A 230,686-nucleotide genomic window follows, 5' to 3' on the forward strand; every position below is an offset into this window, starting at 1 on the left:
GATTTGACCTTCGGCAGCGGCGGCATCCTGGCTTACGGCGTGAATGCAGATGGCAGCAGCGCCCCGGTGGTGGTCGGCGGCACCGCCAATCTGAATGGCGCGACCCTGGCGGTGAACCCCGGCAGCGGCACCTATCCATGGCAAAGCAATTACACCGTACTGCAAGCCGCGAGCATCAACGGCACGTTCGGCAAGGTTACCAGCGACTACGCGTTCCTAACGCCGACTCTCGCTTACACCCCGACTCAGGTCGATCTGACCTACACCCGCAATGACATCGCCTTCAACCAGTTCGCCGCCACCGGCAACGGCAGCAACGCTGCCAACAGCCTGGCCTCGATGGGCAGAAACAGCGCGCTCTACAACGCATTGCTCAACACCACCAACACCACGGCGGGCGCGGCCATCGAGCAACTGGCCGGCGCCAGCAACGCCAACCTGACCAGCGCGACTCTCAGCGCCAGCAGCCAGATCGGCGGCAGCATGCTCTCGGCGATGCGGCAAATGGGCGGTGGCGCAGGCTTGCTGATGGGTCTTGATCAACGGGATACGCCCGTTCTCGCTTCCACCGGAGTTCCGTCTGAAGCGCGCAACCTGAATGACCCGAACGCCCAAGGTCGTGTGTGGCTGCAAGCCATCGGCGGCTACGGCAAAATCGACGGCGAACATGGCAACAGCGGATTGGAACAACGCTCGAAAGGCAGCGTGCTCGGCGCTGACTGGGCATTCAACCCGCAATGGCGACTGGGCGTGCTCGGTGGTTATTCGAGAACCGATCTGGATGCCACCGGCGTCGACGGCAATCTCGAGAGCTGGCATGCCGGCGTCTACGCGCTACGCCAAAGTGGCCCGTTCGCGCTGCGCCTCGGTGCGGCCTACAGCGGCCATCAAGGCGAAAGCAAACGCACCGTCGCGTTCAACGGTTTCAATGATCGACCAAAAGGCGATTACGACGCCAACAGCCAACAAGCCTTCGCCGAATTGGGTTACGCGCTGGGCAGCGGTCGACTCAGCGCCGAACCCTTCGCCAACCTCGGCTACCAGCGCTATCACCGCGACAGCTACCAGGAAAAAGGCGGCGTCGCCGCGTTGCAGGTTGACGCGCAAACCCAGGACAACTTCAGCAGCACCTTCGGCGTACGCCTGGCGCACCTGAGCACGCTGGAAAACGGTATGAGCCTGACCCCACGCTTGAGCACTGGCTGGAAGCATACGTATGGCGATGTCAGCAGCTCGACGCGCCAGGCGTTTGTGGTGGGTGGCACGGCGTTCAGTGTCGATGGCAGTTCACTGGATAGGGACAGCCTGGTGCTGGAGGCCGGGTTGGATCTGGGGATTTCTGCGCGTCATAGCGTGGGGATTGCCTACAGCGGCGAGATCGGCAGTAACAGCCGCAATCATGGGTTGATTGGGCAGTGGCAGATGAGATTCTGAGTTTTCGCCAACGGAAGCGTCTGGGATTGCTGTAGGGAAAAACGTCTGATGGCCGGGTGAAACGGAGGGTGGTCGAAGCCCACCGTTGATTCGGCTACAAGCGGTGTTTCTACGCCCTTCGAAACGCCCGGAAATGCCCGGCATCCCGAAACTGGATCGACTTTTACAGTTTGGCCTCACCCCAAAAGAGGCTGAACCCTATGTCCGATCAACACAAACTCCGACCACAACACCTCGCACTGGCCATTGCGCTAGCGTTGGGATGCGCTGAATTTTCAAACGCTCAAGAGTTGTCTGTTAACACCGAACCGCCTGCCCTCGCCGATGCAAAGGAGCTGCCGAGGATTGAGTCAAAGCGCGATCCGATTGCCGTTCTTCAAACCTTCACGAACGCTGAAGACACCGTAACCAAAGTGGTCGACTCACCTCAGAACGTTATAAAAGGAACAGACGCCAACGACCTCATCATCCTGAGGAAGGGCGGCAGCTTCAAAGGGCGGGCTGATGGCGGTGGTGGAATCAACGTCATCCGTCTTGATGACTCCGACGGTGGCGAACTGGGAGACACACGGAACTTCAACGGCCTATACAGTTCGCAGGGCTCATGGACACTGACCAGCAAGGGAGACTTCAAAGAAGGTGTGGTGGTGTTGAATGACGGCATCCTGACCAACAATGGGAAAATCCTGGGTCGCGCGATTGCGATCGGACAGCTCTTCAATAGAGGCGACATAAGTGGCCACGTGGACGTTGAAGAGAGCGGTACTTTCACAGGCTCTGGCACCGTCGGCAGCCTGGGAGTAAACGGTCTGCTCAACGTCGACAGAATGCACGGCGCCCCGAAGATCAAAGGTAACTTGAACCTAACCGAGACAGGCGTATTGGCCTACGAGGTCAACCCCGATGGTCGGGGAGAAACGATCAAGGTTGGAGGCACTGCCAGCCTGGGCGGTTCCACACTGAAAATCGTTGCTGTACCGGGTGAATACCCGCTGAGCAGCCAGTACACAATCATCGAAGCTAAAAAGGTCGAAGGCGAGTTCGGTAAGGTCCTCAACGACTTGGCTTTCATGACCCCGACCCTGCAATACAACCAAAAGAACGTCGGCCTGACCTATGCTCGTAACGAAGTGCCTATCGAGAGTCTCGCCACTTCCAACAACGGACTGGAGTTCGCCAAAAACATCACCGAGCCACAACACATCCCCGAAGCTCAAGTGCCTTCTGACAGCGTGAACACCGACGTCGCCGAAGTGACGCCAACCTTTAACACTGACGCTCCTGCGCCAGCTCCGGAACCAATCATCTTCGCGGATACTTCCGGTGCGGTGCCACAACCCTCAACCGTTGCCGACGCTTCTGGTACTGCGCAACAACCATCCGCAGTCACTGACACTTCCGGTACCGCGCAACAACCATCCGCAGTCACTGACACCTCCGGCGCAGTTCCAAAGCCGTCGACTACCGCAAACACTCCCGCCACCGCTCAAAAACCATCCACCCCGAATGCCGCCATCGCCGCCCTGCTCGCCTCCAACAAAGCCACCGCCGCACGGGCCATCGAACAACTGGCCGGCGGCAGCAATGCCAATCTGGCCAACGCCACTCTCAGCAGCGTCAGCCCGGTGAGCAACAGCATGCTGTCGGCCATGCGCCAATTGGACAGCAGCGACCTCAATGGTAAAAGCGGAGCGCCACGTCTGGCGGCGGGCAGCGAAGCCACTGGCAGGGTCTGGCTACAGGCGCTAGGCAACGGCGGCACACTCGATCGCGGCCAAGGCAGCAGTGCCCTGCAACACTCCACCAAAGGTATGGTGCTGGGCGCAGATTGGGCACTCGATGAGCAATGGCGTGTGGGCGTGATCGGCGGACAGTCGCAAACGCGAATGGACGGCAGCCAACTGGACGGCGACCTCGACAGTTGGCACCTGGGCGCTTACGCCTTGCGCCAAAGCGGTCCGCTGGCATTGCGCCTGGGCGCGACTCACAGCAGCCATGATGGCAGCACCAAACGCCGGATAGCGTTCAACGGTTTCAGTGATCGCCCAAAGGGCAGCTACGACGCCACCACTCAACAAGCCTTTGCGGAGCTCGGTTACAACCTCGCTAGCGGCGACTTCAGCGCCGAACCCTTTGCCAATCTTGGTTACCAGCGCTATCAGCGCGACAGCTATACCGAGAAGGGCGGCGACGCCGCACTGCAAGTCCACGGGCAAACGCAAAATAACTTCAGCAGCACTTTTGGCCTGCGCCTGGCGCAGCTCAATTCCCTGGATAACGGCATGCAACTGACGCCGCGATTCAGCGCCGGCTGGAAACACACCTACGGCGATGTCGACAGCAGGACTCATCAACGACTGGTCACCGGCGGCAGGACTTACACCGTCGAAGGTGCCGCGCTGGATCGTGACAGCCTGATGCTCGATGCGGGGCTGGATCTGGCGGTTTCGGCCCGGCATACGCTGGGTGTCGGTTACAACGCAGAAGTCGGTAATGACAGCCGCAGCCATGGCGTAATGGGCCAATGGCGGATGGCGTTCTAAAACAAAGAGCGTGAGCGATTGAGCGGACGCCTTCGCGGGCAAGCCTCGCTCCTACGGGTTTTGCGTCGATGCGCGACAATAAACCGTAGGAGCGAGGCTTGCCCGCGAAAGCGTCAGCCCAGACAGCACTCTTCTCCCGGATTCACAGGCAAAAAAAGGGGAGCACATGCCCCCCGAGGTTTAAAGCGGTGTATCGAGACTGTTATCTCAGCCTTCGATCTCAATCAGGATTTCGCCCGGGTTCACCCGGTCGCCCTTGGCCACGTGGATGGCGGTGACCTTGCCGGCGATGGCCGCCTGGACTTCGGCTGTTCCATCTTCATGGCTTCGGTGATCAGCACGGCTTGCCCGGCTTTCACGGTGTCGCCTTCCTTGACCAGCACATCGACGATGTTGCCCGGCATGGTGGTGCTGACGTGGCCCGGTGCCGTGGCTTGTTTGCGCTTGCTGCTGCCGCCGCTGACGAATTCGTTGAGCGGTTCGAACACCACTTCTTCCGGCATGCCGTCGATGGTCAGGTAGAAGTGACGCTTGCCTTCAGCCTTGACGCCGACACCGGTGATGTCGACGCGGTAGGTTTCGCCGTGGACATCGATGACGAACTCGGTCGGTACGCCTTCGCCGCCGGCCGAAGCCACGCTACCGGCTTCAGGAATCGGCAACAGCACTTCCGGTGTCAGGGTGCCGGCGTTGCGTTCTTCGAGGAACTTGCGACCGATGTCCGGGAACATGGCGTAGGTCAGCACGTCTTCTTCAGACTTGGCGACCGCACCGATTTCGGCACGCAGCTTGGTCATTTCCGGCTTGAGCAGGTCGGCTGGACGAACGTCGATCACCTCTTCGCTGCCGATGGCCTGGCGACGCAGTTTTTCGTTCACGATACCCGGCGCTTTGCCGTAACCACCTTGCAGATAAAGCTTCACTTCGTTGGTGATGGTTTTGTAGCGCTCGCCGGCCAGCACATTGAAGAACGCCTGGGTGCCGACGATCTGCGAGGTCGGCGTCACCAGCGGCGGGAAGCCGAGGTCTTCACGAACCCGCGGGATTTCGGCCAACACTTCGCTCATGCGGTTCAGTGCGCCCTGCTCTTTCAGCTGGTTGGCCAGGTTGGAAATCATCCCGCCCGGTACCTGGTTGACTTGCACACGGGTGTCGACGGCGGTGAATTCGCTTTCGAACTGGTGGTACTTCTTGCGCACGGCATAGAAGTACAGACCGATCTCTTGCAGCAGTTCCAGGTTCAGGCCGGTGTCGAACTCACTGCCTTTAAGGGCGGCGACCATCGATTCGGTGCCTGGGTGACTGGTGCCCCAAGCGAAGCTGGAGATCGCGGTGTCGATGTGATCGGCACCGTTTTCGATGGCCTTGAGTTGGCACATCGCGGCCAGGCCAGCAGTGTCGTGGGAGTGGATGAACACTGGCAGCGATTGCTCGCTTTTCAGTGCCTTGACCAGTTCGCCAGTGGCGTACGGGCGCAGCAGCCCGGCCATGTCCTTGATCGCCACCGAGTCGCAACCCATGGCTTCCATTTGCTTGGCTTGCGCCACGAACGCCCCAATGGTGTGCACCGGGCTGGTGGTGTAGGCGATAGTGCCCTGGGCATGTTTGCCGGCGGCTTTCACCGCTTCGATGGCCACGCGCAGGTTACGCACGTCGTTCATCGCGTCGAAGATGCGGAACACGTCGATGCCGTTGACCGCTGCTTTAGCGACAAAGGCTTTAACCACGTCGTCGCTGTAATGGCGGTAGCCCAGCAGGTTCTGGCCACGCAGGAGCATTTGCAGGCGTGTGTTAGGCAGCGCCGCGCGCAGTTGGCGCAAACGCTCCCACGGGTCTTCCTTCAGGAAGCGTACGCAGGCGTCGAAAGTCGCGCCGCCCCAGCATTCCAGCGACCAGTAGCCGACTTTGTCGAGCTTATCGCAGATCGGCAGCATGTCTTCGGTGCGCATGCGGGTGGCGAGCAGCGATTGGTGGGCGTCGCGCAGGATGGTGTCGGTAACGAAGATTTTCTTGGTCATTGGAATATTCCTCACAGGCCTGCGTGGGCGGCGATGGCGGCGGCGATGGCCAGGGCCAGCTCTTCGGGTTTGCGCTTGATCGAGTAGTTGGTCAGTTCAGGGTGGCTTTCAACGAAGCTGGTGTTGAACTGGCCGCTACGGAATTCCGGGTTACGCAGGATTTCCTGGTAGTACGCGGCGGTGGTCTTGACCCCTTGCAGACGCATGTCGTCGAGGGCACGCAAGCCACGGTCCATTGCCTCTTCCCAAGTCAGCGCCCACACCACCAGTTTCAGGCACATGGAGTCGTAGAACGGCGGGATGGTGTAGCCGGTGTAGATCGCCGTGTCGGTACGAACGCCAGGACCGCCGGGTGCGTAGTAACGGGTGATCTTGCCGAAGCTCGGCAGGAAGTTGTTTTTCGGGTCTTCGGCGTTGATCCGGAATTGCAGCGCGAAACCGCGATGCTGGATGTCTTCCTGTTTCACCGAAAGCGGCAGGCCGGACGCGATGCGGATCTGCTCACGCACAATGTCGATGCCGGTGATTTCTTCGGTGATGGTGTGTTCCACCTGCACCCGAGTGTTCATCTCCATGAAGTACACCTCGCCCTCGGCGAGCAGGAACTCCACGGTACCGGCGTTCTCGTAACCCACAGCCTTGGCCGCACGCACCGACAGGTCGCCGATGTAGGCGCGCTGTTCCGGGGTCAGTTGCGGGCTCGGGGCGATCTCGATCAGCTTCTGGTTGCGGCGCTGAATCGAGCAATCACGCTCGAACAGGTGCACGACGTTGCCAAAGCTGTCGCCGAGGATCTGCGCTTCGATGTGTTTCGGATTGACGATGCACTTTTCCAGGAACACTTCCGCCGAACCAAAGGCCTTGGTCGCTTCGGAAATGACCCGTGGGAATGCTTGTTCAAGATCTTCTCGGCTGTCGCAGCGACGGATACCCCGGCCGCCACCACCGGAGGTGGCCTTGAGCATGACCGGATAACCGATGCGGTCGCCTTCAACCAAGGCTTCGGCGATGTCCGCAACGTTGCCCTCGGTCCCGGGAGTGACCGGTACGCCCGCCTTGATCATGCTGCGACGGGCTTCAGTCTTGTCGCCCATGCGGCGGATCACTTCAGCCGATGGACCGATGAACTTGATGCCGCGCTCGGCGCAGATATCTGCCAGCTCAGCGTTTTCCGACAGGAATCCGTAGCCGGGATGCAATGCATCACAACCGGTTTCCACTGCCAGATTTACCAATTTGCGCGCATTCAGGTAACCCGCTAGTGGCTCGGCACCGATGCTGTGGGCCTCGTCCGCACGCTTCACATGCAAGGCATGGCGGTCGGCGTCGGAATAGATCGCGACCGAGCGAATGCCCATCTCGGCGCAAGCACGCACGATTCGTACGGCAATCTCACCACGGTTGGCGATCAGGATCTTTGTTATCACTTGGAGGTTCCCTTGAGCCGGTGGTACCCACGACCTGCTAGACCAGGTCGACGCGTGACTAAATGTTTCAATTTAGTCGCAGCCCCACACTAGCCCCCATGAGGGATTAACAAAAATGATTAATAATTGGGTCAGGCATAAGTAAAGACTTATAGTTGAATCACCAGCCTGCGGCGAGACTCCTTATAAAATGCGTAAGTCCTTGATGCGTATGACATTACGTCAATTGCAGATCTTCAATGAAGTCTGTGATTTGAGGTCCTACAGCCGCGCGGCTGACGAAATGTCCCTCACACAACCTGCCGTGAGCCTACAGATTCGTCAACTTGAGGAGCTGATTGGCCAACCTTTGTTCGATTACGTCGGCAAAAAACTCTACATGACCGAAGCCGCGGAAGCGCTTCAGCGTGCCAGCCGAGACATTTTCGGGCGCCTGGAAAACCTCGACATGCAGCTGTCGGACATGCAGGGCTCACTGCAAGGCCAACTGAAACTCGCGGTGGAATCCAGCGCCAAGTATTTCGTGCCGCACTTGTTTGCCGCGTTCAAGCGCCAGCACCCGGAAGTGAACCTGCAACTGACCGTGGTGAATCGCGGCCAGGTCATCCGGCGCCTCTCGGACAACCGTGATGATCTGGTGATCATGTCGATGGTGCCGCAGGACATGGGGCTGGAGTTCCTGCCGTTCCTTAACAATCCGATCGTCGCCGTGGCACCGCCGGAACATCCGCTGTGCCACATGGGGCCGCTGCGCTTGCAGGATCTTGAGCCTTACACGCTGCTGATGCGCGAACCAGGGTCCGGTACGCGGATGGCGTGCGAAGAGTATTTCAAAGAGAAGCGCGTGCACTTCACCCAGACCCAAGAGGTCGCGTCGGCTGAAGCCCAGCGTGAATGTGTGTTGGCGGGCCTGGGCGTCGCGCTGTTGACGCGCCACGCCCTGAACCTGGAGTTGGCGACCGGCGGACTCATTGAGCTGCCGGTCGAAGAACTGCCGCTGTATCGCAGCTGGTGCCTGGTGCAGGCCAAGGCTAAACGCCTGTCACCGGTGGCTCACGCGTTCCTTGCGTTTATCCGCAGCGAACGGGTGCAGATCAGCGCGCTGGTTGAGCGTTTCGACGGGAAGCTACGGGAGCTGCCTGCCAGTAGTTGAGTTCCAGTTCGTCAGGAAAATCGCCAATCTCGGCCAGAAGCTGACGGCGTTCGGAGCGATCTTCGATGGCGCGGCGGAATTCCATGCGGCGCTGGTCTTCTTGCTGACGACGGGTTTTCAGGGCGCTGTTGCGTTCTTCGTAGGGCTGGGCCATTTCGAGTCTCCCAAGGCGATTACGGGAGTTACACGATGAACGCTGGGGATGACGGTTTGGCGGCGGGCGGGTTACAGGGATGTGAATATTGCCGGGTTCTGCAGGCGGGGCAAAAGCAAAGATCGCAGCCTTCGGCAGCTCCTACAGGGGAATGTGAACACCCGTAGGAGCTGCCAAGGCTGCGATCTTTGGATCTTAGTCGTCCAGCGCTTTCACCGACTTGGGCGACAACCGCAAGCTACGAAGGCTGCGCTTGACGCTTTTCAGGTGATTAACCAGGCTCGGCCCGCGCGCCATAGCCACGCCCATCGCCAACACGTCGATCACCACCAGATGGGCGATGCGCGAGGTCAGCGGCGTGTAGATTTCGGTGTCTTCATGCACATCGATTGCCAGGTTGACGGTCGACAACTCGGCCAACGGCGTCTGGCTCGGGCACAAGGTGATCAACGAGGCGCCGCTTTCACGCACCAGGTTCGCAGTGATCAACAAATCCTTGGAACGCCCGGACTGGGAAATACAGATCGCCACGTCGGTCGGCTTCAACGTTACCGCCGACATCGCCTGCATGTGCGGGTCGGAATAGGCCGCTGCGGTCAGCAACAAACGGAAGAACTTGTGCTGGGCATCCGCCGCCACCGCACCCGACGCGCCAAAGCCATAGAACTCGACGCGCTGGGCCTGAGACATCAGCGACACCGCCCGCTGCAATTCGACCGGATCGAGCTTCTCGCGAACCTCCATCAACGTGTGCAGCGTGGTGTCGAAGATTTTCAGGCTGTAGTCAGCGACCGAATCGTCTTCATGAATTGCGAACTGCCCGAAGCTCGCACCGGCCGCCAGACTCTGGGCCAGCTTCAGCTTCAAGTCCTGGAAACCGGAACAACCAATGGCGCGGCAAAAGCGCACGATGGTCGGCTCGCTGATGCCCACACTGTGGGCCAGGTCGGCCATGGAACTGTGCATCACCGCCGCAGGATCAAGCAGCACGTGGTCGGCGACCTTGAGCTCCGACTTGCGTAACAGGTGGCGTGACTGGGCGATGTGTTGCAGCAGATTCAAAGGGGTCGACTCTTTGTTATTGGCAGGTGCCGGGGATGTAGCACGCTTGTAGTTATACTACATGAATCGGCTTTTTGCCCGTTCAATGCGTAACAACATCCCCCCATTTCAGGCACGCGCGCTTCATGTAGCACTCCCGGCCCGGATTCAGTGGGACACAGCACAAAAATTTACCCATGCACTACATATGTACCGCACCTGAATAAGCCGAGCTGCATAGATTGGGTCGTGCAGGACGCAATCAAACTTATTACAGGAGTTATCAACCATGACCATTCAAACAAGTGACTGGGTCGCGCAAATCGACCGGATGCCGGGCAATCCTTCCTTTCGCACCTATGGCACCGTGCGCGTCGCACATCCGGGCATCACGCCGACACTGCTGAAAAGCAAAAAACAAGACAAGTCCTCCGATCTGCGGCTGGAACTGAAGCTTGAGAATTCTGGCGGCATTTTCATTCAGGTCGAAACGGACAAACCGGTCACCTACACGGAGCCAGGTGCTTCGCAGGTCACCGGCGTAAGCATCTTCTTCGAAGGTAAATTGCTGCACCGCATTGATAACGTGCTGACTACAAACTAAGCGCGAAAGGTTTCGTTCACCGGCTGCGTATTCGCCCGCCAGACCAACAGCGTCTGGCGGGTCTTTTAGCGATTCATTCCGCAAGCTGCTCTCGAAGCAAACCTGCCAAGGCTGTGGCATCCACAGGCCGACTGATCAGATAACCCTGCACTTCATCACAACGCTCGGCGGTCAGAAAATCCAGCTGCTGCTGGTCTTCCACGCCCTCTGCGACAACCTTGAGCGACAACCCATGCGCCATCGCAATGATCGCCCGGGTAATCGCCGCATCCTCGCTGCCCTCCCCAAGCCCCGGATAAACGCCTGATCGATCTTCACGTAATCCACTGGAATACGCTTGAGGTAGCTCAGTGATGAATAGCCAGTACCAAAATCATCAATCGCCAGTTTCACACCCAGATCACGCAACTGCTGGAAGGTCGCGATGATGTGTTCGACGCTGTCCAGCAACTGGCTTTCGGTGAGTTCCAGTTCCAGGTGGTGCGGCGCCAGACCGGTTTCCTCCAGCACCTGGCGCACCAGACTGACCAGTTTTCCCTGACGCAATTGATGCACCGACAGGTTGACCGACACCCGGATTGGCTCAAGCCCCTGGCGCTGCCATTCGCAGGCTTGCCAGCACGCCTGACGCAGCACGAACTCGCCAATCGGGCCAATCAACCCGGTCTCCTCGGCCAAGCCAATGAAATCGTTTGGAGGCACCGAGCCCATTGTCGGGTGGTCCCAGCGCACCAACGCTTCGGCGGCGTTCAGCCGGCCGGTGGCGAGGCAGAGTTTCGGTTGGTAAAACACCTTCAACTGCTTTTCTTCGATGGCTTTGCGCAACTGGTTCTCGAGCTGCAAACGCTCAAGGGTGCTGGCTTGCAAGCTGTCGGTGTAGAACTGGAAGTTGTTACCGCCCAGGTGCTTGGCATGTTGCATGGCCATGTTCGACTGACTGACCAGCGCGGAAATTTCTCTCGCGTTGTCCGGCAACAGGCTGATGCCCATGGACGCACTGACCACCAGTTCATGGCCGTCGACCGTCAACGGCAAGCGCAGCTTGGTCGACAACCGGGTTGCCACCCGCGCCAGGCTCGACAAGTTGCCGTAGGCGTCGAACAACACCGCGAACTCGTCACCGGACAGCCGCGCAATGGTGTCCGCCTCAGGCAACGCATTCACCAGCCGCCGAGCCATTTTCTGCAATAGCTGGTCGGCGATCTCATGGCCAAGGCTGTCGTTGAGCGAGCTTGAAACGATCCAGATTGATGTGCAGCAACGCGAGGCTGCGCCGACCGCCCTGACGCACTCGCTGATGAGCCTCGCGCAGCCGTTCATGGAACAGCGAGCGGTTGGCCAGGCCCGTGAGTTCGTCGTAATGGGTCAGGTAGCGCATACGCTCTTCGGATTCGCGCCGGGCGGATAGATCGGCGAAGAAGCCTACAATATGACTAACCTTTCCCCGAGAATCGCGTACTGCGTTCAATTGCAGCCATTGCGGATACAGCTCGCCATTCTTGCGGGTTTCCACCAGCTCACCCTGCCAACTGCCGTGTTGCTCCAGTGCCTGATGAATCGCGGTGTAGTGCCGGCGGGCATCCCGACTGCACGGCAACTCCACGACGTTGCGCCCGAGCATGTCCTCGATGTCGTAGCCGGTTACCCGGCTGAAGGCTTGGTTGACGGCGATCAGCGCGTAATTCGGGTCAAAGATCACGATGCCTTCGCTGGCTGCCTCGAACACCGTGGCCGCCAGTTGCCGCTGTTCCTCCAGGCTTTTGCTGGCACTGATATCGCGGCGAGTGCCGACCATGCGGATCACCCGGCCAGTTTCGCTGCGCTCCACCGCGCGGCCACGGTCTTCAATCCAGACCCAATGGCCGTCGCCATGCCGCACGCGGTATTCGATCTGATAATCCTCGCTGCGGCCCTTCAAGTGCTCGACCAGCGCGCGCTTGAGGGACGGCACATCGTCCGGATGCAGACGTGGCCTGAGGTGGCTGAGCATGGCGGTCACGTACTCCGGCGCCAGGCCGAACAGCTCCTGGAGCTGGGTGTGATGGACTTCGTCGGTTTGCAGGTTCCAGTCCCACAACCCTAGTTCACTGGCTTTCAATGCCAGCGCCAGGCGTGCCTCGCTTTTGCTCAAGGCTTCGGTGGCGGCGCTCAGCTCCAGACTGCGCTCGGCGACGCGGTGTTCCAGTTCGACCTGGGCTTCACGCAATTCTTCTTCAGCGCGGCGGCGCTGGTCGATTTCCTTGGCCAGTTCGTAATTGAGTTGGTCGCCCTGGGTTTGAGCGTGCTGCAAATGCTCGATCAACGCCTGATTCTGGAAGCGCCGCAACAATCCGCGATCAATCAGCCGATTGACCTGCCAGGCCACGACGCTCAACGAGCCCAGCAAAATCAGCCCGAACCAGCCCCAGCCCTGCTGCTGTTCATCACCGCCCCAGAACATATAGCCGATGGGCGGCAACAGGCAGGGCAAGGTAAAGGAGAGAAATGCCGGCAGGCTGACCGCGTAGGCCACGCTGGCCGAGAGAGCGGCGGCGCCGATCAGGCCGAACACCCAGGCTTGCTGGATGAAGGTGTCCGCGGGCACCAGGGCAATGCCGGCACCGGCGAGGGTCAGGCCGGTCATGGCCGAACCCAGTAAAAACATGCGAATCCAGACTGGATGGGCCTGACGGTTGGGAATCGCCGAATCGAAGGCCGCGACCTGAATCACTCGCAGCGCCACCAGTGACAGCAACCAGACCAGCCAGACGCTGACCAGGAAATAGCGTTGCGGGCTCCAGAGCAAACCGGCGCAGACCAGACCGTTGATTAGCATGAACAGCGTCGGCAACAGCGAGCCCTGGTAAAGCAGGCGCGTGCGTTCGACCGCCATTTCCATAGCGTACTGTTTACGAATAACCCGGGGCTCCACAGAGGGCCCGACAGGTCGGAGCTGAGGGTCATAGGCAATGTTCTTGTTCTTATAATGAGCGTGGTGAGCCCGAATTGTGCACGGAGCATACACAAGCAAAGGCCGGGACCAAACCGCCCCAAGTGACAAAGTAGACCAAAGTATCGACCGCTGACGGCGGTATAAAAGTGTCCAAGCGAGCCCCGCCGCCGCTTGCAGCCAGTGACCGACCGGTCGTCCTCCCTTCATCTTTCATCGGCTAAATCAAAGCGGGGTTTGCCCGGTGTGACGCTGCCCCCTAGAATGCCCCGATGCGCGATGATCTCTCCCTTCTGCTGAACTCCCTCAACGATGCCCAACGCCAGGCCGTAGCTGCCTCCGTGGGTCGTCAGTTGGTCCTGGCCGGTGCTGGTTCCGGTAAAACCCGAGTGCTGGTGCACCGTATCGCCTGGTTGATCCAGGTCGAAAACGCCTCGCCCCACTCGATCCTGTCGGTGACCTTCACTAATAAGGCCGCTGCCGAGATGCGTCATCGCATCGAGCAGCTGATGGGTATAAACCCGGCCGGCATGTGGGTCGGCACCTTCCACGGCCTGGCGCACCGCTTGTTGCGGGCGCACTGGCAGGAAGCCAAGCTGAGCCAGACCTTCCAGATTCTCGACAGCGACGACCAGCAACGGCTGGTCAAGCGGGTGATCCGCGAGTTGGGCCTGGACGAGCAACGCTGGCCGGTCCGTCAGGCCCAGTGGTTCATCAACGGGCAGAAAGACGAAGGTCTGCGCCCACAACACATTCAAGCCAGCGGCGATCTGTTCCTGGCCACCATGCGCAGCATTTATGAAGCCTACGAGGCCGCGTGCCTGCGCGCCGGTGTCATCGATTTCTCCGAACTGCTACTGCGCGCCCTCGACCTGTGGCGCGATAACCCGGGGTTGCTGGCGCATTATCAAAAGCGCTTCCGGCACATTCTGGTGGACGAGTTCCAGGACACCAACGCCGTGCAGTACGCCTGGTTGCGGCTGCTGGCCAAGGGCGGCGACAGCCTGATGGTGGTCGGCGACGACGACCAGTCGATCTACGGCTGGCGCGGGGCGAAAATCGAGAACATCTATCAGTACTCCGACGACTTCCCGGACGCTGAAACCATTCGTCTGGAGCAGAACTACCGTTCCACCGCCGGCATCCTCAAGGCTGCCAACGCCCTGATCGCCAATAACACCGGGCGCATGGGCAAAGAGTTGTGGACCGATGGGGGCGAAGGCGAAGCAATCAACTTGTATGCCGCGTTCAACGAACACGATGAAGCACGCTACGTGGTGGAAACCATCGAAAGCGCGCTGAAAACCGGCTTGGCTCGCAGTGATATTGCGATTTTGTACCGCTCCAACGCCCAATCCCGCGTTTTGGAAGAAGCCTTGCTGCGCGAGCGCATCCCGTACCGCATCTATGGCGGTCAGCGCTTTTTCGAACGGGCGGAAATCAAGAACGCCATGGCCTACCTGCGCTTGCTGGAAGGTCGTGGTAACGATGCGGCGCTGGAGCGGGTGATCAACGTCCCGGCCCGCGGCATTGGCGAGAAAACCGTCGAAGCGATTCGCGACCACGCGCGTCATAGCGATGTGTCGATGTGGGAAGCCATGCGTTTGCTGGTCGCCAACAAAGGCCTGACCGGCCGTGCTGCGGGCGCCTTGGGTGGGTTTATCGAGCTGATCGAGAACCTCGCCGCCAAGTGTATGGAAATGCCGCTGCACCTGATGACCCAGACGGTCATCGAGCAGTCCGGGCTGATCGCCTATCACGAAGCGGAAAAAGGCGAGAAAGGCCAGGCCCGGGTAGAAAACCTTGAGGAACTGGTCAGCGCTGCGCGCAATTTCGAGAAAGCTGAAGAAGAAGACGAGGACCTGACGCCACTGGCCGCATTCCTCGGCCACGCTTCGCTGGAAGCCGGCGACACGCAGGCTGACGAACACGAAGACAGCATTCAGCTGATGACCCTGCACAGCGCCAAAGGCCTGGAATTCCCTTACGTGTTCCTGGTGGGCATGGAAGAAGGCTTGTTCCCGCACAAGATGAGCCTGGAAGAACCCGGCCGTCTTGAAGAGGAACGCCGTCTGGCCTACGTCGGTATCACTCGGGCCATGCAGAACCTGGTCATGACCTACGCTGAAACCCGACGCCTGTACGGCAGTGAGACCTACAACAAGGTCTCGCGTTTCGTACGTGAAGTGCCCAAAGGCCTGATTCAGGAAGTGCGGCTGTCCAACAGCGTCAGCCGTCCGTTCGGCGGTGGTCAGCAGCAGAGTTCCAGCAGTTTGTTCGGCGGCAGCGAAATCCTCGACACCGGCTTCAGCCTCGGCCAGGCTGTTCGGCATTCAGTGTTTGGCGACGGCGTGATCCTGAACTTCGAAGGCGCCGGGGCCCAGGCTCGGGTGCAGGTGAATTTTGGCGAAGGCAGCAAGTGGTTGATGCTTGGCTATGCCAAGCTCGAAGCGATCTAAAGCCCAGCAGAGGGCTAATGTGGGAGCGGGCTTGCTCGCGAAGGCAACACCGCGGTTTTACAGAAACACCGCGTTATCGCTCTTCGCGAGCAAGCCCGTTCCCACGGGGTTTTGTGCGGCATCCAAGCTGACACGGTTGATCTTATAAAGGCGCGAATCATGGGCTCAGGCTTTTTTCTTCCTGGACATTCTGGGCCCTGCTGTCAGCGGCATTCGCCGCCATGACTGCAATCTTCGCGAAGATCGGCATCGAAAATGTCAATTCCGACTTCGCCACCCTCCTGCGCACCATCGTGGTATTGGTCAGCCTGGCCTTGATTTTGTACGCGACGGGCCAATATCAGTCATTAGGATCGATCTCTGCCAAAAGTTACCTGTTCCTGCTGCTATCAGGACTGGCGACTGGCGCCTCATGGATTTGCTACTTCCGCGCGCTGAAACTCGGCCCGGCCTCGCTGGTCGCTCCAGTGGACAAGCTCAGTGTGGTGTTGGTGGCCGTCCTCGGCGTGATCCTCGCGGACGAGAAACTCGACCTGCGCCAATGGGGCGGAATTGGCCTGATCACCGCCGGAGTGGTAATGCTCGCGTTGCGACGCTGAGCAAACTTCCGGCAGAACCTATCCACTTGTCCTACAGACAAAAGTACAAGGCCTTATTGCCCCGACGTAGCTGAACGCAACCTGTCAGGCAAAAGCCCGAAACACTCTGCCGCTAGCCAGTGTCACTTCAGCTGTGCAACATGGCGCGCGTGCCATCCACAAATGGGAATTCCCTTTATGAAACGTTTTCTTAGCATCGCCATGGCGTTGTGCATCGGCCTGACGATGAGCCTCGACGCCAACGCCAAGCGCTTTGGTGGCGGCAAAAGCGTCGGCGCTGCGCCGACCCACCAAACCAGCCAAATGGCCCCTTCTTCCGCCGCGGGCGGCGCTGCGGCGACCGCTGGTGCTGCCGGTGCCGCAGGCGCTGCGGCCAAGGCCGGCGGTGCTTCGCGCTGGCTCGGCCCTCTGGCCGGTATCGCTGCCGGCGGCCTGCTGGCCTCCATGTTCATGGGCGGTGGCTTCCAGGGCATGCAGATCTTCGACATCCTGATCATGGCGGTCATTGCCTTCTTGATCTTCCGCTTCATCGCCGCCCGTCGCCGCAAGCAGCAGGAGCACATGGCTCCGGCTGGCGCGCCGATGCAGCGTGAAGTGTTCGAGAACAAGCCTGCCAGTGGTTCGATCTTCGGCGGTTCGGCTGCACCTGCTGCCGCTCGTCCGGTGATCAATGCTCCGGCCTGGTTCAATGAACAGAGCTTCGTCGAAGCGGCCCGCAACCACTTCCAGTCCCTGCAGCAGCATTGGGACGCCAACGAAATGGACAAGATCGCCGAGTTCGTGACCCCGCAGATGCTGGAGTTCCTCAAGCGCGAACGTGCAGATCTGGGCGAAGGCTTCCAGTCCACCTACATCGATAACCTCCAGGTACAACTGGATGGCGTGGATGATCGGGCGGACAAGACTATCGCCACCCTGACCTTCAGCGGTGTGTCGAAGACTTCGCGCTTCGACCAGGGCGAAGTGTTCAGCGAAAGCTGGAACATGGAACGTCCACAGGGCGAGAACCAGCCTTGGCTGGTCGCCGGTATCCGCCAGAACGGCTGAACCGACGCGCAATAAACCTGTCGCAATATTGGCGCAATCAAAACCCCGGCCTCGGCCGGGGTTTTCTATTTCGCGGTTGCATCTATAGCGAGCTACTGTATAAACCGCCCCAACTAAACCGCGCCATCAAGCAAGAGGATCCCGGACGTGGAAGAAATCATCGAACAACTGCGTGAAGCCAACGAACCGGTACCGGTCCCCTTGGAGTTGCCCGACGAAGATCAGATCGTGGAAATCGAAGAACAACTGTTCATCGACATTCCATTTGTCTTCAGAGAATTTTTGCTGACTGTCAGTGATGTGGTCTACGGCAGCCTGGAGCCGGTGACTGTCACCGACCCGCAATCCCACACCTATCTGCCGGACGTTGCCGCCAACGCTTGGGACGCTGGCGTTGATCGCAGCATGATCCCGATCTGCCAGGACGGTGACGACTACTACCTGGTTGAAGAAGACGGCACCGTGGTGCTGTGGCAGGCCGAAGAAGAGCTGATTGCCGAAGAAACCTGGGAATCGGTGTGGCACTGGGCGCGGGACGTCTGGCTGGAAAGCTGATACGCCTGACGCCCCAGGTGGTCAATGCCCGGACGATTCCTTGTGGTTGTCCAGGGTTTCCAGCAGGGCTACCTGCATGCGTGTATGCACGCGGATGAACCAGCGCCAGAGCAGCGCCGCCACGGCGGCCGCGACGACGGCGATCAGTACCAGCAACTTGTTGGTCGGCAGAATACTGGCCGACAAGGCTGCCAGCAGCAGGAAGATCACCAGCAGCGAGAGGATCGGGATCACTTCGGCGATCACCCGGCGCACTCGCTGCGTGTGGCGGCCGGCCATCTCTGGCTTCACGCCCATCTCTGCCAATAGCATCGACAGTGCCTTGAGCTTGCGATAGGCGGCGATCAGGAACGGCAGCGACAACAGCAACGCCCCACCCCAGATCAACGCTTTCTGCCAGCTCGGGTCACTGATCCAGCCTTGCAGGTAAGCCGACATACGCTCGGCGAAAAACGCGCCCGAGAAGAAAATCGCGATCACCAGCGCCAGATTGACCCCAACCTGCAACAAAATCCGCCGAATCATCGACGCCAGCAGCGCGCCCTCGCCTTGCGGCTGAATGCTGCGCAGCCACTCGCCATACATCCCCAGCACCCGGCTCAAGCGCCCAGGCATGACCGCCGCCAGTTTGATCGACAGTGGGTCGGCCGCGCGGATCAAATACGGCGTCAGCAGTGTGGTCAGGACCGATACCGCCACGGCCACCGGATAAAGGAAGTTGCTGGTGACCTGCAAGGTCATGCCAAGCGCGGCGATGATGAAGGAAAATTCGCCAATCTGTGAAAGACCCATCCCGACCCGCAGTGAGGTTCGTCCGTCATTGCCGGCGATAAACGCCCCGAGGCCGCAGGACAGCATCTTGCCCAGCACCACCGCCACGGTGATCACCGCGATTGGCCAGGCATATTGCAGCAGGATCATCGGATCAAGCATCAGCCCGATGGCGACGAAGAAGATTGCGCTGAACAGGTCGCGAACCGGCTCGATCAGACGTTCGATCTTCAGCAACTGCCGGGATTCGGCCATGATCGCGCCAATCAGGAAGGCGCCGAGGACCATGCTGTATTCGAGCTTGACCACCAGCAGGCAAAAGCCGAAACACAGGCCCAGTACGGTAATCAGCAGCATTTCATTGCTTTCGAATTTAGCCACGTAGGCCAATAGCCGCGGCACCAACAAGATGCCGATGACCAGTGCGACGATCATGAACAGCGAGAGCTTGCCGACGGTCGAGAACACTTCGCCGGAACTGACCGTACCGCTGACTGCGATGCTCGACAGCAAGGCGATGATGCCGATGCCGAGGATGTCTTCGACAATCAGCACACCGAAGATCAACTGGGCGAAGCGCTCGTTCTTCATCTTCAGGTCGTTGAGGGCCTTGACGATGATGGTGGTTGAGGAAATCGCCAGGATCGCCCCCAGGAACAGCGAATCCATGGTGTTCCAGTCAAACCAGCGGCCGATTTCGTAGCCGATCCAGATCATCAGCACGATTTCCAGGAACGCCGCGATAAACGCCGTGGCTCCAACCTTGAAGAGCTTGCGCAGGCTGAACTCCAGGCCCAGGCAGAACATCAGGAAAATCACCCCGAGTTCAGCGAGGGTCTTGATGGTTTGTTCATCGTGGATCAGGCCGAACGGTGGCGTGTGCGGGCCAATAATGAAACCGGCGACGATATAACCAAGAACCACCGGTTGTTTGAAACGATGAAAGAGCACGGTTACCACGCCTGCGACCAACATGATCACTGCCAGGTCTTGAATGAAACTGATGGCATGCATGGTATGGCGCTCCTTGGGTGATAGTGCTCAAACGGCAGACGCAGGAAAGGTCTGTTGAACCAGAGTAAAAATCTGCTTATGGCGTAGGAATCGTCCTTGGGATGGGCTTTTGAAGGGTAACACCGCGACTTCCGGCAGAAAGGCGGCGCAATATATGGAAACAGATCGATCAAGGCGTGACGGCAGCCACTTGCCCGGCGTCCCGATAACTGTTGGTTTTGAAAAGCCGACTACGCACCCGCAGAGGTGCGCTCCCGAAAACCTGCCTTGACCCGTGAGAACGCTATGGAACCCGGAAACGCCCAACTGTCGATGACGGTATTGATGACCCCCGACATGGCCAACTTCTCTGGCAATGTCCACGGTGGCACCCTGCTCAAATACCTCGACGAAGTGGCCTACGCCTGCGCCAGCCGTTATGCCGGCCGCTACGTGGTGACCCTGTCGGTGGATCAGGTGATTTTCCGCGAGCCGATCCATGTCGGCGAGCTGGTGACGTTCCTGGCGTCGGTCAACTACACCGGCAACACCTCGATGGAGGTGGGCATCAAGGTGGTGACCGAGAACATCCGCGAACGCTCGGTGCGCCACACCAATAGCTGCTTCTTCACCATGGTCGCGGTGGATGACCAGCGCAAACCGGCCGTCGTCCCGCCGCTGCAGCCGGAGAACAGCGAAGACAAGCGTCGCTTTATGCAGGCCCAGCAGCGTCGGCAGATTCGCCAGGAGCTGGAAAAGCGTTATCAGGAAATCAAGGACGACGCCTGAGCTGTTCAGTCAGGTTGAGGGTGTTCTTTAGATAGCCTTCGCGAGCAAGCCCGCTCCCACATTGGTTCTGCGGTGTGCACACATTTTGTGCAACGCAGCAGAACCAATGTGGGAGCGGGCTTGCTCGCGAATGGGCTCGACGCCGAACTCAGAGACTGATCGGGGTCGCTTCGAACCGCACCCGAGGATGTGCGATCCGGTCCTGCGCCCGCACCAGTTCCAGCTCATAGCTGGCGCACGCCTGGGTTTCCAGCAGCACCTCATGCACCGCGGCCGCGGTGAACTCAAACGCCGCCACCAGGCTGTCACCCAACAGCACGCGAGCCAGGAACAGCCCGGACGTCAGGTCGCCCACGCCCACCGGCTGCCGCGGAAACGCCAACAATGGCCGACGCAGGTGCCAACTCCCTTCAGCGGTCACCAGCAGCATCTCGAAAACCTCTTCAGGTTTGCCGGGATAGTCCAGATGCTTGACCAGCACAGCCTTCGGCCCACGCGCCATCAGCGCTCGCGCCATGGCCAGGCAATCGAACAACGACTGCGGTTTGCGCCCTGAGAAGCTGTCCAGCTCCAGCTGATTCGGGCACATGAAGTCGGCGACGGCCGCCGCTTCCTCCAACAGGAAGTCACTGACCTCGACCGGCACACTGCAGCCCTTCTCCGGGTGTCCCATCACCGGATCGCACAAATACAACGCCTTGGGGTTGATCGACTTGATCCGCGCCACGCCCGTAAGGATCGCCCGGCCCTGGGCCGCACTGCCGAGATAACCCGACAACACCGCATCGCAGTTGCCCAGCTCACCAATCGCCGCGATGCCTTCCACCAGCTCGGGAATCTGATGCGGTGGCAGTATTTCACCTGCCCACTGCCCGTATTGCGTGTGGTTGGAGAACTGCACGGTGTTGAGCGGCCAGACATTCACCCCGACCCGCTGCATCGGGAAAACCGCGGCGCTGTTACCGGCGTGGCCGAACACCACGTGGGACTGGATGGCGAGCAGATGGGGCGTACGTTTCATGCGGTGAGTTTTCCGTAAAACGAATGAAATTCGAGCCGCGCAGTATGCGACTAAACGCAGCCTGTACGACAGACCAGCGACGCAGTTAAGCTGGCACTATCTTGTTGGAGCACCCTGTTGATGCTGACCCTCGGAAATATCTTCGTGCTGATGCTGCTCGCCACCGGCGCCGCGTGGCTGTGGCACAACCACGGCTTGCGCGAACGTGCGCTGGAGCGGGTCAAACAGCATTGCGCCAAGCTCCAGATCGAGCTGCTGGACGGCAACGTGGCGTTGAAAAAATCGGTTTTATCAAAGACGCGAACGGTCGCCGACGCCTGGCGCGGGTGTATAACTTTGAATTCACCGTGACCGGCGAGACCCGTCATAACGGGACCATCACCCAATTCGGTGCGCACAGCGCGCAGATCGAACTGGCGCCCTACCCGATGCCGTTTGACGACACCCCAGCGGTGGTTGATGTGGTGAGGCCTCGTGCGGAAGTCATTGAGCTGAGCCAATGGCGGCAGGAACACACGAAGTGGCGGCCATGAAGATTTATGTCGTCAGTTAAACCATTCGCGAGCAAGCCCGCTCCCACATTGGTTTTGTGAACGACGCAGATCCAATGTGGGAGCGGGCTTGCTCGCGAAGACGGCCTCAAAGACTGCGCAATTACCGGCACCCGGCCAAGCCTTTCTGTAATTCGCTCACATCCTGCGACTCACTAAAAATCAACTCAATCCGCGAATCCTGTCGCCACTCACTCGGCCGCCAATCCAGCACCGAGTTATCCACCGCATTCGCTGAAACCCAACCGTTGACGCTGTGGATAACCAGCTTCGCCCGCCGCCAGGCAAGACTTTCAAGCCACTGACCAACGAGTGCGGCATCGAATGTCTGACTCGGATGCCAACGCCAACCAATGCTCCAGCCACCCTCCTGCGCCTGACTCAAGCAAATCGGCAGCGCGGCATCGGTCCAGATAGCCGGCATCTGCGCCAATCCCTTGGGGACGATGAAGTTATCCACACCCGTAACCGCCTGACTCCCAAGCCCCGGCAATTCGCTCAACGGCATGACCGCTTGCTGCGTCCAGAACATCGGGCGATCCGGCAACTGCGCAACAATCCGCTGACGATCATCCTCATCAAGACCTTCTGACTTGTTCAGCAGCAACAGACCCGCGCTGTTCAACGCCTCCTGTTGCGCCGCCGGCAGCGGTTTTCCGGCAGCTAGCGCCTGGGCATCAAGCACCAGAACACACGGCTGAACCGCCAGCACACCTTGCCACGGCGCCTCGCTCAACTGCCGCAGCAACTGGGCCGGATGCCCCAGCCCGGAGGGTTCGATAAACAACCGATCCGGCCGCGCCTTGCGCAGCAACCGCCCGAGGCCGATCTGAAACGGCGCACCATTCACGCAACACAAACAGCCGCCGGCCACTTCACCCAGTGCGATACCATCGCTGTCCTGGGTCAGCAGAGCGGCGTCGAGGCCGATCTGGCCGAACTCGTTGATCAGCACCGCCCAGCGTTCATTCGCCGGGCGCTGGGCCAGCAGATGCTTGATCAGGCTGGTCTTGCCGGAGCCCAACGGGCCGGCGATGACGTGGGTGGGAATGTTCTGCAACATGGTCGAAGTTTTCTGAGGAGGTAAGGGATGCGGTTGATGGGATTGTCGTTGCTGCTGGCGCTGGGGTCGGGCGAGGCGTTGGCCCAAGCGTGCGTAGTACATAGCACGGCGGAACGGCTCGACGTGAAAGTCTGCCAGCAGAACCGCAACATCCCGGAGAAACTGTTCGCCGACGGTTTCTGCCAGCCGAACCTTCCCGGTCAGAAAGTCGAGGTGCAATACGTCGACCAATGCCCCACCGGCGCCTTCGGCGTGTGCAGCAACGCCCAAGTCGCCAATATGCCTTACCGCCAGGATATTCACTATTACGGCGTGGCCACCGATGCGGCGTATTTGAAACCGTTTTGCGAGGCGCAGAGCCAGGGAAACTGGCTCAAACCTTGAGCCACTAGCTCAGCCAGTCGAGCGTCAGGATTAACCGGCGCTCGCCCGGCGCCGGTTGCGGCGAGCGGTGGATCAGGCCGAAGCCTTCATTGCCATGCCACTTCTCCCCTTTTAACAGCGCCACGTCACCGCTGTTGATTTGCTGGATCTGCGACTGGGGTTCTGCCTCGGGTTTGCCCAGTTGCCGGCGATCCATCGCCCCTTCTTTCAGCCATTGGCTGCCAATGCCGGCGTAAGTGGTGATCAGCCGCACAGGTACGTGATCGACGTGAAAGCGTGGACACATGGCAGTCTCCAGCACCCGAAGGCGCAGGCCGATGTGCTTGGCGCCGAGTAAGCAGGCGAATGCGCTGACCAGCCAGGAGACGTCGGTGATGAAGCCTTCGTAGCCTTCCAGATCGCTGAAGCCTGAGGCCAGTCCTTTGAGGTTGGGCTCGGCGTCTTCATTGGCGATGTCCAGGGACAGGGACTCCGCCAGTGGTTCGTTCAGGGACAGAAGTAAACTGGCGAAATCCGCGATGTGTAACGGGAGTTGGCGCCGCCAGACGGCGAGATTGGCGTCGTCGTGGAGAATTTTTGTCAGGACTTTTGGGGTTGCTCCGCGGTGTTGGCGTGGTGTCCGTACTGGCGCCTTCGCGAGCAAGCCCGCTCCCACAGGGGTGAGTGTGAGCATCAGGCGGCCTCTTCGTGCCAGGGGCCGAACGGGTCTGGCAGCAGGCGCCAACCCTCGATGCCTTGGGCCATTTCATCGTCGGTCAGCAGGCAGCTATCGAGTTCGGCGGTGAGCTGTGCAAAGTCGATGTTCTGACCGATGAACACCAGTTCCTGACGGCAATCACCCGTGGACGCCGTCCAGTTTTCCATGATCCCGGCAGTGCTTTCTTCATCCTGCGGCCATTGGGTTTTCGGCACGAAACGCCACCAGCGTCCGGCGAAGCCATGGCGCATCAAGCCGCCGGCCTGTGACCAGCTACCGGCGTCCATGTGCTTGCTGGCCAGCCAGAAAAAGCCCTTGGAGCGCAGCAGTTTGCCGTTCACCCATGGGCGATCGATGAAGCTGAAAAAGCGCTGGGGATGGAATGGTCGGCGCGCGCGATAGGCCGTGGAGGCGATGCCGTATTCTTCGGTTTCCGGCACGTGCTCGCCGCGTAGTTCCTGAAGCCAGCCTGGGGCCTGGGCGGCTTTTTCGAAGTCGAAGCGACCGGTGTTGAGGATCTTCTTGAGCGGTACTTCGCCCATGACCATCGGGATGATTTCCGCTTGGGAGTTGAGCCGCTCGAGGATCGCGATCAGTTCCTGACGCTCGCTGCTGCTGATCAAGTCGATCTTGCTGATCAGGATCACGTCGGCGAATTCGATCTGCTCGATCAGCAAGTCAGTGATCGAACGCTCATCCTCTTCGCCCAGGGTTTCGCCCCGGGACGCTAGGCTCTCGGCGGCCTGGTAGTCGAGCAGGAAGTTCATCCCGTCGACCACCGTGACCATGGTGTCGAGCCGGGCAATGTCCGCCAGGCTTTGGCCTTCTTCGTCGCGGAAGGTAAAGGTTTCCGCCACTGGTAGCGGTTCGGAAATGCCGGTGGATTCGATCAACAAGTAATCAAAACGACCGTCCTTGGCGAGTTTGCTGACTTCCTCCAGCAAATCTTCGCGCAAGGTGCAGCAAATGCAGCCGTTGCTCATTTCCACGAGTTTCTCTTCGGCACGGTTCAGGCTGACATCGCGCTGAACTTCGCTGCCATCGATGTTGATCTCGCTCATATCGTTGACGATCACGGCAACACGCAGGTTCTCTCGGTTACGTAGTACGTAATTGAGCAACGTACTCTTGCCAGCGCCGAGAAAGCCCGACAAAACGGTCACAGGGAGACGATTGGGCATCAGGTATTCCTCACAGGATGTGGCCGGTCAAATCGCCCGTTGATGGCGTTCGCGCAGCTCTTCACGTTCTTTGGCTTCGATACTCAGTGTGGCGGTGGGCCGCAGCAGCAAGCGCTTGAGGCCAATCGGCTCGCCGGTTTCGCGGCACCAGCCGTATTCGCCGCGGGCCAGGTGTTCCAGGGCTTCGTCGATCTTGTCCAGGAGCTTCTTTTCCCGCTCCAGCAGGCGCAGTTGCCATTGGCGCTGCTCTTCGGCGCTGCCAACGTCAGCGGGATCGCTGTTGGGTTCCTGTTCGCGCAATATGTCGAACTCACCGGCAATGCGCGCTTGCAGTTCGCTGCGTTGAGCCAGCAACAGGTCACGGAAGAAACCTTGCTGGGCGTCGTTCATGTAATCGGCGGCGAGTTGAGCCAAGAGTTCTTGTTCAGTCATGGGAGGGTCACAAGGGCGGGCGTGTTTTAATGTTATAGTATAACAACACAAATAAACCACTCCCCTCTTGTTCGTCACGACAAAGAGCACGATGCTTGAGCCCGTTCGATCCTTGAGAAATGCCATGGGAAACGCCCTGAAGTGCGCGCTGCTGAGTCTTTCGCTATTGATCACCGTCGATGCCTGGGGACAAATCCCGACCCTTGCCAAGTGCACCCGCAGCGCCAATCTGCTCGCGTGTGTCGACCATGACGGCAACGCCTACAGCGTCAACACCGTCGGTAGCACGATTTATCTGCGCGGCTTTGAGGTGGCCGGCAAACGTTATTGGGCGCAGACCAGCAGTCGCTACGGGCAACTGACGTTTTTCACCGGCCTCGCCTCCGATGGCGAAGCCTGGGTCGGCTACACCCGCCGTGTTGGCTGGACCACCATCAATCGGTTTTCCAGCTCCGGGGGCAGCAGCGGCAAATTCACCTGTAGCCGGATTGCCGTCTGCTAGACCTGGGCTTTTTCTGCTCCTGCTGCCAGGCAACGTAGCTGTTGAGCGGCGGGTTCTTCTGAAAATAGCGCTGTAGACCTTCGAACAAACCGTCAGCCACGGCTTGCTGATGCCGCGCGGTGACCAGCCGCTGACTGTCGCGGGCGTTCGAGATGAAGCCGGTTTCCACTAGGATCGACGGCACGTCCGGCGACTTCAGCACGGCAAATCCAGCCTGTTCCACGCGCTTCTGATGCAGCGTGGTGATGCCCGCCAGGCTGCCAAGCACGGTGCTGCCCAGCTGCAAACTGGCGGCAATGGTCGCGTTCATCGACATGTCGAGAATCACCCCGGCGAGCATCGGGTCCTTGTCCTTGAGATTGAGCAGGCTCGTGGCGCCTAAAAGATCCGCGCCGTTCTCCCGCTCCGCCATAAACCTTGCCGTGGCCGAGGTCGCGCCACCTTCAGACAGGCAATACACCGACGCGCCGGACGCTGTGAGCCGTGGTGCGGCATCGGCATGCACCGAGATGAACATGTCGGCGTTGTGTTTGCGGGCGATCTCCACGCGTTTGCGCAGCGGAACGAAGAAGTCGTCATTGCGCACCAGTTTCACGTCATAGCCCTTCTCGCGCTTCAGTCGCTTGGCCAGCAACTGCGCAATCGACAGCACCACGTCTTTTTCTCGCTCACCTTTGGCGCCGACCGCGCCTGGGTCTTTGCCACCGTGACCGGGGTCGACCACTACGATGATGTCGCGCTTGGGGTGAGCCTTATCGATGATCGGTTCACGGATTGGCGCCGCCGCGATTTGTAGTGGCCCGGCGGTCTTGAGATCGAGCACCAGTCGATGGCCCTGCCCATCCTGTGGCGGCAGCAGAAAGCTGTTGAGCTGCACCGGCCCGCTGAGGTCGAGGACGATCCGCGTATCACCCTGACCGTAATGACCGGAACGAATGGAGCGGATCACCGTGTTGTTCAGCGCCAACTGACTGAAATCACCGCTGAGATTCGCGCCACTCAGATCGATGATCAGCCGCTCGGGTGCGCTCAAGGAAAAAGTTTTGTACTGCACCGGTCCGCTCAGATCGAACACCAATCGCAGCTTGTCATCCGAACGCCAGAGCCGTGCGTTGCGAATCTGCGTGGCCGAAACACCAAAGGGTAAAGCGAAGGCCGCGCTGGCCAGAATCAAGTTGAGCAAGTGACGTCTGTGCATGGTGAAAGCCCGCTCGCGAAAAAGGCATCGTCGATTTAGATGTAATAATATAACATGCCAAATCAACTCCCACGATGGACCTGCTCATGAATGCGCTGACTCTGCCGGATATCGCCGCGCAGGCCGAACGCCAAGCCCTTCCACTGGAGTGGGTGGGCATGTGCGGCATTGCTCTTCCTGTTTTATTTGATGGCCAACGGCTGAGCGCAAAGGCTGATGCCGGCGTGAGTCTCGACGATGGTGACGCGCGTGGCATTCACATGTCTCGTCTATATCTGGCGTTGGAAATGCTTGAGCAGGAGAGCCTGACGCCGGCATTACTGCGCAGAGTTTTGCAGCGTTTTCTCGACAGCCATGAAGGATTGTCCTCCACTGCTTACCTGAAAGTTCACACCGATTTATTGCTCAAAAGACCCGCGCTTGTCAGTCCTTTAGCCGGTTGGAAAACCTATCCGGCAAGCATCGAAGCTCGATTGAAAAACGATATGTTCCACGTGGAACTAAAAATAGACGTGCCTTATTCCTCGACTTGCCCGTGTTCCGCAGCGTTGTCGCGCCAACTCATCCAACAACAATTCCTCGATGATTTCGCCAATACACCACTGCTGCATGCCGATGTTCTGGCCTGGCTCGGTTCCACAAAGGGCATCGTCGCAACGCCTCACAGTCAACGCAGCACTGCTCATTTGCAGCTGCGCCTGGATGACTATCTCGACGACTTGCCATTAATCGCCCTCATCAACGACGCGGAAGCCGCCCTCGGCACAGCCGTGCAAACCGCAGTGAAACGCGCTGACGAACAAGCCTTCGCCTTGGCCAACGGTCAAAACCTGATGTTCTGCGAAGACGCCGCGCGACGCTTGAACCTGGCCCTGAAACGCTCACCTGGTATCAATGGATTCCACGTCCGAGTCGTCCATGCCGAAAGCCTTCACGCTCACGACGCCGTGGCTGAAAGTCGCTGGAACTGGGAGGCAGCCGCATGATCCGCTGCCAATCCCTACGCTGGGGCGCGCCCGGCCAACCGCTCACACCCGCCGTGGATTTCGAGCTACCCAAAGGAAGCCTGACCGCCGTAATCGGCGCCAACGGCTCCGGCAAAAGTAGCCTGCTGAAAGTCATCGCCGGCCTGCAAAAACCACTGGCCGGCAAAATCGTCCTGGACGTTCCACGCAAGGGCGGTCTCTCGTTTCTGCCTCAGCAACAACACCTGGACCGCCAATTCCCCATCAGTCTGCAAGAGTTAGTAGCCGCTGGGTTCTGGGGCAGCAAGCAACCTCCAGAGATCCGTAACCAGCGACTCAAAGCCGTCCTTGATAACTGGTGCCTGACCGGTCTGGAGCACCGCCCGCTGATGGCGCTTTCCGGCGGTGAACTGCAACGCGCCCTGCTCGCTCGATTGAGTCTCGCCGAAGCGCCTTTGCTGTTACTTGATGAACCCCACGCCGCCCTCGATGAACTCGGTCAGGAATTGCTCTGGAAAAATATCCACGCCTGGCATGCCGAAGGTCGAACCCTGGTCGTCGTGTGCCATGACCTCGCCGCCGTTCGCCAACACATCCCACAAACCCTGCTGATTAAAAGCAGCGGCTGCACGCTAGGACTCAGCACCGAACTAATCCGCCAACAACCCCAAACGCAGGTGGCCTGATGATCGCCGCCGCACACCTTTGGCAACCGTTCCAAGAGTTCGTGTTCATGCGCCGGGCATTGCTCGGCGGTCTGGTCCTCGCGTGCAGTACCGCGCCGCTTGGCGTGTTTCTGATCCTGCGCCGCATGAGTCTGATCGGCGATGCGGTCGCTCACGGCATCTTGCCCGGCGCCGCGTTGGGCTTCTGGTTCGCCGGCCTGAGTCTTCCGGCGCTAACGATTGGTGGCCTCGGCGCAGGCCTGAGCATGGCCGGGCTCGCCGCGTGGATCACCCGCCGCACCGGCCTGCGCGAAGACGCCAGCCTCGCCGCGATCTATCCGATCTCCCTGGCCAGCGGCGTGCTGATCCTCGGCATCGCCGGCAAGCGTCTGGACCTTCTGCACCTGTTGTTCGGCTCGGCGCTGGCGGTCGATGGCCCGACATTGACCGGCATGCTCTGGGTCTCCGGCTTCAGCCTGATTGCCATGGCGCTGATCTACAAACCGCTGTTACTCGACACCCTCGACCCACTGTTCCTGCAAACCGTCAGCCGTCTCGGACCACTTGCTCACGGAGTGTTTTTGACCCTGGTGGTGCTGAACCTGGTGATCGGATTCCAGGCCATCGGCGCGCTGATGGTGGTCGGTTTGATGATGTTGCCGGCCGCCGCCTCACGATTCTGGAGTCGCCGTTTACCGGCGCTGATGGCCATCGCCGCCGTGCTCGGCTGCCTCTCGGTGTGGTTCGGTTTACTGCTGTCGTTCTACTACTCGCTGCCCAGCGGCCCGGCCATCGTGCTGGTGGCTGGCGGTTTGTATCTGCTGTCCGTGGTGTTCGGTCCGGTGCACGGCTTGCTGCGCCGCCCGCCTTTGCTCACATCCCAATGAGGTGTTTCCCGATGCGCGCTTTACTCGTGCTGTTCAGTTTGATGCTGTCGATGTCCGTGTCTGCCGCTGAAAAACTGCAGGTGGTCACCAGCTTCAGCATCCTCGCCGACATGACCCATCAGGTTGGCGGCGACCATATCCAGATCACCAACATGGTCGGCCCGGACGCCGATGCCCATACCTACGAGCCGACCCCGGACGATGCCAAAGCGCTGCTCCAGGCCAAACTCATCATCAAGAATGGCCTCGGTTTCGAGCCATGGCTGGATCGTCTGGTGACCAGTACGGAAACAAAAGCCCCGGTGATCAGCGCCAGCCACGGTGTAATTCCACGCTCGCTGGATGAAGACGGCGAAACAATTCCCGACCCACACGCCTGGCACAACCTGGCGAACACCGAGTTGTACATCGCCAACATCACCAAGGCACTGATTGCCGCCGACCCGGCGAACAAAGCTGACTACCAGCGCAACAGTCAGGCCTACCTGAAACAGATCTACGCCCTGCTCGCCGAAGCCAAAGCCAAGCTCGGCTCGCTGCCACCAGGTAACCGCAAGATCGTCACCTCCCATGACGCGTTCGGTTATCTCGGCCAAGCCTACGGTATCGACTTCATGGCCCCTCAAGGTCTGTCCACCGAGCGCGAACCTTCCGCTGCGGAAGTGGCTGCACTGATCACCCAGATTCGCCAGGCCAAGGTCAAAGCGGTGTTCATGGAAAACATCAAGGATGCTCGCTTGCTGAAGCAAATTGCCGATGAAAGCGGTGCGCATATCGGTGGCACGTTGTACTCCGATGCACTCGCGGCAAGCGGCCCGGCCAGCACTTTCGCCGGGCTGTTCGAGTACAACCTCAACACCCTGTACGACGCGTTGAGCAAGCCATGATCCGAAAGAATCCCTCAGGTGATCTTCCGGTGATTGCGGAGTCCGCGTACGTGGATAAAACCGCGATCATCTGCGGCAAAGTGGTGATCGGCGAGAACGTCTTCGTCGGTCCCTACGCGGTGATTCGTGCCGACGAAGTCGATGCCTCGGGCGAGATGGAGCCGATCACCATCGGCGCCAACTCGAACATTCAGGACGGCGTGGTCATCCACTCCAAATCCGGCGCGGCGGTGACCATCGGCGAGTTCAGTTCCATCGCCCACCGCTCCATCGTTCATGGCCCATGCACCGTCGGCAACCGGGTGTTCATCGGTTTCAACAGCGTGCTGTTCAACTGCGTCGTCGGGAATGGCTGCGTGGTGCGGCACAACTCGGTAGTCGACGGCCGGGACTTGCCCGATGCCTTCTACGTGCCGTCCACTACGCGTATCGGCCCCGGCACCGACCTGTCGCAGTTTCCGCCGGTGAGCGTCAGTGCCTCGGAGTTTTCCGAAGATGTGGCGCGCACCAACGTCGATCTGGTGCGCGGCTACAAAGCACTGCAGAACGAGTTCTGACTATGAGCAGCGTGCTGATTCGCAATGCCCGGTTGGTGAACGAAGGTCGCGCGTTTGACGGCGACCTGCTAGTGAGCAATGGCCGAATCGTCAAGATCGCCAGCAGCATCGAAGGCGAAACGGCAAGCGTGGAAATCGACGCGCTCGGTCAGTGGTTGCTGCCGGGGATGATTGATGACCAGGTGCATTTCCGAGATCCTGGAGCGCCGGACAAGGGCAGCTTTTACACAGAATCCCGAGCCGCCGTGGCTGGTGGCATCACCAGCTTCATGGACATGCCGAACACCAATCCGGCCACCCTTACCTTCGAAGCACTCGCCGATAAAAAGCGTCGAGCGGCGATCAATTCGGTGGCCAACTACGGCTTTCACTTCGGTGTGAGCAACGACAACCTCGACACCGTTGCCGCGCTCAATCCTTGCGAAGTCGCCGGGGTGAAAGTGTTCATGGGCGCGTCCACCGGCAACATGCTGGTGGACGATCCGCGGATTCTCGAGCGGCTGTTCGCCGAGGTGCCGACGATTCTGCTGGCCCATTGCGAACACACACCGAGCATCGATGCGAATGCCGCGACCCTGCGAGCGCTGTACGGCGAACGCATTTCTGCCGAGGCCCATCCACTGATCCGCAATGCCGAGGCCTGCTTTCGTTCCTCCTCATTGGCCGTGGACCTGGCCAAGCGTCATGGCACTCGTCTGCACGTTTTGCACCTGACCACGGAGCGCGAGCTAGCTTTGTTCGAAGACAAACCACTGGCGCAGAAACACATCACCGCCGAAGTCTGTCTGCATCATTTGCTGTTCGACGATCGCGACTACCCGCGTCTGGGCAACCTGATCAAGTGCAACCCGGCGATCAAATCCCGGACCGACCGCGACGCATTGCGCCAAGCCCTGCTGAGCAACCGACTGGATGTCATCGGCAGCGATCATGCGCCCCATACGTGGGCCGAAAAGCACCGGCCTTACAGTCAGGCGCCGTCCGGTCTGCCGCTGGTGCAACACGCCCTGCCCGCGCTGCTGGAATTGGTCGCTGATGAAGTGCTGCCAATCGCCACCCTCGTGGCCAAAACCAGTCACCGGGTTGCCGATCTGTTCGCCATCCCCGACCGCGGTTATCTGCGCGAAGGCTATTGGGCTGATCTTGTTCTGATCAAACCCGAGCCCGACGGCGTCGCCGTTTCCCTACAACCGATCCTCTCTCAATGCGGCTGGACGCCCTTCGCCCAACACCATTTTCGCCACAGCGTCAGTACCACCCTGGTATCGGGGCAAATTGCCTGGCACGCCAATCGTCTACATGACAGCTGTCAGGGACTGCCCCTGCGCTTCATGCGCTAACGCCACTGCCGAGAACACCCACCATGATCCACATCACCCTGCCCGACGGCTCATTGCGTGAATACGATCAGCCACTGTCCGTGTTCGAAGTGGCGGCGAGTATCGGGCTCGCGCTGGCCCAAGCGGCAGTCGCCGGTCGGGTCGACGGTGTGTTGGTGGACTGTGGATTCATGATTCAGGGTGATGCGCGGGTCAGTATTGTCACGCCTCGGGAACCTGATGGACTGGAGATCGTTCGCCGTTCCTGTGCGCTGATGCTGGCCATGGCAGTCAAACAGTTGCATCCGAATGTGCTGTTGCTGAAGGGCTCGGCGCTGGGTGACGGGTTCTTTTATGAGTTTGCGATGGAGCGGATGTTATCGCTCGATGATCTGCCACAGATCGAAATGCGCATGCGCATGCTCGCGGCGACCAACCATTCCATCCGATGCCGGGACCTGTCATCCACCGAACGCTTGTCGGTGTATCGGCTGGGAGACGCCGAGTACTTGACCAACGGTCCACATGTTCCCGCCACAAAGGTGCTGCAAGCCTTCGCTCTGGATCATGTCGGCGGCAATTCGCTGCAACGGATTTATGGCACTTGCTGGTCCAGCCAGCAGGAGTTGGACCATTGGCGAGCACCGCCCCAAGTGATGGTGGTGAACATCGACGAGCGCCAGATCGCGTACACCCAATCGGTGACCGAGGAACTGCGGCGCAGCGGCGTGCGTGCCCTTGCGGATCTGCGTAACGAGAAAATCGCCTACAAGATTCGCGCGCACAGCGAACGGAGCGTGCCGTACCTGTTGGTGGTCGGAGAGAAAGAAATGGATGGCGGGTTTGTCAGCGTGCGCAGTTGCAGCGGGGAGGATTTCGGGCGGATGAGGATTGATGAGGTGTGTGGGTTTTTGCATCCCAAGGATTGTGGGGTTTGAAAGGACGCCTTCGCGAGCAAGCCTCGCTCCTACGGATTGCTGATCACCTGTAGGAGCGAGGCTTGCCCGCGAAGCTTTTAGGCTCTGGGCTTCACAGTCCCGCAATCCTGCCCCAACCACACCGCACGCGTATCGAGGCTACCCTTTTGCTGAATGCCGGTGGCGTTGAACGTACCGTTAACCTTGGTAGTGAACTCACGATCACTGAGGAACGTCGCCACACCCGCGCCTTGCGCTTTCGGGCAGCTGAAGCGGAATTTCCACTGGTTGCCGTTACGGTCGGTAATTTCCTGCTTGCAACCCGATTGCGGGTCCGTCAGCGGAATGTTGTCGGACGCCACCTGGGCTTGAGTCAGGCACGCCCGAATCCCTTTGCCGCCCATGGTGATGCCCTGCTTCTCCAGTTGCGCCCGTTGTTCCGGGGTCATCTGGCTTTGCAGCTGGCCAAGGATCAATTGCAGATCCGGCAGGTCCTGGTTATCAACCTTCATGTTGCTCGAGGTCAATTCCCACAAACCCGGCTGCAGCATCTGCGCCTGAGCGGCCACAGGAAGGGACAAACCAAGGGCCATGGCCAAACCCAGCAGACGAACGTTCATCGAGTAACTCCTGATCAATAGTGGCCGTTAGACGTCAGCCATGTGCTTCGGTTCATGGGCCAATTAAATAGCGACATTCTGCACGGAACATGGTCTTTTACGCATTGAATCTTCAGGAGCAAGGTTGCCCCATGGATTATTTTGGACCGCATATTTTCGGTTACATGATTGCGCTACTGCACTCGCTGGGCCTGATCGCCGCCATCCACGCCGTGTTGACCGTTCGAACCGCCCAAGGCTCGATCGCCTGGGCCCTGTCGTTGCTGTTTATTCCCTACCTCACGCTTATTCCGTACCTGGTCTTCGGTCGTAGCACCTTCGACGGTTACATCAAGGCCCGGCGCCAGGCCAACGAAGAAATGCGCAAGGCCATTTCCGAGCTGAATTGGCGACCCTGGGTCGAAGAAGCCCTGACCGCTCGCGCGTCGAATGCCTACGCGTCCTTGAGGGCGATGCCAAAACTGGGGCGCATGCCGTGCCTGGCTAACAACGAAGTGCGCCTGCTGATCAACGGAACAGCCACCTTCGAGGCGATCTTCGATGCCATCAACCACGCAAAAGAAGCGGTGCTGATCCAGTTTTTCATCATCCACGACGACCGGCTCGGCCAACGCCTGCAAACCCTATTGCTGAAAAAAGCCGCCGAAGGCGTGGCGATTTATCTGCTGTACGACCGTATTGGCAGCCACTCGTTGCCCCATAGCTACGTGCAGCCGTTGCGCGATGCTGGCGTCGAGGTCAAGGCGTTCGCCACCCGCAGCGGCTGGCTCAACCGGTTCCAGGTCAACTTCCGTAACCATCGCAAGATCGTCGTGGTCGACGGCGTGCTGGGTTTCGTCGGCGGCCACAACGTTGGTGACGAATACATGGGCGAGAAACCGCCCCTGGCGCCATGGCGCGATACTCACGTGCAAGTGCGCGGGCCGGTGGTGGCCAGCATGCAGGAATCTTTTGCTGAAGACTGGTTCTGGGCCGCGCGTTCACTGCCGCCGCTGATCCTGCCGGACGTGTACCCGGACGACGGCGTGCTGTGCCAATTGCTCGCCAGCGGCCCGGCGGATTCCTACGAAACCTGTTCGCTGTTCTTCGTCGAAGCCATTCACGCGGCGACTGAGCGGGTGTGGATCACCAGTCCTTACTTCATTCCGGACGAAGCGGTATTCGCCGCTTTACGCCTGGCGGTACTGCGCGGTGTGGACGTGCGATTGCTGCTGCCGTCGCGCCCGGATCACCGGATCGTCTATGCCGCGTCCAGTCTCTACGCGTTCGAAGCCGTTCGCGCAGGCGTGCGGGTGTTCCGTTATCAGCCCGGATTCCTGCATCAGAAAGTGGTGTTGATCGACAGCGAAATCAGCGCCATCGGCAGCGCCAACCTGGACAACCGCTCGTTCCGGCTGAATTTCGAAGTGATGTTGTTGACCGTAGACAGCGTGTTCGCCGCCGAGGTGGAACAAATGCTCAACGATGATTTCGACCAGGCCCACGAGATCGCCAAAGAAGAAAGCCGGGAGACCCACCGCCTGCAACAAGTCGGCATGCGGGTCGCCCGGCTGATTTCACCGATCCTTTAAGGCGTGTAGATGTCGTCCCGGGTCCAAGGCAGTTCATGACTGCCGTCCGGGTGTGCTTTCACCGCGAGGATCTGGTGCAGGTTGATCCAGCCTTTGGCGAACGCGTAAGCGCAACCGGCCAGGTACAGCCGCCAGATCCGTAGCGTCTGTTCCGGCACCTGTTTGGCGGCAGCTTCCAGGTTGTCTTCCAGGCGTTCGCTCCAGTGATCGAGGGTACGCGCGTAATGCAGGCGCAGACTCTCGACATCGACGATTTCCAACCCCACTTCGCTGATCTCGGCAGAGATCATTGAAAGGTGTGGCAGCTCGCCGTTGGGGAACACGTACTTCTCGATGAAATCACCGGCACCGCGTCCGACAGGTCGGCCGTCAGTGTGCTTGGCGGTGATCCCGTGGTTCATCACCAGACCTCCCTCCTTCACCGCGCCGAACAGGACCTTGCAGTACTCGGTCAGGTTCGCATGGCCGACGTGCTCGAACATGCCAACGCTGACCACCTTGTCGAAACGCCCGTCCTGCGGCAAATCGCGGTAGTCGAGCAGTTGCAGTTCAACCAGATCTTCCAGCCCTTCTTCTTTAACCCGTTCACGGGCCAGGGCCAGTTGCTCTTTGCTAAGGGTAATACCGAACACCTTCGCGCCGAATTCCCGGGCCGCATACCGCGCCAACCCGCCCCAGCCGCAACCCACATCCAGCAAGTAATCGCCCGGTTGCAGGCGCAGCTTGCGGCACAGATGCCGGAATTTGGCTTGCTGGGCTTGTTCCAGCGTCTCGCTGCCGGTCTCGAAATAGGCGCAGGAATACGCCATGTCGCTGTCGAGCCACAGCTGGTAAAACGCGTTGGAAAGGTCGTAGTGATAGGAAATCGCTTTGGCGTCGGTTTCCTTGTCGTGGACGAGGCGCACCGGCTGACTGTCGGCGTCACCCAACATGGCCTGGCTCCACTCATCACAGACGCGGATCACATCGCTGATTGAGCCTTCCAGCTCAAGTTTGCCTTCGACAAATGCCGCCCCCAACAAGTCGAGGCTAGGATGCGTGAACTGGGAAACCAGTTGCGGGTCCTTGACCACAATAGTGACGCTGGGCGTCGGCCCCAGATTGAATTCATGGCCGTCCCAGAGTCGCAGGCGAAGCGGTAGCTGCAGATTCTGTAAGGCCGGTGGAAGTTGCGCGAGCATGGATAATCCCCCTTATTTCAGACGTCTGATCTGAGGGTAGACCATCTTAGAAAATTAGCTGGCTATCGAATTAATAGCCTTTTTCTATAACTCGCGGCGCTCGAGACAGCCGTCGCGACCTAAAAAACAAATGGCCCACACCTAGATGACTACGATGTGGGCGCACAGTTCTAAAAAGTTGCTGGCGCCGTAAGCTCCCGGTTTAGAGCCTTCACTCGCGGCGGACTCAAACTTCGTCTTTGAGCTTGAGCAAAGGCTCCTGAAACCGCAGCAAACGCCCGGCGTTGCCCAACACCAGCAAGGTGCTCAGGTTGTGCAGCAACGCCGCAATCATCGCTCCCGCCGCACCCAGCCAACCGAAAGCTGCGAAGGCGACAATCGCCAAGGTCCAACCCAGGCCGATGATCACGTTCACTTGCAGCGTTTGCCGGCACTGGCGACTCAACCGTACACAGGTACCGAGCCGACGCAGGTCGCTGCCGATCAGCACAATGTCTGCCGAAGCCAGCGCGATATCCGCGCCGCCGGCGCCCATGGCCACACCGACAACACCGGCCTTCAGTGCCAGGGAATCGTTGATGCCGTCACCGACCACCATCGGCCGGAAGCCACTGCCGATTTCCGTCAGTACACGATTGAGTTTGTCCTCGGGCAACGCCTGAGCTTCGACATCGCTGATACCGACATCCCGAGCCAGTGTATGCGCGACACTTTGTCGATCGCCCGTGAGCAACAACTGCCGACCCAAGCCAAGCTCGCGCAACTCGTTCAAGGCAAAGCGTGCTTCAGGTTTGACCGTGTCCGCCAGCAACAGCCAGGCGAGGAATTCACCGTCAAGCGCCAGCCCAGCAATCGGCCCGTCGTGTTCCGGAACGGCCGAAGTGTCGATGCCCAACTGCGCAAACAACTCCGGACGACCGAGTGCTGCCTCGCCCTGCTCCGTCATTGCCACCACGCCCAGCCCTTGGCGTTCGTGAATGTCCGAGAGCAGCAGGAAATGCTCCTGAGTGACCAGGCTGGCCAACGCACGGCTGACCGGGTGACTGCTCGCCGAACCAAGACTGGCGGCGAGTTTCAGCACGTGGCTGCGATCCTCCAACGGGCTATCGATGGATTGCAGACGCAAGGTGCCAAAGGTCAGCGTCCCGGTCTTGTCCACGACCAGTGACGTCAGGTCCGCCAGCTCTTCGAGGAACGCCGAGCTGCGAATCAGAATCCCGTGACGCGCCGCTACTGCTACGCCGGCAATCGCCGTGGCCGGTGCCGACAGCACCAGCGCACACGGGCAAGCCGCCACCAACACCGCCAACATTGCCTGGGCATCGTTGGTGACAAACCAGGTCACTGCCGCCAGCAGCAACACCAACACCATATAGCTGCCAGCGTAACGTTCCAGCAAACGGGTGATTGGTGGTTTGGAACGCTCGGCGCTTTGCATCAGCGCGATCACTTTACCGAGGGTCGACTCGTTGCCAGTGCGGGTCACTTCAATGCGCAGCAAGCCATCGAGGTTGATCGCACCGCCGAATACCGCCATGCCGACCACCGCTTCCAACGGCACCGACTCGCCGGTGATTGATGCGGTGTCGAGACTCGCCTGACCGGACAACACCCGACCATCCGCCGGTACTCGATCCCCGGCGCGCACCTCCACAATGTCACCAGCCTTGAGCGTGCCGTTGTCGACTTCGACAATGGCGCCGTCCGCCTGAAGCTTGCGCGCATGGCTGCGGGTCAATTTGCCGAGGGCGTGAATCGCTTCCTGGGAACCGATCACACTGCGCTCTTCCAGCACATGGCCGAAAATCATGATGATCGGCAGCAACGCTGCCGTGAGCAAATCACCGGTGGCCCAGGCACCGAGCATGGCCAGGGCGATCAGTTGATCGGTGATCCCGTGCAGGCTCGGGTAGCGCAAGCTGTACCAGGCCGAACGCATCACCGGCACAGCGACCAGTACCGAGGCGAATCCCAGCAGCAATTGACTGACACCGGTCTGCTCCGGAGAGAACCAGCGCCAGATCAGACCCAACCCGAGCAAGCCGAGGGCGAGCATCGCCAAGGTCAGTTGGCGCGCAGCGCTGCGTTGCTCAGCCGAGGACAACATGCTCGGTGCGGCGGCGGTGTGGGCAGTCATTGTGCAGCTCCCTGAATGATCAGGCGGGAATCGTCTTTCGGATCGACCGTGGTCACCGAGCCAGCCTGACCGAGAATCTTCGGCATCCGCTCACGGTAAATGCGCAGCAACATTTGCGGGTCAGTGCCCTGCTGTTGCGCCTTGGCCAGGCTCAGTACCGTCGCGGTATCCGCCGAGGCTTTGGCCAGTCGCTCGCTCGCTTGGGCATGCGCCACTTGCAGGGCACGGTCGGCTTGTTCGTTGGCGGTCTGAGTGAGTTTCTCGGCTTCGGTACGTGCGTTGGCTACTGCTTTGTCGGCTTGCTGACCGGCGGTCAGCACGGCGTTGAATGCGTTTACTGCCGGGCCGGGCAGACTCGATTGCACGTCGACGCGAGCAACTTCAATACCGATTCCCTGCCCCGTCGCCGTCAGTTCGGCGAGGCGTTGGTTGATGCCTTGCACCAGATCACCGCGCAAGCGTTCACGACGTTCGGCAGCCTTGTTATCGGCGCCGATCAGTTCGGGACGTGCAACCAGAATGGTGTCCAGATCGCGCGCGGCGGTGAGCGCCACGGCGCTGCGAGTAACCAAGCGATCGAGTGCCGGCAGCACATGTTCGCCCTGAAGGACGAAGGCGTACGGCTCGGTGACTTTGTAAAACACCCGCACATCCAGTTGCACCACGCCGGCATCACCGGTCAGCAGATAACCGGAGCCCGCCAGTGCATCACTGAGCGGAGTGGCAAACGTGGCGACGCGATCAGCCTGCAACGCCACATCGCTGCGCAACAGATTTTCCACTCGACGCTCGATGACCCGATCCGCCGCCGGCAACAAAATCACCTGCTCAAACGGACGCGGCCACGCCAACAACAGACCGGCATTCTGGACGCGACTCAGGGCTCCAAAGTGTAAAACCACGGCACGATTCTGCGGGTCGATCTGCCGCACATTGGAGAACGCCCAGGCCAAAGCGGCCAGCACTGTCACCGCGTACAGCGCCAGAAAAGCCAGACGCCCGGCCTGAATCCAAGGGCTGCTTAACTCATTTGTTCCACGTGGAACCAAATTCATGGCTGCGACCCGGACTTGTTATCGAGGCTCGGCGGACCGTCAACCAACACCCGGAATGGTGCTGCATCGGTGCGCAAAATCAGTTTGGTGCCCGGCGAAACGATAGTGCCCAAGGTGTCGAGTGAGCGCAGCAGATTGTAGAGCTGCGGCGATCCAGCGTAGGCGCGGCCGTAAATCTGCGCAGCTTCAACGCGAGATTGCGCTTCGATGTCAGCAGCCTTCACCGTGGCATCGGCCTGCACAATTCGCGCATCACGTTCGGCGGCGGAACGGATTTGCGCGGCTTCGCGTTTGCCTATCGCGGTACGTTCGGTGGCGATTGTTTCACGCTCAGCGCGCATACGATCGACCGTAGCGGTCAGTGTCACAGACGGCAGCGTCAGTCGTTCAATGCCGACTTGCAGCACTCGCACGCCGTAAGTGGTCAGCAACTGTTGATCAATCTGCTGACGCAACTGCGCTTCGAACTCGGCAATGTGCACCTGGTTGGCGTCAGTGTTGACCAGGTTCGCCAGATCAAAACTGCTGGCCGTGGTTTCCAGTGCCGAGCCAACAAAGGTGCGAATCTGCCGCGCCGCTTCATCGGGCTGGTTCTGCACCGCGCGCATGAAGCGCTGCACATTGTCCGGATCGCCCTGTACCTGCCACGCCACATAAGCCTGAACAATGATGCGCAAACCATCCCGGGTGCCGACATCCTGCAAACCGCTGGACGTTGTGCGCAAGCGCAAGTCCACGGGGATTGCCGCCTCGAACGGTGCCGGCCAACGCCAGCTCAGCCCCGGCTCAAGCAACACCCGCGAGGGGTTGCCGAAACGGGTAATCACCGTGGCCTCCCCCGAACGCACTTGCACCAGGCTCGCTGCTGCGATGGCAAACGCCACCAGCAACGCCGCCCAACCCATGCGCCGCCACGGGAATGGACCGGCCTCCTGCGGATCACCGTGGTGATGATGGTGATGTCCGTGATGATGCCCGCCATGGCCGTGATCGTGGCCAGTGTGGTCATCGTGATCGTGAGTATGCGACTGGCTCAATGGGTGGCTCCTGGCTGAGCGGTATTACGCGCCGGCGCAGGGTCAGCCGGCAGCGTGAATGTACGGAGGTCGATGGTCGGCGCGTTGCTGCTACCGCCCAGGCGATGATCGAGAACCAACAACTTGGCGTTGGCCAGGCCCTGGGTCAGTTGGCTGAAGTATTGCTCCAGCACAAAAGCCTGGCCGGCGCTGGCGAAGGCTTTGCGTTCGGCACTGAACCGAAGGTCGGAAGCCTGCGCCGCCGCATTGATTTCACGGGCGCTTGCAGTGGCTTGATCGCGAGCAATGCTGGCCTGCAACTGCGCCTGGTTGGTCGCCTCCGCTGCCGCACCGCGTTCACGAGAGATCAACGCTTGAGCGCCAATCTGCGCCGCTTGCACCGCGTGATAAGCATTGGCAGCACCGGCCGGCGGATGAATCGCTTCAACCACCGTGGCGAGAATTTCCACGCCGCTGTCGAGTTTTTTCAGGTCTGCCTGCACGGCACGGCCGATCTCTTCGCCCAGCCCTACCCGGTCTTCACCGAGCAAACCGTCGAGGGTACGCGAAGCAAAGTCGTGCACCAGAATTCGGCTGGCGGTGCTGCGAATCAGCGTCGGCACATCAGCGCTGTTGTAAGTCGCGGCCAACGCGTCTTTATCGGTCAGGCCAATGCGATAGACGAAACGCACGTCCATGTTGACGATCTGGAAGCTCTGCTTGTCGGCACGGCTGCTGGCAATGACTTGGGATTTGTCATTCACATGGCTGGCGTCCCACAAGCGATTGGCAATCGCCGGGGCCGGGCCTTCCGCGGGCTCAGCCACCACCGGTGCCGATGCTTCACCGACGCTGGTGGCCAACTCGTGGACCACGCCGTTCTCGACGCTCAACACTCGGCCCAGCGGCCAGGGCAAACCGGCGTGCAAACCTGGGCCGAAGACTTCCACCGGTTTGCCGAAACGTTCGTAGATACCGCGCCCTTGCAGCGCAATTTCGTGAATACCGGTGAGTGACCAACCGACAATCGCCACCACCGCCAACACCGGAAAAAACGCCCGGCGCATGTAAGTGAAGGCCCAGATTTGCCGCAGGTCGATGCCGAAGCGGTTGTGCAATTCGTGCTGCAACGCCAGCAACGGTTGTGGCGGCCAACGCAGCATGTCAGCGACAAAGCTTCGCGCCAGCAACGATGGTTCAAGTTGTTCACGCTGCGGACTGAACAGCGACAGCACCGCACGCAGCAGCAATTCAACGGCCACCAGCCCCGGCAGCAAGCCGATCAGCACCGCCAGACGGGCCGGCCAAACCGAGGTGTCATTGCCGAACAGCAGACACAACGCGCTCAGCACCAAACAGATAATCGCCACACGTGTCAGCTGCGCCAACGACCCTGCTTCCGGCCATTCGGCGAGGTTTTCCTGGGCCAGTTGACGTTCCAGCACCAACAGACCAAAAGCCAGCAACAGTGACAGCGCAGCGCCGACACTGGCCGACACTCCCAGAGCAGCAGGCGTCAGCGCCAGGTTCCAGAACTGTTCGATGCTGAACAACGCCAGCAGCGCCCAACCGGCCAGCCACAAAGTCGGCGCACCGATCTGCACCAGCATGTGCTGCCAGCGCTGCCCGAGCCGATCCAGCAAGCGTTCGTACCAACCCGCCGGCGCAACGGTTTCGTCGGCGTCGACCACCACTGGCACTGACACGCTCGGATTCATCGCCTGCGCACGCCATTCGGTCACCCACCAGGCCGATTGCAGACCGGCAATGAGTACCAGCAAACCGGCGCTCTGATTGACCAGCAGCGCCGCCCACAGTGACTGCGGCGCAAACAGCCCGGTGAAAAACGCCAGTAACAGCCCCACGCCAGCCAAGACACTCAGGCCGATTGCATATTGACGCAATCGTCGCCCGTGAAAGAGCGCCTGCTGAAAGCGCGGCAGACCGGCTACTTGCGTTCCATCGACATCAAGATCGACTTGCATACCACCCCAGTGTTTATCGTTGCTAACGTCAAAACCCGACACAATTCGTTACCATATAACGAAAGTGGTGAAATTTCCGTACTAAATCGTTCTATCTAAAAGTGCTCGACCTGTCATTTACCTGAAGCCTTGACCTAAATACGTTGGAACGCACATATTACGTTCGTAATTTTTATCAACGGCTACGTTTACCCATCCGGCCCCTTTTACTCCAGGAGTACAAGCATGAGCACCTATGACGTCGTGATTCTGGGCGGTGGCCCGGGCGGTTACAACGCAGCGATCCGGGCCGGCCAACTCGGCCTCAAAGCCGCTTGCGTCGAAGGCCGCGCCACCCTCGGCGGCACCTGCCTGAACGTCGGTTGCATGCCGTCCAAGGCCCTGCTGCATGCTTCCGAACTCTACGACGCAGCCATGGGTGCGGAATTCGCCAACCTGGGGATTGAGGTCAAACCGACGCTTAATCTCGCCCAGATGATGAAACAGAAGGACGAAAGCGTTACCGGGCTGACCAAAGGCATCGAGTTTCTGTTTCGCAAAAACAAAGTCGACTGGATCAAGGGCTGGGGCCATATCGACGGGCCGGGCAAGGTCACCGTGACTGACAGCCAGGGCGCCAAGACCGAGCTGACGGCCAAAGACATCATCATCGCCACCGGCTCCGAGCCCACTCCCCTGCCCGGCGTGGACATCGATAACAAGCGCATCCTCGATTCAACCGGTGCGTTGTCCCTGACCGAAGTGCCGAAGCACCTGGTGGTGATCGGCGCCGGAGTAATCGGTCTGGAATTGGGATCGGTCTGGCGGCGGCTGGGCGCTCAAGTGACCGTGGTCGAGTTTCTCGACCGGATCTGCCCCGGCGTCGATGGCGAGGCCGGCAAAACCCTGCAACGTTCATTGACCAAGCAAGGCATCAGCTTCAAGTTGAGTTCGAAAGTCACCAGCGCCACCACCTCGGCCAACGGCGTGCAGCTCAGCGTTGAGCCCGCCGCTGGTGGCACCGCAGAATTGCTTGAAGCCGATTACGTGCTGGTGGCCATCGGGCGCCGGCCTTACACCCAAGGCCTGGGCCTGGAAACCGTTGGCCTCGCTACCGACAAACGCGGCATGCTCGCCAACAAGGGTCACCGCACCGAAGCCGCTGGCGTCTGGGTAATCGGCGACGTCACGTCCGGGCCGATGCTCGCCCACAAGGCCGAAGACGAAGCCATGGCCTGCATCGAGCAGATCATCGGCAAGGCCGGCGAGGTCAATTACGACCTGATCCCCAATGTGATCTACACCCGACCAGAGCTGGCCAGCGTCGGCAAGACCGAAGAACAGCTCAAGGCCGAGGGTCGTGCGTACAAGGTCGGCAAGTTCCCGTTCACCGCCAACAGCCGGGCGAAAATCAACCACGAGACCGAAGGCTTCGCCAAAGTGCTGGCCGATGAGCGCACCGACGAAATCCTTGGCGTGCATCTGGTGGGCCCGAGCGTCAGTGAAATGATCGGTGAATATTGCGTGGCCATGGAGTTCAGCGCCTCGGCCGAGGACATCGCCCTGACCTGCCACCCGCACCCGACCCGTTCAGAAGCGTTGCGCCAGGCGGCGATGAATGTGGAGGGGATGGCGACGCAAATGTAAATCAAAGATCAAAAGATCGCACCTGTAGGCGCTGCCGAAGGCTGCGATCTTTTGATCTTTATAAACTGGGCAAATGCTCAAGCGGCAACGCCCCCGGCGTCTTCACCGTATGAATCGCAAAGTTGCTGCGAATATCACTTACCCCCGGCAATTTCAGTAGGCGCCCCGTGAGAAACCGGTCGTAGGCACGCAGATCCGGCACCACCACTTGCAGCAGAAAATCCGATTCCCCGGACACCAGAAACGCCGAAATCACCTCGGGCAACGCCGTCACCGCCTCGCGAAAGGCCTCGGCCTGTTCATCGTTGTGGCGCTCAACCTTGACCCCGACAAACACCGTCAGCCCCAGCCCCACTTCGTCACGATCAAGGTTGGCCTGGTAACCGCGAATCACCCCCGCCTCTTCGAGCATCCGCACCCGGCGCAAACACGGAGACGCCGACAGACCAATCTCATCGGCCAGTTGCACATTGCTCAGCCGACCGTCCCGTTGCAGGGCGGCGAGAATCTTGCGGTCGTAGGCATCCAGTTTCATGGTTTGGCAGATCCTGATGGTGTGTACGTCATAACGTGGCAGGTTATGCCAATTCAGAAGGTTATAGAAGCGAACTACGCAAGCACCTGCCCTGCCCTCCAGCCCTAGACTGACCCTACCAAATCGACAACGAATGGGGTGCAACGTGGCAGGACTCTGGCTGTTTTTCATGGCGTTGGCGGTGGTGTATCTGCTGCCCGGCCCGGACATGATTCTGCTGCTGCAAACCGGTGCCCGTCAGGGCAAAGGCGCGGCGCTGGCCACGGCGATAGGCCTGGGCATTGCCCGGGGTTGTCATGTGGCGCTGGCGGCGCTGGGGCTGGCGGCGCTGTTCAAGGCTGCGCCCTGGACCTTCGATGTGGTGCGCCTGGCCGGGGCCGCGTACCTGTTGTGGATCGGCATTCAATGCCTGCGCACCACCCTGCTGCCGAGCTTGAATGGGGCAAGCGCTGCCGGCGAAAAACCACGCTGGCGCGAGTCGATCCAACGCGGCTTGCTGACCAACCTGCTCAACCCCAAAGCCCTGTTGTTCTGCTCGGTGTTGCTACCGCAGTTCATCAATCCTCAGGCCGGGCCGGTGCTCGCGCAGTTCGCCACCCTTGGCGTGTTGCTGGTGGTCGCCGGTTTACTGTTCGACAGCGCCTACGCGCTGACCGGCGCGGCGCTGGGCCGTTGGCTGCAACGCAGCCCGTCAGCCCAACGCGTGCAGCAATGGCTGTTCGGCAGCCTGTTGATCGGTTTCGCCGTGCGGCTGACCTTTGTTCAACAGGCCTGAGCCTTACTGTGCCTTATGACGACGACGGCGATTGATCAACAGCAAAGCCGTCGCCGTGACCAGTAACACACCGCAAACCTGCAGCACGCGTTTGTAGGGACGAAGTGTCGAGCGCAGGCTATCCACAAACTGGGTCACGTAGCGTTTGTCGGCATTCTGGAAGTCCGGGTCCTGGCATTGATGACCGAAATCACCGGCCCAGACCACGTAAGGGCCCTGCTCGACATACCGTTGATAAAACGCGCTTTGCTCCTCCAGGCTGGTGCCCCAGTTGGAAGCCTTGCACAGCACGGAAGCAAACGCCTGACTGCTGCGGGGCAGATGATCGGCGGCTTTACTGGCCAGGGCCGTGGCGACATAACGGTAATGGAAACGCTCATCCGGTTGCGCCACCGTGGCTTGCTGACGCTTTATTTCGCCCTCGGCCAACAGCGGTCCGACTTTGAGTTCGGGAGCTTCCAGACTGTAATTACCGTCGAACGTCGCGTAATCCGGGGACATCTCGTAACCCAACAGCGCCATCCCGTCGTAACGGGCCAGAGTTGCTGCGTAGTAGTAGGAAAACGCGCGAGTAGTTGGCCACCATTTAGATTCGGCATCCTTACGCAACTGCCCGTACCACGTGGCCTTGGCTTGTAACTCGGCGTTGTCAAAATAGGCCGGCGCCTCGTCGTAACGCTCTTCGCGCAACAACCGCCGCCCGAGCAAATCGCGCAGCCTTGCCGCCACGGGCAGCGGTACATAGTTGTCACGCTCCTGCTGAGTCAGCGACGGTACTGCCGGCACTTGGGTGTCGACATAATGCTTGAGTTCATCGACGGTCAGCACCCGCTCGGCGACCGTGGCCGCGTCGAGCCAATACACACCTTGACTGCGATAGAGCTGATCGAACGCTTGCAGGTAATCGCCGCGTTGCAGGGCGAGGATCGCGCTTTCACCCTCGACCCGGCAATTGGGCTTAACCGTTTCGAAATCCCAGTCCGGGGTCCGCCGTTCGCCCCAGGACTCGTTCTGCGGGAACGCCTGGGCCGCCTTCGCATAAGCATCCGCAGCGGCGGCTTTATCGCCTTCGCGCAGCGCCAGTTTGGCTCGTACCCACCAGGCCAGACCGCCGTCGCCGGCGTGTTCAAGAAAGGCCTTGGCGCTGGCGTAATCACCCTGTTGATAATTCATCGCCGCCAATCGATCCGCGTTATCCAGGCTGCCGCGGGTGCTGTTTTGCAGCAACTGGATCAGCTTTTTCTCGCTCGGCGGTTGATCACCGAATGACCAACCAACGCGACTGATCAACGATGCAGTGACCAATTGCTGCACCGATTTACCCTGAAGCAACACGGCCAACTGATCGTCAGACAGCGCCATCAGCTCGCTCATCAATTGTTTGAGCGAGGAATAACCCACCGTAGAACCAAGCAGGTTTTGCGTGGCGTAAAGCTCGATAGCGCGATTCCAGTCGCCCGCAGTGCGAACCACTCGCGCTTCTTCGCCGAGGCTGGCAATGCCCAGTTCCAACGGATCGCTAAAGCCATCGACGCTAAGCTGACGAGTCTGTTCGAAGGCTTTCTGCGACTGGGCCAACAGGCCCGGCCCGGCGCCCGCCTCGGCGCTCATTTCATACAGCGCCCGGCCCAACGAATACGCTGCCCAAGTGCTGCGCAACGGTCGTTGATCGGCCGGCAATGCCAAGACTTTCTGGAAGTATTCAGCAGCGAGCTGATGGTCTCCCGCGCTAAACGCCACGGCACCCGCCAGGTACAGCCGCAGATCAACCGGCAGGCTCGCACCTTGCGTTTCTACCTCATGAGCATCGGTCAGCGTGCGCAGTTGCTTGACCAGCGCTTGCTGCTCAACGGTCAATCCGGCCTGCTCAGCCTTGTCCCGTTGATCGGTGTAGGACGGCGCATCGCCGTAGCCGTCGCCCGGGCTATTGGTGGCCGCGGTAGCATTTTTCAGCCCGGCGATGGCCTGCCCAAGGCGACTGACCTCGAAGCGGAAGTTGCCTTCCGGCAGCTCAGAGAGTGACTGGTCGCGGTTATCCAGCAAACGCATCGGGAAGTCCGGCCCACAGGCCAGCGCCGAACCCAGCGGCAAACCGAGGCTCAGGCAGAGCAGATGGCGGGGCCAGTTACGGGTGAACATTCGAACCTCCTTGATCAATTTTTGCGCAGCGTGCCCAACCGATGGCGCGCTGTCCGCCGGCCGCAATTCGACCGTCGCGCAAGCGGGTGAAGGTAAGCAGATCCGGGCTCTGTTGCAACGCATAACCGGCCAGCGCATCAGCGCCATCACAGCCTTGCACCGCCAGCGTCAGGCGTTCGGGCCAGTCGCTGTCGAGATTGCCCTGGTTGCTGATGGCGATGTCATAGAGGCCGTTTTCTGCGGATAGTTTCAGGCTCAGGCGACTGTTCAACGCATCACCGCGGGCCACGGCGCCCAGTGTCGTCAGGCTCCAGGCGCGGCGATCACCGGCCAGTGGCAGACGGAACCAGATCAGGCCGGCCAGATGGGCCGGCGGATCCTGACGCAACTCAGTCGCCAATGTGCTCAATTGCAGCGGATCGGCCAGCAATTCCCGGCGTTTGCCACCCCGCTCGATGGGGACTTCGCTTTCGACGACCGGTGCACCACTGGCGTCGGGCAACAGCGCCACGCCATACGCCGGGAGTGCCAGATAGAACGGCTTAGCCGTGATGCGGCTCCAGGCCTTGGCCCACTGTTTGGCTTGATCCGCGTCGAACAACCCTCGACGCGGGTCACTGACCGCATGCACCTGCAACACGCTGCTGTCGACCGTCGCCAACAGCTCGGGCAATTCAGCACTGTCGAGCCAGGCCGGCAGCGCGGTGATGCTCAGCGGCAAAGATGCCGGCAGCGTGGCGCGCAGTTGCGTGAGGAACCCCCGATAGGCTGGCAGCCGAGCGTTGCCGGCATCGTGGTCGATTTCCACGCCGGCCAAGGTCAGGCCTTGGGTTTGCCAATCGCCGAGCACTTGCTGGATCTGGGTAATGACCTCGTCCTGATCCAGCGCCTTGAGCTGACCATCCAGACGAATCACCGCAATCAGCGGTCGGCCATCGTGCTTGAGCAACCCCGGATCAATCCGCGCCCGGCGCCAGCCTTCCTGCGGGAATGCCTGCAACGCCAGCACCCGCAAGGTCGAGAAATCGGCACGGCTATCGCGCAACGCAGCCTCATGGGCCGGGGTCCATTGCCGTTGCCAGACGTAGAGTTGTTGATCGAGTGGTGGTGCGTCGTGATGCTCGCAGCCGTTGAGCACCAACGCGGCAAGCAATACCGATAGACGAATAACGAACGACATCACATCCCTGATCCCTACAAAAACAGGTCTACAGGGTACACAAAACCTGTGGCGAGGGAGCTTGCTCCCGCGGGGCTGTGAAGCAGCCCCAAAACCAGCCACCACATTAATTCAGACAGATCGAGTTCTCAGCACTAGCGACTGCTTCGCAGCCGAGCGGGAGCAAGCTCCCTCGCCACAAAAGCCACCACCACAGAAAACACTGCCAGCCTTGGGTTATTCGGCCAAAGGCTTACGAGCGATGATCACCTGACTTTTCGCCACGACAGCATCCAGTGCCTGTTTGATCTGCGCGCCCCGCGGCGAATCGAGGATCGCTTTCCAGGTATCCGCCCAGTGATTGAGCAGCGGATGGTCAGCGTTGCTGAAGTCGACCTTGGCTTCCCAGAACAACAGCATCCACATCGACCAGTAAAACCCGTACTGGCTGTGGCTCAGCACTTCCAGGCCGGCGTCACTGACCATCGCCTTGAACTGCTCTTCGCTGATGATGCGAATGTGGTTGGGCTTCTGGAAGTACTCTGGCGCGGCGATGTCCTTTTGCAGGTCTTCGGAGCTCGGGTGCGGAACGCTGAGCAAATACAACGCCCCAGGCTTGCCGACCCGCACCAGTTCAGCGAGGAACTGCGCCGGGTCGTCGACGTGTTCGATGACTTCGGTGGACACCACGCGGGTGGCGGTCGCATCGGCAATCGGCAGCGGATTGCAATCGGTCACGTGGCACTCCACGCCCCGGGCCGGCGTATCGCTCAGGCGCTGGCGGGTCGCTTCAACCTTGGCCGCGTCAATGTCGGCAATGATGATCTTCGCCCCGCGCATGCCGCAGAAATGCACGTTGCCGCCACCAGCCGCAGCCGACGTCGAGCAAGGTGTCCTCAGGGGTCACCGGGAAACCGGTAAACAGCTCGCCGGTTTCCTGGTTGAACCAGCCACTGAGCATCGCGTCATGCAGGCCGAGCATGTACGGGTCGACCTTGTCCGCGACCGGTGCCACTGGCTGCGCGGGAGCGGGCGTGCCCGCCGTGAGTTTCTTCAAAAGGCTCAGCATGAGGTAGCTCCAGAGGATGGGACGGCGGTTCGGGACGTGCTCAGACGTTGCACCAGCGAGGCGCCGCGATTGCGCATGGGCATTTCGACGAAGCGGTAATTGAGTTCGCTCAACAGGACAATCAGCCCGCCAGCGATCAGGATAGTCAGGACCGGATGGCCCGCCGGACTCGGCAGACCGGCCGCCTGCAACCGGAAGATCACTTCGCGCACCAACGCGTACGCCGGAATATGGATCAGGTAAATCCCGTAGGAGCGACTGCCGATCCACACCATCAGGCTCTTCAGCAAACCTGCTGGCATCAAGTAATCACGGTTGTAGGACGCGATCCAGACCAGCACCGCGCTGAGCACGGCAATCGCGCCGATCCGGTAATTGGCGAAGGTGAAGCGGTCGGTGGCCATGAAGCTCAGCGCCAGCGTCCAGCGATCAGCAGCGCCGCGACGCCCGCCCACGGCCGACGCAAGAATGTCGGCTCCCAGCGCACGTAATCAGGTCGTGCACTCCACATCGCCAGCAGCACGCCGAGGGCCAATGCATCGGTGCGCACCACCATCAGGATCGGCGTGCGCAAGGTGAACAACTGCACCGCGACCAACGCCAGCAACGCCCAGACCAGGTGCTTGCGGCAGAGCAGAATCAGCAGCGGGAACAGCAGGTAAAACTGCTCCTCCAGCGACAGGCTCCAGTACACGAAACTGGTGCCGTATTCGTAGTGGAAAAAGCTGTCGGCAAAGCGGAAGTTGGCATATTGCGCGACCCCGGCCAGCGTCGCCTGCAAGTTCGCTTGCAAGGTGCCGAACGCCCCGGAGCGGTTGATAAACACACAGGCCAGCAGCATCAACGCCAGCCACAACCACGCCGACGGCAGCAAGCGAAAGGCCCGCCGCAGCCAGAAGTTACGCGTCTGCTGCCAGTATTCCTGGCGCGTGCTGCAACCCTGCAAGGCCGGGATCAAACTGCGTGCAATCACGAAGCCCGAGATCGCGAAAAACAGATCGACGCCCCACCACGGTTGCGCCCAGGCATGGATGTTTTCCAGCAATGGCACCGTGTCGGTAAACAGGCTGCCTTGCAGGTGATGAAACAACACGCCGAGCACTGCAATACCGCGCAGCAACTCGATGTCCATGATCCGTTTGCTGCTCATGCCATCCTCCCGGACGTGGCGTCGGCATCCAGCGGTTTGCGGGCGATGATCACCTGACTCTTGGGCATGAATTGATCAAGCATCTGCTTGATCGCCAGGCCATTGGGTTGTGCCAGCAAGTCTTGCCAGGTCTGCGCCCAGCTCTCCATCAGCGGTGGGTACGGCGCCTGAATCCGGTCGCGCACTGCGCCACCCAGGTCGCGACCGGCGGCGCGTTCACTGGCCCAGAAAAAGATCATGCCCATGACCCAGAAAAACCCGGTGGCCTGGCGATGCTCGATCACCAGCCCGGCGTCTTCGACCATCGCGGCAAACCGCTCCGGGGTAAAAATCTGCACGTGATTGGGCGATTGGAAATAGCTGGCCGGTGCGATGCCCTGCTGCAAATGTTCACCCACCGGGGCCGGAACGCTCAGCAAATACAGCGCCCCGGGCCGGCCCATGCGCACCAGTTCGGCCATGAACGGCTCGGGCTGATCAATGTGCTCAAGCACTTCCATGCACACGACTTTGCTCGCGCAGCCGTCGGCCAGGGGCAGCGGCAGGCTGTTGCTCACCAATCCAAGATTTTGCTTGTTCGACTGCGCATCCACCTGCAGGGCCAGCTCGCGGACCTTGTCGTGCTCGCTGTCGGTAAAGATCACCGACGCACCCTGACGCACCGCAAACAGGGTCGCCACGCCCTCACCGCAACCGACGTCGAGCAAGGTGTCGTCCGCGTTGATGGCAAAGCCTTTAAGCAGTTCGCCGCTGTCACCCAGAAACCAGCCATCGAGCATTGCATCGCGCAACCCCACATCCCGTGGCGACACGGGGCTGTGCATCACCGGCAACGGCTCGGGTTTCGCCGCAGGCAACAGGCGTCGCAACCATGCACGAATCATGCGTCGGGGGTTTCCAGGGCAGGTGTAACGGGGTTTTTGAACAAATCGGCAAAAAATCCTTTCAAGCGTTGCTCGGCGCTGGCCTGACTGCAGAACGCTTGCAGGCTGGTCACCGCATGGGCGGACATCTGCGCATAACGCTCGGGATCGTCCTTGGCTACGTCATAACTTGCTCGATACGCCCTGCACACCGACGCCCAATCAGTGATGTAGCGCAACGTGCGGAAGGCGCGGCGCGGGTCATGGGGCCAGGCGGTCAATTCGTCGGTGGTGTCGATGATGAAGGCGTTGTCGGCATCCAGGTAATCGATCATCGCCGTGGTGCGCGGCGCCACTGCCGGTTTGCCACAGGACATGAACTCCATCAGCGGCAGGCACTGCCCTTCACCGTAAGCGGTGTTGACCACATAACTGGTGGCCTGGACCAGTTGCTCGTAATCCGCATCCGCCAGGTAACCGTAAATCAACACGATGCGGCAGCGGTAGGACTGGTTTTTATACAAGTGATGAAGGATATCGGCCAGCGCTTCTTCGGCATCGTGGTGGGTCAGTTTGAACACCAGCGTGGCATCTTCAACGTCGCGGAAAGTCACGCAGAAGGCACTGAGCATGTCTTCCCAGTTCTTGCGCCCGTCACTGGGGTTGAACACCGAGGTATAGATCACCCCGTCGAGCACCAACTCGTGCTCACTGGCCGGCGCATCGAAATCGATGCCCTGACCCGTACGCAAATGCACCGGGCCAAACGCCTGCAGGTCGAGCTGACGACTGTCCGCCACCACCCCTTTGATCTTCAATTTCACCTGCCTGGCCAACGGCTGGCGTTGCAACTGCGCACCACGGGCAGCGAAGCGGTCCCATACGGGCGCGGGCACGGAGACGATCGGATAGTCCGCGCCCATGGCCTCGCGCACCGCGTTGACGGTGTAGTTGGAATGCGTGATGGCCGCACCGGACGCGCGCAACACGCTGCACCAGTCATTGCGTGGTTCCCCGGCAAACGGCTCGTTGGGAATGGTGCTGAATTCCCAGGCAAACACCGCCAGGGTCGGGCAGGCAAAGTTGACCGGCGTGCGATGCGGGGGCGAGAACGACAGGAAGACACAGTCTTCACCTCGGGACAGACAGTCGAGGTACAGCGCATCGACTTCGGTCTGTGGGTCGCTGACTTCGATCACTCGCCCCAGTCGCTCCAGCACCGGCCGGTACTCCTTGAGCACGAAGTAATAGCTGTACTCCGAGCGGCCGAGGTTCTGGGCAATGGTGCGCTGGTTGGTTTCCGAATGAATGATGATCAGCATGAGGCGTTATCCGTCACGGTCGCAGGCACAGAGGCCTGCGGCACCAGCCCGAAGAAGTCCGACAGACGTTGCTGCACCGGGGCGAACGCGCAGTAGTCGTGCATGCGGTCGATGGCGGCGCGGGACATTCGCTGGTAATCCTGCGGTTGCGCCTTGGCCATCCGGTAGCTGTTTTCGTAGGCGCTTTTCAGCGAACCCCAGTCCGGTCGATAACGCAGGGTGCGGTAGATGATGCGGGTGTCCTGCGGCCAAATGGTCAGCTCTTCGCTGGACTTGACCACAAACGCCACGCGCTCATCGATGTAATCCTCCATGGCGGTGTGATCCGGGGCGATCACCGGTTTGCCGCTGGCCATGAACTCCATCAGCGGCAGGCACAGGCCTTCGCAGCGTGAAGCATTGACGTAAAAACTGGCGGCTTCGTACAGCCGGGCGTATTGCGGATCGTCCAGATAACCGTGCATCACCACCACTCGACAGGCAAACGGTGACAGCTGCGCGAGCAACGTCATCAGCTCGTCGTAGTAGGACGACAGGTCGCTTTGGGTAATCTTCAGCACCAGCGTGGCGTCGTCGGTTTCGCGGAACGCCCAGCAGAACGCGGTGATCAGCTGATGCCAGTTCTTGCGACCGTCACGCGGGTTGAAGACGGTGACGTAGACCACGCCGTCCACTTGAGTCTCGACCTGGGTGTTGGTATCCGGCCACTCCCGGGGTTCGGGCTCGGGCACTGCAACTGTCTGCGGACCGGCGATGGCCGGCAGGTACTCGGCGAGCCGTGCATGGACGGTGTCCGACAACAAGTCGCGAACCCCTTCCCAATACCACTGGCTCAGGAAGTGCGTGCGATGGACCGGGTCCGGCAGCGATTTGCCTTTGTCCAGGCGCCACATGTGCAGGTAATGGCGGGCAATCACGAAGCGCCGTTTCAGTGTCAGCGGCGGTGGCTTCAAAGCCTCCAGCTCGGCCGCCAGCGCCGCCAGTTCCTCGGCACTCGGCGGCACCGGGATCAGCGCATCGGCGTTGAGCCCGAGGGTACGGGAGTCGAAGACGCAGCCCTTGATCTGCAGTGTTGAACCGGGGTTCACCGGCGCGCTGGTGTGGTGACTACGAATGGCCGCGAAGTTTTCCCACAACGGCGTTGGCAACACCAGAACCGGGAAGTCTTCACCCATGGCCCGGCGAATCGCCCGGGCGGTGTGGCTGGAGAGCGTGATGACCCGGCCCTGGCGCGCGAGCATGTGCGTCCAGTCCTGGCGCGGGTCATTGTCCCACTGCTCATCGGGAATCGAGTCGAACTCCCAGGCCACCACGCAGATCGTCGGGCACTCCAGATCGGTCGGGGTTTTCTGCGGCGGGGTGAACGACAGGAACAAGCTGTCTTCGCCAGCGGCGAGCAGTTGCCTGTAGAGGGGATCGACCTCGGCGACGCTGGACACCACGTGCACCCGCCCAAGGCTTTCGAGCACCGGGCGATACGCCTTGAGCACGAAGTAATAACTGTATTCGGGTCGACCAAGGCTCTGGCTGATGGAGCTGTCGTTGACGTCCGAGTAAAGAATGAAATTCATGGCATCCCACGATGAAACCGCCGTCCCGGCAGCCCCACTCTATGACGGCAAAGCAACGGATCGCGGCGGCGTTTGCCGGTCGTCGTCCATCGTCTTCTTGCCCGTCTACGTTCTTGTTTTAATGGTCAGCTTCGCGGGGATGGGAACAACTTTCGCAGCACCCCGAACGATCGCTGGATAATCGTGACGAGGGGCATTCTAAACACATCCGTTGAGGATTCGTGAACCGCCCGACGAGAAAAATGAGGCTACGCTAACGAGAACTGACCAGTCACGGTTGGACCTGTTGAAATTGCGCCGTAATTGGCACAGATTGGCTACCAAACAACTACAACAAAGACTTCGCCTGTTTTCCTACCGATGTTTTCGCACGGTCTGACAGACATTCCCGTCAGCCTGTGGGAAATGGCAGAAGTTTAATGACCAAGGGGCTGCTGTTTGAAAAAGCGTCTGTTCGTTACGGGTCTGAGTGGATTCGTAGGACAACACATCCAATCGCGTCTGAATGCCGATACCTCGAAATGGGAGCTGCTGACGGTCCCTTCGCGCTATGACCTCGGCAACCCGGACAGCCTCGCAGACCTGTGGCCCGAGCTGCCCGACGCCGTCATTCACATGGCCGGCCAGACTTTCGTTCCCGAAGCCTTCCGTGATCCGGCGCGCACGCTGAACATCAACCTGCTCGGTACCCTGAACCTGCTGCAAGCCCTCAAGGCTCGCGGCTTCAACGGCACCTTCCTGTACGTCAGCTCCGGCGATGTCTACGGCCAGGTCAGCGAAGCCCAACTGCCCATCACCGAAAGCCAGCCACCCTGCCCGCGCAACCCGTATGCAGTGAGCAAACTGTCGGCGGAATTCTTGAGTCTGCAATGGGGCCTGAGCGAAGGCTGGCCGGTGCTGGTCGCCCGTCCGTTCAACCACATCGGCACCGGGCAAAAAGACAGCTTCGTCATCGCCAGCGCAGCGCGGCAGATCAACCGAATCAAGCAAGGCCTGCAAGCGCCACAACTGGAAGTCGGTGACATCGACGTCACCCGTGACTTCCTCGACGTGGACGATGTGATTTCGGCCTACCTGGCGCTGCTCGAAAAGGGTACGCCGGGGCAGGTCTACAACATTTGCTCGGGGCGCGAGCAAAGTATCCGCAGTTTGATTGAACAACTGGGGGACCTCGCCCAGGTCGACATGCAATTGATTCAGGATCCTGCGCGACTTCGCCGCGCAGATCAGCGTCGCGTTTGTGGCAGCCATGCCAAGCTCGCCCAGACCACAGGATGGACGCCTGAAATCACAACACAACAATCCCTGCGGGCGATCCTGTCCGACTGGGAGAAACGAGTAAAAGACGAATGACTAAAAGTGCACTGATCACAGGGATCACCGGCCAGGACGGGGCTTATCTGGCGAAACTGCTGCTCGACAAGGGTTACAAGGTCCACGGCCTGGTGGCCCGGCGCAGCAGCGATTCACGCTGGCGCCTGCGCGAGATGGGGGTCGAGGGCGACATCATTTACCTGGATGGCGACATGGCCGATGCCTGCTCCGTGCAGCGCGCGGTGATCAAGTCGGCGCCGGACGAGGTCTACAACCTGGCGGCGCAAAGCTTTGTCGCCGCCTCCTGGGATCAACCGGTGACCACCGGCATCGTTGATGGCCTGGGCGTGACTCATCTGCTTGAAGCGATCCGCCAGTTCAGCCCGCACACGCGTTTCTATCAAGCGTCCACCAGCGAAATGTTCGGCCTGATCCAGGCCGAGCAGCAAGACGAGAACACGCCGTTCTACCCCCGTAGCCCGTACGGCGTAGCCAAGCTCTACGGTCACTGGATCACCGTGAACTACCGCGAGAGCTTCAACCTGCACGCCAGCAGCGGGATCCTGTTCAACCACGAATCACCGCTGCGCGGCATCGAGTTCGTGACCCGCAAGGTCACCGACGCCGCCGCCCGCATCAAGCAAGGCAAACAGCAGGAATTGCGCCTGGGCAATATCGACTCCAAGCGTGACTGGGGTTTTGCCGGCGACTACGTCGAAGCGATGTGGATGATGCTGCAACAGGACAAAGCCGACGACTACGTGGTCGCCACCGGCGTGACCACCACCGTGCGCGAAATGTGCCGGATCGCCTTCGACCACATTGGCCTGAATTACCGCGACTACGTGAAGATTGACCCGGCGTTTTTCCGCCCGGCCGAAGTCGACGTGCTCCTCGGGAACCCGGCCAAGGCCCAGCGTGTGCTGGGCTGGAAGCCAAAAACCGATCTGGATACCTTGATCCGCATGATGATGGATGCGGACATGAAACGCGTCGCCAAGGAGTAGGCCATGCTGATTCCTGTGATTCTCTCCGGCGGTGCCGGGACCCGTTTGTGGCCGGTGTCCCGCGAAGGGCACCCCAAGCCGTTCATGACGCTGCCCGACGGCCAGTCGCTGCTGGGCAAGACCTACCGGCGCGCGGCGGGCCTGCTCGATGGTTGGGGCGACATCGTTACGGTGACCAACCGCGAGTATTACTTCCAGAGCAAGGATCACTACCAGGACGCGCAATTGGCCCGTCATCGCGGGCACTTCCTGCTTGAGCCGACCGGCCGTAACACCGCCCCGGCCATCGCGGCGGCGGCGCTGTCGCTGCAAGCCCTGCACGGTGACGAAGCGATCATGGTGGTCATGCCGGCCGATCACCTGATCGTCAATGTCGACGCCTTGCAGAGCGCCGTCGCGCATGCCGTGACGCTGGCCAAGGCGGGTTACCTGGTGACGTTCGGCGTCGAGCCGACGACGCCGGAAACCGGCTTCGGCTATATCGAGACCGGTGCACCGCTGGACGACAAAGGTGCGGCCAGGGTGCAGCGCTTCGTCGAAAAACCCGACCTGCAAACCGCAACGCATTACCTGGAAAGCGGCAACTTCCTGTGGAACTCCGGCATGTTCTGCTTCTCGGTGGCCACGCTGCTGGCCGAGTTGCAGGTTCACGCCCCCGAACTGCTGGAACAGACCCAAGCCTGCATGGCCGTCAGCCCATCGGTGGAAACCGGCGGTTGCCTGCAACAGGAATTATCGCCGGCGCTGTTTGCCGAGATCACCGACATCTCCATCGACTACGCCTTGATGGAACGCTCGGACAAAGTGGTCGTGGTGCCCGCCGGTTTCGACTGGAGCGACATCGGCTCCTGGGGCGCGCTGGCTGCACTGGTGCCGGCCGATGCACAAAATAACCGCGCCAGTGGCGATGCGATCTTCGTCGATAGCCACAACAACTTCGTCCAGAGCGAAGGCCGGCTGGTCGCCGCGGTGGGTGTGGATAACTTGATCATCGTCGACACCGCCGACGCCGTGCTGGTGGCCCACGCCGACCGCGCCCAGGATGTACGCCGGGTGGCCAAGCAGCTCAAGGACAAAAAGCACGAAGCCTATCGCCTGCACCGCACCGTCAGCCGGCCGTGGGGCACCTACACCGTGCTCGAGGAAGGTCTGCGTTTCAAGATCAAGCGCATCGTGGTCAAGCCGGGCGGCAAGCTGTCGTTGCAAATGCACCACCACCGCAACGAACACTGGGTCGTGGTCGAAGGCATGGCCAAGGTCACCAACAACGGCACCGGCACCCACCTGGTGGCCAAGAACGAATCCACGTTCATTGCCGCCGGGCACAAGCATCGCCTGGAAAACCCGGGTGTGATCGACCTGGTGATCATTGAAGTACAAAGCGGCGAATACCTGGGAGAGGACGACATCGTCCGCTTCGAAGACCAATATGGCAGGACGGTTTGAATGCTGCTTTCCCTGTACCGCTCGCTGTGGGGCTATCGAGGTTTCATCCTCGGTAGCGTCAAGCGAGAGTTCCAAGCGCGTTATCGCAATTCGTTGTTCGGTGCCCTCTGGACCGTGCTCAATCCGCTGTCGATGATCGTCGTGTACACGGTGGTCTTTGCCCACATCATGCGCGCCCGCTTGCCGGGCGTGGATGACGGCATGGCCTACAGCGTCTACCTCTGCGCCGGTTTGCTGACCTGGGGCCTGTTCTCGGAAATCACCTTGCGGTGCCAGAACATGTTTCTGGAAAACGCCAACCTGCTGAAGAAAATCAGCTTCCCGCGGATCTGCCTGCCGGTGATTGTGCTGTTCAACGCCGGCATCAATTTCGCGATCATCATCGGGCTGTTCCTCGGCTTTCTGCTGATCACCGGACGCTGGCCGGGCATGGCGTTATTGGCGCTGCTGCCGCTGTTGGCGTTGCAGGTGATGTTCTGCGCCGGGCTGGGAATGGTCCTGGGGGTGTTGAACGTGTTCTTTCGCGACATCGGCCAGTTCTATGGCATATGCCTGCAATTCTGGTTCTGGCTGACACCGATCGTGTATCCGATCAGCATCCTGCCGGAGTGGGTCCAGCGCCTGCTGCAACTCAACCCCTGACCAACCTGATGGCCAGTTATCAGAACCTGTTCCTCTACGGCCAGTGGCCGGTGTGGAGTTCCCTGCTGCCGATCTTCGTGACCGGTGTGCTGTTCTGCGTGATCGGGCTGCGGCTGTTTCGCCAGCGGGTCGGCGAAATGGTGGATGAACTCTGATGGGGCACATACGCGTTACTGGCCTGGGCAAGGCCTACAAGCAATACCCTACGCGCTGGAGCCGACTGGCCGAGTGGCTGATCCCGTTTTCGCCGATGCGCCACCGCCAGCACTGGGTGCTGCAAGACGTGAATTTCGAGATCGCCCCCGGTGAAGCGGTGGGCATCGTCGGGGTCAACGGCGCCGGTAAAAGCACGTTGTTGAAGATGATCACCGGTACCACCCAACCGACCTGCGGCAACATCCAGCTCGAAGGCCAGGTCGCCGCCCTGCTGGAACTGGGCATGGGTTTTCACCCGGACTTCACCGGCCGGCAGAACGCCGTGATGGCCGGGCAACTGCTGGGCATGCACGTCGAAGACATCGAAGCCCTGATGCCGGAGATCGAACGTTTCGCCGAAATCGGCGAGGCCATCGATCAGCCGGTGCGCACCTATTCCAGCGGCATGCAGATGCGCCTGGCGTTCAGCGTGGCCACGGCCCGGCGCCCGGACATCCTGATCGTCGACGAAGCATTGTCGGTGGGCGACGCCTACTTCCAGCACAAGAGTTTCGACCGCATCCGCAGCTTTCGCAAAGCCGGCACCACCTTGCTGATCGTGTCCCACGACCGAGGGGCGATCCAGTCGATCTGCGACTCGGCGATCCTGCTGGATCGCGGCCGCATGGCGATGCACGACAAACCCGAAGCGGTCATGGATTACTACAACGCCTTGCTCGCCGAACGCGAAGGCCAGACCGTGCGCCAGGAAATGCTCGCCGGAGGCCAAGTGCAAACCATCTCCGGTACCGGTGAAGCCGGCATCCTCAGCGTGCGCCTGCTGGACGAAAACGAACGCGCCATCGATGCCGCCGAAGTCGGTCAACCGGTGGTGCTGGAAGTGCAGGTAGAGATTCGCCAGGACATCGAACGCCTGGTGCTGGGCTTCATGATCAAGGATCGCCTGGGCCAGGCCATGTACGGCATCAACACCCACCGCCAGGACAAAGCCCTGGACGACCTGCACGCTGGTGAGCGAGTGACCTATCGCTTTGCCTTCGTCATGGGCCTGGGCAAGGGTAACTATTCCGTGGCGCTGAGCCTGTCGCGCCTGGACTCACACCTGGACCGCAACTTCGAATGGCGCGACTACGGCCTGGTGTTCCACGTCATCAATAATCGCCACGAAGACTTCGTCGGCTGCTCGTGGCTGGGCGCCCAGACCACCATCACCCGCACGGCCACTGCCATTCACCAGGAGCGCGCGTCATGACTCGCCTGCTGGTGGAATGCACCCACGTATTCCAGCATCCCAAGGTCAACTCGGGCATTCAGCGCGTGGTGCGCAACGTCATCAATCAACTGCCGCCCAGCGTGCAGGGCGTCGAATGCATCCCGGTCGTGATGCTCAAAGGCAAGCTCTACCGAGTGCTCAAGCTCGGCGCGTTGAACATTCCGTTTTTCGATCACTTGATGATCTTTGGCGGGCGTCTGGGGCGCCTGGCCCACCGGTTCTGGCAACTGCACCAACGCCTGCACAACCGCACGAATTCGCGAGTGATCAAGCGTTTGCTGCACGTGGCCTACCGCGTCACGGCGATTACCTGTTTCAGTATTCCGCTGCGTCTGATCGACGGTCTCAACCAATACCAACTGCCCAAGCGTTGCACGCCGTTGCAGCATCAGCCGGGGGATCAGTTGGTGTTGCTGGACTCGTCCTGGCACACCGATTTCTTCCCGTTTGCCGAACAACTCAAGCGCGAAGGCGTGGGCATTGTCTCGGTCATCTACGACTTGATTCCCCTGACCCACCCGCAGTTCTACGACACGCGGCTGGTACAGGTTTTCAACGAATGGTTCGACTGGATCACTAAAACCGCCGACGGCTATGTGGCGATTTCCGCCACGGTGCGCGACCAGGTGCGCGAAGAATTGCAGCACCGGGTCGGTCCGGCTAAAGCCGATGCCTTGTGGTTCGACTATTTCCACCTCGGCTCAGAACTGGACCTGAGCGAAGCGAGCGCTGCCGTCGAACCGCGCCTGAAGCGGATGTTCGACGCCCCGGAGCCGGTGTTCCTGATGGTCAGCACCATCGAACCGCGCAAGAACCACGACTACCTGCTGGACGCTTTTGAACTCGCCTGGGCGGCGGGCTCGACAGCCCGACTGTGCATCGCCGGGCGCATCGGCTGGAAGTGCGACGCCCTGCTCGCCCGGGTGCACAACCATCCGCAGTTGAACAAACGGCTGTTCATGTTCAACGACCTGAGCGACACCAGCCTCGAATACGCCTACTCCCACGCCCGTTCGCTGGTGTTTCCGTCCTGGGTCGAAGGCTTCGGCCTGCCCCTGGTGGAAGCCATGCAACGCGGGTTGCCCGCGATGGGCAGTGATATCCCGATCTTCCGCGAAATTGGCGGTGAGTTCATGGCCTACTTCGACCTGGCCAAGCCGCAAACCCTGGCCGATCTGGTGGTTCGCTTCGAGAACAGCGGCCAATTCCCAGCGGCTCGCAATGTCACTGATTGGCAGTGGATCGGCTGGCGTGAAGCCAGTGCGCAACTGGCCGAACGCACCCTGCGCAATCTTCAGCCGACACCGGTCGTGGCAGAGAGGCAACATGCGAATTGCCCTTAACGCCCGCATCCTCCAGGCCCCGCGCACCGGCATCGGCCATTACGTTGCCGAACTGGTGGGCGCACTCGCCTGTGAACCGGACATCGAATTGTCGCTGTTCCACGGCTGGGGCTGGAGCACTTCGCTGCCCGAGGCCGCCATGCCCGGCTACTCGCGACTGTCGCCGTTGCTGCGGCAAATTCCCGGGGCCTATCAGGCACGGCGCTGGCTGGCGCAGAAACGTTTCGATCAGGGCCGGTCCCAGTCGATCGACCTGTATCACGAACCGAGTTTGTGGCCGCTGTCATTCGACGGCCCAACGGTCATCACCCTGCATGACCTGACGCACCTGCATTACCCCGAGACGCAACCGCCGGCGCGCTTGCGCGAAATCGAGCGGCGACTGGCCGATGGCGTGCAACAGGCGCAGTTGATTCTGACCGACTCGCAGTTCATTGCCGATGAGGCTCAAGCCTATTTCGCCCTGCCCGCCGAGCGTTTCATCGTCGCGCCGCTGGGCGCGGCGGCGCGTTTCCATCCGCGCTCAGCCGAAGACATCGACACGGTCCTCAAGGCCCACGGGGTCGAGGCCCGAGAATATTTTCTCTGCGTCGGCACCCTGGAACCGCGCAAAAACCTGGCCCTGGCCCTGCGTGCCCACGCCTTGCTGCCGGAGGCGCAGCGCCAGCGGTTTCCGCTGTTGATCGTCGGCATGGCCGGCTGGCAGCGCGAGCAATTCAGCGAAGAACTGCGCCAGGCACTGGCCGCCGGGCACGTCTGCTTGCTCGGTTACCTGCCCGACGAACAAGTGGCACAACTGTTGGCCGGGGCGCAGGCACTGATTTTTCCATCGGTCTATGAAGGCTTCGGCCTGCCTGTGCTGGAAGCCATGGCCAGCGGCACGCCGGTGATTCTGGTTCAGCATTCGGCGATGCCAGAGGTGGCCGGCGCGGCGGGCAACTACATTGAACCTGACGACCCTGTCGGCTTGCGGGATGCGATGAGCCGACTGATCGACGATAAAACGCATTGGCAGGCATGCCGAGAAGCGGGACTACAACAAGCGAAGCTTTTTCCTGGGAGCGTTGCGCGAAGATCACAGCCCGCGCCTACCGCCAGGTTTTGGGAGGTTGAATGCGAGTTCTTCATTTTTTCAAGACGTACCTGCCCGACTCCGTAGGTGGCATCGAACAAGTCATCTTCCAGCTCTGCGAAAGTGGCGCCCAGCACGGCATCGAGGGCCAGGTACTGACGCTGAGTGCCGACCCGACGCCGCCCGTGGTGAAACTCGGTCAGCATGAAGTGCATCGGGCCAGACTCGACATTCAATTCGCCTCCACGGGATTTTCCTGGAGCGTGTTCAAACAGTTTCGCGAGCTGGCGGCCGAAGCGGATGTGGTCAATTACCACTTCCCGTGGCCATTCATGGACCTGGTGCACTTCGCCAGCGGCATGAACAAGCCGAGCGTGGTCACTTACCACTCGGACATCATTCGCCAGAAACACCTGCTCAAACTCTATCGGCCGCTGATGAACCGTTTCCTCGCCAGCGCCGACCGCATCGTCGCGGCCTCGCCTAACTACCTGCACACCAGCGATGTATTGCAGCAGTTTCAGGACAAGACCCGCGTCATTCCCTACGGTTTGAACAAGGCCGGTTATCCACAGCCTGATACCGAGCGCATGGCCCATTGGCGGCAGAAGCTTGGGGATAAGTTTTTCCTGTTCGTGGGCGTGATGCGTTACTACAAAGGCTTGCACATCCTGCTCGACGCCTTGAAAGACGTGGATTACCCGGTGGTGATCGTCGGCGCCGGGCCACTGGAAACAGAATTGCACGCCCAGGCTGCTGCGCTGGGTCTGCGCAATATCCACTTCCTCGGCCGGCTGGGGGATGAAGACAAGGTGGCGTTGCTGCAACTGAGCTACGCCATTGTGTTCCCGTCGCACCTACGCTCCGAAGCGTTCGGCATCTCGCTGCTGGAAGGCGCGATGTACGGCAAACCGATGATCTCCAGCGAAATCGGCACCGGCACCAGCTACATCAACATCCACAACGAAACCGGGCTGGTGGTGCCACCGAGTAATCCACAGGCGTTCCGCGAGGCGATGCGCACCTTGTGGGAAGACCCGGTGCGCGCGGCAGCCATGGGCGTGAAAGCTGAGGCGCGGTATCGGCAGTTGTTTACTGCCGACGAAATGGGCCGCAAGTGGACGGAGCTGTATCAGGAATTGCTGGAAGAAAAATCCCTGTCCTACGCCTGACCCATGAGGGGTGAACCCTCTGGTGCAGTGAACCCTGTGGCGAGGGGCTTGCCCCCGTTCGGCTGCGCAGCAGTCGTAAAACCATCGCACGCGGTGTGCTTAATACATCGCGGTGGCAGGTTTTGGGGCCGCTTCGCAGCCCAACGGGGCAAGCCCCTCACCACAAAAAGTATTCCCCTGCTGATTTAGCCGTGTGGCGCAGGTTTCGGCAGTTCGACGTTATCGAGCATCCGGTTCACCGCCAGCTCGGCCAGCATGACGATTTGCTGGATCGCCATGGCAGTGTGCCGGTTGGGACCTTCCAGGCGGGCGGCAAAGTCGCTGGTCATGATGCTGGCCTGGGCCAGGGATTCGCAGGTGTGGGCCAGCAGATCTTCGTCTTTCATATCCGGCATGATGGCGAACATCGTGCTCGGCTTACGAGCCGGCGGGGCTTTCAGGGCGGCGGGGTTTAGGTAGAAGTTGAGCGCGCGGTCGGCGGCTTCCTTGAGCTTTTTGGCGTCGAGGGTGGGGCTGTCGGTTTCTGGGGGATTCGGGGTTGCTTTGAACATAGTGGATCACCTTTAAGAAATGAGGCTGCCACTTTTTTCGTTTCCACACGAAAAGGTGACAGCTGTGCGCAGGGTGGAAAACCGAGCAAAGGCATAACCCCGGCAGACCCGAAGGTCTCCCGCACACAGCCGTCATAACTCAAAACAGCGACGATAAAAAACGCCGCAGTATGCCATGGGGCTATGCCTTTAAAACCTCGGGTTTCCACGCCCGATCGCTGATGTGCAGCGACACCCAAAGCCTATCCACCCCGTTTCCGACGGACAACCTTCAAAACCTGTCGGAAACATTCCCCAAAATCACTCGGTCTGTAGGACCACCACAGTCAAAGGTGGGAGTGAGCCTGCTCGCGATAGCGGTGGTTCAGCCTCCAGCAATGTTTAATGACAGACCGCTATCGCGAGCAGGCTCGCTCCCACAGGGGATCTGGGGTGCTTATAAGTCCAGCACCAACGGCTCAGCCCCCTGCGCCGGCACCGCACAACAAATCAGCACGTGCCCCGCCTCCGGCACTTCTGCCGGCGGCTGTGGATAATTCACCTGGCCGCTGATCAACCGGGTCTTGCAGGTGCCGCACGACCCGCCGCGACAACTGAATTCCGGGCGCAAGCCGCGGCTCTCCGCCAACTCCAGCAAACTGCCGCCGTCCGGTTGCCAGCGCGCTTCTTTGGCCGAACGCTGGAACACCACTGGCACCGAGGTCGTCGCGGCTGGCGGCTGCTCGATGACGATCGCATCCGGATCGGGGCGCCGACGCAATGTCGATGGGCCAAAGGTTTCGGCGTGAATTTGTGAATCGCGGATGTCCAGGTCCCGCAGCCCGTCGTATATGCCTTGGGTAAAACTCCCCGGACCACACAGGACAAAGTCCAATTGATCGTAGTCCTCAACCTCAAGGATCGACTGCAACAACGCCATGTCGATACGCCCGGTCAGGTCGAAGTCTTCGCCCTCCCGCGCCTCGGGTTCCGGTTGGCTGAGCAGGCGCAGTACGCGAACCGTGTCACCAGCCCCTTCAAGCAACCGATCCAGCTCTTGGCGAAACGGTTGATCCGCCAAGGTCCGCGAACTCTGGAAGAACCACGTCGGCCGAATATGCCGGGTGCGCCAGCCCTGATAAACCACCTCGCGCACCATCGACAGCAACGGCGATGATGCCGACCCCGGCGGCCAACAGCACCAGCGGCCGACGCTCATGGGGCGCCACGGTGAAATGGCCCTGCGGCGCACGGGCTTCGAGCACATCACCGACGCGAATCTGCTCATGCACGTGGGAAGACACCAAGCCGTCACGCTTCACGCTGATGCGGAAAAAATCATCGGACGGCGCACTCGACAGGCTGTAGGTGCGGATATGCGTCTCGCCGCCCACCTTAAAACGCAGCGGCAAATGCTGCCCGGCCTGGAACACCGGCAAACCGATGCCATCGGCAGGCTCCAGATAAACCGAGCGAATGTTTTGGCTTTCCGCCTCGATCCGCACCACCCGCAATGGCCGCCAGGCATCACCCAACGCCTGGGCTTGCAGGCGAGCAGCGGCCTGTTCCCAGGTGCCGGTCATCAAACTGTTCGGCGACATCCCATCGAACCGCCAGCGCAGGGCCAACGCCGCCGGCCGCCGCACCACGCGTGCAACCTCAAACGTCCACAAGCGCTCGGCGCCTTGAAAGGCTTCGACCTGCGGGCCTTCGAGGATGATCTCGGTGCGACCACTGAGTTGCAGCAGGTCACCCGATTTGAAGTCGACGAATAGCAAACCAGCCCGAGGGTTGAGCAACAGGTTGCCCAAGGTGTTGAAGTGTAAGTTGCCGGCGAAGTCCGGAATGGTCAGGCGATTGCCTTCGATACGGACGAAACCGGGCTGGCCACCGCGATGAGAAACGTCCACCGAGCGTTGGCCGTCGACGTCCACATAACTGGCGACAAAGAACGTATCCGCCCCGGCGATCATCGCTTTGGCCGCGTCATCCAGCTCAAAGAGGTGCTGCGCCATGCGGGTCGAAGGGTCCGCCAGCGGCACCGAATGAAACTGACGCAATTGAATATATTGCGGGCAGTTGCCGAAGGACTGCTGCACCGAAACACCAAAGCCGCTCGCCGTCATGGCGCCGACCCGGCCGTTGAGCCGGTTGCGCCGCCGGGTGTGCAGTTCGATGCCCAACAGACCAATCGCGTCCCCGGCGTGCAATTGCGCAGGGTCATCGGCTGCAGGCAGGCTGTCGAACTGCAACCCTGTAGGTGCAGGCGAATGCGCGAAGCCGGGCTGACCTTCGAGGATGCTGGCCCACGGATCGCCGTTGGCATCGACCGCGCCGTACAGCATGAACGGCAGTTGCTGATAGAACTGGCGATGCTGGTCTGGCATCTCGCTGCGAATCACCCGACGGCCGAGGGTGTCCATTCGCTCGGCAACACCCACGTGTTCCTGCATCTGCCGTTCGCCGGCGTGCCACGGTGAATGTTGCATGACAGGACTCCTTTTGGTGAAAGGATAAGACGCGAACCCACAGGGTTTGACGGGTATCAGGCAGTGGTCTGCAAACCCGCGACAGTGCGCGGCATGCCGACAAACCCAGGCAAGGCTTCAATCCGCGTCAGCCAGGCACGAACGTTGGCGTAGTCCGCCAGGGACACGTTGCCTTCCGGCGCATGGGCGATGTAGCTGTAGGCCGCGACGTCGGCGATGGTTGGCTCGTTGCCCACCAAATACTTGCTGTTAGCCAGTTCCTGATCGATCACTTTGAGCAGGTCGTGTGAGCGAGCGATCACTTCTTCGGCGCTGTAAGGCGCGCCAAACACCGTGATCAGCCGTGCTCTGGCGGGGCCAAAGGCAATCGGCCCGGCGGCCACCGACAACCAGCGCTGAACCTTGGCGGCACCGACCGGGTCGGTCGGCAGCCAGCGACCGTTGCCATATTTCTGCGCCAGGTACACCAGGATTGCGTTGGAATCCGCCAGCACCACGCCTTGATCATCCAGCACCGGCACCTGACCAAACGAGTTGAGCGCCAGGAACTCCGGCTGTTTGTGCTCGCCTTTAGCCAGGTCGACAAAGATCAAATCGGTCGGCAGTTGCAGCAGGGACAGCATCAACTCGGCACGGTGAGCGTGGCCGGAACGGGGGAAGTTGTAGAGCTTGATGGCGTTCATGATCGACTCCGCTGGGTGGTGGCGCCGATCAGACAATGATCAGCACCAATGGCGGCCATCATCCGCCTATCTCCAAATCAGCAGAATAACCAGCAAATGCAATCCATTGTTTCAGCCAATGCAATAAACCCCAAGCCCAGCACCGATCCTTGTGGGAGCGGGCTTGCTCGCGAAGACGGACTATCAGTCAACATCTTTGGAGAATATGAAATTGCCTTCGCGAGCAAGCCCGCTCCCACAGGTTCTGCGCTTACCCCAAGGCGGGATGTTCACGCAGCGCCCTCACCATAAAATCCACAAAGCTGCGAATCCGCGCCGGGGCTTTGCGCCCACCCTGGTAGACGATGTGAATCGGCAGCGGCGCCAGTTCAAAGTCAGCCAGGACGATTTCCAACTCACCGGCCGCAACTTTGCCCGCCACTTGATAGGACAGCACGCGGGTAAACCCCAATCCGAGGCATGCAGCGGTGATTGCAGCCTGATTGGCGGTGACCACCAAGCGTGGTTCCGGGCGAACGCTGATTGGCTGGCCTTTATCGAGGAACGGCCAGTTCCTGAGTTGGCCGATGGACGAAGTGGCGACAACCGGCGCGCCGGCCAGCTCCTCGGGATGCCGAGGTCGTCCATGGGTTTGCAGGTAACCGGGCGACGCGCAGATCACCCGCCGCACTTCCCCCACGCGAATCGCATGCTGATTGCTGTCGGGCAAATCGCCGATACGCACCGCGACATCAATGCCCTCCTCGACCATGCTCACCACCCGATCAACCAGCAAGCCGTTGATCACGACTTCAGGGAATTGATCGAGGTAACGCACCATCACTGGCGTGACAAACAACTCGCCGAACAACACCGGCGCGGTGATCGTCAGTTGCCCACGAGGCTGGGCGTGGCTGCCCGCCGCCGAATCCTCGGCTTCCTGCACCTCGGAGAGAATTCTGCGACAGTCTTCGAGGTAACGCTGACCGGCCTCGCTCAAGTGCACGCTGCGGGTGGTGCGCGTCAACAGCAAGGTGCCGATGCGTTTCTCCAGCGCCGCCACCGCGCGAGTGACACTGGCCGCCGACATTCCCAAACGCCGTGCCGCCGCCGAGAAGCCTTGCTCCTGGGCGACGGCGGCGAAGACCTGCATTTCCTGGAAGCGGTCCATCGGTGAACTCCTGAGCACTAAAAAACGCGAGGCCGGGAGTTTCCGAATGACCCTGGATTCGCTGAAAGAGGGGTTTTGCTGGCATTCTGATTATTGTGACGTATAACCCTGAACGTTCACGCTTTCAATTGCTGAGACCGTCTGCCGATGCCTTCCATTTACCAACTCAAACCCGCATTCCAGAATTTGCTGCGACCGCTGGTTCAACGCTTGTTCGATAACGGCACCACCGCCAATCAGATCACCGTGCTGGCCGGGGTGATTTCGATCGTCGTAGGCATCGGAATCGCCTGTTTCGCCCAGCATCCGTGGGTGTTTGTGCTGATTCCCGTGTGGATGATCCTGCGCATGGCGCTGAATGCCATCGACGGCATGCTCGCCCGGGAGTTCGGCCAACAGTCGCGCCTCGGCGCCTACCTGAATGAGCTGTGCGATATCGTCGCCGACTGCGCGCTGATCCTGCCGTTTGCGCTGATTCCGGACGTGAGCCTGTTGATTGTGCTGTCGGTCACGCTGCTGGCGTTGTTCAGCGAGTACAGTGGCGTCCTCGGGCCGATGGTCGGCGCGTCGCGGCGGTATGACGGGCCGATGGGCAAAAGCGATCGGGCGTTTGTACTGGGCGTCGTGGCCACCGGCATCGCCATCGGCTGGATCAATGCGTTGTGGATTAACGTTGTGTTTGGGGTGGTCGCCGTCCTGCTGGCTTACACCTTGGTCAACCGGGTCCGTCAGGGCCTTAAAGAAGTGCAGGAAAACACTCCCTCGGCGTAAGGCCCCAAGCATAAGGACTCTCTAGCATATGGAGCATGCAATGCGCGAAACCCAGAATCAGACCTTCACCACCCACGACGGCGTTGAGCTGTTCTACCGCCACTGGCCGGCCACCGCTGCCAATCCGGATGAACCGCGCAAGGCTGTGCTGCTGTTTCATCGCGGCCACGAACACTCCGGGCGCATCGCCCACTTGGTGGATGAGCTCGACCTGCCCGAGTTCGACTTCTTTGCCTGGGACGCCCGAGGCCATGGCCAGTCGCCCGGTGCTCGCGGCGACAGCCCGAGTTTCGCCACCAGCGTGCGTGACGTGCAGACCTTTTGCGATCACCTGAACAGTGCCCACCAGATCGACGAAGAGAACATGGCGGTGATCGCCCAGAGCGTCGGCGCGGTGATTGTTTCGACCTGGGTCCACGACTACGCGCCGCGCATCCGCTCGTTGGTGCTCGCCTCGCCGGCATTCAAAGTCAAACTCTACGTGCCGTTCGCCCGTCCGGGCTTGGCGCTGATGCGCAAGTTTCGCGGCAACTTTTTCGTCAACAGCTACGTCAAGGCCAAGTTCCTCAGCCACGACCCGGAACGCGTGGCGTCCTTCGACAGCGATCCGCTGATCACCAAGGCGATTTCGGTGAATGTGTTGCTCGGCTTGTACGAAGCCGCTGACCGCGTAGTCGCCGATGCACAAGCGATTCAGGTGCCGACCCAATTGCTGATCTCCGGCTCGGACTTTGTGGTCCACCGCAAACCCCAGGAACAGTTTTTCGAACGCCTGGGCAGCCTGAAAAAGGAAAAACACATCCTCCCGGGCTTCTTCCACGACACCCTCGGTGAACGTGATCGCGCCGTGGCGGTGGCCAGCGCCAAACGCTTCATCCTGCAAAACTTCGATTACCCGCTGAACCGTGCCTCGCTGCTCGATGCCGACAAAATCGGCCTGACTTGCGCCGAATCCGAATCCCTCGCCGCCCCGCTGCCGCACAACTCGTTGCGTGACCTGTACTGGCGCATGACCCGCGCCAGCATGCGTTTGGGCAGCAAGCTGTCCGATGGCGTGAAGCTCGGTTTCGACACCGGTTTCGACTCGGGCAGCACCCTGGATTACGTCTACCGCAACCAGCCCACTGGCAAGAGCGGACTGGGGCGGATGATTGATCAGAACTACCTGAACTCGATCGGCTGGCGCGGCATTCGCCAGCGCAAACTCAACGTCGAAGAACTGCTGCGCCTGACCATGGCCAAACTGCGTGAGGAAGGTCGCCCGGTACGGATCGTCGACATCGCCGCCGGCCATGGCCGCTACATTCTCGAAGCCTTGCAAGGCGTCAGCCCGCTGCCGGAATCGATCCTGTTGCGCGATTACAGCGACATCAACGTGCGGGACGGTGGCGCGCTGATTCGCGATAAAGGCCTGGGAGATATCGCGCAATTCGTCAAAGGCGACGCCTTTGACCGCGCCGATCTGGCAGCGCTGGAGCCCAAACCGACGCTGGCGGTGGTGTCCGGGTTGTATGAGTTGTTTGCCGACAACACGATGGTCGGTGGTTCGCTGGCGGGCTTGGCCGAAGCGGTGGAGCCCGGTGGTTATCTGGTCTATACCGGCCAGCCTTGGCACCCGCAGTTGGAGCTGATCGCCCGCGCCCTGACCAGTCACCGTCAAGGTCAGGCCTGGGTGATGCGTCGGCGCAGTCAGGCAGAAATGGATCAATTGGTGGAAGCGGCAGGTTTCCGCAAAATCACCCAGCGTGTGGATGAATGGGGGATCTTCACCGTGTCCCTCGCGCAACGGGTGCAATGATGCGCGACGCCTCAACCTCAAGAGAGCCGGGGTTGCTGAAACCGGCCGTGCTCTGGCTACTGCTGCTGGCGCCGCTGTTTTTCGCCAGCTACGGTTTTGCCACATGGGTGACGAACCAGCGCAGCGACGTCGGTACGTTCGTTTTCGATTGGGAAAGCGCCATGCCGTTCTGGGCGTGGACCATCGTCCCCTACTGGACGATTGATCTGCTGTACGGCTTTTCGCTGCTGCTGCCCAACAGCCGCCATGAACTCAAACGCCACGCCTTGCGCTTGCTCAGCGCTCAAGTAATCGCGGTCAGTTGTTTCCTGTTGTGGCCGCTGCGCTTCACCTTCGACCGGCCGGAACTGGACGGGGTGTTTGGCTGGCTGTTCGCAGTGCTGGCGGGGTTCGACAAGCCGTTCAATCAGGCGCCGTCGCTGCACATCGCGTTGCTGGTGATTTTGTGGGTCATGTACCAACGGCATTCCCAAGGGTTGTGGCGGTGGCTGGTGCACGGCTGGTTCGCGCTGATCGGTATTTCGGTGTTGACCACTTATCAACATCACTTTATCGACTTACCCACAGGCGCCCTCGCCGGTTGGCTGTGCGTGTGGTTGTGGCCGCTGGATCGGCCCAGCCCATTCAGTAGCCTGCGGTTGGCCAAGGATTCGAAACGCTGGCGCCTGGCATTGCGCTATGCCTTGGGCGCTGCGGTATTTGCCATTCCAGCCTTTGGCTTGGGCGGCGGATGGTTGTGGCTGACCTGGCCAGCCGTGGCGTTATTGATGGTGGCGCTCAATTACGCGCTGCTGGACGCCGCCGGGTTTCAGAAACGCGCCGACGGGCGCCTGACCCCGGCCTCCCGTTGGTTGTTTGCGCCTTACGTGGCGGCGGCGTGGATCAATTCACGGCTGTGGACCCGCAAGCATCCACAACCCAATGAGGTTGTGGATAACGTTTGGCTCGGCAGGCTGCCCGACGCGGAGCAACTGGCGCCGTTTAAAGCCGTGGTCGATCTTTGCGCCGAGCTGCCGCTCAATCCGCGAGGCCGCGCTTATCAAAGCATTCCGGTGCTCGACCTGACGGCACCCAGCGCTGAGCAATGCCTCGCCGCCGCCCAAGCCATTGAACAACTGCGCCAGCAAGGCCCGTTGCTGGTGTGCTGTGCGTTGGGTTATTCACGCAGCGCCACGGCGGTCGCCGCGTGGTTGCTGCACAGTGGGCGCGCAACGACGGTCGATGCCGCCGTGGCGATGATTCAAGCCGCACGTCCGCACGTGGTGCTGCATCCGGCCCATCGCCAAGCCCTGGAGAACGCCTATGCCGGCTGATATGGAATTGCAGATGGTCGCCAGTCTGCTGCGCCGGGGCCGTACCCTTGATCAGTTATCCACAGGGCTGACGCTGCTCGGTGTGTTATTCGGCTTGCTGCAATTGTTGTTGATCACTCCGGTTGCACTGGGGTTGATCCTCAGTGCCTGGCTGATCGTCGTGGGTCTATTGCAAAAATACTGGGCGCTGCGAGTCGCCTTCGATGCTGAACTGTTTGAGCTGGTCGCCCGTGACGCCGACGCCTTGCCGGACCGAACTCAAGCCCTCGACCAGGCCTTGCAAAACCTCGGCCTGCAACCGGCCAACCGTGCTGGCCGGCCCTGGGCCGAACGTCAGCGCGGAGCGTTGAAACTGCTGCGTAACCAGGCTGTCCTGCTGGCCGCGCAGGTGTTGCCCACATTAGCCGTTATCCTCGCCAGCCCTTGGCTGTCCTTCACCGGATAAGGAAATCATTTATGTTCGAACCTGTGGTCGCCACCCTCATCACCTCCATGGCCCGCACCGTCACCGGCGCCCGCAGCCTGTGGATGGGCTGCGCGCCGGAACCGGTGCAGCGGATTTATTTCGCCAACCACAGCAGCCACGGCGACTTCGTGCTGCTCTGGGCCTCGCTGCCTCCCGCCCTGCGCAAACTCACGCGGCCGGTGGCGGGCAGTGATTACTGGAACAAAAGCGCCGTGCGCCGCTACATCATCAGCCGGGTGTTCAACGGCGTGCTGATTGACCGCGAACGCAAAGACCCTGTGGATAACCCGTTGCAGCCGATGCTCGATGCCTTGGAGAAAGGTGATTCGCTGATCATCTTTCCCGAAGGCACGCGCAATCTGGAGGACGGCTTGCTGCCATTCAAAAGCGGTTTGTATCACCTGGCCAAAAGTTACCCACAGGCCCAAGTGATTCCGGTGTGGATCGCCAACCTCAATCGGGTCATGCCCAAGGGCCGGGTGCTGCCGTTGCCGCTGCTGTGTACCACCAGTTTCGGCGCGCCCCTGCAATTGGCTGAAGACGAGAGCAAAGAGCAGTTCCTTACCCGCAGCCGCGACGCGCTGCTGGCCCTCGCCCCGGAGCATTCCTGACATGGATAGACAAACCCTGATGCTCTTCGGCGGGATCGGCATGATCCTGGTGCTGGCCTCGTTGATCGGCCTGATCCTCAAGTTGCGCACCCGCGGCACGCCCAATCCGGTGGTCGACAACCTCAACGCCCGCATCAACGCCTGGTGGGTGATGGTGCTGGTGATCGGCATCGCCTTTTGGCTGGGCACCGGCGCGGTGATCCTGTTGTTCTACGCGGTGTCGTTCTATGCGCTGCGCGAATTCCTCACCCTAACGCCGACCCGACGCAGCGATTACCCGGCACTGGTAGCGGCGTTTTATCTGGCGTTGCCGCTGCAATACCTGCTGATCTATTTCGATTGGTATGGCCTGTTTTCGATCTTTATCCCGGTGTACGTGTTTTTGCTGCTGCCGATCCTCGCGTCGCTCGGCGGCGACAGCACGCACTTCCTCGAACGTGCATCGAAAGTGCAGTGGGGCTTGATGATCGCGGTGTTCTGCGTGTCGTTCGTGCCAGCGCTGCTGACCCTGGACATCGTCGGGTATGAAGGTCGCAACCTGCTGCTGATCGCCTACCTGGTGATCGTGGTGCAGCTGTCGGATGTACTGCAGTACGTCTGCGGCAAGCTGTTCGGTAAACACAAAATCGCGCCCAACCTGTCGCCCTCTAAAACCGTCGAAGGCTTTGTCGGCGGCGTGCTGCTGTCCTCGCTGATTGGGGCCGCGTTGTGGTGGACCACACCGTTCAATCCGTGGCAGTCGTTTTTGATTGCGCTGCTGATCAACCTGCTAGGCTTTGCCGGCGGCATCGTGATGTCGGCGATCAAACGCGATCGCGGCGTGAAGGATTGGGGACACATGATCGAAGGTCATGGAGGGATGCTGGATCGGCTGGATTCGGTGTGTTTTGCGGCGCCGATTTTCTTTCATCTGGTGCGGTATTGGTGGACTTGAAGTAGCTTGGCCTTTTCCAAGCCAAAAAAAGACCGCAGCGAATAGCTACGGTCTTTTTGTTTTTGCATCATCTGTGGATAACTTATTCCACAGTCACCGACTTCGCCAGGTTACGCGGCTGGTCAACGTCCGTGCCTTTCAACACCGCCACGTAGTACGACAGCAACTGCAGCGGGATGGTGTAGAGGATCGGCGACAGGATGTCGTGGATGTGCGGCATCTGTACAACGTAAGTGCCTTCGCCATTGACCATGCCGGCTTTCTCGTCAGCGAAGACGATCAACTGGCCGCCACGGGCGCGGACTTCCTGGAGATTGGATTTCAGCTTCTCCAGCAGTTCGTTGTTCGGTGCCACGGTGACCACTGGCATGTCGTTATCCACAAGCGCGAGCGGACCGTGCTTGAGTTCGCCGGCCGGGTAGGCTTCGGCGTGGATGTAGGAAATCTCCTTGAGTTTCAGGGCGCCTTCCATCGCCACCGGGTATTGCGCGCCACGGCCCAGGAACAAGGTGTGGTTCTTGTCGGCGAACAGTTCGGCGATTTTTTCCACGGTGCTGTCCATTGCCAGGGCTTCGCCCAAACGGGTTGGCAGGCGACGCAGTTCTTCCACCAGGGTGGCTTCGACGCCTTTGGCCAAGGTGCCGCGCACTTGGCCGAGGGACAGGGTCAGCAGCAACAAACCAACCAACTGAGTGGTGAAGGCTTTGGTCGAGGCCACGCCGATTTCGCGACCGGCCTGGGTCAGCAGGGTCAGGTCGGATTCACGCACCAGCGAGCTGATGCCAACGTTGCAGATTGCCAGGCTGGCGAGGAAACCCAGTTCCTTGGCGTTGCGCAGGGCGGCCAGGGTGTCGGCGGTTTCGCCGGACTGGGAGATGGTCACGAACAGGGTGTCGGGCTGAACCACCACTTTGCGGTAGCGGAATTCGCTGGCGACTTCGACCTGGCACGGAATACCGGCCAGTTCTTCGAGCCAGTAACGGGCAACCATACCGGCGTGGTAGCTGGTGCCGCAGGCAACGATCTGTACATTGCGAACTTTGGCGAACAGCTCGGCAGCCTGTGGACCGAACGCTTGCACCAACACTTGCTGCTGGCTCAGACGCCCTTCCAGCGTGCGTTGCACAACGGAAGGTTGCTCATGGATTTCCTTGAGCATGAAGTGGCGGAACTCGCCTTTCTCTGCCGATTCGGCACTGTCGCGGTACTGCACGGCTTCGCGCTCGACGGCTTTGCCGTTAATGTCCCAGATTTGCACGCTGTCGCGACGAATCTCGGCGATGTCGCCTTCTTCCATGTACATGAAGCGGTCGGTGACCTGGCGCAGGGCCAGTTGGTCGGAAGCGAGGAAGTTTTCCCCCAGGCCCAGACCGATCACCAACGGGCTGCCGCTGCGGGCGGCGACCAGACGATCCGGTTGGTCGGCGCTGATAACCGCCAGACCATAAGCACCGTGCAGCTCTTTGACGGTGGCCTTGAGGGCTACGGTCAGATCGTGCAGGTCCTTGAGTTTATGCGCCAGCAGGTGGGCGATGACTTCGGTGTCGGTATCGGAGGTGAACACGTAACCCAGGGCTTTCAATTTTTCGCGCAGGGCTTCGTGGTTCTCGATGATGCCGTTGTGCACCACAGCCAGGTTCTGCCCGGAGAAATGCGGGTGGGCGTTGCGTTCGCACGGCGCACCGTGGGTCGCCCAACGGGTATGGGCAATGCCCAGACGTCCGATCAGCGGCGCTTCGGCCAGGGCTTGATCCAGCTCACTGACCTTGCCCGGACGACGGACGCGATCGAGCATCCCGTCATTGGTGAAGACCGCCACACCGGCGCTGTCGTAGCCACGGTATTCCAGGCGCTTCAGGCCTTCGAGCAGGATGGCGGTGATGTTACGTTCTGCGACTGCGCCGACAATTCCACACATGCTATTTCTCCTGACTGACAGCCGCGAGAATCAAATTGATACCGCGGGCCTGAATCTGATCCCGTGCCTCAAGCGGCAAGCGATCATCGGTAATAAGGGTATGGACACTGCTCCAGGGCAGCTCCAGGTTGGGAATCTTGCGGCCGATCTTGTCGGCCTCGACCATCACCACCACTTCCCGGGCGACTTCAGCCATGACCCGGCTCAGCCCCAGCAGTTCGTTGAAGGTCGTGGTGCCGCGTTCCAGATCGATGCCGTCGGCACCGATGAACAGTTGGTCGAAGTCGTAAGAGCGTAGTACCTGCTCGGCCACCTGACCTTGAAAGGACTCGGAATGGGGGTCCCAAGTACCGCCGGTCATCAACAGTACCGGTTCGTGCTCCAGTTCGCTCAAGGCGCTGGCGACATTCAAGGAATTGGTCATCACCACCAGACCGGGTTGCTGACCGAGTTCCGGGATCATGGCGGCGGTGGTGCTGCCGCTGTCGATGATGATCCGCGCATGCTCACGAATTCGCGTGACCGCGGCGCGAGCGATGGCTTGTTTGTACTTGGAAACCGGCTGACCGAGGTCCGTCACCAGTTCCTGCGGCATGGTGATCGCGCCACCGTAACGGCGCAGCAGCAAGCCATTGCTTTCAAGTGCGGCCAAGTCCTTGCGAACCGTAACTTCCGAGGTTTCGAAACGCTTGGCCAGTTCATCCACACTGACTTCCCCCTGCTCGTTGAGCAAGGCAAGGATGTTGTGGCGGCGTTGTGGTGTATTGCGCTTCGACATGGGCTGGTAAGTTTCGATTCGAAAGATAACGGAAGCAATCAAAACCTATTGGCGAAACTTCGTCAAGCCAGCGCAAGAAAAAAGATGTGTATATAAACGCTTCGCGGGCAAGCCTCGCTCCTACAGACAGTGATATCTGTAGGAACGAGGCTTGCCCGCGAAGGCGATCTGTCATCCGCCACAACACTCTGTGGATAACTCAGCTCTTCTTGATCTTCACCGGCCGCTTCCAGCCGTCGATGTTCTTCTGCCGCGCCCGCCCTACTGCCAACTGTGCGTTATCCACATTCTGGGTAATGGTCGAACCCGCCGCAGTGGTTGCCCCTGACGAGATATCCACAGGCGCCACCAACGAGTTGTTGGAACCGATGAACACATCTTCACCCAACACGGTTTTCCACTTGTTCGCACCGTCGTAGTTGCAGGTGATAGTGCCGGCACCAATGTTGGTCCGGGCGCCGATTTCGGCATCGCCCAGGTACGTCAGGTGACCGGCCTTGGCGTCCTCGCCCATGTGTGCGTTTTTCAGTTCGACAAAGTTACCCACATGGGCCCGGGCTTCCAGAACCGTTCCTGGACGCAAACGCGCGAATGGGCCGGCGTCGCTGCCTTCACCCATAATCGCGCCGTCGATATGACTGTTGGCCTTGATCACCACGCCTTTGCGCAAGGTGCTGTCCTTGATCACGCAGTTCGGGCCAATCACCACGTCGTCTTCGATAACGACGTTGCCTTCGAGGATCACGTTGATGTCGATCAGCACATCGCGACCGATGGTGACCTCGCCGCGCACATCGAAACGGGCCGGATCGCGCAGGGTCACACCCTGAGCCATCAAGCGGAGGCCGGCGCGCAACTGATAGTGACGCTCAAGCTCCGAGAGTTGCTTGCGATCGTTGGCGCCCTGCACTTCCATGGCGTCGTGGGGTTGTTCAGTGGCCACCACCAAACCATCGCTGACCGCCATCGCAATCACGTCGGTCAGGTAGTACTCGCCTTGGACGTTGTTGTTGGAGAGCCGGCCCATCCAGTCGCCCAGACGTTCAAACGGCACCGCCAGAATCCCAGTGTTGCCTTCGGTGATCGCGCGTTCGGCTTCGCTGGCGTCTTTCTGTTCGACGATGGCCGTGACCTTGCCGTCGGCATCACGAACGATACGGCCGTAGCCGGTCGGGTCATCCAACTCGACGGTGAGCAAGCCCAACTGCTGCGGCGCCACCTGCTTGAGCAGGCGTTGCAGTGTTTCGACTTCGATCAACGGCACGTCACCGTAGAGAATCAGCACGGTATCGGAGGTGATGAACGGTACGGCTTGGGCCACGGCGTGACCGGTGCCCAGTTGCTTGTCTTGCAGCACGAAATTAAGGTCATCCGCTGCCAGGCGCTCACGCACGGCATCAGCGCCATGGCCGATCACCACATGGATGCGCTGTGGATCAAGTTGCCGGGCGCTGTGGATAACATGGCCGAGCATCGAGTTGCCGGCAATCGGGTGCAGGACCTTGGGCAATGCCGAACGCATGCGAGTGCCTTGGCCGGCAGCGAGGATAACGATTTCGAGAGACATGACTGGCTACCAATCCTGGGTGGTCAGCAACTGCGACCAGATTATGAAAGTCGGAAAAGAAAAAGGGTAGCCGAGGCTACCCTTTTTAATCAATCGCACAACAAGTCGATGACGGATTAACCGCCAAACTTCTTGCGGATCTGCTGGACGGTGCGCAGCTGAGCTGTCGCCTCGGCCAGACGTGCGGCAGCAGAACCGTAATCGAATTCTGCACCACGTTCATGCAAGGCCTTCTCGGCAGCCTTAACGGCTTCCTGAGCGGAGGCTTCATCCAGGTCGGCAGCACGTTGCACAGTGTCGGCAAGAACCTTGACCATGTTCGGCTGAACCTCGAGGAAACCACCGGAGATGTAAAACACCTCGGTTTCCCCGCCCTGCTTGATCAGGCGGATAGGACCTGGCTTGAGATTAGTGATCAGCGGCGCGTGACCCAGGGCGATACCAAGATCACCCAGTGCACCGTGCGCAATCACCATCTCGACCAGGCCGGAAAAGATTTCCCCTTCCGCGCTGACGATATCGCAATGGACTGTCATAGCCATCTGATTGCCTCAACCTAAATTAGCGCCCGTTGCCGGGCGCCGGGATTACAGTTTCTTGGCTTTCTCGATCGCTTCTTCGATGCCGCCGACCATGTAGAACGCTTGTTCTGGCAGGTGGTCGTAGTCACCGTTGAGGATGCCTTTGAAGCCAGCAATGGTGTCTTTCAGGGAAACGTATTTACCCGAAGCACCGGTGAAGACTTCAGCCACGAAGAACGGCTGCGACAAGAAGCGCTGGATCTTACGAGCACGGTTTACCAACTGCTTGTCGGTTTCCGACAGCTCGTCCATACCCAGGATCGCAATGATGTCCTTCAGTTCTTTGTAACGCTGCAGAACGTACTGAACGCCGCGAGCGGTGTCGTAGTGGTCCTGGCCGATTACGTTCGGATCCAGCTGGCGCGAAGTCGAGTCGAGTGGATCGACCGCTGGGTAGATACCCAGGGAAGCGATGTCACGGGACAGTACGACGGTGGCGTCCAAGTGGGCGAAGGTGGTCGCTGGCGACGGGTCAGTCAAGTCATCCGCAGGTACGTATACCGCTTGGATCGAGGTGATCGAACCGTTTTTGGTCGAAGTGATACGCTCTTGCAGAGTACCCATCTCTTCGGCCAGGGTCGGCTGGTAACCTACTGCGGAAGGCATACGGCCCAGCAGTGCGGATACTTCAGTACCGGCCAGGGTGTAACGATAGATGTTGTCGACGAACAGCAGAACGTCGTTACCTTCGTCACGGAACTTCTCGGCCATGGTCAGGCCGGTCAGTGCTACGCGCAGACGGTTACCCGGCGGCTCGTTCATCTGACCGTAAACCAGTGCCACTTTGTCCAGAACGTTGGAGTCCTTCATCTCGTGGTAGAAGTCGTTACCCTCACGAGTACGCTCACCCACACCGGCGAACACGGAATAACCGCTGTGCTCGATGGCGATGTTACGGATCAGTTCCATCATGTTTACGGTTTTGCCTACACCGGCACCACCGAACAGACCGACTTTACCGCCCTTGGCGAACGGGCAAACCAGGTCGATAACCTTGATGCCGGTTTCCAGCAGGTCGTTGCCGCCCGCTTGTTCAGCGAAGGTTGGCGCAGGACGGTGAATGCCCCAGCGCTCTTCGGTGTCGATCGGGCCAGCTTCGTCGATCGGGTTACCGAGGACGTCCATGATCCGGCCCAGGGTCGCTTTACCGACTGGTACGGAGATGGCTGCGCCAGAGTCAGTGACTTCCAGACCGCGCTTCAAGCCCTCGGTGGAACCCATCGCAATGGTACGAACCACGCCATCGCCCAGCTGCTGCTGAACTTCCAGAGTGGTGCCGGCATCGCTTTGTACTTTCAAAGCGTTGTAGATGCTCGGTACGCTGTCGCGTGGAAATTCCACGTCGATAACGGCGCCGATGATTTGAACGATACGTCCGCTACTCATAGCTGGATCCTCTGAATATTTGAACCGTTAAACCGCGGCAGCGCCGCCGACGATTTCCGAGATCTCTTGGGTGATCGCAGCCTGACGCGCCTTGTTGTAGATCAGCTGCAAATCGCTGATCAAATCACCGGCGTTGTCGGTAGCGTTCTTCATCGCGATCATCCGCGCAGCTTGTTCAGCCGCGTTGTTCTCGACCACCGCCTGGTAGACCTGCGACTCCACGTAGCGAACCATCAAGCCGTCAAGCAGCTCTTTGGCGTCCGGTTCGTAGAGATAGTCCCAGTGGTGCTTGAGGCCTTTATCCGGGGTTGCCACCAGTGGAATCAACTGCTCCACGGTAGGCTGTTGCGTCATGGTGTTGATGAACTTGTTGGACACAACGCTCAGACGGTCGATACGACCATCGAGGTAGGCATCCAGCATCACCTTGACGCTGCCAATCAGATCATTGATCGACGGCTCTTCACCCAGGTGGCTGATAGCTGCTACGACGTTACCGCCGAAGTTGCGGAAGAAAGCCGCACCCTTGCTACCCACTACACACAGATCGATCTCGACGCCGTTTTCACGGTTTTTAGCCATGTCCTTGACCAAGGCCTTGAACAGGTTGGTGTTCAAGCCACCACACAGACCACGGTCACTGCTCACTACAACATAACCAACGCGCTTGATTTCACGGTCGATCATGAATGGGTGGCGATATTCCGGGTTAGCGTTGGCCAAATGACCAATAACCTGGCGGATGCGCTCCGCGTAAGGACGGCTAGCAGCCATGCGCATTTGTGCCTTGCGCATTTTACTGACCGCCACTTTTTCCATGGCGCTGGTAATCTTTTGCGTGCTTTTGATGCTCGCAATCTTACTGCGAATCTCTTTTGCGCCTGCCATGTAACACCTATCAGGTTAGCAAGCGGGAGCCTTGCGGCTCCCGCTGCGGCTTACCAGGTTTGGGTGGCCTTGAACTTCTCGATACCGGCTTTCATGCCAGCGTCGATTTCGTCATTGAAGTCACCCTTCACGTTGATCTTCGCCATCAAATCGGCGTGATCGCGGTTGAAGAAAGCAATCAGCGCTTGTTCGAAGCTGCCGATCTTGGCGATTTCAACGTCAGTCAGGAACCCACGCTCAGCGGCATACAGCGACAGCGCCATGTCAGCAATCGACATTGGTGCGTATTGCTTCTGCTTCATCAGCTCGGTAACGCGCTGACCATGCTCAAGTTGCTTACGGGTCGCTTCGTCCAGGTCAGAAGCGAACTGGGCGAATGCCGCCAGTTCACGGTACTGAGCCAGAGCGGTACGGATACCACCGGAGAGCTTCTTGATGATCTTGGTCTGAGCGGCACCACCCACACGGGATACCGAAACACCGGCGTTCACAGCAGGACGGATCCCGGAGTTGAACATGGCCGATTCCAGGAAGATCTGACCGTCGGTGATGGAAATCACGTTGGTCGGAACGAACGCGGAAACGTCGCCAGCCTGAGTTTCGATGATCGGCAGTGCGGTCAGGGAACCGGTTTTGCCGGTCACTGCGCCGTTGGTGAACTTCTCTACGTATTCTTCCGAAACGCGGGATGCGCGCTCCAGCAGACGGGAGTGGAGATAGAACACGTCGCCTGGGTAAGCTTCACGGCCTGGTGGACGGCGCAGCAGCAGGGAAATCTGGCGGTAAGCCACTGCTTGCTTGGACAGATCGTCATAAACGATCAGCGCGTCTTCACCGCGGTCGCGGAAGAATTCACCCATGGTGCAACCGGAGTACGGTGCCAGGAATTGCAGTGCTGCAGATTCCGAAGCGCTCGCTGCAACGACGATGGTGTTAGCCAGTGCGCCGTTTTCTTCCAGCTTGCGAACAACGTTGGCGATGGTCGATTGCTTCTGACCGATCGCTACGTAGACGCAGAAAATGCCGCTGTCTTTCTGGTTGATGATCGCGTCGATCGCCAGAGCGGTTTTACCGATCTGACGGTCACCGATGATCAGCTCACGCTGGCCACGGCCGACTGGGATCATGGCATCGACAGCCTTGTAGCCAGTCTGTACAGGCTGGTCTACCGACTTACGCCAGATCACGCCTGGAGCAACTTTCTCGACCGCATCGGTCTCGGTGTTGTTCAGCGGACCTTTGCCATCAACTGGGTTACCCAGTGCGTCGACTACGCGACCCAGCAGTTCCTTACCAACCGGAACTTCGAGGATGCGGCCAGTGCACTTGGCGCTCATGCCTTCAGCCAGAGACTGGTAGGAGCCCAATACAACAGCGCCTACAGAGTCTTGCTCAAGGTTGAGGGCCATGCCGAAGACGCCGCCCGGAAACTCGATCATCTCGCCGTACATTACGTCGGCCAGACCGTGAATCCGCACGATACCGTCAGATACGCTGACGACAGTGCCTTCGTTACGGGCTTGGGAGGTCACATCGAGCTTGTCGATGCGGCCCTTGATAATTTCACTTATTTCGGAAGGATTGAGTTGCTGCATTGCTCTGCTGCCCCTTCAAACTCAAGATTTCAATGCTTCGGCAAGATTCGCGAGTTTGCCGCGAATCGAGCCATCGATTACCAGGTCGCCGGCGCGAATGATGACACCACCAATAAGGGCGGCATCCTCCGCAACTTGCAGGCGCACTTCCCGGTTGAGTCGTGCACTGAGAACCTTGGCGAGTTTGTCTTGCTGTTCTTGGTTCAATGCGAAAGCACTGGTGACTTCAACGTCTACCGATTTCTCTTGTTCGGCCTTGTACAGGTCAAACAGAGCGGCGATCTCCGGCAACAGCGGGAGACGGTCGTTTTCGGCAACGACGTGAATGAAGTTCTGTACCTTCACATCAAACTTGTCGCCGCACACGTCAATAAACGTGGCGGCCTTGTCTGCGCTCGTCAGTCGCGGGGCCTTGAGCACGCGCTGCATGGTGTCGTCTTGCGACACTGCTGCAGCCAGGCCGAGCATGGCTGACCAAGAGGCCAGTTGCTGGTGGGCCTGGGCGTGCTCGAAGGCTGCCTTAGCGTAAGGTCGGGCCAACGTGGTCAATTCTGCCATGATCGCCCTCGCTTAAATTTCAGCAGCCAGTTTGTTTACCAGCTCCGCGTGCGCGTTTTGATCGATTGTGGCACCCAGGATCTTCTCGGCACCGCCAACGGCCAGTGCACCCAATTGGGCACGCAGCGCGTCTTTGACACTGTTCAGTTCCTGCTCGATCTCGGCCTGAGCCTGGACCTTCACACGGTCAGCGTCGATACGGGCTTTTTCAACAGCCTCTTCAACGATCTGGTTACCGCGTTTCTTGGCTTGCTCAATGATTTCGGCTGCCTGAGCTTTCGCTTCGCGCAGTTGCTGACCCGCTTTATCTTGGGCCAGCTCCAGGTCGCGAGCTGCTCGGGCGGCAGCGTCCAGTCCATCCGCGATCTTCTTCTGACGTTCGTGCAAAGCCGCGATGACCGGAGGCCACACGAACTTCATGCAAAACAGTACAAAAATGAAGAACGCAACGGACTGGCCAATCAGGGTTGCATTAATGTTCACGCCAACACCTCGCTCGTTCGTTGCACATCACACCAATTACTCGAAGGTTCGAGTAATTAGCCAGCGAGTTGACCAACGAATGGGTTCGCGAAGGTGAAGAACAGAGCGATACCAACACCGATCATGGTTACGGCGTCGAGCAGACCGGCAACGATGAACATTTTGACTTGCAGCATTGGAACCATTTCTGGTTGACGCGCTGCGCCTTCCAGGAACTTGCCGCCCAACAGGCCGAAACCAATTGCGGTACCCAGTGCGCCCAGGCCGATCAACAGTGCAACAGCGATAGCGGTTAGACCAACTACAGTTTCCATCTTTCCTCCCGACTTTTACGTCGTATGGTTTAGGTTTTTTAGATTTTAAAGCGGTAAAACAAATCGTTTCATAAGCCCTGTTCGGGCACCCACTCGTTTGACCGAGTGGGACATCAGACTAGTCGAGACTGGTCTTAATGGTTCTCTTCGTGCGCCATCGACAAGTAGACGATGGTCAGCATCATGAAGATAAACGCCTGCAGGGTGATGATCAGGATGTGGAACACAGCCCACGCCCACTGCAGAACTACGCCCAGGCCGCTAAGCCAGAGCAGACCGCTGCCGAACATCACAGCAATCAGAATGAAGACCAGTTCGCCGGCATACATGTTGCCGAACAGACGCAAAGCCAGGGAAATCGGCTTGGCGATCAGTGTCACGAACTCCAGCAGGAAGTTCACCGGGATCAGCAGGGCTTGAACGAAGATGTTCTTGCTGCCGAACGGGTGCAGGGTCAGTTCGCCGATGAAGCCGCCGATGCCCTTGACCTTGATGCTGTAGAAAATGATCAGCGCGAACACCGACAGGGCCATGCCCAGGGTAGCGTTCGGGTCAGTGGTCGATACGGCACGGAACGGAATGTGCGCATCACCAGTGACAAACATGGCCAGGTGAGGAATCCAGTCGACCGGGATCAGGTCGATGGCGTTCATCAGGAAGACCCAGACGAAGATGGTCAGTGCCAGCGGTGCAATCACCGGGCTACGGCCATGGAAGCTGTCTTTCACGCTGCCATCGACGAATTCGACCAATACTTCAACGAAGTTCTGCAAAGCACCAGGTTGACCCGAAGTCGCCTTCTTTGCCGCCATGCGGAAAATCAGTACGAAGATCAGACCCAACGCGACCGACCAGCCGAGGGTATCGACGTGGAAAGCCCAGAAGCCCATTTCTTTGGCCTCTGCTGCGGTGTGAGCAAAGCCCCATCCGCCGTTAGGAAGATGCCCGAAGGTCAGGTTCTGCAAGTGGTGCTGGATATAGCCCGAAGCGGTTGTTTCTGCCATGGTTGCCTCAAACGCCCTAAGGTCTCGAAAGTCTTGTTCTCATCAGCAGGGGCGAAAACCAGCTGACCAGTTGGGTCAACACGAAGACGCCGAATACAGCTAACGGCGCCAATGGCTTTACACCTGCAAACGTCAATGCAAAGAGCACTGCCGTCAAAATCAGTTTGCCCGCCTCGCCGGCATAAAAAGACCGGACGATAGCTTGAGCTGCTCGGGCGCCGGAAAACCGAAATGCCCTATGAGCGAAATAAACATTGGGTAACAAGGCTATCAGGCCTCCGCAGAGTCCTGAGTACCCGGCAACGACTCCGTGCCATTGCCAGAGCGCCAAAGCGGCAATGAGCAAAACGACAAATTGAGCCATTAACACCGGAAAAACTGCCAGGCGATGGAACGGCAAGCGGTTTGGCGTGCGGGTTTCCATCACTTCTTCCCCCAATGGTCGGCTGCCAGAATTCAATAACTTGGCATAATTTGTGCCGACAAAATGCGCGCAGAGTATAGGGGCGGTTCAGCCCCTATTCAACTGTCAGGTAGTGATTTCCGACTGCGCGCTACATGAGGAAATGTTTCAGCGGATATGTGCAAGCACGCCTTGAAGCTCGTCGAGAGAGTTGTAACCAATCACCAACTGACCTTTGCCCTTCTTTCCGTGGCGGATCTGCACCGCAGAGCCTAGGCGCTCGGCCAGGCGCTGTTCGAGTCGAGCGATATCCGGGTCCGGTTTAACCGGTTCAGCAGGCTCTTGTTTACCCCCCAACCACTGGCGAACCAGTGCTTCGGTTTGGCGCACGGTCAGCCCACGTGCGACAACATGTCGCGCCCCTTCAACCTGTTGATTCTCCGGCAAACCGAGCAAAGCACGTGCATGACCCATTTCCAGGTCGCCGTGGGACAGCATGGTTTTGATAACTTCCGGTAACGCGATCAAGCGTAGCAGGTTAGCCACGGTTACCCGGGACTTACCCACAGCTTCGGCGACTTGTTGCTGAGTCAGTTGGAATTCCTGCTGCAAACGCTGCAGGGCAACCGCTTCCTCGATCGGATTGAGGTCTTCGCGCTGGATGTTCTCGATCAGTGCCATGGCGATGGCGGTTTCATCCGGCACATCGCGAACCATCGCCGGGATGGTTTCCTGGCCAGCCTGCTGGCTGGCACGCCAGCGGCGTTCGCCAGCGATGATTTCAAAACGACCGCCACCAATCGGGCGAACCACGATCGGCTGCATCACACCCTGGGCCTTGATCGACTGCGCCAGCTCTTCAAGCGCCTGAGGATCCATGTCTCGACGCGGCTGGTACTTGCCGCGCTGGATCAGGTCCAGGGGCAGGTGTTGCAACTCACGCTGATCGGCTTGTACCGCTTGCTCTTCGAGCGAGCTGACAGTCGGACCACTCAGCAGTGCATCCAGTCCACGTCCGAGACCTCGTTTCTTGACGGCCATGGGGATTCCTTAAGTTGCCTGAGCGGCGGCGGTGCGTGAGTTTTTGCGTTGACGGCGAACCACTTCGCCCGCCAATGCCAGGTAGGCGATGGCGCCGCGCGATGATTTATCGTACGCCAGCGCCGGCATGCCATAGCTTGGCGCTTCGGCCAGGCGGATGTTGCGGGGAATCACGGTGTCATAGAGCTGCTCGCCAAAGTGTTCCTTGAGCTGGGCCGAGACATCGTTCATCAGGCTCAGGCGCGGGTCATACATGGTCCGCAGCAGGCCTTCGACTTTCAGGTTCGGGTTCAGCAGTTCGGCGATGCGCTTGATGTTATCCACAAGGTCGCTCAAACCTTCCAGTGCGAAGTACTCACACTGCATGGGGATAATTACCCCATCGGCTGCGACCAATGCGTTCAGGGTCAGCATCGACAGCGACGGCGGGCAGTCGATCAAAATGTAATCGTAGTTTTCACGGATCGGCGCCAACGCACTGCGCAGGCGGCTTTCCTTCATCTGCATTTCCAGCAGAACCACTTCGGCCGCAGTCAAATCGCGGTTGGCCGGCAACAACTGGTAACCACCGTGTTCGGAGAAGTGCATGGCCTGGGCCAGGTCGCATTCACCGATCAACAGGTCGTAGACCGAGTTTTCCAGGCCGTGTTTATCCACACCGCTACCCATGGTGGCGTTGCCCTGTGGATCCAGATCGATCAACAGCACCCGGCGCTTGGTAGCGACCAGGGAAGCTGCGAGGTTGATGCAGGTGGTGGTCTTGCCCACACCACCCTTTTGGTTCGCTATCGCGAATACCTTAGCCATTCTTGCTTGTGTTCCCAATCATGCCGTGCGGCGCAGTATCAGCAGATGGCGTTGGCCTTGGCAACCAGGTACGGCCAGGGCGTGTTCGCTATCGAGGTGGAAGTCTGCCGGCAATGCTACCAGCTCATCGGCGGGATGAACGCCCTTCATTGCCAGCCAACGTGTATCGCGGTCGCCGAGGTGGCGAGTCCAGTTGCTGAAGTTCTCCATGCTGCTGAACGCCCGGGAGATGATCCCGTTGAAGGGCAGTTCTGGCCGGAATTCTTCGACGCGACTGTGGATAACTTGCAGGTTATCCAGTTTGAGTTCGAGTTTGACCTGGGTCAGGAAGCGGGTTTTCTTGCCATTGCTGTCCAGGCAGGTGACCTGGGACTCTGGAAACAGGATGGCCAACGGAATACCCGGCATGCCGCCACCGCTACCCACGTCCAGCCAACGACCGTTTTCGACAAACGACATCACGCTCAAGCTATCGAGCAAATGACGGGACACCATTTCGTCCGGATCGCGCACCGCGGTCAGGTTGTAGGCCTTGTTCCATTTGATCAACAGGGCCAGATAACCCAGCAGCAACGCGTGCTGGGTTTCTGTCAGTGTGACACCGAGCTGGCGAGCGCCTGTGGATAACTCTTCTGCGTGTTTCGAGGTGACCAACGAACTCAAGCGCTTTGCTCCAACTGACGGCCCGCGCCGCGTTTTTTCAAATGAATCATCAACAGCGAAATGGCTGCCGGGGTTACGCCCGGGATACGCGACGCCTGGCCCAGGGTTTCCGGACGGGTCGCACCGAGCTTGCTCTGGATCTCTTTGGAGAGACCGGAGATGTTCGTGTAATCGATATCCACAGGCAGTTTTGTATCTTCGCTGGCCCGCAGACGAACGATTTCATCCTGCTGGCGATCGATGTAGCCGGCGTACTTGGTCTTGATTTCGACCTGTTCTGCGACCTGTGGATCTTCTGCACCACCGCCAGTCACGGCGATCAGACCAGCGTAGTCGATTTCCGGACGGCTCAGCAGGTTGAGCAAGTTGTATTCGTGAGTCAGCGGTGTGCCGAACTTTTCGGAAATTGCATCGCCCTGCTCGGTGCCCGGGCGAACCCAGGTACTTTTCAGGCGTTGCTCTTCGAGATCGATGCTTTCGCGTTTCTTGCAGAACGCTGCCCAACGCGCGTCATCGACCAGACCGAGTTCACGACCTTTTTCGGTCAAGCGCAGATCGGCGTTGTCTTCGCGCAGGATCAGGCGGTATTCGGCCCGGGACGTAAACATCCGGTACGGTTCCTGGGTACCCAAAGTAATCAGGTCGTCGACCAACACCCCGATGTACGCCTCATCGCGACGCGGGCACCAGGCATCTTTGCCCTGCGCGCGCAGTGCGGCGTTGGCCCCGGCCAGCAAACCCTGGGCGCCGGCTTCTTCGTAACCGGTGGTGCCGTTGATTTGCCCGGCGAAGAACAGACCGCCAATGACTTTGGTTTCCAGGCTGTATTTCAGGTCACGCGGGTCAAAGTAGTCGTACTCGATGGCGTAGCCCGGACGAACGATGTGCGCGTTTTCCATGCCGCGGATCGATTGAACGATCTGCAATTGCACGTCGAACGGCAAGCTTGTGGATATCCCGTTCGGGTACAGCTCGTGTGTGGTCAAACCTTCGGGCTCGATGAAGACCTGATGGCTGTCCTTGTCGGCAAAGCGATGGATCTTGTCTTCAATCGACGGGCAATAACGCGGGCCAATGCCTTCGATCACGCCGGAATACATCGGCGAACGATCAAGGTTGGCAGCAATGATTTCGTGAGTCCGGGCGTTGGTGTGGGTAATCCAGCAGCTCACCTGTTTCGGGTGCTGCTCTTTGGAACCCATGAACGACATCACCGGGATCGGCGTATCGCCTGCTTGCTCGGTCATGACCGAGAAATCCACAGAACGACCGTCGATACGCGGCGGGGTACCGGTTTTCAGGCGACCAACGCGCAGTGGCAATTCACGCAAACGGTGAGCCAGGGCTATCGATGGCGGATCACCGGCGCGACCGCCGGAATAATTCTGCATCCCGATGTGGATAAGTCCACCGAGGAAGGTGCCTGTGGTCAACACCACGGAATCGGCGAAGAAACGCAGACCCATTTGGGTGACAACACCACGCACTTGTTCCTGTTCGACGATCAGGTCGTCGGCGGCTTGTTGAAATATCCACAGGTTGGGCTGGTTTTCCAGGGCTTCGCGGACAGCGGCCTTGTACAGAACCCGATCGGCCTGAGCGCGAGTCGCTCGCACGGCCGGGCCTTTACGGCTGTTCAACACGCGAAACTGAATACCACCCTTATCGGTAGCCATGGCCATCGCGCCGCCGAGGGCATCGATTTCCTTGACCAGGTGGCTTTTGCCGATCCCGCCAATGGCAGGGTTGCAACTCATGGCACCGAGGGTTTCCACGTTATGCGTCAGCAACAGGGTTTTTGCCCCCATGCGTGCTGACGCCAGTGCTGCCTCGGTACCGGCATGACCGCCGCCGATGACGATCACTTCAAAACGGGAAGGGAAATCCACCACGCACCTCGTGCCTGCTTAAGTAGGTAATTCAGGAATAGTTTGAGCCCGGTTTCTGGACCCGGTCGGCAAGTATAGGGACTTCGCCCTTCCTAAAGAACCCTTTGCACAAAATTTAACCAGCTGTGGAGAAGTCGGGGTTATAGAAATTAAAAAGAGAGAAATTTATTAAATCTTTGTTTTTATGTTTATTTCTACTGAGCACCATTTCTGTGGATAGATCTCTACAGGCCTTTACTTTCAATATGTACAGAGATTCAAAACCCTGTGGTCATGTGCCAAGGAGGCCCTTGGATAACCGGTTTAAGCCTGTGGATGAAAGGGGTGGTTATCCACAGAGGGGTTTATCTTCAGTTTTCAGGCCCTGTTATCAACTGCCCTTAGTGGCAGTTATTCACAGGGCTTAATCCACAGAAAAGCTTCGAATGAGGGAATTCCGGACACGGGAAATCCGCTCAAGCAGAAAAAATCTGCTTAGCACTCGGGGAAAGTTTCAGAAAAGGAGGGAACAGACAGGCGCGAATGGCCTGTCTGTGAACAGCGGAAGGACTATTTACCGATACAGAAGCTGGAAAAGATCCGTCCCAGCAGGTCATCGGAGCTGAAAGCACCGGTGATTTCGCCCAAAGAGTGCTGCGCCTGACGCAGATCTTCGGCCAATAACTCACCGGCACCCGCGAGCGTCAGCTGAGCTCGACCGTGCTCGAGGGACGCACTGGCATGTCGCAACGCCTCCAGGTGACGCCGGCGTGCGCTGAAGCTGCTTTCAGAGGTCTGCTCGTAGCCCATGCAAGTCTTGAGGTGTTCACGCAGCAACTCAAGGCCCTCGCCTGCCGACTTGGCACTCAGGCTGATGGTGACATGACCATCCTCACTGACTTCCAGGGCAATCGCTTCGCCCGTCAGGTCAGCCTTGTTACGGATCAACGTCACTTTGGCCGGGTCTGGCCGGGTTTCGAGGAATTCCGGCCACAACGCAAACGGATCAAGCGCTTCCGGGGCAGTGGCATCAACGACCAGCAACACCCGATCAGCTTCACCGATGGCTTTCAACGCACGCTCAACGCCGATTTTTTCCACCTGGTCATCGGTATCCCGCAGACCTGCAGTGTCGATCACGTGTAACGGCATGCCATCGATGTGGATATGTTCGCGAAGAATGTCCCGGGTGGTGCCGGCGATCTCGGTGTCGACGCCGCTTCACGACCGGCCAAGGCATTCAGAAGGCTGGATTTGCCGGCATTCGGCCGGCCGGCAATGACGACGTTCATCCCATCCCGCAACAAGGCACCTTGCCCGGCTTCGCGAAGGACTGTGGATAATTCATCGCGTACTTTGTCGAGCATGCTCAACACGTGGCCATCGGCGAGGAAGTCGATTTCTTCTTCCGGGAAGTCGATGGCGGCCTCAACGTAGATACGCAAACCGATCAATTGCTCAGTGAGGTTATGCACACGCTGAGAAAACGCACCTTGCAAAGAACGCAGGGCATTTCGCGCAGCTTGTGCAGAACTTGCCTCGATCAAATCGGCAATCGCCTCAGCCTGGGCCAGATCGAGTTTGTCGTTGAGGAAGGCGCGCTCGCTGAATTCACCCGGCCGGGCCAAGCGGCAACCGAGTTCCAGGCAACGCTTGAGCAGCATATCCAGCACGATCGGGCCACCGTGGCCCTGAAGTTCCAGCACATCTTCGCCAGTAAACGAGTTCGGTCCCGGGAAATACAGGGCGATGCCTTCGTCCAGCACCTCTTCGTTTTCGCTGAGGAACGGGCCGTAATGGGCATATCGCGGTTTCAGTTCACGACCGCTGATGGCTTTGGCCGCCACACTCGCCAGCGGCCCGGAAATACGGACGATGCCCACACCGCCGCGACCTTGGGCAGGGCGACGGCGGCGATGGTTTCACGAGGAACGCTCATAAACCGGTATCCAGACAAAAGTGACAGATAGCAAAACGCCCCACTAGGGGGCGTTTTGAGTGGTTATCCACAGAGTAAGTTACGCAGCGGCTTTTTTGGTAGCAGCTTCGATCTTACGCGTGATGTACCACTGTTGGCTGATGGACAGGCAGTTGTTGACCACCCAGTACAGCACCAGACCAGCCGGGAACCACAGGAAGAAGAAGGTGAAGATGATTGGCATCAGCTTCATCACCTTGGCCTGCATCGGATCCGGAGGAGTCGGGTTCAACCGCTGCTGGATGAACATGGTTGCACCCATGATGATCGGCAGAATGAAGAACGGGTCCTTGATCGACAGGTCAGTAATCCACAGCATGAACGGCGCTTGGCGCATTTCAACGCTTTCCAGCAGAACCCAGTACAGCGAAAGGAAAACCGGCATCTGCACCAGGATTGGCAAGCAGCCGCCCAGTGGATTGATCTTCTCTTTCTTGTACAGCTCCATCATGGCTTGGGACATTTTCTGCCGGTCGTCGCCATGTTGCTCTTTCAGCGCGGCCAGTTTCGGTGCCACTGCACGCATGCGCGCCATGGATTTGTAGCTGGCTGCCGACAGCGGGAAGAAAATCCCTTTGATCAGCATCGTCAGGAAGATGATCGAGAAACCCCAGTTGCCGACGATCGCGTGGATGTGTTGCAGCAGCCAGAAGATTGGCTGGGCAATGAACCAAAGAATGCCGTAGTCGACGGTCAATTCCAGACCTGGGGACAACTCTTTCAGCACAGCCTGGCTTTTCGGGCCGGCGTACAGAACAGCGCTGACTTCAGCTTTTGCACCAGGTGCAACGGTCAATGCCGGTGCGGTGTAGCCGATGATGTAGTTGCCTTTGCTGTCTTTACGGGTCTGGACGACGTTGCTTTCGCCCTTCGCCGGAATCCACGCGGTCACGAAGTAGTGTTGCAACCAGGCAACCCAACCACCGTTAACGGTTTCTTTCAGCTGACCCTTGTCCATGTCCTTCATGGACACTTTTTTGTACGGCTCGTTACTTGTCCACAGGGCGGCGCCCAGGTAAGTCGCGGTGCCAGTAGCAGTGCTGGACGAAGGATCGGAGCTGGCGTCACGCTTCAGTTGCGCGAACATCGCACCGGACCAAGGCTTGGCGCTTTCGTTGTCGATCAGGTAGGAAACGGTTACGTCATACAGGCCACGTTTCACAGTGAAACGCTTGATGTAGTTGACGCCGTCCTTGCTGAACTTCAGGTCCACGACCAATTGGTTCTGGCCGTCGGCCAGTTGGTAGATCTTCTTCTCCGAGGAGTAAACCGGACGACCGGTTGGACTTGCGTCCGGACCGTCGGTGCCGATCAAGCCGCTCTGGGCCAGATAAGTCCGCTCGTTGCCGTTATCGAACAACTGGAATGGAATTTCCGGATGGTCCTGGCGACGTGGATACAGCGGCAACGTCAACTGGGCAACATCCCCACCTTGTGGATCGATAGCCAGGTTGAGCACATCCGTTTTGATCTGGATGAGGTCTTTGCTTACAGCTACCGGAGTTTCAGTAGGTGCAGTGGCACTGGTATCGCTTGCAGCGCGTGGAATGTCGTCACTGACAGAAGCATTATTGCCAGTCGCCGTGTCCGGTAGGCCCGGTGCGGTAGTACTGGAAGCAACATTCTGAGTCGGCAGGGCAGCCTGGCCATAGTCCTGGTTCCATTTAAGAACCATAACGTAGGTCACGATTGCCAGGGCGACGATCAGGATCGTGCGTTTGATATCCATGATTACTCGGCCATCGAAGAAGAACGGGAGGTAGGGATAGGCGGAACCGGGTCAAAACCACCGGGATTCCACGGATGACAGCGACCTAAACGACGAAAGGCCAGCCAGCCACCGCGCAGAAGGCCATGATTTTCTATGGCTTCTAACGCGTAGCAGGAACAACTGGGGTAGAAGCGACAGTGGTCAGCCATCAGGGGACTAATGGCATAGCGGTAAAACTGGATCGGAACGAGTGCCAGTTTACGCATCGGGACTGTCTACCCCTACAGTCTCGGCTTTGACTGCTGGTACTGGCGTGCTGCGTGCCAGACGCTTCCAGAGTTTGCCGAAATGCTGAATCAATTCGGGGTTTTCTACGTCCCCCAAACCTTTGCGCGCGACGATAACTATGTCCCAGCCGACCAGCGAATCCTGGTTCAGGCGAAACGATTCGCGCATCAGACGTTTGAGGCGATTGCGCTCGACGGAGAGCTTTACGCTCTTTTTCCCGATTACCAACCCGAGACGGGGGTGATCAAGATCGTTGTTGCGCGCAAGGAGCAGGAGGTTTTTCCCCGGAACCTTGCCGGTAGGGGAGTCAAAGACTGCTTTGAAATGCCGGGGCGTAAGCAAACGCTTGTCCCGACTGAAGTCCTGACTCACCTCCAGTGCCGGATTATCAAACTGCCAGACGCGCACGACCTTTGGCGCGACGACGCGACAGGACGGCACGACCGTTTTTGGTAGCCATGCGAGCACGGAAACCGTGGGTACGAGCGCGTTTGATAGTGCTTGGTTGGAAAGTACGTTTCATTGTCGTGTTACCTGGTTCGTCCACAACGGGCCGGAATGGCCCCCGTTTTAAGAGACCGGGGATTCTAGAGAAAGCAAGCCTCTAGGTCAATTTCCAACCAGCGTTTCCTTATAAATAGATCTCCAGGGGTTTTCTCGTTGGACGGTCCTTCGCTAGATATAGAAATAAAGAAGGGAATTATTTAAAGCTTTTTTATAAAGCTTATAAAAGCTAGGGGCACCATCCTCTGTGGATAACTACCTTAAGCCCTTCTAAACCGTGATGTACAGAGAATGACAACTACGGTGGAAAACGGTGGTCAGCCTGTGCTGCACTGTCGGATAAGCTGTGTGTGGAATGGCCAGTTATCCACAGGCCAGTTATCCACCGGGTTTGCCCCCCACTTGTCCAGTGCCCTCATGGACGGTTATCCACAGAGCTTATGCACATACCGCTGGTCGCCTTTTTAGCGGTTAACGCATTGATAAATCATGGCCTGTGCGCAACCTGCATGTGGATAAGTGGGCGGCTGGCCGCTACAATGGCCGCTTGTTTTTGCCTCACCGGCTTTCAACTTAGGGGATATCCGTGTCAGTGGAACTTTGGCAGCAGTGCGTGGAGCTTTTGCGCGATGAGCTGCCTGCCCAACAATTCAACACTTGGATCCGTCCACTACAGGTCGAAGCCGAAGGCGACGAGTTGCGTGTCTACGCACCGAATCGTTTTGTTCTCGACTGGGTCAACGAAAAGTACTTGGGCCGCGTCCTCGAACTGCTGGATGAGCATGGCAATGGCGTGGCGCCGGCGCTTTCCTTATTAATAGGCAGCAAACGCAGTTCGGCACCGCGCGCGGCACCTAATGCTCCGCTGGCCGCCGCGGCTTCCCAGGCTCAGGCCGCACAAGCCCCGGTCAGCGCGCCAGCCCCAGCCCCGGCCGCCACTCAGACCAAACGTGCGACCCAAAAGGTGGCCGAAGTCAGTGAAGAGCCGTCCCGCGACAGCTTCGACCCGATGGCCGGCGCCAGTTCGCAACAAGCCCCGGTTCGCGCCGAACAGCGCACCGTGCAGGTTGAAGGTGCGCTCAAGCACACCAGCTACCTGAATCGCACGTTCACCTTCGAAAACTTCGTCGAGGGTAAGTCCAACCAACTGGCCCGGGCTGCGGCCTGGCAAGTGGCGGATAATCCGAAGCACGGCTACAACCCGCTCTTCCTTTATGGCGGCGTAGGCTTGGGTAAAACCCACTTGATGCATGCTGTGGGTAACCACCTATTAAAGAAGAACCCGAATGCCAAGGTCGTGTACCTGCATTCCGAGCGTTTCGTGGCCGACATGGTCAAGGCGCTGCAACTGAACGCAATCAACGAGTTCAAGCGCTTCTACCGTTCGGTGGATGCGCTACTCATCGATGACATTCAGTTCTTCGCCCGCAAGGAACGTTCCCAGGAAGAGTTTTTCCACACCTTCAACGCCCTGCTTGAAGGTGGCCAGCAGGTCATTCTCACCAGTGACCGCTACCCGAAAGAAATCGAAGGCCTTGAAGAACGCCTTAAGTCCCGCTTTGGTTGGGGCCTGACTGTTGCCGTCGAGCCGCCAGAGTTGGAAACCCGTGTAGCGATCCTGATGAAAAAGGCCGACCAGGCCAAAGTCGATCTGCCACACGATGCGGCGTTCTTCATTGCCCAGCGTATTCGCTCCAACGTCCGTGAGCTGGAAGGCGCGCTTAAACGCGTGATCGCCCACTCGCACTTCATGGGCCGCGATATCACCATCGAGCTGATTCGCGAATCCCTGAAAGACTTGTTGGCGCTGCAAGATAAACTGGTCTCTGTGGATAACATTCAGCGTACCGTCGCCGAGTACTACAAGATCAAGATCTCGGACCTGCTGTCCAAGCGCCGTTCGCGCTCGGTGGCACGTCCCCGTCAGGTTGCCATGGCGTTGTCCAAGGAACTGACCAACCACAGCCTGCCGGAAATCGGCGATGTGTTTGGCGGTCGCGACCACACGACGGTTTTGCACGCCTGCCGCAAGATCAACGAACTTAAGGAATCCGACGCGGACATCCGCGAGGACTACAAGAACCTGCTGCGTACACTGACCACTTGATGAACACCAGCGCAGCTTATTAAGGCAAGGGACTAGACCATGCATTTCACCATTCAACGCGAAGCCCTGTTGAAACCCCTGCAACTGGTCGCAGGTGTCGTCGAACGCCGACAGACCTTGCCGGTGCTCTCCAACGTGCTGCTGGTTGTCGAAGGCCAGCAACTGTCGCTGACCGGTACCGACCTGGAAGTCGAGCTGGTCGGTCGTGTGCAACTCGAAGAACCGGCTGATCCAGGTTCCATCACTGTGCCTGCGCGCAAGCTGATGGATATCTGCAAGAGCCTGCCGAACGACGCTCTGATCGACATCAAGGTCGATGAGCAGAAGCTTGTTGTGAAGGCTGGCCGTAGCCGCTTCACCCTGTCGACCCTGCCATCCAATGATTTTCCGACGGTTGAAGAAGGCCCGGGTTCGCTGACCTGCAGCCTCGAGCAAAGCAAACTGCGTCGTCTGATCGAACGCACCAGCTTCGCCATGGCCCAGCAGGACGTGCGTTACTACCTTAACGGCATGCTGCTGGAAGTTTCCGAAGGCATCATCCGCGCCGTGGCCACCGACGGTCACCGTCTGGCCATGTGCTCGATGAAGGCCGATATCGGTCAACCGGACCGTCACCAAGTCATCGTGCCGCGCAAGGGTATCCTTGAGCTGGCGCGTCTGCTGACTGAGCCGGATGGCCTCGTAAGCATTGTCCTGGGTCAGCACCACATCCGTGCGACCACCGGCGAATTCACCTTCACCTCGAAACTGGTCGACGGTAAATTCCCCGACTACGAGCGTGTTCTGCCAAAGGGCGGCGACAAGCTGGTACTCGGCGATCGCCAGGCCCTGCGCGAAGCGTTTAGCCGTACTGCGATCCTGTCCAACGAGAAGTACCGCGGTATCCGTCTGCAGTTGGCCAATGGTCAATTGAAGATCCAGGCGAACAACCCGGAGCAGGAAGAAGCGGAAGAAGAAGTGGGCGTTGAGTACAACGGCGGCTCCCTGGAAATCGGCTTCAACGTGAGCTACCTGCTCGACGTGCTGGGCGTGATGACTACTGAGCAGGTTCGCCTGATCCTGTCCGACTCCAACAGCAGTGCGCTGGTGCAAGAGTCCGACAACGACGACTCGGCCTACGTTGTCATGCCGATGCGTCTGTAATCATGCTCAGCAGAAGCTAGATGTCCTTAAGTCGCGTCTCGGTCACCGCGGTGCGCAATCTGCACCCGGTGACCTTCTCCCCTCTCCCCGAATTAACATTCTTTACGGCGCCAACGGCAGCGGCAAAACCAGTGTTCTGGAAGCCATTCATCTGCTGGGGCTTGCTCGTTCGTTTCGTAGTGCCCGTCTATTACCGGTGATTCAGTACGAGCAATTGGCGTGCACGGTGTTCGGTCAGGTGGAATTGGCGGAGGGCGGGCACAGCGCATTGGGGATATCCCGGGACCGCCAAGGTGAGTTCCAGATCCGCATCGACGGGCAAAACGCCCGCAGTGCGGCGCAACTGGCGGAGATACTGCCGCTGCAGTTGATCAACCCGGACAGCTTCCGACTGCTGGAAGGCGCCCCCAAGATTCGTCGGCAGTTTCTCGACTGGGGTGTGTTCCACGTGGAACCGCGATTTATGTCCACTTGGCAGCGCTTGCAGAAGGCCCTGCGCCAGAGAAACTCTTGGCTGCGGCATGGTACACTTGACGCCGTTTCGCAAGCGGTTTGGGACAGGGAACTATGCCAGGCCAGCGCAGAAATTGATGAATACCGCCGCGCTTATATCAAAGCCTTGAAACCAGTCTTTGAACAGACCTTGAGCGAACTGGTTGAGCTCGAGGGCTTAACGCTCAGCTATTACCGAGGTTGGGACAAAGAGCGCGAGCTGAGTGCCGTGCTCGCCGGGTCCCTTCAACGGGATCAGCAAATGGGTCATACCCAGGCCGGACCACAACGCGCTGACTTGCGTCTTAGATTGGGCGCACATAACGCTGCGGACATTTTGTCCCGGGGTCAGCAGAAGTTGGTGGTCTGCGCCTTGCGGATCGCCCAAGGGCACTTGGTTAGCCAGGCCCGACGCGGCCAGTGTATTTATCTGGTGGATGACCTGCCGTCCGAGCTGGACGAGCAACACCGCCGTGCGCTTTGCCGCTTGCTGGAAGACTTACGCTGCCAGGTGTTTATCACCTGTGTAGATCACGAATTATTGAGGGAAGGCTGGCAGACGGAAACGCCAGTCGCTCTGTTCCACGTGGAACAGGGCCGTATCACCCAGACCCACGACCATCGGGAGTGAAGGCATTGAGCGAAGAAAATACGAATACCTACGACTCAACGAGCATTAAAGTGCTGAAAGGCCTGGATGCCGTACGCAAACGTCCCGGTATGTACATTGGTGACACCGACGATGGTAGCGGTCTGCACCACATGGTCTTCGAGGTAGTCGACAACTCCATCGATGAAGCGCTCGCTGGCCACTGCGACGATATCAGCATCATTATCCACCCGGATGAATCCATCACCGTTCGCGACAACGGTCGTGGTATCCCGGTAGACGTGCACAAAGAAGAAGGCGTTTCCGCAGCCGAGGTCATCATGACCGTGCTGCACGCCGGCGGTAAGTTCGACGACAACTCCTACAAAGTATCCGGCGGCCTGCACGGTGTAGGTGTTTCTGTTGTGAACGCCCTGTCCGAAGAGCTGGTTCTTACCGTTCGCCGCAGCGGCAAGATCTGGGAACAGACTTACATCCACGGTGTTCCGAAAGAACCGATGAAAATCGTCGGCGAGAGCGAATCCACCGGTACCCAGATTCACTTCAAGCCGTCTGACCTGACCTTCAAGAACATCCACTTCAGCTGGGACATCCTGGCCAAGCGGATTCGTGAACTGTCCTTCCTCAACTCCGGTGTCGGCATCGTCCTCAAGGACGAGCGCAGCGGCAAGGAAGAGCTGTTCAAGTACGAAGGCGGCCTGCGAGCGTTCGTTGAATACCTGAACACCAACAAGACTCCGGTCAACCAGGTGTTCCACTTCAACATCCAGCGTGAAGACGGCATCGGCGTGGAAATTGCCCTGCAGTGGAACGACAGCTTCAACGAGAACCTGTTGTGCTTCACCAACAACATTCCACAGCGCGATGGCGGTACTCACCTGGTGGGTTTCCGTTCCGCACTGACGCGTAACCTGAACACCTACATCGAAGCCGAAGGTCTGGCGAAGAAGCACAAAGTCGCCACCACCGGTGACGATGCCCGGGAAGGCCTGACCGCGATCATTTCGGTGAAAGTACCGGATCCGAAGTTCAGCTCCCAGACCAAAGACAAGCTGGTTTCTTCCGAAGTGAAGACCGCGGTCGAACAGGAAATGGGCAAGTACTTCTCCGACTTCCTGCTGGAAAACCCGAACGAAGCCAAACTGGTTGTCGGCAAGATGATCGACGCGGCTCGCGCTCGTGAAGCTGCGCGTAAAGCCCGTGAGATGACCCGTCGTAAAGGCGCGCTAGATATCGCCGGCCTGCCGGGCAAACTGGCTGACTGCCAGGAAAAAGACCCTGCCCTTTCTGAACTGTACCTCGTGGAAGGTGACTCTGCTGGCGGTTCCGCCAAGCAGGGTCGCAACCGTCGCACTCAGGCCATCCTGCCGCTCAAAGGCAAGATCCTGAACGTCGAGAAGGCGCGCTTCGACAAGATGATCTCTTCGCAAGAAGTGGGCACCTTGATCACCGCGCTGGGCTGCGGCATCGGCCGCGACGAGTACAACATCGCCAAGCTGCGTTACCACAACATCATCATCATGACCGATGCTGACGTCGACGGTTCTCACATCCGTACCCTGCTGCTGACCTTCTTCTTCCGTCAGTTGCCGGAGCTAATCGAGCGCGGTTACATCTACATCGCGCAGCCACCGCTGTACAAGGTCAAGAAAGGCAAGCAAGAGCAATACATCAAAGACGACGACGCCATGGAAGAGTACATGACGCAGTCGGCCCTGGAAGACGCGAGCCTGCATCTGAACGAGGACGCGCCGGGTATTTCCGGACCTGCCCTTGAGCGCCTGGTGAATGACTTCCGTCTGGTAATGAAGACCCTCAAGCGTCTGTCGCGCCTGTACCCACAGGAACTGACCGAGCACTTCATCTACCTGCCGGCGGTCACGCTGGAGCAACTGTCCGATCACGCAGCGATGCAGGACTGGATGGCTAAGTTTGAAGTTCGCCTACGCACCGTCGAGAAGTCCGGCCTGGTTTACAAAGCCAGCCTGCGTGAAGACCGTGAACGTAACGTCTGGCTGCCAGAGGTCGAACTGATCTCCCATGGCCTGTCGAACTACATCACCTTCAACCGCGACTTCTTCGGCAGCAACGACTACAAAACCGTTGTCTCGCTGGGCGCTCAACTGAGCACCTTGCTCGACGACGGCGCGTACATCCAGCGCGGCGAGCGCAAGAAACCGGTCACCGAGTTCAAGGAAGCACTTGAATGGCTGATGGCTGAAAGCACCAAGCGTCATACCATCCAGCGATACAAAGGTCTGGGCGAGATGAACCCGGATCAGCTGTGGGAAACCACCATGGACCCAAGCCAGCGCCGGATGCTCAAAGTGACCATCGAAGACGCCATTGGCGCGGACCAGATCTTCAACACCCTGATGGGTGATGCGGTCGAACCCCGTCGTGAGTTCATCGAAAGCAACGCCTTGGCGGTTTCCAACCTGGACTTCTGATCCAGCGGCAGCGCCAAACAAAAAGGCCAACGCTTAAGCGTTGGCCTTTTTTTATGGCTTCTGGAAAATCAAAAGATCGTCCGAACGCGGCCCGAGCCTTCGGCAGCTCCTACGCCGACCGCATTTCCCTGTAGGAGCTGCCGAAGGCTGCGATCTTTTGATCGTTACTCGATTACTGACGCCACACTTTCCAACCGATACCCATACCCATAAATCGTCAACAACTGCCAACCCCGATCTGCCGTCAGCCCGAGCTTATTGCGAAGGCGATAAATGTGAGTATCAAGCGGTCTTGAAGAGACCATTTCTTCATGACTCCAGAACCGCTCATACAGGTATTCCCGAGATAGCGGCCGGCCCAGGTTGGTGAACAGGCAGTGGGCCAGTCGGTATTCTTTTTCAGTCAGGCTGATGGGGCTGCCGGCGCGGGTGACGGTCAGCTCTGCGTCGTCGAAGACCAAGTCATTGAACGTCAGTAGTTCGGTGGCGGGTGATCGTTGCAGGCCGTGTCGGCGCAGCACTGCACTCACTCGTGCCTTGAGCTCGTTGGGGCGGAACGGTTTACTCACGTAGTCGTCAGCGCCGGCATTCAGGGCCTGGACGATATCGCTCTCAGCGTCGCGACTGGTCAGCATGATCGCGGCGGGTGGTGCGTCCATGTGTTCGCGGGTCCAGCGCAACAGCGACAGGCCACTGATATCGGGCAGTTGCCAGTCGAGGATTAGCAGGTCGAAGGTCTCCCGCCGAAGTTGTCGCAGCAGGTCCTCCCTCGCTCGAAACTGTGCAATGTCCACGCTTGCTCTCCCGGGGAGGGGATCTGTCGCAGTGTCTGTTCCACCCGACGTAGCTCGGCGGGTTCGTCATCCAGTATTGCGACACGCATGCGCAGTGATTCCTTCATCTCGTAAGGGCAACGTTCAAGAAAAGTCCTACGGGAGCGAGTTTAGGCTGATTGCCTGAATCTGAACAATTGTGGCGAATCGCTCCGAAGTTCTAGAGGGTGGCTACGCTAGTAGCACTTCGCCCTCAGGCGAGAAGCCACTGGCAGAAAACTCAATAGGGACTGTGGGAAAGATGCATCACAAGGTTCTGGAAAAGATCGCCTGTAACGTTTTCACAAGACTGGCAGCGTTGGTGTTTGTGGGCAGCCTTGGGCTGGGATGCACAGCGGCCCAATCCTCTCCAGACGCCTATCGGGAGGCAACACCACGCTACTTCGGTGGTGGGATAAATACATCACTGGGGGATTCCCAGGGGTTTGCGCCTGTCTATTCGCTGCAAGCAGAAGCGGATCAACCCGTCAGCCAGGTAGAACAGCGCTGGGTGTTCTAGAACGCCTGGGCAATTCTGAACAATTATTGAGAATCGCCTCACAGCAGGCGCATGCCGGTAAATTCGTTCTCGCTGAGCAGGCACAACGAGCATTGGGATGTGCTCTGACGCAGGGAGCGTCAACGCCAACCTGGCGGGACCGCCGATCGCCGGTTTGCGGGCGGTCTGCAGTTCAGGGGGAAATCAAGGAGTGCCTGCTCAGGTTTCAAATCGGCTTAATGATCGGTCGATTCTGACACAGGGACGTGTCATCCCTACGGTCTATGGCTATCTGCCAGAGCGTCCGGTCAGGTATGGTGCTTCCAGCGGATCGAAGCCTTTGCGGCCTGATTACCACAAGAGCATAAAAAGCCAATCCATGAACTCCAAGACCCTTTTGCTTCTGCGCCGTTCTGGCGTCTGCCTGTTTTTGCTGACCGGCCTGATGGGGTTGATTACCCCGGACGTATCGGCTGCCCCCGCCTCCACAAAACGCCTGCCTTATATCGACGACAACCAACAATGCCGTGGCCAGCCGCTGCCCGCGACTGTAGAGCATCTGACCGGCGAAGCCTGGAAACTGGACGTCAAAGGTAAACAGGTGCCGCTGGAAGAAGGCATGAAAGTGGATGAGCGAGAAGGTGTCATGACCTCTCCTTCAGCCTTTGTCAGTCTGTCTCTGGGCGATGGCTCGCGTATTGTCTTGCCCTCAAGCTCGCGCATCACCCTGCTTTTGAATGAAGAACATTCGATCCCTCAAGTGATTCTTGAGCAGGGTCAGGTCGAGTCGTATGTGATCAAGCGCGCCAGCGACTATGATCGTTTTCAGATTGTCACGCCGGTCGGCGTACTGGGCGTGCGAGGGACACATTTTCGGGTACGCGACGATGATGGCGACCAGGCTGTGCTGGAAGTGCTGAATGGGCAAGTTGCGGTCAATCGCGAGGAAGAGCCTTCGTCTCCACAGCCTGCCAGACATTCTGTCGTACCGGACGATGACGAAGTCCAGGTCATGGCCCGTCAGGGGCTGCGTATTCAGAAACAGGGTAAGTTGACCCCGGTCGAATTGTTGCCGGCTCCTCGCCTGTTGGGGCAGGCAGGCCAGACGGGCCCGGTGCCTACTTGGCAACTGATCATGAAGCCCATTGAGGGGGCCACGCGTTATCGAGCGCAAGTCGCCACTGATGCGGCGTTTCTGAACATCAAGCAAGAGCAGTATTCGAGCACGCCGCAAGTCAACTTCCACGACCTGAAAGCGTTCTTCTATCATGTTCGGCTCTCGGCGTATGACGCCCAGGGACTAGAGGGAGAAACCGGGGTATATGACATTTTCTATTACCCCAGGACCACGCGTGTCCAATAGCACTCCGGCCGACTGCCGATGAAGGGCCGGCCAAGGAAGGAAGCGCGCGAGCCGACCCAGGCTCAACGGTTGTTCCGGCGTATGGTCCGCGAGTGGCTGTGGGTCAGTCTGATCCTGCTGCCGCTGACAGCCCTCCTGTCCCTGAGCCATGGCCTGACGTTGAGCAATCTGCTCTACGACAACCTGCGTCGACTCAGCCCGCTGCCGGTTGATCCCCGAATCTTGATTGTGACCATCGACGATTACAGTCTGCAGCAACTTGGGCAATGGCCGTGGTCGCGAGTGCTGCACGCCGATCTGCTCGATCGACTGAGCGCTGCAAAGGCCAAAGGCATTCTGTTCGATGTGATTTTCAGCGAACCCGACAGCCATCCCGACAACGATCAGCGTCTGGCCCAGGCAGCCTGTCGGGCCGGCAATGTGTTTGTGCCGCTACTGCGTGAAGGTGTGGCGCGCTATGGGCAGCCGCTGGGGGAAATCGAGCCGGTGGCACCGCTGAGTCACTGCGCCATGGGCATCGGGCACATCAATGCCGAAGCGGACGTCGATGGCATCGTGCGTAGCGTGTATCTGAGCGAAGGATCGGCGCAGAACCCCCGGGCTCAACTTGCCTGGCTGCTGTATCAATTGAGCCAGCCGGGCGATCACTCTCCATCAATGCCCGGTACCCCTGCCCCGCTGTCGGTGCAAGGTTGGCAACGTTCCCACGAAATACGTATTCCCTTCATCAGGGCCGATGCCGGATTTCCCAGCGTGCCTTACGTCAGCGTGTTGCGAGGCGAAGTCGCGCCGCAGTTGCTGCGCGATCGTCTGATTCTGATCGGCTCGACCGCGCCCGGCCTGGGTGACCGTTATGTCACCCCGCAATCGGCGAGTCTCGGTACGACGCCGGGCATCGAGATTCAGGCAAACATCCTCAACGGGTTGCTGCAACAGCGCAGCATTGTGGTGCTCGATGAGCGCCTTTCGGTATTGCTGTCGGTGATGCTCGTCGGGCTGCTGCTGGGTTTGTTGTTATTGCGCCCTCGCCTGGCCTTGTGGATGACCGTTGGCGGCATCGCCGTGGCCTTGCTCGGGTCTTGCCTGCTGTTGCGGCTGGGCTGGTGGTGGTCACCGGCCGCGAGCCTGCTGGGCATGTTGCTGGGTTACCTGATCTGGAACTGGCGGCGGCTGAGTGCGGTCCTCGCCTACTTCGGCTGGGAACTGGCGCGTCTGGACAGCGAGCCGAAAGTCTTCCCTGAACGCCGACGCACCCAGGCCCCGGCCGGGGATGTATTGCAGGGGCAAATCGTTGCACTGGAACAGGCCATGAGCCGGACACGGGACACCCGGCGCTTCATCGCTGATGGCCTGGAATACCTGCCGGTAGCGACGCTGATCAGCGATCCGAACGGCCGAATCCTGCTGGCCAATCGCAAGGCTCGAGATGTGTTTGCCAGTGAACTGGTGGGTGAAGACTTGCTCAATCAATTAACCGCCCTGGGTTATCCGGCAGCACTCAATGGCGCGCCAGCAGCCTTGTTGGCCCTGGAACCGATGGAGTTCCGTGATACTCAGGCACGCAGCCTGCGAGTCGATCTTGCTCCACTGCTGCCCGCCGAGGGCGATACGCCGATTGGCTGGCTGCTGAGCCTGACCGACTTGAGTGTCGAACGTGATGTCGAAGAACAGCGAGCGGTGTTGTTGCGATTTCTTTCCCATGACCTGCGGGCGCCCAACTCGGCGATTCTCGCGTTGCTTGATGTGCAGCGGCATCAGGCGAGCGGCGACGCTCACCTGTTCGCCCAGATCGAGTTGCAAGTGCGCAAGGCGCTGAGCCTGACCGAGGCGTTTGTGCAGTTGGCGAAAGCCGAGTCGGAGGCCTACCAGTTCCAGCCGAGCATGTTCGCCATGCTGCTGCTCGATACCTTCGACCAGGCGATGAGCATCGCGCAGTTGAAGAACATTCAGCTGTTGCACGATCTGGATGAAGACGCCGAAGCCCTAGTCATGGCGGATCAATCGTTGCTGACGCGCGCGCTGTTCAACCTGCTGGAGAATGCGATCAAGTACAGCCCGGCCGGTTCACGGATTAGCGTGCGGGTGAGTTGTGCCAATGACTGGCTGACCTGTGAGATTACCGATCAGGGCAGAGGTATCGCCGCCGAAGAATTGCCGGAGTTGTTCAGCCAGTACCGGCGCTTTGCTTCGGCGCACGGCAATGATGGTCTGGGTTTGGGTCTGTCGATGGTCAAGGCTGTTGTGGATCGTCACGGTGGGCGGATCGAGTGCCAGAGCAAGGTCGGACAAGGCACTACATTCAGGCTTCAATTACCGGTGTTTACCGATTAAAGGCAAAAGATCGCAGCCTTCGGCAGCGCCTCACAAGCCCGTAGGGTGCGATTTTTTGAGGCACAAAAAAACCGGCTATATCAGCCGGTTTTTTTACGTCCGAAAAAAACTTATGCACCTTTTTCAGATTTTTATGAGCTTCAGAAATATGTATATAAATCATCAACCTATAAGCTAAATCCGTCGTTTTTCAACAAAACGGTACACAGGTTATCCACAGAATCTCAGACAGCCACTTGATCAGTTGTGGCAGGTGCCTGAGGAGCGGGTGGCAACGAACCCATGTCGCGCTGCATCTGCTCGTTCCAGGCCTGAACCCGATCATTCAGTGCAGCAATGGCTCGCGGCCCAGTGCCCTCGGCGTACATCGGCTCGCCGATGATCACGGTGATCACACCCTGCTTCTTCGCCCAACCGGTTTTCGGCCAGAACTTGCCGGCATTGTGTGCAATCGGCAGTACCGGAAGCTCGGCGTTGACCGCCAAGGCGCTACCGCCGCGCGAGAACTTGCCGACGGTGCCGTAAGGAACACGAGTCCCCTCGGGGAAGATCAGCACCCAAACGCCGTCCTTCAGCAATTCATCGCCCTTCTTCGCCACATGCTTGAGCGCGGCTTTCGGGTTGTCGCGGTCGATGGCAATCGGACGCAGCATGGCCATCGCCCAGCCGAAGAACGGCACGAAGAGCAGCGAGCGTTTAAGCACCTGGCTCAACGGTTCGAAGTAAGCCGAGAGAAAGAACGTCTCCCAGGTGCTCTGATGGTTCGACTGAATCACGCAGGGCTGGTCAGGCACGTTCTCGGCGCCCTTCACTTCATAGCTGATGCCCAGAAATACTTTGCTCAGCCATAAGGCGCAGCGGCACCAGTACACGTTGATGAAGCGATATCGGGCCTTGAATGGCAGAAACGGCGCGATAAAAAAGCTCAGGCTGCACCAGAGCAAAGAGCTGGTGCCCAGCAACAGATAGAAGAGGAACGTTCTGATGGCCTGCAGTATCGACATGGTGACGTTTACCGTGCGGGCTCTGCCCGTCTATATAAAGCGCACTCCCGATCAATCCTTAATCGGAACAATCGAAGCACTCTAATTGTGGATAAGTTCTGCGGCAATCGCCGCCAGATCGTCAAAAATCAAGGTGCCTACCGGCAGGGTCTTGCCCTGAGTCTTTTCGCCTTTTCCGGTCTTTACCAAAACTGGCTGAGAATCGACGGCTTTGGCGGCTTCCAGGTCACCGAGACTGTCGCCGACGAACCATAGATTAGTCAGCGATACGTTGTAATGCGCGGCGATGGTTTTCAACATCCCGGGTTTCGGCTTGCGGCAATCGCAGCCTTCGTCCGGCCCGTGCGGGCAGTAGACGATCAGCCCGACTTCACCGCCCTGCTCCGCCACCAACGAACGCAAGCGCTCGTGCATGGCGTCCAGGGTGGCGATGTCGTAATAGCCGCGAGCGATGCCCGACTGGTTGGTAGCAACCGCTACCGTCCAGCCGGCCTTGCTCAACTGCGCGATGGCTTCGATCGAGCCGGGGAGTGGAATCCACTCCTCCACCGATTTGATGTAAGCGTCGGAGTCATAGTTGATCACCCCGTCCCGATCGAGAATCAGCAGTTTCAAACAGTCTTACCCCAGCAGCGAAATGTCGGCGACGCCGAGGAACAGCCCACGCAAGCGGGACAACAGGGCATAACGGTTGGCGCGCACTTTGGCGTCATCCGCGTTGACCATCACGGCTTCGAAGAACGCATCCACCGGCTCGCGCAAGGCAGCCAAACGCGCCAGCGATTCACTGTACTGACGCGCAGCGGCCATCGGCTGGACAGCTTGGTCCGCCTGCTGGATCGCCGAATACAGGGAGAACTCGTTGGCGTTGTCGAAGTACTTGGCTTCCACCACCGACGGAATCGAGCCTTCGGCCTTGCTCAGCAAGTTCGAAACACGCTTGTTCACGGCGGCCAGAGCGGCGGCTTCCGGCAATTTGCGGAACGCTTGAACCGCTTGCACACGCTGATCGAAGTCCAGCGCCGAACCCGGCTTCAGGGCACGTACCGACAGGTAAGTCGCGACGTCCACACCTTCGTCTTCGTAACGGGCACGCAGACGGTCGAAGATGAACTCCAGCACCGACTCGTTCAGGCCGGCAGCCTTGATCTTGGCGCCGAACGCGTTCACGGCGAAGGCCACGGCGTCGTTCAGGTCAAGCTCGAGCTTCTTGTCGATCAGGATGCGCAACACGCCCAGGGCTGCACGGCGCAGGGCGTACGGGTCTTTGCTACCGGTTGGCAGCATGCCGATGCCGAAGATGCCGACCAGGGTGTCGAGCTTGTCCGCGATGGCCACGGCCGCACCGGTCAGGGTGGTCGGCAGTTCAGCACCGGCACCACGCGGCATGTACTGCTCGTTCAGTGCCAGGGCGACTTCTTGCGGCTCGCCGTCGTTGAGGGCGTAGTAGTAACCGGCGACACCTTGCATCTCCGGGAACTCACCGACCATCTCGGTCGCCAGGTCGCACTTGGACAGCAGGCCGGCACGGGAAGCCCATGCCGCGTTGCCGCCAATGCGCTGCGCGATGAACGCGGCCAGTTTGGAAACACGCTCGGCCTTGTCGTAGACGCTGCCGAGTTTTTCCTGGAACACCACGTTTTGCAGGCGCAGGTTGAAGTCTTCGAGTTTCTGCTTCTTGTCTTGCTTGAAGAAGAACTCGGCGTCGGTCAGGCGTGGGCGAACCACTTTCTCGTTACCGGCGATGATCTGTTGCGGGTCTTTGCTTTCGATGTTGGCCACGGTAATGAAACGGGGCAGCAACTTGCCGTCGGCATCCAGCAGGCAGAAATACTTCTGGTTGTCCTGCATGGTGGTGATCAGGGCTTCTTGCGGCACATCGAGGAAACGCTCCTCGAACGAGCACACCAGCGGCACCGGCCATTCAACCAGCGCGGTCACTTCGTCGAGCAAGGCTGGAGGGACGATTGCCGTGCCTTCCTGCAAGGTCGCGAGTTCTTCGGTGCGCTTGCTGATGATTGCGCGACGCTCGTTGGCATCGGCCAATACGTAGGCAGCACGCAAGTCGGTCAGGTAATTGGCCGGCGCGGTGATGCGTACGCTTTGCGGGTGGTGGAAGCGGTGACCACGGGAATCGCGACCGGCCTTCTGGGCGAGGATCGTGCAATCGATGACCTGGTCACCGAGCAGCATCACCAGCCACTGAGTCGGGCGAACGAATTCTTCCTTGCGAGCACCCCAGCGCATGCGTTTCGGGATCGGCAAGTCGTTCAGGGAATCTTCAACGATGGTCGGCAGCAGGCTCGCGGTCGGTTTACCGGCGATGCTCTGGCTATAACGCAGTTTTGGACCGCTCTGATCGATTTCGCTCAGGTCGACGCCGCACTTCTTGGCGAAGCCCAAGGCTGCTTGAGTCGGGTTGCCTTCGGCATCGAACGCGGCCTGACGTGGCGGGCCGTCGAGGTTGATGCTGCGATCCGGCTGCTGAATATCCAGCGCGGTGATCAGTACAGCCAGACGACGCGGTGCGGCGTAGACGGTTTTGGCTTCGTAGCTCAGGCCAGCGGCTTGCAGGCCCTTGTCGATACCGGCCAGGAACGCGTCGGCCAGGGTGTTCAGGGCTTTAGGTGGCAGTTCTTCGGTGCCCAATTCAACCAGGAAATCCAGAGCACTCATTGTGCAGCCTCCAGCTTAGCCAACACTTCATCACGCAGGTCCGGGGTCGCCATCGGGAAGCCCAGCTTGGCGCGAGCCAGCAGGTAGGCTTGCGCAACGGAACGCGCCAGGGTGCGTACACGCAGAATGTATTGCTGACGTGCAGTCACCGAGATCGCCCGGCGCGCATCCAGCAGGTTGAAGGTGTGGGAGGCCTTCAACACCATTTCGTAGCTCGGCAATGGCAGCGGCTGGTCGAGTTCGATCAGGCGTTTAGCTTCGCTTTCGTAGAAATCGAACAGCTCGAACAGCTTCTCGACGTTGGCGTGTTCGAAGTTGTAGGTCGATTGCTCGACTTCGTTCTGGTGGAACACGTCGCCGTAGGTGACTTTGCCCATCGGACCGTCAGCCCAGACCAGGTCGTAGACCGAGTCCACGCCTTGCAGGTACATGGCCAGACGCTCAAGACCGTAGGTGATCTCGCCGGTCACCGGGTAGCACTCGATGCCGCCCGCTTGCTGGAAGTAAGTGAACTGCGTCACTTCCATGCCGTTGAGCCAGACTTCCCAGCCCAGACCCCAGGCGCCCAGAGTTGGCGACTCCCAGTTGTCTTCGACGAAGCGAATGTCGTGGACCAACGGGTCCAGACCGACGTGCTTGAGGGAGCCCAGGTACAGTTCCTGGAAGTTGTCCGGGTTCGGCTTCAGGACTACCTGGAACTGGTAGTAGTGCTGCAGACGGTTCGGGTTTTCGCCGTAGCGGCCGTCAGTCGGGCGACGACTGGGCTGCACATAAGCGGCGTTCCAGGTTTCCGGGCCGATGGCGCGCAGAAACGTGGCTGTGTGGAAAGTGCCGGCGCCTACTTCCATATCGTAGGGCTGAAGTACCACGCAACCTTGCTCGGCCCAGTATTGCTGGAGGGCGAGGATCAAGTCTTGGAAGGTACGCACGGCTGGCGTAGGCTGGCTCACGAAATTCACCTGTTTCTTGGGCTGCGATTTAAAGAGCGGGAGTATACCCGATTCGTTGCTGCGCACGCCCCCTGGAGCCTTATGCCACGCTGCTTTTGGTGTTCCGAAGATCCGCTATACATGGCTTATCACGATCAGGAGTGGGGCACGCCGCTACGCGATGCGCAGGGATTGTTCGAGTTGCTTTTGCTCGAAGGGTTCCAGGCCGGCCTCTCATGGATCACTGTGCTGCGCAAACGCGAGCGTTATCGCGAGGTGTTGTTCGGCTTTGACGTGCAACGTGTGGCGCAGATGAGCGACGCGGAAATCGCTGAATTGATGCTTGACCCCGGCATCATCCGCAACCGTCTCAAACTCAACGCGGCCCGGCGCAATGCCCAGGCCTGGCTGGCGCTGGAGGACCCGGTGGGGTTTCTCTGGTCGTTCGTTGGCGGTAAACCCGTGATCAATCATTTCAAGGATCGCAGCCAGGTGCCGGCCGTGACATCGGTCGCTGTGGAGATGAGCAAAGGCCTGAAAAAGGCTGGTTTCACGTTCGTCGGCCCGACCATTTGTTACGCGCTGATGCAGGCCTCGGGCATGGTCATGGACCACACCCAGGATTGCGATCGCTACGCGGTGCTGGCGAACGGCGGTTAGAATGGCCGCCTCGCACACAGCACAAGATCAGGAGTGACCTGTGGATAAGTTTAAAGGCGCCTTGCTGGTAGGCGCTCTGCGGCTGTTTGCCCTGCTTCCGTGGCGGGCAGTGCAGGCGGTGGGCTCGGCCATTGGCTGGGTGATGTGGAAAACCCCCAACCGTTCCCGCGATGTGGTGCGGATCAACCTGGCCAAGTGCTTTCCAGAGATGGACCCGGCCGAACGTGAACGCCTGGTCGGCCAGAGCCTCAGCGACATCGGCAAGTCCCTGACCGAAAGCGCCTGCGCCTGGATTTGGCCGGCCCAGCGCTCCATCGACCTGGTGCGTGAAGTCGAAGGCCTCGACGTATTGAAGGACGCCCTCGCCTCCGGCAAAGGTGTGGTCGGTATCACCAGCCACCTGGGCAACTGGGAAGTGTTGAACCACTTCTATTGCAGCCAGTGCAAACCGATCATCTTCTATCGTCCGCCAAAGTTGAAGGCTGTGGACGATTTGCTGCGCAAGCAGCGCGTACAGCTGGGTAACCGCGTGGCCGCTTCCACCAAGGAAGGCATCCTCAGCGTCATCAAGGAAGTGCGCAAAGGTGGTGCAGTGGGCATCCCCGCTGACCCGGAACCGGCCGAATCCGCCGGGATCTTCGTGCCGTTCTTCGCCACCCAGGCATTGACCAGCAAGTTTGTACCGAACATGCTCGCCGGCGGCAAAGCGGTCGGCGTGTTCCTGCATGCCCTGCGGCTGCCGGATGGTTCGGGGTACAAAGTGATCCTCGAAGCCGCGCCCGAAGCCATGTACAGCACGGATACCGAGACGTCCTGTGCCGCCATGAGCAAGGTGGTCGAGCGCTATGTCGGGGCTTATCCGAGCCAATACATGTGGAGCATGAAGCGTTTCAAGAAGCGTCCACTCGGCGAAGAGCGCTGGTACTGACGTTAATGGCACGATCTGTGGATAATTTCTTGTAGGTCAAAATTATCCACAACAGGTTCAATCAAGGGCGCAGAAGATGTCCGACCACCGCAAATCATTTCGCATCAAAATCAGTCACGAAAGCTTCGGCGAGTGCCTGGGGCAAACCCGTAACCTCTCGACGACGGGTGTGTACGTCAAGCACCCGACCCTGTCGGCCTTGCCCAAGGGCACGGTGGTCTTCGGCCAGGTGCAAGGTTTACCCACAGGCGCGCCGCGAGTGCGCATGGAAGTGGTGCTGGTGGATGCCGAAGGGATTGGCCTGCGCTATCTCTGATTAGCGAGCCTGACGCTCAAGCTTCTTCAGAAACACCGTCATTTCCTTCTCTGCCTGCTTATCGCCATGAGCGCGGGCGGCTTCCAGGCCTTGCTCCCACGCCTGACGTGCCGCCGCAAAATCTGCCAGCGCCAAGTGCGCCTTGCCCAACAGCTTCCACGCCGCCGAATACTTCGGATCGAACTCGACGCAACGCTGGAAATGCTCCGCCGCTTTCGCGTTTTCCCCAAGATCCAGATAACCCTTGCCGAGGCCGAAGCCGCAGCAAGGCGTTATCCACACCCTTGGCGAGCATTTTTTCCAGGGATTCGATCATCAGTGGATTCCTTGTCGAGGTGGGTCAGGAGTTGATCTGTTTTAGTGAGGCCGCCTTCGCGAGCAAGCCCGCTCCCACAGTAGATCTACAGTGAACGCAGGTTTGATGTACGGTCGAAATCACATGTGGGAGCGGGCTTGCTCGCGAAGAGGCCCGCCCGGCCAGCGCAAATATCGGATCAGAAGAAGCTAAGCCCCACATGAAACAGCTTCTCCACATCCCGAATATGCTTCTTATCCACAAGGAACAGAATCACATGGTCGCCGGTTTCGATCACTGTATCGTCATGGGCGATGATCACTTCTTCATCACGAATAATCGCGCCAATCGTGGTGCCCGGCGGCAACCCGATATTCTCGATCGCCTTGCCAATCACCTTGCTCGACTTCGCATCGCCATGGGCAATCGCCTCGATGGCTTCCGCCGCGCCACGGCGCAGTGAGTGCACGCTGACGATATCGCCACGGCGCACGTGAGCCAGCAAGGTGCCGATGGTCGCCAGTTGCGGGCTGATAGCGATGTCGATGTCGCCGCCCTGGATCAAATCCACGTAAGCCGGGTTGTTGATGATCGTCATCACCTTCTTCGCGCCCAGCCGTTTGGCCAGCAGTGACGACATGATGTTGGCTTCGTCATCGTTGGTCAGGGCCAGGAAGATGTCGGCGTCGGCGATGTTCTCTTCCAGCAGCAAGTCGCGGTCCGACGCGCTGCCCTGCAACACCACGGTGCTGTCGAGGGTGTCCGAGAGGTAGCGGCAACGTGCCGGGTTCATCTCGATGATCTTCACCTGATAGCGGCTTTCGATGGCTTCGGCCAGACGTTCGCCGATCTGCCCGCCGCCGGCGATGACGATGCGCTTGTAGCTTTCATCGAGGCGGCGCATTTCGCTCATGACCGCGCGAATGTTCGCTTTGGCGGCGATGAAAAACACTTCGTCGTCGGCCTCGATCACCGTATCGCCCTGGGGCAGGATCGGCCGGTCGCGCCGAAAAATCGCCGCTACGCGGGTTTCGACGTTCGGCATGTGTTCGCGCAACTGCCGCAGTTGCTGCCCCACCAACGGACCGCCGTAATAGGCCTTCACCGCCACCAGTTGCGCCTTGCCTTCGGCGAAGTCGATCACTTGCAAGGCACCGGGATGTTCGATCAGGCGCTTGATGTAGTTGGTGACCACTTGTTCCGGGCTGATCAGCACATCAACGGGGATCGCGTCGTTGTTGAACAGCCCGCCGCGCGTGAGGTAAGCGGCTTCGCGGACCCGGGCGATCTTGGTCGGGGTATGGAACAGGGTGTGGGCGACCTGGCAGGCGACCATGTTGGTCTCGTCGCTGTTGGTCACCGCCACCAGCATGTCGGCGTCGTCGGCGCCGGCCTGGCGCAGCACGGTCGGGAACGAGGCGCGGCCCTGCACGGTGCGGATGTCCAGCCGATCACCGAGGTCGCGCAGGCGTTCGCCGTCGGTGTCGACCACGGTGATGTCGTTGGCTTCGCTGGCCAAGTGTTCCGCCAGCGAACCGCCGACCTGCCCGGCGCCGAGGATGATGATCTTCATCCAGTCACTCCCTTGAAATCCGGTTATCCGCGCGCAGCGGCAATCTTGATCAGCTTGGCGTAGTAGAACCCGTCGTGACCGCCTTCCTGGACCAGCAATTGGCGACCATGAGGTTGTTTGATCCCCGCCGTAATGGCGAGGTCGAGTTCACGGGCGCCCGGCGTGCGAGCGAGGAAGGCTTCGATGACTTCGGTGTTCTCGGTCGGCAACGTGGAGCAGGTGGCGTAAAGCAGAATCCCGCCCACTTCCAGAGTTATCCACATGGCATCGAGCAATTCGCCCTGAAGCACCGCCAGCGCGGCGATGTCGTCGGGTTGGCGCGTCAGTTTGATGTCCGGGTGACGACGGATCACGCCAGTGGCCGAGCATGGCGCGTCCAACAGGATGCGCTGGAACGGCTTGCCGTCCCACCAGGTCGCGGTGTCACGGCCGTCGGCGGCGATCAGTTCGGCGCTCAGGCCCAGGCGTGCGAGGTTTTCCCGCACCCGCACCAGACGCTTGGCTTCCAGGTCCACGGCGACGACGCCGGCCAGTGCCGGCTCGGCTTCAAGGATGTGACAAGTCTTGCCGCCCGGCGCGCAGCAGGCGTCGAGCACCCGTTGGTCTGGCGCCAGGTCCAGCAAGTCGGCGGCCAGTTGTGCGGCTTCGTCTTGCACGCTGATCCAGCCCTCGGCGAAACCCGGCAGGCTGCGCACGTCGGTGGCGGCTTCGAGGATGATGCCATCGCGGCTGTAAACGCAGGGGCTGGCGGCGATGCCCACGTCACTCAGCAACCCGAGATACGCATCGCGGGTCTGATGGCGACGGTTGACCCGCAAAATCATCGGCGGGTGGGCGTTGTTCGCCGCGCAAATGGCTTCCCACTGTTGCGGCCAGAAGGCTTTCAGGGATTTTTGCAGCCAGCGCGGGTGAGCGGTGCGCACCACCGGGTCGTGCTCCAGCTCCGCCAGCAGCGCTTCGCTTTCCCGTTGGGCGCGACGCAGCACAGCGTTGAGCAAAGCTTTGGCCCAAGGCTTCTTCAGCTTGTCGGCGCAACCGACGGTTTCGCCGATGGCGGCGTGGGCCGGGACGCGGGTGTAGAGCAGTTGATAGAGGCCAACCAGCAACAACGCCTCGACATCGGCATCGGCGGCTTTGAATGGCTTCTGCAACAACTTGGCCGCCAGCGCCGACAGACGCGGCTGCCAGCGCGCGGTGCCGAACGCCAGGTCCTGGGTGAAGCCGCGATCACGGTCTTCGACCTTGTCCATTTGCGTCGGCAGGGAGCTGTTGAGTGAGGCTTTTCCGTTAAGAACAGCGGCAAGTGCCTTGGCGGCGGCCAGACGCGGGTTCATTGAGCGTCCGCCACGTGACCGAGCACGGTGCCGACGGCGAATTTCTCACGGCGACTGTTGAAGAAGTCGCTGAAGTTCAGCGCCTTGCCGCCGGGCAATTGCAGGCGGGTCAGGCACAGAGCATGTTCACCGCAAGCGACGATCAAGCCGTCCTTGCTGGCGCTGAGAATTTCACCTGGCGCGCCCTGCCCTTCGGCGAGGCTCGCGGCCAGCACTTTCAGCGCTTCGCCATTTAGCGTGCTGTGGGTGATCGGCCATGGGTTGAAGGCGCGGACCAGGCGTTCCAGCTCAACCGCCGGGCGGCTCCAGTCGATGCGCGCTTCATCTTTGTTCAATTTGTGAGCATAGGTGGCGAGGCTGTCGTCCTGCACTTCGCCTTCCAGGGTGCCGGCAGCGAGGCCGGCAATCGCATGGATCACGGCCGGTGGGCCCATTTGCGCCAGACGGTCGTGGAGGCTGCCGCCGGTGTCTTCACCGGTGATTGGCGTGGTGACTTTCAACAGCATCGGCCCGGTGTCGAGGCCCAGTTCCATGCGCATCACGGTCACGCCGCTTTCGCTCGTCGCCCGCTTCAACGGCGTCGCTGGATCGGCGCCGCACCGCGCCAGCGTGGCAGCAAGGACGCGTGGCTGTTGATGCAACCCAGGCGTGGAATATCCAGCACCACTTGCGGCAGGATCAAGCCGTAGGCGACCACTACCAGCAAATCCGGCTTCAATGCGGCCAGTTCAGCCTGAGCGTCTTCGTTGCGCAGGGTCGGCGGTTGCAGCACCGGAATGTTGTTTTCCAGAGCCAACTGCTTGACCGGGCTCGGCATCAACTTTTGCCCGCGGCCCGCCGGACGGTCCGGTTGGGTGTAGACCGCGATGATCTCGTAAGGGCTGGCGAGCAGGGCCTTGAGGTGTTCGGCGGCGAATTCCGGGGTGCCGGCAAAGACGATGCGCAGTGGCTCAGTCATGAAGAAGGTCTCGCAAAGAAAAAGGCTTGCCGCAGCAAGCCTTTGAAAGGAGGGCATCAAGCGTTCTGGCGATGGAGCTTTTCCAGTTTCTTCTTGATTCGGTCGCGTTTGAGGTTGGACAGGTAGTCGACGAACAACTTGCCGTTGAGGTGGTCGCATTCGTGCTGGATGCACACGGCGAGCAGGCCTTCGGCGATCAGTTCGTAAGGCTTGCCGTCGCGGTCCAGGGCCTTGATCTTGACCTTCTGCGCACGATCGACGTTTTCGTAGAAGCCCGGCACCGAGAGGCAGCCTTCCTGATACTGCTCCATCTCGTCGGTCAGGGTTTCGAACTCGGGGTTGATGAACACCCGTGGTTCGCTGCGGTCTTCGGAGAGGTCCATCACGACGATACGTTTGTGCACGTTGACCTGGGTCGCGGCGAGGCCGATGCCTGGCGCTTCATACATTGTTTCAAACATGTCATCGACCAACTGACGCACTTCGTCGTCCACTACGGCCACAGGTTTGGCGATAGTGCGCAGGCGCGAGTCGGGAAATTCGAGGATGTCTAAAATGGCCATAAGCTTAATTGCTGCACATGTGAGGTAAAGTCGGGTCGATGGCCTGGCGGGTCCGAAGATGCAGGCTACCGTTGTAAAACGTAGCTCCCTTCTTCGAGAAGAGCCAGGAGCGAGCCACGGGGGCTCTGGCGTTTTACGCGAACGCACATAATAAAGGGATTCACCGCATGAGGAAATCACTACTCGCCTTGCTCCTTCTGGCCTCGGCCGGTTTGGCGCACGGGCAAGTGCAACTCAAGGAAGGTTTTCCGCAGCAATACACGGTGGTACGGGGGGACACACTTTGGGACATCTCCGGGAAATTCCTCCGGGAACCGTGGAAATGGCCCGAGCTTTGGCAGGTCAACCCGCAGATCCAAAACCCCAATCTCATCTATCCGGGCGATTTGCTGACCCTGACCTACGTCGATGGCCAGCCACGCCTGACCCTCAATCGCGGCGAGTCCCGCGGCACCATCAAACTGTCGCCACGCATCCGTAGCAGCCCGGTGGCCGACGCGATCCCGAGCATTCCGCTGCAATCGATCAACAGCTTTCTGCTGAGCAACCGTATCGTCGACAAGGTCGAGGACTTCGACAAGGCGCCGTACATCGTCGCGGGCGATGCGGAACGGGTGCTCAGCGGCACGGGTGACCGGATCTTCGCTCGCGGGCATTTCGACCCGAACCAACCGGTGTACGGCATCTTCCGCCAGGGCAAGGTTTACACCGATCCGCAGAGCAAGGAGTTCCTGGGGATCAACGCCGACGACATCGGAGGCGGTGAAATTATCGCGACCGAAGGCGACGTCGCCACGCTGGCGCTGCAACGCACCACCCAGGAAGTGCGCCTCGGCGACCGTTTGTTCACCGGCGAGGAACGGGCGATCAACTCGACCTTCATGCCCAGTGCACCCAAAAGCGAAATCAACGGCTTGATTATCGATGTGCCACGCGGCGTCACGCAGATTGGTGCGATGGACGTGGTCACGTTGAACAAGGGCCAGCGGGACGGTCTGGCCGAAGGCAACGTGCTGGTGGTGATGAAAACCGGCGAAACCGTGCGTGACCGTGTGACGGGCCAACCGTTGAAAATTCCCGATGAACGTGCCGGTTTGCTGATGGTTTTCCGTACCTACGACAAACTTAGTTACGGTTTGGTCCTCAGGGCAACGCGTTCCTTGGCGGTGATGGATAAGGTGCGAAATCCTTAGCCTGCTCCACAAGTTACCAACAGAGTTATCCACAGCTTATTCCCGTTTGAACGGGGCTCATAACGATCAAGGATGATCCATGTCGCTCTCTGCTGTTACACCGGTTTCCCCTGCGGAACTGGAGGCTCGCTTACGTCTTCATCGCTTGCCCGAACTCGGACCTGCGCGATTTAAAAAACTGCTGGAAGCTTTTGGCTCAGCGTCAAAAGCCATCAGTGCGCCGGCCAGCGCCTGGCGTTCGCTGGGCTTGCCCGTCGCCTGCGCGGAAGCCCGGCGCAGCAATGAAATCCGCGACGGAGCAAGCCACGCATTGGCCTGGCTAGAGCGCCCGGGCCAGCATTTACTGATGTGGGACCAGCCTGACTACCCGGCATTGCTGGCGGAAATCAGCGATGCGCCGCCGCTGTTATTTGTCGCCGGGGATCCAGGCATTCTGGAAAAGCCGCAACTGGCGATGGTCGGCAGTCGCCGCGCGTCGAGGCCGGGGATGGACACGGCTGCTGCATTTTCCCGCAGCCTGGCCGGTGCCGGATTCGTCATCACCAGCGGTTTGGCCCTGGGCATCGACGCCGCGGCGCACCAGGCGGCTTTGGACGTTGGCGGGCAAACGGTAGGTGTGCTTGGCACGGGTCTTGAAAAGTTTTATCCACAGCGCAACCGACGGCTGGCGGACGCCATGATTGCCTCGGGTAGCGCGGTGCTTTCGGAGTTCCCGCTGGACGCCGGCCCCACCGCCAGCAACTTTCCCCGGCGAAACCGGATCATCAGCGGTTTGTCCCTCGGCGTGCTGGTGGTCGAGGCGAGTGTCGCCAGTGGTTCGTTGATTACCGCCAGGCTCGCCGCAGAACAGGGACGCGAGGTGTACGCGATTCCAGGTTCGATCCACCACCCCGGCGCCAAAGGCTGTCATCAACTGATCCGCGACGGGGCGATGCTGGTGGAAACCATCGAGCATATCCTCGAAGCCCTGCGTGGCTGGCAGCAATTGCCGTTATCCATGGCCGCTCCGTCGACGACTCATCCATTACTCATGTTGCTCCACGCGGCGCCCCACACCAGTGAGGCGTTGGCTCACAGCAGTGGCTGGGCGTTGCCGAAAGTGCTGGCGGCGTTGACGGAGCTGGAAATGGATGGCCGGGCGACCTGCGAAAGCGGGCGCTGGTTTGCCAGGGTGAGCTAGGTTTTATAAGGAAGATCGGTAAACTGCGCAGAGCCTTATTCTGGAGAGTTTTTTCATGGTCAACAGTTGGCGTGTGCAGCAAGCCGCACAAGCAATTCGCGCAGGAGCGGTGATTGCCTACCCAACCGAAGCAGTCTGGGGCCTGGGCTGCGACCCTTGGGACGAAGAGGCGGTGGATCGTCTGTTGATGATCAAGGGCCGATCGGTGGGTAAAGGCCTGATTCTGGTGGCCGACAACATTCGCCAGTTCGACTTCCTGTTCGACGACTTCCCGGAACTGTGGATGGACCGCATGGCCAGCACCTGGCCGGGGCCGAACACTTGGCTGGTGCCGCACCAGAATCTGTTGCCGCAATGGATTACCGGCGTGCATGAAACGGTAGCGCTGCGGGTCAGCGATCACCCGTTGGTGCGGGATTTGTGTGCAGTGGTCGGGCCACTGGTGTCGACGTCCGCTAACCCACAGGGCCGGCCGGCGGCGCGGACGCGGATTCGCATCGAACAGTATTTCCGCGGGCAGCTTGATCTGGTGATGGGTGGCAATCTGGGTGGGCGCAAGAATCCGAGTGTGATTCGTGATGTGGCGACTGGGCATGTGGTGCGCCCGGATTGAGACCAAGGTGACCTGTGGCGAGGGAGCTTGCTCCCGCTGGACTGCGCAGCAGTCCCGTTCTTTTTAGGGAGAAGCGGGGCCGCTTCGCAGCCCATCGGGAGCAAGCTCCCTCGCCACAGTTAGGCGTTACGGCAACAAAACAGTCGACCCCGTGGTACGCCGCGCCGACAACTCGGTCTGCGCCTTCGCCGCTTCAGCCAATGGATACTTCTGGCTGATGTCCACCTTCAACTTGCCGCTGATGATCATCTCGAACAATTCATCCGCCATGCGTTGCAGGTTTTCGGCATTGTTGGCGTAGGTCGCCAGGGTTGGCCGGGTCACGTACAGAGAACCCTTCGCCGACAGAATCCCCAGGTTCACCCCGTCCACCGCGCCCGACGCATTGCCGAAACTCACCACCAGACCCCGAGGCGAAACGCTGTCCAGCGACGTCAGCCAGGTGTCCTTGCCCACGCCGTCGTACACCACCGGGACTTTTTTCCCGTCAGTCAATTCCAGCACCCGTTGTGCGACGTTTTCGTGGCTGTAATCGATGGTCGCCCAGGCACCGTTGGCCTTGGCCAGTGCAGCTTTCTCCGGTGAACTGACCGTACCGATCAGCTTCACGCCCAACGCCTTGGCCCACTGGCAGGCCAGCGAACCGACACCGCCGGCAGCGGCGTGGAACAGGATGGTTTCGCCACCCTTGAGTTCATAAGTCTGACGCAACAGGTACTGCACGGTGAGGCCCTTGAGCATCACACCGGCGGCTTGTTCGAAGCTGATCGCGTCGGGCAGGCGCACCAGGTTGGCTTCGGGTAATACGTGAACCTGGCTGTAGGCGCCCAATGGGCCGCTGCCGTAGGCCACGCGATCGCCGACCTTGAAGCGGGTGACTTCGCTACCGACGGCGTCGACCACGCCCGCGCCTTCCGAGCCCAGGCCCGACGGCAGTGCCGGCGGCGGATAGAGGCCGCTGCGGAAATAGGTGTCGATGAAGTTCAGGCCGATAGCCTTGTTGGTCACGCGCACTTGTTGCGGGCCGGGCTCGGCGGGTTCGTAATCGACATATTCGAGCACTTCGGGGCCGCCATGGGCGCGGAACTGGATACGCTTTGCCATCAGAACTCTCCTTAGGTCTTAGCTTTTAGAGGTGTAGCGCGAAGCTCCCTATCGGACTCCTAACCATGATCTTCGTCAACTGCGGTGGAGCAAGGTGCGGTGTTATCCTACGCAGCAATTTGCCGCCGGCCATTCGTGCGCCGTGTAGCTTTGCCCGATTCAAGGTGATGACATGACGACCCGCACCGAGGCCGTAAAAGCCTACCTGCTCGACCTGCAAGACCGCATTTGCGCCGCCCTGGAAGCCGAGGACGGCGGCACGCGCTTCGTCGAAGACGCCTGGGCCCGGCCTGCTGGCGGTGGCGGTCGCACCCGAGTGATCGAAAACGGCATAGTCATCGAAAAGGGTGGCGTTAACTTTTCCCACGTCTTTGGCAGCGGTCTCCCACCGTCCGCCAGCGCCCATCGGCCGGAACTGGCCGGGCGCGGCTTCGAAGCGCTGGGCGTGTCCCTGGTAATTCACCCGCACAACCCGCATGTGCCGACTTCCCACGCCAACGTGCGTTTTTTCATCGCGGAAAAAGAAGATGAAGAGCCGGTCTGGTGGTTCGGCGGCGGCTTCGACCTGACCCCTTACTACGGCAATGAAGAAGACTGCGTGCACTGGCACCGTATTGCCGAACAGGCCTGCGCGCCGTTCGGGCCGGACGTCTACCCGCGTTACAAGGCCTGGTGCGACACCTATTTCCACATCAAGCATCGCCACGAGCCTCGGGGCATCGGCGGCCTGTTTTTCGATGACTTGAACGAGTGGGACTTCGACACCAGTTTCGCCTTCATGCGCGCCATCGGTGACGCGTTCATCGACGCATATCTGCCGATTGTGCAACGCCGCAAAAATGATGCGTTCACCGCCAAACAACGTGAATTCCAGGAGTTCCGCCGTGGCCGTTATGTCGAGTTCAACCTGGTCTACGACCGCGGCACGTTGTTCGGTCTGCAATCGGGTGGTCGTACCGAGTCGATCCTGATGTCCCTGCCGCCGCAAGTGCGCTGGGGCTATGACTGGAAAGCTGAGCCGGGCAGCGAAGAAGCGCGCCTGACCGAGTACTTCCTGCAAGATCGCGATTGGTTGGCCAAGGCCTGAGAGGAGTCCTGATGGATCGTTACGTCGTATTCGGTAACCCGATTGGCCACAGCAAGTCGCCGCTGATCCATCGTCTGTTCGCCGAGCAAACCGCTCAGAAGTTGGACTACAGCACTTCGCTGGCGCCACTCGATGACTTTTCCGGGTTTGCCCAGGCATTTTTCCTTCACGGTCGTGGGGCGAATGTCACCGTGCCGTTCAAGGAAGATGCTTATCGCCTGGCCGACAGCCTGACCGAGCGCGCGCAGCGAGCCGGGGCGGTGAACACCCTGAGCAAACTGGCGGATGGCAGCCTGTTGGGCGACAACACCGACGGTGCCGGACTGGTGCGCGACCTGACGGTCAACGCCGGTTTCAGCCTCAAGGGCAAACGCATCCTGCTGTTGGGTGCCGGCGGTGCGGTACGCGGGGCGTTGGAACCGTTGCTGGCCGAACAACCGGCGTCGGTGATCATCGCCAATCGCACAGTGGAAAAAGCCGAGCTGCTGGCGGAGTTGTTTGCCGATCTGGGGCCGGTGTCCGCCAGTGGTTTTGACTGGTTGCGCGAGCCAGTGGACCTGATCATCAACGCGACGTCTGCCAGTCTGTCGGGTGATGTACCGCCGATTGCCAGCAGCCTGATCGAACCGGGCAAGACCGTGTGCTACGACATGATGTACGGCAAGGAACCGACTTCGTTCTGCCGCTGGGCCAGTGAACACGGCGCGGCGGTGGCGATGGATGGGTTGGGGATGCTGGCGGAGCAGGCGGCGGAAGCCTTCTACCTGTGGCGCGGAGTGCGCCCGGACACAGCGCCGGTGCTGGCCGAACTGCGCCGACAGTTGGCGCTGTAGCTTTTGTGGCGAGGGAGCTTGCTCCCGCTGGGTTGCGCAGCAGCCCCCTTCTATTTTTCTGATACACCACGGTTGCTGAGTTTACGACCGCTTCGCGGCCGAACGGGGGCAAGTTATGCGTTTTTCATAGAAGTGGTGTTTTTAGTCTTCGAAACGGATCGGGCACTTATCCGCCCCTTCCAGCTTCCTCAACTCCTCCACCACCGGCGGCCGCGCGCCGCGCAAGGTCAGGCTGCGATCCTGTTTGAGCAACCGCCGCGCTTCCTGGTGCAGCATTTCCACACCCGAATAGTCGATGAAATTGATGTGCTGCGCCTCGATCACCACCTTCGCGCCGTGCATCCGTTGCAGGCGCACTTGAAGGTAATGGCTGGCGCCAAAGAAGATCGAGCCGCCGACCCGCAGGATGTCTTCATCCCCATCGCGCCAGTGCTGTACCCGCGGTTGCGAGGTGCGTTTGAGGTAGAAGAACAGCGAAGCCAGGCACCCCGGCGTAGATCGCGGTATGCAATTCCAGCAGCAACGTGGCGACACAGGTCAGGGCCATGACCACGAATTCGGCGCGGCTGACTCGCAGCAACGCGCGAATGCCGCGATGGTCCACCAACCCCCAGGCGATCAACAGAATGCTGCCGGCCATGGCCGGGATCGGAATGTGAGCGATCAGCCCGGCGCCGAAGATGGCGAACAGCGCCACCCACAACGCCGAGAACACCCCGGCCAGTGGCGAGCAGGCGCCGGCCTCGTAGCTCAGCCCCGAACGGGTGAAGGACCCGGCTGACAGCGAGCCGGAAAAAACGCTCCGACAATGTTTGATAAACCCTGGGCGCGGACTTCCTGGTTGGCGTCGAGCAACTGCTGTGAGCGGGCCGACAAGGAGCGGGCAATTGAGAGACTCGTCACCAGTCCGAGCATGCCCACGGCGACGGCACTCGGCAGCAGACGCAGCACCAGTTCCAGATCCAGCGGCAACGAACTGAAGGGTGGTAAGCGCCCGACAAACGCGCTGACCAATTTCACATGGCCGAACATCGCGGGCCAGAGCCACACCAGCACACCGCTCAGGATCAGGGTGATCAATAGCGTCGGCCAGCGGGGCAGCAACAGTTTCAAGACAATCCCGACAGCGACCGTGGCAAGGCCTAGCACCAGCGAAGGTTTATCCACAGCCCCGAGGTGCGTGATCAAAGTCACCAGGCTGTTGAGCGCTGTGGCCTGGTTGGGCAAGTCGAGCCCCAGCAGATTCGGCATCTGCCCGATGGCGATCACCACTGCCGCCCCGAGGGTAAAACCCAGTACCACCGAGTGCGAGACGAAATTCACCAGTGCGCCGAAACGCAGCATCCCCAGTAGCCACTGGAAAATGCCGGCCAGGAGCGTAAGAAGCAGGATCAGCGTGATGTAGTCCTGTGACGCGGGCACGGCCAGAGGACTGACGCTGGCGTATAGGACGATGGAAATAGCCGCTGTAGGACCGCAGATCAGGTGCCAGGACGAACCCCACAAACAGGCGATCAGCACCGGGATGATCGCGGCGTACAAGCCGTATTCCGGTGGGAGACCGGCGATCAACGCGTAGGCAATGGATTGCGGCAACGCGAGAATAGCGCCGCTGAGACCGACGATCAGGTCACGACCGACGCTGGCGCGGGTCTGCCGTGGCAGCCAACTGAGAAACGGGAAGAGTGAATGGCGGCTGGGGAAGGCCATGGGTCCTCTCGGGTAGGAGTTTGCGCAAAGGGTAACAGGGTAAGCCCAACCATTGTGGCGAGGGAGCTTGCTCCCGCTGGGTTGCGCAGCAGCCCTAAAAATCTACGGGCGCTGCGCACCCGAGCGGGAGCAAGCTCCCTCGCCACAGAGGTTGCTTACAACTTGGCTTTGACTGCGCCTAACGCATCCTGCCCGTCCACGGTCTTCACCCCGTCCAGCCATTTATCCAGCACCGCTGGATTCGCCTTGATCCACGCCTTCACTGCGTCCGCATTGCTGACCTTCTTGTTCACCACTTCGGCCATGATGCTGTTTTCCATTTCCTGGGTGAAACTCAGGTTGGTCAGCAGCTTGCCAACGTTCGGGCAGGCCTGTGCATAACCTTTACGGGTCAGTGTATAAACCGCGCCGGTGTCGCCGAAGTATTTCTCGCCGCCCTTCAGGTAATGCATTTTCAGCTGCACGTTCATCGGGTGCGGCGTCCAGCCGAGGAAGGTCACGAACTTCTGTTTCTTCACCGCGCGGGACACTTCAGCCAGCATCGCCTGCTCGCTGGACTCGATCAGCTTCCACTGGCCCAGCTCGAAGTCGTTCTTCTTGATGATGTCCTGCAGCGAAATATTCGCCGGAGCGCCGGAGCCGATGCCGTAGATCTTCTTGTCGAACTTATCGGCGTATTTGTTCAGGTCGGCAAAGTTATGCACACCCGCGTCCCAGACGTAATCCGGCACGGCCAATGTGAACTCGGTGCCGTCGAGATTCTTCGCCAATTGAGTCACGTCGCCGGTGGCGACGAACTTGTCATAAAAGCCCTGCTGCGCCGGCATCCAGTTACCCAAAAACACATCGACCTGGCCATCCTTCAGACCACCAAAGGTGATCGGCACCGCCAGTGTGTCGACCTTGGCCTTGTAGCCCATGCCGTCCAGCAGAAACCCGGTGATGGCGTTGGTCGCGGCGATGTCGCTCCAGCCAGGGTCGGCCATTTTCACCGTCTCGCAGCTCTGATCGGCGTAAACCGATGCACTGCCCAGAGCCAGAAGCCCGACCGTCAGTACTGTGGATAACCTTTGCATGGACTTCCCCTTCACATTATTGGTTTTGGCAGGGTTGTGGATAACGTGCTTTGCGCTCCAGATCATCAAGGTCGATGTGGTTGCGCATGTATTGCTGACTGGCGTCCACCAGCGGCTGGTGATCCCAGCTCTTCAGCTTGCCGATGGTCAGGGCGTCGGCGACGAAACGCCGACGCCGCTGGCTCGCGAGCACCTGTTGGTGGATCGCCGGAATGTCCCATTTGGCCCGCGCTTCGGCGAGAAAATCTTCGAACAGTGGCCGATGTTGCGGCGACTGGCTGAGTTCTTCTTGTTCACGCGGGTCGTTGTGTACGTCGAAGAGTAGGCAAGGGTCGTCTTCGCTGTAGATGAATTTGTAGGCGCCGCGCCGAATCATCATCAACGGGCTGATAGTGCCTTCGGCCATGTATTCGCCGAACACTTCATCGTGACCGCCCTGCCCTTGCAGGTGCGAAACCAGTGAGCGGCCGTCCAGCGGCAGGCCCGGTTCCAGTGAGCCACCGGCCAGTTCGACAAAGGTTGGCAGCAGATCCGCGGTAGAGACTGCCGCACTGACCCGGCCCGCTCCGAATTGTCCCGGAGCACTTATCAACAGGGGGACACGGGCAGCCATTTCAAACCAGTGCATTTTGTACCAGAGGCCACGCTCGCCGAGCATGTCGCCGTGGTCGCCGGAGAAGACGATGATGGTGTCATCGATCAGTCCGGTTTCCTCGAGTGTTTGCAGGAGTTTGCCGACGTTGCTGTCGATATAGCTGCACGCACCGAAGTACGCCCGGCGCGCATCGCGAATCTTATCCACAGGCAGAGGCTTGTCCCACAGGTCGTAAACCTTGAGCAAACGTTGGGAGTGTGGATCGAGTGCAGTCTGGGCCGGCGTCTGTGGCAGCGGGATGTCGGCGTCGTCGTACATATCCCAAAAAGCCTTGGGAATCGTGTACGGGTCATGTGGGTGAGTCATCGAGACGGTCAGGCAGAACGGCTGATTGCCATCCTCGCGAATGTGATCGAACAGATATTGCTGGGCCTTGAACACCACTTCTTCGTCGAAATCGAGCTGATTGGTTCGCACGCAGGGCCCGGCTTGCAGCACTGAAGACATGTTGTGATACCAGGTCGGACGCACGTCCGGTTCGTCCCAGTTCACTGACCAGCCGTAGTCGGCCGGGTAAATATCGCTGGTCAGGCGTTCTTCATAGCCGTGGAGTTGGTCCGGGCCACAGAAGTGCATCTTGCCCGACAGCGCGGTGCGGTAGCCGAGGCGACGCAGGTAGTGGGCATAAGTCGGTACGTCTGCGGGGAAATCGGCCGCGTTGTCGTAGGCGCCGATCTTGCTCGGCAACTGACCGCTGACCAAGGTAAAGCGCGACGGCGCGCAGAGTGGGCTGTTGCAATACGCGGCGTCGAACACCACGCCTTCGGCGGCGAGGCGGCTGAGATTCGGGAGTTTGATTGGCGAAGGGCCGTAGAACGGCAACATTGGCGCGGCCATCTGATCGGCCATGATGAAAAGAATATTCTTGCGCTTCATGTGATCGCGGCATTCCATAGTGAATATTTATGCGAGAGTGCTGCGATCGAGCATGTAGTCCATGCCTTTTGCGGTAAAGCCCATGCACGGCAATGACTAGGATAAGCACAGCTTATGTATGACGCCCTTGGTGATTTGTCTCTCGACTTGCTGCGTGCCTTCGAGGCGGCGGCCCGTCAGCGCAGCTTTACCGCGGCGGCGGTGGAGCTTGGCACCACGCAACCGGCGATCAGTCAGCAGATCAAACGGCTGGAAGAACAGCTCACTACGCGCCTGTTTGATCGCATCTATCGTGGTATCGAGCTGACGGAGGCGGGGGCGATTCTTTTCGAGCAAGTTCAGCTCGGTTTACAGAATATCGACGCAGGATTGACTGCGATCAGCGCACAGCAGTCCCACGAAGTGCTGCAAGTCGCCACCGATTTCGCCTTCGCCGCCTATTGGTTGATGCCACGCCTGCACCGTTTTCACGAAGCCAATCCCCAAGTCGATGTCAGCCTGGTCACCAGCGAACGCAATCACAACATGTTGCGTACCGATATCGACGTGGCGGTGCTGTTCGGTGACGGGCGCTTCAAGCAAGGCGAAAGCCATTGGTTGTTCAGCGAGGAAGTGTTCCCGGTGTGCAGCCCGCTGTTGTTGAAGGACCGTCCCCTGCCCTTGCCGGTCCAGTCGTTGCTCGATTTTCCACTGCTGCATCTGCGTGGGGAAAACAGCAGCAACTGGTTCGACTGGAGCGGAGTGTTCCGAGAGTTGGGGATAACCTCGGCGCCGGCACCGGGACAGCTGCGTTTCGACAATTACACGTTGTTGATCCAGGCGGCGATTGGCGGCCAGGGCGTGGCCATCGGTTGGCGGCACCTTGTGGATAACTTATTGGCCCAGGGTTTGTTGTGTCGGCCGATTGCCGACACGGTGATTTCACGGCTGGGTTATTACGTTGTCTTGCCTCAGCGCAAACGTCGTGGTGTGTTGATTAAACAGTTTGTGGATTGGTTGATGGCAGAACAGGCCACCAGTGCGCAATCGTTGACTGGTTTGCCGTTTCCTTCGATTGCGGTGTGAAAGCGCAAAGATCGCACCTGTAGGAGCTGCCGAAGGCTGCGATCTTTACGGTTCTGAAGCCGCCACAAAACTCACATGTTCACCGACATGCAGGTTCAACCGCAGCTCATCAGCGATCCCGACCGCCACACGATTTAGCCGTCGCAATGGCTCGGCCAGACCCGGCTCAAGGCTGCTGCTGACCTGACTGAAATGCTCGATGGTCAGCCCGGCCACCCCGTGCGGCACATCCACCAACGTCCAGTGCAGATCGCTGCCTTGCAGGGCTTCGAGGATTTCTTCGGCGGCATGGCGCTGAAGGTCATCCTCCACCCCCGGCTCGTCCAATTCCTCAAAATGCCCCACCACAAACAAACGGCCAATGCTGGCGGCCTGCAGACCGTCGATCAATGCATCCACTGCCAGCACCTGCTCGACCGGGCCGGGCACGATGGTTTTCTCCACGTGTTCGCTGCTGATCGGCAGCCCTGGCGCGTCTAGTAGACAGATCACCGCCGAACAACCGGCCACGCTTTGTTTCACTCGTTGGGCGTCGAACAGGTCGCCATTCTTGGTGCGCAGTCCGGGTCGAGGCGCCAGCGCCGTCAGGTCATCGAGAATCGCGATCACTTCATGCTGGCGCCGCAGCATTTCAGCCATCAGCGCACTGCCCAGGCTACTCATGGCACCATAGAGCACCACTTTCACCACCGGGGTTTCGGCATTTTTCATGGCTGAGTTCCTTGTTTCCCACATATATAGCGTGTGACCTGTAGGAAATGGTGAGGGTTCGACCGGATTTCAGGAGAGGTTCAGATGCACAAGGATCACGTCCAACAGGCTCATGCCCAGCAGATCACGGGCTACCACGCTCACGTTTATTTCGACGCCAGCACCATCGATCAGGCACGGGCCTTGTGTGAGCAAGCGGCGCAATTGTTCCCATTGAAGATGGGCCGCATGCACGAGCGCCCGGTCGGTCCGCACCCGGACTGGAGCTGCCAACTGGCGTTTGGGCCGCAGCTTATCGGCGATGTGCTGCCGTGGCTGGTGCTCAATCGCAACGGCTTGGTGGTGTTCCTGCACCCGGACACTGGCGATGACTTGCTCGATCATACGGAGCACGCCGTCTGGATGGGTGCCATCCGCCCATTGGACCTGTCTATTTTCTGATCAGATCGTTTCTTCTGCTTCGCCGGGCAAGTGCTCATCCAGGTGCAGCCAGGGCAGGCGGCTGTCGGTCCAGATGTGCCGGTCGGCTGGAGCCCGCTCTGGATGATCGAGGGTGGCGATGGTCAGGTCGATGCTCTCGGGGCTGAGCAGCGTCAGTAGCGCCACCTGCGCCCCACAGGTCGGGCAGAAAAATCGCGCGCAGCTTTCAGAAGAGTCGTACCGAGTCGGTGTCCCGGCCAGCCATTCAAAGGTCGAGGCGGGCACGGTGATCCAGGTGGTCACGATTCCGCCGCTGACTCGCCGGCAAATCGAACAATGGCAGTGGGCGATGTCGTGCAGCGACCCACGAAACTGATAGCGCAGATGTCCGCAATGGCAACCGCCGGTATGAATGTCGTCCATGTTTTTACTTCCTGTGCAGTGTTTTCTGACGTTAAGCCCATCCGACGACCGGTTGCCCATCTGGACAATGCTTTCGGCAGCGAAAGCTGGCTGAAAGCTTTCCCCATTAGGATCGCCCCCACTACCGGCAAGAGACCGGTTGGCCACGCGTGTGTTTTATCGCTCGCATGGCCCAATTAACAACAACAATGGTGATTCTGATGTCCTTTGCTACCCGCCCTTTCGCTGCAACTCCGCCCGTACGCCTCGTGCTTCCTGTTCTGCGCTGACCCACCCGGTTCGCCCATTCCCTAGCCGCGCTACGCCTGGAGTATTCCCATGCTGACTTTCCTTGGCTTTGCCATGGTCATCACGTTCATGTTCCTGATCATGACCAAGCGCCTTTCCGCGCTGATCGCCCTGATCATTATTCCGATCATCTTCGCCCTGTTCGGTGGCTTTGCGCCGAAGATCGGCCCGATGATGCTCGAAGGCATCACCAAGCTTGCGCCGACCGGCGTGATGCTGATGTTCGCCATTCTGTACTTCGCCCTGATGATCGACTCCGGCCTGTTTGACCCGGCCGTGCGCAAGATCCTCAAACTGGTCAAGGGCGACCCGTTGAAAGTTTCGGTCGGCACCGCCGTTCTGGCGCTCGTTGTTTCCCTCGATGGTGACGGCGCGACCACTTATATGATTTGCGTGGCCGCTATGCTGCCGCTCTACAGCCGCATTGGCATGAGCCCGCGAATCATGGCCGGCCTGATCATCCTCGCCGGCGGCGTGATGAACATGACCCCGTGGGGTGGCCCGACCGCCCGTGCCGCGAGCGCGCTGCATGTGGACCCATCCGACATCTTCGTGCCGATGATTCCGGCGATGCTGGCCGGTGTGGTGGCGATCCTGGCGATTGCTTACTTCTACGGCAAACGCGAGCGTGCTCGCCTGGGTGAACTGCACCTGGCCGGCGATGACGTGGACCACAGCGAAATCAGCGTTTCCCAGTACCCGGACGCCCGTCGTCCGAAGCTGATCTGGTTCAACGGCGCCCTGACCGTTGCCCTGATGTGCACCCTGATCGCTGGCCTGTTGCCGCTGCCGGTGCTGTTCATGGTGGCGTTCAGTATCGCGATGATCGTCAACTACCCGTGCCTGCAACAACAGAAGGACCGCGTTGCGGCCCACGCCGGCAGTGTGCTGGCGGTGGTCGGGCTGATTTTTGCCGCGGGTATCTTCACCGGTATTTTGACCGGAACCGGCATGGTCGATGCTATGTCGAAAAGCCTGTTGGCGGTGATCCCGGATTTCCTCGGCCCGTACCTGGCGGTGATCACGGCGCTGGTGAGCATGCCGTTCACGTTCTTCATGTCGAACGACGCGTTTTATTACGGCGTGTTGCCAGTGTTGGCCGAAGCCGCCAGTCATTACGGCATCACTGCGGTGGAAATGGCGCGTGCCTCGATCGTTGGTCAGCCCGTCCACTTGCTCAGCCCACTGGTACCGTCTACATATTTGCTGGTAGCACTGGCCGGGATCGAGTTCGGTGACCATCAACGTTTTACCCTGAAGTGGGCAGTACTAGTCTGCCTGTGCATACTGGTCGCCGCCTTGCTGTTGGGGACTTTCCCGCTGTTCAGCACTTTGTAACGGCATCAACTCACCACGCCGCCAGCTTACTGCTGGCGTCGTGGTTTAACACTCGCTCAAAGGAATACACATGGAATGGCTGACCAACCCTGAAATCTGGGTTGCCTTCTTCACCCTGACTGCCCTGGAGATCGTCCTGGGCATCGACAACATCATCATGATCTCGATCCTGGTCAGCCGCATGCCCAAGCACATGCAGGCGCGCACCCGGATCTTCGGTCTGGCCCTGGCCATGATCACGCGGATCCTGTTGCTGCTGTCGATCACGTGGGTCATGCGCCTCACTGCGGACCTGTTCGAAGTGTTCGGCCAGGGTATTTCCGGGCGAGACCTGATCCTGTTCTTCGGTGGTCTGTTCCTGCTGTGGAAAAGTTCGCAAGAGATGTACCACGCGCTGGAAGGTGAAGACGAAACCGGCGACGAGCCTTCGGGCAAGGGTGGCAACTTCCTTTACACCATCATCCAGATCGCGATCATCGACATTGTGTTCTCGCTGGATTCGGTGATCACCGCGGTCGGCATGGTCTCGCACGTGCCGGTCATGGTCGCGGCGATTATCGTGGCGGTGCTGGTGATGATGCTGGCGGCTGGCAAGATCAGTGAATTCATCGACAAGCACCCGTCGCTGAAGATGCTGGCGCTGGCGTTCCTGCTGGTGGTCGGTACCGTGCTGATTGCCGAGGCCTTCGGCGTACACGTGCCAAAAGGCTACGTCTACTTCGCCATGGCGTTCTCGCTGGCGGTAGAAGCGATCAACATCAAGATGCGCACCGCGATTGCGAAAAAGAAGAAACAGCAAGACCCGGTGAAACTGCGCAAGGATGTTCCGGGGCAGTAACCCGAATGCTGTAGCGCTGCAAACCCTGTGGGAGCGGGCTCGCTCGCGAAAGCGGTGTGTCATTCAACTGTGATGTCGACTGACACGACCTCTTCGCGAGCAAGCCCGCTCCCACATTGGTTTTGCGCTGTTCGTGATTCCCTCTTTCATATCTGCATCAAACTGTTTTCATGACAGTTTTATTTCAATCGACACTTTAGCTATGCGATGCTGGCGCCCAGACCGTTAGCCAACTACAGCTTAAGTACAGAACGTAGAACGTCGCGCGGTACCGTCAACTTGTCCCTTTGGGACGCTACCACCACAGGGGGCCCAGCATGCTGACCCTGCTCAATTTGTTATCTGCCGTGACCTTGCTGATCTGGGGCACGCACATCGTCCGAACCGGCATCCTGCGGGTCTACGGTTCCAACTTGCGCCATGTGATTGGCCAGAATATGTCCAAGCGCGGGCTCGCGTTTGTCGCCGGCATCGTCGTGACCGCCATGGTCCAGAGCAGTAACGCCACGGCGATGCTCGTCACTTCCTTCGTCGGTCAGGGCCTGATGGCGCTGACCCCGGCCCTGGCGACCATGCTCGGGGCCGACGTCGGTACGGCGCTGATGGCGCGAGTGCTGACGTTTGACCTGTCGTGGCTGTCGCCGCTGCTGATCTTCCTCGGGGTGATTTTCTTCCTGTCGCGCAAACAGACCCGGGTCGGGCAGATGGGCCGGGTAGCAATCGGCCTGGGGCTGATCATCCTCGCGCTGCAACTGATCGTCGAAGCCGCCGCACCGATCACCCATGCCCAAGGGGTGAAGGTGATCTTCGCCTCCCTGACCGGCGACATCCTGCTCGATGCCCTGATTGGCGCGCTGTTCGCGATGATCTCCTACTCCAGCCTGGCGGCGGTGCTGCTGACCGCGACCCTGGCCGGCGCCGGCGTGATCAGCCTGCCAGTGGCCATCGGCCTGGTGATCGGCGCCAACATCGGCAGCGGTGTTCTCGCTTTTATGAGCACCAGCATGCAGAACGCTGCCGGTCGCCAAGTCGCGCTGGGCAGTCTGTTGTACAAACTGATCGGCCTGCTGTTGATCATCCCGGTGCTCGACCCGCTGGTGCACTGGATCGACAGCCTCGACTACAGCCCTCAGGAAATGGTCATCGGCTTCCACCTGCTCTACAACACCGCGCGCTGTCTGATCCTGCTGCCCAGCGTCGGGCCGATGGCTAGGCTCTGTGCCTGGCTGTTGCCGGAGCGGCCGGAACTCAACGGCATGGCCAAGCCCCGGCACCTGGACCCGACTGCACTGGTGACCCCGAGCCTGGCACTGGCCAACGCTGCCCGGGAAACCCTGCGCATCGGCGACCTGATCGACATCATGCTCGAAGCCATGCTCGACGTGCTGCACGGCAAGCAAACCGCCGTCACCCAGGAAATGCGCCGCATGACCGATGACGTCGAAGCGCTTTACAGTGCGATCAAACTCTATCTGGCGCAGATGCCCCGCGAAGACCTCAGCGATCAGGACAGCCGGCGCTGGGCGGAAATTATCGAACTGGCGATCAACCTCAAACTCGCCAGCGACCTGATCGAACGCATGCTGCGCAAGGTCCAGCAGCAGAAGACCTCGCAACGCCGGTCGTTTTCCGAGGTTGGGCTGGAAGAGTTGGCGGGGCTGCACAGCCAACTGATTTCCAACTTGCGTCTGGGGTTGTCGGTGTTTCTCAGCAGCGATCCGGAAAGCGCCCGCCAGTTGCTGCGTGAGAAACGTCGTTTTCGCGCACAGGAACGACGCTTGGCCCATGCTCATGTCAGCCGATTGCAACGTAAGATCGTGCAAAGTATCGAGACCAGTTCGCTGCACCTGGAGCTGATCGCCGACATGAAGCGTCTGAATTCGCTGTTTTGCAGCAGCGCCTACGCGGTATTGGAAACGTCCGACACCGGTGCGCTGGAGTCGGACGATTTGGCTGACATCACACATTCGCCTTGAACGTCTGGCAGTGTGGTCAGTCAGTAACTGTGGTTCGGGTTCAAGATCATCGCGAGCAGGCTCGCTCCCACAGTGGTTTTGTGAACGACTCAAATCAACTGTGGGAGCGAGCTTGCTCGCGATGGCTGCCTGGAAAGCGACACGGATCTCCAATCAGCCGTATGGAAGCTCGTTATGCGTTGTCTGTTGTTCGCCTGTCTGTTGCTCGGTTCATTCCCTTCGTTCGCCCTGGATCGTTTTCAGGTCGAAGGCTATGCGCTGCCCAACGGCCTGCAATTGCTACTCAAGCCCGGCACCGATCGTGGGCATGTGGCGATTCGGCTGGTGGTCGGCGTCGGTATCGATGACTTCAAATGTGATGACAAAGAGCTGCCCCACCTGCTTGAACACTTGCTGTTCAGCGGCATCGACGCCAGCGGCGAAGGTGGCCTGGAAGAGCGCATGCAGGCCCTGGGCGGTGAATGGAACGCCTACACCAGCAACGCCGACACGACGTTCGTCATCGAAGCCCCGGCGAAAAACCAGCGCAAGGTTCTCGATCTGCTGCTGGCGCTGTTGACCCAGACCCGAGTCGACGACAACGCCATCAACGCCGCCAAGCAAGTGGTCGAGCGTGAGGACGGCGGCCACTACTCGCACTTGCAGCGGTGGATGGACCGTCAGGACCTCGGCCACACGGCCAGCAATCAGTTGGCCGTGGAACTGGGCCTCAAATGCCCCGAGCGGGCCGAAGTCGATCACCTGACCCGCGAGCAACTGGATAAGGTCCGCAAAGCCTGGTACGCCCCCAACAACATGACGCTTATTGTGGTCGGCGACCTCGACAAGTTGTTGCCGGCCTATCTGGAACGGGCCTGGGGCGCGCTTGAGGCAGTCGATCCCACCGACCATTTGCCGTTACCGGAAATCAACGCGAGTGCCGCCCATGAGCGCAGTCTGATTCATGGTTTTGTCGGCGGCGGTGCGAGGTTGCACTGGCTGGTGCCGGAGCCGGTGCTGGAAGACGTGCCTGATCAAACCTTCGACCTGCTCAAGGATTATCTGGATTGGGCGCTCTATCGGCAGATGCGCCTGGCCCATGGCTTGTCCTACGGTCCGTGGGCCGAGCGCGAGCTATTCGGCAGCGTCGGCTTCATGAGCCTGAACGCTGACCTTGAGCGCGAGAACGTCGCCGAGGCCGAGCAGGTGCTGGAAGACATGAAGGCCGAATTGCTCAAGAACGGTCTCGATGTCGAGACGTTCGAGCGCCTCAAGCAAGCCGCCATCGTTCGCCAGGCCTGGGCCGTGCAAGGCAACAGCGCCCTGGCCGATTACTACTGGAGCGCCCTGGGGGATTACGAGGACGGACAATTCACCGACCCGGCCAAGGAACTGCAAGGGGTGACGCTGGAGGAAGCGAACAAGGCGATGCGCGAGTTGCTGCTGCAGCCGGGGTACTTGCGGATCGAGAAGCCGTTGATCAGCTATGACCAGTTGTTGTGGGCGTTGGGTGCGGTGTTCGGATTGCTGGTGCTGGGGTTGCTGGCGTGGCGCGTCCATCGCCGGAAGTAATCCAATTTGGCGGCATGAGCGCCTTTTGTGGCGAGCGAGTTTGCCTGTGGTGAGGGGGCTTGCCCCCGTTGGGTCGCGAAGCGGCCCCAAAACCTGTTAGCGCGGTGAGTCAGGCACGCCTCAAGCAATGGTTTTACGACTGCTTCGCAGCCGAACGGGGCAAGCCCCCTCGCCACAGGTAATCACCAGCCCTCTAGTCTTGTGTTCGCCCAAATTGATCGCCACGCAAGCGCCTCGGCGGTACCCTGTCGAGGATTTTTCCTACGACCAGTGTGAACCGCCGAATGCCTACCCTGCCTCCTTTCGTCCAGCGCATCCTCGAACTGATGAAGCGCTATCCGGGGGTCATTGCGCTCGGTGGTTTTATCTCCGGAGTTTGCAGCTTCATGCTGGTGGATCGCCAACAAGGCCTGGCGACCTGGATCACCACCATCATGCTGGTCAGCTGGGTCTGGCTGATGCTCGAAAACAGCCTCACCCGGTTGTTTACCCGCGTCTTCAAACGGGAAATCCCCCAGCCGTTGCTGCGTTATGCGACGCAGATGATCCACCAGGAAAGCCTGTTTTTTGTCCTGCCGTTTTTCTTCATCACCACCACCTGGAACAGCGGCCAACTGGTGTTTACCGGGTTGCTGGGCATTGCGGCGCTGATCTCCATCACCGACCCGCTGTACTACAAATGGTTGGCGCCACGTCGCTGGGCGTTCCTGGCGCTGCACACCCTGACGTTGTTCGCTGCGCTGCTGACCGCCCTGCCCGTCATCCTGCATCTGACGACGTCAGAGAGTTTCAAACTGGCGCTGGGCATCTCCGTGTTGTTGTCGTTCCCGAGCCTGGCATCGATCTTTCCGATCCGAACCGTGCGCAACGCCCTGGCGATTCTGAGCATCACGCTGGGCATCGGCGCGATGGGTTGGGTGCTGCGTTCGTGGGTTCCACCAGCGACGCTGTGGATGACCGACGTGGCCATCAGCACGCAAATGCAGGATCGCACCCCCGGCGATAGCCTGGAGCAAGTCAGCGCCGAGCAGATTCGCGGCGGCGGGCTCTACGCCTACACTGCAATCAACGCGCCGCGCGGTCTGGATGAACGGATTTATCACGTGTGGCAGTTCAACGGCCAAGAGGTCGACCGCATCGCGCTGGATATTCATGGCGGGCGCAAGGAAGGCTATCGGGCCTGGACCCACAAACAGAATTTTCCCGGCAACCCGGTCGGCGATTGGCAGGTCCGGGTGTTGACCGAAGATGGGCAGGTGATCGGCGTGTTGCGCTTCGAGATCACGGACAGCACACCGACCAAAGAAAAGTAATCCGGTTCGTGCTATTACGTAGATCTGCGTAACAGCCGAACAAGCACGGAGCTTATGACCAGCAGCACATTGCCCGGCAATGCCCAACTGGACACCACTCACACCCCTGCACAATTGCGGGTTACGGGTGACTGGACGCTCGCCCATTACGCTGACCTCAAGCGCCTGGGCGACAAGCTTCGCGGCCAGTACGACGACAGCACCCACATTGATCTCAACGGCCTCGGCGCCCTCGACACCGCCGGTGCTTCGCTGCTGGTGGAGTTGCTGGGTTCCGAGCGCCTGGGCCGATCGGCCGAACACCCTGAGTGCACCCTTTCCACCGCCGATCGCGCGTTACTGCAAACCGTCTACCGCTCGCTGACCGATTTCTGCGTACCGCTCAAGGAACCGGAAATCAGCGTCGGCATTCAACTGCTGACGCGCATCGGTCGCGCCGTTGACGCGATCTGGCAAGACACCCTGCAACTGCTGGGTTTCGTCGGCCTGATTCTCGAAACCATCGCCCGCAATTTGTTTCGCCCCCAACGCTGGCGCATTACGCCGATGGTCGCGCACATCGAACAGACTGGCCTCGACGCCGCGCCTATCGTCGCCCTGCTGACCTTCCTGGTGGGCGCGGTGGTGGCGTTTCTCGGGGCGACGGTGCTGGCGAGTTTCGGCGCGAGTATTTTCACCGTGGACCTGGTGGCGTTCTCCTTCCTGCGCGAGTTCGGTGTGTTGCTGACGGCGATTTTGATGGCCGGACGCACCGCCAGTGCGTTCACCGCGCAGATCGGCTCGATGAAGGCCAACGAAGAAATCGATGCGATCCGTACGTTGGGCCTCGACCCGATCGAGTTGCTGGTGGTCCCGCGGGTGCTGGCGCTGTTGGTGGCGCTGCCGATGCTGACCTTTCTGGCGATGATCTCCGGGATTATTGGCGGTGGCGTGGTCTGCGCGGTGTCGCTGGGGATTTCGCCGGCGATGTTCCTCTCGCTGCTGCAATCGGACATTGGCGTTCAGCATTTTCTGGTGGGGATCGTCAAAGCGCCGATCTTCGCGTTCCTGATCGCGGCCATTGGTTGCCTTGAAGGCTTCAAGGTCAGCGGCAGCGCCGAATCCGTCGGCGCCCACACCACGTCCAGCGTGGTCCAGTCGATTTTCGTGGTGATCGTGCTGGATGCTGTCGCCGCGTTGTTTTTCATGGAGATGGGCTGGTGAGTCGTCTACCCCGAGCACCCTCCGAGGCGGTGATCGAAGTCCGTGGGCTGTGCAATCGCTTCGGCAGCCAGAGCGTGCACGAGAACCTCGACCTGGATTTGTACAAGGGTGAAATCCTCGCCGTGGTCGGCGGCTCCGGCAGCGGCAAGTCGGTGTTACTGCGCAGCATTGTCGGTTTGCGTCGGCCCAGTGAAGGCGTGGTGAAAGTCTTCGGCAAAAACCTGCCGACGCTGTCGGAACATGAACGCTCGATGGTTGAACGGCGCTTCGGCGTGCTGTTCCAGAAAGGCGCGCTGTTCTCATCGCTGACCGTGACCGAGAACGTCGCCCTGCCCCTGATCGAACACGCCGGCCTGAGCCGTGCCGACGCCGAACACCTGGCAGCAGTGAAGCTGGCGCTGGCGGGACTGCCGTTGTCGGCGGCGGACAAGTACCCCGCGTCCTTGTCCGGCGGCATGATCAAGCGTGCGGCACTGGCCCGGGCGCTGGCACTGGACCCGGACATCCTGTTTCTCGACGAGCCCACCGCCGGCCTCGACCCGATTGGCGCGGCGGCTTTCGATCAGTTGATCCTGACCCTGCGCGATGCATTGGGTTTGAGCGTGTTCCTGGTGACCCACGACCTCGACACGCTCTACACCATCACTGACCGGGTGGCGGTGCTGGCGCAGAAGAAAGTGCTGGTGGCGGATGCTATCGACAAGGTGTCCGAAACCGACGACGCCTGGATTCACGAATACTTCCACGGCCCTCGCGGCCGCGCGGCGCTGACCGCCGCTCAACAGCTTAACGAGGTCTGACATGGAAACCCGAGCCCATCATGTATTGATCGGCCTGTTCACCGTGATTGTGGTGGCGGGCGCCCTGCTCTTCGGTCTGTGGCTGGCCAAATCCAGCGTCGACACCGAGTTCAAGGACTACGAAATTGTCTTCAACGAGGCAGTCAGCGGCCTGTCCAAGGGCAGCGCCGTGCAGTACAGCGGGATCAAGGTCGGCGACGTGGTGACCCTGCGCCTCGACCCGAAAGACCCGCGCCGGGTGCTGGCGCGGATTCGTCTCGGCGGCGAGACGCCAATCAAGGAAGACACCCAGGCCAAACTGGCGCTGACCGGGATCACCGGCACCTCGATCATCCAGCTCAGTGGCGGCACACCGCAAAGTCCCAAGCTGCGGGGCAAGGACGGCGAGTTGCCGACGATTGTCGCGGCGCCCTCGCCTATCGCTCGCCTGCTGAACGACAGCAACGACTTGATGGCCGGCGTGAACACGCTGATGCACAACGCCAATCAGATGTTTTCCGCGGAAAACGTCGAGCGCATCAGCAACACCCTTGAGCATCTGGAGCAAACCACCGGGACCATCGCCGACCAGCGTGGCGATATCCGCCAGGCCATGCAGCAACTGGCCTCGATCGGCAAACAGGCCAGCGCCACCCTTGAGCAAACCACCGCGCTGATGCGCAACGCCAACGGCCTGCTCAACGATCAGGGCAAGCAGATGTTCGGCAATGCCGGGCAGGCGATGAAATCGCTGGAACAGAGCACCGCGACCATCAACAAATTGCTGACGACCAATCAGGATTCGCTCAACAGCGGCATGCAGGGCCTCAATGGCCTGGCTCCGGCGGTGCGTGAATTGCGCGACACCCTGACGTCGCTGCGGGCCATTTCCCAGCGACTGGAAGCCAACCCCAGCGGTTATCTGCTGGGCAGCGACAAGAACAAGGAATTCACGCCATGAAGCCGACTCACCTCGCCCTCCTCGCCAGTTTTGCGCTGGTCAGCTCATGCTCGATCCTGCCGAAGTCCGAGCCGTCCGATGTCTACCGCTTGCCCTCGGCCCAGACCGCCGTAGCGGCCAGTCACGGCACGCCGCAACACTGGTCGCTACGCCTGACCAAGCCACAGGCCAGCGAGGCGCTGAACAGCCCGAAAATCGCCGTGATCCCGCAGGGCGACCTGATCAGCAGCTACAAAGCCTCGCGCTGGAGCGATCCGGCGCCGGTGTTGCTGCGTAATCGGTTGCTGGACGGGTTTCAGCGCGATGGCCGGGTGTCGTTGTTGAGCACCGATGACAGCAACTTCCAGGCGGATCTGGAACTCGGTGGGAATCTGCAAGCATTCCAGACGGAGTACCAAGGCACCGCTGCAAGCGTCGTTGTACGGCTGGATGCGTTGCTGGTGCGTGGCTATGACCAGCGAATCCTCGCCAGCCACCGCTTCGAAGTGCGCCAGCCGTTGAGCGATGTGAAGGTGCCGTCGGTGGTGGCCGGGTTTGGCCAGGCCAGCGACCAGTTGACGGCGCAGGTGGTGGCTTGGGCGGTGGAGCAAGGTCAGCAATTGGTCCCACCCGTTAAACCTTGAAGGTCCTGCGGACTCTGTGGCGAGGGGCTTGCCCCGTTGGGTCGCGAAGCGGCCCCTACATTCTTTCGGCTCCACCGGGTCGTTTGGATTTACGACTGCTGCGCAGCCGAACGGGGTAAACCCCCTCGCCACAAAAGCCCGCTCCCACAGGGGGTTGTGGTTAACCGAAGAACCAGTAGCAAACAAAGATCGCGCCGACCACCCCGGCAAACTCTGCCAGCAACGCACAGCCCACCGCGTGCCGCGCCCGCTGAATCCCCACCGCACCGAAGTACACCGCCAACACATAGAACGTGGTTTCGGTACTGCCCTGAATGGTCGCCGCCACCAACGCCGGGAAGCTGTCCACCCCGGAGGTTTTCATGGTTTCGATCAGCATCGCCCGGGCGGCGCTGCCGGAGAACGGTTTGACCATCGCCGTCGGCAACGCATCGACGAAGCGCGTGTCCCAACCGGCCCACGCCACCAGATGCCGAATCCCGTCCAGACCGAAATCCAAGGCGCCGGACGCTCGCAGCACGCCCACCGCACAGAGCATCGCCACCAGATACGGCAGCAGGTTCTTGGCCACGTCGAAGCCTTCTTTGGCGCCTTCGACGAACGCTTCGTAGACCTTCACTTTGCGCAACGCGCCAATGATCAGAAACAGCATGATCAGGCCGAACAGCGTCAGGTTGCCGAGGATCGATGACAGGCCGGCCAGAGCGGTCGCCGAGAGCGTCGCCAGCAGCGCCATGAAGGCACCAAGGGCCAAGGCACCGGGAATCAGATAGGCGAGCACCACCGGGTCCCAGATGCGCAGGCGCTGCATGAACGCTACCGACAGGAAGCCGACGATGGTCGAGCAACTGGTGGCCAGCAAGATCGGCAGGAACACCAGCGTCGGGTCCGGCGCACCTTGCTGGGCGCGGTACATGAAGATCGTCACTGGCAGCAGGGTCAGGGACGAAGCATTGAGCACCAGGAACAGGATCTGCGCGTTGCTGGCGATGGTGGTGCTGGGGTTGAGCTCTTGCAGCGCCTTCATGGCCTTCAGGCCGATTGGCGTGGCGGCGTTGTCCAGGCCCAGGGCGTTGGCGGCGAAATTGAGGGTGATCAGGCCGATGGCCGGGTGACCGGGCGGGACTTCCGGCATCAGACGCAGGAACAGCGGGCCGAGGGCCTTGGCCAGCCAGTCGACGATCCCGGCCTTTTCGGCGATCCGCAGAAAGCCCAGCCACAGGGTCAGCGTCCCGAACAACAGGACCATGACCTCCACCGACAGCTTGGCCATGGCGAAGATACTTTCCACCATCGCCGCGAAGATCCCGGCGTTGCCGCCGATCAGCCACTGCGCCAGCGCCGACACGGCTGCCACGATGAAGAAGCCAAGCCACAGGCCATTGAGCATCAGTTAAATCCCCCGAAGAATGCGGCGAATGATAGCGGGGTCGCCAGAAACGACAAACCCCGGATTTCTCCGGGGTTTGTTTAGTACGGCGTAGGCCTCGTTAAGCCCAATGTCATGGGCTGGCCCCGATCCACTGTGGGAGCGAGCTTGCTCGCGATGGCGGTATATCAGTCGACAACAATGATAGCTGTCAGTCCGTCATCGCGAGCAAGCTCGCTCCCACAGGGTTTTGCTTAGTTTTTGGAAGTCTCGCCAGCCGGCAGTTTTTCCTTGCTGCGCCAGTGCGGCAGGGAGTTCCAGTAGCGTTCGCCCTTGGCGTCGTCGTACATGCCTTCCCAGCGGGAGATAACCAGCACGGCCAGGGCGTTGCCGATCACGTTCAGTGCGGTACGCGCCATGTCCATGATGCGGTCGACACCGGCGATGAACGCCAGGCCTTCCAGTGGAATGCCAACGCTGCCCAGGGTGGCCAGCAGCACCACAAAGGACACGCCCGGTACACCGGCGATGCCTTTGGAGGTGACCATCAGGGTCAGCACCAGCAGCAATTGCTGGCTGATCGACAGGTCGATGCCGTAGAGCTGGGCAATGAAGATGGCCGCGATGCTCTGGTACAGGGTCGAACCGTCGAGGTTGAACGAGTAACCGGTCGGCACCACAAAGCTGCAAATGGCTTTCGGCGCGCCGTAGGCTTCCATCTTCTCGATCACGCGCGGCAGCACAGTTTCGGAACTGGCGGTGGAGTAAGCCAGCACCAGCTCATCCTTGAAGATGCGCATCAGCCTGATCACCGAGAAGCCGAACAGGCGAGCAATCAGGCCCAGCACCACAAAGGCGAAGAAGGCAATGGCGAAGTAAACCAGCAATACCAGTTTGGCCAGCGGCAGCAAGGAGGCGAAACCGAAGTTGGCCACGGTCACCGCGATTAAAGCGAAAACACCAATAGGGGCGTAGTTCATGATCATGTGAGTGACCTTGAACATGCTCTCGGACACGCCCTGGAACATCTTCACCAGCGGCTCGCGCAGGTCCGATTGCAGGCTCGACAGACCGAGACCGAACAACACGGAGAAGAAGATGATCGGCAGCATCTCGCCGCGGGCCATGGCCGCGAAGATGTTTGACGGGATCAGGTTGAGGATGGTTTCGATGAACGCATGTTCATGCTGAACTTCGGCGGCAGTCGCCTGGTACTTGGAAATATCCACCGTACCCAGGGTGCTCATGTCGATGCCGGTGCCCGGATGGACCACGTTGGCCAATACCAGGCCGACCAGAATGGCGATGGTGGTGACGACTTCGAAGTAGAGGATGGTCTTCAGACCGATGCGCCCGAGTTTCTTCGCGTCGCCCACACCGGCAATACCCACCACCAGCGAAGAGATCACGATCGGAATCACGATCATCTTGATCAGACGGATAAAGATATCGCCTGCAGGTTGCAGGACGTTGCTGATCCACCAGGCTTTTTCGGCACTGAAATGGTTGAGCAGCGCACCGATTGCAATCCCCAATACCAGACCGATGAGGATCTGCCAGGCGAGGCTAAGCTTTGCCTTCTTCATATCATTACCCTTACTTCAGTTTGACTCGGGCAGATGCGCGAACTGGAACGCTCAATGGCGCAAAAGTCCTGTGCATCTGCCCCCGTATAAGGTGCCCCGAAGCGCGTAATTACAGCTCTTCGGCAGGCGAAAAAAGGCGCAACTATTCCGATGCAAGGAACCGACGTCTAATGCCGTAAACGCCTACCCTATGCCGAATCGGCATGAGCTTTTTCAAATGAAACTGGCGTCCCAAGCGGTTCGAATACGACATTTCGGCAGGCATAAGTGCCGTGAACCGGCCATTTCAGAGCAGGTTAGTTGTTTTTTGCGCAGGTGGATTACAGTCGAAACTTAGGAAAATGCCTACGTTTGACGGAGAAATCGCTTATGCCAAAAGTAGGAAGTTTCTCGATATACGGTCATAAGAAACACCGCGAAACGATTTTGCGGGGAATATGCAGCAGAAGGGAATGAGCGAAGTGCTCTAGATCAACGTTTTGCACGTTGAAAGCTCTGCGCAAGTCCGTCGAGCCGCTCGGGGCCGGCGAACTTGCGTCGCAGCTTTTGCCTGACCCGGCCCTTGCGCAGACACTCCATGTGCCCGTAGGTCACTCCGACCCTGTAACAGTCAGAACGTCCCGACCCCTTGGTCATGCGCCTGCCTTCCTCGGGTGGCGCACTGGAAAGAAGCGATGCTGCTCCTTTCATATTACGAACTCAGTACCAGTTTGGATCTTTCTTGAGTTGTTCCATCAACAGGTCCTGCATGCCTTGGTTCGGCTTCCCGAGGAAGCGGTAGTCGGCATGTCGCGTGGGTGACTTGTCGGCGGGCAGTCCCGCAGGCACTTCGACCAGCATCGCGTAGGCGTCCTTCTTGTTGAAGCTGAACGCCACGATCAAGCGTTTGTTCAGGCACGTCTGCTGTGTTTCGCACAGTGGCCCGACCAGATACTTGCCGCCATTCTCTTCAACGGCATTCATTTGCTCGGAAGCACCGGACAGGTTCATCACCCATTCCGGCAGTCGTTCTTCCTTTTTCACGACTTTCGTCCAGGTATCACGGTACTGCGGGTCCGAGTTCAACAACTCGTTGGCCCGCGCCTGACCGTCATTGTTGGCGGCCATCGCCATGGCACCACCGCCCAGAAGCAGGGCGGCTGCCAGTGTCTTCAACAAAACGCTCATGTTCAGCCTCGACCGCGACGGCCAAAGAAGAACGAAGCAACAAACATCACCAGGAACACGACAAAGAGAATCTTGGCGATACCCGTGGCGGTGCCCGCGATACCACCGAAGCCCAGCACTGCGGCGATGATGGCAATGATCAAGAATGTAATTGCCCAGCTCAACATGGTGATTCTCCTTCCGCTTCTGATAGAAATGATGCTTTTTAGAGGTGATGCAGGTGGTGCTTTTCCCGGCGTATCGATCACGCCAAGTTCGATTCTTTAGAACACCCAACGTTCCTGACGGGGCATCTCATCCACAGGCTGAGCCTGGTCGACGTCCATCATTCGCATCGGGGCGCTGTCAGCCGGGTTGCTGCTCACGGCGCTGAAGTGGGTTTGGGTGGCGTGTTGAATCGACACGCGTGGCGCCTCTGGTTGCTGGCTCTGCTCCCAGCGAACGAATTGCTGGCCGCCGATCAAGGTGATCAGAAGGGCGAGCACGGCAAACAAGCCCTGCTGGATGTGCAGCGGCGAGATGCGCAATTGGGCGGCACGTTGGCGATTCATCCTGAAACTCCTCCCACATTGGTGGTGATCTGGTTAAGGGCGTTCATTCCATAAATGCCCTGCGTTAACCAGACCATTGCAGCCTGCATGCCAGCTTTTCATAAGATAAATATTGTTTAAAAACAATGGCTTATGGTTGTGATGAAAATCGTTTCGCACGCATCCTGCACGATGGGCCCCTGAGGGTCGTGCGTAATGCACGATAGATTCGCAGGAACTTTCAAATTTTTTGAATTGAGAGGAGGGCATGGATGTCAGACGTTCACACGGGCAATCGCCGAAATGCCGGGTTTTTGATAAAAAGGTAACGAAATCAGTTCATTAGCGAGAGGGGAGTAGATAACTGCCCCGTCATGGCTGGAATGGACCAGAATCAACCATGCAACTTGCCCGATTTGTCCGGGACTAACCAAAATCATTCATTAAGGAGCGTAGGAAAATGGAATCAGCCACTGAGCATCAAGGCCGCATTCTGCTGGTGGACGACGAGTCCGCCATCCTGCGTACCTTCCGCTACTGCCTTGAAGACGAAGGCTATACCGTCGCCACCGCCAACAGTGCCGCCCAGGCCGATGCGTTGTTGCAGCGTCAGGTGTTTGATCTGTGCTTCCTGGATCTGCGTCTGGGTGAGGACAACGGCCTCGATGTGCTGGCACAGATGCGCATTCAAGCACCGTGGATGCGGGTTGTGATTGTCACCGCCCATTCCGCGGTCGATACCGCAGTCGATGCGATCCAGGCCGGCGCGGCCGACTATCTGGTCAAACCTTGTAGCCCGGATCAATTGCGCCTGGCCACCGCCAAGCAACTGGAAGTGCGCCAACTCTCAGCGCGTCTGGAAGCCCTCGAAGGCGAAGTGCGCAAACCCAAGGATGGCCTCGACTCCCATAGCCCGGCCATGAAGGTGGTGCTCGAGACCGCCCGCCAAGTGGCCGGTACCGACGCCAATATCCTGATTCTCGGCGAGTCCGGGACCGGTAAAGGTGAGCTGGCCCGGGCGATCCACGGCTGGAGCAAGCGCGAGAAGAAATCCTGCGTGATCATCAACTGCCCGTCCTTGACCGGCGAACTGATGGAAAGCGAACTCTTCGGTCACAGCCGCGGTGCGTTTACTGGCGCCAGCGAAAGTACCTTGGGTCGTGTGAACCAGGCCGATGGCGGCACGCTGTTTCTCGACGAGATCGGTGATTTTCCACTGACGTTGCAACCCAAGTTGCTTAGATTTATCCAGGATAAAGAATACGAGCGGGTCGGCGACCCGGTGACCCGACGCGCCGATGTGCGAATCCTCGCGGCCACCAACCTGAACCTTGAGGACATGGTTCGCGACGGTCGTTTTCGTGAAGATTTGCTCTATCGCCTGAACGTCATCACCTTGCACCTGCCACCGCTGCGTGAACGTAGCGAAGACATCCTGACCCTGGCCGATCGCTTTCTGGCCCGTTTCGTCAAGGAATACGCCCGTCCGGCTCGGGGTTTCAGCGATGAAGCCCGGGAAGCGCTGCTCAACTATCGATGGCCGGGCAACATTCGCGAGCTGCGCAACGTGGTGGAGCGGGCGAGCATTATTTGTCCACAGGAGCGGGTCGAGATCAGCCACTTGGGCATGGCCGAGCAACCGGCCAATAACTCGCCACGGGTTGGCGCCGCGCTGAGTCTGGATGAATTGGAAAAAGCCCACATCGGCGCCGTACTGGCCACGGCCGGAACTCTGGACCAGGCGGCCAAAACGCTGGGCATCGATGCTTCGACCCTGTATCGCAAACGCAAGCAGTACAACCTGTGAGCAACATCCGATGAAACTCGCGATGAAGTTGCGGACCCGGCTCTTTCTAAGTATCTCCGCACTGATCACCGTGGCGTTGCTCGGGCTGCTGCTAGGGGTAGTCAGCGTGATGCAGATGGCCGGAACTCAAGAAGCGCTGGCCCGCAATAACTTTATCACCCTCGATTTGGGCCTTAAGTTGCGGCAGACGTTGGGCGACCAACTGATCATCATGCTCAGCGAGAACGCTGATCCAGCGGCATTCGAGGCCTCCAAGCAGCATTACTTTCAATTGCTCGATGAAGGCATCGCCCATGAGCAATCGGGCGATGGCGCCCAGTACGGTTTCAGTCAAGCCAAGACGGATTACCTGAGTTTTCTCCAGGCATACAGCGAGTCCCGCGACCCGACGCATGTGCTGAATGGCAATGAAGCGCTCACGGAAAAATTCAACGCGTTGCGCAATGGCTTGATCTCCGAACACAAGCGCGCACTGGACAATATCAATGACACCCAGCAAAAGGCCCGTGATCGAGCGCTGCTGATCGCCGGCCTGCTCGGTTTGGTCGGGCTGGCGGTATTAATCATCGGTTTCATCACGGCCCACGCGATCGCCCGACGTTTCGGCGGGCCAATTGAAGCCCTGGCCAAGGCCGCGGACAACATTGGCCAGGGCAATTTCGAAGTAACGCTGCCGCTATCCTCGGCGGCGGAAATGAATCAGCTGACGCGCCGCTTTGGGATCATGGCCGAGGCCTTGCGTGAGCACCAAGCGACCAATGTCGACGAGTTGCTGGCCGGCCAGCAACGTTTGCAGGCGGTACTCGACAGCATCGATGATGGTTTGCTGATGATCGACCGTCAGGGCCATCTGGAGCACCTTAACCCGGTGGCGCAGCGGCAATTGGGTTGGGACACCGAGCGTCTTGGCCAGGGGTTGGGTGCGGCGCTCGAACGTCCCGAACTGGATGAACAACTGCAATTGGTCTTGCGTGGCGGAACGCTGGAGCGGGCGCCGGAAGACCTGAGCGTCGAAGTCGATGGCGAGTCGCGGCTGTTGACCTACAGCCTGACCCCGGTCAGCCATACCCAGGGGCATATCCTTGGCGCGGTGATGGTGTTGCATGACGTCACCGAGCAGCGGGCGTTCGAACGGGTACGCAGTGAGTTCGTATTGCGTGCCTCCCACGAGTTGCGCACGCCGGTCACCGGCATGCACATGGCGTTCGGCCTGTTTCGCGAGCGGGCGAAATTTCCGCAGGATTCACGCGAAGCGGACTTACTCGACACCGTGAACGAAGAAATGCAGCGCTTGATGCAGTTGATCAACGACCTGCTGAACTTCTCCCGCTACCAGAATGGTTTGCAGAAGCTCACGCTGGGGCCGTGCTCCATCGAAGACTTGCTGGAGCAGGCGCAGGGCCGTTTTGCAGGGTCGGCCGCTGAGAGGGGCATCGACTTGCTGGTGGAAGTGCAGGGGCCATTGCCGCGTTTGCAGGCAGATCAGGCGCAGCTGGATCGAGTGCTCGATAACCTGATCGACAATGCCTTGCGCCATACCGCCCAGGACGGGCAGATCCGCTTGCAGGCCCGGCGCCACGGCGAGCGGGTGATCATCAGCGTCGAGGATAATGGCGAAGGCATAGCCTACGGCCAGCAAGGGCGGATCTTCGAGCCGTTCGTGCAGGTCGGTCGCAAAAAGGGCGGTGCCGGGCTGGGCCTGGCGTTGTGCAAGGAAATCGTGCAATTGCATGGCGGGCGGATGGGGGTTTATTCGCGGCCGGGGCAGGGCACGCAGTTCTATATGGCTCTAGCGGTATAAAAGCCGCTTTTACGCTTCGTCATCCAGCCGTCGGTTGCTCTGGCGGCGGCCACGGGTGATCAGCTCGATGAACTGCACGGCACTCAGCGCATGGGCGAACAGCCAGCCCTGACCGAACTTCACGCCTTCGCTGCTCAGGAACGCCGCTTGGGCTTCATGCTCGATGCCTTCGGCGATCACCTTGAGTTGCAGGGCCTGGGCCATGTGAATGATGTGCGGCGCGACACCGCTGCTGGCGGCGTCATGGCCCAGGGCATCGATAAAGGCCTTGTCGATTTTCAGGCAATCCACCGGCAAGGTTTGCAGATAGGCCAGGCTGCAATAGCCGGTGCCGAAGTCGTCGATCAACACCTGATGCCCGACATCACGCAAGGCTTGCAGGTTTTCCCGCGCTACCACCACATCAATCAACCCGCGCTCAGTCACTTCGAAGGCAATCTGCTTGGCTGCAACCCGGTGCAAGGTCAGCAGGCGCGCCATCACTTGGCCGATACGCGGCACCATGACATCGCAAGCTGCGAGGTTGACCGAGATATACAGCTGCGGATTGGCCCGTAGCAGTTGCCCCAACTGTTCAAGCAGGCGCTGCAAGACGAAGTCGGTCATCTGGCGGATCTGCCCGGTGTTTTCCGCCATGGGGATAAACAGATCGGGGCTGGTCAGCGTGCCGTCCGGTCGTCGCCAGCGCAGCAGCGCTTCAGCGCCGACGCAGTGGCGGCTGTCGAGATCGAAGATCGGTTGATACAACACCTGCAACTCGCCACGGCGTATCGCGCCATGCAGTTCGGCATCCAGCGATTGACGCTGGCGCGCCAGCAGAAATACCAGGAAACCGACGAAAGCGCCGAGCGCCAGACTCGCTGGCACTAGCCACCACCAGACCGCAGGCACATGCATGCCGCTGCGTGGAGAGATCAGCACCAACTGGTACTCAGGATTGTTGGTGGGCATGCGGTAAATCAAACGGCTATGCGTCACTTGCAGCGCGTCGCTGCTCTTCGGTGGCCAGGGTTCCGTCGGTGGCCAGGCCTGCTCGACGCCCAGTACCGGAATCGCCCGGGTCCCATGATCGAGCACCACCAGCAGACTGCTGCCGGGCGAGAGGTCGACCATGTCGGTCAAATGCCCGCGAGAGGTCGCCACCCGGAAATTGCCACGACCCAGCATCAGCGCCGCGCGGTTTTCATCGGGTTCGGTGGTGGTATTGAGCCAATAATTGTAGGTGGGGCCTTTGATGTCCGGCGGTCGTACTACCGACAGCCCTTCTTGGCGGGGGCGGTTGGAGCAGATCCGGGTGGCGTCCATATAAGCGGCTTCGTAGACGAAGCGGTAGCTGAAGCTGATCTGCTGCAAGGTGGCGATCATTTCGTCGTCGCAGGTTCGCAACGGCTGGGCTTCCAGATCATCGAGGCTTTCACGCAGTTGTCCGAACAGCTGTTCCAAACGAGCGAGGAAGCGCTCGCCCTGGGCGTTCATTTCCTGGCTTTCGTCTTGCTCGACTTGATGCATCGCCATAAACAGACTGGCAGCCATCAGCAGTGTTGCACTCAGGACAGCAGCCATCATCGCCAAAAACCAAGGGCGATAGAACCAACTACGCAACCTCTCTCGCGCTGCAGGCATCATGGAATATCCGAAGTATTACCAATGAGTTATAGCTGCTGATTTGGATTTAGGGCTGACCGTCGGGCGGGCGTCATTATTTTGTCTGATTAAGCACCAAAAGCATGGCCGCGGTTTGCGCGTCCGGGATGCCGTCGAAACGCGAAGGGCGGAAATGCATCTGGAAGGCCGCCAGCACATGTCGGGTGGCCACATCCAGTTCGCCGGTCTGCGGCGTCGCGTAGCCCAGGCGCGCGAGCTCTTCCTGGAACCAGCCGATGCTCGGCAGTTCTGCCGCGAACTGTGCTTGGCGGCTCGCGACGGCTTGCTCGTTCGGCCAGATGCCCAGACCTTCAGCGGCCAGACGCTTCCAAGGGAACAGCGGCCCCGGATCAAGTTTACGCAGTGGGGCAATGTCGCTATGGCCGATGATGTGCCGGGGACTGATGCCGTTGCGTTTGCTGATGTCCTTGAGCAGTACGATCAAGGCCTGGACCTGAGCTTCGCTGTACGGATACCAGACGCGACCGGTCGGCGTGTCGCGGAAGCCCGGATTGACGATCTCGATGCCGATGGAGCTGGAGTTCAACCACGTCCGGCCTTGCCATTCACTTTCCCCGGCGTGCCAGGCGCGCAGGTTTTCATCGACCAGTTTGTAGACGGTCGCGCCCTTGTCATCACCGATCAAGTAGTGGCTGCTGACTTCGCCATGGGTCAATAATTGCAGCGAACGCTCCAGCGACGCGTTGGTGTAGTGCACCACCACAAACTGCACGCGGCTGTCGTGATTGGCGGAAGGGTGGCTGGTGTCGAAACGAGGACCGCTGGCACAACCGGCCAGTAATAGCAGCGACACAACGAGGGCAATATATTTCATGGCAGAAGGCAGTACGCGAAAGACGATAATGCAACAGTGTAACGTAATGCTTTGCTTGTCGACGGCAAAAGGGCTGCTTTAAACAAAATGAGACAACTGGGCTTTAGCCCAGCTCCACACGATTACGCCCGGCGTTTTTGGCCCGGTATAGCGCCTGATCGGCTCTTTTAAGCACCATGTCGCTATGCTCGCCGGGCTTGAACGCTGTGAGTCCCATCGAAATAGTGACGGTCACTCGCTCACCCTTGAAGTGAAAAGGGCAGGCTTCAATCGATGCGCGCAGGCTCTCCAGCAGTTTTGCCCCGACAGCCGGTACTGTGGCGGGCATCATCAAGACGAACTCTTCACCACCAAAGCGAGCAATAAAGTCCGACCCGCGCAGGCGTTTGCGCAGTACGCTCGCGATGATTTTCAGCACCTTGTCGCCGGCCAGGTGCCCATAGTTATCGTTGATGCGTTTGAAATGGTCGAGATCGAGCATGGCCAGCATTAACGTATTGCCATGCTGCTGCCACTCGCCTATCTCGTGTTCCAGTCGTTCGCTCCAGGCGGCGCGGTTGGGCAGGCCGGTCAGCGGGTCGATCAGGGCTTTTTGACGCTGCTCCTCAAGGTGCTCACGGTAGCCGAGCGCTTCCTGTTCCATGTGTGCGACCCGTTCGGCCAGGCCTTGCAGACGGGCCGCGACTTCTTGTTCGCGCTCGTCTCGCTGCTTTTGATGCTGGTCCATGGTGCCCAGCAAACCTTCGAGATGGTTTTCCAGTACGTGTTTGAGGTCTTCCAGGTCGGCCGCGTCCTGCATGCTCGTTTGCAAACCGTCGACTTGTTCGCGGATCTGCGTGTCCATCTCCCGTGCGGCGGAGCGGTTATCGGCATGACCGGCGCTGGCGGCTTGCAGGTTGCTCTGAAATGACTCGAGGCGCTCGTTGAGCTGCTGCAAATACGCTTCGAATTCGTGCTGGCCGCTGTCGGTGATCGCCAGCATCAAGGTGGCCAGGTCGTCGAGGATCGGCAGCAATTCGTACCAGTTCAGACCATTTTGCAGGCGACTGCGCATTGCCTCGGCTTGTGGGCGATGGCGTTCCGGCAGCGTCAAGTCGTCGAGCAGGCCCAGCAGTGTTTCTTCGATGTGCGTGGCGACGGAGCTGTAGGACGGCTCCGGTGAGTCGGGCAGGGCATAGAGGATATCTTCCTCGGGGTGCTCCGGATCAATCGCGGCCAGCGCCTGCGCCATGACCAAAGGTAAGGGCAGGCTGTCGAGGAATACCGGTGTTTCAGAAACAGCCGCCGGGGTCAGTTCATCTGGGTTGATCGCCGGTTGAGCGGGAGCCGCAGGCGCGATGATCGATGGAGTCGCTTCGTGGGGCTGTTCAGCGGCAGGCAGCGATGCCGGGGCTTGGGCTGGCGCGCGCTCTATTTGCGGCTCCAGAACCGGTGGGACAAATGTTACGACTTCCGGTGTCGGTGTCGGTAATTGCTGCGGCGCCGGTGACTCTGGCATAGCGGCTGCAATCGGCGCCGCCAAGGCTGTCGGCGGCGTCTCCTGCGGCATATGGATGGTTGGCGCGGGCTCAGCCGTTGGCTGCGGTGCTTCGGCCACAGGAGCAGGAGCTGGCGGCTCCGCAGATTGCTGGGTCGGCGCCTGAGCCTGCGTGGCGGCGGGGGCAGCAACCGTTGGCGCTGATTCTTCCACTTCCCGACTGCCGAACAACCGTTGCAGCAAACCTGGGCGACCAGGCTCGGCCGGGTTCTCCAGCTGGTTCAGGGCTTTGCCTTGCAAGCCGCTCAGTTCGCTGAGCAACAAAGGAATCTCTCGGGCCTGGCCGACGCGCCCGTCCAGTTGTTTGGCAAAGGTCTTGAGGGGACGGCTGACTTCCCGAGGCAATGGCAATGCCTGGAGCTGCGTGACCAGCGCGTTCAGTGCAGCACTGACCTGATCAGCCCGGGTTTCGCGGCGCTGCTCGGAGTCGAGCACGGCTTTTTCCAGTCGAGGCAGTAACGCTGCAAGGCCGGCATCCATGTCATCAGTGCGCACGACTTCGCGCATTTCCTTCATGCACAGGTCAACGGCGCGGTCGGTGCCCTCGGCCGCCAGAGTGCTGCGTACCAGCCCGCGTCGCAGCAAGTCGAGCCGGGCGTCCCAGCGACGTTCGAGCTTTTCCTGTTGTTCGATGCTTTTGAGGTACTTCTCTTTCCAGCGTTGTGCTTCGTCGCTCATTCATGGGATCCGCGAGGGGCAGGACTCAACGCGGGCAATGCATCGGCCGTGAGCGAACCCGGCAGACGAATCTCTACCGCGACCGGCAGGTGATCGGAAATCGGTTGTGCCAGCACTTCGACCCTTTCAAGGGTCAAGGTCGGGCTAAGCAGAATATGGTCCAGGCAGCGCTGCGGGCGCCAGCTGGGGAACGTCGCTTCCAGCTGCGGCGCCAGCAGACCGAGGTCGCGCAGCGGAGAGTTTTGCAGCAAGTCACTGGCGTGGGTGTTCATGTCGCCCATCAGTACCTGGTGTTTGTAGCCGCCGATCAACTCGCGGATATAGGCCAGTTGCAGACTGCGTACACGGGCGCCGAGAGCCAGGTGCATCATCACGACGACCAATGCGTCCGGACCTTCGCCGAAACGCACCAGGATCGCCCCGCGGCCCTTTGGACCCGGTAGCGGATGGTCTTCAATCGCCCATGGGCGCAGGCGGCTGAGCACGCCATTGCTGTGCTGGCCGAAGCGACCGAGGTTGCGATTGAGTTGTTGATACCAGTAAGGGAAGGCGCCGAGCTGGGCCAGGTGTTCGACCTGATTGACGTAGCCTGATCGCAGGCTGCCGCCATCGGCTTCCTGCAAGGCGACCAGATCGAAGTCGCCGAGCAGATTGCCGATCTTTTGCAGATTGCCGGCACGCCCGGTGTGCGGCAACAGGTGTTGCCAGCCACGGGTCAGATAGTGCCGATAGCGCTCAGTACTGATGCCCACCTGGATATTGAAGCTGAGCAAGCGCAGACGGCTGTCTGCGGGCAGGCCCGTCGATTCCAGGTGATGCGTGTTGATCTGCGGTTCATGCAGGCCAACCACGCGTTCAGTACCCCAGCGGCGCATGGCAGGGGCCGCGCTTAGTTGGCAGCAGCCTTGTTAGCCGCTCGCTCTTGGGCGACCAGTTTGTCGGCCAGTTGCAGGGCTTGCTCGGCGCCGCCGGCGGAGCCCACGTCAAAGCGATACTTGCCGTTGACGATCATGGTTGGAACGCCGGAGATTTCATATTTCTTGGCCAGTTCACGGGCCTTGATGATTTGACCTTTGATGGCGAAAGAGTCAAATGTGGCCAGGAACTTGTCCTTGTCTACACCTTGGGTCGCCAGGAAGTCAGCCATGTCCTGTTTATCGATCAATTTCTTGTGTTCTTTCTGGATGGCTTCGAAAACCGCAGCATGGACCTTGCTCTCAACGCCCATGGCTTCCAGGGTCAGGAACATTTGACCGTGTGCATCCCAAGGGCCGCCGAACATGGCTGGAATACGCACGAAGTGTACGTCGGCCGGCAATTTCGCAACCCAGGGATTGATCACCGGTTCGAAAGCGTAGCAATGCGGGCAGCCATACCAGAACAGTTCCACCACTTCGATCTTGCCAGGCTCGGCGACCGGCACCGGGTTGGTCAATTCGACATAAGGTGCGGCGGGTGCTTCAGCGGCTTGTGCGGTCATGCCGAACAGGCTGGCAGCGACGAGTGCGGCGCTGATGATCAGATTACGCATGCTTTACTCCTGGACAAATTGGGTCGCCTCGCGCGACCTGTTTTCAGACAGATCATGGCGGGCTTGAGTTCTGTAGTGTAACGGCAGCGGCCACAAAAAGGGCGGCCAAAGCCACCCTTTTTATGCTTGCATCGACGGATTAATCGAGCGTTAACGTTGCAGGAGATGTCCATCGCCCGCAACGCTCGATCCGCAGGCCTTAGTGCAGGCCTTGAATGTAGCTGGACACCGCTGCAATTTCTTCGTCGCTCATTTTTTTGGCGATGGTTTGCATGATTTTGGTATCGCCATCGTTGGTCCGGCCGCCTTCTTCTTTTCGGAAGTCGGTCAGTTGCTTGGCGACGTATTGAGCGTGCTGGCCACCCAGGTGCGGGAAGCCGGCGGCGGCATTACCTGCGCCATTCGGCGAGTGGCAACCGGTGCAGGCCGGCATGTTCTTGGTCAGGTCGCCACCACGGAACAGTGCTTCACCGCGAGCCACGACTTTAGGGTCGGCGGCGCCAACGCTGCCTTTCTGGCTGGAGAAGTAAGCGGCGAGATCGGCCAGGTCCTGATCGCTCAGGTTGGTCAGCAGGCCGGTCATTTCCAGTACCGTACGTTTACCGGACTTGATGTCGTGCAACTGCTTGTTCAGATAACGCTCGCCCTGGCCTGCCAGTTTCGGAAAGTTAGGCGCCATGCTGTTGCCATCCGGGCCATGACAGGCGCCACATACTGCGGCTTTCGCCTGACCAGCAGTTGCATCACCTGCAGCATGGGCAATGCCGGAGATCCCCACGGTCAACAGCAGACTCACGATCAATTTGTTCATCAGCTAATCCAACTACGGCTAAGGGTTAAAGAGTTATGGGCCGGGCTTACTCGCTCATCCAACGGATGATGGCTTGGTAATCCTCGGCACTGCAGTCCATGCACAAACCACGCGGCGGCATCGCCTTGAAACCCTGGGTCACGTGTTGCACCAGCGTCTCCATACCTTTCGCCAACCTCGGCGTCCAAGCTTCCTGATCGCCCTTTTGAGGCGCCATGGGTAGTTGGCCGGAATGACAGGCACCACAAACACGGTTGTACACAGCTTCCGGATCCTGTGTAGCCTGCGCGCTGTAAAGCGGCATCAAGACCCCGGCAGCTAGCAGCCATTTCGTCATAAAACGACCTTTTCAGGGTTGAGAGCGTTCTGCGTTCTAGTGCGCAATCAAGGTCTATCGCTCTCGTGAACTTCATCCTACGCTGGGACAAAGCGCACACAAAATCTGCGGCATTATATACTGGCGTCACTGAAACGGAAACGACACCGCTTGCCGCGTCCATTCCCGGCGCCGCCCACATCGGAAATCCCATGCAACTCAAGAACCCCATCCTCGGCCTGTGCCAACAGTCCACCTTCATGCTCAGCGCTGCCAAAGTCGACCAATGTCCGGACGACGAGGGCTTTGAAGTAGCCTTTGCCGGGCGTTCCAACGCTGGTAAATCCAGCGCGCTGAACACCCTGACTCACGCCAGCCTGGCGCGGACCTCGAAAACTCCGGGTCGCACGCAGTTGTTGAACTTCTTCAAGCTAGACGATGATCGTCGTCTGGTCGACCTTCCAGGCTACGGTTATGCAAAAGTACCCATCCCGCTGAAGCTGCACTGGCAGCGTCACCTGGAAGCTTATCTGGGCGGTCGCGAGAGTTTGAAAGGTCTGATCCTGATGATGGACATCCGTCATCCAATGACCGACTTCGACTTGCTGATGCTCGACTGGGCAGTCGCCAGCGGCATGCCGATGCACATTTTGCTGACCAAGGCCGACAAGTTGACCTACGGCGCAGCGAAAAACGTCCTGCTCAAAGTACAGGCCGATATCCGTAAGGGTTGGGGCGATACGATCAGCATCCAGTTGTTTTCGGCACCAAAACGCTTGGGCCTGGAAGACGCCTACACTGTATTGGCAGGCTGGATGGAATTGGCAGACAAAGGCGCCGAGATTGCCGAGTAAGGCTTTCTTACAGGCAAAAAAACCCCGGACTTCGTATGGGGAGGGGGAAGTTCCGGGGTTCAAGTTCCGGACCGCTAGGGCGGGGTCCAGATATCTGCCAACACTTAACACAACATAGGAGCATCGAAGGGCTTCACCAGCCATTCAGTTACTCTGAGTTGCGGTTCACGGAATTAGTTCAGAATTTTTTAAAATGCCTTTGGAATAACCCGAGGCATTTTTCGAACTAATAGCCCTTCGCCAGATTTTGCCGCGGTACCAGGCCGCAGCAGAAGCGCCCCTTTTCAGGCGGCTCAGTGAGCCTCATCCCAGTTATTGCCTACGCCAACCTCTACCAGAAGCGGTACGTCCAGCTTCACGGCGTTGCTCATGTGGGCGCGAATCTCTTCGCGCACCTGATCAACTAGGTCCTCACGCACTTCAAGCACCAATTCATCGTGTACCTGCAGGATCACTTTGGCGTCCAGGCCTGACGACGTCAGCCAGTTATCCACTGCCACCATGGCTTTCTTGATGATGTCTGCCGCGGTGCCTTGCATCGGGGCATTGATCGCCGTGCGCTCGGCGCCTTTGCGCAGGGCCGGGTTTTTCGCGTTGATATCCGGCAGGTACAGGCGACGGCCGAAAATGGTTTCGACGAAACCCTGCTCGGCAGCCTGGGTGCGGGTGCGTTCCATGTACTCGAGAACGCCAGGATAGCGGGCGAAATAGCGATCGATGTACGCCTGGGACTGTTTGCGATCAACGCCGATCTGCTTGGCCAGGCCAAACGCGCTCATGCCGTAGATCAGACCGAAGTTGATCGCCTTGGCGCTGCGCCGCTGATCGGTGGTGACGGCCGTCAGTTCGACCCCGAAGACTTCGGCGGCGGTGGCTTTGTGCACGTCCAGGTCGTTGCGGAAAGCGTGCAGCAAGCCTTCGTCCTTGGCCAGGTGAGCCATGATCCGCAGTTCGATCTGCGAGTAGTCCGCAGCCAGCAGTTTGTAGCCTTTTGGCGCGACGAACGCCTGACGAATCCGCCGACCTTCGGCAGTGCGGATCGGGATGTTCTGCAGGTTTGGATCACTGGACGACAAGCGCCCGGTCGCGGCGACGGCTTGATGATAAGACGTATGAATCCGCCCGGTGCGTGGGTTGATCTGCTCCGGCAAGCGGTCGGTGTAGGTGCTTTTCAGCTTGCTCATCGAGCGGTACTGCATCAGCACCTTGGGCAGTTGGAAATCCTGATCGGCCAGCTCCGCCAATACGGCTTCGGCGGTGGACGCCTGGCCTTTTGCGGTTTTGCTGAGGATCGGCAGGCCGAGTTTTTCGTACAGGATGGCGCCCAATTGCTTCGGCGAACCCAGGTTGAATTCTTCGCCGGCGAGGACAAACGCCTCACGCTCCAGCTCGACCATTTTCTTGCCCAGCTCAACGCTCTGAATACCCAGCAGTTCGGCATCGACCAGCGCGCCCTGACGCTCAATCCGCGCCAGTACCGGTACCAGTGGCATTTCGATTTCGCTCAAGACCTTGCTCAGGCTTGGGATCGCGTTGAGCTTTGCCTGCAAGGTTTGATGCAGGCGCAGCGTCACGTCGGCATCTTCGGCGGCGTAAGGCCCAGCCAGTTCCAGGGCGATCTGGTCAAACGTCAGTTGCTTGGCACCTTTGCCGGCAATGTCGGTAAAACCGGTGGTGGTGTGATTCAGGTACTTGAGCGCCAGGCTGTCCATGTCGTGGCGGGTCGCGGTGGAGTCCAGCACGTAGGACTCGAGCATGGTGTCGAAGGCAATGCCTTGCACGGTGATGCCGCAGCTCTGATCACCACCGATGGCGCAGTTGGCCAGGATGTTCATGTCGAACTTGGCGTGCTGGCCGACCTTGAGCTTGCTCGGGTCTTCGAGGATCGGTTTCAGTGCCCGCAGTACGGTGTCGCGATCCAGTTGCTCCGGCACGCCCATGTAGGAATGGGTCAACGGGATGTAGGCTGCTTCGTTGGCTTGTACTGCAAACGACAGGCCCACCAGTTGCGCCTGCTGTGCATCGACACCCGTGGTTTCGGTGTCGAAGGCCATCAATTTGGCGTCGTTCAACTTCTTCAGCCAGAGGTCGAAATCTGCCTGCGTGAGGATCGTCGTGTAGTTGAGTTCGGCTTCGACGACGGCTTCTTCAGCCACTGGCGCGACAACTGCCTGGCCGGAACGCTTGGCGTCGCGCTGGTTATCGTCGAACCAGCTCCTGAACTCGAGCAGGGTGTAGAGCTCGGCGAGTTTGTCGTGATCGGGCTGGCCCATTTGCAGATCGTCGAGGCCGATGTCCAGTGGCACGTCGATCTTGATGGTCGCCAGCTTATAGGAGAGGAATGCCATCTCCTTGTGCTCTTCAAGCTTGGCCGGCAGGGTCTTGGCGCCGCGAATCGGCAGGGTCGGGACAATGTCGAGCTGCGCGTAGAGCTCGGTCAGGCCACCATTTACACCCACCAGCAGGCCGGAGGCAGTCTTCGGGCCAATGCCCGGAACGCCCGGAATGTTGTCGGACGAATCGCCCATCAACGCCAGATAATCGATGATCTGCTCGGGAGCGACGCCGAATTTCTCCTTCACGCCCTCCACGTCCATGCTGCTACCGGTCATGGTATTGACCAAGGTAATGTGCCCGTCGACCAGTTGCGCCATGTCTTTGTCGCCGGTGGAGATCACCACCGGGCGGTCGGCGGCCGCGCTGCTGCGGGCCAGGGTGCCGATCACGTCATCGGCCTCGACGCCTTCGACACACAGCAACGGGAAGCCCAGGGCGATCACGCTTTGGTGCAGCGGCTCGATCTGGACGCGCATGTCGTCGGGCATGCTTGGGCGATTTGCCTTGTATTCGGCGTACATGTCATCGCGAAACGTCCCACCCTTGGCGTCGAACACCACGGCGAACGGGCTGTCCGGGTACTGCTTGCGCAGACTCTTGAGCATGTTCAACACACCCTTGACCGCGCCGGTAGGCAGGCCTTTGGAAGTGGTCAGCGGTGGCAAGGCGTGAAACGCGCGGTACAGGTAAGAAGAACCGTCCACCAGGACGAGGGGGCTTGGCTCATGAGCAGGATCAACCTTTTCGGCGGGTCCGGCGCTAGAATAGCGGGACCGTTGACGACAAAGGGACAAGGTTATCATGCGCACACTAAATCGCCTGTTGCTGGCTGGGTTGTTTGCAACCGTTCCGTTAGCCGTCATGGCGGCGGACGATGTGTCAAAGGCTGAGCCGGAAGTCACGATCCACACGGAAGGGGACAAGGTCATTCAGGAATACCGCCAAAACGGCTTCTTGTATGCGATTAAGGTCACGCCGAAGGGTGCACCGCCATATTTTCTGGTGCGCGCAGACGGGACCGATGCAAACTTCATCCGCTCGGACCAGCCGGATATGTTGATTCCGTCGTGGAAAATCTTTGAGTGGAAGTAGTTTCTTAACTTTAATCGGCGCCGCTCGATCGCGGCGCCCGAACTGAGCAGTTTTTAACCATGTCTGTGTTCACCCCCTGGCTCGGCCCGAGCTGGAAACCTTTCTCGCCCCATACGGGCTCGGCCGCCTGCTCGATTTCCAGGGGATTGCCGCCGGTAGCGAAAACACCAATTTCTTCATCAGCCTGGAGAAGGGCGAGTTTGTCCTGACCCTGGTCGAGCGCGGCCCGGTTCAGGAAATGCCGTTCTTCATCGAACTGCTTGATGTGTTGCACGACGCTGACTTGCCGGTGCCTTACGCGCTTCGCACTACAGACGGCGTGGCCTTGCGCGAATTGGCGGGCAAGCCGGCGCTGTTGCAGCCGCGTCTGGCCGGCAAGCACATCAAGGACGCCAATGCCCAGCATTGTTCACAGGTGGGCGAGTTGCTCGGCCATCTGCACCTGGCGACCCAGGCCAACATGATCAAGCGCAAGACGGATCGTGGTCTGGACTGGATGCTGGAGGAGGGCACGCAGTTGCTCTCGCACCTGAACGCCGAGCAAAGCGATCTGCTGCAACGGGCGCTGGACGAAATCACTCAGCGAAAAGAGAAAATTCTGGCGCTGCCACGGGCGAATATCCACGCCGACCTGTTCCGCGACAACGCGATGTTCGAAGGCACGCACCTGACCGGGTTGATCGACTTCTACAACGCCTGTTCCGGGCCGATGTTGTACGACGTGGCGATTGCCTTGAATGACTGGTGTTCGGACGAACAAGGCTTGATCGACGGGCCGCGAGCCCGGGCCTTGTTGGGCGCCTATGCGGCGCTGCGCCCGTTTACTGCGGCCGAGGCCGAGTTGTGGCCGACCATGCTGCGAGTGGCGTGCGTGCGGTTCTGGCTGTCGCGGTTGATTGCCGCCGAGTCTTTCGCCGGGCAGGACGTGTTGATTCACGATCCGATGGAGTTTCAGCTGCGCTTGGCACAGCGGCAGAAGGTCAATACGCAATTGCCGTTCGCCCTTTAAATTGTGGCGAGGGGGCTTGCCCCGTTGGAGTGCGAAGCGCTCCCATGCGATTTATCGACCGGCAATTTGGGGGCTGCTTCGCAGCCCAACGGGGGCAAGCCCCCTCGCCACAGGTTCTGTGTCGGTTACAACGACTCCAGGCACCCTGCCAAATCATTCCCCAACTTCTCCAGTACCTGCTCATACCCTTGAGCAGTCGCCGGGGTGTAGCCGCCCAGCGCATCCAGTTCTGCCAGTTTCACCGGCAGGCCAGCCACCAGGGTTTCCGCCAGGCGTGGCCGCAGCGGCGGTTCGCTGAACACGCAAGGTCTTGCCGACTTCCTGCAATCGGGTGCGCATCGCTGCGACATGCTGGGCGCCAGGCTGGACTTCAGCTGCGACGCTGAACACGCCGGTGTGCTTGAGGCCGTAAGCGTCTTCGAAGTAGTCGAACGCTTCGTGGAACACGAAGTAAGGCTTGCCGGCGATGCCTGCCAGGCGAGCCTTCAGGCGCAGGTCCAAAGCATCCAGACGCTCATCGAACGCCTTTAGGTTGCTCTGATAGCGCGGCGCGTTGTCGGGATCGGCGGCACTCAGGTCGGCGGCCATTTTCGTGGCGATCACCCGAGCATTCACCGGCGACAACCACAAATGCGCGTCCAGAGTCCCCGGACGATGATCGTGGTCATGTTCGTCGGCATCTTCGGCGTGAGATTGGCTATCTTCGGCGAAGTGTCGCAGTTTCAGGTCAGGCAAATCCTGCACGGCGACAGTGGGCAGTGTGCGACCTTTCAGCACGCGCGGCAGGAAACCTTCCATGTCCGGACCGATCCAGTACACCAGATCCACCGACTGCACTTTCCGTACGTCGGAGGGGCGCAAGGCGTAGTTATGCGGCGAAGCTCCCGGCGGCAGCAGCACCTCCGGAATCGCCACTCCGTCCTGCACCGCCGCCGCAATCAACTGCAGTGGCTTGATGCTGGTGAGCACTGTGACTTGCGCTTGAGCCGAGCCAATCAGCAGGAAACTTGCGATAAATGCGACAGGGATAGAAAAAAGTCGGGACACGATGACCACTCGAAGAGGCGAGAACGGGTAACATAATAACGTCTCTCACAAAACTCGTCGCCGCTCATGCCTAAAACACCGATTGCCAGCCGTCCCCACGACCACTCTCATTGCGTTCATAGCGCATTGTCTGAGGCCGATGCCTTGTGCGCACGTCAGGGTTTGCGCCTGACCGCCCTGCGCCGGCGGGTGCTGGAACTGGTCTGGCAAAGCCACAAGCCGCTGGGCGCCTACGACATCCTGGCGGTACTCAGCGAGCAGGATGGTCGACGCGCAGCGCCACCGACCGTGTACCGGGCGCTGGATTTCCTGCTGGATAACGGCCTCGTGCACCGCATCTCGTCGTTGAACGCCTTCGTTGGCTGCAATCACCCGGAACACGCCCACCAGGGTCAGTTCCTGATTTGCCGCGAATGCCACGCCGCGATTGAACTTGAACAAAAATCCATCAGCGACGCGATTGTCTTCAGCGCCAAGGATGTCGGATTTGTCGTGGAGGCCCAGACCGTTGAAGTGGTCGGGCTCTGCTCGGGTTGCCAGGGGGCTTGATGAGCAACGCGCTGATCCGTCTCGAACAGGTTGCAGTCACGTTTGCCGGGCAAAGCGTGCTGGAAAACATTGATCTGAGCGTCGAGCCAGGGCAGATCGTGACCCTGATCGGCCCCAACGGCGCTGGCAAAACCACTCTGGTGCGCGCCGTACTCGGCCTGTTGAAACCGGACAGCGGTAGCGTCTGGCGCAAGCCGAAACTGCGCGTTGGCTACATGCCGCAAAAACTTCACGTCGATCCAACCCTGCCGCTGTCGGTGCTGCGCTTCTTGCGCTTGGTGCCGGGAGTGGACCGTGCTCGTGCGTTGTCGGCCCTCAAGGAAGTCGGCGCCGAGCATGTCATCGACAGCCCGGTACAAACGGTGTCTGGTGGCGAAATGCAGCGTGTGCTGCTGGCCCGGGCGCTGTTGCGTGAACCGGAACTGCTCGTGCTCGACGAGCCGGTGCAAGGCGTCGATGTGGCCGGTCAGGCCGAGTTGTACAGCCTGATCACGCGTTTGCGTGACCGTCACGGCTGCGGCGTGCTGATGGTTTCCCACGATTTGCACCTGGTGATGAGCACCACCGATCAGGTGGTTTGCCTGAATCGCCACGTCTGTTGCTCCGGGCACCCGGAACACGTCAGCGGCGATCCAGCCTTCGTCGAGCTGTTCGGCAAGAACGCACAAAGCCTGGCGATTTATCACCACCATCACGACCATGCTCATGACCTGCATGGCTCGGTGGTCAGCGCGACCGCGTCGGCCCAACCCCACGTCCATGGAGATAGCTGCAAGCATGGCTGATTTTCTGCTCTACGCCCTGCTTGCAGGTCTGGCCCTGGCCGTGGTCGCGGGCCCGCTGGGTTCGTTCGTGGTCTGGCGCCGGATGGCCTACTTCGGCGATACCTTGTCCCACGCCGCGCTGCTGGGTGTAGCCCTGGGCTTTCTGTTGGACGTGAGCCCGACCGTGGCGGTGACCGTCGGTTGCCTGCTGCTGGCGGTGTTGCTGGTGACTTTGCAGCAGCGTCAGCCGCTGGCGTCTGACACGCTTTTGGGAATTCTCGCACCGAGCACGCTCTCGCTGGGCCTGGTGGTACTAAGCTTCATGCATGAAGTGCGGATCGACCTGATGGCCTATCTGTTCGGCGACCTGCTGGCGATCAGCCCGACCGATCTGGCCTGGATCCTCGGCGGCAGTGCGGCGGTGCTGGCGTTGCTGGTGACGTTGTGGCGGCCATTGCTGGCGATCACCGTGCACGAAGAGTTGGCCACGGTGGAAGGTTTGCCGGTGGCAGCGTTGCGCCTGACGCTGATGTTGCTGATTGCCATAGTGATTGCCGTGGCGATGAAAATCGTCGGTGTGTTGCTGATTACCTCGTTGTTGATCATCCCGGCAGCTGCGGCACAACGTCACGCCCGCTCGCCGGAGCAGATGGCATTGGGCGCGAGCCTGCTGGGCATGCTCGCGGTGTGTGGCGGGTTGGCGTTGTCGTGGTTCAAGGACACCCCGGCGGGCCCATCGATTGTTGTGACGGCCGCCGCACTGTTTCTGCTGAGTTTTGTCCTGCCCCGTCGAGGGGTGTAGACTTGCTCGTTTTTTGCGCAAATAGAGAGTCGCAGGAATGAAGTCGTTCGCCTCCCGTTATCTGCTCCTTGTCGCATTTTCTCTGCTGCTGGGCGCTTGCCAAAGCACGCCACCGGCGGCCACCGAGGCCCCCGATGCACGGGCTGCGGCGATCGCACAACTGGAACAAAACCTGGCCAGCAGCGAGCTGGCCACCGCCGAAGATCAACTGGCTGCCTTGCAGGCCCAGTCGCCCGACGACCCAAGCCTTGTGCAGTACCAACGGCAACTGGCCGAAGCCTATCTGCAACGCAGCCAGATTGTGTTGCAAAAAGGCGATGTAAACGCTGCCGCGACCGCCCTGAGCCGTGCCCGGGCATTGATGCCCAAGGCCCCGGCGCTGACCGGCGGGGTTAACAACGCCATCGTCAATGCGCGCAAGGCTGAGCTGGACAAGGCTGAGGCAGCGCTCATGGCTGCTGAAGCCAAGCCGAAAGCCAAAGTTATCGACCCGACGGCGCAAAGCACCACGGTGGCGTTGAACCTCACCGATATGAGCAAACTGCGTCGTCAACTGGATGCTATCGCCGCCGATGTGGTGAATTATGAATGCGATGTGAGCATTCAGGCGCCGCGTACTCAGGATTACCCTTGGTTGGCGACGTTGCTGACCAACCGGGTGAAGAAGCTTGATTCGGATTTCGATTTGAAGATCGAGAAGCAGATCCTGCGCAATGTGCCGGCGCAGATGGTGTTGAGTCCGCGTAAGCCTTAAAAGCTTCGCGGGCAAGCCTCGCTCCTACAGGGGCACGTCGTTCACACTATTGGCGAACGACATAAAACCTGTAGGAGCGAGGCTTGCCCGCGAAGGCGCCCTCCCTAACGAAACACCTCTCTAGGCCGGAATCGCCTTGGCCTTAGGCTCCCTGTCCCAAACCCGATGCTGCCCAATCGCGGCAAAAAACGCCTTGAACAGCTTGGCATCCGCGCCAACGATCAACCCCGCATCCGCCTCCAGTTTCAACACATCCAGCAATTGCCTGGCCTCGCCATGCAACGCAATCGCCTTCAGGTGCTTGTAGGCCTCCAGCAAGTAATGCAACGCCACGCCATCACCGCTCAACGCCTTGATCGACGCGGCGCCACCCGGCACGAACACCGCATCGAACGCCACCGACGGCAGACCTTCCATCGACGCATCCACCGGCAGTGACTTGCCATTGGCAGTTGTCACCGGCGCCGAAGTCGGCCCAAGCAATTTGGCGTGAGCACCCTCGGCGGTCAGCGCTTTCTTTATCGCCTCAATCGCTGCACCATCGACGCCGTTGGCCGCAAGAATCGCCACTTTCCGGGTTTTGATGTTTTCTGGCAGTAAATTGGCCTGACTCAGCGCTGGGGAGTGATCCAGCGACGTTTTGCGCACATCCACAGTCCCGGCTTTCGGCGCCGGCAGACCCAGGTTCTGCGCCACACGCTTGGCCAGTTCCAGATCGATATTGGCGAGGATCTCGTTAACTTGCCGCTCACGAATCCACAACCGTTCAACCTTACCCAACTCGAAGCTGTAAGCCGAGATGATGTGTTCCTGCTCGTGCTTGCTCATGCTCTTGAAGAACAGCCGCGCCTGGGAAAAGTGATCGCTGAACGACTCGCTGCGCTGACGAATCTTGTTGGCGTCGATGCGTTCCGGATATGTCTCGAAGCCACCGTCCTTCGCCGCCGCGGGGTTTCTTTCGGCCAACCGCCATCAATCGAGTTGGGCTCGTAGGACGCGCGACCCTTGTCGATGGTGGTTCGGTGCAAGGCATCGCGCTGGCCGTTGTGGAAGGGAGTGACCGGGCGGTTGATCGGGATTTCGTGAAAGTTTGGGCCGCCGAGTCGGCTGATTTGCGTGTCGGTGTAGGAAAACAACCGACCTTGCAGCAGTGGATCGTTGGAGAAGTCGATGCCTGGGACGATGTGCCCAGGGCAAAACGCAACCTGCTCGGTTTCGGCGAAGAAATTGTCCGGGTTGCGGTTCAACACCATTTTGCCCAGTGGTGTGATCGGGACGATTTCTTCCGGGATCAGTTTGGTCGGGTCGAGGATGTCGAAGTCGAAGCTGTGCTCGTTCTCTTCTTCGATAATTTGTACGCCAAGTTCCCATTCCGGGTAGTCCCCGGTCTCGATGGCCTCCCAGAGATCGCGACGGTGGAAGTCAGTGTCTTTACCGGCGAGTTTCTGCGCCTCATCCCACACCAGCGAGCAAGTGCCGGCGGTAGGGCGCCAGTGGAATTTGACGAAGCGCGATTTGCCTTCGGCATTGATCAGCCGAAAGGTGTGGATGCCGAAGCCCTGCATGCTGCGCAGGCTTTTCGGGATCGCCCGGTCGGACATCGTCCAGATGACCATGTGTGCCGACTCGGGTTGCAGGGACACGAAGTCCCAGAACGTGTCATGGGCCGAGCCGCCAGTCGGCATATCGTTGTGGGGCTCGGGTTTTACCGCGTGGACGAAGTCGGGAAACTTGATCGCGTCCTGAATGAAGAACACCGGCATGTTGTTGCCCACCAGGTCGAAGTTGCCTTCGTCGGTGAAGAACTTCACAGCGAAACCTCGTACGTCCCGCACAGTATCGCCTGACCCGCGCGGGCCTTGAACGGTAGAGAAACGGGTGAATACCGGGGTTTTCTTGCCCGGCTCCTGTAGGAAACCAGCCTTGGTCAGAGCGGAGTGGTTTTCGTAGGTCTGGAAGTAGCCATGGGCGCCGGTGCCTCGGGCATGAACGATGCGCTCCGGAATGCGTTCATGGTCAAAATGCGTGATCTTTTCACGCATGATGAAGTCTTCCAGCAGCGACGGCCCGCGGGCTCCGACCTTCAAGCTGTTCTGGTTGTCCGAAACCTTCACGCCTTGGTTGGTGCGCAATGCCTGTTCAGTGGCATCGGAGCGAAATTGTTCCAGGCTATCGAGCTTGGCGTTGGTGTTGCCGCGGTCCAGGGTGTCGGTCCCGGCCAATGCGCTTTTGGGAGCGCCAGGCTTCTTGGTACTCATCAGTCGTAAACTCCTCGTTGCGATTCCTGCCGTAGCCAGGATTCTTGTGCAATTCCCCAGGCACGGCACCGGGGGCGTTTTCGAGTTGCCTAATTAGTGACTGATGAGGTTTTTAGCCGTTCCTTTTTTATGACCTTTGATCGCGTTATTTCCAAATGAAAGGATGAATGCGGAATAAATGCTAATAACCTCTATACGGACAGGCTAAAATGCGCGCCCGGCTAACCGCTGATCCTTTTCCAACGCGCCCCACAAGGTTCGCTACGTGATCGAGTTTCAAAACGTCCATAAGACTTACCGCGTCGCCGGTAAGGATATTCCCGCCCTGCATCCGACCAGTCTGACGATTGAGAACGGTCAGGTCTTCGGCCTGATCGGTCATTCCGGTGCGGGAAAAAGTACCCTGCTGCGTCTGATCAATCGCCTGGAAGAGTCCAGTGGCGGCAAGATCTTCGTCGATGGCGAGGAAGTCACGGCGCTGGATGCCAATAGCCTGCGACGTTTCCGTCAGCAAGTCGGGATGATTTTCCAGCACTTCAACCTGCTGGCGTCCAAGACTGTGGCCGACAACGTCGCGCTGCCGCTGACCCTGGCCGGTGAGTTGTCCCGCGGCGAGATCGACCAGCGTGTGGCTGAACTGTTGGCCCGGGTAGGTTTGTCCGACCACGCCAGGAAGTACCCGGCGCAGTTGTCCGGTGGCCAGAAGCAGCGCGTCGGCATCGCCCGCGCCCTCGCGAGCCAGCCCGCCAATCCTCCTCGCGCGACGAGGCCACGAGCGCCCTCGACCCACGAGACGACCGCATCGAAGTGCTGCGACCTGCTGGCCCGGGATCAACCGGGAATTCGGTGCTGACGATCATGCGTGATCACGCACGAGATGGACGTGATCCAGACGATCGCGAGCAAGGTCGCGGTGATGGACGCTGGCGTGATCGTCGAGCAAGGCTCGGTGGCTGAGGTGTTCCTGCATCCCAAGCACCCGACCACCAAGCGTTTCGTACAAGAAAGCGAGCAGATCGACGAAAGCGAACAGCGCGACGACTTCGCTCACGTGCCGGGCCGTATCGTGCGTCTGACCTTCCAGGGCGAAGCGACCTACGCGCCATTGCTGGGTACCGTCGCTCGGGAAACCGGCGTGGACTACAGCATCCTGGCCGGTCGTATCGACCGCATCAAAGACGTCCCTTACGGGCAACTGACCCTGGCCGTCACCGGCGGCGACATGGAAGCGGCGTTCGGCCTCTTCACCGCGGCTGACGTCCACATGGAGGTGCTGCGCTAATGGAAGCCCTGATGAGTTTCTTCGCCAATATCGACTGGCTCGAGATCTGGCTGGCCACCGGCGACACCCTGCTGATGCTCGGCGGTTCGCTGTTGTTCACGGTGTTGCTCGGCTTGCCGCTGGGCGTGTTGTTGTTCCTGTGCAGCCCGCGTCAGTTGCTCGAATCCAAAGGCATCTACGCTGTGTTGTCGCTGGCGGTGAACATCCTGCGTTCGCTGCCGTTCATCATTTTGCTGATTGTGATGATCCCGTTCACGGTGTTGATCACCGGTACTTCGCTCGGTGTTGCTGGCGCGATTCCACCGTTGGTGGTGGGCGCTACGCCGTTCTTCGCACGACTGGTGGAAACCGCCCTGCGTGAAGTCGATCGCGGCATCATCGAAGCGACCCAGGCCATGGGCGCGACTACCAAGCAGATCATCATCAACGCCCTGCTGCCAGAAGCCCGTCCGGGCATTTACGCGGCGATTACGGTGACGGCAATTACACTGGTGTCCTACACGGCAATGGCTGGTGTGGTCGGCGCCGGTGGCTTGGGCGACCTGGCCATCCGTTTCGGCTACCAGCGTTTCCAGACCGATGTAATGATCGTCACCGTGGTCCTGTTGCTGGTGCTGGTGCAGGTGCTGCAAATGGTTGGCGACAGGTTGGTCGTACACTTTTCCAGAAAATAAATGGTTCACATAACCAAGACATGAGCCGGCCATTCGCTGGCAGGCGCCACACGGGCGCCTCACAAGGAGTTAGCTGAATGAAAAAACTACTCGTCGCGTTCGCAGCCGTTGCCGCGTTCTCTGCCCAGGCTGCTGAAACCCTGACCGTCGCCGCGACGCCGGTTCCGCATGCGGAGATTCTGGAGTTCGTGAAACCGGCCCTGGCCAAAGAAGGCGTGGACCTGAAAGTCAAAGTCTTCACCGACTACATCCAGCCGAACGTGCAGGTCGCCGAGAAGCGTCTGGATGCCAACTTCTTCCAGCACCAGCCGTACCTGGATGAGTTCAACAAGGCCAAGGGTACCAACCTGGTTGCTGTTGCCGGCGTACACCTGGAACCACTGGGCGCTTACTCCAGCAAGTACAAAACCCTGGCTGAACTGCCTGGCGGCGCCAACGTGGTGATCCCGAACGACGCCACCAACGGCGGCCGTGCGCTGTTGCTGCTGCAGAAGGCTGGCCTGATCAAGTTGAAGGATGCGAACAACATCCTGTCGACCGTCAAGGACATCACCGAGAACTCCAAGGACCTGAAATTCCGCGAACTGGAAGCCGCGACCATCCCGCGCGTACTGACCCAGGTCGACCTGGCGCTGATCAACACCAACTACGCGCTGGAAGCCAAGCTTGATCCGTCCAAGGACGCACTGGTCATCGAAGGCAATGACTCGCCTTACGTGAACATCCTGGTGGCCCGTCCAGACGACAAGGACAGCGACGCGATGAAGAAACTGGTTGCTGCCCTGCACAGCCCGGAAGTGAAAGCGTTCATTCTCGAGAAGTACAAAGGCGCGGTATTGCCGGCGTTCTGATCTGCGGATGCAACGAAAAAAGGGCGCATTCAATGCGCCCCTTTTTTGTGCCTGAAACACCGACCCTGTGGGAGCGGGCTTGCTCGCGAAAGCGGTGGGTCAGCCGACATATATGCTGAATGACACACCGTATTCGCGAGCAAGCCCGCTCCCACATTGGTGCTGTGTTAGCCCTAATCATTGACGTTTAAGCATCACCGGCAACTGCGCCACCAACTTCACGTTGTTCAGCGGTGCGCGAATGAACCCGCGCTGCGTCCCGTCCGGCCCGATTACCGCGAGGTTGCCGCTGTGGTCGACCGTGTAGTTAGGCTTGCTGGTGTCCGCCGGAATAAACGGAATGCTCACCGCGTTGGCGAGTTTCTGGATGTCTTCCACCGACGAGGCGGTCAGTCCCTGGAACTGCGGGTCGAAGTAACCCAAATACTGTTTGAGCTGCTTGGGCGTGTCGCGGTTCGGGTCGACGCTGACCAGGATGATCTGCAACTTGGCCGCCGCTTCTGGCGGCAGTTCGCTCTTGATCTGACGCAACTGGGCGAGGGTGGTCGGGCAGATGTCCGGGCAGAAGGTGTAGCCAAAGAACAGCAGACTCCACTTGTCTTTCAGCTCGTTGACCGCCACCGGTTTGCCGTCCTGGTCGGTCATCGTCACGCTCGGCAGGTTACGGCTTTGCGGCAGCAAGATGATCCCGGCGTCGATCAGTGCCGTCGGGTCACCCTGGCCCTTGCCGGACAGCACTTTGTTGACGGTCAGGCCCAGCACAAGCGCGATCAGGGCAACGAGGATGAAGACGGTTTTCTGAGTTCGAGTCATAGGTTCAACAGTAAGTAGTGGTCTACGAGCAGGGCGATAAACAGCAGGAACAAGTACCAAATAGAGTACTTGAACGTGTTGATCGCCGCGTGCGGCCGAGTGCCACGGTACAGCACCACGGCCCATTGCAGAAACCTCGCGCCCAGTCCCAAGGCACAAACGAGGTAGAGCACACCGCTCATGTGGATCACATAAGGCATCAGGCTGACCGCCAGCAGCGCGAAGGTGTAAAGCAGGATGTGGACTTTGGTGTAGTGCTCGCCGTGGGTCACCGGCAGCATCGGAATGTCGGCCTTGGCATATTCCTCTTTGCGGTGAATGGCCAGGGCCCAGAAGTGTGGCGGGGTCCAGGCGAAGATGATCAGCACCAGCAGCAACGGTTCGGCACCGATATGCCCGGTCGCGGCGGTCCAGCCGAGTAGCGGCGGGGCAGCGCCGGCGAGTCCGCCGATGACGATGTTCTGCGGCGTCGCGCGTTTCAGGAAACCGGTGTAGACCACTGCATAGCCGAGCAGGGAGGCAAGGGTCAGCCAAGCAGTCAGCGGATTGGTGAACGCCAGCAACAATGCCTGACCGAGCAGCGCCAGCACCAAGGCAAAGGTCAACGCCGCTGCGGGTGACACCCGGCCTTCAGCCAGCGGTCGCTTGTGAGTCCGCGCCATCACCGCATCGATCCGCCGGTCCACCACATGATTGACCGCCGCCGCGCCACCAGCACACAGGGCGATCCCCAGATTGCCGAACACCAGCACCGTCCACGGCACTCCGGCGCGGGTCGCGAGGAACATGCCCACCAAGGATGTGATGAGCATCAGCACCACCACTTTCGGCTTGGTCAGTTCCAGATAATCCCGCCAGATTGCCTGACTGTGACGTTCGCCGATCAGAGTCGCCATGGCATCTCTCCTTTTATTGTTATGGGCCCGGCGGAGTGTTTACGCAGGCTGAAACGCCAGCGCGCAGGGGATTGCTGCTTGACCCGAACCAGACTGGTTCGCGCGTGATAATTGACCAGCACCATCGTCAGCAACAACGTCGCACCGCCCGCGTTGTGGGCGACGGCAATCGGCAGCGGCAGGTGAAACAGCACGTTGCTGATGCCCAGGGTGATTTGTGCGCCGAGGGCGATCAACACAAGGCCTGCGAGACGAGTCATGCCGACCACTTTTAGCTGCCAGGCCAGGCCCAGCAGCACCAGCGTCACCAGTAGGGCGCCGATCCGGTGGGTCAGGTGAATCGCGGTGCGGGCATCGCTGTCCAGTTGCCCGCCGAGGTAATTGGGCCCGATGTGTTGGGTCAGGTGAAAACCGTTGGCGAAATCAGCTGGTGGCAGCCATTGGCCGTGGCAGGTCGGGAAGTCGATGCACGCCACTGCCGCGTAGTTGGAACTGACCCAGCCGCCGAGGGCGATTTGCAGGATCACCAGCAGCAAGCCGGCGGTCGCCCAGTACTGCAAGCGTTTTGGCACCGTTAGGGCCGGCAATACGCCGGACAGCCGTAGGGTCAGCAGAAACAACAAACTCAGGGTCGCGAACCCGCCAAGCAAATGCCCGGTGACCACTTGCGGCCAGAGCTTGAGCGTCACCGTCCACATGCCGAACGCCGCTTGGGCGAACACCACCGCCAACAGAAACAACGGCAATTTCACCGGTTGCCCCGGGTGACGACGATGAACCCAGGCACGACCGGCCAGCACCGAGATCAACAGCCCCAGCGTGCCGGCGAAGTAGCGGTGGATCATCTCGTTCCAGCCTTTGTGGGCAACGACCGGCGTATCGGGGAAATGCAGTTCGGCATGGGCTAACTGGGCTTCGCTTTTTGGCACGCTGATAAAGCCGTAGCAACCCGGCCAGTCCGGGCAGCCGAGGCCGGCGTGGGTCAGGCGAGTGTAGGCGCCGAGCAACACCACAATCAGTGCCAGCAAGGTGGCAAACAGCGCGAGGCGAAATCCAGGTTTGGCCATGACGATGCCCTTATCCGATGTTCGACAGTTTCAGCAGTTGACGCAGATCGTTCAGCAGGTCCTTGCCCTTGACCGTCGGGTCGTAGCGCAGCACCAGATTGCCGTGGGGGTCGATGATCCACAGCTGCGGCGCGGTCTTGTCCCCTGTTGTTTTACTGAACGTGGTCAAGTCCATGGGATAGCGCTGCAGTTGTGGATATTCGCGAGTCAGCTTGGCTTCATAGTCGGCGGTCAGCGGTTGCGCCGCTGCCAATGCATGACTGGCACGGGACGCATCGCGACCGAGGCCGATCTGGATTTGCCGCGCCAGGTACACCAGTTGCTGGCAGTCCACCAAGCAGTCCTTGGGCGCGGTCACCAGCATTTGCCAGCGATCCTCTTCGGCCTGCACGCCGAGGTCGGCGCGGGTCTGGCCGTTGCCGATCAGTTCGCCGTGATAACTGCGGCCGTCCGGCACCCAGAAATTCAGTTTGTACATGCCGGTGGCGAGGATCATCGGACCGATCACCCCGAGCAGGATCAGCAGCAGTTGCAAACGCCCCTTGCGCCGACTCGCCGGCGTTTTCGCCTCAGACATGCTGGGTGGATTCATGGCCGCTCCCATGGTGTTTCTCCTTTGCGTTGTGCCAGCCGAGGTAGATAAAAAGGCCAAACAGGGCGATCGCCATGGCGAACCACTGCACGGCATAAGCGATGTGTTTTTCCGGTCCCATGGCCACCACCGGCCAATCGGCCTGGTAGGACGCGGGGCCGGTTTCTTCACGTAATTCGTAGGCGAAACCTTCGCGATTGAGCGAAGCCCAGAGCTTGGCCGGTTCGACGGCGGTGATCAGCTTCGGCCAGGTCGATGTCGTTGGATCGGCGTGTAATTGGAACGTCGCGCCGGGGGAAACGTAGACCCACGCGTCAATGCTCTGCGCTTCGGTGGGTGTCTTGAATTGCGGTGGGGTGCGGCGCTCCGGCCACGGCAACCAACCGCGATTGACCAGCAACCAAAGCCCGGTCGCTTGATCATGAAACGGTTGCAGCAACTCGACGCCGACCTTGCCGTTGCGCTGGCGGTTATCCAGCAACAAGCTGTGCTCGGCATCGAACTGGCCGTACAGGTGCACCCGGCGAAAGGCCGGGTCCTGGGTGTGTTGCAGCGCGGTGCTGGCCATCGGTTCGGCCGCCCTGCGCTCGGCGTAGCTTTGCAGCAGCGCGCTTTTCTCTGCGCCTCGGCTCAGTTGCCAGAAGCCGAGCGACACCAGCAGCGGCAACAACAGCGCCACTACAATCGTCGGCACGATGCCCGGCCGAAAGCGCTTCATGGCATCGCCAGAAAGTCGGTCATCGCGATAGCTATACTCAAATGCATCGCCTGTCCCCCGGAGTCTTACCATGCTCAAAGCAGCCATCGTCCTGATGCTGATTGCCACGGTTGTCAGCCTGTTCAGCGGCCTGTTTTTTCTGGTCAAGGACGACAGCAGCTCGAATCGCCTGGTGATCGCCTTGAGTGTTCGGGTTGCCTTGGCCGCCACCACCGTTGGCTTGATCGCCTGGGGTTTCTACAGCGGCCAGTTAGTGTCTACTGCGCCTTGGTAATGCCTCAAAGCACGTAGACGAAAACGAACAGCCCGATCCACACCACGTCGACGAAGTGCCAGTACCAACTCGCCGCTTCGAAGCCGAACTGGTGCTCGTTATCGAAGTGTCCGCGCATGATCCGCATCAGCATCACGAACAGGATGATGGTGCCGATGGTCACGTGGGCGCCGTGGAACCCGGTGAGCATGAAGAACGTTGCGCCGTAGACGCCCGAACCGAGGGTCAGCCCCAGTTCGTGGTAGGCGTGTGTGTATTCTTCGGCTTGCAGCGCGAGGAACCCGCAGCCCAGCAGCACGGTGATCGCCAGCCAGATTTTAAGCGCGCCGCGATGGCCTTTTTCAAGGCGTGATGGGCGATGGTCACGGTGACGCTGGAGCTGACCAGCAAAATAGTGTTGATCAGCGGCAGGCCCCAGGGGCTGATGACTTCTTTAGGTGGCGGGAACAGTTTCGGGTCCGGGGTGTGCAGCAGCGGCCAGGCGAATTGAAAGTTCGGCCAGAGCATGTGGGCGATGCCCTTTGGGCCTTCGCCTCCCAGCGCCGGGCCAGAGATGTGCCGCACGTAAAACAGCGCACCGAAGAAGGCGATGAAGAACATCACCTCGGAGAAGATGAACCAACTCATGCCCCAGCGGAACGAGCGATCAAGCTGCGGGCTGTACAACCCCGCGCGGCTCTCCTTGATCACCGTGCCGAACCAGCCGAACAGCATGTAGGCCAGCAGCAGGCCGCCGACGAAAAAGATCAGCGGGCCGTGGGATTCCGGCCGTGCCGCTTTCAGGTCGTTGAACCAGGTGGCCAGGCCGTACACCGTGACCAGCATGCCGGCGGTGGCGATGATCGGCCATTTGCTCTGGGCGGGTACGTAATAGTGCTCATGAGTTGCCATTTATTGTTCTCCTTATCGGGCACGCTTCAACGCCTAGCCACCGGTGCTTGCAGCAGCCACGGGCGGATGACGTGCGGTGATATCGAACAGCGTGTAAGACAGCGTCAGGTGCTTCACATCCTTGGGCATGTCACGGTCAACGATGAAACGTACCGGCATCTCGATCCGTTGACCGGGCTGCAGCACTTGCTGGGTAAAGCAGAAACATTCGGTCTTGTGGAAGTACGCCGCCGCCTCGCTGGGCGCGATGCTCGGCACTGCCTGGGCGCTCATCGGGTGGTCGGTGGGGTTGTAGGCGACAAACAGCATTTCGCTCACCGCCCCGGGATAGGTGGTCAGTTCATTGCCCTTGGGATAGAACTCCCACGGCATGTCGGCGTTGTTCATCGACAGAAACTGCACGCGCACTTGCCGCGAGGTGTCGACCGTCTGTTCGCCTTCGTACTGCCCGGCGGTTTTGCCGTTGATGCCGAAGGCCTTGCACATCACGTCGTAGATCGGCACAAGGGCAAACCCGAATACAAACATCGCTACCACCACCATCAGCAGGCGCGTGACCAGTTTTTTCAGAGAAATTGAATCAGCCATGATGTCTGCCCTCACGCCCAAGCCCTGTGGGAGCGAGCCTTTGTGGCGAGGGAGCTTGCTCCCGCTGGGCTGCGAAGCGGCCCCAAAAGCTTTGCGTCTGCTTCGCAGCCGAGCGGGAGCAAGCTCCCTCGCCACACAAGTTCGCTCCCACATGGGTTACAGCGTTCATTTCACTTCCGGCGGGGTGGTGAAGGTGTGATACGGCGCCGGTGACGGCACGCTCCACTCCAGACCTTCAGCCCCTTCCCACGGTTTGGCCGGTGCTGGCGGGCCGCCGCGAATGGTCTTGATCACGATGAACAGGAAGAACAGCTGCGTGGTACCGAACATGAACGCGCCAATCGACGACACCATGTTGAAGTCGGCGAATTGCAGGTTGTAGTCCGGAATCCGTCGCGGCATGCCCGCCAGCCCCACGAAGTGCATCGGGAAAAAGGTCATGTTCATACCGATGAACGACAGCCAGAAATGCAGCTTGCCGAGAGTTTCGTCGTACATGTGGCCGGTCCATTTCGGCAGCCAGTAGTAGGCCGAGGCGAAGATCCCGAAGATCGCCCCCGGCACCAGCACGTAGTGGAAGTGCGCGACCACGAAGTAGGTGTCCTGGTACTGGAAGTCCGCCGGGGCGATGGCCAGCATCAGGCCGGAGAAGACGCCGCCGATGGAGAACAGGATGATCGAGACGCCACGGCGAACAGCATCGGCGTTTCGAAGGTCAGCGAGCCTTGCCACATGGTGCTGGCCCAGTTGAACACTTTCACGCCGGTCGGCACCGCGATCAGCAGCGTGGCGTACATAAAGAACAACTCGCCCACCAGCGGAATACCAACCACGAACATGTGGTGCGCCCAGACGATAAACGACAGGAACGCGATGCTCGCCGTGGCGTAGACCATCGAGGTGTAGCCGAACAGTGGCTTGCGCGAGAAGGTCGGGATGATCGAGCTGACGGCACCGAAGAACGGCAGCGCGATGATGTACACCTCGGGGTGGCCGAAGAACCAGAACAGGTGCTGGAACAGCACCGGGTCCCCGCCACCGGCGGCACTGAAGAAACTGGTGCCGAAGTGGATGTCCATCAGCATCATCGTCACGCACCCGGCCAGCACCGGCATTACTGCGATCAGCAGGAACGCGGTGATCAGCCAGGTCCAGACGAACAGCGGCATTTTCATCAGCGTCATGCCAGGGGCGCGCAGGTTGAGGATGGTGGCGATCACGTTGATCGCGCCCATGATCGAGCTGATGCCCATCAGGTGGATGGCGAAGATGAAGTAGGTCACGCTTTCTGGCGCGTAGGTCGTGGAGAGCGGGGCGTAGAAGGTCCAGCCGAAGTTTGGCCCGCCGCCTGGCCGGTGAACAAGGTCGAGATCAACAGGATGAACGCCGCTGGCAGTAGCCAGAAGCTGAAGTTGTTCATCCGTGGCAGGGCCATGTCCGGCGCGCCGATCATCAACGGGATCATCCAGTTGGCGAGGCCGACGAAGGCTGGCATCACTGCACCGAAGACCATCACCAGGCCATGCATGGTGGTCATCTGGTTGAAGAACGCCGGTTCGACGATTTGCAGCCCGGGCTGGAACAGCTCGGCACGAATCACCATGGCGAACGAGCCGCCAATCAGGAACATGGTGAACGCAAACCACAGGTACAGCGTGCCGATGTCCTTGTGGTTGGTGGTCAGCACCCAGCGCATCAGGCCCTTGGCGGGGCCGTGGGCATGGTCGGCGGCATGACCGTGGTCATCGATTACAGCGCTCATGGCCGTTCTCCCGAGAACGAATGGGCTGGGCAGGCCGGGGCGCGCTGCCCCGACCGGTTCCTTACGTACGCAATAGACCGGGTCATTTGCTTTCCGCCTGTTTCAACTCCAGCACTTCTTTAGGCGTGACCATGTCGCCTTTGTTGTTGCCCCAGGCGTTACGTTCGTAGGTCACGACCGCTGCGATATCGACTTCCGAGAGCTGCTTGCCGAACGCCGCCATGGCGGTGCCAGGTTTGCCGAAGTAAACGCGGTGCAGGTGGTCTGCTTTCGGTCCGGTAGCAATCGGCGAACCTTTGAGCGCCGGGAACATTGGCGGCAAGCCTTGCCCTTCGGCCTGGTGACAGGCCACGCAGGTGGTGTGATAGATCTTGTCACCGCGCTCTTTGAGTTCGTCGAGGGTCCACTCCTTGGTTGTCAGCTCTTTGAGCTGCAAGGCTTCTGCCTTGCGATCGGCCAGCCACTTGTCGTAATCGGCCTTTTCCTTGACCTCGACCACGATCGGCATAAAGCCGTGATCCTTGCCGCACAGCTCGGCACACTGGCCACGGTAAATGCCGGGCTTGTCGATCCGGGTCCAGGCTTCGTTGACGAACCCCGGAATCGCATCGCGCTTGACCGCAAAGGCCGGCACCCACCAGGAGTGGATAACGTCGGCGGAAGTCACCAGGAAGCGCACCTTGGCCCCGATCGGCAGCACCAACGGTTTGTCGACCTCGAGCAAGTAGTGCTCGCCCTTGGCTTCCTTGTTGTGGATTTGATCCTGGGGGTGGCCAGGTTGCTGAAGAACTCGACGTCCTGGCCCAAGTATTTGTAGTGCCACTTCCACTGATAGCCGGTGATCTGGATATCGATATCCGGCTCACTGGAGTCATACATCTTGATCAGGGTGGCTGTCGCGGGAACCGCCATGGCCACCAGAATGATGAAGGGCACGACAGTCCAGAGAATTTCTACGGTGGTACTTTCATGAAATTTTGCGGCCACCTGCCCGGTCGAGCGGCGGTGGACCATCATCGACCAGAACATGGCGCCGAAGACGATGATGCCGATCACTACACAGATCCAGAAAATGGTCATGTGCAGGTCAAATACTGCGTGACTGATTTCAGTCGCTCCAGGCGCCATATTCACAGTCCAGGCGGCTTGCGCCTGGCTGAAAATCGACCACAACAGGAGGCCCATCCAGACATGTGGATGTCGCATCATTGCGGGTTCCCCTTATCGTTCTTGTTATCCCGCCGGCTTTCACCTGCGGCAAGGGAGCGGCTTTTTCAGACTACGAACTTGAATCGCCGAGCCTTGCTGCATATGCAGTCGGGCGTCATCAGCTAACTCCATTCAAAACCGAGTATAGACAGCGACCGCGACCTCGCAACGCGATGGCGTAAATCAGCTGAAACAGCTTGTACTTGCGTTCCAGGGCACGAATGGAGAAGGATGCAGACGAGTGGTGGCAAATCGATATAACTGCAATGTCTCAAGGATGAAATAATTATGACAAATGCGTCTTAGCATTTTTCATAAGCCAGCTAAGTTATGTTCTCCCTATTTCATTGCCTTTGTTTCCTGGAGTTTTCATGAGCACCGCCGCATTGCGCGAGCAGATCCAAAAAGCCCAACAACATGAGGCCGAGACCGGCCTGTTAACTCGTCAACTGGAAACTCAACTGCCGCACCTGCATTCCGCCATCCAGCTACCGGATGTCGACGCCAAGGGCGTGATGACCCGTTTTGTGGCCGCTTATATAGAGCAAGTGCCGGACCTGTTGGACGCAGCCAATGATGTCGCTCGGGAAGCGGGCATCGAATCACAGATCAAACCGGTGCTGAAAATCGCCGAGCAGTTCTTCCTCAAGCCGCCGGCGATCATGACCGGGCATATCGGCCTGGACAGCCTGCTGGACGAAGCTTATCTGGCGCACCGGTTGGTCGAAGAGGTCAATGACCTGTACATCAAGCATTTTGGCCAGCCACTGATCCCATTGGACATGACTGTCGCCAACCTGATTGCCCACCAATTGATCGGCGAAGAATTTGCCAACCAACTGGATGAGGCGGTGCATCACGCCGTGGACGAGATGCTTAACGAAGACAGTTTCGCGCTGGAGTCGGTGGAAGCCTACCGCGAGAAACTCAACAGCCCGGACACCGGCACCGCGTGGAAACGCTGGCCGTGTCTGTCGCGCCAGTTGGGCGTGGGCCTGGAGCTGGATCAACCGGCTGCTTGATCCATAGATCAACACAATCCCCTGTGGGAGCGAGCTTGCTCGCGATTGCGGTGGGTCAGTCAACATAGATGTTGGATGTTATGGCCCCATCGCGAGCAAGCTCGCTCCCACAGTGTTGTTTTACCCTGTCGAACCCACTCCGGATGTGGTCCGCAACCGTCCTTCCAACCTGCGCTTCAACCCCCGCGCCTCAATCAGCAACTTCGAACCCTTGGCCGCATTCGCCCGGCCCCACTCCTCAAGCAGTTCCAGACACGAATGGTCGATGTAGCTCAGGTTATTGAGCGGCACATGCACCGTCGTGCCGGCCGGAATGGTGCCCAGCACCTGGGTCAACGCCGGTACCTTGAGAAAGGTCGCCGCGCCGATCAGCCGCAACTCCATTTCGCCGTCCTTGGGCAGGTCGATCAGGCTGATCTTCAGCCGTGAAGCCTTCCAGGCCAGTTTCGCCAGGGTCAGGCCGAAGCCGATCAGCACGCCAGTCAGCAGGTCGGTGAAGATGATCGCCAGGGCAGTCGCCGCATAGGTGAACATCGGCATCCGGCCATAACGCCCCAAGCCGCGAAAGGCCTTGAGGTCCACCAGTTTGAAACCGGTGGAGACCAAAACACCGGCCAGGCTCGCCACCGGAATGCTTTGCAGCACGCTGGACAGCAACAGCACGAACGCCAGCAACCACAGACCATGGAAGATCGCCGACATTCGTGTGGTCGCGCCGGCCTGGACGTTAGCCGAGCTGCGCACGATTACCCCGGTCATTGGCAATGCACCGAGCAAACCGCAGAGCATGTTGCCCACGCCTTGCGCCGACAACTCCCGGTCGAAGTCCGAACGCTGGCCGCTGTGCATGCGGTCGACGGCGGCGGCCGAGAGCAGGGTTTCGGCGCTGGCGATGAAGGCCACGGCAAACGCGGCGATCAGCAGCGTCGGGTCAGCCAGGTTGAGCAAGTCCGCGGGTTTGAGCCAGTCGATGGCTTCAGCCAGGTTGGCCGGGACCTCCACGCGTTTGACCTGCAAGGCGAGCATCAGGCTGGCAACCGTCGCCAGACCGACACCAAGCAAGGCACCGGGAATGAATCGTAGCGAGTGCGGGCGGAATTTTTCCCACAGCCACATCACCGCAATCGTCGACAGTCCAAGCAAACCGGCCTGCCAGCCCAAGGATGGCAAGGCCTGAGCCACGGCGGCAGGGAACGCTGCGAGGTTATCCAGCCCTGACGGTTTGGGCACGGCGTCGAGCATCACATGCACTTGTGACAGCACGATCAACACGCCAATCCCGGCGAGCATGCCGTAGACCACCGCTGGCGCCGTCACCCGAAACCAGCAGCCCAGTTTCAAACGACCGGCCACCAGTTGCAGAAAACCGGCCAGCAGCAAAATCGGCCCGAGCATGGCGATACCGTGTTGGCGCACCAGCTCGAATACCAACACGGCCAGGCCCGCCGCCGGGCCGCTGACTTGCAACGGTGAGCCGGCAATCCAGCCCACCACCAAGCCACCGATGATCCCGGTGATCAGGCCTTTGGCCGGCGGCAAACCCGAGGCGATGGCGATGCCCATGCACAAGGGCAGGGCCACCAGAAACACCACCACCGAAGCCAGCAGCTCCCGTGGCAAAACAGCTTTTAGTTGCGCAGCACGCATAGGGATTCTCCCGAAGTTTTTTCAGGCATGGCGAAGCCAGGCTGCTCAATCGGCAGCCTCGGCTAAACCACACAACGATTTAGGAGGTTTTTAGAAGCGCGCTTTGGGCGTCGCCACCGGAATCGGATGGCTGCCATCGAGCGGCAGGAAACGACCCTGATCCGCGTCGTACGCTTTGATTTCGCTGGTTTCGATGCTGTAGACCCAGCCATGGATAAACAGCTGACCGTTGGCCATGCGCGAGGCCACCGATGGGTGTGTGCGCAGATGCTGCAACTGGGCGATCACATTCTCTTCGGTGAGGATGTGCATGCTTTCGTTTTCGTCAGCGCAATGGCAGTTTTCCTGGACCATGGTTTTCGCCACTTCGGCATGCCGCAGCCAGGCTTTGACCGTGGGCATTTTTTCCAGGCTCTGCGGGTTGAGTACCGCGCGCATGGCGCCGCAATCGGAATGGCCGCAAATGATGATGTGTTGCACGCCGAGGGCCAGCACCGCGTATTCGATCGCGGTGGAAACGCCGCCGTTCATTTGCCCATAAGGTGGCACAACGTTGCCGACGTTACGGGTCACGAACAGATCGCCAGGGGCGCTTTGGGTGATCAGTTCAGGAACGATGCGCGAATCGGCGCAGGCGATGAACATCGCTCTCGGGCTCTGGGCTGTGGCGAGTTTTTGAAGAGCTCTTCCTGCTGTGGAAAGACCTCGTGATGAAAATGCAAAAAGCCGTCAACGATATGCTTCAGCGCTGCATCGGCGGACTCCGCCTCGGGGTGGGCTGAAACCGACGCAGCCAACGGCTGTTTATCCTTGTCACTCATGATTCATCCTCTTTGACGGAGATTGGGAAGTGTCCCGTTTTGTCCGATATGAAGCCAGTGGCTGTTTAAAAAAATCCAGGTCGCAGATCTCGACCCGTCAGTCACTCGATGAACAAGGTAGCCGGCGAAACTTAACTCAAACTGAATAAACCGCTCTAGAACGCACGTTCCAGGTCGCAAAAAACGTGACCGGGAATGACGGCGGCGGGTGTTTCCACTACTCAACCATAGGCCAATTGTCCTCAAATCAATGACATTTGGCGACCCGGTGGACAGAAGGCGTCGCAGTCCAGATTAAACCCTTCACGACGATTGAGCCCCAAGCGTTTGATGGTTTTGGCAAAGCGTTGCGCCAACAGGTCGGCGAATGGCCCTTCACCGCGCATCCGCGCACCAAACCGGCTGTCGTAGAGCTCGCCGCCACGACTCTGCCGAATCAGGCTCAACACATGAGCCGCGCGCTGCGGGTAGTGGGCGGCCAGCCATTCTTCGAACAACGGCGCCACTTCCAGGGGCAAGCGCAACATCATGTAGGCCGCGCTCTGGGCACCGGCCGCGTGGGCCTCGGTGAGCAGGCTTTCGAGTTCGCTGTCATTGATCATTGGAATCATCGGCGAGCACAAAACCCCCACCGGAATCCCGGCTTCGCGCATCACCCGAATGGCTCGTAATCGGGCCTTGGGCGCAGCGGCCCGGGGTTCGAGGATGCGTTTGAGTTCGTCGTCGAGTGTGGTGAGGCTGATCATCACGGCCACCAGGTTTTGCCGGGCGAGTTCAACCAGCAGATCCAGATCACGAAGAATCAGCGAACCTTTAGTGATGATGGTCACCGGATGACGGTAACGCAGCAGCACTTCCAGGGTTTGGCGGGTGATTTTGTGTTCGCGTTCGATGGGCTGATACGGATCGGTGTTGGAACCCAGGTTGATCGGCGCGCATTGATAGCCGCGCTTGGAGAGTTGCTCCTCCAGCACGTCTGCAGCGTTGGTCTTGGCGATCAGTTTGGTTTCGAAATCCAGCCCCGGCGACATGTCCCAATAGGCGTGACTGGGCCGCGCGTAGCAATAGATGCAACCGTGCTCGCAGCCGCGATAAGGATTGATCGAGCGGTCGAAGGGCAAGTCCGGCGAGGTGTTGCGGGTGATGATGGTTTTCGCCGTCTCGATGCGCACTTCGGTGCCTTGGGTGACCGGCGCTTCCTGGTACCAGCCATCGTCCTCGGCCACCGAACGGTTCGGTGCGAAGCGGTTGTGCGGGTTGGTCGCGGTGCCGCGACCGCGTGGCGGAAGAGGAGTGGACATGAAAACGCCTCGATACTGGTTTTATATACAGTAACGAGGCGTCGTTCATCTGGCTAGTGCCGCTGGGCGATCAGTTCTTCTGGGTGACCTGCCCCAGATCGTCGCCCGAGGTGGTTTTCATATCGTCCTTGCGCAGATCGGCCACGGTGCTTGCCTTGACGGGCTCGCCCTTGTTACCCCAACTGCTGCGAATGAAACTGACCACATCCGCCACTTCCTGATCCGACAACCGCCAGGCAAACGCTGGCATGGTGAAGGTCGACGGTGCCGTGTGAGTCGCCGGCAAGGTGCCGCCCTTGAGCACAACGTTAATCAGCGACGTCGGGTCTTGCGACTGCAACACCGGATTGCCCGCCAGCGCCGGGAACACTCGCGTGTAACCATGCCCGTCGGTACGGTGACAGGCCGCACAGTTGTCGATGTACACCGAGGCGCCAGGCTTGCTGTCATCACCCTTCCACAGCGCTTGGGCGACTTGTTTGTCGTACTTATGTGGCTGGTCGTTGGGGTCATTGGCCGGCAGGGACTTGAGGTAACGGGCAATTGCGGTCAGGTCGGCGTCGGTCATGTATTGCATGCTGTGGGTCACCACATCGCTCATGCCACCGAATACCGCACTGCGGTCGCTGCGCCCGGTCTTGAGGAATTGCACCAGTTGCGCCTCGCTCCAGCTGCCGAGGCCGTCCTTGTGGTCGCCGCGCAGGCTTTTCGCGATCCAGCCTTCCAGCGGCGCGCTGCCTGACAGAAAGGTGCTGCCATCGCCGGCATTCAGGGATTTTTCCTGCATGGTCAGGGCTCTTGGCGTATGGCATGCGCCGCAATGTCCCAGGCCTTCCACCAGATAAGCCCCACGGCTGACTACCGCATCAGCGCCCGGTGCGGCTTTGTAATCCGCCACGGCCGGGGCAAACATCCAGCGCCAGCCCATCAGCGGCCAACGCATGCTCAAAGGCCAGGGAATGTCGCTGGCCTTGTTCTCCTGGGCGACCGGCGCCACGCCGTGTATGAAGTAGGCGTACAAGGCCTGCATGTCGGGTTCGGTGACGCTGGCGTAGGACGGATACGGCATCGCCGGGTACAAGGTGCTGCCGTTTTTGGCGACACCGTGGCGTACGGCTTTGTCGAAATCTTCGAAGCTGTAGTCGCCGAGGCCGGTTTTATCCGGAGTGATGTTGGTCGAGTAGATCGTCCCGATTGGCGTTTCCATCGGCAGACCGCCGGCGAACGGCTTGCCGTCCTTCGCGGTGTGGCAGGCGATACAGTCACCGGCCCGGGCAAGGTATTCGCCTTGTTTGATCAGGTTTTGATCAACTTCTGCGGCGTTGATCGAGGCACTGCCGAGCAGGGCGAAGGTCGCGATAACGAGTGCTTTCATGGTTATCGCTCCTTAAGCCTGAACCAGCGGGCCGGGGTTTTTCAGGTACTGCTCGCGGATCGCCCGCGCCGACCAGTAGGTCAACGCAGCCACCAGGCCTGTAGGGTTGTAACCCAAGCCTTGTGGGAAAGCCGACGCCCCAGGGACGAACACGTTGTGCACGTCCCAGCTCTGCAAGTAACGGTTCAGGGCGCTGGTTTTCGGGTTCGTGCCCATGATCGCGCCACCGTTGAGGTGGGTGGTCTGGTAGGCCGCGGTGTTGAAGTGATCACCGACCTGCTTGCCGATCACGGCGATAGCTTTGGGGCCCATCGCTTCGGCGATCTTGCCCATTTTTTCGACCATGAAGCGGTTCATCTTGATGTCGTTTTCCTGCCAGTCGAAGGTCATCCGCAGCAGCGGCAAGCCGTAGGCATCGCGGTATACCGGGTCGAGATCCAGGTAGTTGCCGCGGTAGGACTGATGCGCGCCGTGTGAGTCCATCGACACCTGGTGGGTGTAGTAATCGGCGGTGGCGCGTTTCCACGCACTGCCCCAGGCCGGCGTGCCCGGCGGGTTCGAGGTCCCGGAGATTGGGCGGCTGCCGGCCTGGTTGACCCACATCGGCGAGCCGCCGACGAAGCCATGCGGCCCGTGGTCGAAGTTGTCGGCGTTGAAGTCATCGATCGCCACGCCGTTGCCGCCAGCCCCGATGAAGTTGTTGGTGTGGGTGTCCTTGTCGAAGAACGCCTTGATCGTGGCCATGTTCTGGTAGGCGAAGTTCTTGCCGACCACGCCTTCACCGCTGATCGGGTCGTAAGGCTTGCCGATGCCGGAGAGCAACATCAACCGCACGTTGTGGAACTGGAACGCGCCGAGGATCACCAGATCGGCCGGCTGCTCGATCTCCCGGCCCTGGCCATCGATGTAGGTCACGCCGGTGGCTTTGGTCTTGGTGCTGTCGAGGTTGACCCGCAACACGTGGGAATTGGGCCGCAGTTCGAAATTCGGCAGCGGCTTGAGCGCCGGCAGAATGTTCACGTTGGGCGATGCCTTGGAGTACATGTAGCAAACGTAACCGCTGCAAAAACCGCAGAAGTTACACGGGCCCATTTGGGCGCCGTAGGGGTTGGTGTACGGGCCTGAGGTATTGGCCGACGGCAGGTTGTAGGGTTTGTAACCCACGGCTGTGGCCGCTTTCTGGAACAGCTGTGCGGAGACCGTATTTTTCTGGGATTCCAGCGGGAACGGGTTCGAGCGATCCGGTGCGTAAGGGTTGCCGCCCTTGCCTTCGCCGACCCGTTGACCGTTCACCGTCCAGGCTTGACCCGACGTACCGAACACCTTTTCGGCGTAATCGAAGAACGGCTCCAGCTCTTCATAGCTGACGCCGAAGTCCTGGATGGTCATGTCCTTGGGAATGAAGTGTTTGCCGTAGCGTTCTTCGTAGTGACTGCGCATCCGCAACTCGATCGGGTCGACCCGAAAGTGCACGCCCGACCAATGCAGCCCCGCGCCGCCCACACCGTTACCGGGCAGGAAAGCGCCGAGTTGGCGGTTCGGCAGTGCGATGTCATTCACGCTATGGCGAATGGTCACGGTCTCTTTGGAGATGTCCTGGAAGAGTTTCTTGCGAACGCTGTAGGTAAGTTCGTCGATCACCTGGGGATAGTTGCCGTCGGGGTAGGTGTCCTGCATCGGTCCGCGCTCCAGCGCCAACACGTTCAGGCCTGCTTCTGTCAGTTCTTTGGCCATGATCGCGCCGGTCCAGCCAAAACCGACGATGACTGCGTCGACCTTCTTCATAACTGTTGCCATGCTTATGCCCTCTCGCCGCGAATCGAAACTGCCGGGAAGGGGTATTGCTCGTTGCGTTCCACCCAGTCCATGAAATCGGCGCGGGCGCCGGGGAAGCCGATCATGGTCCAGCCGACCATGCCTTTGTTGCCGCCGTGGATCGGGTCGCAGAAGAACCCTTCCTTGGTGTTTTGCAGCAGCAGGTTGAAGAAAATCGTCGACGGAACGCTGTCGAAGTCAGGTTTTCCGGCTTCGAGTTGCTTCAGTAAATCGTCTCGGGTAGCGCTATCTTGGTCAGCAAATACTTTTCCGTTGACGGTTTTCGACCAGGAATCCGTGGCGGCAATGCCCAAGCGATAGATCTCTTTAGGGACGAGTTTGCTCTGCCGAGCCCATTTCCGGCGGGGCGTCGGCGTTGAACGGCCCTTGCATGAACCACAGCGCGCCGGCGGCGTACGGCGTGTTCATTTGCCGGTCGATGTATTCCGGCACGCCGGCTTCGAGTGCGCCTGGCCCTTGGGCATCGTTCGGGATCAGTTGAGCGACGGCTGCCTTGATGAACGTCCATTCTTCGGCGGTGAAGTAGCTGGGTTCATAGACGCTGGTGCTGGCAGGGGTTTTGCCGGGACTGGACGGCGCCGCTTCAGGCGCTGCGAGCAGGACGGAACTGCCCAGCGCGGTGCTGGCGACGGTGACCACCGGGATCAAGGTCAGGGATTTGCGCAAAAACTCACGCCGCGGGTTGTCTCGATCTTGATCAGACATGGGGGTGCACCTCATCAGGCATTGATGGTTTTCAGCCGTTTCAATGAACGGCTTTTCGTTTTGGCAGTGATACGGGTGGACGATCAGTGAAAATGGCCACGTAACTGCAAACTTTGGTAACAAATGGTAGCAGGCTAAGAATCAGGATGAAGCGATTCAGCATAAATAAACCGGGGTTTTGCGACGAAAGTAGCCTTGGGGTCGATCGATTCACGATTCTTTGACAGTCGGCTCACAGCCCTTTGACTGGTCAAGGTTGAAGCTAGCGTTATTCATCCGCATCTTTTTCACGGTCGCCCAGCATGTCTAAAATCCGTCTTATCCCTGCGATGTGCCTGTCGTTGGTAGCCTTTTTCAATGTGTCGCTGGCCCTGGCTGACGACACGGTACCTGCGCGGCCTGCCGAATGGGCACAGTCGGTGGAGTCGAAATATAACCTCTACCAAATGTCCCCGACGCTCTACCGCAGTGCATTGCCGGACAGCGGCGCGGTGCCGCTACTGGAAAAACTCAAGGTTGGAACCGTTATCAACTTCCTGCCTGAGTCGGACAAGAGCTGGTTGTCGACGCCTGGCATCGACCAGGTGCAGCTGCCTTACCGCACCAATCATGTGGATGACGCTGATGTGCTCAAGGCGCTTCGCGCCATTCAGACCGCCGAGGCCAAAGGCCCGGTATTGATGCATTGCAAGCACGGCTCTGACCGCACCGGCCTGATGGCGGCCATGTATCGGGTGGTCGTGCAGGGCTGGAGCAAAGAAGACGCCTTGAATGAAATGACCCAAGGCGGTTTTGGCGACAGTACCCACTTCAAGGACGGCGTTCGCTACATGATGCAGGCCGATGTCGACAAACTGCGCACGGCTCTGGCCAATGGTGATTGCAGCACCAGCCCGTTCGCCATGTGCTCGATGAAGAGCTGGTTCAAATCGGCAAACGTCGAGAAGTAGGATAAAGGCAGGAGTGTCACCTTCCACACCATTGCGGCGTGGAAGGTTGTGTTCACTCAGAATTGCTCGTCAGGCTTTTTCTTCAGCTTCGGGTTCGGGAAGAATTGCACCGCCTGAACCTTGGCGTCCGGCACTTTCAGCGCCGAAACGTTGACCCGCGTGCCCAATTCCTTGGGCACTGACAGACCTTGCTCATTGAGCGTGTCGGAGTAACCGCAGGCCACGCACTCACGGTGCGGGACCTCGTCTTCGTTCCACATCATCAATTTGTCCGGCTCGCTGCAGGCCGGGCAAACTGCCCCGGCGATAAAGCGTTTTTTTGTGATCACAGGCCCCTCGCTCATGCTGCTGCGTCCTCACTCAGGCCGCTGTGGCGCAAGAGTGCGTCAATCGATGGCGCCCGGCCACGGAAGTCGACGAACAGCACCATCGGTTCCTGAGAACCGCCGCGAGCGAGGATCGCTTCACGGAAGGCGCGGCCGGTCTCGGCATTGAGCACGCCGTCTTCTTCGAACTTCGAGAAAGCATCGGCGGACAGCACTTCAGCCCATTTGTAGCTGTAGTAACCCGCCGCGTAACCGCCGGCGAAGATATGCGCGAAGCTGTTCGGGAAGCGGTTGTAGGCCGGCGGACGCATGACCGAAACCTCGTCGCGCACGCCTTCGAGCACTTGCAGCACGCTGCGGCCGTCGCCATGGGTGGCGTGCAGTTCGAAGTCGAACAACGAGAACTCGAGTTGGCGGACCATCATCAGGCCGGACTGGAAGTTTTTCGCCGCGAGCATTTTTCCCAGCAGGTCCTGAGGCAGCGGTTCGCCGGTTTCGTAGTGACCGGAGATCAGCGCCAGGCCTTCGGGCTCCCAGCACCAGTTTTCCATGAACTGACTTGGCAGTTCGACCGCATCCCAGGCCACGCCGTTGATGCCGGACACGCCAGCATGTTCGACGCGGGTCAGCAGGTGATGCAAACCATGGCCAAATTCGTGGAACAGGGTGGTGACTTCATCGTGGGTCAGCAACGCAGGCTTGCCGCTGTCGGCCGGAGTGAAGTTGCACACCAGGTTCGCCACCGGGCTTTGCAGCACGCCTTCAGCGGTGCGGCGACGGTCACGAGCGCCGTCCATCCAGGCCCCGCCGCGTTTGTTGGCGCGGGCGTAGAGGTCGAAGAAGAAGCGGCCGACGTGTTGGCCGTTTTCCTTGATTTCGAACAGGCGAACATCCGGGTGCCAAGTGTCGAAGCCTTTCTGCTCGGCGATTTCGATGCCGTACAGGCGCTGAACGATAGCGAACAAGCCGCCGAGCACTTTGTCGATCGGGAAGTAGGCGCGAAGGGCTTCTTGCGCGACGCTGTAGCGCTGCTCGCGAAGTTTTTCACCGTAGAAACCACTGTCCCAGCTTTGCAGATCCGGGCAGCCCTGTTCGGCGGCGTAGGCCTTGAGTTGTTCCAGGTCCTGAGCCGCGAACGGTTTGCTGCGCTTGGCCAGGTCACGTAGGAAACTGAGTACCTGATCGCTGGATTCAGCCATTTTGGTCGCCAGACTCAGCTCCGAGAAGCTGGCGAAACCCAGTAGCTTGGCCAGCTCCTGACGCAGGTCGAGAATTTCTACCATCACCGGGCCGTTATCGTTCTGACCGGCATTCGGGCCTTGGTCCGACGCACGGGTGCAGTAGGCGGCGTAGACTTCTTCGCGCAGGGCGCGGTCGCGGGCGTAGGTCATCACCGCGTAGTAGCTCGGGAATTCCAGGCTGATCAACCAACCGTCCAGGCCTTTGGCCTGTGCAGCGGCCGCCATTTGCGCCTTGGCCGAATCGGTCAGGCCGGCGAGGGTGGCTTCATCGGTAACGTGCTTGGTCCAGGCCTGAGTGGCGTCGAGCAACTGGTTGGAGAAGCGGCTGCCCAGCTCGGACAGTTTGCTTTGCACTTCGGCGTATCGCTTCTGCTCAGCTTCCGGCAGGTCGATACCCGACAGACGGAAGTCACGCAGTGAGTGTTCCAGAATGGTTTTTTGCGCGACGTCGAAACCGGCGGCTTCGGGGCTGTTGGCCAGGGCTTCGAATGCCTGGAACAGTTCGCGGTTCTGGCCCATCTCGGTGGAGTAGGCGCTCAGGGCCGGCAGGCAGGACTCGTAGGCTTCGCGCAGTTCGGCGCTGTTGCATACGGCATTCAGGTGGCTGACCGGGCTCCAGGCGGCGCCCAGGCGATCATTGAGTTCGTCCATTGCCAGTACCAGGCCGGCCCAGGTCGGTTGTTTGCCCTGGGTTTTGAGGATCTCGATAATGGCGGCGCGGTTGTCAGCCAGGATCTGTTCAATGGCCGGTTGCACGTGTTCGGCACGAATCGCCGAGAACGGCGGCAGGTCGTAGGACTGCAAAAGAGGGTTGTTCACGCTCACGGTTGGCACCTTGGCTGGAAGAAACATGCGGCCATCTTAATTACAATCGACGCTCACCGCAGCTATCAGCGACAGAGAGAGAACCTATCGTGACCCTTCGCAAGTATCTGAACCACACGCCGCTACTGGGCAAAGGCGCTTTTGTCGACGGCTCGGCGGTGGTAATCGGCGACGTCGAAATCGGCGAAGACAGCTCCGTCTGGCCGCTGACGGTGATCCGCGGCGACATGCACCGCATCCGCATCGGTGCGCGCACCAGCGTTCAGGACGGCTGCGTGCTGCACATCACCCACGCAGGGCCGTTCAATCCCGATGGCTTTCCCTGCTTGATCGGGGACGACGTGACCATCGCTCACAAAGTCATGCTCCACGGCTGCTCGGTGGGTAACCGGGTTCTGATCGGCATGGGCAGCATCGTCATGGACGGCGCGGTGGTGGAGGACGATGTGATCATCGGCGCCGGCAGCCTGGTGCCACCGGGCAAGCGCCTGGAAAGCGGTTTTCTGTATGTCGGCAGCCCGGTGAAACAGATCCGGCCGCTGACTGACAAGGAAAAAGCCTTTTTCACCTACAGCGCGGCGAACTACGTGAAGCTCAAGGACCTGCATCTGGCCGAAGGCTACGACCAGCTCTAAGCCTTCTCACTATTGCCCAGGAATTTTCATGCATTACCAAACTGTTTTGTTCGACCTCGATGGCACTTTGACCGACCCGCGTGAGGGGATTACCCGCTCGATCCAGTTCGCCCTGGCCAAACTGGGTATCGACGAGCCCGACCTGACCAAGCTCGAACATTTCATCGGCCCGCCGCTGTTGCAGGCGTTCATGCAGTTTTACGAGTTCGACGAGCCCAAGGCCTGGGAAGCGGTGAATTTCTATCGCGAGCGTTTCAAAGTCACCGGCCTGTATGAGAACCGCGTGTTCGACGGTGTCACACCGCTATTGGAAACCTTGAGCGGGCAAGGTCGACAGCTGTACATCGCTACCTCCAAGCCCTGGGTGTTCGCCCGGGAAATCGCCCGGCACTTCGACTTCGCCAAGCACTTCAAAGTGATTTACGGCAGTGAGCTGGATGGCACCCGGACCAACAAAGTCGAACTGATCGCCCATTTGATCGCCGAAGAAGGCCTCGACCCGGCCAACACCCTGATGATCGGCGACCGCAAACACGACTTGATCGGCGCGCGCAGCAACGGGCTTGATGCGGCGGCGGTGGGTTATGGTTTTGGCAGCCACGAAGAGCTGAGCGCCGAAGCACCGGCGTATCACTTTGAAACGCTGGAGGAGATGCATCAGGCGTTTCTGCGAGGCTGACACCGAACTGTGGCGAGGGAGCTTGCTCCCGTTTGGCTGCGCAGCAGTCGTGATTGGTCCGGAAATTATGGGGCCACTTCGCGGCCCAACGGGAGCGAGCTCCCTCGCCACAGGGTTATTTGCCGGCCAACGTTTGCAGCGCAGCTTTACGTTGCTTGCTCGGCAACCCACCCAGGCTCTCCACGGCCGCATAAAACTTCACCCAATCCCCACCCTCCTGCCTGAACAGCGCCGCAAACGCCGGCACCCATTGGTCGTACAAACCAAACGGCAGCAACTTGGCATTGTTCATCGGCGCATTGATCCAGGCGTCGTAGCGTTTATCCCCGGCCCATACGTTGTCACGCATCGTCCGATAGTCGCGACGCAGCCGTTCGAACTCGGCGGCTTTGCGTTGGCGCATCTGCTCGGCGGGCAAGGGCTGGGCGTACAGCCGTTCAAGTCGAGCGCGACTGTCCAGAACCAGTTGAGTGAACTGATCACGTTGCTGCATCTGCGCGCCGGTGTCTGGGGCGAGTCCACGGCTGGCGCGCCATTGGCGGGTGCCTTCCTGCTCGACAAACGTGGCGAAAGACTCGTTGAACTCAGTGTCGTCCTTCACATAAAACCGCTGATGGCCCAGCTCATGAAAGATCAGCGTGGCCAACCGTTCATCGCCCCAACTCATCATCGAGCTGAGGATCGGGTCATTGAACCAGCCCAGGGTCGAGTAGGCCTCGACCCCGCCGATCGACACGTCCATGCCGTTGAGTCGTTGCATGGCCGCTTCACCCCGGGCCGCGCTCTGGCTGTAGTAACCGCGGTAAGCGACGCAGCCGGCGATGGGGAAGCAATGGTTCTGCGGCGTCAGGGAAAATTCCGGCGTGGCGAAGACATTCCAGACCACATACGGCCGACCAATGTCGGCGTACAGGCGATAGCTCTGGTTATCCGGCAGGTGCAGATGCTGGCTGGCGAACACCCTAGCCTTTTGTGATTGGGCCAGATGTGCACGCAATTGTGGATCGCGCTGTGGGTCGGCAATCACCTCGGCAACCGGCTCCCGGGCCTGCAGCAATTGCAGCTGACCACTGGCTAATTGACCGTAGTAGCTGACGCTGGCGCAACCGTTGAGCAACAAAAACAACACGCCCGGAAACAAAACGCGCAAAACGCGATCAAGTAACCCAAGGCTTGGAAGCGGCCTGATCAAAATAAAATCATCCTCGGAGAGTCTGCCCGCAAGACTATCCCGCCTGACTGGAGCTCCGCTATGCGCATGTTGATGCTGACAGGAGGCCTGCTGACGCTGGCCGGTTGTGCCGGGTTCGGAATGCCCGCCCCGGACCCCGCCCAAGCCTGGATCGATCTCGGTCCAAAGCCGCAAGACACCGCGTTGCAAGCGTTGAAGGTCGATGACAAGGCGACCACCGACAAACGCTTCTTTGAAGTGCAGCCCGGCAGCCATGAATTGAAGGTGCGTTACCAGTTTGCGGTCCAGCCCACCAACATTGGCCCGGACAGTGAGCCGTTGTGGCGCGATTGTCAGTTGAGTGTGAAATTCAAGGATTTCAACGCCGGTGAGCGCTATGAGTTGCAAGCGGGAAACATCGGATTCCATCCGTGGGCAAAGCTCTATGATCAGCAGCGAAAAGTCATTGGGCACGGCACACCGGCAGGCTGCCAACGCACGTGATCGGCGTTATGCTGAATGACCAATCATCAGGACATTCATCATGCGCAGGTTATTGCTGTTGCTCACGGCAAGCGTCATTTCCGGTTGCCTGAGCCCGATGCCGGCGGTCAATCCGCAGATGGCCTGGGTCGACATGTCTACACCGACCCCCGGTGGGAAATTAATGATGGCCGAACGCCTGGATAACCAGCGATTGACCGACGGGCGTTTCTTTCAGGTCACCCCCGGCAGTCATGAGTTGATGGTGCGTTTCGACTTTGAGGTGTTCAGTGGCGGTTTTGGAATGATGAACGATCCCGCAGAGCGCCTCTGCTACCTGACCATTCGCTACGACCATTTCGAGGCCGGCCAGCGTTACATGCTCGAAGGGCGCTCATTGTCGTTCACGCCCAGCGCACGGCTGTATAACGCCAAGCGTGAGATCGTGGCCGAAGACCGGGCGGTGGACTGCGCCATTTGAGGCCAATCAACGATCGTTTTTTTGGTAGATGATCTTCTTCGTGCCGTTTTCACAGGAGCCAACGACCATTGCGGCATCGTGCTTGTCGGCTTCTTTTTTCGTGACTATTTCCAGGGTGTAGGAGGGTATGGCTTTAGCCTGGATTTTTATTTCAATTTCCTTCTTAAGCTCTTCGCAGTCTTTGGTCGCGGCCAGGGCCGAAGTCGCCAATGCACCGCAAATAACGGCCAAGACAAAACGTTTCATGGTTGAAGCTCCCTTGAGGCAGCGCGCATGTCTATGCGCTGAAGCTGCTGTCATTTATTCGACCACAGTTTTACAAAGCGAGTTCTGACTTCGCTCACAAACTGCATGTTCAACCATGGATTGTGTCGTTCATGAGATTGCCTTCGCGAGCAAGCCCGCTCCCACAGTTGAAATGCATTCCAATTGTGGGAGCGGGCTTGCTCGCGAAGGCGTCAGCGCAATCAACGCCTGATTAAACCTTACGCAAATCAGCTAACCAACGATGCCTCCAGGCTGATTTTCGCATTCAGCACTTTGGATACCGGGCAACCTTCTTTGGCCTTGTTACTCAGTTCCTCGAACTGTGCCTGAGTTGCCCCAGGGATTTTCGCCTTGAGGATCAGTTTCACCGCCGTGATCGCAAATCCGCCCTCCACCTGGTCCAGGGTGACCTCAGCGTTGGTATCAATGCTGTCAGCCTTTAGGCCGGCGTCGCCGAGAATCATCGAAAACGCCATGGAGAAGCAGCCTGCGTGGGCCGCGCCGATCAGCTCTTCCGGATTGGTGCCTTTGCCGCCCTCGAAACGGGCCTTGAAGCCGTAGGGCGCTTCTCTGAGTACGCCGGTTTCCGTGGAAATCGAACCGATGCCGGTTTTCAGATCGCCTGCCCAATGAGCCGATGCTTTCTTCGTGATAGCCATGTCTGCCTCCTCAAGATCGGCGCGAAACGTCGCGCCTTCGTGGTTTTCGCTTGGTAAGGGTTCTGAGGATAGAAGACTTGGCAAAGTTCACCCTGTCGGATCAAACCGCTTATCTGGTAGGCAAATTCATGTCTGCTATTGAAACTCGGGTATATGCCCTCATTGCATAGGGAACGCTTTCAGACTCGGCAGGTTTTCGTTCGTGAAAAAACCTGCGCCCCCATTGGAGAAGCAGGTTTATGAAACGACTGTCCGATATCAAGTTTTCGACCCTCGATCTGGTGCCCGTACGGGAGAACGGTAGCGCGGCCCAGTCACTGCGCAATTCCCTGGACTTGGCCCAGCACGTCGAAAAGTTTGGCTACAACCGCTTTTGGGTGGCCGAACACCACAACATGGACGGCATCGCCAGTTCCGCGACGTCGGTATTACTCGGTTACCTGGCCGGGGGCACCTCGACCATCCGTGCTCGGCTCCGGCGGCGTGATGCTGCCCAACCACTCTCCGCTCACCATCGCCGAACAGTTCGGCACCCTCGCCGAGCTCTACCCTCGGCCGGATCGACCTGGGCCTCGGCCGCGCGCCCGGTTCCGATCAGATGACCGCCCGCGCACTGCGCCGAGAACGCTCCGGCAGTGCGGACGAATTCCCGGAAGACGTTCAAGCTGATGCGCTACCTCGGCCCACGCACGCCGGACCAGCGAATTATCGCGATGCCCGGAACAGGCACCAATGTCCCGGTCTGGCTGCTGGGTTCCAGTCTGTTCAGCGCGCAACTGGCCGGCGAACGCGGTTTGCCCTACGCCTTCGCCTCGCATTTCGCACCGCGTTTCATGCACGAGGCGATTCGCGTCTATCGCAATCACTTCAAACCTTCAGCGGTATTGGACAAGCCCTACGTGATGCTCGGCGTGCCACTGGTGGCGGCCGATACCGACGAACAGGCTGATTACCTGGCGACGTCGGTCTACCAGCGAATCCTCGCCCTGATGCGTGGCCAGAGCCTGGTGCAACGTCCGCCGGTGAAAACCATGGACGGCCTGTGGCTGCCGCATGAGAAGGAAGCGGTCGGCGATTTCCTGGGGCTGGCCATGGTCGGCAGCCCGCAGAAAATCCGCGCCAAACTGGAAGTGCTGATCGAGCAGACCCAGGCCGATGAACTGATTTTCACCTGCGACCTCTACGAGCACGCGGATCGCGTGCATTCCTATGAGTTGCTGGCGCAGGTCATGAAGGGCTGATCCCGGAACGACGCGCATAAAAAAGCCGACGCCATTGCGTCGGCTTTTTCATTGAGGGTGGTAACAATCTACTTTTTGTAGACGATCACTTTACTGCCGGCTTCGCACTTGCCGACGACTTTCCCGCCAGCGGCAGCGCCTTTGTCGACAATCTCCAGCGAATAGCCCGAGACATGCTTGGCATCAAGTTTCGCTGCGATTTCGCCTTTCAGGTCTTCGCACGACTTACCGCCAGCAAGGGCTGTTCCCGCGATGCTCAATAAACCTACCGCCAAAATAAACTTCTTCATCGGTCGCATTCCCTGGTCGGATCAAATGGGGAGCATCCAGCAGTAGCCAGATGCGCTCAAGTAGCGCTTTGCCATTCCCTATGGCACTCGGCCAGCGCGCAAGTTCAGAAGACTAGCTCAAACTCAGCTACTGGCAATCCTGAACCCGACTTTCAGTGTCACCTGGAAGTGGGCAGCCTTGCCGTCCTTGATGTGGCCGCGGGTTTCGGTCACTTCAAACCATTCCAGATGCTTGAGGCTTTTGCTGGCTTCGGCCAGCGCATTGTTGATGGCGTCTTCGATGCTGGTAGGGGACGAGCCGACCAGCTCGACTTTCTTGTAGGTGTGATGGTCAGTCATGGCGTTCTCCTTGGGGTATGAAATACAGCCTAGCAGTGATTTTTCGTATTACTTCTGTCGGCCAATCGGGCACCGCCGTTCAGATTTACTGCACTTTCTCAAACCCCTGAAGTCCCAACCAACACACGCTACTCATCACCAATGAAGGAGAGCCACCATGGCCAATACCTCTTTACGTAAAGCCTCATTGCAAAGCATGGAAGCCGAGATCGAGAGTCTTCTCAAATCGCTGGAAAACCTTAAGGACGACGCCTCGGACGAGTCGCGTAAAACCCTCAAGGCCCTGAAAAGCAACGCCGAGAGCGCGCTGAAACATTCTCGCCACCTGCTCGCCGATGCCTATGAAGAAGTGAAAGTGAAAACCCGCGAAACCGGGATCGCCACCCGGGACTACGCCCAGGAACACCCTTGGACTACAGCGGGTGTCGCTGTCGGTGCACTCGGTCTACTCGCGGCTTATCTGTTGTGCAAACGCGGCGACTAATCCGCTTGGCGCAGCTCGTTTTTGAGCCACTGCGCCAACTGCCGAGCGCGGCCATCCGCGGCACGCTTGGGTAGCCACAACGCCAGTTGCGCCGGGGTTTCACAGAAACCCCACGGCGCAACCAGGCGACCTGCTTTCAAGTCCTCGGCCACCAGCGGCTCAGGGGCAATCGCCACACCCAACCCCGCCACCGCGGCTTCCAGCAAATAATACAAATGCTCGAAACCCTGCCCCAACTTCAACGCCTTGGCGTCGAGGCCGCTTTGCTGTGCCCAGCTCGGCCACGCCTGAGGACGCGATGTGGTGTGCAGCAGCGGCTCGCTCAGCAGCGCGCTGACCGGCGCCTGTTGCAGCCGTTCGTAGCCGGCGAAGCGTGGGCTCAGGACCGGGCCGATGCGTTCGCTGGCCAGTTCATAGACTTGCATGTCCGCCGGCCAGGGTGGCTCGGCGAACACCAGCAAAGCGTCCAGTCCAGGCCGCCGTGGGTCGAGATCGCCTTCCCCGGCTGACAGGTGCAGGCGCAGGTCCGGCAGATCCGCATTCAAGCGTCCAAGGCGCGGAATGAACCAGCGTGCGAGCAAGCTGCCGGAGCAGCCGAGCACGAAGGGCGCGTCGGCGGTGCTTTGGGTCAATTCGGCACAAACGGTGCGCAATCGCTCAAACGCGTCGCTGCTGGCATCGCGCAAACGAACGCCGGCATCTGTGAGTTTAAGGCCACGCCCGTCCTTGACGAACAGACTAACGCCGAGGTGTTCTTCCAGCACCTTGAGTTGTCGGCTAACCGCACCATGAGTGACGTGTAGCTGTTCGGCAGCCTGACTGACGCTGTTCAGGCGGGCAGTGGCTTCGAAGGCCCGAAGGGCGTTCAGCGGAGGAAGGTCATGGCTCATGGGATATGTGAGTTTTCCTGACAGGTTGTGGCGATCTTATCGGTTTTCAGGTCGGAACGTCAGGGGTAGAGTGGTCGTCATTGTCATCACACGAATCCAACTGGAGCGACCCATGACCCAGACTAATCTGCGCAACGGCCCCGATGCCAACGGCCTGTTTGGCTCGTTCGGCGGCCGTTACGTCGCTGAAACCCTGATGCCGTTGATCCTCGACCTGGCCCGTGAATACGAACTGGCCAAGGAAGATCCGGCATTTAAAGAAGAACTGGCCTACTTCCAGCGTGACTACGTCGGTCGTCCAAGCCCACTGTATTTCGCTGAACGCCTGACCGAGTTCTGCGGCGGCGCGAAGATTTACCTCAAGCGCGAAGAGCTGAACCACACCGGCGTCGCACAAGATCAACAACTGCCCTCGGCCAGGTCGCTTCTTGCGCAAGCGCATCGGCAAGACCCGGGTCATCGCCGAGACCGGCGCCGGCCAGCACGGCGTCGCGACCGCGACCGTCGCCGCGCTGTTCGGGCTCGAGTGCGTCGTCTACATGGGCACCACTGACATCGAACGTCAGCAGGCCAACGTGTTCCGCATGAAACTGCTGGGCGCCGAAGTGATCCCGGTGGTGGCCGGCACCGGCACCCTGAAAGACGCGATGAACGAAGCCCTGCGTGACTGGGTGACCAACGTCGACAGCACCTTCTACCTGATCGGCACCGTGGCCGGCCCGCACCCTTACCCGGCGATGGTTCGCGACTTCCAGTCGGTGATCGGCAAGGAAACCCGTACTCAACTGCAAGATCAGGAAGGTCGCCTGCCGGACAGCCTGGTGGCGTGCATCGGCGGTGGCTCCAACGCCATGGGCCTGTTCCACCCGTTCCTGGATGACAAGAGCGTCGAGATCATCGGCGTTGAAGCCGCCGGCTACGGCATCGAAACCGGCAAGCACGCGGCCAGTCTGAATGGCGGCGTACCGGGTGTGTTGCACGGCAACCGCACCTTCCTGCTGCAGGACGACGACGGCCAGATCATTGACGCTCACTCGATCTCCGCCGGCCTCGACTACCCGGGCATCGGCCCTGAACACGCCTGGTTGCATGACATCGGCCGCGTCCAGTACACCTCGGTGACCGACGACGAAGCCCTCGACGCATTCCATAAATGCTGCCGCCTGGAAGGGATTATTCCTGCACTGGAAAGCGCCCATGCCCTGGCCGAAGTGTTCAAACGCGCACCGAACCTGCCGAAAGATCACCTGATGGTGGTCAACCTGTCCGGTCGTGGCGACAAAGACATGCAAACCGTGATGCACCACATGGAACAATCTAAGCAGGAGAAACACTGATGAGCCGCCTGCAAACGCGTTTTGCCGAACTCAAGGAACAGAATCGCGCCGCTCTGGTGACCTTCGTCACCGCTGGCGACCCGAGCTATGACACCTCGCTGGCGATCCTCAAAGGCTTGCCGGGTGCTGGCGCCGACGTGATCGAATTGGGCATGCCCTTCACCGACCCGATGGCCGACGGCCCGGCGATCCAGCTGGCGAACATCCGCGCTTTGGGCGCCAAACAGAACCTGGCGAAAACCCTGCAGATGGTTCGCGAGTTCCGCGAAGGCAACACCGAGACGCCGTTGGTGTTGATGGGTTACTTCAACCCGATCCACATGTACGGCGTGCCGCGCTTCATCGCGGACGCTAAAGAGGCCGGCGTTGACGGTCTGATCGTGGTTGACCTGCCGCCGGAACATAACGGCGAACTGTGCGACCCGGCTCAGGCTGCGGGTCTGGACTTCATTCGTCTGACCACGCCGACCACCGACGATGTGCGCCTGCCGACCGTTCTGAACGGCAGCTCCGGCTTCGTTTATTACGTGTCGGTTGCCGGTGTGACGGGCGCGGGTGCGGCAACGCTGGAACACGTCGAAGAAGCAGTTGCTCGTTTGCGTCGTCACACCGACCTGCCGATCAGCATCGGTTTCGGTATCCGTACACCGGAGCAAGCGGCGGCTATCGCTCGTCTGGCGGACGGCGTGGTGGTGGGTTCGGCATTGATCAATCACATCGCGAATGCGTCGACACCGGATCAGGCGATCGACGGTGTATTGAGTCTTTGCGCAGCGTTGGCCGAGGGCGTGCGCAAAGCACGGGTCAGCTGAAAGTAAAGTTCCTGATACAAAGGAATTAGCGCCTCGCAACACAGACTAAACAGTAAGACCGAGGGTTTCAGGACTACGTTCTGAAGCCCTTTTTGCTGTAGGTGCAGTGAGGAAACCCCCGATGAAAATGCCGAAACGGTTGATAGCCAGCCTGGGCGTACTGATGCTGAGTGCGACCCCGTTGCTGCACGCCAGCGCCGATCAGCGCGACGATCACGACCACGGCGGCCCGGAGCAGGGCCAATACGATAACCATGGTGACAACCGTGGCAATGATCACCGCGGCCCGGAGGACAACCATCGTGGCGGTCCTCCACCACATGATTTTGGCCCGGTGCGTCAGACCATTCACGACAATCACGGATACTTTGTGCGTGGTGCGCCGCCACCGCCAGGCATCCGTCTGGAACGTGGCCGGCCGTTGCCTCACGGTTATTACGGCGAACGCCTGGATCAGCGTGCGCTGGGTCGGTTGCCGCAATACGAGGGTTACGAATGGCGCCGCGCGGGCGGCGACATTGTGCTGATCGCCGTAGGAACCGGGATCGTTTATGAAATTCTGGATAACGTGTTGAATTAAGCGCTGCATCGGCACAGCGCATTGCGCGCTGTGCTTCAAAAGATCGCAGCCTTCGGCAGCTCCTACATGGGATGGTGTACCCCGTAGGAGCTGCCGAAGGCTGCGATCTTTTACTTTTCTGTCAGGGCAACTCCAATCCACCCGCTGCCTTGTGCAAAGCTCTCAAATGTTCGCCAATCTGTTTAAGGTTGGCTTCATTAGCCGCAATCTCCGCCGCACGACTCGGTTCCAGCAGCGCTCTCACTTCTTTATCCAGATCCCCGGTCAGCGATTGCAGTTGCTTCTGGCGCAGGCTGCTTTCCGATTCCAATCGCTTCGACTCGCTCGGCTGTGGCAAACCATAACCACCGGTGCCGAGCAATTCGGCGGGACGGCTGAGGAAGCCGCTGTTGGCGAGAATCTGTTGCAAGGTCGCGTTGGCCTTGTCCATGCCGCCGTTTTTCAGTTCTCGAGCGCCCAAGTAGCGCTGCTTCACCTCATCCTGGGCCAACTGTAGCTGCCGACGGAAACTGGCCTGTTCCAACAACAGCAATGCCGCGCTGGTGCGCAAGTCAGCCTGATCGATCCATTGCCGGCGCTCTTCGGCGCTCAATGCCAGCCAGTCTTCGACAGTGGTCTGCTTGATCGGCAAGTGCTTCTTCAGCACTTCGAACATGGCTTGATAGCGATCGCGGAAGGAGTCGAAGCGATAACCCAGGCGTAAAGCTTCGCGAGGGTCGTCCAGCACGCTGGTGTCCGCCAATCCGCGGCCCTTGAGCACTTCCAGCAAGCCGTTGGGCATGATGCTGTCCAGTCCGGTCAGTTGCGCGTTGTTGCTGCCGCTGCGCAGCAGTTTCAGGCTTTCAACCGCGCAATTATTGGACAGGAAGAAGTAGTTGCCGTCGTAGCTCCAGTGCATCTCTGCGGCGTGTTCCACCACTTCTTCGATTTCGGTGCGAGAGAGATTCAGCGGCACCGAAGCCAGGCTGCGCATTTCGGTCTTGGTGTATTCGTCGATCACTTGGGCCAGGGGCAAGACAAACAGGCGTGACGGATATTTACCCACCAGCCCATCCCAACTCGACAACTGTACGTCACCGACGAAGGCGCGGTAGGACAGCACCAGGTGCTGATCCAGGTCCAGCCGGCAATCCGGTCCGCGTGGTCGGCCCGGCGCACAGATCACCAGGCGCAACATGCTGTGGCCCCAACGGCTGACCCAGTTCTGGTTGGCTTCGGCCAGCAGATAGTCCACGGCATAAACCCGTTCCGGGTCGACCTGGCCCAATGGTGTCTTGGCGAAGTCGTTACCGGCATTGAGGAAGGCGAAGGATTTGGCGCAAGTGTCTTTGGCGGCCGGCGCCCAGCCGAAATGTTCTTTGTAGTAGCGGTAAAGCGCAGGACGTCGGCAGGCATAGCTCGGGTCCAGGAGGAAGTACTCCATGTTGACCGCCACGAACTCCTTGGGATTGGTCGTCTCGTAGATATCCGGGCTGCGAACGATTTGCCGGTTGTGCTGCTCGCGTTCGCCACGTCGGCCGACGTATTGCGGCCAGCCGGCCAGATCCAGCAGGCGCGGGTCGTCACTGAGGGTAAAACGTCGCGCCGTCTGGCCGCGGCATTGATCGGGAATGCCGACCAGACCAGAGCTGCTATTGCGCTGGCTGCAACGCTGGATCAGCGTGCGCTGGGCAGATGGCCACAGGCGCGCGCGGTCGTAAATATGGGTGAGTTCGTGCAAGACCGTAGCGAGCATTTCCCGGCGCACGGTGCCGTGGGGGCGGTAGGTCTTTTTCGTCGCGGCGCTGCCGTCGGTGAGGCTGTCGAGCAGATTGCGATTCAGATCGAGCTCGGACACCAGCGACGCCTCGCCGTAGGCGTTGTCGGGCATTTCGTCGGTCCAGCCAACATCGATGCGCCGATCCAGTTGCTCGACGAAGCGCGGCGGCAATGCCTGCATGGCCTCATCGAGCAGCGCCTGGCTGGCCTGCACTTGCGCGGGACTCAGACCGTCGGTCTTGAGCCGTAATTGCAAGCTGGCCTGTGCGGTGTTGCCAAGCAGCAACACCATCCCGGCCAGCAGCCAGGCGCTGAGCGACCTCACAGTGCGAGGATGGCTTCGGCGAGGACCTGATCACTGGCGTCGCGGGCTTCAGGTACGCGGGTGCGCAGGGTATTGAAGGCCTCTTCCAGATGCGCGCCACGAATATCGCCATCGCTGGCGACGAAACTGGCCGCGTCGTCGTGAGCTTCGCGCACGATCTTCGAATCACGGATGGACGTGGTGGTATCAGAAGTGAAATCAAGCGTGCGCTGGGTGGCGCGAATGATCATGTTACTGGTGGCTACCAGGGTGTGCGCCTGGGCCACGTCGGCCAACAACAGCAAGCCAAGGGTGGCAGCAATCAGCGGGCTACGCATGGAACGACTCCGGAGGAACGATGATAACTATTGGACGAGAATTGCTTGTGCCAGTTCAAGGTCGCTGGCATGAAGTTTTGGCTGGCTCCGGCGCAGGTAAACCAGGGCGGATTCCAGTTGCGCTCCTCGCAGTTGGCCGTCACTGGCAATGAAAGCCGCAGCGTCATCCTGAGCGGCGATCAGCAGTTTATGGTCGAAGGGCGCAGAGGTCACCATGCTTGTGGCGTAACCACTGACCACGGTGCCTTGTGTAGACAGGTTGAAGGCGTCGAAAGCCTGGGCGGCGCCAGACCAGCAGGCCAGAAGAAACAACGGAATGGACAACAGATTTGAAAGAAAACGCATGAGACTCGATAGCTGAAAGCGAGCCTCAAGGCTAGCGCAATGCCCGGACTAGAGCCAGCGCCGAAACATTGGGACACGATGGGCGTGTCCCAATGCAGGACCGACGTTTAGATCGCCAGGATGGCCTGGGCGAGTTGTGCGTCAGTAGCGTTCAGCTGAGGTGCTTGACGGTGGATTTCGTCAAATGCGCTTTCCAGTTTCACGCCACGAATGTCGCCGCTGCTGGCGACAAAACTGGCGGCGTCATCACGAGCTGCACGCACAATTTTGTTGTCGCGCAGTGACGAAGAGAGATTGGAGGTGGCGTCGGAGCTGGATTTTAGAGCGCCAACGACGGCGTCGGTGGTCACGATAAAGCTGGAAGCGTGGGCATTGGCAGCCACGGCGAGCAGGGCAGCAACGCTCAGCAGACGAAGACGGGACATGGGGAAGCTCCTTTGGATAAACCGATTGAGAGGTGGCGCAGTGTCTGGAAGATCAGACGCCTGTCATGCGGCGTTCGCCACGTTCTGATCGGATATTAGGCTGACGCGGATGGATTCGAACAGCCCATATAGACGAAACGGCAGGAGCTGCCGAAAGCTGCGATTTTTTGATTTTGGCGTCGGCGGTGACACTTAAGATCAAAAGATCGCAGCCTTCGGCAGCTGCTAAAAGGGTGTACTGGTCAAATTTAGATTGTACAAAACTGTACTGGTTATGTGTTTCATGACCCTGAAACGACAAAACCCGTCGTGGTTTCCCACGACGGGTTTTGTTTGTTCAATTCGGGTTGCTGGCGGTGGACCCTATAGGTCAGAGCCAGCGACGCTAACTTAGCGCCAGAACGGCTTGCTCAGCTCTTCGTAGCGTTGTGCTTCGCTAATCCCGGCATCAGCCAGCAGACGCGAATCCAGACGAGCCAATTGATGGCGGCTGGTAATGCGGCGCTGCCACAACATCAGGTTGGCGATAACGCGAAGAGGCATGGAAGCCTGGGTTTTTGCAGCATTGTCTTCGAAGAACAGCTCGGAACTGAGTGTACGTTCCATGGTTGACATCCTTCCGCTTGTGGCGGGATTAGGTAGTGGTTTAACTGATGCCAATGATCCTCCTGTTTGGCCAGTCCCCCTAGATACAGTTCACTTGTATTGTGAGGGATCAATTAACTGTTTATAGGGGGTGTACTGGTCAAAATTGAGGCAACTGTACCTGTCGGCACCAATACAGTGCAATATAGGTAAGTCGACTCGAAAATGTAGGGGATTTCGGTAGAAAAAGACCAGTACAGCAGTACAGTTTTCGACAGGATCGGGTGTTGCAAGAGCCAACTGACGCAACTGTGTTTGCGTCAGCTGTGTTTTACGTCAATCAGACCACCAGCATCCGCCCGGTTTCTTCCAGGTTAATGTGCCAGCTCAGGGCATCGCGCAGGATGTGCGGGGTGTGCCCACCGAGCGCGCAGGCGGCGATGAAGTAGTCATTCAAGGCTTCGCGATAGTCCGGGTGAACACAGTTGTCGATAACCACCCGAGCCCGCTCACGAGGCGCCAGCCCGCGCAGGTCGGCCAGACCGATCTCGGTCACCAGGATGTCGACGTCATGTTCGGTATGGTCGACGTGGCTGACCATCGGCACCACGCTGGAAATCGCACCGCCCTTGGCAATCGACTTGGTGACAAAGATCGACAGGTGCGCGTTGCGCGCGAAGTCACCCGAACCGCCGATGCCGTTCATCATCCGTGTACCACAGACGTGGGTGGAGTTGACGTTACCGTACAGGTCGAACTCCAGCGCCGTGTTGACGGCGATGATGCCCAGACGCCTAACCACTTCCGGGTGATTGGAGATTTCCTGGGGGCGCAGTACCAGCTTGTCCTTGTAATGCTCCAGGTTGCCGAACACATCGGCATTGCGCCGGGCCGACAAGGTGATCGAACTGCCCGAGGCAAAGCTCAGCTTGCCGGCATCGATCAGGTCGAACGTCGAATCCTGCAACACTTCCGAATACATCGTCAGGTCTTCAAACGGCGAGTCGATCAGGCCACACATCACCGAGTTGGCGATGGTGCCGATCCCGGCCTGCAACGGGCCAAGCTTGTTGGTCATGCGCCCGGCAGCCACTTCCTGCGTGAAGAACTCGATCAAGTGATCGGCGATGGCCTGAGTTTCGGCGTCCGGTGGCAGTACAGTCGACGGCGAGTCGGATTGATTGGTGATCACGATTGCGACGATCTTTTCCGGCGGGATCGGAATGGCGGTGCTGCCAATGCGATCGTCGACCTTCACCAGCGGAATGGGCGTGCGGGTCGGACGGTAGGTCGGGATATAGATGTCGTGCAACCCTTCGAGATTCGGGTTGTGCGCCATGTTGATCTCGACGATGACGTGCTTGGCGAAAATCGCGAAGCTGGCCGAGTTACCCACCGACGTGGTCGGTACGATATGGCCTTGTTCCGTGATCGCCACGGCTTCAATCACCGCGATGTCCGGCAGCTTGAGTTGCTGGTTGCGCAGCATCTCCACGGTTTCCGACAGGTGCTGGTCGATGAACATGACTTGGCCTGCGTTGATGGCCTTGCGCAGTGTGCTGTCGACCTGGAACGGCATGCGTCGCGACAGGACGCCGGCTTCGGTCAACTGCTTATCGAGGTCGTTGCCCAGGCTGGCGCCGGTCATCAAGGTGATTTTCAGCGGCGTGGTTTTGGCGCGTTCGGCCAGCGCGTGTGGCACAGCCTTGGCTTCGCCGGCGCGGGTGAAACCGCTCATGCCGACGGTCATGCCGTCCTGAATCAGAGCGGCAGCGTCAGCGGCGCTCATCACCTTATCCAACAACGAAGGCAAGCGAATACGGTCACGGTACATGGATTATTATCTCGGGCAACGGAAGCAAGGTACTCAGTCTAGTGATTTGAAAAAATCCGTCCCGCTACCATGGTCGAATGCCGAGCCCTGATTTAGAGCCTTTGGTCGGGTTTCACGGGGAATAAAAAAACCCCAGCCTACTAAAGGCTGAGGTTTTGGGTATTGCGCTGGCGCAGGTTTTACTCGACGGCTTTAACCATGTCCTCGATGACCTTCTTGGCGTCGCCGAAGACCATCATGGTTTTGTCGAGGTAGAACAGTTCGTTGTCCAGACCGGCATAGCCGCTGGCCATCGAGCGCTTGTTGACGATGATGGTCTTGGCTTTGAACGCTTCGAGAATCGGCATGCCGGCAATCGGCGATTTCGGATCGTTCTTGGCGGCTGGGTTAACCACGTCGTTGGCGCCCAACACCAGCACCACGTCGGCCTGACCGAACTCGGAGTTGATGTCTTCCATCTCGAACACCTGGTCGTAAGGCACTTCGGCCTCGGCCAGCAACACGTTCATGTGGCCAGGCATCCGACCGGCAACCGGGTGGATCGCGTACTTCACGGTCACGCCGCGATGGGTCAGCTTTTCGGTCAGCTCTTTCAGCGCATGTTGCGCCCGTGCAACCGCCAGGCCGTAGCCCGGAACGATGATCACGGTGTCAGCGTTGGTCAGCAGGAAGGTCGCGTCGTCAGCCGAACCGGATTTCACCGGGCGGGCTTCTTTCGAGCCAGCAGGGCCGGCTGCATCCGCCGTGTTGCCGAAACCGCCGAGCAGCACATTAAAGAAGGAGCGGTTCATCGCCTTGCACATGATGTACGAGAGGATCGCACCGCTCGAGCCTACCAGCGAGCCGGCAATGATCAGCATCGAGTTGTTCAGCGAGAAGCCGATACCCGCCGCTGCCCAGCCGGAGTAGCTGTTGAGCATCGACACAACCACCGGCATGTCCGCGCCGCCAATCGGGATGATGATCAACACGCCCAGCACGAAGGCCAGGGCCAGCATCAGCGCGAAGGCGTTGAGGTTGCCGGTCAGCATGAAGGTGATGCCAAGGGCCAGTGTCGCCAGGCCCAGCAGCAGGTTCAGCTTATGCTGGCCGCCAAACTGTACCGGTGCACCCTGGAACAGGCGGAACTTGTACTTGCCCGACAGCTTGCCAAAGGCGATCACCGAACCGGAGAAGGTGATTGCACCGATGGCGGCGCCGAGGAATAGCTCCAGACGGTTACCGGCAGGAATCGAATCGCCCAGCTGTTTAACAATACCCAGCGATTGCGGCTCAACGACAGCCGCGATCGCAATGAACACCGCGGCCATGCCGATCATGCTGTGCATGAAGGCGACCAGTTCCGGCATCTTGGTCATTTCAACGCGCTTGGCCATGATCGAACCGGCGGTGCCGCCGACCAGCAGGCCGACGATAACGTAGCCGATGCCTGCAGTCGCGAGCTCAGCGCCCAGCTTATAGATGAGGCCGATAGTGGTGAGGATCGCCAGTCCCATGCCGAGCATGCCGTACACGTTGCCGCGTCGGGACGTGGTCGGGTGCGACAGGCCTTTAAGGGCCTGGATGAAGCAGATCGACGCGATCAAGTAGAGCGTCGTTACGAGGTTCATGCTCATTACTTGGGCGCCTCTTCTTTTACGACTTTCGGGGCTTTTTTCTTGAACATCTCAAGCATTCTGCGGGTGACCAGGAAGCCACCAAACACGTTCACTGCGGCCAGTGCCACGGCCAGGGTGCCCATGGTCTTGCCCAGTGGTGTCACGGTCAAAGCCGCCGCCAGCATGGCGCCGACGATCACGATCGCGGAGATTGCGTTGGTCACCGCCATCAACGGCGTGTGCAGTGCAGGTGTTACGTTCCAGACCACGTGATAACCGACATAAATCGCCAGCACGAAGATGATCAGGTTGTAGATACCGGGGGAGATAAGCTCTTCCATCGTCTGAATCCCTGCTTAGGCGTTTTTGCGGATGACTTGGCCGTCGCGGCACATCAGGCACGCGGCGACGATGTCGTCTTCTAGGTTCACTTCGAACTGGCCTTCTTTGTTGAAGACCAGCTTCAGGAAGTCCAGCAGGTTGCGGGCGTACAAGGCCGAAGCGTCTGCCGCGACTTCACCGGCCAGATTGGTCGGGCCACAAATGGTCACGCCATTCGCAACGACCACCTGATCGGCCACGGTCAGCGGGCAGTTGCCGCCCTGGGCTGCGGCAAGGTCGATGACCACCGAGCCTGGCTTCATCTGCGCCACGGTTTCGGCACTCAATAGCGTCGGTGCCTTGCGGCCCGGGATCAGTGCGGTGGTAATGACAATGTCAGCCTGCTTGGCGCGTTCGTGCACGGCCAGGGCCTGGCGCTGCATCCAGCTCGCTGGCATTGGTCGTGCGTAACCGCCAACACCGACGGCGCATTCGCGCTCTTCATCGGTCTCGTAAGGTACGTCGACGAACTTGGCGCCGAGGGATTCGATCTGCTCTTTTACCGCAGGACGCACGTCAGACGCTTCGATCACCGCACCCAGACGTTTCGCCGTGGCGATTGCCTGCAAACCCGCCACACCTGCACCGAGGATCAGCACGCGCGCTGCTTTCACAGTGCCCGCGGCGGTCATCAACATCGGCATGAAGCGTGGGTAGTAGTGAGCGGCGAGCAGTACGGATTTGTAACCGGCGATGTTCGCTTGAGAAGACAGCACGTCCAGGCTCTGGGCGCGGGAGGTGCGTGGCGCGGCTTCCAGCGCGAACGCGGTAATGCCGCACTCGGCTAGCTTAGCGATGATTTCATTGCTGAACGGGTTGAGCATGCCCACCACAACGGTGCCGCTCTTGATCAGAGTCAGCTCGCTGTCGCTGGGCGCGACCACCTTCAAAATCAGCTCGGCACCAAACGCGTCGTTGGCGCTGCCAATGGTTGCGCCTGCCGCTTCATAGGCACTGTCGACAACACTGGCTTTTACCCCGGCGCCGCTTTGTACAGTGACCTTATGGCCCTGGCCGATCAGCTTTTTGATGGTTTCCGGGGTTGCAGCAACCCGTGTTTCACCCGTCTGGGTTTCGAGAGGAACACCAATGTGCACGTCAAATCTCCTGCGTGATCTTATTGAGTAAACCCAGGCACTTCGGATGGTGCGGCTGGGGCGGCCGATCAGCACGATCCCGCCAAATCAGGCGGGGCGCGGCATTTTGCAGGCGAACTTTGTGCCCTTCAAGGGATTATGACGGGTGACGGAAAATTAACTACAAGTCACCCCGTGACCGAATGTCGCAACTAGCCGGGTCAATCCCTTGCAGGCCGTGCCTTGTAAGGATTCTGGTCGAAATTCAAGAATTTACATATCGGTGCGGTGAATGAGCTGTCATGGCATCGAAATAGAAGCTCAAGGCCGCGTCATCAGGCACTTGTGGGACGTTTGTACTGTTTGTCGGTACAGTCTATGAATATGCGACAAATACTTATATCTGTAGTGCTTTGGTTTTGCTGACTACGGGGTCAGTTAGCGAGACATAGCCTTTATCCTTCTGGGCTGTAGCTGTGGGCCTGATTCACCAGCCAATCCCGAAAAGCCCTTAAAGACGCCGATTCGACCTTTCGCTCAGGAATCATCAGGTAATAGGCCTTGATGCTCGACAGCGCTTGCGGATTGGCAATCACCAGGCGCTTCTCTGCCAGTTCACGCTGAATCAGGAACGGCGGAATCAGTGCAATCCCCATATCGTGCATGGCCGCCTGGGCGAGCATGGAGAATAGCTCGTAACGCGGGCCTGTCATGTCGCGGGGGATATTCAGGCTCTGGGAGTTGAACCATTGGCGCCAGGCGTAGGGGCGGGTGGTCTGTTGCAGTAGCGGTAGTTCCGCGATTTCAGCGGGTGTCAGGTTGGTCTTCTTGCCCAGTAGGGCTGGGCTGCACACCGGCATCGGATTCTCTCCCATCAGCCTGTGGGATTCGGTACCCGACCAGTCCGCGTCGCCGAAGTAGATCGCGGCATCGAACTCGGTGTCGGCAAACAAGAACGGACGTGTGCGGTTGGTGAGGTTAACCGTCACCTCCGGGTGCTTGTGCTGGAAGTCCTTGAGCCTTGGCAGCAACCATTGGGTGCCGAAGGTCGGCACCACCGCCAGTTCGATCACGTTCGCGCCTTGCTGGCCCATGACCGACAAGGTGTCCCGTTCAACGGCATCGAGTTGGGTGGCCACACGACGGCTATAGGAAAGCCCGGCTTCTGTCAGCTTCACTCCGCGCCGAGAGCGTCGGAACAGTTCGACACTGAGGAATTCCTCGAGGCTGGCGATCTGTCGGCAAATCGCTCCCTGGGTGAGTGAAAGTTCCTGGGCTGCCTTGGTAAAGCTCTCGTGGCGCGCTGCCGCTTCGAAGCTGATCAGGGCGGTGGTGCTGGGGATTTTTCTGCGCATGTACGTGAACCTCACTAATACGTCGCACAAATGACCTTTGGCGATGCTTCGGAGTGAGAAATTAGCACAACAGTATGCGAAATCCTCGTTTGCCGGAATGCCGCACCGGGCCTAGGATCAACCCACGTTATTTGACCCGATTCGAGAGGACTCACTCATGGGCGGTAAAGCTAGCTTCAACTGGATCGATCCCCTGCTGCTGGATCAACAGCTCACCGAAGAAGAACGCATGATCCGCGACACCGCCGAGCAGTTCGCTCAGCAGAAGCTCGCACCGCGTGTTCTGGAAGCTTTCCGCCATGAGAAGACCGACATCGCGATCTTCCGTGAGATGGGCGAAGTGGGCTTGTTGGGTGCGACCATTCCCGAGGAATACGGTGGCAGCGGCCTGAACTACGTCAGCTATGGCCTGATCGCTCGTGAAGTCGAGCGGGTTGACTCCGGTTATCGCTCGATGATGAGCGTGCAGTCCTCATTGGTCATGGTGCCGATCAATGAGTTCGGTACTGAAGCGCAAAAGCAGAAGTATCTGCCGAAACTCGCTTCCGGCGAGTGGATCGGGTGCTTCGGGCTGACAGAGCCTGACCACGGTTCCGACCCGGGCGCGATGATTACTCGTGCACGCAAAGTGGAAGGCGGCTACAGCCTGACCGGCAGCAAGATGTGGATCACCAACAGCCCCATCGCCGATGTGTTCGTGGTCTGGGGCAAGGATGATGCCGGTGACATTCGTGGCTTCGTACTGGAAAAGGGTTGGAAAGGCCTGAGCGCTCCGGCGATTCACGGCAAGGTCGGCCTGCGTGCGTCCATCACCGGCGAAATCGTCATGGACAACGTGTTTGTTCCTGAAGAGAACATCTTCCCGGATGTCCGTGGTCTGAAAGGCCCTTTTACCTGCCTCAACTCCGCGCGTTATGGCATCTCCTGGGGTGCACTGGGCGCCGCCGAATTCTGCTGGCACACCGCTCGCCAGTACACCCTGGATCGTCAGCAGTTCGGCCGCCCATTGGCAGCTACTCAGTTGATCCAGAAAAACTGGCTGACATGCAGACTGAAATCACCCTGGCGCTGCAAGGTTGCTTGCGTCTGGGTCGTATGAAAGACGAAGGCACTGCTGCGGTCGAGATCACTTCGATGATGAAGCGCAACTCCTGCGGTAAATCCCTGGATATCGCGCGCATGGCTCGCGACATGCTGGGTGGCAATGGTATTTCCGATGAGTTCGGTGTCGCTCGCCACCTGGTCAACCTGGAAGTCGTGAATACCTATGAAGGTACGCATGACGTCCACGCGCTGATCCTTGGTCGCGCGCAGACCGGTATCCAGGCGTTCTATTAATAGGAGAACGGCCATGGGCGCGCTTTCGCATCTACGGGTACTGGATTTATCGCGGGTGCTGGCCGGGCCTTGGTCCGGGCAGATCCTGGCGGACCTTGGCGCTGAAGTGATCAAGGTCGAGCGCCCGGGCAATGGCGATGACACGCGCGCCTGGGGGCCTCCGTTCCTTAAAGACGCCTATGGCGAGAACACCAGCGAGGCCGCTTACTACCTGTCGGCCAATCGCAACAAACAATCGGTGACCATCGACTTCACCCGACCTGAAGGGCAGAAGCTCGTACGTGATCTGGCGGCGAAGTCGGACATTCTGATCGAGAACTTCAAGGTCGGTGGTCTGGCGGCTTATGGTCTGGACTATGAGTCGCTCAAGGCGATCAATCCGAATCTGCTCTATTGCTCGATTACCGGGTTCGGTCAGACAGGGCCTTACGCCAAGCGCGCGGGTTATGACTTCATGATCCAGGGGTTGGGCGGCTTGATGAGCCTCACCGGTCGACCTGAGGGTGATGAGGGCGCGGGGCCGGTGAAAGTCGGTGTAGCGCTGACCGACATTTTGACCGGGCTCTATTCGACGGTGGCGATATTGGCGGCGCTGGCGCATCGGGATCATGACGGTGGCGGGCAGCACATTGATATGGCGTTGCTGGATGTGCAGGTGGCTTGTCTGGCGAATCAGGCAATGAACTACCTGACTACTGGCAATGCGCCTAAGCGCTTGGGGAATGCTCATCCGAACATCGTGCCTTATCAGGACTTTCCTACGGCGGATGGCGATTTCATCCTCACGGTGGGTAACGACGGGCAGTTTCGCAAGTTTGCCAAGGTGGCAGGTCAGCCGCAGTGGGCGGATGATCCGCGCTTTGCCACCAACAAGCTGCGGGTGGCTAATCGGGCGGTACTGATTCCGTTGATCCGTCAGGCGACTGTATTCAAGACTACGACTGAGTGGGTGCTCCAGTTGGAGCAGGCGGGCGTGCCGTGTGGGCCGATCAATGATCTGGCCCAGGTGTTTGCTGATCCGCAGGTTCAGGCGCGTGGGTTGGCTATAGAGTTGCCTCACGCATTGGCCGGGATGGTGCCTCAGGTTGCGAGTCCGATTCGCTTGTCCGAGACCCCGGTGGAATACCGTAATGCGCCTCCTCTATTAGGGGAGCATACGCTTGAGGTTCTGCAGCGGGTGTTGGGGTTGTCAGTTGGTGCCGTGGCTGCTTTCAAAGAGGCTGGGGTCCTTTGAGAGATCCTTCTATATAGAAGGTGTTGTTTTGCTCTCCTATATAGAAGGAATCGTGCGGTTTTCCAGCTTTCAGCAAGTTATTGATAGAAAAGCTAAATCAGGGCTTGACGGCAGATTCTGGAAGTCTATAATTCGCCCCACTTCCGGCGCAGTCGAAACGGAAAACTCCTTGGTAAACAAAGAGTTATGCGGTTTTCGACAGCGAGTTGCTTCAGGTCATCGAAGCCCAGAAGGAGTTGGTAGAGCGGTGTTGTAGGGCTCTATTAACGGTTCGATCTTCTCGGTCGAAAGTAGCGGAAAAGAGGTGTTGACAGCAGCGAGTAACGCTGTAGAATTCGCCTCCCGCTAACGAGAGATCGGAAGCGCAAGTGGTTGAAGTTGCAAAGGAAACTTTGAAAGCTTCTGAAAATAACCGCTTGACAGTGACAGAGGCTGCTGTAGAATGCGCGCCTCGGTTGAGATGAAAGATCTTAACCAACCGCTCTTTAACAACTGAATCAAGCAATTCGTGTGGGTGCTTGTGGAGTCAGACTGATAGTCAACAAGATTATCAGCATCACAAGTTACTCCGCGAGAAATCAAAGATGTAACCAACGATTGCTGAGCCAAGTTTAGGGTTTCTTAAAAACCCAAAGATGTTTGAACTGAAGAGTTTGATCATGGCTCAGATTGAACGCTGGCGGCAGGCCTAACACATGCAAGTCGAGCGGCAGCACGGGTACTTGTACCTGGTGGCGAGCGGCGGACGGGTGAGTAATGCCTAGGAATCTGCCTGGTAGTGGGGGATAACGCTCGGAAACGGACGCTAATACCGCATACGTCCTACGGGAGAAAGCAGGGGACCTTCGGGCCTTGCGCTATCAGATGAGCCTAGGTCGGATTAGCTAGTTGGTGAGGTAATGGCTCACCAAGGCGACGACGGGTAGCCGGCCTGAGAGGGTGACCGGCCACACTGGGACTGAGACACGGCCCAGACTCCTACGGGAGGCAGCAGTGGGGAATATTGCACAATGGGCGAAAGCCTGATGCAGCAACGCCGCGTGAGGGACGACGGCCTTCGGGTTGTAAACCTCTTTTAGTAGGGAAGAAGCGAAAGTGACGGTACCTGCAGAAAAAGCACAGGCTAACTACGTGCCAGCAGCCGCGGTAATACGTAGGGTGCAAGCGTTGTCCGGAATTATTGGGCGTAAAGAGCTCGTAGGCGGTTTGTCGCGTCTGCTGTGAAAACCCGAGGCTCAACCTCGGGCCTGCAGTGGGTACGGGCAGACTAGAGTGCGGTAGGGGAGATTGGAATTCCTGGTGTAGCGGTGGAATGCGCAGATATCAGGAGGAACACCAATGGCGAAGGCAGATCTCTGGGCCGTAACTGACGCTGAGGAGCGAAAGCATGGGGAGCGAACAGGATTAGATACCCTGGTAGTCCATGCCGTAAACGTTGGGAACTAGATGTGGGGACCATTCCACGGTCTCCGTGTCGCAGCTAACGCATTAAGTTCCCCGCCTGGGGAGTACGGCCGCAAGGCTAAAACTCAAAGGAATTGACGGGGGCCCGCACAAGCGGCGGAGCATGCGGATTAATTCGATGCAACGCGAAGAACCTTACCAAGGCTTGACATCCAATGAACTTTCTAGAGATAGATTGGTGCCTTCGGGAACATTGAGACAGGTGGTGCATGGTTGTCGTCAGCTCGTGTCGTGAGATGTTGGGTTAAGTCCCGCAACGAGCGCAACCCTCTTCCTATGTTGCCAGCACGTAATGGTGGGAACTCATGGGATACTGCCGGTGTCAACTCGGAGGAAGGTGGGGATGACGTCAAATCATCATGCCCCTTATGTCTTGGGCTTCACGCATGCTACAATGGCCGGTACAAAGGGCTGCAATACCGCAAGGTGGAGCTAATCCCAAAAAGCCGGTCTCAGTTCGGATTGAGGTCTGCAACTCGACCTCATGAAGTCGGAGTCGCTAGTAATCGCAGATCAGCAACGCTGCGGTGAATACGTTCCCGGGCCTTGTACACACCGCCCGTCACAGTCATGGGAGTGGGTTGCACCCGAAGCTAGCTAGTCTAACCCTCTCGGGAAGGACGCTGTACCACGGTGTGATTCAGTGACTAGGACTGAAGTCGTAACAAGGTAGCCGTACCGGAAGGTGCGGCTGGATCACCTCCTTAATCGACGACATCAGCTGCTCCATAAGTTCCCACACGAATTGCTTGATTCATTGAAGAAGACGAGAAGCCAGCCTTTAAGGTGGCTTGTGTCGTTAGAGTTTAGAAATGAGTATTCCTCGGTGAATATTGATTTCTAGTCTTTGATTAGATCGTTCTTTAAAAATTTGGGTATGTGATAGAAAGATAGACTGGACGTTACTTTCACTGGTAACGGATCAGGCTAAGGTAAAATTTGTGAGTAATTGCGAATTTTCGGCGAATGTCGTCTTCACAGTATAACCAGATTGCTTGGGGTTATATGGTCAAGTGAAGAAGCGCATACGGTGGATGCCTTGGCAGTCAGAGGCGATGAAAGACGTGGTAGCCTGCGAAAAGCTTCGGGGAGTCGGCAAACAGACTTTGATCCGGAGATGTCTGAATGGGGGAACCCACCTAACATAAGTTAGGTATCTTAAGCTGAATACATAGGCTTAAGAAGCGAACCAGGGGAACTGAAACATCTAAGTACCCTGAGGAAAAGAAATCAACCGAGATTCCGTTAGTAGTGGCGAGCGAACGGGGACTAGCCCTTAAGTGGCTTTGAGATTAGCGGAACGCTCTGGAAAGTGCGGCCATAGTGGGTGATAGCCCTGTACGCGAAAATCTCTTAGTCATGAAATCGAGTAGGACGGAGCACGAGAAACTTTGTCTGAATATGGGGGGACCATCCTCCAAGGCTAAATACTACTGACTGACCGATAGTGAACTAGTACCGTGAGGGAAAGGCGAAAAGAACCCCGGAGAGGGGAGTGAAATAGATCCTGAAACCGTATGCGTACAAGCAGTGGGAGCCCACTTTGTTGGGTGACTGCGTACCTTTTGTATAATGGGTCAGCGACTTATTTTCAGTGGCGAGCTTAACCCGAGTAGGGTAATGCGTAGCGAAAGCGAGTCTTAATAGGGCGATTCTAGTCGCTGGGAATAGACCCGAAACCGGGCGATCTATCCATGGGCAGGTTGAAGGTTGGGTAACACTAACTGGAGGACCGAACCGACTACCGTTGAAAAGTTAGCGGATGACCTGTGGATCGGAGTGAAAGGCTAATCAAGCTCGGAGATAGCTGGTTCTCCTCGAAAGCTATTTAGGTAGCGCCTCATGTATCACTGTAGGGGGTAGAGCACTGTTTCGGCTAGGGGGTCATCCCGACTTACCAAACCGATGCAAACTCCGAATACCTACAAGTGCCGAGCATGGGAGACACACGGCGGGTGCTAACGTCCGTCGTGAAAAGGGAAACAACCCAGACCACCAACTAAGGTCCCAAAGCGCGTGCTAAGTGGGAAAGGATGTGGAGTTGCACAGACAACCAGGAGGTTGGCTTAGAAGCAGCCACCCTTGAAAGAAAGCGTAATAGCTCACTAGTCGAGTCGGCCTGCGCGGAAGATGTAACGGGGCTCAAACCATACACCGAAGCTACGGGTATCACTTAGGTGATGCGGTAGAGGAGCGTTCTGTAAGCCTGTGAAGGTGAGTTGAGAAGCTTGCTGGAGGTATCAGAAGTGCGAATGCTGACATGAGTAACGACAATGGGTGTGAAAAACACCCACGCCGAAAGACCAAGGTTTCCTGCGCAACGTTAATCGACGCAGGGTTAGTCGGTCCCTAAGGCGAGGCTGAAAAGCGTAGTCGATGGAAAACAGGTTAATATTCCTGTACTTCTGGTTATTGCGATGGAGGGACGGAGAAGGCTAGGCCAGCTTGGCGTTGGTTGTCCAAGTTTAAGGTGGTAGGCTGGAATCTTAGGTAAATCCGGGATTCTAAGGCCGAGAGCTGATGACGAGTGTTCTTTTAGAACACGAAGTGGTTGATGCCATGCTTCCAAGAAAAGCTTCTAAGCTTCAGGTAACCAGGAACCGTACCCCAAACCGACACAGGTGGTTGGGTAGAGAATACCAAGGCGCTTGAGAGAACTCGTGGTTAAGGAACTCGGCAAAATGCCCCCGTAACTTCGGGAGAAGGGGGCCGGTGAGGCGTGAAGGCATTTACTGCGTAAGCCCATGCCGGTCGAAGATACCAGGCCGCTGCGACTGTTTATTAAAAACACAGCACTCTGCAAACACGAAAGTGGACGTATAGGGTGTGACGCCTGCCCGGTGCCGGAAGGTTAATTGATGGGGTTAGCTAACGCGAAGCTCTTGATCGAAGCCCCGGTAAACGGCGGCCGTAACTATAACGGTCCTAAGGTAGCGAAATTCCTTGTCGGGTAAGTTCCGACCTGCACGAATGGCGTAACGACTTCCCAGCTGTCTCAACCGCGAACTCGGAGAAATTGCATTACGAGTAAAGATGCTCGTTACGCGCAGCATGACGGAAAGACCCCGTGACCTTTACTACAGCTTGGTATTGGTGTTCGGTGTGGCTTGTGTAGGATAGGTGGGAGACTGTGAAGATTGGACGCTAGTTCAGGTGGAGTCAACGTTGAAATACCACTCCTGGCAACTTTGAGGTTCTAACTCAGGTCCGTTATCCGGATCGAGGACAGTGTATGGTGGGTAGTTTGACTGGGGCGGTTGCCTCCTAAAAAGTAACGGAGGCGCCCAAAGGTTCCCTCAACCTGGTTGGCAATCAGGTGTCGAGTGTAAGTGCACAAGGGAGCTTGACTGTGAGACTGACAAGTCGAGCAGGGACGAAAGTCGGGACTAGTGATCCGGCAGTGGCTTGTGGAAGCGCTGTCGCTCAACGGATAAAAGGTACCTCGGGGATAACAGGCTGATCTTGCCCAAGAGTCCATATCGACGGCATGGTTTGGCACCTCGATGTCGGCTCGTCGCATCCTGGGGCTGGAGTAGGTCCCAAGGGTTGGGCTGTTCGCCCATTAAAGCGGTACGCGAGCTGGGTTTAGAACGTCGTGAGACAGTTCGGTCCCTATCCGCCGCGCGACGTTTGAGATTTGAGAGGAGCTGTCTCCTAGTACGAGAGGACCGGGATGGACGAACCTCTGGTGTGTCCGGTTGTCACGCCAGTGGCATTGCCGGGTAGCTATGTTCGGAACGGATAACCGCTGAAAGCATCTAAGCGGGAAACTAGCCTCAAGATGAGATCTCACTGGGACCTTGAGTCCCCTGAAGGGCCGTCGAAGACTACGACGTTGATAGGTTGGGTGTGTAAGCGCTGTGAGGCGTTGAGCTAACCAATACTAATTGCCCGTGAGGCTTGACCATATAACACCCAAGCAATTTGCTTGCTTCGAGCTGAAAAGCGAAAGAGCACCAGATTGCGGTGTGTGAAGACGAAACGAACCGAAAGTTCGAGACACTCACAAAACACCGAGATCTATCACATACCCATTCGCTGGAGCGTACTCCGTAAGGAGAACGACCTGGCTACCGAATTTCTTGACGACCATAGAGCATTGGAACCACCTGATCCCATCCCGAACTCAGCAGTGAAACGATGCATCGCCGATGGTAGTGTGGGGTTTCCCCATGTGAGAGTAGGTCATCGTCAAGATTAAATTCCGAAACCCCTATCTGCGTATGCAGGTAGGGGTTTTGTTTTAGTAGAAGTCACCATTTTTTGCTGGCACGTTACTGCGGTAACGGGCTGGTCACAGAATTTCTTGACGACCATAGAGCATTGGAACCACCTGATCCCATCCCGAACTCAGCAGTGAAACGATGCATCGCCGATGGTAGTGTGGGGTTTCCCCATGTGAGAGTAGGTCATCGTCAAGATTGAATTCCGAAACCCCTGTCTGCTAACGCAGTCAGGGGTTTTGTCGTTTTGGAGCAGGTAAAAAGCTTCAAACAACAAACGGAAAAAGTGGCAGAGATAAGCTAAGTCAGACGCTCTAGCACGCCGTTCGGCGGGAATCTGGCAAGAATTCCAGCCATTTCATACAAACCCCCTAAGATTTCTCCTTCTCGTGCCGAAAGACTAGTGAGACATGCGTGCACCAAAGTAGAGCGGCCTCAGAAAGCCGTCTGCGCTGTTACATGGAATGTTGCAATCCGGAACGCATCCCCACTTTTTCCATAAGAAGTCCCCTGAAATGAATCTTAAGTTCAGCCATAAAATCCTGCTGGCCGCTTCTGGCGTCGTAGTGCTGGCTTTCGCGTTGTTCACTTTGTACAACGACTATTTACAGCGAAATACGATCCGGGAAAATCTCGAGTCCTCCGTCCAGCAAGCTGGCGACTTGACCGCCAGCAGCGTGCAGAACTGGATGAGCGGCCGTGTGCTGGTGTTGGAAAACCTGGCACAGAACGTCGCCCACCAAGGTGCGAATGCCGATCTGCCAGGGTTGGTGGATCAACCTGCCCTCACCTCGAACTTCCAGTTCACCTATGTCGGCCAGGCGAATGGCGTATTCACCCAACGCCCTGACGCGAAGATGCCGGATGGCTACGATCCGCGTCAGCGTCCCTGGTACAAACAAGCCGTCACTGCCGACAAGACCATGTTGACCCCGCCTTACATGGCCGCGGTGGGTGGACTGGTAGTGACCATCGCCCTGCCGGTGAAAAAGAACGGCGAGTTGCTCGGCGTTGTTGGCGGCGACCTGAGCCTCGAAACCCTGGTGAAGATCATCAACTCGGTGGACTTCGGCGGTATCGGCCACGCGTTCCTGGTCAGTGCCGACGGTCAAGTGATCGTCAGCCCGGATAAAGATCAGGTGATGAAGAACCTTAAAGATATTTACCCGAACACCAACGTACGCATCGAGAAGGGCAACCAGGAAGTCACCCTGAACAAGCAAGACCGCATCCTCTCGTTCACCCCGGTGACGGGTTTGCCGAGTGCCGAGTGGTACATCGGTCTGTCGATCGACAAGGACAAGGCCTACGCGCCTTTGAGCCAATTCCGCACCTCGGCACTGATTGCGATGTTTATCGCCGTGAGCGCCATTGCAGTGCTGCTGAGCTTGCTGATCAACGTGCTGATGCGTCCACTGACCACCATGGGCCGCGCGATGAAAGACATCGCCCAAGGTGAAGGTGACCTGACCCGTCGTCTGGCCGTGGAAAGCAAAGACGAGTTCGGTGAGCTGGGTGCTGCGTTCAACCAGTTCGTAGAGCGGATTCACGCGTCGATTTCCGAAGTGTCTTCGGCGACCCGCCAGGTTCATGACCTGTCGCAACGGGTGATGGCGTCGTCCAACGCCTCGATCATCGGTTCCGACGAACAAAGCGCTCGTACCAACAGTGTGGCCGCCGCGATCAACGAACTCGGTGCCGCAACCCAGGAAATCGCCCGCAACGCGGCAGACGCTTCACAGCACGCCAGCGGCGCGAGCGAGCAGGCCGATGACGGTCGTCAGGTGGTGGAAAAAACCATTCTGGCCATGACCGAGCTGTCGCAGAAAATCAGCCTGTCCTGCACCCAGATCGAAACCCTGAATGCCAGCACCGACAACATCGGGCACATTCTGGATGTGATCAAAGGCATCTCCCAGCAAACCAACCTGCTGGCATTGAACGCAGCCATCGAAGCGGCCCGTGCCGGTGAAGCCGGTCGTGGTTTTGCGGTGGTGGCGGACGAAGTGCGCAACCTGGCACACCGTACCCAGGAATCGGCCGAGGAGATCCACAAGATGATCACCTCGCTGCAGATCGGTTCTCGCGAAGCGGTGACCACCATGAACGCCAGCCAGGTTTCCAGTGAAGAGAGCGTCGAAGTGGCGAATCAGGCCGGTCTGCGACTGGTCAGCGTGACCCAGCGCATCGGCGAAATCGACGGCATGAACCAGTCGGTAGCCGCGGCCACCGAAGAACAGACTGCGGTGGTGGAAACCCTCAACGTCGATGTTAACCAGATCAACCTGCTGAACCAGCAAAGTGTGGCCAACCTCAATGAAACGTTGAAGGATTGCGATGCCTTGTCGTTGCAGGCCAACCGCTTGAAGCAATTGGTCGACAGTTTCAAAATCTGATTCATCGATGTAAAGAAGCCCGCTGTGGAGTTTATCCACAGCGGGCTTTTTCATGCCTTACGCAAACAACTTCTGCACATTGTTCATCGCATCATCGGCAAATCCCTGAACGAAATCCTTGAACCCCGGCAGTGCCTCGGCACCACCTTGTGCAGGTTCGGCGATGATGGTCCAGGTCGCCCGAGACTTGCCCGCCCCCAGCGATTCGACGTTCATCGCCGCCCACAAACTGGCCACGCCCAAGGTGTTGTAGATCGTGGTCCAGGTCATGCTCAGCGCCTGGTCGTCCCGGGAGTTGAGTTGCTCGACCACCAGGTTGCCGTCCTTGAAGACTTTCTTACGCAGGGACGACACGCCTTCACCGGTCATTTCGATGTGCGACAGCGCCGGGATGAATTGATCAAAGCCAGCAAAGTTACCGACTACCTCCCAGACTTTCAAAGCGTCCGCCGGCACATCCACCGAAGACGCCACATGGCAGCCGTGAGGATTTTTGATCAGGGTATCGGGTTGCAGAGTTGTCATGGTCTTGCTCCAGTTGGGTGGGTCAGATGAAATTGATTTCTTTGAGGTAGTCGCAGCCGCGACGCAGCAGCGCCGGGGATTTTTCCGGGTAGTGCGCGCCCATTTGTCGGACACCGGCCTGGGCGTTGTCGTGGCCGATCATCGAGATATCGCCGATGTCTTCCTCGAAGCCGTTTAGGTAGAACCCCAGTACGCCGAACAGCGCGTTGTCGCTGTCGACCCGGCCCAGTTGCTGTTGCCAGTCGGCGACGCTGACCATCGAAAACTGCCGGCCTGCTTCGCGAAACGAATCCACGTAGGCGTCCCAACTCAGTGGCTCGGGGTTGTGCAGGTTGAACACCGCGTGTTCCGGCTGATAACGGCTGGCGTGGAAGGCAATGAAACGGGCGAGGAAGTCCACCGGCATCAGGTCGAAGTTCAGCGTGAACTCCGGCACCTGGCCGAGCTGGATCGAGCCCTTGAGCATCAGCATCAAACGATTTTTGTGCGGTTGGCAGACGCCGGTGAGGCTGTTGAAACTGATGTTGCCGGGGCGATACAGATTGACCCGCACACCGCGTTCCCGTGCCCGCTCCAGGATCCGCTCGCCGACCCACTTGGACAGGTTGTAGCCGTTCTTGATGTAAATCGGCGGCGTCTGCGCGGCCGGTAATTCGAGCACTCGGCCATCGTCAGAAATCGTGCTGGACGCCGAGAGCGTCGAGACGAAGTTGAAGATCTTCTTGCTGCGCCCCTCACACAAACGCAGACACTCGAAAATCGGCTCGACGTTGTCCCGCGCCAGAGACTCGTAATCGAGCACGTGATTGACGTTGGCCGCGTTGTGCACCAACGCGCCGAACTCCCGGTCCAGTCGCTCGTAGACATCAACGGCAAGCCCCAAGGACGGACGCGTAATGTCCGCCGCGTAAACCCGCACCCGGCTCAAGTCCAGATGCTCCAGACGGTTCTCGCGTAACGCGTGGGCAAAGCGTTCCGCCGCCGATTGCCCGCCACCGTCGCGCACCAGGCAGGCGACCTCAGTGGCCCCCCACGCGAGCAACGCCTCGACGATGTGCACGCCGACAAAGCTGTTGGCGCCGGTGACGATCACCTTATGCACATCGCCCATACGACTGACCGGTAGCGGCTGCACATCCAGCTCGCGGAAAGCATCGGCCATGGCCTGTTCGCTCAACACTTCTTCGGTACCCGAACCGCGCACCAGCGTCGCCAGTTTCGCGATGGTCGGCAATTCGATGAATCGGTTGATCGAGATGCTGCGACCGAACTCCTCGCGCAAACGCAGCAACATTCGCGACAGCAGGATCGACGTGACCGCCGAGGTTGAAGAAACTTTCGTCGGTGGAAATATCGCTCGCCGGCAGCTCCAGCAACTCGGCCCAGATCTCCAGCAACAGCGCTTCATCGGCACTAGCGGGTAACCGGCGGGCGCTGTTTTCCAGCACGTTCACCGGCAATGCCAGCAGCGCCTTGCGATCAACTTTGCCGTTACTCGCGAACGGCATGCTCGCCAGTTCAGTCCAGGCGCCGGGCTGCATGTAGTCCGGCAGGAATTGCACGGCGTGGGCCTTCAGCGCTTCGCGCGCGGTGCCGGGTTGGTCTTCCTGAGGCTGGGCGAGGAAGGCCAGAATCCGTCGATGGCTGTCGATGACTACCGCCACTTGCCGGTATAACTGGCTGTCCCGCAGGCAGCGCTCGATCTCTTCCGGCTCGACCCGGAAGCCGCGGATCTTCACCTGATTGTCCCGTCGCCCGCAGAGCTCGATGCCATCGCGGGTCCACTTCGCCATGTCGCCGGTGCGGTAGGCGCGCAGGCTTTCGCCGTTCGGCAAGCTCAGGTTCAGATAGCGCTCGGCGGTCTGCTGCGGGTTGTTCAGATAACCCAGGCACACACCAGGGCCGACGATGTACAACTCACCGACGCTCTGCTCGGCGACCGGTTGAAAGCCCTCATCGAGAATCAGCACCTGGCTGTTGGCAATCGGGCCGCCGAGGGTGCGGTTGTTGTCGCCGGGCCGCAGCTGTCGCGCGGTGATCAGCACCGTGGCTTCGGTCGGGCCGTAGAGGTTGTAGAGGTTGCCCTGTCGCGTGAGTTGCTCGATGACGTAGGGTTCGCAGACGTCGCCGCCGGTCATGACGTGATCCAGCACCTGCAACTGCTCCAGCGGCAGAATGCTCAGCAGCGCCGGGGGCAAGAAGGCGTGGCTCAGTTGTTGATGACGGATCAGCGCCACCAATTGCAGCGGGTCACGACGTTGATCGTCATTGGGTACGACTAGCTCGGCGCCCTGCAGCAGGGTTGGGAAAATATCGATCAGTGACGAGTCAAAACTCAGCGATGAAAACTGCAATACCCGACTCTGCTCGGTCAGTTGCACATAGTCGGCGTACCACGCGGTGAAGTGCGCGAGGTTGGCCTGGCTGAGCAGCACGCCTTTCGGGTGCCCGGTGGTGCCCGAGGTGTAGAGTGCCATGCACGGCGCATCGAGAGCCGGTCGCTGACGCATCAATGGTTGATCAAGATTGACGTCATTGAGGTCGATGCGGCTGATGTCCAGCGCTGGCATCTCGGCGGCGAGCGGATGCTCACCATCGTGGAGCAACAACACCGCCCCGGCGTTCTGCAGAATGTACTGCTGACGTTGCAGCGGATGGCTCGGCTCCAGCGGCAAGTACACCGCGCCACTGCCGAGAATCGCCAGAATCCCTGCATACAACGCGCTGCATTTCGGCAGACAGATGCCCACCACCAACGAGCCCTGATGTTGATCGAGCAGCGGCTGTAAACGCTGCTGGATAGCGCGGCTGTGGGCATGCAATTGACGGTAACTGAGCGACATGCCGGCGATGTTCAGCGCAGGTCGTTCGGCGCATTCGATAAAGCGCTGCTCAAGCCGCTCGATCATCGGGATCCGGCCCAGTCGCAGCAGTTCGGGTTGAGCGGTGAGGTTGAGCTGATGGACGAAGGCCAGTTGCTCTAGATACAGCAGATTTTCCACGCGCTCGAAGTGCGCGGGTGCTGTCGGCTCGGTGCACCGAAAATACTCGGTATCCCGTGAGAAGCGACTAACCAGCAGTGCCACATGGTCCACCAATTCTGCCACCGCTCGCAGGCGTAATGCCTGGCCATTGCCGCTAGGTTCTTCGGCAATCGGCACGCGAGTAAACAGCGCCGAATCATATGAGCACAGCAAGTCCAGGGTTGGCAGTCCGGTGGACTCAGGCAAACCGAGACCCAGCTGTAGCGTCAGTCGCGGCACATCGCCGAGGTCGCTAAAGACCAGGCTGTCATCGTCGATCAGTAGGTCGACGTTGCCCAACGTTCGCTCACCAAAAGCGGCGGTGCGCACCAGTGAATGTCCATGTTGTTCGAGCTCTAGCGCCAGGTCGGTCAAGGCCTGGCTTTGTCCAATGAGCACAATGTCGAGACGTCTCATGATGTTCTCCTCGTTAAACCAGGTAGTCGCTCAGGGCTGCTTGAACGCATGGCGAATCAAGCAGCGAACTGCTGCGGAAAAACCGCACGATGTTGGCGACCAGCGGGTGATGGCGATTGATCGGGAAGGCCAGCCCCGACACTTCGCTCTTGAGTGCCCGGCGCGCGGCGTCGCTGATCTGCAAGGACTCGATCAACCGGAAGTCGAAGGACTTCTGAATATCGTTGGTCAGGTAGTGGCCGATGAACACCGGCAGGATCTGGGCGATACACTGACGGTCGGCTTCGCTCGCGGTGTGCCAGTAGATGCGCACCAGTCGTGCCCAGAAACTTGAGTGGCGGCCCTCGTCCAGCAAGTGGTCGGCCATAAGCCCCTTGATCGACTGCTTGACCGTGTCGTCCTTGGCGAATGCCGCCACATCGCCGGTCACGGTGTTTTCGGCGATGGCCACGCAGATTAATTCCACGGCGCTGCGCAGGTGTTCCGGAGCGAGTGCCACGGCCGCTGGTATCGCTCGGCTCAGCTCGATTTCATCCGGCAGTTCAATCGGCGTGATACCGGTCATGGCAACGGTCTGCTGCATGAAATCCATCGCCACCAAGGCGTGGTAATCCTCGTCCACCACCACGGTCATGGCGTCGTAGCGGCAAGCGAACGGGAAAGCCACGGCGAAACGATTTTTAGCGATGCTACGGGCGGTCTTGTCGACGATCTCGGTTTCGAAAATCACCACGTCGTTGATGAACTTGTAGAGCGTCTGCACCAGGGCGAAGTCCCGTTGTTCGGGGCACTCGCGCAGGAAGGTTTCGCTCAGCACCAATGGCTGGCGACTCAACGGATAGATCAGCTTGTCGTCGTTCTCCAGCACACGCCGGGGGCGGGTGCGGATGGTCGCGCGGCTTTCCCAGGCGTCAGCGAAGGATTGGTAGTCAGCGGCGTTCATGCGCTCACCTCGCCGACGGTTTCGCTCATGCTGACGCGCAAGCCATCCCACAAGGCAATGCGGCTTTCCACAGCGGCGATGGCGCTGGCGTAAACGTCTTCCTGACGTTGCGGGTCGCCATCGACCAACCGGGCGAGGAGCTTTTCGGCGGCCGGGCCGTGGTCTTCGGAGTCGACTTCGATGTGGCGTTCCAGGTAGTAACGGAAGGTCGGCGCCTGGTCGAGACCAATGCCCCAATCGTCGAGAATCCGCTGGAACATCTGCGGGATCACGCTTTCCCGGCCATGCAGAAACACCGCTGCCACGCTATGACCCGGCGCATGCAGCGCGGTGTGCAAGGTGTTGCGCACGAACTGTGCGGCAGCCGGATCGACGTTCACACTTTGCAGCGCCACGTCATAACTCACGCCTTCTTTTTGCAACGCCACGAAGCGCTCCACCGCTGCGGTGCTTGCACCGACTTCGCGCATCGCATCCAGGTACAACTCGAAATGGCTGTAGTGACCATTGGCGGGACGATCGTCGGACTCTTCACCCAGCACAATTTCGTTTATCAACCGCGCCGCTTGTGGGTCTCGCGGTGGCAGCCAGGGCAGTTGCACGCAGGTCAGTTCCTGCTGCAGGCGCTTGGTCAGCGACATGAAGTCCCAAACGGCAAAGACATGGGTTTCCATGAAGCGCTGCAAGATTGACAACGAATGTATTTCGCCAAAGATCGGGTGAGCGCTAAGTTCGGCTTTCTTTTGATTGAGACGGTCTTTAGTCGGTTTCATGGGCGAGCCTATAAGTTGTTGGAATACCGTGGGTTGTAACGAATCAATAAGCGATGGTTAGTTAATGTTTTATAGGGGCGAGCGCAGGCCTCAATCGAATTGATGTGTAGGAGTGGTGGAACAGTTCCAGGTAGAGCGCCGCGGGCACTCGTGCCTGAGCATTGCTTGCTCGGATCCGGTAGCGGCGGAGAAAAACTAATACATCAATAAAGTTCCCGGCAAGTTATTTTTATTTTATTTGAAAGTTCAACTTTCGCGGGCGCGACAAGTTCCAATAAAACTTTTTATTTGAGTTTTATAGGGGTGAAGTTGCTCCTTCCGGCTTATATAAGTCAGAATCGAATAAGAGAGTGAATACCTCACTCAAAGCAACTTTATA

The 230,686-nt window shown here is 59.3% G+C and carries 182 protein-coding genes, 4 rRNA genes and 28 pseudogenes (1 of these 214 cut by a window edge); 93 read left to right on the forward strand and 121 right to left on the reverse strand.

Going from position 1 to position 230,686, the window contains the following annotated elements; genetic code table 11:
• Positions 1-1,434, forward strand: a pseudogene (locus RHM58_RS07860) (autotransporter outer membrane beta-barrel domain-containing protein) (it extends 1,524 nt beyond the left edge of the window).
• A 200-nt stretch (positions 1,435-1,634) separates the two neighbouring features.
• Entirely contained in the window at positions 1,635-3,977 is a 2,343-nt protein-coding gene (locus RHM58_RS07865) for an autotransporter outer membrane beta-barrel domain-containing protein (RefSeq protein WP_322270022.1), read from the forward strand.
• Positions 3,978-4,184: 207 nt separating this feature from the next.
• On the opposite strand, the pseudogene oadA reads toward RHM58_RS07865, so the two are convergent.
• Both oadA and RHM58_RS07875 read right to left on the reverse strand, forming a co-directional pair.
• Positions 4,185-5,995 (reverse strand): annotated as a pseudogene (oadA, locus tag RHM58_RS07870) (sodium-extruding oxaloacetate decarboxylase subunit alpha).
• An 11-nt stretch (positions 5,996-6,006) separates the two neighbouring features.
• Positions 6,007-7,422, reverse strand: coding sequence for an acetyl-CoA carboxylase biotin carboxylase subunit (locus tag RHM58_RS07875; RefSeq protein WP_201199131.1), 1,416 nt, complete (start codon positions 7,420-7,422; stop codon positions 6,007-6,009).
• A 190-nt stretch (positions 7,423-7,612) separates the two neighbouring features.
• Between RHM58_RS07875 and RHM58_RS07880 the strand changes: the two genes are divergently transcribed.
• Positions 7,613-8,575, forward strand: coding sequence for a LysR family transcriptional regulator (locus tag RHM58_RS07880; protein WP_322270023.1), 963 nt, complete (start codon positions 7,613-7,615; stop codon positions 8,573-8,575).
• Here RHM58_RS07880 and RHM58_RS07885 read toward each other — a convergent pair.
• Together RHM58_RS07885 and hexR are read right to left on the reverse strand one after the other, a co-directional pair.
• Positions 8,517-8,729: a PA3496 family putative envelope integrity protein gene (locus RHM58_RS07885; RefSeq protein WP_201199133.1), complete on the reverse strand. Its 213-nt coding sequence runs from the start codon at positions 8,727-8,729 to the stop codon at positions 8,517-8,519. The two genes, RHM58_RS07880 and RHM58_RS07885, sit on opposite strands and share 59 nt — an antisense overlap.
• 195 nt (positions 8,730-8,924) lie before the next feature.
• Positions 8,925-9,791 (reverse strand): transcriptional regulator HexR, encoded by an 867-nt coding sequence (gene hexR / locus RHM58_RS07890; protein ID WP_008027445.1) that lies wholly within the window; start codon positions 9,789-9,791, stop codon positions 8,925-8,927.
• 268 nt (positions 9,792-10,059) lie between these two features.
• On the opposite strand from hexR, the gene RHM58_RS07895 reads away from it, so the two are divergent.
• Positions 10,060-10,374: a hypothetical protein gene (locus RHM58_RS07895; protein WP_201255046.1), complete on the forward strand. Its 315-nt coding sequence runs from the start codon at positions 10,060-10,062 to the stop codon at positions 10,372-10,374.
• Between the two features lie 73 nt (positions 10,375-10,447).
• On the opposite strand, the pseudogene RHM58_RS33935 reads toward RHM58_RS07895, so the two are convergent.
• Positions 10,448-11,694, reverse strand: a pseudogene (locus RHM58_RS33935) (putative bifunctional diguanylate cyclase/phosphodiesterase).
• The gene (locus RHM58_RS33940; protein ID WP_416195298.1) at positions 11,579-13,252 is read right to left on the reverse strand and encodes a PAS domain-containing protein; all 1,674 of its coding nucleotides are present in this window, start codon (positions 13,250-13,252) and stop codon (positions 11,579-11,581) included. Before RHM58_RS33940 ends, RHM58_RS33935 begins: the two are co-directional and overlap by 116 nt.
• Positions 13,253-13,575: 323 nt before the next feature.
• Between RHM58_RS33940 and uvrD the strand changes: the two genes are divergently transcribed.
• From uvrD to RHM58_RS07920, 4 genes are all read left to right on the forward strand, one after another.
• A complete protein-coding gene (gene uvrD, locus RHM58_RS07905; RefSeq protein WP_322270024.1) occupies positions 13,576-15,762 on the forward strand; it encodes a DNA helicase II in 2,187 nt (728 codons plus the stop codon).
• Between the two features lie 221 nt (positions 15,763-15,983).
• Positions 15,984-16,361, forward strand: coding sequence for an EamA family transporter (locus RHM58_RS07910; protein WP_416195299.1), 378 nt, complete (start codon positions 15,984-15,986; stop codon positions 16,359-16,361).
• Positions 16,362-16,538: 177 nt separating this feature from the next.
• The gene (locus tag RHM58_RS07915; RefSeq protein ID WP_201199137.1) at positions 16,539-17,408 is read left to right on the forward strand and encodes a Tim44 domain-containing protein; all 870 of its coding nucleotides are present in this window, start codon (positions 16,539-16,541) and stop codon (positions 17,406-17,408) included.
• Positions 17,409-17,555: 147 nt separating this feature from the next.
• Positions 17,556-17,963, forward strand: coding sequence for an SMI1/KNR4 family protein (locus tag RHM58_RS07920; RefSeq protein ID WP_007943369.1), 408 nt, complete (start codon positions 17,556-17,558; stop codon positions 17,961-17,963).
• Between the two features lie 21 nt (positions 17,964-17,984).
• On the opposite strand, the gene RHM58_RS07925 is transcribed toward RHM58_RS07920, so the two are convergent.
• The gene (locus RHM58_RS07925) at positions 17,985-19,748 is read right to left on the reverse strand and encodes a cation:proton antiporter (RefSeq protein WP_322270026.1); all 1,764 of its coding nucleotides are present in this window, start codon (positions 19,746-19,748) and stop codon (positions 17,985-17,987) included.
• Positions 19,749-20,033: 285 nt separating this feature from the next.
• Here RHM58_RS07925 and RHM58_RS07930 point away from each other — a divergent pair, with 285 nt between their 5' ends.
• Positions 20,034-20,516: an acyl-CoA thioesterase gene (locus RHM58_RS07930; protein WP_201199141.1), complete on the forward strand. Its 483-nt coding sequence runs from the start codon at positions 20,034-20,036 to the stop codon at positions 20,514-20,516.
• Between the two features lie 148 nt (positions 20,517-20,664).
• Here the strand turns inward: RHM58_RS07930 and pdxY are convergent, their stop codons facing one another.
• Positions 20,665-21,537 carry a pyridoxal kinase PdxY gene (gene pdxY, locus RHM58_RS07935; RefSeq protein ID WP_201199143.1) on the reverse strand — a complete coding sequence of 291 codons (873 nt, stop codon included), beginning with the start codon at positions 21,535-21,537 and terminating at the stop codon, positions 20,665-20,667.
• A 120-nt stretch (positions 21,538-21,657) separates the two neighbouring features.
• Between pdxY and RHM58_RS07940 the strand changes: the two are divergent.
• Positions 21,658-22,070, forward strand: a pseudogene (locus RHM58_RS07940) (DUF3301 domain-containing protein).
• Positions 22,071-22,191: 121 nt separating this feature from the next.
• Here the strand turns inward: RHM58_RS07940 and RHM58_RS07945 are convergent.
• Positions 22,192-23,151 (reverse strand): CobW family GTP-binding protein, encoded by a 960-nt coding sequence (locus tag RHM58_RS07945; protein WP_322270029.1) that lies wholly within the window; start codon positions 23,149-23,151, stop codon positions 22,192-22,194.
• A 27-nt stretch (positions 23,152-23,178) separates the two neighbouring features.
• Between RHM58_RS07945 and RHM58_RS07950 the strand changes: the two genes are divergently transcribed.
• On the forward strand, positions 23,179-23,535 hold the full coding sequence (locus tag RHM58_RS07950) for an NADH:ubiquinone oxidoreductase (RefSeq protein WP_201199155.1): 357 nt from the start codon (positions 23,179-23,181) through the stop codon (positions 23,533-23,535).
• A gap of 4 nt (positions 23,536-23,539) precedes the next feature.
• Here the strand turns inward: RHM58_RS07950 and RHM58_RS07955 are convergent, their stop codons facing one another.
• From RHM58_RS07955 to dksA, 3 genes are read right to left on the reverse strand one after another with little or no spacing between them, the layout of a single operon-like run.
• A complete protein-coding gene (locus tag RHM58_RS07955; protein ID WP_201199156.1) occupies positions 23,540-24,208 on the reverse strand; it encodes a DUF1826 domain-containing protein in 669 nt (222 codons plus the stop codon).
• Positions 24,208-25,413 (reverse strand): zinc metallochaperone GTPase ZigA, encoded by a 1,206-nt coding sequence (gene zigA, locus RHM58_RS07960; RefSeq protein ID WP_322270030.1) that lies wholly within the window; start codon positions 25,411-25,413, stop codon positions 24,208-24,210. Before zigA ends, RHM58_RS07955 begins: the two co-directional genes overlap by 1 nt.
• Positions 25,414-25,440: 27 nt before the next feature.
• Positions 25,441-25,845 carry an RNA polymerase-binding protein DksA gene (dksA, locus tag RHM58_RS07965; RefSeq protein WP_322270031.1) on the reverse strand — a complete coding sequence of 135 codons (405 nt, stop codon included), beginning with the start codon at positions 25,843-25,845 and terminating at the stop codon, positions 25,441-25,443.
• 124 nt (positions 25,846-25,969) lie between these two features.
• Between dksA and RHM58_RS07970 the strand changes: the two genes are divergently transcribed.
• A complete protein-coding gene (locus tag RHM58_RS07970; protein ID WP_322270032.1) occupies positions 25,970-26,347 on the forward strand; it encodes a glutamine synthetase in 378 nt (125 codons plus the stop codon).
• Here RHM58_RS07970 and RHM58_RS07975 read toward each other — a convergent pair.
• Entirely contained in the window at positions 26,319-27,545 is a 1,227-nt protein-coding gene (locus RHM58_RS07975; RefSeq protein WP_322270033.1) for an N-acetylmuramoyl-L-alanine amidase, read from the reverse strand. The two genes, RHM58_RS07970 and RHM58_RS07975, sit on opposite strands and share 29 nt — an antisense overlap.
• Positions 27,546-27,631: 86 nt before the next feature.
• On the opposite strand from RHM58_RS07975, the gene folE2 reads away from it, so the two are divergent.
• The 7 genes from folE2 to RHM58_RS08010 are packed head-to-tail and all read left to right on the forward strand — an operon-like array spanning position 27,632 to position 33,763.
• Entirely contained in the window at positions 27,632-28,531 is a 900-nt protein-coding gene (gene folE2, locus RHM58_RS07980) for a GTP cyclohydrolase FolE2 (RefSeq protein ID WP_322270034.1), read from the forward strand.
• Positions 28,528-29,196, forward strand: a complete 669-nt coding sequence (locus tag RHM58_RS07985) for a metal ABC transporter ATP-binding protein (protein ID WP_322270035.1) — start codon at positions 28,528-28,530, stop codon at positions 29,194-29,196. The genes folE2 and RHM58_RS07985 overlap by 4 nt, the downstream gene beginning before the upstream one ends.
• Positions 29,196-30,062: a metal ABC transporter permease gene (locus RHM58_RS07990; protein WP_201255036.1), complete on the forward strand. Its 867-nt coding sequence runs from the start codon at positions 29,196-29,198 to the stop codon at positions 30,060-30,062. Before RHM58_RS07985 ends, RHM58_RS07990 begins: the two co-directional genes overlap by 1 nt.
• Before the next feature lie 11 nt (positions 30,063-30,073).
• The gene (locus RHM58_RS07995) at positions 30,074-30,949 is read left to right on the forward strand and encodes a metal ABC transporter substrate-binding protein (protein ID WP_322270036.1); all 876 of its coding nucleotides are present in this window, start codon (positions 30,074-30,076) and stop codon (positions 30,947-30,949) included.
• Positions 30,946-31,506 carry a carbonate dehydratase gene (locus RHM58_RS08000; RefSeq protein ID WP_201199167.1) on the forward strand — a complete coding sequence of 187 codons (561 nt, stop codon included), beginning with the start codon at positions 30,946-30,948 and terminating at the stop codon, positions 31,504-31,506. Before RHM58_RS07995 ends, RHM58_RS08000 begins: the two co-directional genes overlap by 4 nt.
• Before the next feature lie 2 nt (positions 31,507-31,508).
• On the forward strand, positions 31,509-32,846 hold the full coding sequence (locus RHM58_RS08005; RefSeq protein WP_201255035.1) for a dihydroorotase: 1,338 nt from the start codon (positions 31,509-31,511) through the stop codon (positions 32,844-32,846).
• Positions 32,847-32,869: 23 nt separating this feature from the next.
• The gene (locus tag RHM58_RS08010) at positions 32,870-33,763 is read left to right on the forward strand and encodes a His/Gly/Thr/Pro-type tRNA ligase C-terminal domain-containing protein (protein WP_322270037.1); all 894 of its coding nucleotides are present in this window, start codon (positions 32,870-32,872) and stop codon (positions 33,761-33,763) included.
• A gap of 77 nt (positions 33,764-33,840) precedes the next feature.
• Here RHM58_RS08010 and RHM58_RS08015 read toward each other — a convergent pair whose 3' ends face one another.
• A complete protein-coding gene (locus RHM58_RS08015; RefSeq protein ID WP_201255033.1) occupies positions 33,841-34,362 on the reverse strand; it encodes a DUF3617 domain-containing protein in 522 nt (173 codons plus the stop codon).
• 131 nt (positions 34,363-34,493) lie between these two features.
• Here RHM58_RS08015 and cls point away from each other — a divergent pair, with 131 nt between their 5' ends.
• Positions 34,494-35,933 carry a cardiolipin synthase gene (gene cls, locus RHM58_RS08020; protein WP_322270038.1) on the forward strand — a complete coding sequence of 480 codons (1,440 nt, stop codon included), beginning with the start codon at positions 34,494-34,496 and terminating at the stop codon, positions 35,931-35,933.
• Here cls and cfaB read toward each other — a convergent pair.
• From cfaB to hflK (RHM58_RS08045), 5 genes are all read right to left on the reverse strand, one after another.
• Complete coding sequence (cfaB, locus tag RHM58_RS08025) at positions 35,930-37,114, reverse strand: C17 cyclopropane fatty acid synthase CfaB (RefSeq protein ID WP_201199174.1); 1,185 nt, start codon at positions 37,112-37,114, stop codon at positions 35,930-35,932. The genes cls and cfaB overlap by 4 nt on opposite strands.
• Before the next feature lie 226 nt (positions 37,115-37,340).
• Entirely contained in the window at positions 37,341-39,251 is a 1,911-nt protein-coding gene (locus RHM58_RS08030; protein WP_201199176.1) for a heavy metal translocating P-type ATPase, read from the reverse strand.
• Positions 39,248-40,306 (reverse strand): protease modulator HflK, encoded by a 1,059-nt coding sequence (hflK, locus tag RHM58_RS08035; RefSeq protein ID WP_322270039.1) that lies wholly within the window; start codon positions 40,304-40,306, stop codon positions 39,248-39,250. Before hflK (RHM58_RS08035) ends, RHM58_RS08030 begins: the two co-directional genes overlap by 4 nt.
• Positions 40,303-41,343, reverse strand: a complete 1,041-nt coding sequence (gene hflC / locus RHM58_RS08040) for a protease modulator HflC (protein ID WP_201199180.1) — start codon at positions 41,341-41,343, stop codon at positions 40,303-40,305. Before hflC ends, hflK (RHM58_RS08035) begins: the two co-directional genes overlap by 4 nt.
• The gene (hflK, locus tag RHM58_RS08045) at positions 41,340-43,307 is read right to left on the reverse strand and encodes a protease modulator HflK (protein ID WP_322270040.1); all 1,968 of its coding nucleotides are present in this window, start codon (positions 43,305-43,307) and stop codon (positions 41,340-41,342) included. The genes hflC and hflK (RHM58_RS08045) overlap by 4 nt, the downstream gene beginning before the upstream one ends.
• Positions 43,308-43,532: 225 nt before the next feature.
• On the opposite strand from hflK (RHM58_RS08045), the gene lpdA reads away from it, so the two are divergent.
• Entirely contained in the window at positions 43,533-44,933 is a 1,401-nt protein-coding gene (gene lpdA / locus RHM58_RS08050) for a dihydrolipoyl dehydrogenase (protein ID WP_322270041.1), read from the forward strand.
• A gap of 58 nt (positions 44,934-44,991) precedes the next feature.
• Here lpdA and RHM58_RS08055 read toward each other — a convergent pair whose 3' ends face one another.
• Entirely contained in the window at positions 44,992-45,468 is a 477-nt protein-coding gene (locus RHM58_RS08055; protein WP_201199186.1) for an Lrp/AsnC family transcriptional regulator, read from the reverse strand.
• Between the two features lie 145 nt (positions 45,469-45,613).
• On the opposite strand from RHM58_RS08055, the gene RHM58_RS08060 reads away from it, so the two are divergent.
• Entirely contained in the window at positions 45,614-46,243 is a 630-nt protein-coding gene (locus RHM58_RS08060; RefSeq protein ID WP_322270042.1) for a LysE family translocator, read from the forward strand.
• Between the two features lie 3 nt (positions 46,244-46,246).
• Here RHM58_RS08060 and RHM58_RS08065 read toward each other — a convergent pair whose 3' ends face one another.
• The 7 genes and pseudogenes from RHM58_RS08065 to RHM58_RS08095 all read right to left on the reverse strand — a co-directional run bounded on the left by RHM58_RS08065 (position 46,247) and on the right by RHM58_RS08095 (position 55,516).
• Positions 46,247-48,382 carry a hypothetical protein gene (locus RHM58_RS08065; RefSeq protein ID WP_322270043.1) on the reverse strand — a complete coding sequence of 712 codons (2,136 nt, stop codon included), beginning with the start codon at positions 48,380-48,382 and terminating at the stop codon, positions 46,247-46,249.
• Positions 48,369-49,562 (reverse strand): DUF3142 domain-containing protein, encoded by a 1,194-nt coding sequence (locus RHM58_RS08070; RefSeq protein WP_201255030.1) that lies wholly within the window; start codon positions 49,560-49,562, stop codon positions 48,369-48,371. Before RHM58_RS08070 ends, RHM58_RS08065 begins: the two co-directional genes overlap by 14 nt.
• Positions 49,563-49,778: 216 nt before the next feature.
• Positions 49,779-50,610 (reverse strand): annotated as a pseudogene (locus RHM58_RS08075) (class I SAM-dependent methyltransferase).
• Positions 50,604-51,760: pseudogene (locus RHM58_RS08080) on the reverse strand (acyltransferase family protein). Before RHM58_RS08080 ends, RHM58_RS08075 begins: the two co-directional pseudogenes overlap by 7 nt.
• Positions 51,757-52,644 (reverse strand): class I SAM-dependent methyltransferase, encoded by an 888-nt coding sequence (locus tag RHM58_RS08085; protein ID WP_322270044.1) that lies wholly within the window; start codon positions 52,642-52,644, stop codon positions 51,757-51,759. Before RHM58_RS08085 ends, RHM58_RS08080 begins: the two are co-directional and overlap by 4 nt.
• Positions 52,641-53,945: a glycosyltransferase gene (locus tag RHM58_RS08090; RefSeq protein ID WP_322270045.1), complete on the reverse strand. Its 1,305-nt coding sequence runs from the start codon at positions 53,943-53,945 to the stop codon at positions 52,641-52,643. Before RHM58_RS08090 ends, RHM58_RS08085 begins: the two co-directional genes overlap by 4 nt.
• Positions 53,939-55,516, reverse strand: a complete 1,578-nt coding sequence (locus RHM58_RS08095; protein ID WP_322270046.1) for a glycosyltransferase — start codon at positions 55,514-55,516, stop codon at positions 53,939-53,941. The genes RHM58_RS08090 and RHM58_RS08095 overlap by 7 nt, the downstream gene beginning before the upstream one ends.
• Before the next feature lie 438 nt (positions 55,517-55,954).
• Here RHM58_RS08095 and RHM58_RS08100 point away from each other — a divergent pair, with 438 nt between their 5' ends.
• From RHM58_RS08100 to RHM58_RS08135, 8 genes and pseudogenes are all read left to right on the forward strand, one after another.
• Positions 55,955-56,869 carry a GDP-mannose 4,6-dehydratase gene (locus RHM58_RS08100; protein WP_322270047.1) on the forward strand — a complete coding sequence of 305 codons (915 nt, stop codon included), beginning with the start codon at positions 55,955-55,957 and terminating at the stop codon, positions 56,867-56,869.
• The gene (gmd, locus tag RHM58_RS08105; RefSeq protein WP_201199198.1) at positions 56,866-57,837 is read left to right on the forward strand and encodes a GDP-mannose 4,6-dehydratase; all 972 of its coding nucleotides are present in this window, start codon (positions 56,866-56,868) and stop codon (positions 57,835-57,837) included. Before RHM58_RS08100 ends, gmd begins: the two co-directional genes overlap by 4 nt.
• 3 nt (positions 57,838-57,840) lie before the next feature.
• On the forward strand, positions 57,841-59,283 hold the full coding sequence (locus RHM58_RS08110; protein ID WP_322270048.1) for a mannose-1-phosphate guanylyltransferase/mannose-6-phosphate isomerase: 1,443 nt from the start codon (positions 57,841-57,843) through the stop codon (positions 59,281-59,283).
• Positions 59,284-60,080 (forward strand): annotated as a pseudogene (locus tag RHM58_RS08115) (ABC transporter permease).
• Positions 60,080-61,333: an ABC transporter ATP-binding protein gene (locus RHM58_RS08120; RefSeq protein WP_322270049.1), complete on the forward strand. Its 1,254-nt coding sequence runs from the start codon at positions 60,080-60,082 to the stop codon at positions 61,331-61,333. Before RHM58_RS08115 ends, RHM58_RS08120 begins: the two are co-directional and overlap by 1 nt.
• A complete protein-coding gene (locus tag RHM58_RS08125) occupies positions 61,330-62,697 on the forward strand; it encodes a glycosyltransferase family 4 protein (RefSeq protein WP_322270050.1) in 1,368 nt (455 codons plus the stop codon). The genes RHM58_RS08120 and RHM58_RS08125 overlap by 4 nt, the downstream gene beginning before the upstream one ends.
• Positions 62,681-63,810: pseudogene (locus RHM58_RS08130) on the forward strand (glycosyltransferase family 4 protein). The gene RHM58_RS08125 and the pseudogene RHM58_RS08130 overlap by 17 nt, the downstream one beginning before the upstream one ends.
• The gene (locus RHM58_RS08135; protein WP_322270051.1) at positions 63,811-64,941 is read left to right on the forward strand and encodes a glycosyltransferase family 4 protein; all 1,131 of its coding nucleotides are present in this window, start codon (positions 63,811-63,813) and stop codon (positions 64,939-64,941) included.
• Positions 64,942-65,126: 185 nt separating this feature from the next.
• On the opposite strand, the gene RHM58_RS08140 is transcribed toward RHM58_RS08135, so the two are convergent.
• From RHM58_RS08140 to RHM58_RS08155, 4 genes and pseudogenes are all read right to left on the reverse strand, one after another.
• Positions 65,127-65,492, reverse strand: coding sequence for a DUF6124 family protein (locus RHM58_RS08140; protein WP_322270053.1), 366 nt, complete (start codon positions 65,490-65,492; stop codon positions 65,127-65,129).
• A 436-nt stretch (positions 65,493-65,928) separates the two neighbouring features.
• A pseudogene (locus RHM58_RS08145) lies at positions 65,929-67,960 on the reverse strand (pyridoxamine 5'-phosphate oxidase family protein).
• Positions 67,961-68,016: 56 nt separating this feature from the next.
• Complete coding sequence (locus RHM58_RS08150; protein ID WP_322270055.1) at positions 68,017-68,643, reverse strand: glutathione S-transferase family protein; 627 nt, start codon at positions 68,641-68,643, stop codon at positions 68,017-68,019.
• 250 nt (positions 68,644-68,893) lie between these two features.
• Positions 68,894-69,793, reverse strand: a complete 900-nt coding sequence (locus RHM58_RS08155; RefSeq protein WP_322270056.1) for a LysR family transcriptional regulator — start codon at positions 69,791-69,793, stop codon at positions 68,894-68,896.
• A gap of 147 nt (positions 69,794-69,940) precedes the next feature.
• Here RHM58_RS08155 and RHM58_RS08160 point away from each other — a divergent pair, with 147 nt between their 5' ends.
• Genes RHM58_RS08160 through RHM58_RS08185 form a run of 6 tightly spaced genes read left to right on the forward strand, consistent with a single transcriptional unit; the run spans position 69,941 to position 75,686 of the window.
• On the forward strand, positions 69,941-70,564 hold the full coding sequence (locus RHM58_RS08160; RefSeq protein ID WP_201255021.1) for a CDP-alcohol phosphatidyltransferase family protein: 624 nt from the start codon (positions 69,941-69,943) through the stop codon (positions 70,562-70,564).
• A 40-nt stretch (positions 70,565-70,604) separates the two neighbouring features.
• On the forward strand, positions 70,605-72,362 hold the full coding sequence (locus tag RHM58_RS08165) for a bifunctional alpha/beta hydrolase/class I SAM-dependent methyltransferase (RefSeq protein WP_322270057.1): 1,758 nt from the start codon (positions 70,605-70,607) through the stop codon (positions 72,360-72,362).
• Positions 72,362-73,675 (forward strand): phosphatase PAP2/dual specificity phosphatase family protein, encoded by a 1,314-nt coding sequence (locus RHM58_RS08170; RefSeq protein WP_322270058.1) that lies wholly within the window; start codon positions 72,362-72,364, stop codon positions 73,673-73,675. The genes RHM58_RS08165 and RHM58_RS08170 overlap by 1 nt, the downstream gene beginning before the upstream one ends.
• The gene (locus RHM58_RS08175) at positions 73,665-74,120 is read left to right on the forward strand and encodes a hypothetical protein (protein ID WP_322270060.1); all 456 of its coding nucleotides are present in this window, start codon (positions 73,665-73,667) and stop codon (positions 74,118-74,120) included. Before RHM58_RS08170 ends, RHM58_RS08175 begins: the two co-directional genes overlap by 11 nt.
• A gap of 11 nt (positions 74,121-74,131) precedes the next feature.
• Positions 74,132-74,752: a lysophospholipid acyltransferase family protein gene (locus RHM58_RS08180; RefSeq protein WP_322270061.1), complete on the forward strand. Its 621-nt coding sequence runs from the start codon at positions 74,132-74,134 to the stop codon at positions 74,750-74,752.
• 1 nt (position 74,753) lies between these two features.
• Entirely contained in the window at positions 74,754-75,686 is a 933-nt protein-coding gene (locus RHM58_RS08185) for a phosphatidate cytidylyltransferase (RefSeq protein WP_322270062.1), read from the forward strand.
• A gap of 82 nt (positions 75,687-75,768) precedes the next feature.
• Here the strand turns inward: RHM58_RS08185 and glmS are convergent, their stop codons facing one another.
• The 21 genes and pseudogenes from glmS to rpmH form a co-directional block, all read right to left on the reverse strand.
• Complete coding sequence (gene glmS, locus RHM58_RS08190) at positions 75,769-77,604, reverse strand: glutamine--fructose-6-phosphate transaminase (isomerizing) (protein WP_201199217.1); 1,836 nt, start codon at positions 77,602-77,604, stop codon at positions 75,769-75,771.
• Between the two features lies 1 nt (position 77,605).
• Positions 77,606-78,382 (reverse strand): DeoR/GlpR family DNA-binding transcription regulator, encoded by a 777-nt coding sequence (locus tag RHM58_RS08195; RefSeq protein ID WP_322270063.1) that lies wholly within the window; start codon positions 78,380-78,382, stop codon positions 77,606-77,608.
• Positions 78,383-78,581: 199 nt separating this feature from the next.
• The gene (gene glmU / locus RHM58_RS08200; protein WP_322270065.1) at positions 78,582-79,949 is read right to left on the reverse strand and encodes a bifunctional UDP-N-acetylglucosamine diphosphorylase/glucosamine-1-phosphate N-acetyltransferase GlmU; all 1,368 of its coding nucleotides are present in this window, start codon (positions 79,947-79,949) and stop codon (positions 78,582-78,584) included.
• Positions 79,950-80,065: 116 nt separating this feature from the next.
• Entirely contained in the window at positions 80,066-80,491 is a 426-nt protein-coding gene (locus RHM58_RS08205; protein WP_201115593.1) for a F0F1 ATP synthase subunit epsilon, read from the reverse strand.
• A 45-nt stretch (positions 80,492-80,536) separates the two neighbouring features.
• Positions 80,537-81,916, reverse strand: coding sequence for a F0F1 ATP synthase subunit beta (gene atpD, locus RHM58_RS08210; protein WP_201196056.1), 1,380 nt, complete (start codon positions 81,914-81,916; stop codon positions 80,537-80,539).
• A 27-nt stretch (positions 81,917-81,943) separates the two neighbouring features.
• Positions 81,944-82,804 carry a F0F1 ATP synthase subunit gamma gene (atpG, locus tag RHM58_RS08215; RefSeq protein ID WP_201196055.1) on the reverse strand — a complete coding sequence of 287 codons (861 nt, stop codon included), beginning with the start codon at positions 82,802-82,804 and terminating at the stop codon, positions 81,944-81,946.
• A gap of 50 nt (positions 82,805-82,854) precedes the next feature.
• Positions 82,855-84,399, reverse strand: coding sequence for a F0F1 ATP synthase subunit alpha (gene atpA, locus RHM58_RS08220; protein WP_008007884.1), 1,545 nt, complete (start codon positions 84,397-84,399; stop codon positions 82,855-82,857).
• A 21-nt stretch (positions 84,400-84,420) separates the two neighbouring features.
• Positions 84,421-84,957: a F0F1 ATP synthase subunit delta gene (locus RHM58_RS08225; protein WP_201199223.1), complete on the reverse strand. Its 537-nt coding sequence runs from the start codon at positions 84,955-84,957 to the stop codon at positions 84,421-84,423.
• Positions 84,958-84,969: 12 nt separating this feature from the next.
• Positions 84,970-85,440, reverse strand: coding sequence for a F0F1 ATP synthase subunit B (locus RHM58_RS08230; protein ID WP_008027535.1), 471 nt, complete (start codon positions 85,438-85,440; stop codon positions 84,970-84,972).
• 56 nt (positions 85,441-85,496) lie between these two features.
• Entirely contained in the window at positions 85,497-85,754 is a 258-nt protein-coding gene (atpE, locus tag RHM58_RS08235) for a F0F1 ATP synthase subunit C (protein ID WP_002555987.1), read from the reverse strand.
• 134 nt (positions 85,755-85,888) lie between these two features.
• On the reverse strand, positions 85,889-86,758 hold the full coding sequence (gene atpB / locus RHM58_RS08240) for a F0F1 ATP synthase subunit A (RefSeq protein ID WP_201199225.1): 870 nt from the start codon (positions 86,756-86,758) through the stop codon (positions 85,889-85,891).
• Positions 86,759-86,774: 16 nt separating this feature from the next.
• Complete coding sequence (locus RHM58_RS08245) at positions 86,775-87,182, reverse strand: F0F1 ATP synthase subunit I (RefSeq protein ID WP_201196051.1); 408 nt, start codon at positions 87,180-87,182, stop codon at positions 86,775-86,777.
• 147 nt (positions 87,183-87,329) lie between these two features.
• Positions 87,330-88,202: a ParB/RepB/Spo0J family partition protein gene (locus RHM58_RS08250; protein WP_201196050.1), complete on the reverse strand. Its 873-nt coding sequence runs from the start codon at positions 88,200-88,202 to the stop codon at positions 87,330-87,332.
• A 9-nt stretch (positions 88,203-88,211) separates the two neighbouring features.
• Positions 88,212-89,009, reverse strand: coding sequence for a ParA family protein (locus RHM58_RS08255; protein WP_201196049.1), 798 nt, complete (start codon positions 89,007-89,009; stop codon positions 88,212-88,214).
• A gap of 18 nt (positions 89,010-89,027) precedes the next feature.
• Positions 89,028-89,672 (reverse strand): 16S rRNA (guanine(527)-N(7))-methyltransferase RsmG, encoded by a 645-nt coding sequence (gene rsmG / locus RHM58_RS08260; protein ID WP_322270067.1) that lies wholly within the window; start codon positions 89,670-89,672, stop codon positions 89,028-89,030.
• Positions 89,669-91,561, reverse strand: a complete 1,893-nt coding sequence (mnmG, locus tag RHM58_RS08265) for a tRNA uridine-5-carboxymethylaminomethyl(34) synthesis enzyme MnmG (RefSeq protein ID WP_201199228.1) — start codon at positions 91,559-91,561, stop codon at positions 89,669-89,671. The genes rsmG and mnmG overlap by 4 nt, the downstream gene beginning before the upstream one ends.
• Before the next feature lie 549 nt (positions 91,562-92,110).
• Positions 92,111-93,479, reverse strand: a pseudogene (gene mnmE / locus RHM58_RS08270) (tRNA uridine-5-carboxymethylaminomethyl(34) synthesis GTPase MnmE).
• 79 nt (positions 93,480-93,558) lie between these two features.
• Positions 93,559-95,247, reverse strand: a complete 1,689-nt coding sequence (yidC, locus tag RHM58_RS08275) for a membrane protein insertase YidC (RefSeq protein ID WP_322270068.1) — start codon at positions 95,245-95,247, stop codon at positions 93,559-93,561.
• Positions 95,248-95,249: 2 nt separating this feature from the next.
• Positions 95,250-95,495: a membrane protein insertion efficiency factor YidD gene (gene yidD / locus RHM58_RS08280; protein WP_073636650.1), complete on the reverse strand. Its 246-nt coding sequence runs from the start codon at positions 95,493-95,495 to the stop codon at positions 95,250-95,252.
• Entirely contained in the window at positions 95,488-95,889 is a 402-nt protein-coding gene (gene rnpA / locus RHM58_RS08285; protein WP_201196098.1) for a ribonuclease P protein component, read from the reverse strand. The genes yidD and rnpA overlap by 8 nt, the downstream gene beginning before the upstream one ends.
• A gap of 16 nt (positions 95,890-95,905) precedes the next feature.
• A complete protein-coding gene (gene rpmH / locus RHM58_RS08290) occupies positions 95,906-96,040 on the reverse strand; it encodes a 50S ribosomal protein L34 (protein WP_003213577.1) in 135 nt (44 codons plus the stop codon).
• 567 nt (positions 96,041-96,607) lie between these two features.
• On the opposite strand from rpmH, the gene dnaA reads away from it, so the two are divergent.
• From dnaA to gyrB, 4 genes and pseudogenes are all read left to right on the forward strand, one after another.
• A complete protein-coding gene (dnaA, locus tag RHM58_RS08295) occupies positions 96,608-98,128 on the forward strand; it encodes a chromosomal replication initiator protein DnaA (RefSeq protein WP_201199231.1) in 1,521 nt (506 codons plus the stop codon).
• 39 nt (positions 98,129-98,167) lie between these two features.
• The gene (dnaN, locus tag RHM58_RS08300; RefSeq protein ID WP_201199232.1) at positions 98,168-99,271 is read left to right on the forward strand and encodes a DNA polymerase III subunit beta; all 1,104 of its coding nucleotides are present in this window, start codon (positions 98,168-98,170) and stop codon (positions 99,269-99,271) included.
• A 20-nt stretch (positions 99,272-99,291) separates the two neighbouring features.
• Positions 99,292-100,394, forward strand: a pseudogene (recF, locus tag RHM58_RS08305) (DNA replication/repair protein RecF).
• Between the two features lie 5 nt (positions 100,395-100,399).
• Positions 100,400-102,823, forward strand: a complete 2,424-nt coding sequence (gyrB, locus tag RHM58_RS08310) for a DNA topoisomerase (ATP-hydrolyzing) subunit B (protein ID WP_201199234.1) — start codon at positions 100,400-100,402, stop codon at positions 102,821-102,823.
• A gap of 164 nt (positions 102,824-102,987) precedes the next feature.
• Here the strand turns inward: gyrB and RHM58_RS08315 are convergent.
• Positions 102,988-103,706 (reverse strand): annotated as a pseudogene (locus RHM58_RS08315) (response regulator transcription factor).
• 191 nt (positions 103,707-103,897) lie between these two features.
• On the opposite strand from RHM58_RS08315, the gene RHM58_RS08320 reads away from it, so the two are divergent.
• From RHM58_RS08320 to RHM58_RS08330, 3 genes are all read left to right on the forward strand, one after another.
• A complete protein-coding gene (locus RHM58_RS08320; RefSeq protein WP_322270069.1) occupies positions 103,898-104,155 on the forward strand; it encodes a hypothetical protein in 258 nt (85 codons plus the stop codon).
• 424 nt (positions 104,156-104,579) lie between these two features.
• Positions 104,580-105,497, forward strand: coding sequence for a FecR family protein (locus RHM58_RS08325; RefSeq protein WP_416195323.1), 918 nt, complete (start codon positions 104,580-104,582; stop codon positions 105,495-105,497).
• Between the two features lie 18 nt (positions 105,498-105,515).
• Complete coding sequence (locus RHM58_RS08330) at positions 105,516-107,828, forward strand: CHASE2 domain-containing protein (RefSeq protein ID WP_322270071.1); 2,313 nt, start codon at positions 105,516-105,518, stop codon at positions 107,826-107,828.
• Positions 107,829-108,052: 224 nt separating this feature from the next.
• Here RHM58_RS08330 and RHM58_RS08335 read toward each other — a convergent pair whose 3' ends face one another.
• The 4 genes from RHM58_RS08335 to glyQ form a co-directional block, all read right to left on the reverse strand.
• The gene (locus tag RHM58_RS08335) at positions 108,053-108,832 is read right to left on the reverse strand and encodes a lysophospholipid acyltransferase family protein (RefSeq protein WP_201196036.1); all 780 of its coding nucleotides are present in this window, start codon (positions 108,830-108,832) and stop codon (positions 108,053-108,055) included.
• Between the two features lie 81 nt (positions 108,833-108,913).
• A complete protein-coding gene (gene gmhB, locus RHM58_RS08340; protein WP_322270072.1) occupies positions 108,914-109,447 on the reverse strand; it encodes a D-glycero-beta-D-manno-heptose 1,7-bisphosphate 7-phosphatase in 534 nt (177 codons plus the stop codon).
• 6 nt (positions 109,448-109,453) lie between these two features.
• On the reverse strand, positions 109,454-111,508 hold the full coding sequence (glyS, locus tag RHM58_RS08345; protein WP_201199242.1) for a glycine--tRNA ligase subunit beta: 2,055 nt from the start codon (positions 111,506-111,508) through the stop codon (positions 109,454-109,456).
• Positions 111,505-112,458, reverse strand: coding sequence for a glycine--tRNA ligase subunit alpha (gene glyQ, locus RHM58_RS08350; RefSeq protein ID WP_008155694.1), 954 nt, complete (start codon positions 112,456-112,458; stop codon positions 111,505-111,507). The genes glyS and glyQ overlap by 4 nt, the downstream gene beginning before the upstream one ends.
• Positions 112,459-112,539: 81 nt before the next feature.
• Between glyQ and tag the strand changes: the two genes are divergently transcribed.
• The 3 genes from tag to RHM58_RS08365 all read left to right on the forward strand — a co-directional run bounded on the left by tag (position 112,540) and on the right by RHM58_RS08365 (position 114,341).
• Positions 112,540-113,097 carry a DNA-3-methyladenine glycosylase I gene (gene tag / locus RHM58_RS08355; protein ID WP_201199244.1) on the forward strand — a complete coding sequence of 186 codons (558 nt, stop codon included), beginning with the start codon at positions 112,540-112,542 and terminating at the stop codon, positions 113,095-113,097.
• Positions 113,098-113,137: 40 nt separating this feature from the next.
• Positions 113,138-114,025 carry a lysophospholipid acyltransferase gene (locus RHM58_RS08360; protein ID WP_201199246.1) on the forward strand — a complete coding sequence of 296 codons (888 nt, stop codon included), beginning with the start codon at positions 113,138-113,140 and terminating at the stop codon, positions 114,023-114,025.
• Positions 114,026-114,101: 76 nt separating this feature from the next.
• Positions 114,102-114,341, forward strand: coding sequence for a PilZ domain-containing protein (locus RHM58_RS08365; protein ID WP_201199248.1), 240 nt, complete (start codon positions 114,102-114,104; stop codon positions 114,339-114,341).
• Here the strand turns inward: RHM58_RS08365 and RHM58_RS08370 are convergent.
• The 5 genes and pseudogenes from RHM58_RS08370 to def form a co-directional block, all read right to left on the reverse strand.
• Positions 114,342-114,660, reverse strand: a pseudogene (locus RHM58_RS08370) (tetratricopeptide repeat protein).
• Positions 114,661-114,835: 175 nt separating this feature from the next.
• Positions 114,836-116,209 carry a Trk system potassium transporter TrkA gene (gene trkA / locus RHM58_RS08375; RefSeq protein WP_322270073.1) on the reverse strand — a complete coding sequence of 458 codons (1,374 nt, stop codon included), beginning with the start codon at positions 116,207-116,209 and terminating at the stop codon, positions 114,836-114,838.
• 23 nt (positions 116,210-116,232) lie between these two features.
• On the reverse strand, positions 116,233-117,543 hold the full coding sequence (gene rsmB, locus RHM58_RS08380; protein ID WP_322270075.1) for a 16S rRNA (cytosine(967)-C(5))-methyltransferase RsmB: 1,311 nt from the start codon (positions 117,541-117,543) through the stop codon (positions 116,233-116,235).
• A pseudogene (gene fmt / locus RHM58_RS08385) lies at positions 117,540-118,501 on the reverse strand (methionyl-tRNA formyltransferase). Before fmt ends, rsmB begins: the two are co-directional and overlap by 4 nt.
• A gap of 56 nt (positions 118,502-118,557) precedes the next feature.
• Positions 118,558-119,064 carry a peptide deformylase gene (gene def, locus RHM58_RS08390; protein ID WP_201199252.1) on the reverse strand — a complete coding sequence of 169 codons (507 nt, stop codon included), beginning with the start codon at positions 119,062-119,064 and terminating at the stop codon, positions 118,558-118,560.
• A 167-nt stretch (positions 119,065-119,231) separates the two neighbouring features.
• On the opposite strand from def, the gene RHM58_RS08395 reads away from it, so the two are divergent.
• The 3 genes from RHM58_RS08395 to RHM58_RS08405 all read left to right on the forward strand — a co-directional run bounded on the left by RHM58_RS08395 (position 119,232) and on the right by RHM58_RS08405 (position 122,050).
• On the forward strand, positions 119,232-120,257 hold the full coding sequence (locus RHM58_RS08395; RefSeq protein WP_201199253.1) for a LysM peptidoglycan-binding domain-containing protein: 1,026 nt from the start codon (positions 119,232-119,234) through the stop codon (positions 120,255-120,257).
• A 79-nt stretch (positions 120,258-120,336) separates the two neighbouring features.
• Positions 120,337-121,437, forward strand: a complete 1,101-nt coding sequence (dprA, locus tag RHM58_RS08400; protein ID WP_322270077.1) for a DNA-processing protein DprA — start codon at positions 120,337-120,339, stop codon at positions 121,435-121,437.
• A gap of 55 nt (positions 121,438-121,492) precedes the next feature.
• Positions 121,493-122,050, forward strand: a complete 558-nt coding sequence (locus RHM58_RS08405) for an L-threonylcarbamoyladenylate synthase (RefSeq protein ID WP_322270078.1) — start codon at positions 121,493-121,495, stop codon at positions 122,048-122,050.
• Between the two features lie 126 nt (positions 122,051-122,176).
• Here RHM58_RS08405 and RHM58_RS08410 read toward each other — a convergent pair whose 3' ends face one another.
• A complete protein-coding gene (locus tag RHM58_RS08410) occupies positions 122,177-123,154 on the reverse strand; it encodes an NADPH:quinone reductase (RefSeq protein WP_322270079.1) in 978 nt (325 codons plus the stop codon).
• A 172-nt stretch (positions 123,155-123,326) separates the two neighbouring features.
• Here RHM58_RS08410 and hemF point away from each other — a divergent pair, with 172 nt between their 5' ends.
• On the forward strand, positions 123,327-124,241 hold the full coding sequence (gene hemF / locus RHM58_RS08415) for an oxygen-dependent coproporphyrinogen oxidase (RefSeq protein ID WP_322270081.1): 915 nt from the start codon (positions 123,327-123,329) through the stop codon (positions 124,239-124,241).
• Positions 124,242-124,252: 11 nt separating this feature from the next.
• Entirely contained in the window at positions 124,253-125,074 is an 822-nt protein-coding gene (gene aroE / locus RHM58_RS08420; protein WP_201199268.1) for a shikimate dehydrogenase, read from the forward strand.
• Positions 125,075-125,215: 141 nt separating this feature from the next.
• Here aroE and RHM58_RS08425 read toward each other — a convergent pair.
• The 3 genes and pseudogenes from RHM58_RS08425 to betC all read right to left on the reverse strand — a co-directional run bounded on the left by RHM58_RS08425 (position 125,216) and on the right by betC (position 129,391).
• Positions 125,216-126,784 (reverse strand): annotated as a pseudogene (locus tag RHM58_RS08425) (SulP family inorganic anion transporter).
• A 155-nt stretch (positions 126,785-126,939) separates the two neighbouring features.
• Entirely contained in the window at positions 126,940-127,860 is a 921-nt protein-coding gene (gene choX, locus RHM58_RS08430) for a choline ABC transporter substrate-binding protein (RefSeq protein WP_201199279.1), read from the reverse strand.
• A 16-nt stretch (positions 127,861-127,876) separates the two neighbouring features.
• On the reverse strand, positions 127,877-129,391 hold the full coding sequence (gene betC / locus RHM58_RS08435) for a choline-sulfatase (protein ID WP_322270083.1): 1,515 nt from the start codon (positions 129,389-129,391) through the stop codon (positions 127,877-127,879).
• Positions 129,392-129,505: 114 nt separating this feature from the next.
• Between betC and RHM58_RS08440 the strand changes: the two genes are divergently transcribed.
• A complete protein-coding gene (locus RHM58_RS08440) occupies positions 129,506-130,456 on the forward strand; it encodes a choline sulfate utilization transcriptional regulator (RefSeq protein ID WP_201199283.1) in 951 nt (316 codons plus the stop codon).
• Between the two features lie 45 nt (positions 130,457-130,501).
• Here RHM58_RS08440 and RHM58_RS08445 read toward each other — a convergent pair whose 3' ends face one another.
• Positions 130,502-131,167 (reverse strand): NAD(P)-dependent oxidoreductase, encoded by a 666-nt coding sequence (locus RHM58_RS08445; RefSeq protein ID WP_201199285.1) that lies wholly within the window; start codon positions 131,165-131,167, stop codon positions 130,502-130,504.
• Positions 131,168-131,251: 84 nt separating this feature from the next.
• Between RHM58_RS08445 and RHM58_RS08450 the strand changes: the two genes are divergently transcribed.
• Positions 131,252-131,608 (forward strand): DOPA 4,5-dioxygenase family protein, encoded by a 357-nt coding sequence (locus tag RHM58_RS08450; RefSeq protein ID WP_201199287.1) that lies wholly within the window; start codon positions 131,252-131,254, stop codon positions 131,606-131,608.
• Here the strand turns inward: RHM58_RS08450 and RHM58_RS08455 are convergent, their stop codons facing one another.
• Positions 131,609-132,010, reverse strand: coding sequence for a GFA family protein (locus RHM58_RS08455; protein ID WP_201199288.1), 402 nt, complete (start codon positions 132,008-132,010; stop codon positions 131,609-131,611).
• 318 nt (positions 132,011-132,328) lie between these two features.
• On the opposite strand from RHM58_RS08455, the gene RHM58_RS08460 reads away from it, so the two are divergent.
• The 9 genes from RHM58_RS08460 to RHM58_RS08505 all read left to right on the forward strand — a co-directional run bounded on the left by RHM58_RS08460 (position 132,329) and on the right by RHM58_RS08505 (position 142,880).
• Positions 132,329-133,636, forward strand: coding sequence for a CitMHS family transporter (locus RHM58_RS08460; RefSeq protein WP_201199289.1), 1,308 nt, complete (start codon positions 132,329-132,331; stop codon positions 133,634-133,636).
• A gap of 70 nt (positions 133,637-133,706) precedes the next feature.
• Positions 133,707-134,474, forward strand: coding sequence for a TerC family protein (locus RHM58_RS08465; protein ID WP_201199290.1), 768 nt, complete (start codon positions 133,707-133,709; stop codon positions 134,472-134,474).
• Positions 134,475-134,791: 317 nt separating this feature from the next.
• Positions 134,792-136,450 carry a Na/Pi cotransporter family protein gene (locus tag RHM58_RS08475; RefSeq protein WP_322270084.1) on the forward strand — a complete coding sequence of 553 codons (1,659 nt, stop codon included), beginning with the start codon at positions 134,792-134,794 and terminating at the stop codon, positions 136,448-136,450.
• 174 nt (positions 136,451-136,624) lie between these two features.
• Positions 136,625-138,001 (forward strand): M16 family metallopeptidase, encoded by a 1,377-nt coding sequence (locus RHM58_RS08480; protein WP_201256278.1) that lies wholly within the window; start codon positions 136,625-136,627, stop codon positions 137,999-138,001.
• 284 nt (positions 138,002-138,285) lie between these two features.
• Positions 138,286-139,314 carry a DUF5924 family protein gene (locus RHM58_RS08485; RefSeq protein ID WP_201256277.1) on the forward strand — a complete coding sequence of 343 codons (1,029 nt, stop codon included), beginning with the start codon at positions 138,286-138,288 and terminating at the stop codon, positions 139,312-139,314.
• Positions 139,315-139,368: 54 nt separating this feature from the next.
• Entirely contained in the window at positions 139,369-140,517 is a 1,149-nt protein-coding gene (locus RHM58_RS08490) for an ABC transporter permease (RefSeq protein WP_201199295.1), read from the forward strand.
• Positions 140,514-141,317 (forward strand): ABC transporter ATP-binding protein, encoded by an 804-nt coding sequence (locus RHM58_RS08495; protein WP_201199297.1) that lies wholly within the window; start codon positions 140,514-140,516, stop codon positions 141,315-141,317. Before RHM58_RS08490 ends, RHM58_RS08495 begins: the two co-directional genes overlap by 4 nt.
• Position 141,318: 1 nt before the next feature.
• The gene (locus RHM58_RS08500) at positions 141,319-142,257 is read left to right on the forward strand and encodes an MlaD family protein (RefSeq protein ID WP_201199299.1); all 939 of its coding nucleotides are present in this window, start codon (positions 141,319-141,321) and stop codon (positions 142,255-142,257) included.
• Positions 142,254-142,880: an ABC-type transport auxiliary lipoprotein family protein gene (locus RHM58_RS08505; protein ID WP_201199301.1), complete on the forward strand. Its 627-nt coding sequence runs from the start codon at positions 142,254-142,256 to the stop codon at positions 142,878-142,880. Before RHM58_RS08500 ends, RHM58_RS08505 begins: the two co-directional genes overlap by 4 nt.
• A gap of 160 nt (positions 142,881-143,040) precedes the next feature.
• On the opposite strand, the gene RHM58_RS08510 is transcribed toward RHM58_RS08505, so the two are convergent.
• The 5 genes from RHM58_RS08510 to RHM58_RS08530 all read right to left on the reverse strand — a co-directional run bounded on the left by RHM58_RS08510 (position 143,041) and on the right by RHM58_RS08530 (position 147,553).
• A complete protein-coding gene (locus RHM58_RS08510; protein ID WP_201199303.1) occupies positions 143,041-144,270 on the reverse strand; it encodes a nucleoside recognition domain-containing protein in 1,230 nt (409 codons plus the stop codon).
• Positions 144,271-144,503: 233 nt separating this feature from the next.
• Complete coding sequence (gene gltP, locus RHM58_RS08515) at positions 144,504-145,835, reverse strand: glutamate/aspartate:proton symporter GltP (RefSeq protein ID WP_201199305.1); 1,332 nt, start codon at positions 145,833-145,835, stop codon at positions 144,504-144,506.
• 699 nt (positions 145,836-146,534) lie between these two features.
• A complete protein-coding gene (locus RHM58_RS08520; protein ID WP_201199307.1) occupies positions 146,535-147,002 on the reverse strand; it encodes an inhibitor of vertebrate lysozyme family protein in 468 nt (155 codons plus the stop codon).
• Between the two features lie 2 nt (positions 147,003-147,004).
• Positions 147,005-147,169 carry a DUF1328 domain-containing protein gene (locus RHM58_RS08525; protein WP_008002172.1) on the reverse strand — a complete coding sequence of 55 codons (165 nt, stop codon included), beginning with the start codon at positions 147,167-147,169 and terminating at the stop codon, positions 147,005-147,007.
• A 96-nt stretch (positions 147,170-147,265) separates the two neighbouring features.
• Positions 147,266-147,553 carry a hypothetical protein gene (locus RHM58_RS08530; RefSeq protein ID WP_201256276.1) on the reverse strand — a complete coding sequence of 96 codons (288 nt, stop codon included), beginning with the start codon at positions 147,551-147,553 and terminating at the stop codon, positions 147,266-147,268.
• Positions 147,554-147,992: 439 nt separating this feature from the next.
• Between RHM58_RS08530 and algB the strand changes: the two genes are divergently transcribed.
• Complete coding sequence (gene algB / locus RHM58_RS08535; RefSeq protein ID WP_201199311.1) at positions 147,993-149,339, forward strand: sigma-54-dependent response regulator transcription factor AlgB; 1,347 nt, start codon at positions 147,993-147,995, stop codon at positions 149,337-149,339.
• A 10-nt stretch (positions 149,340-149,349) separates the two neighbouring features.
• Positions 149,350-151,140: an ATP-binding protein gene (locus RHM58_RS08540; protein WP_201199320.1), complete on the forward strand. Its 1,791-nt coding sequence runs from the start codon at positions 149,350-149,352 to the stop codon at positions 151,138-151,140.
• 9 nt (positions 151,141-151,149) lie between these two features.
• Here the strand turns inward: RHM58_RS08540 and RHM58_RS08545 are convergent, their stop codons facing one another.
• The 7 genes from RHM58_RS08545 to RHM58_RS08575 all read right to left on the reverse strand — a co-directional run bounded on the left by RHM58_RS08545 (position 151,150) and on the right by RHM58_RS08575 (position 158,513).
• Positions 151,150-152,763, reverse strand: a complete 1,614-nt coding sequence (locus tag RHM58_RS08545) for an EAL domain-containing protein (protein ID WP_201199322.1) — start codon at positions 152,761-152,763, stop codon at positions 151,150-151,152.
• Positions 152,764-152,839: 76 nt separating this feature from the next.
• Positions 152,840-153,619, reverse strand: a complete 780-nt coding sequence (locus tag RHM58_RS08550; protein ID WP_201199324.1) for an N-acetylmuramoyl-L-alanine amidase — start codon at positions 153,617-153,619, stop codon at positions 152,840-152,842.
• Between the two features lie 103 nt (positions 153,620-153,722).
• Positions 153,723-155,834 carry a GGDEF domain-containing protein gene (locus RHM58_RS08555; RefSeq protein WP_322270088.1) on the reverse strand — a complete coding sequence of 704 codons (2,112 nt, stop codon included), beginning with the start codon at positions 155,832-155,834 and terminating at the stop codon, positions 153,723-153,725.
• Entirely contained in the window at positions 155,831-156,709 is an 879-nt protein-coding gene (locus RHM58_RS08560; protein WP_201199334.1) for an endonuclease/exonuclease/phosphatase family protein, read from the reverse strand. The genes RHM58_RS08555 and RHM58_RS08560 overlap by 4 nt, the downstream gene beginning before the upstream one ends.
• 14 nt (positions 156,710-156,723) lie before the next feature.
• The gene (locus RHM58_RS08565) at positions 156,724-157,365 is read right to left on the reverse strand and encodes a thiol:disulfide interchange protein DsbA/DsbL (protein WP_201199336.1); all 642 of its coding nucleotides are present in this window, start codon (positions 157,363-157,365) and stop codon (positions 156,724-156,726) included.
• A gap of 199 nt (positions 157,366-157,564) precedes the next feature.
• Entirely contained in the window at positions 157,565-158,176 is a 612-nt protein-coding gene (locus tag RHM58_RS08570; protein WP_322270089.1) for a c-type cytochrome, read from the reverse strand.
• 46 nt (positions 158,177-158,222) lie between these two features.
• Positions 158,223-158,513: a c-type cytochrome gene (locus RHM58_RS08575; protein WP_201199338.1), complete on the reverse strand. Its 291-nt coding sequence runs from the start codon at positions 158,511-158,513 to the stop codon at positions 158,223-158,225.
• A 191-nt stretch (positions 158,514-158,704) separates the two neighbouring features.
• Here RHM58_RS08575 and yihA point away from each other — a divergent pair, with 191 nt between their 5' ends.
• Positions 158,705-159,346 (forward strand): ribosome biogenesis GTP-binding protein YihA/YsxC, encoded by a 642-nt coding sequence (yihA, locus tag RHM58_RS08580; RefSeq protein WP_201199339.1) that lies wholly within the window; start codon positions 158,705-158,707, stop codon positions 159,344-159,346.
• A gap of 293 nt (positions 159,347-159,639) precedes the next feature.
• Here the strand turns inward: yihA and polA are convergent, their stop codons facing one another.
• Complete coding sequence (gene polA, locus RHM58_RS08585; protein ID WP_322270821.1) at positions 159,640-162,390, reverse strand: DNA polymerase I; 2,751 nt, start codon at positions 162,388-162,390, stop codon at positions 159,640-159,642.
• 94 nt (positions 162,391-162,484) lie between these two features.
• Between polA and RHM58_RS08590 the strand changes: the two genes are divergently transcribed.
• Complete coding sequence (locus RHM58_RS08590) at positions 162,485-162,775, forward strand: DUF2782 domain-containing protein (protein WP_201199341.1); 291 nt, start codon at positions 162,485-162,487, stop codon at positions 162,773-162,775.
• Positions 162,776-162,834: 59 nt separating this feature from the next.
• Positions 162,835-163,784: pseudogene (locus tag RHM58_RS08595) on the forward strand (homoserine kinase).
• 125 nt (positions 163,785-163,909) lie between these two features.
• Here RHM58_RS08595 and RHM58_RS08600 read toward each other — a convergent pair.
• Positions 163,910-164,831: pseudogene (locus RHM58_RS08600) on the reverse strand (zinc ABC transporter substrate-binding protein).
• A gap of 66 nt (positions 164,832-164,897) precedes the next feature.
• Between RHM58_RS08600 and zur the strand changes: the two are divergent.
• Genes zur through RHM58_RS08620 form a run of 4 tightly spaced genes read left to right on the forward strand, consistent with a single transcriptional unit; the run spans position 164,898 to position 167,700 of the window.
• Positions 164,898-165,380, forward strand: a complete 483-nt coding sequence (gene zur / locus RHM58_RS08605) for a zinc uptake transcriptional repressor Zur (protein WP_201195974.1) — start codon at positions 164,898-164,900, stop codon at positions 165,378-165,380.
• Positions 165,380-166,165 (forward strand): zinc ABC transporter ATP-binding protein ZnuC, encoded by a 786-nt coding sequence (gene znuC, locus RHM58_RS08610; RefSeq protein WP_322270091.1) that lies wholly within the window; start codon positions 165,380-165,382, stop codon positions 166,163-166,165. The genes zur and znuC overlap by 1 nt, the downstream gene beginning before the upstream one ends.
• The gene (gene znuB / locus RHM58_RS08615) at positions 166,158-166,946 is read left to right on the forward strand and encodes a zinc ABC transporter permease subunit ZnuB (protein WP_322270092.1); all 789 of its coding nucleotides are present in this window, start codon (positions 166,158-166,160) and stop codon (positions 166,944-166,946) included. Before znuC ends, znuB begins: the two co-directional genes overlap by 8 nt.
• Before the next feature lie 37 nt (positions 166,947-166,983).
• Positions 166,984-167,700, forward strand: a complete 717-nt coding sequence (locus RHM58_RS08620) for a PA5502 family lipoprotein (RefSeq protein WP_201199353.1) — start codon at positions 166,984-166,986, stop codon at positions 167,698-167,700.
• Positions 167,701-167,820: 120 nt separating this feature from the next.
• Here the strand turns inward: RHM58_RS08620 and katE are convergent.
• Positions 167,821-169,958, reverse strand: a pseudogene (gene katE / locus RHM58_RS08625) (catalase HPII).
• A 265-nt stretch (positions 169,959-170,223) separates the two neighbouring features.
• Here katE and RHM58_RS08630 point away from each other — a divergent pair.
• The 3 genes and pseudogenes from RHM58_RS08630 (at position 170,224) to RHM58_RS08640 (ending at position 172,765) form a co-directional block, all read left to right on the forward strand.
• Positions 170,224-171,240: pseudogene (locus RHM58_RS08630) on the forward strand (methionine ABC transporter ATP-binding protein).
• Positions 171,240-171,914, forward strand: coding sequence for a methionine ABC transporter permease (locus tag RHM58_RS08635; RefSeq protein WP_201199364.1), 675 nt, complete (start codon positions 171,240-171,242; stop codon positions 171,912-171,914). Before RHM58_RS08630 ends, RHM58_RS08635 begins: the two are co-directional and overlap by 1 nt.
• Before the next feature lie 77 nt (positions 171,915-171,991).
• Positions 171,992-172,765, forward strand: coding sequence for a MetQ/NlpA family ABC transporter substrate-binding protein (locus tag RHM58_RS08640; protein ID WP_322270093.1), 774 nt, complete (start codon positions 171,992-171,994; stop codon positions 172,763-172,765).
• A 177-nt stretch (positions 172,766-172,942) separates the two neighbouring features.
• Here RHM58_RS08640 and RHM58_RS08645 read toward each other — a convergent pair whose 3' ends face one another.
• The 5 genes from RHM58_RS08645 to RHM58_RS08665 are packed head-to-tail and all read right to left on the reverse strand — an operon-like array spanning position 172,943 to position 176,851.
• Positions 172,943-173,578: an SCO family protein gene (locus RHM58_RS08645; protein WP_201199367.1), complete on the reverse strand. Its 636-nt coding sequence runs from the start codon at positions 173,576-173,578 to the stop codon at positions 172,943-172,945.
• A complete protein-coding gene (gene cyoE, locus RHM58_RS08650; protein ID WP_201199369.1) occupies positions 173,575-174,474 on the reverse strand; it encodes a heme o synthase in 900 nt (299 codons plus the stop codon). The genes RHM58_RS08645 and cyoE overlap by 4 nt, the downstream gene beginning before the upstream one ends.
• A complete protein-coding gene (locus RHM58_RS08655; RefSeq protein WP_201199370.1) occupies positions 174,462-175,541 on the reverse strand; it encodes a COX15/CtaA family protein in 1,080 nt (359 codons plus the stop codon). Before RHM58_RS08655 ends, cyoE begins: the two co-directional genes overlap by 13 nt.
• 10 nt (positions 175,542-175,551) lie before the next feature.
• Positions 175,552-176,145, reverse strand: coding sequence for a hypothetical protein (locus RHM58_RS08660; RefSeq protein ID WP_201199371.1), 594 nt, complete (start codon positions 176,143-176,145; stop codon positions 175,552-175,554).
• On the reverse strand, positions 176,111-176,851 hold the full coding sequence (locus RHM58_RS08665) for an SURF1 family protein (protein WP_322270095.1): 741 nt from the start codon (positions 176,849-176,851) through the stop codon (positions 176,111-176,113). The genes RHM58_RS08660 and RHM58_RS08665 overlap by 35 nt, the downstream gene beginning before the upstream one ends.
• Positions 176,852-176,921: 70 nt before the next feature.
• On the opposite strand from RHM58_RS08665, the gene RHM58_RS08670 reads away from it, so the two are divergent.
• The gene (locus RHM58_RS08670; protein WP_027926133.1) at positions 176,922-177,125 is read left to right on the forward strand and encodes a twin transmembrane helix small protein; all 204 of its coding nucleotides are present in this window, start codon (positions 176,922-176,924) and stop codon (positions 177,123-177,125) included.
• 4 nt (positions 177,126-177,129) lie between these two features.
• On the opposite strand, the pseudogene RHM58_RS08675 reads toward RHM58_RS08670, so the two are convergent.
• The 5 genes and pseudogenes from RHM58_RS08675 to coxB form a co-directional block, all read right to left on the reverse strand.
• Positions 177,130-178,016, reverse strand: a pseudogene (locus tag RHM58_RS08675) (cytochrome c oxidase subunit 3).
• Positions 178,017-178,049: 33 nt separating this feature from the next.
• The gene (locus RHM58_RS08680; protein WP_201256274.1) at positions 178,050-178,604 is read right to left on the reverse strand and encodes a cytochrome c oxidase assembly protein; all 555 of its coding nucleotides are present in this window, start codon (positions 178,602-178,604) and stop codon (positions 178,050-178,052) included.
• A gap of 165 nt (positions 178,605-178,769) precedes the next feature.
• Positions 178,770-179,243 (reverse strand): cbb3-type cytochrome c oxidase subunit I, encoded by a 474-nt coding sequence (locus tag RHM58_RS33945; RefSeq protein ID WP_416195300.1) that lies wholly within the window; start codon positions 179,241-179,243, stop codon positions 178,770-178,772.
• A pseudogene (locus RHM58_RS08685) lies at positions 179,243-180,366 on the reverse strand (cbb3-type cytochrome c oxidase subunit I). The gene RHM58_RS33945 and the pseudogene RHM58_RS08685 overlap by 1 nt, the downstream one beginning before the upstream one ends.
• A gap of 82 nt (positions 180,367-180,448) precedes the next feature.
• A pseudogene (coxB, locus tag RHM58_RS08690) lies at positions 180,449-181,575 on the reverse strand (cytochrome c oxidase subunit II).
• A gap of 371 nt (positions 181,576-181,946) precedes the next feature.
• Between coxB and RHM58_RS08695 the strand changes: the two are divergent.
• Complete coding sequence (locus RHM58_RS08695; RefSeq protein WP_201199375.1) at positions 181,947-182,597, forward strand: hypothetical protein; 651 nt, start codon at positions 181,947-181,949, stop codon at positions 182,595-182,597.
• Between the two features lie 120 nt (positions 182,598-182,717).
• On the opposite strand, the gene RHM58_RS08700 is transcribed toward RHM58_RS08695, so the two are convergent.
• The 6 genes and pseudogenes from RHM58_RS08700 to RHM58_RS08725 form a co-directional block, all read right to left on the reverse strand.
• Positions 182,718-184,244 carry a SulP family inorganic anion transporter gene (locus RHM58_RS08700; RefSeq protein ID WP_322270097.1) on the reverse strand — a complete coding sequence of 509 codons (1,527 nt, stop codon included), beginning with the start codon at positions 184,242-184,244 and terminating at the stop codon, positions 182,718-182,720.
• A 90-nt stretch (positions 184,245-184,334) separates the two neighbouring features.
• A pseudogene (locus RHM58_RS08705) lies at positions 184,335-185,065 on the reverse strand (carbonic anhydrase).
• Between the two features lie 242 nt (positions 185,066-185,307).
• Positions 185,308-186,366 (reverse strand): PA0069 family radical SAM protein, encoded by a 1,059-nt coding sequence (locus RHM58_RS08710; protein ID WP_322270098.1) that lies wholly within the window; start codon positions 186,364-186,366, stop codon positions 185,308-185,310.
• 70 nt (positions 186,367-186,436) lie between these two features.
• Positions 186,437-187,741 carry a c-type cytochrome gene (locus tag RHM58_RS08715; protein WP_322270099.1) on the reverse strand — a complete coding sequence of 435 codons (1,305 nt, stop codon included), beginning with the start codon at positions 187,739-187,741 and terminating at the stop codon, positions 186,437-186,439.
• Between the two features lie 12 nt (positions 187,742-187,753).
• Complete coding sequence (locus tag RHM58_RS08720) at positions 187,754-189,538, reverse strand: GMC family oxidoreductase (RefSeq protein ID WP_201199381.1); 1,785 nt, start codon at positions 189,536-189,538, stop codon at positions 187,754-187,756.
• 2 nt (positions 189,539-189,540) lie between these two features.
• Positions 189,541-190,282: pseudogene (locus RHM58_RS08725) on the reverse strand (gluconate 2-dehydrogenase subunit 3 family protein).
• 302 nt (positions 190,283-190,584) lie between these two features.
• Between RHM58_RS08725 and RHM58_RS08730 the strand changes: the two are divergent.
• Positions 190,585-191,232, forward strand: a complete 648-nt coding sequence (locus RHM58_RS08730; protein WP_322270100.1) for a dual specificity protein phosphatase family protein — start codon at positions 190,585-190,587, stop codon at positions 191,230-191,232.
• Positions 191,233-191,288: 56 nt separating this feature from the next.
• Here RHM58_RS08730 and RHM58_RS08735 read toward each other — a convergent pair whose 3' ends face one another.
• Both RHM58_RS08735 and prlC read right to left on the reverse strand, forming a co-directional pair.
• Positions 191,289-191,576 carry a YheV family putative zinc ribbon protein gene (locus RHM58_RS08735; protein ID WP_201199386.1) on the reverse strand — a complete coding sequence of 96 codons (288 nt, stop codon included), beginning with the start codon at positions 191,574-191,576 and terminating at the stop codon, positions 191,289-191,291.
• Positions 191,573-193,651, reverse strand: a complete 2,079-nt coding sequence (gene prlC / locus RHM58_RS08740; RefSeq protein ID WP_322270101.1) for an oligopeptidase A — start codon at positions 193,649-193,651, stop codon at positions 191,573-191,575. Before prlC ends, RHM58_RS08735 begins: the two co-directional genes overlap by 4 nt.
• A 62-nt stretch (positions 193,652-193,713) precedes the next feature.
• On the opposite strand from prlC, the gene RHM58_RS08745 reads away from it, so the two are divergent.
• Positions 193,714-194,259: a gamma carbonic anhydrase family protein gene (locus RHM58_RS08745; RefSeq protein ID WP_201199391.1), complete on the forward strand. Its 546-nt coding sequence runs from the start codon at positions 193,714-193,716 to the stop codon at positions 194,257-194,259.
• A 28-nt stretch (positions 194,260-194,287) separates the two neighbouring features.
• Positions 194,288-194,938, forward strand: coding sequence for an HAD family hydrolase (locus RHM58_RS08750; protein WP_201199393.1), 651 nt, complete (start codon positions 194,288-194,290; stop codon positions 194,936-194,938).
• Positions 194,939-195,053: 115 nt separating this feature from the next.
• Here the strand turns inward: RHM58_RS08750 and RHM58_RS08755 are convergent, their stop codons facing one another.
• The gene (locus tag RHM58_RS08755) at positions 195,054-196,130 is read right to left on the reverse strand and encodes an aminopeptidase (protein WP_322270102.1); all 1,077 of its coding nucleotides are present in this window, start codon (positions 196,128-196,130) and stop codon (positions 195,054-195,056) included.
• Positions 196,131-196,190: 60 nt separating this feature from the next.
• Here RHM58_RS08755 and RHM58_RS08760 point away from each other — a divergent pair, with 60 nt between their 5' ends.
• Both RHM58_RS08760 and RHM58_RS08765 read left to right on the forward strand, forming a co-directional pair.
• The gene (locus RHM58_RS08760; RefSeq protein WP_201256816.1) at positions 196,191-196,613 is read left to right on the forward strand and encodes a hypothetical protein; all 423 of its coding nucleotides are present in this window, start codon (positions 196,191-196,193) and stop codon (positions 196,611-196,613) included.
• Between the two features lie 40 nt (positions 196,614-196,653).
• On the forward strand, positions 196,654-197,073 hold the full coding sequence (locus tag RHM58_RS08765; protein WP_201199398.1) for a hypothetical protein: 420 nt from the start codon (positions 196,654-196,656) through the stop codon (positions 197,071-197,073).
• A 6-nt stretch (positions 197,074-197,079) separates the two neighbouring features.
• Here RHM58_RS08765 and RHM58_RS08770 read toward each other — a convergent pair whose 3' ends face one another.
• Together RHM58_RS08770 and RHM58_RS08775 are read right to left on the reverse strand one after the other, a co-directional pair.
• Positions 197,080-197,319, reverse strand: coding sequence for a DUF1161 domain-containing protein (locus RHM58_RS08770; protein WP_201199400.1), 240 nt, complete (start codon positions 197,317-197,319; stop codon positions 197,080-197,082).
• Positions 197,320-197,567: 248 nt separating this feature from the next.
• Positions 197,568-197,999 (reverse strand): OsmC family protein, encoded by a 432-nt coding sequence (locus RHM58_RS08775; RefSeq protein WP_201195930.1) that lies wholly within the window; start codon positions 197,997-197,999, stop codon positions 197,568-197,570.
• 239 nt (positions 198,000-198,238) lie between these two features.
• Here RHM58_RS08775 and RHM58_RS08780 point away from each other — a divergent pair.
• Positions 198,239-199,240, forward strand: a pseudogene (locus tag RHM58_RS08780) (LLM class flavin-dependent oxidoreductase).
• 68 nt (positions 199,241-199,308) lie between these two features.
• Here the strand turns inward: RHM58_RS08780 and RHM58_RS08785 are convergent.
• Entirely contained in the window at positions 199,309-199,530 is a 222-nt protein-coding gene (locus RHM58_RS08785; protein ID WP_201199406.1) for a DUF1161 domain-containing protein, read from the reverse strand.
• A 123-nt stretch (positions 199,531-199,653) separates the two neighbouring features.
• Positions 199,654-199,869 carry a dodecin gene (locus tag RHM58_RS08790; RefSeq protein ID WP_054047931.1) on the reverse strand — a complete coding sequence of 72 codons (216 nt, stop codon included), beginning with the start codon at positions 199,867-199,869 and terminating at the stop codon, positions 199,654-199,656.
• 157 nt (positions 199,870-200,026) lie between these two features.
• Here RHM58_RS08790 and RHM58_RS08795 point away from each other — a divergent pair, with 157 nt between their 5' ends.
• Positions 200,027-200,353, forward strand: a complete 327-nt coding sequence (locus RHM58_RS08795; RefSeq protein WP_201195924.1) for a DUF883 family protein — start codon at positions 200,027-200,029, stop codon at positions 200,351-200,353.
• On the opposite strand, the gene RHM58_RS08800 is transcribed toward RHM58_RS08795, so the two are convergent.
• The gene (locus RHM58_RS08800; protein WP_201199408.1) at positions 200,350-201,243 is read right to left on the reverse strand and encodes a LysR family transcriptional regulator; all 894 of its coding nucleotides are present in this window, start codon (positions 201,241-201,243) and stop codon (positions 200,350-200,352) included. The genes RHM58_RS08795 and RHM58_RS08800 overlap by 4 nt on opposite strands.
• Positions 201,244-201,355: 112 nt before the next feature.
• On the opposite strand from RHM58_RS08800, the pseudogene trpB reads away from it, so the two are divergent.
• The 3 genes and pseudogenes from trpB to RHM58_RS08815 all read left to right on the forward strand — a co-directional run bounded on the left by trpB (position 201,356) and on the right by RHM58_RS08815 (position 203,972).
• A pseudogene (gene trpB / locus RHM58_RS08805) lies at positions 201,356-202,580 on the forward strand (tryptophan synthase subunit beta).
• Positions 202,580-203,392 (forward strand): tryptophan synthase subunit alpha, encoded by an 813-nt coding sequence (trpA, locus tag RHM58_RS08810; protein ID WP_322270104.1) that lies wholly within the window; start codon positions 202,580-202,582, stop codon positions 203,390-203,392. The pseudogene trpB and the gene trpA overlap by 1 nt, the downstream one beginning before the upstream one ends.
• A 121-nt stretch (positions 203,393-203,513) precedes the next feature.
• On the forward strand, positions 203,514-203,972 hold the full coding sequence (locus RHM58_RS08815; protein ID WP_201256815.1) for an anti-virulence regulator CigR family protein: 459 nt from the start codon (positions 203,514-203,516) through the stop codon (positions 203,970-203,972).
• Between the two features lie 121 nt (positions 203,973-204,093).
• On the opposite strand, the gene RHM58_RS08820 is transcribed toward RHM58_RS08815, so the two are convergent.
• The 10 genes from RHM58_RS08820 to RHM58_RS08865 form a co-directional block, all read right to left on the reverse strand.
• The gene (locus RHM58_RS08820) at positions 204,094-206,055 is read right to left on the reverse strand and encodes a DUF4105 domain-containing protein (RefSeq protein ID WP_322270106.1); all 1,962 of its coding nucleotides are present in this window, start codon (positions 206,053-206,055) and stop codon (positions 204,094-204,096) included.
• Positions 206,052-206,372 (reverse strand): DUF2388 domain-containing protein, encoded by a 321-nt coding sequence (locus RHM58_RS08825; RefSeq protein ID WP_201195912.1) that lies wholly within the window; start codon positions 206,370-206,372, stop codon positions 206,052-206,054. Before RHM58_RS08825 ends, RHM58_RS08820 begins: the two co-directional genes overlap by 4 nt.
• 27 nt (positions 206,373-206,399) lie before the next feature.
• Positions 206,400-206,717 (reverse strand): DUF2388 domain-containing protein, encoded by a 318-nt coding sequence (locus RHM58_RS08830; protein WP_201256813.1) that lies wholly within the window; start codon positions 206,715-206,717, stop codon positions 206,400-206,402.
• Between the two features lie 107 nt (positions 206,718-206,824).
• On the reverse strand, positions 206,825-207,142 hold the full coding sequence (locus tag RHM58_RS08835) for a DUF2388 domain-containing protein (protein ID WP_201256812.1): 318 nt from the start codon (positions 207,140-207,142) through the stop codon (positions 206,825-206,827).
• 390 nt (positions 207,143-207,532) lie between these two features.
• On the reverse strand, positions 207,533-207,748 hold the full coding sequence (locus RHM58_RS08840) for a DUF1127 domain-containing protein (RefSeq protein WP_201195908.1): 216 nt from the start codon (positions 207,746-207,748) through the stop codon (positions 207,533-207,535).
• 319 nt (positions 207,749-208,067) lie between these two features.
• A complete protein-coding gene (locus RHM58_RS08845) occupies positions 208,068-209,561 on the reverse strand; it encodes an acetyl-CoA hydrolase/transferase family protein (protein WP_322270108.1) in 1,494 nt (497 codons plus the stop codon).
• Between the two features lie 179 nt (positions 209,562-209,740).
• Complete coding sequence (locus RHM58_RS08850) at positions 209,741-211,177, reverse strand: NAD(P)(+) transhydrogenase (Re/Si-specific) subunit beta (RefSeq protein WP_201199426.1); 1,437 nt, start codon at positions 211,175-211,177, stop codon at positions 209,741-209,743.
• Entirely contained in the window at positions 211,177-211,500 is a 324-nt protein-coding gene (locus RHM58_RS08855; protein ID WP_007947884.1) for an NAD(P) transhydrogenase subunit alpha, read from the reverse strand. The genes RHM58_RS08850 and RHM58_RS08855 overlap by 1 nt, the downstream gene beginning before the upstream one ends.
• A 15-nt stretch (positions 211,501-211,515) precedes the next feature.
• A complete protein-coding gene (locus tag RHM58_RS08860) occupies positions 211,516-212,637 on the reverse strand; it encodes a Re/Si-specific NAD(P)(+) transhydrogenase subunit alpha (protein WP_322270109.1) in 1,122 nt (373 codons plus the stop codon).
• 434 nt (positions 212,638-213,071) lie between these two features.
• The gene (locus RHM58_RS08865; RefSeq protein ID WP_322270110.1) at positions 213,072-213,971 is read right to left on the reverse strand and encodes a LysR family transcriptional regulator; all 900 of its coding nucleotides are present in this window, start codon (positions 213,969-213,971) and stop codon (positions 213,072-213,074) included.
• 229 nt (positions 213,972-214,200) lie between these two features.
• On the opposite strand from RHM58_RS08865, the pseudogene RHM58_RS08870 reads away from it, so the two are divergent.
• From RHM58_RS08870 to RHM58_RS08900, 7 genes and pseudogenes are all read left to right on the forward strand, one after another.
• Positions 214,201-215,309, forward strand: a pseudogene (locus tag RHM58_RS08870) (acyl-CoA dehydrogenase).
• A 13-nt stretch (positions 215,310-215,322) separates the two neighbouring features.
• Positions 215,323-216,543, forward strand: a complete 1,221-nt coding sequence (locus tag RHM58_RS08875) for a CaiB/BaiF CoA transferase family protein (RefSeq protein ID WP_322270112.1) — start codon at positions 215,323-215,325, stop codon at positions 216,541-216,543.
• Between the two features lie 641 nt (positions 216,544-217,184).
• A 16S ribosomal RNA gene (locus tag RHM58_RS08880) occupies positions 217,185-218,714 on the forward strand.
• Positions 218,715-219,014: 300 nt separating this feature from the next.
• Positions 219,015-221,915 (forward strand): 23S ribosomal RNA (locus RHM58_RS08885).
• Positions 221,916-222,088: 173 nt separating this feature from the next.
• Positions 222,089-222,204 (forward strand): 5S ribosomal RNA (gene rrf, locus RHM58_RS08890).
• 108 nt (positions 222,205-222,312) lie between these two features.
• Positions 222,313-222,428: ribosomal RNA gene (gene rrf, locus RHM58_RS08895) — 5S ribosomal RNA — on the forward strand.
• Together the 16S, 23S and 5S rRNA genes form the textbook arrangement of a ribosomal RNA operon.
• Before the next feature lie 317 nt (positions 222,429-222,745).
• Positions 222,746-224,626: a methyl-accepting chemotaxis protein gene (locus tag RHM58_RS08900; RefSeq protein ID WP_322270113.1), complete on the forward strand. Its 1,881-nt coding sequence runs from the start codon at positions 222,746-222,748 to the stop codon at positions 224,624-224,626.
• A gap of 57 nt (positions 224,627-224,683) precedes the next feature.
• On the opposite strand, the gene RHM58_RS08905 is transcribed toward RHM58_RS08900, so the two are convergent.
• The 4 genes and pseudogenes from RHM58_RS08905 to RHM58_RS08925 all read right to left on the reverse strand — a co-directional run bounded on the left by RHM58_RS08905 (position 224,684) and on the right by RHM58_RS08925 (position 230,307).
• Entirely contained in the window at positions 224,684-225,151 is a 468-nt protein-coding gene (locus tag RHM58_RS08905; protein WP_201255821.1) for an SRPBCC family protein, read from the reverse strand.
• A gap of 22 nt (positions 225,152-225,173) precedes the next feature.
• A pseudogene (locus RHM58_RS08915) lies at positions 225,174-228,591 on the reverse strand (non-ribosomal peptide synthetase).
• Positions 228,592-228,604: 13 nt separating this feature from the next.
• Positions 228,605-229,534 (reverse strand): diiron oxygenase, encoded by a 930-nt coding sequence (locus RHM58_RS08920; protein ID WP_201255823.1) that lies wholly within the window; start codon positions 229,532-229,534, stop codon positions 228,605-228,607.
• Positions 229,531-230,307 (reverse strand): DUF3050 domain-containing protein, encoded by a 777-nt coding sequence (locus tag RHM58_RS08925; protein WP_201255824.1) that lies wholly within the window; start codon positions 230,305-230,307, stop codon positions 229,531-229,533. The genes RHM58_RS08920 and RHM58_RS08925 overlap by 4 nt, the downstream gene beginning before the upstream one ends.
• Positions 230,308-230,686: the final 379 nt, after the last annotated feature.

Source organism: Pseudomonas sp. 10S4, assembly GCF_034344865.1.
Lineage (GTDB): Bacteria > Pseudomonadota > Gammaproteobacteria > Pseudomonadales > Pseudomonadaceae > Aquipseudomonas.

Excerpts from the sequence above, each read along its gene's own strand:
- RHM58_RS07955 (WP_201199156.1), bottom strand. The coding sequence starts at position 24,208 with ATGCTCACACTCACCCCTGTGGGAGCGGGCTTGCTCGCGAAGGCGCCA.
- lpdA (WP_322270041.1), top strand. The coding sequence starts at position 43,533 with ATGAGCACCTATGACGTCGTGATTCTGGGCGGTGGCCCGGGCGGTTAC.
- RHM58_RS33945 (WP_416195300.1), bottom strand. The coding sequence starts at position 179,243 with ATGCTGGCCATCGCCCCGGCGGACTTCCAGTACCAGGACACCTACTTC.
- RHM58_RS08795 (WP_201195924.1), top strand. The coding sequence starts at position 200,027 with ATGGCCAATACCTCTTTACGTAAAGCCTCATTGCAAAGCATGGAAGCC.
- RHM58_RS08700 (WP_322270097.1), bottom strand. The coding sequence starts at position 184,244 with ATGCGTGCTGCGCAACTAAAAGCTGTTTTGCCACGGGAGCTGCTGGCT.
- RHM58_RS08565 (WP_201199336.1), bottom strand. The coding sequence starts at position 157,365 with ATGCGTAATCTGATCATCAGCGCCGCACTCGTCGCTGCCAGCCTGTTC.
- RHM58_RS07880 (WP_322270023.1), top strand. The coding sequence starts at position 7,613 with ATGCGTAAGTCCTTGATGCGTATGACATTACGTCAATTGCAGATCTTC.
- glmU (WP_322270065.1), bottom strand. The coding sequence starts at position 79,949 with ATGTCTCTCGAAATCGTTATCCTCGCTGCCGGCCAAGGCACTCGCATG.
- RHM58_RS07925 (WP_322270026.1), bottom strand. The coding sequence starts at position 19,748 with ATGCATGCCATCAGTTTCATTCAAGACCTGGCAGTGATCATGTTGGTC.
- RHM58_RS08225 (WP_201199223.1), bottom strand. The coding sequence starts at position 84,957 with ATGGCAGAATTGACCACGTTGGCCCGACCTTACGCTAAGGCAGCCTTC.
- RHM58_RS08405 (WP_322270078.1), top strand. The coding sequence starts at position 121,493 with ATGGTCAACAGTTGGCGTGTGCAGCAAGCCGCACAAGCAATTCGCGCA.
- RHM58_RS08000 (WP_201199167.1), top strand. The coding sequence starts at position 30,946 with ATGATCCGAAAGAATCCCTCAGGTGATCTTCCGGTGATTGCGGAGTCC.
- RHM58_RS07865 (WP_322270022.1), top strand. The coding sequence starts at position 1,635 with ATGTCCGATCAACACAAACTCCGACCACAACACCTCGCACTGGCCATT.
- RHM58_RS08815 (WP_201256815.1), top strand. The coding sequence starts at position 203,514 with ATGAAAATGCCGAAACGGTTGATAGCCAGCCTGGGCGTACTGATGCTG.
- RHM58_RS08835 (WP_201256812.1), bottom strand. The coding sequence starts at position 207,142 with ATGTCCCGTCTTCGTCTGCTGAGCGTTGCTGCCCTGCTCGCCGTGGCT.
- hflK (WP_322270040.1), bottom strand. The coding sequence starts at position 43,307 with ATGCAAGTCGATCTTGATGTCGATGGAACGCAAGTAGCCGGTCTGCCG.
- RHM58_RS08575 (WP_201199338.1), bottom strand. The coding sequence starts at position 158,513 with ATGACGAAATGGCTGCTAGCTGCCGGGGTCTTGATGCCGCTTTACAGC.
- trpA (WP_322270104.1), top strand. The coding sequence starts at position 202,580 with ATGAGCCGCCTGCAAACGCGTTTTGCCGAACTCAAGGAACAGAATCGC.
- RHM58_RS08715 (WP_322270099.1), bottom strand. The coding sequence starts at position 187,741 with ATGAAAGCACTCGTTATCGCGACCTTCGCCCTGCTCGGCAGTGCCTCG.
- RHM58_RS08670 (WP_027926133.1), top strand. The coding sequence starts at position 176,922 with ATGCTCAAAGCAGCCATCGTCCTGATGCTGATTGCCACGGTTGTCAGC.
- tag (WP_201199244.1), top strand. The coding sequence starts at position 112,540 with ATGCCACGCTGCTTTTGGTGTTCCGAAGATCCGCTATACATGGCTTAT.
- RHM58_RS08645 (WP_201199367.1), bottom strand. The coding sequence starts at position 173,578 with ATGACTCGAACTCAGAAAACCGTCTTCATCCTCGTTGCCCTGATCGCG.
- RHM58_RS08525 (WP_008002172.1), bottom strand. The coding sequence starts at position 147,169 with ATGTTGAGCTGGGCAATTACATTCTTGATCATTGCCATCATCGCCGCA.
- RHM58_RS08775 (WP_201195930.1), bottom strand. The coding sequence starts at position 197,999 with ATGGCTATCACGAAGAAAGCATCGGCTCATTGGGCAGGCGATCTGAAA.
- cls (WP_322270038.1), top strand. The coding sequence starts at position 34,494 with ATGGATTATTTTGGACCGCATATTTTCGGTTACATGATTGCGCTACTG.
- gmd (WP_201199198.1), top strand. The coding sequence starts at position 56,866 with ATGACTAAAAGTGCACTGATCACAGGGATCACCGGCCAGGACGGGGCT.
- RHM58_RS07915 (WP_201199137.1), top strand. The coding sequence starts at position 16,539 with ATGAAACGTTTTCTTAGCATCGCCATGGCGTTGTGCATCGGCCTGACG.
- choX (WP_201199279.1), bottom strand. The coding sequence starts at position 127,860 with ATGCAAAGGTTATCCACAGTACTGACGGTCGGGCTTCTGGCTCTGGGC.
- RHM58_RS08135 (WP_322270051.1), top strand. The coding sequence starts at position 63,811 with ATGCGAGTTCTTCATTTTTTCAAGACGTACCTGCCCGACTCCGTAGGT.
- RHM58_RS08785 (WP_201199406.1), bottom strand. The coding sequence starts at position 199,530 with ATGAAGAAGTTTATTTTGGCGGTAGGTTTATTGAGCATCGCGGGAACA.
- RHM58_RS08855 (WP_007947884.1), bottom strand. The coding sequence starts at position 211,500 with ATGGAAGAGCTTATCTCCCCCGGTATCTACAACCTGATCATCTTCGTG.
- RHM58_RS07975 (WP_322270033.1), bottom strand. The coding sequence starts at position 27,545 with ATGCACAGACGTCACTTGCTCAACTTGATTCTGGCCAGCGCGGCCTTC.
- rpmH (WP_003213577.1), bottom strand. The coding sequence starts at position 96,040 with ATGAAACGTACTTTCCAACCAAGCACTATCAAACGCGCTCGTACCCAC.
- RHM58_RS08505 (WP_201199301.1), top strand. The coding sequence starts at position 142,254 with ATGAAGCCGACTCACCTCGCCCTCCTCGCCAGTTTTGCGCTGGTCAGC.
- RHM58_RS08065 (WP_322270043.1), bottom strand. The coding sequence starts at position 48,382 with ATGTTCACCCGTAACTGGCCCCGCCATCTGCTCTGCCTGAGCCTCGGT.
- RHM58_RS08140 (WP_322270053.1), bottom strand. The coding sequence starts at position 65,492 with ATGTTCAAAGCAACCCCGAATCCCCCAGAAACCGACAGCCCCACCCTC.
- atpA (WP_008007884.1), bottom strand. The coding sequence starts at position 84,399 with ATGCAGCAACTCAATCCTTCCGAAATAAGTGAAATTATCAAGGGCCGC.
- hemF (WP_322270081.1), top strand. The coding sequence starts at position 123,327 with ATGACGACCCGCACCGAGGCCGTAAAAGCCTACCTGCTCGACCTGCAA.
- RHM58_RS08620 (WP_201199353.1), top strand. The coding sequence starts at position 166,984 with ATGAAGTCGTTCGCCTCCCGTTATCTGCTCCTTGTCGCATTTTCTCTG.
- RHM58_RS08330 (WP_322270071.1), top strand. The coding sequence starts at position 105,516 with ATGAAGGGCCGGCCAAGGAAGGAAGCGCGCGAGCCGACCCAGGCTCAA.
- RHM58_RS33940 (WP_416195298.1), bottom strand. The coding sequence starts at position 13,252 with ATGGAAATGGCGGTCGAACGCACGCGCCTGCTTTACCAGGGCTCGCTG.
- RHM58_RS07945 (WP_322270029.1), bottom strand. The coding sequence starts at position 23,151 with ATGTTGCAGAACATTCCCACCCACGTCATCGCCGGCCCGTTGGGCTCC.
- zur (WP_201195974.1), top strand. The coding sequence starts at position 164,898 with ATGCCTAAAACACCGATTGCCAGCCGTCCCCACGACCACTCTCATTGC.
- RHM58_RS08250 (WP_201196050.1), bottom strand. The coding sequence starts at position 88,202 with ATGGCCGTCAAGAAACGAGGTCTCGGACGTGGACTGGATGCACTGCTG.
- trkA (WP_322270073.1), bottom strand. The coding sequence starts at position 116,209 with ATGAAGATCATCATCCTCGGCGCCGGGCAGGTCGGCGGTTCGCTGGCG.
- RHM58_RS08925 (WP_201255824.1), bottom strand. The coding sequence starts at position 230,307 with ATGAAACCGACTAAAGACCGTCTCAATCAAAAGAAAGCCGAACTTAGC.
- atpG (WP_201196055.1), bottom strand. The coding sequence starts at position 82,804 with ATGGCAGGCGCAAAAGAGATTCGCAGTAAGATTGCGAGCATCAAAAGC.
- RHM58_RS08480 (WP_201256278.1), top strand. The coding sequence starts at position 136,625 with ATGCGTTGTCTGTTGTTCGCCTGTCTGTTGCTCGGTTCATTCCCTTCG.
- gltP (WP_201199305.1), bottom strand. The coding sequence starts at position 145,835 with ATGAAGAAGGCAAAGCTTAGCCTCGCCTGGCAGATCCTCATCGGTCTG.
- RHM58_RS08845 (WP_322270108.1), bottom strand. The coding sequence starts at position 209,561 with ATGTACCGTGACCGTATTCGCTTGCCTTCGTTGTTGGATAAGGTGATG.
- RHM58_RS07930 (WP_201199141.1), top strand. The coding sequence starts at position 20,034 with ATGGAACCCGGAAACGCCCAACTGTCGATGACGGTATTGATGACCCCC.
- RHM58_RS08155 (WP_322270056.1), bottom strand. The coding sequence starts at position 69,793 with ATGGACCGCTTCCAGGAAATGCAGGTCTTCGCCGCCGTCGCCCAGGAG.
- yihA (WP_201199339.1), top strand. The coding sequence starts at position 158,705 with ATGCAACTCAAGAACCCCATCCTCGGCCTGTGCCAACAGTCCACCTTC.
- RHM58_RS08660 (WP_201199371.1), bottom strand. The coding sequence starts at position 176,145 with ATGGGAGCGGCCATGAATCCACCCAGCATGTCTGAGGCGAAAACGCCG.
- RHM58_RS08770 (WP_201199400.1), bottom strand. The coding sequence starts at position 197,319 with ATGAAACGTTTTGTCTTGGCCGTTATTTGCGGTGCATTGGCGACTTCG.
- RHM58_RS08570 (WP_322270089.1), bottom strand. The coding sequence starts at position 158,176 with ATGAACAAATTGATCGTGAGTCTGCTGTTGACCGTGGGGATCTCCGGC.
- folE2 (WP_322270034.1), top strand. The coding sequence starts at position 27,632 with ATGAATGCGCTGACTCTGCCGGATATCGCCGCGCAGGCCGAACGCCAA.
- pdxY (WP_201199143.1), bottom strand. The coding sequence starts at position 21,537 with ATGAAACGTACGCCCCATCTGCTCGCCATCCAGTCCCACGTGGTGTTC.
- atpD (WP_201196056.1), bottom strand. The coding sequence starts at position 81,916 with ATGAGTAGCGGACGTATCGTTCAAATCATCGGCGCCGTTATCGACGTG.
- RHM58_RS08545 (WP_201199322.1), bottom strand. The coding sequence starts at position 152,763 with ATGCCTGCAGCGCGAGAGAGGTTGCGTAGTTGGTTCTATCGCCCTTGG.
- znuB (WP_322270092.1), top strand. The coding sequence starts at position 166,158 with ATGGCTGATTTTCTGCTCTACGCCCTGCTTGCAGGTCTGGCCCTGGCC.
- RHM58_RS07895 (WP_201255046.1), top strand. The coding sequence starts at position 10,060 with ATGACCATTCAAACAAGTGACTGGGTCGCGCAAATCGACCGGATGCCG.
- RHM58_RS08710 (WP_322270098.1), bottom strand. The coding sequence starts at position 186,366 with ATGTCCACTCCTCTTCCGCCACGCGGTCGCGGCACCGCGACCAACCCG.
- zigA (WP_322270030.1), bottom strand. The coding sequence starts at position 25,413 with ATGCCCAATCGTCTCCCTGTGACCGTTTTGTCGGGCTTTCTCGGCGCT.
- RHM58_RS08500 (WP_201199299.1), top strand. The coding sequence starts at position 141,319 with ATGGAAACCCGAGCCCATCATGTATTGATCGGCCTGTTCACCGTGATT.
- glyS (WP_201199242.1), bottom strand. The coding sequence starts at position 111,508 with ATGAGTGCTCTGGATTTCCTGGTTGAATTGGGCACCGAAGAACTGCCA.
- RHM58_RS08730 (WP_322270100.1), top strand. The coding sequence starts at position 190,585 with ATGTCTAAAATCCGTCTTATCCCTGCGATGTGCCTGTCGTTGGTAGCC.
- RHM58_RS08840 (WP_201195908.1), bottom strand. The coding sequence starts at position 207,748 with ATGGAACGTACACTCAGTTCCGAGCTGTTCTTCGAAGACAATGCTGCA.
- RHM58_RS07885 (WP_201199133.1), bottom strand. The coding sequence starts at position 8,729 with ATGGCCCAGCCCTACGAAGAACGCAACAGCGCCCTGAAAACCCGTCGT.
- RHM58_RS08800 (WP_201199408.1), bottom strand. The coding sequence starts at position 201,243 with ATGAGCCATGACCTTCCTCCGCTGAACGCCCTTCGGGCCTTCGAAGCC.
- RHM58_RS07950 (WP_201199155.1), top strand. The coding sequence starts at position 23,179 with ATGCGGTTGATGGGATTGTCGTTGCTGCTGGCGCTGGGGTCGGGCGAG.
- RHM58_RS08720 (WP_201199381.1), bottom strand. The coding sequence starts at position 189,538 with ATGGCAACAGTTATGAAGAAGGTCGACGCAGTCATCGTCGGTTTTGGC.
- RHM58_RS07995 (WP_322270036.1), top strand. The coding sequence starts at position 30,074 with ATGCGCGCTTTACTCGTGCTGTTCAGTTTGATGCTGTCGATGTCCGTG.
- RHM58_RS07990 (WP_201255036.1), top strand. The coding sequence starts at position 29,196 with ATGATCGCCGCCGCACACCTTTGGCAACCGTTCCAAGAGTTCGTGTTC.
- RHM58_RS08905 (WP_201255821.1), bottom strand. The coding sequence starts at position 225,151 with ATGACAACTCTGCAACCCGATACCCTGATCAAAAATCCTCACGGCTGC.
- RHM58_RS08195 (WP_322270063.1), bottom strand. The coding sequence starts at position 78,382 with ATGTCGAAGCGCAATACACCACAACGCCGCCACAACATCCTTGCCTTG.
- algB (WP_201199311.1), top strand. The coding sequence starts at position 147,993 with ATGGAATCAGCCACTGAGCATCAAGGCCGCATTCTGCTGGTGGACGAC.
- RHM58_RS08680 (WP_201256274.1), bottom strand. The coding sequence starts at position 178,604 with ATGGCTGATTCAATTTCTCTGAAAAAACTGGTCACGCGCCTGCTGATG.
- atpE (WP_002555987.1), bottom strand. The coding sequence starts at position 85,754 with ATGGAAACTGTAGTTGGTCTAACCGCTATCGCTGTTGCACTGTTGATC.
- cyoE (WP_201199369.1), bottom strand. The coding sequence starts at position 174,474 with ATGGCGACTCTGATCGGCGAACGTCACAGTCAGGCAATCTGGCGGGAT.
- RHM58_RS08335 (WP_201196036.1), bottom strand. The coding sequence starts at position 108,832 with ATGTCGATACTGCAGGCCATCAGAACGTTCCTCTTCTATCTGTTGCTG.
- cfaB (WP_201199174.1), bottom strand. The coding sequence starts at position 37,114 with ATGCTCGCGCAACTTCCACCGGCCTTACAGAATCTGCAGCTACCGCTT.
- atpB (WP_201199225.1), bottom strand. The coding sequence starts at position 86,758 with ATGGCAGAAACAACCGCTTCGGGCTATATCCAGCACCACTTGCAGAAC.
- RHM58_RS08875 (WP_322270112.1), top strand. The coding sequence starts at position 215,323 with ATGGGCGCGCTTTCGCATCTACGGGTACTGGATTTATCGCGGGTGCTG.
- RHM58_RS08655 (WP_201199370.1), bottom strand. The coding sequence starts at position 175,541 with ATGGCCAAACCTGGATTTCGCCTCGCGCTGTTTGCCACCTTGCTGGCA.
- RHM58_RS08450 (WP_201199287.1), top strand. The coding sequence starts at position 131,252 with ATGCACAAGGATCACGTCCAACAGGCTCATGCCCAGCAGATCACGGGC.
- RHM58_RS07910 (WP_416195299.1), top strand. The coding sequence starts at position 15,984 with ATGACTGCAATCTTCGCGAAGATCGGCATCGAAAATGTCAATTCCGAC.
- RHM58_RS08520 (WP_201199307.1), bottom strand. The coding sequence starts at position 147,002 with ATGAGCGTTTTGTTGAAGACACTGGCAGCCGCCCTGCTTCTGGGCGGT.
- RHM58_RS08695 (WP_201199375.1), top strand. The coding sequence starts at position 181,947 with ATGAGCACCGCCGCATTGCGCGAGCAGATCCAAAAAGCCCAACAACAT.
- RHM58_RS07985 (WP_322270035.1), top strand. The coding sequence starts at position 28,528 with ATGATCCGCTGCCAATCCCTACGCTGGGGCGCGCCCGGCCAACCGCTC.
- RHM58_RS08245 (WP_201196051.1), bottom strand. The coding sequence starts at position 87,182 with ATGGAAACCCGCACGCCAAACCGCTTGCCGTTCCATCGCCTGGCAGTT.
- RHM58_RS08175 (WP_322270060.1), top strand. The coding sequence starts at position 73,665 with ATGCCGGCTGATATGGAATTGCAGATGGTCGCCAGTCTGCTGCGCCGG.
- RHM58_RS08825 (WP_201195912.1), bottom strand. The coding sequence starts at position 206,372 with ATGCGTAGCCCGCTGATTGCTGCCACCCTTGGCTTGCTGTTGTTGGCC.
- glmS (WP_201199217.1), bottom strand. The coding sequence starts at position 77,604 with ATGTGTGGAATTGTCGGCGCAGTCGCAGAACGTAACATCACCGCCATC.
- RHM58_RS08765 (WP_201199398.1), top strand. The coding sequence starts at position 196,654 with ATGCGCAGGTTATTGCTGTTGCTCACGGCAAGCGTCATTTCCGGTTGC.
- RHM58_RS08010 (WP_322270037.1), top strand. The coding sequence starts at position 32,870 with ATGATCCACATCACCCTGCCCGACGGCTCATTGCGTGAATACGATCAG.
- RHM58_RS08590 (WP_201199341.1), top strand. The coding sequence starts at position 162,485 with ATGCGCACACTAAATCGCCTGTTGCTGGCTGGGTTGTTTGCAACCGTT.
- RHM58_RS07970 (WP_322270032.1), top strand. The coding sequence starts at position 25,970 with ATGGGAAACGCCCTGAAGTGCGCGCTGCTGAGTCTTTCGCTATTGATC.
- RHM58_RS08540 (WP_201199320.1), top strand. The coding sequence starts at position 149,350 with ATGAAACTCGCGATGAAGTTGCGGACCCGGCTCTTTCTAAGTATCTCC.
- yidD (WP_073636650.1), bottom strand. The coding sequence starts at position 95,495 with ATGCGTAAACTGGCACTCGTTCCGATCCAGTTTTACCGCTATGCCATT.
- RHM58_RS08665 (WP_322270095.1), bottom strand. The coding sequence starts at position 176,851 with ATGAAGCGCTTTCGGCCGGGCATCGTGCCGACGATTGTAGTGGCGCTG.
- RHM58_RS08830 (WP_201256813.1), bottom strand. The coding sequence starts at position 206,717 with ATGCGTTTTCTTTCAAATCTGTTGTCCATTCCGTTGTTTCTTCTGGCC.
- uvrD (WP_322270024.1), top strand. The coding sequence starts at position 13,576 with ATGCGCGATGATCTCTCCCTTCTGCTGAACTCCCTCAACGATGCCCAA.
- RHM58_RS08365 (WP_201199248.1), top strand. The coding sequence starts at position 114,102 with ATGTCCGACCACCGCAAATCATTTCGCATCAAAATCAGTCACGAAAGC.
- RHM58_RS08180 (WP_322270061.1), top strand. The coding sequence starts at position 74,132 with ATGTTCGAACCTGTGGTCGCCACCCTCATCACCTCCATGGCCCGCACC.
- RHM58_RS08485 (WP_201256277.1), top strand. The coding sequence starts at position 138,286 with ATGCCTACCCTGCCTCCTTTCGTCCAGCGCATCCTCGAACTGATGAAG.
- dnaN (WP_201199232.1), top strand. The coding sequence starts at position 98,168 with ATGCATTTCACCATTCAACGCGAAGCCCTGTTGAAACCCCTGCAACTG.
- RHM58_RS08735 (WP_201199386.1), bottom strand. The coding sequence starts at position 191,576 with ATGAGCGAGGGGCCTGTGATCACAAAAAAACGCTTTATCGCCGGGGCA.
- RHM58_RS08920 (WP_201255823.1), bottom strand. The coding sequence starts at position 229,534 with ATGAACGCCGCTGACTACCAATCCTTCGCTGACGCCTGGGAAAGCCGC.
- RHM58_RS08550 (WP_201199324.1), bottom strand. The coding sequence starts at position 153,619 with ATGAAATATATTGCCCTCGTTGTGTCGCTGCTATTACTGGCCGGTTGT.
- RHM58_RS08750 (WP_201199393.1), top strand. The coding sequence starts at position 194,288 with ATGCATTACCAAACTGTTTTGTTCGACCTCGATGGCACTTTGACCGAC.
- RHM58_RS08120 (WP_322270049.1), top strand. The coding sequence starts at position 60,080 with ATGGGGCACATACGCGTTACTGGCCTGGGCAAGGCCTACAAGCAATAC.
- RHM58_RS08455 (WP_201199288.1), bottom strand. The coding sequence starts at position 132,010 with ATGGACGACATTCATACCGGCGGTTGCCATTGCGGACATCTGCGCTAT.
- RHM58_RS08900 (WP_322270113.1), top strand. The coding sequence starts at position 222,746 with ATGAATCTTAAGTTCAGCCATAAAATCCTGCTGGCCGCTTCTGGCGTC.
- RHM58_RS08090 (WP_322270045.1), bottom strand. The coding sequence starts at position 53,945 with ATGCTGATCATCATTCATTCGGAAACCAACCAGCGCACCATTGCCCAG.
- RHM58_RS08170 (WP_322270058.1), top strand. The coding sequence starts at position 72,362 with ATGCGCGACGCCTCAACCTCAAGAGAGCCGGGGTTGCTGAAACCGGCC.
- RHM58_RS08790 (WP_054047931.1), bottom strand. The coding sequence starts at position 199,869 with ATGACTGACCATCACACCTACAAGAAAGTCGAGCTGGTCGGCTCGTCC.
- RHM58_RS08055 (WP_201199186.1), bottom strand. The coding sequence starts at position 45,468 with ATGAAACTGGATGCCTACGACCGCAAGATTCTCGCCGCCCTGCAACGG.
- RHM58_RS08015 (WP_201255033.1), bottom strand. The coding sequence starts at position 34,362 with ATGAACGTTCGTCTGCTGGGTTTGGCCATGGCCCTTGGTTTGTCCCTT.
- RHM58_RS08030 (WP_201199176.1), bottom strand. The coding sequence starts at position 39,251 with ATGACTGCCCACACCGCCGCCGCACCGAGCATGTTGTCCTCGGCTGAG.
- dprA (WP_322270077.1), top strand. The coding sequence starts at position 120,337 with ATGTCGCTCTCTGCTGTTACACCGGTTTCCCCTGCGGAACTGGAGGCT.
- RHM58_RS08850 (WP_201199426.1), bottom strand. The coding sequence starts at position 211,177 with ATGAGCATGAACCTCGTAACGACGCTCTACTTGATCGCGTCGATCTGC.
- RHM58_RS08555 (WP_322270088.1), bottom strand. The coding sequence starts at position 155,834 with ATGAGCGACGAAGCACAACGCTGGAAAGAGAAGTACCTCAAAAGCATC.
- RHM58_RS08475 (WP_322270084.1), top strand. The coding sequence starts at position 134,792 with ATGCTGACCCTGCTCAATTTGTTATCTGCCGTGACCTTGCTGATCTGG.
- RHM58_RS08070 (WP_201255030.1), bottom strand. The coding sequence starts at position 49,562 with ATGTCGTTCGTTATTCGTCTATCGGTATTGCTTGCCGCGTTGGTGCTC.
- RHM58_RS08530 (WP_201256276.1), bottom strand. The coding sequence starts at position 147,553 with ATGAATCGCCAACGTGCCGCCCAATTGCGCATCTCGCCGCTGCACATC.
- RHM58_RS08185 (WP_322270062.1), top strand. The coding sequence starts at position 74,754 with ATGGATAGACAAACCCTGATGCTCTTCGGCGGGATCGGCATGATCCTG.
- rsmB (WP_322270075.1), bottom strand. The coding sequence starts at position 117,543 with ATGAACCCGCGTCTGGCCGCCGCCAAGGCACTTGCCGCTGTTCTTAAC.
- RHM58_RS08110 (WP_322270048.1), top strand. The coding sequence starts at position 57,841 with ATGCTGATTCCTGTGATTCTCTCCGGCGGTGCCGGGACCCGTTTGTGG.
- RHM58_RS08320 (WP_322270069.1), top strand. The coding sequence starts at position 103,898 with ATGCATCACAAGGTTCTGGAAAAGATCGCCTGTAACGTTTTCACAAGA.
- RHM58_RS08440 (WP_201199283.1), top strand. The coding sequence starts at position 129,506 with ATGTATGACGCCCTTGGTGATTTGTCTCTCGACTTGCTGCGTGCCTTC.
- RHM58_RS08635 (WP_201199364.1), top strand. The coding sequence starts at position 171,240 with ATGGAAGCCCTGATGAGTTTCTTCGCCAATATCGACTGGCTCGAGATC.
- znuC (WP_322270091.1), top strand. The coding sequence starts at position 165,380 with ATGAGCAACGCGCTGATCCGTCTCGAACAGGTTGCAGTCACGTTTGCC.
- RHM58_RS08165 (WP_322270057.1), top strand. The coding sequence starts at position 70,605 with ATGCGCGAAACCCAGAATCAGACCTTCACCACCCACGACGGCGTTGAG.
- prlC (WP_322270101.1), bottom strand. The coding sequence starts at position 193,651 with ATGTTTCTTCCAGCCAAGGTGCCAACCGTGAGCGTGAACAACCCTCTT.
- RHM58_RS08510 (WP_201199303.1), bottom strand. The coding sequence starts at position 144,270 with ATGCTCAATGGCCTGTGGCTTGGCTTCTTCATCGTGGCAGCCGTGTCG.
- RHM58_RS08445 (WP_201199285.1), bottom strand. The coding sequence starts at position 131,167 with ATGAAAAATGCCGAAACCCCGGTGGTGAAAGTGGTGCTCTATGGTGCC.
- RHM58_RS08465 (WP_201199290.1), top strand. The coding sequence starts at position 133,707 with ATGGAATGGCTGACCAACCCTGAAATCTGGGTTGCCTTCTTCACCCTG.
- RHM58_RS08095 (WP_322270046.1), bottom strand. The coding sequence starts at position 55,516 with ATGAATTTCATTCTTTACTCGGACGTCAACGACAGCTCCATCAGCCAG.
- RHM58_RS08410 (WP_322270079.1), bottom strand. The coding sequence starts at position 123,154 with ATGGCAAAGCGTATCCAGTTCCGCGCCCATGGCGGCCCCGAAGTGCTC.
- RHM58_RS08760 (WP_201256816.1), top strand. The coding sequence starts at position 196,191 with ATGCGCATGTTGATGCTGACAGGAGGCCTGCTGACGCTGGCCGGTTGT.
- RHM58_RS08490 (WP_201199295.1), top strand. The coding sequence starts at position 139,369 with ATGACCAGCAGCACATTGCCCGGCAATGCCCAACTGGACACCACTCAC.
- RHM58_RS08125 (WP_322270050.1), top strand. The coding sequence starts at position 61,330 with ATGACTCGCCTGCTGGTGGAATGCACCCACGTATTCCAGCATCCCAAG.
- hflK (WP_322270039.1), bottom strand. The coding sequence starts at position 40,306 with ATGAATTTGGTTCCACGTGGAACAAATGAGTTAAGCAGCCCTTGGATT.
- yidC (WP_322270068.1), bottom strand. The coding sequence starts at position 95,247 with ATGGATATCAAACGCACGATCCTGATCGTCGCCCTGGCAATCGTGACC.
- aroE (WP_201199268.1), top strand. The coding sequence starts at position 124,253 with ATGGATCGTTACGTCGTATTCGGTAACCCGATTGGCCACAGCAAGTCG.
- RHM58_RS08640 (WP_322270093.1), top strand. The coding sequence starts at position 171,992 with ATGAAAAAACTACTCGTCGCGTTCGCAGCCGTTGCCGCGTTCTCTGCC.
- RHM58_RS08085 (WP_322270044.1), bottom strand. The coding sequence starts at position 52,644 with ATGATTCGTGCATGGTTGCGACGCCTGTTGCCTGCGGCGAAACCCGAG.
- RHM58_RS08205 (WP_201115593.1), bottom strand. The coding sequence starts at position 80,491 with ATGGCTATGACAGTCCATTGCGATATCGTCAGCGCGGAAGGGGAAATC.
- RHM58_RS08005 (WP_201255035.1), top strand. The coding sequence starts at position 31,509 with ATGAGCAGCGTGCTGATTCGCAATGCCCGGTTGGTGAACGAAGGTCGC.
- RHM58_RS08325 (WP_416195323.1), top strand. The coding sequence starts at position 104,580 with ATGGGGTTGATTACCCCGGACGTATCGGCTGCCCCCGCCTCCACAAAA.
- RHM58_RS08255 (WP_201196049.1), bottom strand. The coding sequence starts at position 89,009 with ATGGCTAAGGTATTCGCGATAGCGAACCAAAAGGGTGGTGTGGGCAAG.
- RHM58_RS08460 (WP_201199289.1), top strand. The coding sequence starts at position 132,329 with ATGCTGACTTTCCTTGGCTTTGCCATGGTCATCACGTTCATGTTCCTG.
- RHM58_RS08865 (WP_322270110.1), bottom strand. The coding sequence starts at position 213,971 with ATGCGCAGAAAAATCCCCAGCACCACCGCCCTGATCAGCTTCGAAGCG.
- RHM58_RS08395 (WP_201199253.1), top strand. The coding sequence starts at position 119,232 with ATGAGGAAATCACTACTCGCCTTGCTCCTTCTGGCCTCGGCCGGTTTG.
- betC (WP_322270083.1), bottom strand. The coding sequence starts at position 129,391 with ATGAAGCGCAAGAATATTCTTTTCATCATGGCCGATCAGATGGCCGCG.
- RHM58_RS08150 (WP_322270055.1), bottom strand. The coding sequence starts at position 68,643 with ATGAACGCCATCAAGCTCTACAACTTCCCCCGTTCCGGCCACGCTCAC.
- dksA (WP_322270031.1), bottom strand. The coding sequence starts at position 25,845 with ATGACTGAACAAGAACTCTTGGCTCAACTCGCCGCCGATTACATGAAC.
- def (WP_201199252.1), bottom strand. The coding sequence starts at position 119,064 with ATGGCCATTTTAGACATCCTCGAATTTCCCGACTCGCGCCTGCGCACT.
- RHM58_RS08560 (WP_201199334.1), bottom strand. The coding sequence starts at position 156,709 with ATGCGCCGCTGGGGTACTGAACGCGTGGTTGGCCTGCATGAACCGCAG.
- RHM58_RS08160 (WP_201255021.1), top strand. The coding sequence starts at position 69,941 with ATGCCTTCCATTTACCAACTCAAACCCGCATTCCAGAATTTGCTGCGA.